The sequence below is a fragment of the Pseudarthrobacter sp. As-47 genome (assembly GCF_058215595.1).
Genome location: NZ_CM177088.1, coordinates 4,076,428 through 4,307,113 on the forward strand (window position 1 = coordinate 4,076,428; position 230,686 = coordinate 4,307,113).

The following is a 230,686-nucleotide window of genomic DNA, read 5'->3' on the forward strand; positions in this document are numbered from 1 at the left end:
CCGATGAGAATCACCGCATGAGTCTATTTCGCCCCGGCTCGACGCTCTGGTGCATGGGCCGCCCGCCGTCACGACAAGTGGGGCCTAGCCAGGCTAATCAGAAGGTAAATGGACGTAAGCCCACAGGTCTTCCGAAACATTGAAGAGCCGCGCCCCGACTGCATCCAGCTCGTCTAGTCCGCGCAAAGTGGACTCCCAGCGCGGATTCTCCCCGTCCGGAACGGGCCCCTTTTTGCGTCGGCTGCGGAACAGCATTTTGCCTCCGAGCATCAGTTCTCCCAAGCTGGCGTGCAGGATTCTATTACGTTCCACTAGGGCTGCTTTCGCTTCCGTTAGCATTGCCATCACGTCAGCTCTGTCCTCGTCGCTGGTTGTCTTCGAGTCGATGACCAATCTCCGCGCGAGGTCGATCACTGCTGAAGCATTCATGTTTGCAGTCACGGCGTAGCCAATTTCGTGATCGTCGATATTGATTAGCCGCGAACACAGGTGCACAAGGTTTTCCTCAACGCTCGCAGCCCAGATGGCGATGCGACCGATAGCTGCTTCCCCCTCGGGGGTGGTGCCAACCCAGGCCCGGTGACCCTGCACTTCAATGAAGTCCGGATCTGAACTCATCATTCTTCCGCCTCTTCCTCGATTGCGTCTCTACGCTGTAGCTGATTCGGTTCGGGCTGCATCAAGACGCTTGTGGATGTACGAAAACAGAGACATGGCGTCGAGGACTCTCCAGCGCTCTTCGCCGGTCAGGAACACCTACATCGTGATGCCCTCGCGCGCGGCGAGGGCTTGCTGGTGGCGGTAAAGAGTCGCACGGCTCCAGCCCACGAGGCGGGCCGCGTCCTCCGCGGTGCGTCCCTTCGCCCGGGCATCCTGCGCGATCGCTAGCTTGTCCGCAATGACAAGCGGATCCGTCAGCGGCCGGCCAAAGCGTGTTCCGTTCTGCCTGGCAGCGGCGATGCCGGCATTGACACGCTCGACAATCAACTCGCGCTCATACTCGGCCAACGTGGCGAGCATGTTCAGCATCAGCCGACCCGTCGAGGTTGCCGGATCGATGCCGTCTGAGATGGATCGGACCTGGACGCCGCGTTCTCTTAGCAGGTTGACGGTGTTCAGCACATCGATCAGTGACCGGCCCAGCCGATCGACCCGCCACACAACGACAGTGTCGCCGTCCTCTGCGTACTCGAGGAGCCTCTTCATCCCAGGGCGCTCGATCGCCGTCCTACTTCCCGAGGTCACATCGGCAAAAACGTCGCGCTTCTGCACGCCGGCGGAGATGAGTGCGTCGAGCTGCAGCTGGGCATCCTGGCTCGAAGTACTAACTCGCGTATAACCCAGATACCTCATTAAGCCATTCTGACTCAAAAAGTCCCTCACAGGTCCCCGCTGAGACAATTTATGGTGAGACGTGTTTGCAAGACAACGGGGTGCCCGGCTTTCTCAGCTGGCAGTCATTTTCCGAAGTCGTCTGCACGGAATGTCCACACTCGTCTGCACAGCCGCCCCCGTCCCGGAAGGGGATCCTTCAGGGGGCATTAACGAAACTGGTCAGTGCGCTGATCCAATCCTCGAAGGCGTCAAGATGCGCGTCGTGCGAAGCGCTGGTGAGATCGACGCGTATCGCGTGTGCTCCACGGGCGACAAAGCGGGTCTTCTGCTCGTCGGTGAACATGCCGCCATCTGCGTAGATGACGAGGGTAGGCGCCGTGATGCTCTCCCATTCTGACCACCGGGGGACAGCGACGTCCGTAATTGTCGCCTCCATCACTTCGGGATCGAATCGCGGGTAAAGTCCGTCGGGGCGTTCTTCAAGATCGGCTGACCACGCGTGTGCCAGCGGGCTGCCCCCAAGGGCAGCTCGTGCCGTCTCTCGGTCGGCGTACGGCACCTCCCATGATCGGAAATAGTCTCCGATCGCCGAGTGCTCTTCGGGCGACCCGCCACCTTCATTGGCTTCTAGAAGCACGAGTCTGCGCACCAGGTCAGGACGGGCTGCGGCTACGAGCATGGCGGTGTGCGCGCCCATCGATTGCCCCACCAGGTCGACAGTGCCCGAAGACTCTGCCTCGATGACTCGCACTGCGTCTGCGATAAACGCCCCCCGTGACGTATCGGCTGGCTTGCGGGTGCTGAAACCGTGGCCGCGCTGGTCGATCAGAATAACCATCCGTCCGCTCATGACGCGCGCTGTGGGTTCGAACTCGCGGCTGCTACCCGCCAAGCCATGCAAAATGACTATCGCAGGCTGCGCCCCATCGAAGATGGAATATGAAATGACGGTGCCATCGCCGCTGGTTATCGCGCGCCTTACTTGATCCATCCGCCAACCCTACCGATGCAGGGAACGGTGCCCGTAAGCCGGTCCCTCTGTCATTTTCAGAAGTCGCCTGCACGGAATGTCAGAAGTCGTCTGCACCGCGCTTGTGTTTCCGTAAGCGGAAGGCTTGGCGGGCAGACGTTGGAAGGCAGGGGCCCAAGGCTAGAGTGTCGGCGCCTTCCTCATATAAATGAGGAAACCGACTGCCAGCAGACCCGCCACCAGGTTCAGACTGCCAATCAGAAAATCGGGGCGGATGAACTGGATGACGGCACCAATGCCAAACCCGATGGCAGCAGCAATAAGAAGAATTTGGGGTAACTTGCGCTTTTCCATTTTTCTCCTGAATGGCAGCGGTGTCTTAGCAGTTGCAGTCACAAGCATCCTCCTCCATGAGCGAAGCCTATGGATAGAGGTCCGTCTTCCTCCGCGGCAATTTGGGCATGACACTGACCCGAAAGAGGGCCGGCCGCATATCGTCCCGGAAGCCGGTCCGTATGGGGAACCCTCTCCGGGACACCTTCGGCGTTTAGTAGGTTGGTCCTTCACGCGAACCTTGCAGGCGGAAGGCGGCGGTGACGTGAGGGAATCTGACGAGTCCTGTCTTAGGGGACGCCGCTTGCTCACTCAGACGACGAATTTTTGCCAAGACGGAGGAAGTGTCGGACCTCTGCGAAACGAACGTCCATGAGCTGGCTAGTTGAACGATCCCGGTGACCGGCAGTTCGTAGTTGAACGAGAACTCTTTGCGATCAAAGGCTCCTCGCCCGGCGAAGTCTGCGGGTACGCTTCGAGTTTGGTCAGCGGGGGCGCCGTCCGGCTCAACAATGTCCGCCAGCGCCTTGACCCACTCGCTGGTGCGATCCCAGGTATGCCACGCAAGACCAACCACACCGTGAGGCCTGAGCACGCGATCGCATTCACTCATTGCTTTTACGGGGTCCACCCAGTGCCAAGCCTGAAGGCAGGTGATGGCATCGACGCTCCGATCTTTCAAAGGTATGCGTTCCGCCGAACCGGTAACCGTAGCGATACGCCGCGCCACTTCAGGCGGAAGCTTCTGGCTTGCCTTAATGAGGACGGATAACATGTCGTCGGCTGTATCGACAGCGGTGACCTTGTGGCCGAGTGCTGCGATGGTCCGGGTTCCCAGTCCGGTGCCGGCTCCGAGATCCAAGACTTCTAGGCGATGCTTCGGCGCGGGTGACCCTAACAGCCAGGAGAGCACGTCCCCAGACCATGCAGGGCGGACGTCATCGTGCCGAGCAGCGTTACGGCCCATAACTGCGGGCTCGCTAGAGGTCTGATCCATCCTGCCAGCCTAACGAGCACCCCCCTTTGAGATTTCCTCGGGGGCCTTCAACTCATGCCACCCCTGAAATAGATCAAGACAGAAGAATCGTCTACATGCGCGAACGTCCGCCGGGAGATTCGCCGCAGCGGGGCTGTACCTCATGAGGATCAACTACCGGGCATTTACCGTGGCTTGCCTATACTCGAACGCATGGTCAACGCTGTTAGCGATGCGTATTCAATCAGGGCGGCAGAATACGTCGAACGCTTCGCTTCAATGGATGCTGTGCACCCTTCAGATCGTCAACTAGTTGCGACTTGGGCGGACGGTATCGAGGGTGCGGTCCTCGACGCTGGCTGCGGCCCCGGCCAATGGACGAACTTTCTTAATGAAGCTGGGATTCCTGCACTCGGAGTGGATCTGGCTCCTGAGTTCATCGGGCACGCCCGCGTTGCCTACCCTGGCATTCCGTTCCGAACAGGCAGCCTCGACGCCCTCGATATCAAGACCGGGACAATTGGTGGAGTGCTCGCCTGGTACTCATTGATCCACCATGAGCCAGACGCGATCCGCACTCCCCTCTTGGAGTTCAGTCGAGTACTCAGCCCTGGTGGCGCCCTGCTGATCGGCTTCTTCGATGGTCAAGTCGTCGAGAAGTTCGATCATGCGGTCGTCCAGGCATACCGGTGGCCGGTAAGTGATCTCAGCGACGAGCTGGTGGCCGCTGGCTTCGATGTAGTCGAGACGCACGCAAGGACAACCACCGGGCAGCGATCTCACGGGGCAATTCTCGCCGTCCGCGGAGGTGCCCGATGAGGGATCCTTTAACGTGCGCTGCGGCTGCTGAGAAACGGGCGGCGATGACCTGGCGTGTGAAAGACTCACCCTCGTGAACAACGATTCCAAAGGGACCTTGCACCATATCGAACTCTGGGTCCCTGACCTTGATCGGGCCAAGCAGGAATGGGGCTGGGTATTGGCGGGCCTGGGGTACTCGATCTACCAGAGCTGGGCCACAGGGATCAGCTGGCGGCTCGGTTTGACCTACATCGTTGCTGAGCAATCACCGGCTATGAGCGGCTCGGAACACGAGCGCACGCTGCCAGGGCTTAACCACCTTGCGTTCCATGCCGGCAGTAAAGAAGACCTCGATGTGTTTGTCGAAGAGAGCCGACGTCACGGGTGGGTGCAGTTATTCCAGGACAAGTACCCGCACGCTGGCGGGCCCGAGCACTACGCTGCCTATCTCGTAAATTCTGATGGATTCGAGCTTGAGCTTGTGGCAACCACCTAGGCGGATGTGGCTCTGCGTCCGGTAAAAGATCCTTCACCGGGCCGGAGCCCGGTTGCAGACAACCAGCGTGCAGGACCCAGGTTCGTGACAAATCGATGTCGCGGATTGTGAGCAGGAGTGTACGTACTCGCTTTGCCACCGCGCCGGTTCCGCTCATTCCATGGGGGAATCAGAAGAGCTTGGGACTGGTGTTTCTCGGTCTCCAAATAGATAAGGCAAGCGCGCCATGATTCAGGAGCACTGAGTAACGCGCTCAGAGAGGAGATCCGTAGGGTACTGCAAACCTCAAGTGTTATCCCATGTTGGGAAGATGAACTGTTGCCTCGATCTGCACTTTCGCACCCAAAGGCAGCCCGGCCGCTTGGATGGTGGTCCTTGCCGGAAACGGCGGGGTCAGTCGCTGGGCATAGACGGCGTTGATGGCTTCGAAGTCCTGGTAGTCCGTCAGGTAGACCGTGGTGCGGATAATGTCGCCAATCAGCAGCCCCAGTTCATTGAGCAGGGTCTCCAGGTTGGTCAGCATTGCTTCGCATTGTGCGGTGACATCAGCGGAGACCAAGGCACCGCTTGCAGGGTCCTGCCCAATGATGCCGGCCGTGTAGCCGGTATAACCCTGCTGAACGAAGTGTGAGAAGGGCGCCGTGGACTGATAAAGCTGGCCGCTGAAGTGGTGACTGATGGCTGTCTCAGACTGCTTGGTCAAGGCTGGCTCCTTCCCGTGCAATGGCCAGTGGTGCCCGCTGAAGCCGTGTAAGGGCTGAGGCAGTTTCGGTGCCTGGTTCCGCTGTGTAGGTCAGGACGCGGTGGCCGGAATCGTCCGGCATGGTCAGGACCTCGAACCCCAGCTCCAGAGTGCCGAGCTGGGGGTGCTTCAGTGTCTTGTGCCCTGACATGCAGTTCTCGACCGGGTGTTCGGCCCACATGTTCGCGAACTCCGGGCTTTTGAGGGTCAGTTCCCCGACGAGGGCAGCCAGCTCTGTGTCATCGGCGAACCTGCCGGAGAGCAGCCGCAGGGATGCCACTGCACGCCCGGCTTCGGTGCGCCACTGCGGGTACAGGTTGCGTGTGGCCTCGTCCAGGAAGAGCATCCGGGTCATGTTCGGCCGTTCCGACGGGGTGTCCGGGGCGTCGAAGTCCAAGTGGGAAGCGACGAGCCGGTGGCCGGCCCGGTTCCAGGCGAGGACTTCTGTGCGCTTACCCAACACAACTGTAGGGACACTGCCCATGGATTCAACCAAGCGCTTAGTTCCGGACCGGACCTGGTCCGGTCTGCTTCGCGTGGTCTTTGTTGTGCGGCGCTTGGCCCCGGACAGGTCTGCGAGGTGTTTTCTTTCGACCTCGGTCAGGGCCAGTGCCTGGGCGAGGGAGTCGATGACGGCGTCGGAGGCGTTGACGTGCTGGCCCTGTTCCAGCCGGGCGTAGTACGTCACGCTCATGCCGGCCAGCATGGCCACTTCTTCCCGGCGCAGCCCGGGCACCCGGCGGGTGCCGTAGTCCATCAGTCCGACGTCGGCCGGGGTCAGCGCGGCCCGTCGTTTGCGGAGGAAGTCGCCCATGGCTGCTGGTTGGTTCATACCTGCGAGTATTCACGAACTTTCCCGAAGGTGGGTAGCACTGTCAGTGCTACCCACAACACGGCGTGGCTGTTCCCGCCGGGCGTCGGCAGGGTGGAGAGGAAAACCCGCACACACGCCCGATGATTGGACACCTTCCGCGATGACAGCCAACGACACCACGCCCCTCCCGCAACTCACCGCGCCACCGCAACCGCCGGCCCAAGAGAGTCCTGTTCGGATGTCGGGGCGGCAGCGGCTGGTCATGGTCCTGCTGCTGACGGCGAGTTTCACCCTCGCAGTGGACTTCTCCATCCTGAACGTCGCGCTCCCGCGGATCGGGGCGGACGTCGGGTTCTCCCTGGAGCACCTGCAATGGATAGCCACATCCTTCGCGCTGTGCGCGGCCGGGTTCACGCTGTTCTTCGGGCGAGTTGCTGACCTGTTCGGCCGTAAACGGCTCTTCATCACCGGCATGGCCCTGCTTGGCATCGGCTCACTGGTTGGCGGGCTCGCCACCGACCCCGGCCTGCTGCTCGCCGCACGCGTCGCCCAGGGCCTCGCCACGGCTGCCGTCACCCCAGCTGCGCTGTCACTGCTGACCACGTCCTTCCCGGAAGGCCCGCTGCGGGACAAGGCACTGGGCCTGAACGGGTCGCTGATGGCTGCAGGATTTACGGCCGGCGCGATCCTCGGCGGGCTCCTGACCGACATACTCTCGTGGCGGTGGGCGTTCTTCATCAACGTCCCCATCGCCGTATTCGTCCTGGTGCTTGCACCCAAGCTTCTGACCGAGTCAGCCCGCGGCAACAAAACGAAGCTCGACGTGCCCGGCGCGGTCACTGTGACACTGGCGCTGCTGCTGCTCGTCTTCGGCCTGACCACTGCCGGCGAAAAGGGCTGGGCTGACGCAATGGCCTGGGGACCGCTGGCAGCGGGCCTGTTCCTGTTCGTCGTGTTCTTCTTCATCGAAAAGAACACAGCCCACGCGCTGGTGCCCGTGACCATCCTGCGTCGGAACAACATCGCCTGGGGCAACATCGCCGGAATCCTGGCATTCGCCACTGAAACGTCACTGGTATTCGTCCTGACCCTCTACCTCCAGCAGGTCCTCGGCTATACACCACTCGGCGCAGGCCTGGCATTCGCCGTCCTCGGCATAGGCACAGTCGTCGGCGGGATCATCGCCCCGAAACTGATCGGCAAACTCGGCAACAAGAACACCATCATCACCGGCTTGACCATCCAGGCTGCAGCCACCGGCTCCCTGCTCTTCATCAACACCGATCAGGCCTCCCTGGTCATCGTGCTGATCGCCACGTTCGTCGGCGGCGTCGCGAACCTCGCCGCGATCGTCGGGTTCATGGTCACCGCCACCACAGGTCTCCCCGACACTGAACAGGGCCTCGCCACGGGGCTGACGACCATGAGCCAGCAGATCGGCATCACGATGGGAATCCCCGTCATGAGCACCATCATCGCCGCGTCCCTGCTTAGCCACGGCACCAGCAGCGCCGCCCCGAACCAGGTGCTGAACGCGGTGCTCCCGGCCATTGGCATCAATGCTGCGCTCGGCCTGGCGGCGGCTCTTCTGGTTGCCCTGTTCCTCCGGAAGCCCGCACCCGTCACGACCTAAATCCTCACTTCGGCGCCTGGCTGGCTGAGGCTTACATGGCTTCTTTCTGCCGGGCGCCACTACCCGGCAGAAAGAAGCAAAACGATGCCCCTTGGATTGATAGCCCTCGCAGCCGGCGGGTTCGGGATCGGGCTCACCGAATTCGTGATCCTCGGGCTCCTTCCCGAAGTCGCCACCGACTTCAATGTCAGCATCCCGGTCGCGGGCTACCTCGTGTCCGTCTATGCGCTCAGCGTCGCCTTCGGCGGAATCTTCGTCACAGCGGTTGCGGCAGGCCGGAATCCCAAAAACACCCTCGCCTGGCTGATGGTCCTGTTCATCGCCGGGAATCTTATCTCGGCACTTTCCCCCGACTACACCGTGATGCTCATCGGCCGGATCGTTGCGGCACTGTGCCACGGCGCTTTCTTCGGCGTCGGAGCCGTACTGGCAGCCAACCTTGTTGAACCGCACCGGAAGGCCGCCGCGGTCTCCATCATGTTCGCCGGGCTCACCACCGCGAACGTCCTCGGCGTCCCGTTCGGTACCTTCCTCGGGCAGAACTTCGGCTGGCGCTCCACGTTCTGGGCCATCACCGGCATCGGGATCATCGCCCTGATCGGCATATTCGCGTTCATCAAAACCCAGCCCGCCAACCAACCGGCCAACCTACGACTGGAACTCAAGGCCTTCACCAACGTCCAGGTGTGGCTGTCCATCCTGGTCACCGTCTTCGGCTTCGGCGCCATGTTCGGCGCATTCACCTACATCGCCCCGATCCTCACCCAGGTCGCCGGGTTCCCGGAAATAGCCGTGCCGTGGATGCTTGTCCTCTTCGGTGCCGGTCTGTTCGCCGGCAACATCTTCGGCGGCCGCGCAGCGGACAGGAACCTGGACAAAAGCCTCCTCATGCTCCTGTGTGCCCTGGCTGTCATCCTGTTCAGCTTCACTGTGGCCCTGGAAACCCAATGGACGGCAGCCATCGCTTTGTTCCTGCTCGGGGTCGTCGGGTTCGCAGCCGTGCCCGGGATGCAGGTCCGGGTCCTGCACTTTGCGCAGGAGGCACCCACCCTCGCCTCGGGAGTGAACATCTCCGCGTTCAACATCGGCAACGCCGTCGGCGCACACCTGGGCGGAATCACCATCACGGCCGGGCTCGGCTACGCCTCCCCAACCTGGGTCGGAGGTTGCCTGTCCATCACCGCGATCCTCCTGATGCTGTTCTCCATACAGCGCCTGAAATCGCGGCGCCCGCCACGAAACCTGGTGGGAACAGGTTTTTCCGGACCGGACCATCTAAGGGTGACGCACCACTAAATTGCGGCCGCTCAGGAGCGGCAGGTTGGAAGCAGATCAACCAGTGGCGCCTGGTTGGTCTGCTTCCTTTAATCAGGGGCGTTTGAAACCGGCTCTGGTGCTGCGTTCCTCAAGGGATTCGAGTTCCTGGAACAGTGTGACCTGAAGACCCGCAGGTGCCGCGAGCCTGGAATTCAATGACTTCCATGGGGTTTCCCTGGGTTCAGCGATCAACGTGCCGCCGGCTTCAACCAGTTCCTTGGTCTTAGCGGCGGAATCGTCCACTTCGAAGGCGACCCGAATCTTCGCGCTGGGCTGACCATCGGCTTCTACCTGGTCAATCATCCTTACCTGCGAGGGGTTGGAGAGTTCCAGCGTTGCCCTGCCTGCTTCGAGGATCGTGACGCATGCATCTCCGTCGCCTTCAAAGACAGCCTGCTCTGTCAGTCCCAGAACATCGCGATAGAACGTCAAAGCCGCCTCGTAGTCCTCGGCCTCAACGATTAGTCGCAGCTGCCGGACGGCTGGTTTGGGTCTAGTCTCAGTAGTCATGTCTGTACCGTAAAACCTGACACCAATGTGAGGGGCAAATCCCAATGCGAATCGGCGATCTGGCGGCGGTGACCGGTGTGAGTGTGCGCTCTCTCCGCTACTACGAAGAACAGGGGCTTCTAACCCCTGAACGTTCATCTTCGGGCCAACGGACTTACTCCCCCGACGCAATTCAGCTCATCGGGTTGATCCAGCAACTCTTCAACGCCGGACTGTGCAGTAAGGCCATCGCGGAACTTCTGCCCTGCATCAATGACCCGGCATCGCGAACACCTGAATTGCGCTCACGGCTCCTGCGCGAGCGTGAAAGACTCAGTAGCGACATCGCCAAAATTTCGCTGAACCGAAATTCCCTGGACAACCTGATCAGCTCACTGGAAGCGAAGTGAGTCTGACTCGTCGGAAACCCGACGCTGGACCGCCGTTTCCGGCTTCCGGTGGAGGCACGCGCTTCTTTCGTTCCTTCCGGGAACCTTCCTCGGCAGGCTCTCGGTGCGTGAAGCTTCCCTGATCTGGTAGCAGCGTGGCTACGGCCTGGCTGGTGACGAAAGCTGCAATTGGCCGGAAACGGAGAAGACGAGGGAGTCTCGCCAGTGCCCGCGGATGAGCTTGTCTGGCTCATCCCAATCGGGGGTGTAGGAGTTGGGGTCCGAAGCCGCCGGTCTCGAGCAGGCTTCGGGCGATGTAGTTGGTCAGGTTGCGGAACCCGAGTGCGGAGCCGCGCAGGTGTTCGAGCCGTCCGTTGAGTGCCTCGGTCGGCCCGTTGCTGGTGCCGGGTCGTTCGAAGTAGGCGAGCACGTCGGCGGCTCGCTTCTTCAGGGTCCGGCCCAGGGTGGTGAGCTCGGTGAGCACCTTGGGGACGCCGGCGCTGAGGTCGGTGATCAGCTTCTCCATGAGCTCGCGGCCACGTTGCCGGTCCTCGTGGCGATAGGCGGCGATCATCCGCTGGTAGACACCCCAGGTCGCCTCGACCTCGACGTGAGCGTCATCAACGAACAGCGCGCGTAGCCTGTCGCTCTGCTTGTCGGTGAGCAGGTCCGAGCCGGTGTGCAGCGTGCGCCGCGACTTGTAGAGCGGATCGTCCCTGAACCCACGGTGCCCGTGGATCGCGAGTTGGACCCGGCGCCGGCACCTGTCGAGGGCGTCACCGGCCAGGCGCACGACGTGGAAGGGATCCATCACCGTGACCGCGTCCGGGATCTCCTCCGCAGCGGCGGTCTTGAACCCGGTGAAGCCGTCCATCGCGACCACCTCGACCGCGTCACGGAAGGCGTCGTCGCGGTCGGCGAGCCAGGTCTTGAACGCCGCCTTCGACCGGCCCTCGACCATGTCCAGCAGCCTTGCTGGGCCGGCGCCATCGCGGACCGGGGTGAGGTCGATGATCACGGTGACGTACTTGTCGCCACGCCTGGTGTGGCGCCAGACGTGCTCATCGACGCCAATCACCTTCACGCCCTCGAACCGCGTGGGGTCGTTGATCAGCAGCCGCTTGCCTTCGGCCAGGACCGCGTTGTTGGCGGTGTCCCACGCGACCCCGAGTCCCTCGGCGACACGGGCGACGGTGAGGTGTGCGACCACGATCCCTTCCAGCGCCCACCGCAGCCCGGTGCGCGAGAGCTTCGCGCGTGGCTCCGCCGCGGCGCTGGTGTCTTGGCGCCACACGTGTCCGCAGTCTGCACAGCGGTAGCGGCGCACTACAACTTCCAGCACGGTCGGTCGCCAGCCCAGCGGCTCGTGGGCCAACCGCCGGATCACGGTGTCACGAGCGGCGCCTTCGCTGCCGCACCGTCGGCACCACTGATCTGGTTCCACCACGCGGCACGCGAGGACCGCACGATCCGGTTCAAGTCGTTGCCCGATCACGCTCAGACCGAGGCCGTCGAGTCGAGCGAAGGCGGTCAGGTCAGGGCGGCCGAAGCCGGGCGGCGGGGTAGCGTCGGGCACGTCGAGGTCTTTCCGATGGATGGCGTAGGAACCTCCATCGTCGGGAGACCTCGACGTCTATCTGCGGACCGACTCGGCGGGGCGCGATCGTCTCGTGCGTTGGCGGACTACGGGAGCTTGGACGCGAGGACGTCGGCCGCCAGGATCTCGGGTGCTGCGCCGAGGAGGTGCTGGTTGGCCATCAGGGCTGCGACGATGGCGCCGTTGGCGTGGGCGTCGCGAGCGGCTTCGTCGGGGAATGCATCGAAGATCCAGAAGGTGTCGGCGTGGGTCCTGACCGCGAACCAGACAATCGTTCCTACTTCTTCGTTGGCGAGTGCGACAGCGCCGGCGAGCAGATCGGCGACCGCGTCGTGCTGTCCATCGGCCGCGACGATCTTGGCGACGAAGGCATACGGAAGTGATGCGGGTGTGGACATGAGGGACTCTCCTTGACGTCGGGGTTCTTCGTGGGACGAGTTCAGCGTATGACGAGCGAGGGCCGGTGGGAAGTGGCGTATACGGCAGTATTGCTATTGTTTACGTCATGCGTATCGGACTGATCGCGATCGACGGCTGCTTCGGTTCGGCTATCGCGTCGATCATCGACATCGTGCGGGTGGCCGACGGAGCCCGCGGCGACGTCGACCCGCGGATCGACCCGATCGAACTCGCCATCCTCGGACCGAAACGGCGAGTGACCACGACGGCATCGATGACCCTGTCGGTGGACCACCCGCTGCCGGAGTCCGGAGAGTTCGACGTGGTCGTCGTCCCTGCGCTTGGAACCCTCACGGCCGCCGCGACCCACGACGCCCTCCAGAGTCGAGATGCTCGTTCGGTCATCGCCTCACTCGGGCGCCTCGACGACGCGACCACCCGGATCGCCGCGGCGTGCACCGGCGTGTTCGCCGTCGCCGAGACAGGACGGATGCATCATCGGCGGGCGACGACCAGCTGGTTCCTGGGGCCGGAGTTCCGGAAGCGCTATCCGACCGTCGCCCTCGATCTCGACACCATGGTCGTGGTCGACGGGAACCTCGTCACCGCCGGCGCCGCCTTCGCCCACATCGACCTCGCGCTCTCACTCGTGCGATCGATCAGCCCCGACCTGGCCCAACATGTCGCCAAGCTCCTCATCATCGACGAGCGCCCGTCGCAGGCGGCTTTCGTCGCCTACGAACATCTCCGGCACGAGGACCCGATCGTCGTCGAGTTCGAACGCTTCGTGCGCGCCCGCCTGGACGAACCGTTCAACGTCGCCTTCGTCGCGCAGTCGCTCGGCACCAGCCGGCGCACCCTCGAACGACGAGTCCGTGCGGCGCTCAACCTCACTCCGCTCGGCTTCGTCCAACGGCTTCGCACCGAACGAGCTCGACACCTCTCAGCAACCACGGACCTCACCTCCGCCGAGATCGCGCTACGGGTCGGCTACGCAAACGCCGAGACTCTGCGCTCCCTCCTGCGCAGGGAGCGACGCCGTTCCTGACCTATCGCCATGCCTGTAGCTTGTGTCCTAGCGCTCGGTTGGAACCACCTCTCAGCACGTCGCGTCGACGCTCCTGCGTCGCCCCTGGACTACCCACTCGACACGCCCGCAGCACAGCCCATGTGACGTGCCCCGGCTTCCCGGACGGTCGGGGTTGGGTGGCTGTGATGTCGCTGCGTTCTCGTCGAGAGGGTCAGCAGACCCGATCAGAGCCGATTGGGATGAGCCGCGAAGGCGGTTAGGTCAGGGCGGCCGAAGCCGGCCGGCGGGGTAGCGTCGGGCACGTCGAGGTCTTTCGGATGGATGGCGTAGGAACCTCCATCGTCGGGAGACCTCGACGTCTATCTGCGGACCGACGCGCCCGGCCGACCTACACCTTCATCTGGGAAGAGCCGCTTGTCTGACTTCCGAATTCCAATGCGGGTCATCCACTATCGAAGCGGTCTACTTGGCACTGGTCGAGTAGATGGGCGAGAAAACTGTAGGCAGCAAGGCGTTCCATTGCTTGCTGCTCAGTGAGCTCGTCTCTGGTGTGAGTAGTCACATTTCGGACAGTCAGATTTAGCCCGGTGGCGAGGGCGTTCAAAGCTTTTGCAAGGGGTTCAAGGCCACCGCGCATGCTCTTGGTGGTTTTGTCGTCAGCAGGACCGGGCCAATAGAGCTTGGGTCGGCCATCAGCCGCCTCGCCGGCTGACAGGGTCTGTTGCCAGAATACGGTGTCGTCCACGTCGTTGCGGCCGAGCTTCTGCTTCCAATGGACTGTCAGTCCTTCAGCAGCTTCACGGACCGCGACTCGAAACTGGTGAGCGGTCCAGTGTGCAGCTGCACCGGACCAGATCACGGGATGCAGCTGAGCGGGGGAAAAGCTTGGCAGGCTAGAGTCGGCGGTGCTCTGCGCGTCGATGAGCATTGCCTCTAGCCGGCCTTTGACGTTCGCAGTAGTCATTCGAATATCTCGCGGTGCAAGCGGCGCCTTGGGTGATGACATGAACGACCAGTTGGAAATCGGGTCGATAACACCCAACCCTGCGACGGAAATGTATGCGCCAGTAACGGCGACTGCGCGTGCAGCCAGCCCAGCGGCCTCTGCGACATCGAGTTCGAGGCGGCGCACCAGTGCAGGGTCAACTCCGTCTTTAACCCAAACAGTTGGAAGAAGGCCCCGAGAAGAAAGGTGGTCAGATTCTTGTTGAGTTTCCATCCATGCACTGAAGGCCGCGTCGAAGCGTTGAACAGCATCGAGCAGGCGCCGCAGGTAGTCCTCACCATAATCGCTCAAACCATTCCCCCGTATTCAGAGCTTGTGTCAATATTCCGGACTTCAGCCTAACGTCGGGCGTACCAGCAGCAGCGCCCGCAAGCCGGTCCCCAGCCGGGTCAGTGCGACAGACAGGTGATTTCCATTGAGGAGCGTGGCATCCCGGTGCCCGACGATTCCCGTAAGACCCGCCCGAAAAAATGCCCGGTGAAGGTGCCCCAAACGCTACACATCAAATCGCCTCGAAACCCTTGGGAGACAGTCACGTCTCGGGGACCAGGTGAGGACCGCGGCGGCACCACTGCAAGAGTCGCGGGATGCTGGAGTTCGTCCCCCGGTCGACAATTCCCGTGACTATGTCTGGTAATTTCCAGTCAGACCCCTAACCCAAATCCGCATTCCCGGCCGAAGCCAACGGCAGCATGCGTTCCCAGAAGTCCTCCGGGATGCTCCACTGCGCCAGGCGTGCCGCTTCGGCCACCCGCTCTGGCTCCGCCATCCCCACGATGGTTGAGGTGATGCGGGGATCGCGGGTGGAGAACTGCAGGGCCGCGGCGGCGAGCGGCACCGAATACTCGCGGCAGAGCTCCTGCATCTCCCGGACACGGCCCAGCAGTTCCGGGCTGGCCGGCCGGTAACAGTAGTTGGCGGTGGCATCGGGCCCCTTCACCAGCAGGCCGCCGCCAAAAGGCGCGGCATTGATGAAGGCGACGCCCCGCCGTCGTGCGTCCTCGATGAGCGGCTCCGCCGTCTGGTCCACCAGCGTGTACCGGTTGTGGCTGATCACCACGTCGAACACCTCCAGGGCCAGGTACTTCAGTTCCAGGTCGATGGGTCCGCCGGCCACGCCGAGGTGCCCAATCACCCCCTGGTCCCTCAGATCAACGAGCGCCTCCAACGGCCCGCCCGCCGCAACACCCTCCCCGAAGCTGATCTTCTCCGGATCATGGAGGTGGACCAGCGGCAGCCTGTCCAGCCCCAGCCGCTCAAGGCTTTCCTCCACGCTGCGCCGGACACGGTCCCCGGAGTAGTCCGCCGTCCCCAGGATGGGATCCACCTTCGTGGACAGGACAAAGCCCGCCGGCAGCCCGCCCGCCTCCCGGATGGCCTGCCCGATCCAGAACTCGCTGCCGCCGTCGTGCCCGTATTCGTTGGAGGTGTCCAGGAAATTGAAGGGCCCGGCCAGGGCGGCGCGGACGGCCGCCACTGCCGTTGCCGTCCGCTCCGCCGCGGTGCCGTTCCGCGGGTGGTTTCCCAGCGAACTCGTGCCGACGCATACATCGGTGACAGGGAGGCCGGTGCGGCCCAGGGTTTTCATGGCTGCGGGTATCCTCGCCTCGGTGACAGATTCCATCAGGCTACGACGGCGGACACGTCGCCGCCGCTGACGGTCACCTCAAAGTCCTTGGTGGAACCGTCCGGCGAGGGCACAGCAATGTGCCGTGTCCCGTCCGCCGCGGCGAACGCCCGGAACTGCATGTCCCGTGCCCAGTCGTAGTCCGGCCGGTCCGACACTGTACCGATGGGCAGCACAGCCCCTTCCCTGACCCACGTGGCAGCCTGCATCACCGAATACTCCTTGCGGTGCCAGCGCGGGCCCGCCAGCTGCTCCCCTGTTTCCAGGTGCGTCCAGGTGCCCTCGGGCAGGTAGAAGGACACGGTGCCGGACGGGTCCATGACCGGTGCCACCAGGATGTCCGGCCCCAGCATGTACTGCCGGTCCAGGTGCGCGCAGCCCGGGTCCTCGGGGAACTCCATAAAGAGCGGACGCATCAGGGGAATCCCCTCCGCGTACGCCTGCTCCGCCGCCATCTGCAGGTAGGGCATCAGCCGCATCTTCTGCTCCGTGAAGTGCCGGAGCACGTCCACGGATTCCTCATCCACCAGCCACGGCACACGGTAGGAGTTGGACCCGTGCAGCCTTGAGTGGGAGGACAGCAGCCCGAACGCGATCCACCGCTTGAAGATTTCCGGCTCGGGCGTGCCCTCAAAGCCGCCGATGTCGTGGCTCCAGAAGGAGAAGCCCGACGCCGCCAGGGACAGCCCGCCGCGCAGCGATTCAGCCATGGCAGCGAACGTGGATTCGCAGTCCCCGCCCCAGTGCACCGGCATGGTCTGGCCGCCGGCCGTGGCGGATCGCGCAAACACCACGGCTTCGCCTTCGCCCAGCTCCTTGGACAACAGGTCGAAAACCGTCCTGTTGTACAGCTGCGCGTAGTAGTTGTGCATCCTGTCCGGATCGGACCCGTCGTGCCACACCACATCGGTGGGGATGCGCTCGCCGAAGTCCGTCTTGAACGAGTCCACGCCCTGGCCCAGCAGGCCGCGGAGCTTGTCTTGGTACCAGAGCACGGCGTCCGGGTTGGTGAAGTCCACCAGCCCCATGCCGGCCTGCCACATGTCCCACTGCCACACCGACCCGTCCGGCCGCTTGACCAGGAAGCCCCGCTCCAGCCCCTCCCGGAACAGGTGCGAGCGCTGGGCGATGTACGGGTTGATCCAGACGCAGACCTTGAGCCCCCGGTCGTGGAGCCGGGCCAGCATGCCTTCCGGGTCCGGGAACGTGGCGGGGTCCCAGACGAAGTCGCTCCAGTGGAAGGACCTCATCCAGTGGCAGTCGAAGTGGAAGACGGACAGGGGCAGCTTCCGCTCCTCCATGCCGTCAATGAACGAGTTCACGGTCTTTTCGTCGTAGTCCGTGGTGAAGGAGGTGGAGAGCCACAGGCCGTAGGACCAGGCCGGGATCCGCGATGGCCGCCCGGTCAGTTCGGTGTAACGCCGGATGATGTCCTTGGGCGAGGGCCCGTGGATGATGAAGTACTGGAGCCTCTGGCCCTCCACGCTGAACTGGGTTCGGGACACCACCTCCGACCCCACCTCGAAGGACACCTTCTCCGGGTGGTTCACGAACACCCCGTAGCCGTCGTTGGTGATGAAGAACGGCACGTTCTTGTAGGCGAGGTCGCTGGAGGTGCCGCCGTCCTCGTTCCAGATGTCCACCGACTGGCCGTTCTTGACGAACGCGCCGAAGCGCTCGCCCAGGCCGTACACGTTGGTGCCCACGCCCAGGCTGAGCTGTTCGTGCACAAAGGTCCGCCCGCCGTCGTCCGTGATGACGCCGACGCTGCGCGGCGTGGAGGTGGTCAGCAGCCTGCCGTTCCCCAGGAAATCGACGCCCCAGTCCCCGGCCGTGCTGATCCGTGCCGTGAGCCCGCCGGAGGTGATGCTGGCCGTGTCCGCGTCCCGGCTGAACTGCGGCGCCGGTCCCGTGCGGTTCACGTCAAAGTGCGGGCCGTTGTCCAGCCCGCCCTGGAAGTGCTCGATGGTCACGCCGATGACGTCCGGCAGGGGCGCGTCGAAGGTGACCGTCAGCTGTGGAAGGTTCAGGGCATCGCCGCGGGAGGTGATGCGCTTGGTGGGTGCGTAGACCGTCAGGCTCCGCTCGTCCTCCACAACGTCGGAAACGTCGCGCGGGTGCAGCGCCGAGAAGCCTTTGCGGTACAGCCAGTAGCCGTCGGTAAATTTCATGGGATGTCAGTTTCCGTTCTCAAGAGGGTCTGGGCTGTCTTTGAGGACCAGGGCGCCGTACGGTTCCAGGGCCAGGCGGGGCCCGCAGGCGTCCCCGGTGAGCACGTCCACAGACTGCCCGGTGAGCGTCACGGTGCGTGGTTCCGCGCCGTGGTTCAGCAGGAAGTGGTGGCCGCCGCGGGTGGCGAGTTCGACGTCGTCCGGCAGCGTTCCTGCCACCGGCAAGGAGATGCGGGCTGCTGCCAGGGCCTCCCCCACGATGTGCCCCAGCGCAGGACCGGGCAGGTCGCACCCCGCGTACCAGGCGGTGCCGCTGCCGTGGCTGTTCCGGACTACCGCCGGTTTTCCAGCCAGGGAGCCGGAGGCAAACGTGGCCGCCGCCGCAGCGCCGGGGCCGTCCAGGCGGAGGTCCTCGGACCAGACAGTGGCCTGGAGCCCGGCCGGCACATCTGCAGTGACGCCGTCCTGGGGCGCCGCGAAGTCGAGGCCGATTCCTTCCGCCAGGGGCCGCCATTCCTCGCCGCTGACGCCGAGCATGGACGCCAGGACAGAGGGGAACCGCCCCTGCCGGAGGTGGCCGTTGCTGTCCGCCACCCCGGTGAAGGGCCCGACGACGGCCGTCCCGCCCCGGTGCACCCAGGACGCCAGCGCCCCGGCGTTGTCCTCGGTGAGGAGGAAGAGGCTGGGGACGAGCACCAGGTCGAACCGGTCCAGCGGCGTTGAGGGGTGCACCACCTCCACGGACAGGCCGCGCCGCAGCAGCGGCCGGTAGTAGGCCTGCAGCTGGTCCAGGACGCCGAGCCTGTCCGTGGGGCAGTCCGGGGCCTCCGCCGCCCACCAGCTGTTCCAGTCGAAGAGGACAGCGATCCGGGACGGCGCCGGGGTCCCGGCGAGGAGCCGCAGGTCCTGCAACTGGGAGCCGAGCTCCGCGACTTCGCGGAACACGCGGGTGTCCTCCCCTGCCAGCGGCACCACGGCAGAGTGGAAGCGTTCGGCGCCGAAGGCGGACTGGCGGAACTGGAAGAAGCAGATGCCGTCGGAGCCGCGGGCCAGGGCGGAGAACGAATCCACGCGGAGGGCCCCGGGTTCCTTGGCGCTGTTGTGGGGCCGCCAGTTCACCGCGGAGGCTGCCGATTCCATCAGCAGCCAGGGTGTGCCGCCGGCCAGTCCGCGGCACAGGTCGTGGGTGAGGGCGCCCAGTTCCCAGGTCTGCGGCTGCCCGGGATCGGTGTACCAGTTGTTGCCCACCAGGTCCGTTTCCCCCGCGAAGCTGAAGTAGTCCGCGCCGCGGAAGAACCCCATCAGGTTGGTGGTGACCGGTACAGCCGGGGAGTACTGGCGGATGATGTCCCGTTCAGCGGTGAAAAGTTTGAGCAGCGACTCCGAGGTGAAGCGCTTGAAATCCAGGACCTGCGTGGGGTTGTGGAGGTACGGCGCCGTGCGCGGCGGCAGGATTTCCTCCCAGGTGCTGTAGCCCTGGCTCCAGAAAGTGGTCCCCCAGGCCGAGTTCAGGTGTTCCAGGGAGCCGTAGCGGCGCAGCAGCCAGGTGCGGAACGCGGCGGCCGTTTCGTCGTCGTAACTGATCTGTCCCAGCTCGTTCCCCACGTGCCACATCACCACGGCGGGGTGCTGGCCGTACCGCTCGGCGAGCGCTGCGGTGACCTGCCGTGCGGCGCTGCGGTACACGGCCGACGACGGCGAGAACTGGTTGCGGGAGCCGTACCAGAGCGTCGTCCCGGCGGCGTCCGTGGGCAGCGTGCTGGGGTAGCGGTGCCCCAGCCAGGGCGGCGGCGATGCGGTGGGCGTGGCCAGGCAGACCTTGATGTTTCCCTCGTCGAGGAGGGCAAGGATCCGGTCAAGCCAGCCGAAGTCCCAGGTGCCCTCGGTTGGCTGCAGGCGTGCCCAGCTGAAGACGCCGAGGGTGACCAGGTTGATGCCGGCCTGCTGCATCAGCCGGATGTCCTCCGGCCAGCTTTCCTCCGGCCACTGCTCGGGGTTGTAATCGGCGCCGAAGAGCAGCCCGGCCCGCTCTGTCACGGCGCTCAGGCCGTGGCTTCGAGGATGCATGGAATTCCTTGGTTAAATGATGGATATGAGTAATCGAAAGGCTTCAACGGCGGCGACCATCAGTGACGTGGCCAAAGAGGCAGGGGTTTCCACGAGCACCGTGTCCTACGTGATGAGCGGGAACCGTCCCATATCGAAAGAAACCCGCGAAATCGTCGAAGCGGCCATGCGGCGGCTGAAGTACAGTCCCCGGTCCAGTGCCCGCGCTCTGGCCTCCAGCCGCTCCAACGTCCTGGGGCTGGTGGTGCCCCTCCGCGCGGACGTCAACGTGGGAGTGGTGATGCAGTTCGTCACCGCCGTGGTGACTACGGCCCGGACGTTCAACCAGGACGTCCTGCTCCTGACCCAGGACGACGCCGGCAGCATTGAGCGGGTGACGTCCCAGTCCATGGTGGACGGCCTGGTGATGATGGACATCGAGGCCCGCGATCCGCGCATCCCGGTGCTGGCCAAGCTGGACAAGCCCGCGGTGCTGATCGGCATGCCGGACGATCCGCGTGGCCTCAGCTGCGTTGACTTCGACTTCGCCGGCGCCTCCCGCACCGCGGTCCGCCATCTGGTGGAGCTCGGCCACCGCGGCATCGCCTTCATCGGTTCCCCGCCCGCCTCGCTGCGCCGGCACGCCACCTATGCGGACCGGGCCCTGCGCGGTTTTGAGGAGGCATGCCGGGAACTTGAGGTCACGCATGTTTCGGTGGCCTGCGAGGCGAACTCCAAGGACCTGGCCCGCGCGCTGGACAAGGTCTTCGCCGGTCCGGAGGCCATCACCGCCCTCCTGGTGCACAACGAGGGACTGCTGCCCATCCTGCGCGAGAACCTCGCCGCGCACAGCCTCTCCGTCCCGGAAGACATCTCGGTGGTGGTCATAGCCCCCGCCGATGTGGCCACGTCCGCCTTCCTGCCCTGGACGGCGGTGTCCATCCCCGCCATGGACATCGGCCGCGCCGCCGTGGAGATGGTGATGGACCGGCTGAGCCTGGCCAAGCCCGCCGAGCTGCGGCTCATCGCCCCCACCCTCTCCGAGGGGGCAAGCACCGCGGCGGTCCGCTGACAGCTGCCGCAGGGACACGGGAACGCTCATCCCTTGACCGCGCCGATCATCACGCCTTTGGTGAAGTGCTTCTGCACGAAGGGGTAGACGATCAGGATGGGGATCATGGCGAGCACGATCACGGCCATCTGCAGCGCCGGGCCTGCCGCCGCCCCGGTGCCAACATCCACTTGGCCGGGCACAGAAACACCCTGGAGCACGTAGGACCGGAGCACCACCTGCAGCGGGTTCATGGAGCTGTCGTTGATGTAAAGGATGGCGTTGAAGAACGCGTTCCAGTAGCCCACCCCGTAAAACAGGGCGATGACGGCGGTGACGGCCTTGGACATGGGCAGCACGATCTGGGTGAGGGTGCGCCACTCGCTGGCGCCGTCAATCCTGGCGCTGTCCAGGATCCCCCGGTCGATGCCCATGAAGAAGCCGCGCAGGATGATGATGTTGAACACCGAGATGCAGCTGGGCAGGATCAGCGCCCAGTAGGTGTTGATCAGGCCCAGGCCGGACACCAGCAGGTACGCCGGGATGATGCCTGCGCTGAAGAACATGGTGATCAGCAGGGTGAACAGGATAGGCGTGTGGGCGAAGGACCCCGGCCGGGACAGGCCGTACGCGCAGAGGATGGACACCACCATGCTCAGGGCCGTTCCGGTGGCCGTGACGCCCACGCTGACCAGCACCGCCCTGGTGACCACCCCGCCGCTGAGGATCTGCTGGTAGGCGGCGAAGGAGATTTCCCCGGGGACCAGGACCAGTCCGCCGGCCTGCGTGATGGTGGCCTGGGAGGAGATGCTGGTGAGGACGATCGTGTACAGCGGTCCCAGGACTGCCAGGACGACGACGGCGAGCACCACGATCTTGCCGGCCTTCGCCGCTGCTCCGGGTTCTTCGTCCCAGATAGGGCGTTCCGGTTTGGTGCGCGGCTGCCTGGGAGGTTTGGCGGCACTGGCTCGAGTGGGCGCCTTATTGGTTAGTGTGCTCATTTGGAATAGACACCGCTCTCACCGAAGATGTGGGCAACTTTGTTGGCGGTCAGGATCAGCGCCAGGCTCACCAGGCCCTTGATCAGGCCTGCGGCGGCAGCGTAGCTCCAGTCGCCGTTCTGCACGCCGGTGTAGTACACGAAGGTGTCCAGGACCTCGGAGGCCTCGGCCCCCACGGCGTCCCGCTGCAGGATCATCTGCTCGAAGCCCACGGTCAGCGAGTCGCCCAGCCGGAGGATGAGCAGCAGAACGATGACGCTGCGGAGCCCGGGAAGGGTGACGTGCCACATGCGCTTCCACCGGCCGGCCCCGTCCACGGCCGCTGCTTCATACTGCGCGGGGTCGATGGCACTGAGGGCTGCGAGGAACACGATGATGCCCCAGCCTGCGTCCTTCCAGACGGCCTGGGAGGTGAGCAGGAACAGGAACGTGTCCGGGTTGGTCATGATGTCCACGGCCTGCCAGCCGTTGGCGCGCAGCGACTGGTTCAGCAACCCGGCGCCGCCGAAGATCTGCTGGAACACGGAGACCACCAGCACCCAGGAAAAGAAGTGCGGCAGGTACACCACGGCCTGGATGGCGGCCCGGAGCCGCGGGTTGACCAGGGAGTTGAGCAGCATGGCCAGGGCGATGGGGATGGGAAAGAAGAACACCAGCTGGAACGCCGTGATCACCAGGGTGTTCTTGACGGCCAGCCAGAAGTCCGGGTCCGCCAGCACCCGCGCGAAGTTGTCCAGCCCCACCCAGGGGCTGTCCGGAATCCCCACATACGGGGAGTAGTCCTGGAAGGCCACCACGTGGCCCAGCATGGGAAGGTAGGCAAAGACGGCCAGCAGGATCACGGCGGGCAGTGCCATGAACACCAGGGAGCGGTCCCGGTTGAACCGCAGTCTGAGGTTGGCCTTCGGCCTCAGGGCGGGGACGGCCGTGCTGCCTGCCCCGCCGCCACCCGAGCCGCCGCCCTGCCCCGGGGCACCCAAGCCGCCGGCCGCCGTCGTACGTCCTGCCGGGTGCCCGCTGTCCGGCGCCGCGGCGACCTCCTGCCCCGGCGCGGGGGCCTTGCGCTCTGTTCCGGTGCTCATCCTTGCCATCTCCTAGGCCAGGAATCCGGCGTAGAAGTCCCGGAGTTCGTCGCCGCCCTTGCTCTTCCAGGTGGCGAGTTCGGCGTCGAGGTCCTTCATGCTCTTGCGGCCGCGGATGATGTCCTTGGCAAGGTCGTCAAAGGGCTTGGACAGTGAGCCGAACTTGGCTGGCTCCTGGATCTGCATGCCGAAGAAGGCGTCCTCCACAACGTTGGGTGCCTGGCGCGCCTCCCACTCGGACTGGGACTGGACCAGCCCCGGGTACTGGACCATGGAGTTCACGATCGGGGCGTTCACCAGGAACGCGTAGGTGCTGGTGACTTCCTCGGTGCCCTTGGCCGTGGCCTTCGGGATGCCCTGGGCGTCCCTGGTGAAGTGGACGCCCTCCACACCGTTGTTGATCAGCACGTTCTCCTCGGTGCCAAACGGGGCCGCCATGAAGTTGGCCAGCGCCAGCATCTCCTCCACCTTGGCGGGCTCCGTCTTCTTGATGAAGCTGAAGATCGCTGCCGGCTGGGCCCGGAACAGGGTGGGCTTCCCGCCGTCCGGGGCGAAGTAGTCCATGGGCTGCATGTTGAACTTCGGGTTGGACGGCAGGACGCGGGCCAGGGCCTCGTGCCAGGAGCCCATGCCGTCGGAGGCCATCAGCGAGGCGCCGGATTCGAAGCGCTGCTTGGACTGCTGCGCGTTGCCGGCCACGGCGTCCGGGTGGACCGAGCCGTCGGCAAACAGTTTCGCCGTCCACTCAAGGGCAGCCCGGTACTCTTCGGTTTCCACCTTGTTCTGCAGCGTGCCGTCCACCTGCTTCCACTTGGGGACCACGCCGTGCATGATCTGCGCGCCGGTCCAGACGTCTTCCGAACCCCAGCGGTTCTTCGATTCGTCCGTGAGTTCCTTGGCCAGAGTGCGGTATTCGTCGGCGGAGGTGGGCGGCTTGGCGCCGAGTTCCTCGAAGAGGTCCGCGCGGTAGAAGATGGCGTCCGAGATCAGGGCGCCGGGGTAGGGCAGACCGTAAAGGCCGCCCTCGAAGCAGCCCATCTTCCACGCCGCCGTCGGAATGTTCGCCAGGTTGGGGTACTTGTTGACCTTGTCCCCGGCGATGAACTCGGAGAGGTCCTGGAAGACGCCCGCGGCAGCCTGCCCGAAGCGCGGCGGCAGGTTCCATCCCGGAATGACCATCCAGTCCGGCACGTCCTTGGGCGAGGCCAGGACGGTCTGCACTTTGTCCGCGTAGGCGTTGCCGTCGTTGACCTGGAAGTTGATGGTGGCACCGAGCTTCTCGTTGACCGCCTTGTAGTAGCTGTTCTCCGGCAGCGCAGGCGGAACGGCCCACCAGGCGGGCGTCATGGCCGTGTAGGTTCCGCCGCTTCCGGGAGGCGTGGGCACGGACTTGACCAGGGACGAGGGGATGCTGGTGAAGCCCGGCGTGGAGCCCTTCACGGAGGGGATATCCGGTTTCACCAGCTCCAGCGGCTTGTAGGCGGGCACAAGCTTGGCCACCGTCTCGGCCAGGCTGCCGGAGGAGGCTGCCTGCGGCGCGGCGCCTCCCGAGCAGGCCGTCAGGGCTGCCGGGGCGGCCGCCAGGAACACCGCACCGCTGAGGATGCCGAGGAAGGAGCGGCGGTTGACGCCGGCGGAGGCCTCGTTGAGCAGGCGGCTGGCGGATTTGTGGGGGCGTCCCCTTGACGGGTCTACCTGGGAACCGAGCATGACAGCACTCCTTTGTGTGAGCCAATGAGGGAAGATTCAACGATTCATCGAACCGATTCGACTTCGATCAGGGTATGACACCAGCATGGGATCGGGCAAGGGCAAATGTGTTGCGCCTCACAAGCGTGAGTGCAACACTGGGTGTCGCCAGAATTTGTATAAGCGATTCGATAACCCGCTGATTGGACTGCCGTGCGCCTAGAACCCGCCACCTTTGCCGCCCCCACCGCTGACGCCGCGGGTGACGACGCCTCCGGCGGTAACGGCACGGCTGGCGCGGATGGACACGCAGCAAGGCTGGCCCACCAGATCCTCCGCTCGCTGTCCCTTGAGCAGAAGGTGGCCATGCTGCACCAGCACGCCCCGGCGGTTCCGGAGCTGGGGCTGGCGCCTTTCCACACGGGCGCGGAGGCAGCGCACGGTGTCGCCTGGCTGGGACCGGCCACCGTCTTTCCGCAGCCCGTGGGCATGGCCGCCACCTGGGATGCGGACCTGATCGAACGGCTCGGCGAAGCCACGGGGCGTGAGCTCCGCGGGAAGAAGGCGGAGGACCCGTCCGTGGGCCTGAACGCCTGGGCGCCGGTGGTGAACCCGCTCCGGCACCCGCTGTGGGGGCGGAACGAGGAAGGCTTCTCCGAGGACCCGCACCTCACCGCGCAACTGGCCGGCGCCTACTGCCGCGGACTCAGGGGCAGGGACCCGCGCACCTGGCTGACCGTCCCCACCCTCAAGCACTTCCTCGGCTACAACAACGAGCTGGACAGGAACGTCACCTCCAGCATCCTCAGCCCCCGAGTCCTGCACGAATACGAACTTCCGGCGTACCGCTCCCCCATCGAGGACGGGGTGGCGGGGGCGGTGATGCTGTCCTACAACCTGGTGAACGGCCGGCCCGCCCACGCCTCCGACCTGGTGCAGTCCGAGCTGCGGCAGTGGCGCAACGGGGAGTCGGTCACCATCGTGACGGACGCGGGCGCGCCGGGTTCCCTCTTCCGGGCGGAGAAGTATTTCGACGACGGCCCGGCAGCCTACGCGGCCGCCCTCCACGCCGGGGTGGACAGCTTCACGGACGACGGCGACAACCCGGCGCCGTCCCTCGCCTACCTCAACGAGGCGCTGGAGAAGGGGCTGATCAGCGAGTCCGACGTTGACCGGGCGGTGCTGCGGCTCCTTCTGCTCCGGGCCAGGACCGGCGAGTTCACGCCGGACAGTGATCCCTACGCCTCCATCGGGGCGGACGCCATCGGCGATGCCGTCCACGTCCGGCTGGCACGGGAAGCGGCCGCAAAGTCCGTGGTGGTGCTGCGCAATGAGTCCGGGGCTGACGCCCCCTCCGGCGCCGGCCTGCTGCCGCTGGGCAGCGAGCCCGGAACCCTTGCCGTCATCGGGACCCTGGGGTCACGGGTGCTGAGCGACTGGTACAGCGGAACCCTGCAGGACGAGGTCAGCATCGCCGACGGGCTGGCCCGCCGCTACGGCGGAAGTACGGGCGCCGGCGTCGTTGCCGAGGAGGGTGCCGACGTCGTGGCCCTGCGGAGCGTCCGGACCGGCGGGTACCTGGGCGGGGCCGGCACTGCCGTCCTCACCGCCCAGGCCGCTGCTCCCGGCGAAGCGGAGCGGTTTGTCGTCAAGGACTGGGGCAAGGGTGAGCTGACCCTCCGGTCGGAACTGACCGGGAAGTTCGTGACGGACACCGGGGACGGGTACCTGCGCGCCACGGCAGACCGTGTGGGCGGCTGGGTTGTGCAGGAGACGTTCCTGCTTGACCGCGCATCGGACGGCACGGCCGCGCTGCAGCATGTGGGAACCGGGAAATGGCTCCGGATCGAAGCCGGCACGGCGAGCGCTGCCCTTGTCCCCGACGCCGGCACAGCCGACCGCTTTGTGCTCCGCACGCTCAAGTCCGGCCACGAGGCCGCCCGGCAGGCCGCCGCGAATGCTGGCACCGCCGTCGTGGTGGTGGGCAACGACCCCCACCTCGGAGGGCGGGAGACGCTGGACCGCACCACCCTGGACCTTCCGCTGGCAGACCAGGAACTGGTCCGCGTGGTGCGCGAGGCCAACCCGCGCACGGTGCTGGTGGTGGTGTCCTCCTACCCCTACGCCCTCGGCGCGCTCGCAGATACACCGGCCATCGTCTGGACGTCCCATGGCGGGCAGGAGCTGGGCAATGGTGTGGCGGATGTCCTGGGCGGTGATACTGAGCCGTCCGGGCGGCTGCCGCAGACCTGGTTCCGCCGGGATGCGGACCTTGCGGACATCCTGGACTACGACATCATCACCTCCCACTCCACGTACCTGTACAGCCGCGCGGAACCCCTGTACGCGCTGGGGCACGGACTGACGTACGGCGAGGTGCACTACGAATCTGTGGCCCAGCGCGAACTGCCGGGCGAAGGCCCCCAGGGTGCGGACCAGGTGGAACTCGTGGTGGAACTGCGCAACGCCGGCGCCCGCCCGGCGTGGGAACTGGTGCAGGTGTACGCGTCCGCCCCGGACCACCGCTTCGATTTCCCCCGCCGGCTCCTGGTGGGCCACCAGCGGGTGAAGGTCCCGGCCGGAGGCACGGCCACGGCAAGGATCCGGGTGCCGCTCGAGAGGCTTGCCACCTACAGCGTGGTGGAGGAACGGATGCTGGTGGAACCCGGCACGTACCAGCTTCTGGTGGGCGCGTCCGCGGAGGATCTTCCGCTGGCAGTCCCATTCAGTGTGGCGGGGAGCGCCGGATCCGGGCGCCGGGCCGGCCGGTGGTTCCGGGCTGAGAACTTCGACTCCTGCCACCATCTGGCGCTGGTGCCCGAAACGCCGCTGGACGGCACGGCGATCGCTCCTGCCGGCGGCAGCCGCCCCGGCTGGGCGCTCTACCGCCACTGGAGCTTGCCCCCTGCGGACGGCGGTCATGAGGTGCTGCTCGACGTGGCCTCCGGCGGACCCGCCGGGCCTGCCGGCCTGGTCCGCATCCAGGTGCCCGGCCCCGCGGACACCTGGAACACTGCGGGCAGTGCCAGGGTTGCCGCGGGCTTCAGTGGTGCGCTTGTGATTCAGCTTCGCTCCGGCACAACATTCCGCGAGCGTGGCGGCGCCTTCCGGCTGGTGCTGGAAGGCGCCGTGAAAGTCATCCGGGTGCAGCTGGCGTAGCCGCGTGCGCAACCACCCGGTACGAAGCGGTCAGGCGCGTGTGATCAGGGGCGTCTGGTCGGGAGCGTCTGTTCAGGCGCCGATCATTTCGGCGTCCGCCTGTGCCTGGCGCTCCGGCAGATCGGCAATCATTGACGCACGCCGCTCAATGTAGGCGCCGACCTCCTCGTCGTCCAGCACCAGCAACTCGGCCTGGCCGCGGAGCCAGGCGGCGTTGAGCGCCGTGATGTTCTCCCGCTCCAGCAGATCCTCAAACTCGCCGTCGAGCTCCTCCATCCGGAGGACGCCGTCGGGAATTTCGTCAGCGTCCTCCTCCAGGCTGCCGTCGAGGTAACGCTCCTCGTCCTCCTCGGACAGACCATCAAACTCCTCGACTGCCCGGTTGAAGAGGTCAAGATGGGCAGGGGCACCCATGCCCGCCATGCCTTCGCGGACCAGGGTGTCCGTTTCGGAGCGGTCGACGGCGGTGAACACGTACTGCGCGAAGCCTCCCTCCAACGCCTGGGTCAGATAGAAGTCCACGCAATAGCTGCGCACGGCCACGGGCGACATCTCTTCGGCCCGCAACAGGGCGCTGTGCATGGCATCCACAACGCTGACGTTCGCCTCCACGACGTCCTCGTCGCTGGAGTCGATGCTGCTGCTGGTCAGGACGACGGGCTGCTGGCTGGTGATCATGGCAATCCTCACGGCTGGTACGGGTGGTGCTCGGAACGTTTTTCACGCTACGTGGACCGGGCCGGTGCGCCGTTGAGGGGGAAATGAACGTCCGGCGAAGTTTTCGTCGTAGGCAGGTTTTCCTTCCGCCGGCCGTCGTGGCCGCCCTTGCCGCCGGACGGCCCGCCCACCGAGCCGCGCTTCACGAGGGTCGCGGCGAATTCGGGTTTGGCCGCCGGCGCTTTCCTGCCCTGGATCTGCCGGATGAGGGCCTCGGCTGCTGCCACGCCCATCTCGTACACAGGCTGGGCGATCACCGTCAAAGGAGGCCTGGTGAGGCGGGTCCAGGCGAAATCGTCGTACATGAGGAACGAGACATCATCCGGAATAGCGAGGCCGAGGTCCTGGATGGCCTCCACAACGCTGAGCCCGATCAGGCCGTCAGAGGCGATGATGGCCGTTGCAGGGTCCGGCTGCTGCAGCAGTTCACGGGTGATCTTCTTGATGGTTTCCGGTCCGTCGGCGTTGAAGCGCACCAGATCGTCGGGTTCCTTGAGACCCGCTTCCCGGAACGCCCGCATGATTCCGTCCCGCCGGTCCGAGATCTGGGAAGAGCCCAGCGACAGGCCCGTGGCGTAGGAGTCATTCGTCCGAAGCGTGGAGATGAAGGCGATCCGGCTGTGTCCGGCCTCAATCAAATAGCGGGTTGACTCATGGGAAATGCCTTCCATGTCCACGGCCACCGTGTCCACATCCAGCCCCTGCGCCGTACGGTCCAGCAGGACCAGCGGCCTTCCCGAGCTGTGGACTTCCTGGAGGTGCTGGGTCTCCACGGAAGAGGCGGGCGCCACGATCAGGCCGTCAACCCGCTTGTCCAGCAGCACCCTGACGGCGTCCACTTCCGCAGCCCTGTCCTCATCCGTGTTGACCAGGATGACGTTGAAGCCGCTCTTCTTGGCGGTGTCAGTTATTCCCCGGGTGGCCAGGCCGAAGTGCGGGTTTTCGATGTCGCCCACCACCACGCCGATGGTGTTGGACTTCCCCGTGTTCATGCTGCGGGCGAGCTCGTTGGGCCGGTAGTTCAGCTCCTCCGCGGCGGCCTGCACCCGCTCCCGGACGTCCTCGCTCACTGCGCCGTAATTTCCCAGGGCACGGGCCGCCTGGGCCTTGGACACCTGCGCGGCCTTGGCGACGTCGGCAACGGTGACGTCGCGTCGACGGGAAGCATCAGTACTCATGTCGGCCTTTCGTAATGGACCCTTGACGCCCTTAGTGGCGTCGATTACATTTCTATCCATCGATGTGAGTCCGGTCTCAATCGTAGGCATTGAGACCGGACTCAGCAAGGGTTTCCGGCAAACCCGCCACGGCGGATCTTGATCCTCCATCTCCCGCTTCCTCACGATTGGAAAACTCGCTGTGATTACTCGAACCACTGTGCGCCCCGCGGCGCTCATTGCCGCGGCCGTTGCCGCTGTCCTGGCACTCTCCGGCTGCGGCGGCTCCTCATCAGCCTCGTCCTCGCCGGCCGAAAACCCCTACGGCCTCATTGAGCCGGGCTCCATCCGGGTTGCAAGCCTGGGCGATTCGAAGCCCTATACGTTCACGGATGCCCAGGGCAAGTTCACCGGCTTCGACGTGGAACTCTTCACGGACGTTGCCTCCCGCGCCGGCGTAGACGATGTGGTCTTCACCGGACAGGACTTCTCCGGCCTGCTGGCCGCCGTAGCCAACGGGCAGTTTGACGCCGGCGTGGCGGCCATCGGCATCACGGACAAGCGCAAGGAAACTGTCGATTTCTCCGACGGATACCTGGCCGGCTACCTCACCGTCATCACCACCAAGTCCTCCGGCATCAGCAACGCCGACGGACTTTCCGGAAAACGCCTGGGCGTGGTGCAAGGAACACTGCAGGAAGCCTATGCAGTGAAGAACTTCACCTCGGCCAGCCTGGTGCGGTTCCCGGACAACAACACGGCAATCTCCGCCGTCAACAGCGGTTCTGTGGATGCACACTTCCTGGACTACGAAGCCGCGAAGTCCTACCAGGAACAGTTCGGACTGGTCAGCGCCGCGGACATCCCGTCCTTCGACGCACCGGCCGGGTTCGCCGTCGCCAAGGGCAAGACCGCCCTCAAGGAGGCCCTCAACAAGGGCCTGGCCGAAGCCATGGAGGACGGCACCTGGAAGAAGCTCTACGAGAAGTGGTTCCCGGGTTCCCCGATGCCCGAGCAGTACCTCCCGAAGTCAGAACAGACCGCAACCCCGGCCCCGACAGCAAGCAAGTAGACCACGGGCATGTCCGGGCGGGCCGAACGCTTCCATGCCAAGGCCCGCCCGGCTGCTACCGGAACAACTAACACCTGAGAGCATTCAATGGACTGGCTCAACACCATCATCCGCACCTTCTTCGACTTCGGCGCCATGGCTGAAGTCCTGCCCCAGCTCCTGGCGGTAGGCCTCCTCAACACCCTCATCATCTCCGTCGCCGCCACCGTCATTGGCGTGGTCCTGGGCATGGTGGTGGCCGTCATGGGCATCTCACCGTCCAGGTGGCTGCGCATCCCGGCCCGCATCTACACGGACCTCTTCCGCGGCCTGCCGGCCATCCTGACCATCCTCCTGATCGGCCAGGGCTTTGCCCGCCTCAGCCAGTCGATCTTCGGCCCCTCGCCCTACCCCCTGGGCATCATCGCCCTCAGCCTGATTGCCAGCGCCTACATCGGCGAAATCTTCCGCGCCGGCATCCAAAGCGTGGACAAGGGCCAGGGCGAAGCATGCCGCGCCCTGGGCATGAGCTACGGCAAATCGATGGCACTGGTGGTGATCCCCCAGGGCATCCGCCGCGTCCTGCCTGCCCTCGTGAACCAGTTCATCGCCATCGTGAAGGACTCCTCGCTGGTGTACTTCCTCGGACTGCTGGTCAGCGAACGCGAACTCTTCCGCGTGGGCCAGGACGCCGCAGTGCTCTCCGGGAACCTCTCCCCCCTGGTCATGGCGGGCATCTTCTACCTCATCATCACCGTGCCGCTCACCCACCTCGTCAACTACTTCGATACCCGCTTCCGCACAGGAAAGCGCCGTCCCTCGGCCCCCACCAGCGGCCTCAATGAAGTCAAGGAACTGGACGCGGCCTCACCGCTCACTACCGGGAGCAACACATGATCACCAGCACCAGCGCGAATCCCACCGCTGACATCGACACCTTCCACGGCTCCAGCCTGGAGCTGAAGAACCTGACCATGGCCTACGGGGACATCGAGGTCCTCCGCAACGTCAGCCTTACCGTGGCACCCGGCACCACCACCTGCATCATCGGGCCGTCCGGTTCCGGCAAGTCCACCCTCCTCCGGGGCGTCAACCGGCTGCATGAACCCAAAAGCGGAGACGTTGTCCTCGCCGGGGACAGTGCGCTGAAGGTCAACCCGGACATCCTGCGCAGCCGTATAGGGATGGTATTTCAGCACTTCAACCTCTTCCCGGACCACACCGCCCTGGAAAACGTGGCCCTCGCCCTCTGGAGCGTCAAGAAGATGTCCAAGGCAGAGGCTCGGGAGCGTGCACGCCGCCGGCTGGCCGAAGTGGGACTCGCCGAACGCGCCGACCACCGCCCCCGGGACCTGTCCGGCGGACAGCAGCAGCGCGTCGCCATTGCCCGCGCCCTCGCCATGGAACCGGAAGTAATGCTTTTCGACGAAGCCACCAGCGCGCTGGACCCCGAGCTCGTCAAAGGAGTCCTGACCCTCATGGCCTCGCTCGCCAAACGGGGAATGACCATGGTGGTGGTGACGCATGAGATGGGCTTCGCCCGGAAGGTTGCCGACCAGGTGGTCTTCATGGACGAAGGCGAAGTGGTGGAATCGGGCACGCCCGCGGAGATCTTCGACAACCCGCGCAGCGAACGCCTCCAGCGCTTCCTCTCCGAGGTCCTCTGATGGGCACCGCAGGACAGGGGCCTATCCGTACCGCCGTCGTCGGCTTTGGCATCTCGGGACGGGTCTTCCATGCACCCCTGATCGAGGCGGACCCCGCTTTCTCGCTTGATGTGATCGTCACCGCGGACCCGGACCGCGCCGCCGCAGCGGCTGCCCGCTACCCAAAGGCGCGCATCGTGCCGACGGCGGAGGCCATGTTCGCGCTGGCGGCGGACCTCGACCTGGTGGTCCTGGGAACCCCTCCGGCCACGCACTTTGGCATCGCTTCGACGGCGATCGCCCACAAACTGCACGTGGTGGTGGACAAGCCGTTCGTCACCACCTCGGCCCACGGGCAGGAACTCGTGGCCTTGGCGTCCGACGCCGGCGTGCAGCTGACGGTTTTCCAGAACCGCCGCTGGGACTCGGACTTCCTCACCCTCAGGAAGCTCCTCCACGAGGGCGCGCTGGGCGAGGTCCGGACCTTCGAATCCCGGTTTGAGTGGTGGCGCCCCGAGGGATTCGGGAACTGGCGCGATTCCGCCACCACAGCCGAGGGCGGAGGAATCCTCCACGACCTGGGTGCCCACCTCATTGACCAGGCCGTCCAACTGTTCGGCCCCGTGGCGCGCAGCTACGGCGAAACAGCGCGCCAGGGCCTGAACCCGGATGCGGCCGACACGGAAGCGTTCGTGTCCCTGCTGCATGACTCGGGGGTGCGCTCCCGGCTGTGGATGAACGGCATGGCCGCCCAGGCAGGCCCCCGGTTCCACGTCCTGGGCTCCCACGCCGGCTACACAAAGTGGGGACTGGACGGCCAGGAACCCGCGCTCGACGCCGGCCTGCCGCCGTCGGACCCGGCATATGGCGTTGAGTCCCAGGAGTCTTGGGGGCTCCTGGGAGTCGACGGCGCAACACGCGCCGTGCCCGCCGAGCGGGGCGCGTATCCCCAGTTCTACCGGCTCCTCGCCGGAGCCCTCCTGCACGGCGGGCCGGTCCCTGTTGACCCGGCGGACGCCGTCGCGGTCCTCAAAGTCATCGAAGAAGTCCATGTCCTCGCCTGACGTACGTCGCCACGGCACACCTTCACACCACCAATCTTCCACACCAGGAAAGCGAGACACCATGTCCTCCGCAAACCCCGCCAGGAAAGTCGCCGTCATCGGCGGCGGAATCCTTGGCGTTTCCACCGCCGTCCACTTGGCAAAGGGAGGCGCGCATGTCACACTCGTCACGTCCGGTCCGCTGGCAAGCGGAGCCTCCGGCCGCTCGATCGCATGGCTGAACTCCTCCGGCGCCCGATCCGCCGAGTACCACTACCTCCGGATGCTCGCCATCGACCGCTACCGCACCTGGAGCGCGCACCACCCCGAAAGCCGCGACTATCTGAGGTTCGATGGTGCACTGAAATGGGCCGGCCCGGACGAAACCTTCCGCGATACCTTCGCTTTCGAGCGTTCGGGCGGATACCACTCCGTCTGGGTGGACAGCAGGGACGTGGCCCGGATCGCCCCGGATGTGGACGCCGCTGCGGTGGCCGACGAGGGTGCCATTTATAACCCTGGTGAAGGCTGGGTCAACATGCCCGACTTCATTACGGCATTGGCTTCCGAGGCGGCGGACAACGGGGCGGTGATCATCAAGGATGCCGGGGATGTCCAGGTGGATGTGAGGGACAGCGCCGCGGTCGGCGTCATCCTGGGCGACGGGACGCGGCTGGAAGCCGACCAGGTGGTATTGGCCACCGGCGGTGAGGTCCCGGCCCAGCTCGCAGCCCTGGGCGTAACGGTTCCTGATGCCACGCCGGCCGCCTTCGTGGTGTTCACCGAACCGCTCGACGTGAAAGTGCAGACCGTCCTGAACACGCCGCGGGTCGCTGTGCGGCCCACGCCTGACGGCGGGCTGGTACTTGACGCGGACTGGGCAGAGCAGTCCGTGATCATCGAAGACGACGGATCCTTCACGGTTCCCGAGGAGTCCGTCCAGGGCCTGCTCGAGGAAGCCTCGAAGGTACTCGCGGGGAATCCCCGGCTGACCGTCCGGCGGGTGGCTGCAGGCCTGAAACCCATTCCCGGCGACGGTGAACCGGTGGTGGGCCCGGTGTCTTCGATACCAGGCCTGCACACGGTTTTCACCCATTCGGGCGCCACGCTGGGGCTGATCCTCGGTGAGCTCCTCGCGGAGGAAATCCTTACCGGAACCCCCTCTCCCGTACTCGCCGCCTTCCGGCTTGACCGGTTCGACGCCGGCGCCCCCGCCCGCGAGGCCGTGGGGACCGGTGCTTGGGCGCCGGTGCACCAGAGCTGACGGGCCGGGCGGTGGTGCGGGCCGAAGCCCCACCACCTCCCGGGCCGGCTGCGGCATTCCGCTGCAGTTGCCTCCCTGGTTGTCCATGTGATCCCACCCTGCCGCCCTCAAGTCGCCGGCGGCGCCCTTCGCCCCGCCGGCGAACTAAGATGGATCAGATGACCAACCACCGGCCCGGCCCCGCCGTGGCCTGCTGAAAGTAGCGCGCACCATGCCATCCCAACCGGACGAGAGTGCGGCACTGGCAATACAGACTCCCGCCATCAACGACCGCTCGCTGGCGGCCGGGCTGGCGTATGCCATGGGAAGCCGCGTCTCGGGCATCTCGTTCGACGCCGGTACCGGGCTCATGCTGGGCAAGGTCCGCGGCGGCGCGGACGTGCCCTACTCCACCACCGCCAAGCTGGTCCGCAAGGGCGGCGGCTGGAGCTGCACCGTGGGCGTGTGCAGCTGCCCGGTCCGCAAGGACTGCAAGCACGTGGCGGCGCTGCTCTTCGCTGCCGAGGACAACCCGGCCATCCGGGTCCAGCTGCTCACGCCGTCCACCTCCACCCAGCTGTCCCGCACCCCGCCCGGCGCCGCCCTGTCCGACTGGGAACAGGCCCTCAGCCCGCTGATCTCCCAGCCGGGAGCCGTCCCCTCCAACGCCGGAGTGCCGCTGGCGCTCCAGTTCGAGGTGGAAGAACCCGCGCCGCACTTTTCCTACACCGGCCGGCGCGATCCGCAGCGCAGCGTCCGCCAGCTCAAGGCCCGGCCCGTCATCATGGGCGCCAAGGGAAAGTGGATCCGCGGCGACGTTTCCTGGACCACGCTGAACTACCTGAACTTCCGGCGCGAGTGCAATCCCGCGCATGTGGAGTGGATGCAGGAGTTCCTGGCCGCCCATTCCGCGGCAGCCGGCCGGACCTACAACTCCTCCGGCTTCTGGCTGGGGCTGAACTCGTACGCCGGGAAGAATCTGTGGAGCCTGCTGGAAGACGCCGGGAAGATCGGCCTTGCGCTGGTGCACTCGCGCGGCACTGAGCCGGTCCGCATCGCAGGGTCCCCCGCCGCCGTCGGCCTTAGCCTGAGCCGTCACGGCTCGCCGCTCGACGGCGCGACCGCAGCGGTGGGGGCGGCACCCGCGGCGGCCGCCAAGGACCAGGCGTCCGACGGCGGCCTGGAGCTTGCGCCCACCATCGCCGTTGAGGGCGTGGAGGTTGATCCGGCGTCCGTGGGAACCATCGGCCGCCCCGCCCACGGCATTTTCTTCACCACCGACGGCGGCGCGCTGCCCGGTGTTGGCGAGGCACCGGCGGGCGAGAACGTGATCACGCTGGCTCCGCTGGAAGGCGGCCTGAGCGAGGAACTGCTGACGTTCGTGACGGCCGGCAGCACGCTGCATATCCCGGCCAGGGACGAGTCGCGGTTCCTGACGGGCTTCTACCCGAAGCTGAAGCAGACGGCCCGGGTCACGGCCCGGGACGATTCCGTGGAACTCCCGGCGCTGGCCGTCCCCACCCTGTCCCTGCTGGCGAACTACGGCGCCGACCACAGGGTGCGGCTGCACTGGGAGTGGCACTACAACAGCGGAAACCTGGTCACGGCGCAGCCCCTCTGGAGGCACCCCGGCGACCACGGCTACCGCGACGACACCGCGGAAGCCCGAATCCTCGAAGGCCTCGGCCAGCCGTGGGACGTGGTGCCCGCCCTGGGTGAGTCCGCCACCGGCGGCTGGGGCACCCCGCGGCTTGCGGCGTCAGCGGAACTGAAGGGCCTGGACACACTGGCCTTCACCGAGGAGGTCCTCCCCAGGCTGCGCGAAGCCCCGGACGTCGAGGTGGACACCGTGGGTGAAATCGCCGAATACCGTGAGGCCGAGGAAGCGCCGGTGGTGTCCATCTCCACCAAGGCCACCGAGCAGCGCGACTGGTTCGACCTCGGCATCCAGATCACCCTTGAAGGGCAGCCGGTCTCCTTCGCGGCGGTGTTCTCCGCGCTGGCGTCCGGCCAGACCAAGATGCTGCTGCCCAGCGGCGCCTACTTCTCCCTGGACCTGCCCGAGCTGCACCAGCTGCGCGCACTGATCGAGGAGGCGCGCTCCCTGCAGGACAACAAGGACGCGCCCCTGCAGATCAGCCGCTTCCAGGCCGGGCTGTGGGACGAGCTTGCCCAGCTGGGAATCGTGGACGAGCAGGCGGCCGCGTGGCGTTCAGCGGTGGGCGGCCTGCTTGAAGGCGGCGTGGACGGCCTGCCGCTCCCGGCCACCCTCAATGCGGAGCTCCGGCCATACCAGCTGGAGGGCTTCAACTGGCTGACGTTCCTGTACCGGCACAGCCTGGGCGGGATCCTCGCGGACGATATGGGCCTGGGCAAGACCGTCCAGGCCCTTGCCCTGATGTGCGCGGCGAAGGAGCTTTCCCTGGCGGCAGCAGGCGTGTCAGCAGGCCAGCCCGACGCCGGCGCCCCCTTCTTGGTGGTTGCCCCCACCAGCGTCGTGGGCAACTGGGCAGCGGAAGCGGCGCGTTTTGCCCCCGGACTGAAGGTCCAGGCCGTCAGCGAGACCTTCGCCAAGAGCAACCAGGCGCCGGCCGAGGCACTGGCCGGGGCCGATATTGTGATCACGTCCTACGCCCTGTTCCGGATCGACTACGAGGCCTACGCCTCCCGCACCTGGTCCGGCCTGGTCCTGGACGAGGCGCAGTTCGTGAAGAACCACCAGTCCAAGGCGTACCAGTGCGCCCGGAAACTGCCGGCGGTTTTCAAGCTGGCCATCACGGGCACGCCGCTGGAGAACAACCTCATGGAGTTCTGGGCGCTCACCTCGATCGTTGCGCCCGGACTGTTTTCCAGCCCCAAGCGCTTCGCCGAGTATTACCAGAAGCCGGTGGAGAAGAACGGCGACAAGGGGCAGCTGGACAAGCTCCGCCGTCGGGTCCGTCCGCTGATGATGCGCCGCACCAAGGACCAGGTGATCAAGGACCTGCCGCCCAAGCAGGAGCAGATCCTGGAGGTTGTGCTCAACCCGCGCCACCAGAAGGTGTACCAGACGCACCTGCAGCGCGAACGGCAGAAGATCCTGGGGCTCATCGAGGACGTGAACAAGAACCGGTTCACCATCTTCCAGTCGCTGACCCTGCTGCGGCAGCTCAGCCTGGACGCCTCCCTGGTGGACCCGGCGCTTTCGGCAGTGCGGTCAAGCAAGCTGGACGTGCTGTTCGAGCAGCTGGAGGACCTGGTGGCTGAGGGCCACCGCGCCCTGATCTTCAGCCAGTTCACCGGCTTCCTGGGGAAGGTCCGGGAGCGCCTGGACGAGGAGAAGATCGAATACTGCTACCTCGACGGCGGCACCCGGAACCGCGCGGACGTGGTCAACGAGTTCAAGAACGGCAGCGCTCCGGTGTTCCTGATTTCGCTGAAGGCCGGCGGGTTCGGGCTGAACCTCACCGAGGCCGACTACGTGTTCCTCCTGGACCCCTGGTGGAACCCGGCTTCCGAAGCGCAGGCCGTGGACCGGACCCACCGCATTGGGCAGGCACGGAACGTGATGGTGTACCGGCTGGTTGCCAAGGACACCATCGAGGAAAAGGTCATGGCGCTCAAGGCCCGGAAGTCGCAGCTGTTTTCCGATGTCATGGAAGGTGATGCCCTAGCCGGGGGCGCCATCACGGCGGAGGACCTCGCGGGGCTGTTCAAGGAGTAGCGGTGAAGGCGGGGCTTTGGGCCCTACGCCTGCACCATGGCCGGACTTAATCTGGGATCAGCAGAGCGACTGGCGGGCGCCTGCCACATCCCGGGAGGCAAACCGTGAAATCGGCCAACGCGAGCATCATCGCCGGCATCGTCCTGATCTCGGCTGGCGTGCTGCTGTTGCTGGACCTGCTCAACGTCATCGAGAGCGCGGCCAATGTGCCGATGCTGATCTTCGCCGCCATAGGGGCCGTGTTCCTGTCCCTCTTCATCCGCAGCCCGGAGAACTGGTGGGCCGCGATCCCCGGTTCGGTGTTCCTGGGTTTGGCAGCCGTGGTTGCCGCCTCCCAATTTACGGACGGCGGCGCCGGCGCGAGTTTCCTGTTCCTGTTCATGGCCGCCGGATTCGCCGCCGTCTACCTGCGCCAGCGGGGCAACTGGTGGGCGGTGATCCCCAGCGGCGTGATGCTGACCCTCGCCGTCATTGTTACCCTCCCGCAGGATCTGCAGGGCATGCCCGTGGCAGCCGTCCTCTTCCTCGGCCTGGCGGCCACCTTCGGCGTGCTGTCCCTGGTGCCCGTCCCCGACGCCGGGCCCACCGGGCGGCTGAAGTGGCCCCTGATCCCGGCGGCCGTCCTGGGCGTGCTGGGCGTAATCTTCGCCCTGCAGTCCACGGCACTGCTCATCGCTGCGGACATCCTTGTGCTCACCCTCATGATCCTGGCGGGCGTCGCCCTTCTGGTGTACGCCTACCGCGCCCTGCATGGCGGGCACGGCAAGGCCCACAGCTAGGACCTGACAAGGCCAGGCGGAGGGCACCGGGAGGAACAGGCACCGCCAGGGGCGCGTCGCATAAGCTGGTACTCCACGGAACTACAACGTTGGAGAACCAGTGCAAGAGCCGCTCACTCCCCTGCGTCCCGACGCCTTCAGGACGCCGTACCGCGATCCGGTCTGGGACGGCCCAACGGATCCGGTCCTGGTTCATGACCACCTCACCGGTGAGTGGGTGCTGTTCTACACCCAGCGCCGGGCCACGGCACCGGGCCTCTCAGGAGTGGAGTGGGTGCACGGCACGGCCATCGGTTCAGCACGATCCTCGGACGGGGGCGCCACCTGGCAGTACCGGGGCACCGTGGACGGACTGGTGCCGCCCGGAACTGAACTGCCGGCAACCCTCTGGGCGCCCGACGTCGTACGCATCGGCGATGAGTGGCTGATGTACCTGACCGTCCTGGGCGGGATGCGGAAGGACTGGAACGGAAACGCGGCACTCGTGCAGTTCGCCAGCGGGGACCTGGTGAATTGGGAGTACCTGGGCCCCATCGGCCTCGATTCGCCTCGGGTGATCGACGCCGCCGTCGCACCGTGCGGGGACGGCCGCTACCGGCTTTGGTACAAGGACGAGGCCCGCGGCTCCACCACGTACAGCGCGGTGAGCGATACGCCGCGGGACCCCTCGTCCTGGACCCTGGAAGGCATCACCATTCCCGGCCGCCCGCATGAGGGGCCCAAGGTGTTCCGGCTCGAGGGAACCTACTGGATGATCGTGGATGAGTGGCGGGGCCAGGCGGTGTACCGCTCGGCGGACGCCAGCGGCACCTGGGTCCGGCAGGAGCACCTGGACGGGCTGATCCTCACCCGGCCGGAGCACGTGGACGGGCGGCCCGTCGTCGGACGCCACGCGGACGTGGTGCCGCTCGACCCCACGGAAGACGGCAAGGAGCGGGCCCTGCTGGCCTACTTCACGCATCCGCACTGGGGCGGCGAGGACATCGACACCATGGCCCCGAACCCCGAAACCCGACTGAGCCATATCCGCGGCGCGGTCCTGGAAGTCCGGGACGGGAACCTTGTGTGTACTGAACACTGATTTCCGGCCGACCAGGCGCTTCACACCATGACAGAGGACCAACCCCTGGAACTATAAGCCGGCTCATGCCGGCACCGGTCCACAGGTTGGCCCTCTGCCTGACTCGTCCTCCGGATGGAACCCACCCGGAATCCTTCGAAAACCTACGCGCGCTGCGGGGAGCCCAGCTCCACCGGATCCTCATCCGTAAGGTAAGCGAGCTCGGAGTGTGCCGCGAGGTCGATGCCGCGCATCTCGTCCTCCGGGTTGATCCGCAGGCCGATCGTCTTGTCCAGGATCTTGGCGAGGACCCAGGTGATGCCGAACGAGTAGGCCAGCACCGTGACGGTTGCGAGCGACTGGACGCCGAGCAACTCCACGCCGCCGCCGTAGAAGAGTCCGCTGACTCCGTTCGGGGCAGCATCGGTGGCGAAGAGGCCGATCAGCAGGGTGCCCAGGATGCCGCCCACCAGGTGGACGCCCACGACGTCGAGCGAGTCGTCGTAGCCCAGGCGGTACTTCAGTTCAATGGCAAGCGAGCAGACGGCCCCGGCAATCGCGCCGATGGCCACCGCACCCAGCGGGCTGACCGCACCGCAGGCGGGGGTGATGGCCACGAGGGCGGAGATCAGGCCGGAGGCTGCGCCCATGCTGGTGGCAGCGCCGCGGCGGACCCGTTCCACCAGGGCCCAGGCCAGCAGGCCGGCCGAGGCAGCCACAGCGGTGTTGAGGAACACCACCGACGCCGAGTGGCCGGCGGACAGTGCCGAGCCGGCATTGAAGCCGAACCAGCCGACCCAGAGGAGGCCTGCACCCACCAGCACCAGCGGCCGGCTGTGCGGCTTCGCGTGCTCCACCTTGGGCCAGCCCGAGCTCTTGCCCAGGACCAGCGCCAGGGCCAGGGCGGCTGCGCCTGCGTTCATGTGCACGGCGGTGCCGCCGGCAAAGTCGATGGCCTCGATGCCGCTGGCGATCCAGCCACCGGTCACGCTGCCGTCCTCGGAGGAGAAGGCGAACACCCAGTGCGCCACCGGGAAGTACACGATGGTGGCCCAGATGCCGGCAAACAGCATCCAGGCACCGAACTTCATGCGCCCGGCAGCCGCGCCCGCCACCAGCGCGGTGGTGACACAGGCGAAGAACAGCTGGAAGGCCGCGAACAGGGCCACCGGAATGGACGCCTCCCCATCCTCAGCCATCAGCTGCCCCAGGCCGGGGAACTCGGTGATGTCACCGATCAGGCCCAGCCCGCCCACTGAATTGCCAAAGGCCAGCGAGTATCCGAACAGCGCCCAGAGGACGGCCACCAGGCTGGCGCCGCCAAAACACATCATCATCATGTTGAGAATGCGGCGCGACCCCACCATGCCCCCGTAAAACAGGGCAAGGGCGGGGATCATCATGCAGACCAGCGCTGCGCTGGCCAAAATCCAAGCGACATTTCCCGAATCCATGGGAAACCCCTTTCGTGATGCGAGGAGAGAACGCCAAATCGCCCGTTGGAGCCACTCCGGAGGAGGGACGCGGAGTCAGTACCACGTTCATCGGAGGGCAGCTATTGCCGTCTGGTTCCAACTGTATGGCGGCAGTAATGGCCTGGGTTTCCGGTGTGTTAAATGATCGTTTCAGTCATCCACACGGAAGTTTCAGCCGTCCCGCAGAGCGCAGGAGTGGGGGTGGGAAGGGCTGGATCCTACTTGGCGGAGATGGCCAGGAACGTGATGGGGAGGTCCAGCAGTTCCAGCGGCCCGTGCGGCCCTTCGCCGTCCAGCAGCAGGGAATCGCCCGGCTCCATGGCGTACTCGTATGAGCCGTGGCCGTACACCATCCTGCCCGCGAGCATGTAGATGAACTCCGTGCCGGGGTGCTGGAACAGCGGGAACACGTCGGAGGCGTCGGTGAGCGTCACCAGCGTGGGTTCCAGGGCGTCGGTCCTGCCCTTGAGCGTGCCCAGGACGCGGTATTCGTGGCCGTGCCGGGTGCCGCTCCGGACCGTAAGGCTTCCCTGGCCGCTCTTGGTGAAGGTGGCGTCGCGGTCCGTGTCTGCGCCGCGGAACAATGCGGTGACCGGGACTTCCAGCCCGTCCGCAAGCCGCTGCAGCGTGGTGAGGGAACACGAGGTGGTGGCGGTTTCCACCCGGGAGATCATCGCCTTGGAAAGGCCGGTCCGGGCGGCCAGTTCCGCCGAGGACAGCCCGGCTGCCGTACGGTAGTGCCGCACCTGGCGTGCGATGACCTGCTCCAGCCGGCCCGCAGCCTGCCCGTCAGCCTGAGCCCCGTCGTCGTCACCGGCGTGATCGGCTGCGTGTTCGGTCATAGCAGCCATCTTAGGCACGGAACCGCGCGGGAGGACGACGGCGGCGGCGCTACCTGGGTGCGCGGGTGTCGCCTGCCAGCCCCGCGAGTGAGTCCGCCAGCGCGAGTGCGCCGGCCTCGGCGTCCCAGTCCTCCACCAGTTCCTCGGGGGAATGGGAGATGCCGGTGGGATTGCGGACAAAGATCATGGCTGTGGGCAGGTGTGGCCCCAGGACGCCGGCGTCGTGCCCTGCCCCCGTGGCCAGGACCGGCGCGGCCGGGAGCAGTTCCTGCAGCCGGCTGCGCAGCCCGCCGTCGAAATGCACCGTGGGGCTGAGCGATTCCATGGTCATGGCCGCGGTGCAGCCTTCCTCCGCGGCGAACACCTGCGCATTCAGCCCGATGGCCTCCACCAGCGCCGCGGTGACGGAGTCGTCCGGATGCCGGGCATCAATCCACAGGTCCACGCGTGAGGCGATCACGTTGGTGCCCCCGGGTACCGGCTGGACCCTGCCCACGGTGGCCCTGGCGTCCCGGTACTTCCGTGCAGTGTCCCGGATGCTGACCATGATTTTCGCGGCGGCCACCATGGGGTCCCTGCGGTCCCTCATCAGGGTGGTGCCGGCGTGGTTGCCCTGGCCGCTGATGCTGAGCTTCCAACGGCCGTGGCCCAGGATCGAGGAACCGATGGCCACGGGCTGGTCGAGGTCAGCCAGTCCCCTGCCCTGCTCCACGTGCAGTTCCACAAAGACGCCCAGCTGCTGGAGCGTTGCGTAGTCAGCTCCGATGAGCCGCGGGTCCTGCCCGTTCGCGGCGGCGACATCCGCGTAGGTGTTGCCCTCCGGGTCCTTCAGCCGGCGTGCTTTGTCCGGGTCCAGCGATCCGGTGAGGAGGCGGGAGCCCAGGCACGCAACGCCGAACCGGGAGCCTTCCTCTTCCGGAAAGACCGCAATGGCCAGCGGGCGCCGGGGCCGGAGTCCGCGGGCTTTGAGGATGTCGACGGCGATCAACGCCGAGGCGACACCGAGCGGGCCGTCGTACCCACCACCGCCGGGGACGGAATCGAGGTGGCTTCCGGTCACGACGGCGTCCTTCCGGGTCCGCGCGGCGGTGTCCCACCAGGCCCAGATGATGCCGTTCTGGTCCGTGTGGACATCCAGGCACCGCCGGCCGGCCTGCTCAACGAACCAGCCGCGCAGGTCCGTTTCCGCGGTGGAAAACACCGGCCGCGAGTACCCGCCCCGGAAGGTGTCCGTGCCGATGGTGGAGATGTCCTGCAGGAGGCTGGCAACAGTGGGGTCGCTGGTCCTGCCGGAAGGCAGGGCAGCCGCTGCGGGGTCTCCCGTGGGTATTGTCTGTGGAAGGCTCACTGGTATCCGTCCTAGGTGGTTGCAGCTGTGGAGGACGCGGTCCGGAACCGCCCGGGAACACCGCCTGTGCCGTCGGCCAGGTCCGCCGCCCACCGGCCGAGCAGCGGCGCGAACTTGGCGCCGTGGCCGGAACAGGGCGAGAGGACGGTCAGGTTGTCCACGCGGTCGATGAGGAAGTCCTCGCTGGGGGTGTTGGTGAATAAGCAGGTTGTTTCGGCGTAGGGCTCCGGGTCCAGGCCGGGCAGGTAGCGCTGCACATACTCCACCACCCGGCGGCGGTTTGCCGGGTCCACCGCACCCGTCTGCTGCGCCGCGGAAGGGATCAGCCTGCCGCCGTTGTACTCCGCCACCTTCTGGCCGGCGAAGCCTGCGTCGCGCCCGCCCGGCAGGCCGTAGGCCTGGATGCCGGCAGCCTTGTGGATGAACGTCGGCCAGCCTCCGGCACCGGAAGCAGCACCGCCGTCGTGGTATTCAGGTGCGTGGTCCGCAAAACCGTTGTCCCGGTACCTGAAGTGGAAGGCCTGCTCCTGCCGAACGGTGATCTCCGGGAGCCCGGCCACGAACCCTGCCGGGAGGGACAGCCCGCCCAGCAGCGCCGGCAGCCAGCCGCCCGCGCTGACCACCACGTTGCCGGCGTCGTACGTTTGCCCGGTGGTGGAGTGCAGCCGGTAGCCGCCGCCCTGCCGTGACAGGCTCTCCAGCTCCCAGCCGGTCAGCAGCCGGGCGCCGCGTTCCACCGCGAGGGACACCATGGCATTAACGGCAGTCTCGGCGTCGATCACCCCGGCGCCGGGGTGCCACAGCACGTCCGTGTCGAAGGCGAACTGCGGCCAGCGCTGCCGGGCTTCGGCGGCGGAAAGCAACTGGTGCTCGATGCCTTCGTCAGCCAGCACGGACGCCAGCAGCCCCGGATTGCGCGTCGGCCCGTAGTCCACGGCACCGCGGGGAGTGATCAGCGGGGTCCCGCACGCGGCGGAGAGTCCGTCCCACAGGCTTTTCGATTCCACCACCGCGCGGGTGTAGAAGGGGTCCGGATAGGCGTAGCGGAAGATCCGGGCGGACCCGTGGGAGCTGCCGTCATGGCTGGCCGGGATGTTGCGTTCCAGGATGGCCACCTGGTGGCCGCGGGCGGCAAGCTGCCAGGCGGTGGCGGCACCGGCCAGGCCCGCGCCCACCACCACATAGTCTGAGGAGCCAGCGCCGGGCATCAAAAGCTCCCTTGGCCCGGGATCCACGAGGTTCCGGCCAGCGGCACCCGGGCCATGGCGGAGGCCTCGACGGTGAGCGCCACGAGGTCCTCGGGCTCCAGGTTGTGCAGGTGCGACTTGCCGCACGCCCGGGCGATGGTCTGGGCCTCCATGGTGAGGACACGGAGGTAGTTGGCCAGGCGCTTGCCGGCAACCACCGGGTCCAGGCGGGAGGAGAGTTCCGGGTCCTGGGTGGTGATGCCTGCGGGGTCGCGGCCGTCCTGGAAGTCGTCGTAGAACCCGGCGGCGGAACCGAGGGCGGAGTATTCGGCGGCGTAGCGGGGATCGTTGTCGCCCAGGGCAATGAGCGCGGCCGTTCCGATCGCCACGGCGTCTGCGCCGAGGGCCATGGCCTTGGCGACGTCGGCCCCGGTGCGGATACCGCCGGAGACGATGAGCTGGACCTTCCGGTGCACCCCGAGTTCCTGCAGGGCCTGCACTGCCTGCGGGATGGCAGCGAGGGTGGGGATCCCGACGTTTTCGATGAACACCTGCTGCGTGGCAGCGGTGCCGCCCTGCATGCCGTCCACCACCACCACGTCGGCCCCGGACTTCACGGCCAGGGCGGTGTCGTAGTACGGCCGGGAGGCGCCGATCTTGACGTAGATGGGGGTCTTCCAGTCGGTGATTTCGCGGAGTTCGCCGATCTTGATTTCCAGGTCGTCCGGGCCGGTCCAGTCCGGGTGGCGGCTGGCGGAGCGCTGGTCGATGCCCACTGGCAGCGTGCGCATGCCGGCCACGCGTTCGGTGATCTTCTGGCCCAGGAGCATGCCGCCGCCGCCGGGCTTGGCGCCCTGGCCCAGCACAATTTCGATGGCGTCGGCCTTGCGGAGGTCGTCCGGGTTCATGCCGTACCGGGACGGCAGGTACTGGTAGACGAGGTGCTTGGACTGGCCGCGCTCCTCAGGCGTCATGCCGCCGTCGCCCGTAGTGGTGGAGGTCCCCACCTCGGACGCGCCGCGGCCCAGCGCTTCCTTGGCGTTGGCGGAGAGGGCGCCAAAGCTCATGCCGGCGATGGTCACCGGGGTCTGCAGGTGCAGGGGCCGGGTGGCGTGCCGGTCGCCGAGGACGACGTCGGTATCGCACTTTTCGCGGTAGCCCTCCAGCGGGTAGCGGGACATGGAGGCGCCCAGGAACAGCAGGTCGTCGAAGTGCGGGACCTTGCGTTTGGCGCCCCAGCCGCGGATGTCGTACACGCCGGTGGAGGCGGCGCGCTGGATGTCGGCGATGGTGGCGCGGTCAAAGGTGGCGGACTCGCGGAGGCCCAGAGCGGCGATGTCTGTGGGCGCCGGGGCGGGGATGGAGGTGATGGTCATGGGGGCCTCCTAGTAGGCAGTCGAGTTGTCGACGTGGAAGTGGTAGAGGTTCCGGGCGGAGCCGTAGCGCTTGAAATCGGCAGGCTTGTCGGTGCGGCCGGCGGCGGCCAGCAGTTCTGCCAGTTCGGCAAGGTGCTCTTCGCGCAGCGGCTTTTCGACGCAGTCCGCACCCAGGGAGGCCACCGTCCCTTTGACGTAGATCCGCGCCTCGTAGATCGAGTCGCCCAGGGCGTCGCCGGCGTCGCCGCAGACCACCAGGCGTCCGGCCTGCGCCATGAACGCGGACATGTGGCCGATGTTGCCGCCCACCACGATGTCCACGCCCTTCATGGAGATCCCGCACCGGGCACCGGCGTTGCCGTCGATGACCACCAGGCCGCCGTGGCCGGTGGCGGCTGCGGACTGGGAAGCATCGCCCGTCACGTGGATGCGGCCGGACATGATGTTCTCCGCCAGGCCGACGCCGGCGTTGCCGGTGATGGTGACGCCGCCTTTTTGGTGCATCCCGGCGGCGTAGTAGCCGGCGTGGCCTTCGATGGTCACCGCGATGTCCGCGTCGATGCCGACGGCGAGACTGTGCTTGCCGCCCGGGTTGGTGACGGTCCACGCTTGACCGTCCGCGGCGTTGTGGATGGCCTGGTTGAGTTCCCGGACGCTGGTGACGGCCAGGTCCACGGTGGTGGACTCCGGCACCCGGGCTTCCGGGGCGGTGTTTGCCGTGCTTTCGGGGGCTGTCAGAGTGACCATGTGTAGACCTTTCCGGGTTCCGGTTCAAAGATGCGGGCGTTGTCGATGCCGGGCAGGCCGGCCAGGGCGCGGTATTCGGAGGCCATGGCCACGTAGTCGTCGGTTTCGGCGATGATGGCGGGCTTGCAGGCGATGGGGTCGCGGACCACGGCCATGCTGTCCGCCGTTGTGACCACCAGGGTGTAGAAGCCGTCCAGGACCTTGCCCAGGTTCACCAGCGCTTCCTCGAGGGTGTCGCCCTGCTTGAGCCGGGAGGCGACGTAGCGGGCACCCACCTCGGTGTCGTTGTCGGAATCGAACACCACGCCTTCGCGCCTTAGGTCGCGGCGGACCGTGGCGTGGTTGGAGAAGGAGCCGTTGTGGACCAGGCAGAGGTCGTCGGCCACGGAGAAGGGGTGCGAGCCGCCCGCAGTGACGGCGGATTCCGTGGCCATCCGGGTGTGGGACAGGCCCTGGCTGCCGGCCATGGCCTCCAGTCCGTGATCGGCGGCGATCTCCATGGGGTGGCCCACGCTCTTCATCACGGCCACGTGTTCGCCGCGGCCAATGATGGTGGATCCGCGCAGCGTTTCGCTGACGGCCTTCACCAGCAGGTCAGTACCGACGGCGGCGCTCACCAGGGTGGTGTCGCCCACCACCTGCACGGCTGCCTGTGCGTCGGACGGGAGGAGCGCCGCGACGCCCGCGGTGATGGCCGCCGTCGTGATGCCCTGGTCCCTGCCGAGCAGGCTCAGCGTGGATGTTCCTTCCGACACCAGTCCGGGGGTGTTGTAGACGGCGAGGCCGGCGGAGTCCGGCCCGCGGTCCACGATCTGGCAGAGCATGGAGGACAGCAGGCTGCCCATCCGGGGATGCAGCGAGGGATTGCGCAGCTGCAGCGCGGCGATTCCGCACATGGAAAGTCCTTTGCTTGGGTTCTTGGTGGTTCGGGTGGAGAGCTAGATCGAAGTGAGGTAGGTCCGGATTTCCCAGTCGCTGACCTGGTTGTGCCAGCTCAGGAACTCCTCTTCCTTGGCGTCCGCGTAGTACTTGCCAATTTCCGGGTCGCCGCTGAGGCTGGCCAGGATGACCGGGTCCTGCCGCAGGGCTTCCACGGCGTGGAGCAGGGTGGCCGGCAGCTGGTGCGCGTCCGGCCTGGACTCGCCGGGACCGGATGGGGCACCCGGGTCTGCGGCTTTCTCCACTCCGTCCAGCCCGGCGGAAACCGCGGTGGCGATGGCCAGGTACGGGTTGGCGGAGCCGTCGCCGGAACGCAGTTCAATCCGGTTGGTGTCCGGGACGCGGATCATGTGGGTCCGGTCGTTGCCACCAAAGGATGCCTTCCGCGGCGACCACGTGGCACCGGATGAGCTGGTGGTGGCGCCTGTCCGTTTGTAGGAATTCACTGTCGGGGCGAGGAACGCCTGAAGTGCCGGAGCATGGTCCAGGATGCCGGCGATGAAGGAGTAGGCGAGGCCGGAAATCCCAAGGCCCCTGCCGTCGTCGTTGTTTCCCTTGCCTTCCGTCCCGCTGCCCGCGGCCGGGAACAGTGGCTCGGCGCCGGACCAGAGGGACAGGTGGAAGTGGAGGCCGGTGCCGGTGCGGTCGGTGAAGGGCTTGGGCATGAACGTGGCGGTCATGCCCCGCTGTTCGGCCAGGATGTTCAGGATGTAGCGGAGGGTGACCACCCGGTCTGCTGTGGTGAGTGCATCGGCGTAGTTGAAGTTCTGCTCGAACTGGCCGGCGGCGTCCTCGTGGTCGTTGGCGTAGTTGCCCCAGCCCAGGCCGTTCATGGCCTCGGAGATGGAAGTGAGGTGGTCATACATCCGGGTGACCCCGCGGGCGTCGTAGCACGGGCGGGGCGCATCGTCCCTGGCGTCGGCGGTACTCAGCGTCCCGTCGTCGTTCTTTTTCACCAGGAAGTACTCCACCTCGGCGCCCACCTTGGCCTGCATGCCCTTCTCCGCAAGGCGGGCCAGGGTGTTCTTCAGTATCACGCGCGGGGCGTAGGGCCAGGGCGTGCCGTTGACATGGGGGTCGCAGTGGATGATGGCCAGGCCCTCCTTGATGAAGGGCACCGGGGTGAAGGAATCCAGGTCCGGCACGGCGATCAGGTCGGGGTCCTGTGGCTTCTGCCCCATCAGGCCTGCGGCGAAGCCGGCGAAGCCCATGGCCCCTTTTTCGAGGTCGCCGGCGGCTTCCACCGGGACCAGTTTGGCGCAGGGCTTGCCGGTCATGTCCACGAAGGTGGCCAGCAGGAAGCGGACGCCGTGGGCCCTGGCGATGTCTGCCAGGGAAATGGCGGGAGCCCCGGAAATTTCCCGCTCTTCGGCGAACGGCAGGGCGGTTACAGCAGGGGTTGCGACACTGGTCATCGAAACGTTCCTGTTCGGTTGGTGTTAGCTATCAGTAAACCTTGTTGCATAAGAGTATCCAAAATCATGTTTCGGCGGCCCGGCGGCTAGGTTAATTTGGTGTTTCGTGGCAGGCCCTTGCGGGCTTCCGTCACGCCAGGCACGCTTTGAGACGATCGAGGCTGACAGCCTCCCGGAATCACGGGGGAGGCAGCGGCGCGGCAGGTCAAAAGCGTGCCGCGCGTGACGCCGGCGGCGGTTCGGGGAGCTGCACCACCTCCCGCTGGATGCCGGGCGGCCCCCGGCAGGCGGCTAAGCTGAGGGAAAACCCGGCAGCACGGCGCGGGTACAGCGTGGATCCGGCAGTGGGGATCTCCATCACTGGCCGCGGGAGGAATTCGTCATGGCGCGAGCGACAGTCCAGGACGTCGCCAAGACGGCCGGAGTTTCGGTGGGGACCGTATCCCGCGTCCTGAACGGCAGTCCGGCCGTCAGCGAATCAAGCAAGGCAAAGGTGGCGGCGGCCATCCGCCAGCTCAATTACCGCCCCCTCGCTTCCGCCCGCGACCTGCGCCGGGACCGCACCATGCGGATTCTTGCCCTGGCCAAGAACTTGTACTCGCCGGTCATCAGCGAAGTCTTCCGGGGTGCCGGCGATGCTGCCGCACGGTCCGGCTACGTCACCCTGATCGCCCCCACAGCCGGCGATCCGGAGCGGGAACAGCAGTTGGTGGACATGCTGCGCAACGGCTCGGTGGACGGGCTGATCATGTTTTCGCCAACGATGCCGGATGAGGACGTCGGAGACATGGCGGAGCAGTTGAGCGTCGTCCAGGTCTGCGAGATCGCCGACGCCGAGGCGGCCTTCGGCGTTTCCATCGACGACCGGCAGGCGGCATTCGACATTGTGCGGCACCTCATTGAGACCGGCGGGCGGCGATTGGCGATGATCGGCACCAGGGCGGCCCGTTCCGGCCGGCTCCGGGAGGAAGGCTTCCGCAAGGCCGTTGCCGAAGCGGGATTGTCGCCCGATCAAATGCTTTTCACGGACGGGGACTTCGACTTCCACGCCGGCCGGCGCCTCGCGAGGGAACTCCTCGGGACCCGCCCCCTGCCCGATGCCGTCTTCTGCGGCAGCGATACGGTGGCCGCCGGATGCGTCCGCGAAATTACCGACGCCGGGCTGCGGGTGCCCGGGGACATCGCCGTTGCAGGTTTTGACGACTCCATCCAGGCAGAGATGTGCGTCCCGGAACTGACCACCATCCGGCAGCCGGCCTACGCCATGGGACAGCTGGCCTTTGAGGCACTCCTGGCCCGGATGACCGAACCGGAAGGGCACCGCCGCGGCCGGACCTTCCTCCCCCATGAACTCATCGTCAGGGACTCGACGAACGGTTGACGCCAAGGGTTGACAGCCCAACGTGGCTCCTGTCACACTTCTTTGGAATCGATTCCAAACCTACTGGCACCACTTTTGCACCATTGGTGGAATCGATTCCAAATTGACCCTCGAAAAGAAGCCAGCCAGGCAAAGGAGCCACTTGTGGACTTGATTCGACCTTCCTTCCCGTTGCACGAGGAGACCACCGCCGCATCCGTGCCCAGCGCGCGCAGGAGCAGAATGGGCGCCGCGTCCCGGCGTCGCACACGCATCACTGCTGCCGCGGCTGCGGCCATGGCTGCCGGCCTGCTTCTGACCGCGTGCGGTGGCGGCGCTGCCACCCAGGGCGCGGACCAGCCGGCCGCCGCCGATCCGGCGTCGGCCGCCAATGCCACTGGCAGCCTCAACGTCTGCGGCGGCAAGGACGCCTCCGGCATCTACAAGGGCACTGTCGAGGCCTTCACCAAGGCCAACGGCAAAGTCACCGCCAAATACACCGAAATCGGGGCTACCACCGATGAGGCCCGCACCCAGGCCGTGCAGCGGCTCGAAGGCAAGTCCTCGGAGTGCGACATCTTCGTCACGGACGTCATCTGGACCTCCGAATTCGCATCCCAGGGCTGGCTCCTGGACCAGACCAAACTCGTCGAGGCCAACAAGGACCGCCTCATTCCCTCCACCGTGGAGACGGCGAAGTACGAGGACAAGTACTGGGCTTCCCCGTTCTTCACCAACGCCGGACTCGTCTACTACCAGAAGGACAAGGTGGCCAAACCCGAAACCTGGCAGCAGCTCTACGCTGAGGCAGCCGGGGCTGAGGGCAACAGCTACGTCTACCAGGGCAAGCAGTATGAGGGCCTCACGGTGAACTTCCTTGAAATGCTCTACAGCGCCGGCGGAGAGGTGCTGGACGAGAACGGCGAGGTCAGGATCGACTCGCCGGAGACCCGTGAGGTCCTCGACTTCATGGTGAAGGGCCTCGAGGACGGCTCGGCGGACCGTGCAGTGCTGACCTACAACGAGGACCCGGCGCGCCTGGCCTACGAGTCGGGAAACTTTGGCTACCAGCGCAACTGGCCCCACGTCTACCGGCTGCTCAACGCCACCCCGTTGGCGGGCACCTTCGGCGTGGCTCCGCTTCCGGCCTGGGAAGGCGGCAAGGCTTCCGGTGTCCTGGGCGGCTGGAACCTGGCCATCTCGGCCCACTCGGCAAACCAGGCCGGCGCCGTTGCCTTCATCGACTTCGCCACCACCCCGGACTGGCAGAAGCACGTGGCCATGGACTTCTCGCAGGCCCCCGTCAACGAGGCAGCTTACGCCGACCCCGAGGTCCTGGCGAAGATGCCTTTTGCCACCGAACTGCTCGCCTCCGTCAAGGGCGCCAAGCCGCGCCCCATCTCCCCGGTCTACCCGCAGATCTCCCAGGCGATCTACAAAAACGTCTACGCCGTGCTGTCCGGCGCCGCCACCACCGAGGATGCGGTCAAGACCATGGCGCAGGAGATCACGGCCGCAAAGGCGAGCTTCTGAGCATGGCAACCAAGTCCCTGTCCCCCGGCCGCGGGGGATCCAGCAGCGGCATGAACGGCCGCGACCGGGAGGAGCGGCGCCTCGCGTTCCGGATGACCGCTCCGTCCCTGGTCCTCATGGCCCTGGTGGCGGCAGTCCCCATCGGTTACGCGCTCTGGCTTTCCCTCAACCAATACAGTGTCCGCACTGCCGGCCTGTCCCGCTTCGTCGGCCTGGACAACTACGTCGCGGCCCTCACCGGGCCGCACTGGTGGGCAGCCTTCGGCCAGACGTTCCTCTTCGCAGGGCTCTCGGTCTCACTCGAACTGGTGCTGGGCACGGCCATGGCACTGCTGCTCAATCTTGCCTTCAAGGGCCGCGCACTGCTGCGTACCGTGGTGCTGCTGCCGTACGCGGTGGTGACGGTGGTCAGCGCCATCACCTGGGAAACGATGTTCCAGCCCAACCTGGGCCTGGTCACCACTGTCCTGTCAACGCTGGGCCTCCCGGGCGGGGACGTCATCTGGCTTGGCGAGCACGGCTACGCGATGGCCGTGATCGTCCTGGCCGATGTCTGGAAGACGACGCCGTTCGCAGCCCTCATCATCCTGGCCGGGCTGCAGGTCATCCCTGCCGAAACCTACGAGGCGGCGGAACTTGATGGCGCCAGCAAGTGGCAGGCCTTCGTCCATGTGACCCTGCCCCTGCTCCGTCCGGCGATTGTGCTGGCGGCGATCTTCCGCACCATGGATGCCCTGCGCGTCTTCGACCTGCCGTTCGTGCTCACCCGGGGCGCCAACGGCACCGAGTCCATGTCCATGCTGGCCTACACCCAGTTGCGCGAGAACCGCCTGGTGGGTGAAGGATCGGCGCTGTCCATCCTCACCTTCCTCACCGTCATGGTGGTCTCAGTGGTGTACATCCGCTTCGCGGGCGGCAACATCCGTGAAGTTGCCAAGGAGGAACAATGAGCACGCTGACCGCACAGCGAACGGCGGCCGGGACCGCCGCCCCGGGCGCCAGGACGCCCAAGCGCAGGCCGCGAGGCAGGGCAGAGCTGCATCCGATGGTGTGGGTATTCGTCATCGCCGTGATGGGCTTCTCGCTCATCCCGTTCTACTGGCTGGTCAACACCTCCCTCAAAAAGGGCGTGAGCCTGTCGCAGGGTGAACTCTTCCCCAGCCAGCCGACCTTCGAGAACTACGTGGCTGTGTTCCAGAACGCCGAGTTCCTCCTTGCCCTGCGCAACTCGGTGATCATCGCCGTCGTCACCACCACGGTGGCCCTGGTGTTCGCCTCCTTCGCCGCCTATGCCCTGGCCAGGCTCAAAATGCGCCGCAAAGCGCTGATCCTGACCCTTATCCTCTCGGTCACCACCTTCCCGGCCATTGCCATCGCGGCACCCCTGTTCTCCATCTGGCGGGAAATCGGCCTGTACGACACGCTCCTTGGCCTGATCATCCCGAAGCTGACCTTCGCGCTGCCCCTGGCGATCTACACGCTGACCTCCTTCTTCAGGGAGATCCCGCGGGAGCTGGAGGAATCGGCCTACATGGACGGGGCCACCCCCTTTACCGCCTTCCGCAAAGTCATCCTGCCGCTGGCTGTCCCGGGCCTTGCCACGACGGCGATCCTCGTGTTCATCTCGGTATGGAACGAATTCCTGCTTGCCGTCACCCTGACCACTTCCCCGGAGGCCCGTCCGGTCCCGGTGGCCATTGCATTCTTCAGCGGGACCAGCGAGTTTGACCAGCCGCTGGGCACCATCAGTGCGGCCTCGGTGATCATCACGGTCCCGCTCGTCGTCCTGGTGCTCCTGTGCCAGAAACGCATTGTCTCCGGCATGACCGCCGGCGCCGTCAAGGGCTAGAAACCTGAAGTCCCCAACCACAACACAAAGGAAAAACCCCGTGAGCAACGAGCAGTCCCCCAGCCGGCAGGCTTCTGACCTGCAAGAACCAGGCTCCAACGAACTGAGGGTGGGCGTCGTCGGCATCGGCTGGGCCGGACAGCAGCACCTCATGGCCTACAACGGCCTGGACGGCGTCCGCATCGTGGCGCTGGCCGGGATGGAGCAGGACCTCCGCGACTCGCTGCAGGCCGAATACTCCATTCCCAACGCGTTCGCGGACTGGAAGGACATGCTGGAGCACGGCGGGCTGGACGCGATCAGCGTGGCAGTGCCCACCTTCCTGCACGCACCCATTGCCATCGCCGCCCTGGAGCGGGGAATCCACGTGCTGAGCGAGAAGCCCATCGCGCGCAACGCCGTCGAAGGCCAGGCCATGGTGGATGCCGCCCGCAAGGCGGGGCGCGTCCTGGATGTGGCCTTCAACCACCGCCGCCGCGGCGACATCAAGGCACTCAAGGGTGTCATCGACGACGGCGGACTGGGCCGGCCGTACTACGCCAAGGCCTCCTGGCTCCGGCGCTCCGGCATCCCCACGCTGGGCAGCTGGTTCACCAACCCGGAGCTCGCCGGCGGCGGACCGCTGGCGGACATCGGCGTCCACGCGCTGGACTACGCCCTGCACCTTCTCGGTGAACCCAAAGTGGTGGCCGTCTCCGCCGCCACGCATTCCGAGCTGGGTCCCCAGGGGCGGGGCGGCGGAAGCCGGTACTCCGCCCAGGCCACCAGCCACGCGTTCGAGGTTGAGGACTTCGCCTCGGCGTTCCTCCGGCTGGAGGGCGGCGGAACTCTGGTGATCGAAGCCAGCTGGGCCACCTACCGGGAAACGGACGACCTGCTGGACTTCACCGTCTACGGCACCGACGGCGGCGCCGAGCTCAAGGTGCAGGGGGCGCCCTTCCCGCCCGTCGGGCAGCTGCGGGTGTTCACCGACAAGGAGGGCGAATCCGCCGACTACGTGCCGCCCGTGCTGCCGGGCCGCGCCCACGACGCAGTGGTGGAAGACTTCATCACGGCAGTGCGCGGCGGCGAGCAGGCCTGGGGCGGGCACGATGGCTCCCTGGCGCTCTACCGGGCACAGATCATCGACGCGTGCTACCTGTCCGCACGCGAACAAAGGGAGGTTCGTCTCTAATGAACGACAAGCTGAGAATCCGCGTCTGGAACGAGGGCGTCCACGAGGCCAACAACGAGCCGTCACACATCGGGGAGATCTACCCTGACGGCATCCACGGCGCCATCGCCGGGGGGCTCCGTTCCTACTACCCCGAGGCGGAAATCACGACGGCGGTGCTGGCCACCGACGATGAGCACGGCCTGGATGAGGAGGTGCTCGCCGAGACGGACGTCCTGCTCTGGTGGGGCCACGTGGCCCACCACGAGGTGAGCGATGCCGTCGTCGAACGCGTCCACCGGCACGTGCTCGGCGGCATGGGGCTCATCGTGCTCCACTCGGGGCACTTCGCCAAGGTCTTCACCAAGCTGCTGGGCACCACCTGCTCGCTGGCCTGGCGGAACGACGGCGAGCGCGAGCTGGTGTGGACCGTTAAGCCGTCACACCCCATTGCCGAAGGCGTGGACAGCCCCATCGTCATCCCCGAGCAGGAGATGTACGGGGAACTGTTCGATATCCCGGACCCGGACGACCTGATCTTCATCAGCTCGTTTGCCGGCGGCGAGGTGTTCCGCTCAGGCGTCACCTTCACCCGCGGCAAGGGACGCATCTTCTACTTCAGCCCCGGCGACCAGGAGTACCCGGTGTACCACCACCCGCAGATCCAGCGGGTCCTGGCCAACGGCGTGAAGTGGGCGGCCCAGCCGCAGCTGCACCGTTCCGTCCCGGAAGTGACCAACCCTTCCCGGGGCTGGTTCGGCGAGCCGTAGGGAGTTTTGTCCAGATATGCAGGGTTGCGGGGCCTTTAAATCGGCTTATCTGGACAAAAACTCCACTGCCCTGGCGCCGGCCCCGCTGCCCCAGCTGCGGATTTTCCCCATAGCCGGGGCGGGTTCCAGCAGGTACAACTGAGAGATGACTACCCCAGAGCTGGTCCTAGGCCCCATGATGCGGTACGTGGACCAGACTTCGGCGAGCATCTGGGTGGAAACCCGGGACAACGCCCGGGTGACGGTCAGCGCCGGGGCCGCGGAGTGGGAAGCCCGGACCTTCGCCGTCCATGGCCACCACTATGCGCTGGTGGAAGCGGACGGGCTGGAGCCCGGGTCCGTGACTCCCTACACGGTGGCAGTCAACGGGGTACCGGTGTGGCCTGAACCCGGGACGGGGTTCCTGCCGCCGGTGATCGCCACCCTCAAACCCGGCAAGCCGCTGCGCCTGGCCTTCGGTTCCTGCCGCACCAGCGTCCCGCACGACGGGTCCGGCAACCGGAGCCACGGCGTGGATGCCTTGCGGGCCTACGCCCTGGCAATGAGCTCCGGCGGCAAGGAACCCTGGCCGGACCTGGTGGCGTTCCTCGGGGACCAGGTCTACGCCGATTCCACCAGCGGGCAGATGCAGGAATTCATCAAAGCCCGGCGCGACATCACGGAGCCTCCCGGCGAGGAACTCAAGGATTTCGAGGAATACGCGCACCTCTACAACCTGGCCTGGTCCGACCCCGCCAACCGGTGGCTGCTGTCCACCCTGCCCAGTGCCATGATTTTTGACGACCATGACATCCGTGACGACTGGAATGCCTCGCGGAGCTGGCGGGAGGCCATGGAGGACACGGACTGGTGGCACGGACGGATCGTGGCGGGCCTTGCGTCCTACTGGGTGTACCAGCACCTGGGGAACCTGTCCCCGCAGGAGCGCGCCGCGGATGTGGTCTGGCAGAAGATTGCCTCCCACCGCAGGGACGGCGAACCGGACATCAGCACTGAGCTGGACGGTTTCGCCGAACGGGCCGACCAGGATCCGGAAACCTACCGGTGGAGCTTCTGCCGCGACTTTGGCGACACCCGGCTCCTCGTGGTTGATTCCCGGGCCGCCCGGAACCTGGATCCGGACCACCGCGCCCTGCTGGATGATGCCGAGATGGACTGGCTGGACGCCCGGATGCGCGGCGGTTTCCGGCACCTGCTGGTGGCAACGTCCCTGCCGTTCCTCCTGCCCATGGGCCTGCACCACCTTGAGGCCTGGGACGAGGCAGTCTCCGAAGGCGCCTGGGGGAAAATTCCGGCGCGGTTCGGCGAAAAACTGCGCCAGGCCGTGGACCTGGAGCACTGGGCCGCCTTCCAGGAGAGCTTCCGGCGGGTTGCCGCGATGGCCGAGGACGTGGCCGACGGCGGCCGCGGACCTGCCCCCGACAGCGTCACCTTCCTGTCCGGGGACGTGCATTTTTCCTACGTCTCCGAGGTGGAGCGGACTGCGGGCAGCCGCATCATCCAGGCCGTCTGCTCGCCCATCCGCAATCCGCTCCCGCGGGTAATGCGGTCCTTCGGCGCCGTGATGTCCTACGGCCTGGCCACGCCGATCGGAGCATTGGCCGCACGGTCAGCCAAAGTCCCGGACCCGCCGTTCCGCTGGTCCGGGATCAAGGGCCCGTGGTTCGACAACAACCTGGCCTGCCTTGAAGTGGCGCCGGAGGGGCTGAAGCTGTGGTGGCAGCGGGGCGTCGTGGAGGGAGGCGATAACCTCAACCCGCGCCTGGAACGCGTGGCGGAACTAACGGTCACTCCACGCAGGACGGCGGGGAATCCTGCCACGACACCCTCCTAGATCAGGCCCTGGGCCAGCATCGCGTCGGCAACCTTGACGAACCCGCCGATGTTGGCGCCGAGCACGTAGTTGCCCGGGTCCCCGTACTCGTCAGCAGTTGACGCGCACCGGTGGTGGATACCCACCATGATCTCGGTCAGCCGCTCTTCCGTGTGCTCGAAGGTCCAGGAATCGCGGCTGGCATTCTGCTGCATCTCAAGCGCGGACGTGGCAACACCGCCGGCATTGGCGGCCTTGCCCGGGCCGAACAGGACGCCGGCCTCCTGGAAAACGGCGACGGCCTCGCGGGTGGACGGCATGTTGGCGCCTTCGCCGACGGCAAGGAGCCCGCCGCGCACCAACCCGGCGGCAGCAGCGCCGTCGAGCTCGTTCTGCGTGGCGCACGGCAGCGCCACGGAGGCGTCCACGTCCCAGACGGAGCCGCCCTCCACGTAGGAGACGCCGGAACGGCGCTCGGCGTAGTCCTTGAGGCGGCCGCGTTCCACTTCCTTGACTTCGCGAAGAAGCGCGACGTCGATGCCCGCCTCATCCACCACGTAGCCGGAGGAGTCGGAGCAGGCCACCACGGTTGCGCCGAGGTCCTGGGCTTTGGCGATGGCATTGATGGCAACATTTCCGGAGCCGGAAACCACCACGCGCTGGCCGTCAAAGGATGCCCCACGGGTCTTCAGCATTTCCTGGGTGAAGATCACTGTTCCGAAGCCGGTAGCCTCGGGCCGGACCAGGGAACCGCCCCATGAGATGCCCTTGCCCGTGAGGACGCCTGATTCGTAGCGGTTGGTGATGCGCTTGTATTGGCCGAAGAGGTAGCCGATCTCCCGCCCGCCCACGCCGATGTCGCCGGCCGGGACGTCGGTGTATTCGCCGATGTGCCGGTACAGCTCGGTCATGAAGGACTGGCAGAAGCGCATGACTTCTCCGTCGCTGCGGCCGCGGGGGTCGAAGTCGGAGCCGCCTTTGCCGCCGCCGATGGGCATGCCGGTGAGGGCGTTCTTGAAGATCTGTTCGAAGCCCAGGAACTTGACGATGCCCAGGTAGACGGAGGGGTGGAACCGCAGGCCGCCTTTGTAGGGGCCCAGCGCCGAGTTAAATTCCACCCGGAAGCCGCGGTTGATCTGTACACGTCCGGCATCATCGGTCCAGGGCACGCGGAAGATGATTTGCCGCTCGGGCTCGCAGAGCCGCTCCAGGATGGCGGCTTCGAGGAATTCGGGGTGCCTGTCATGGACGGGTCCGAGGCTCTCGAAGACTTCCACCACCGCCTGGTGGAACTCCGCTTCGCCCGGATTCCTTGCCAGGACAGTATCCCTGATGGCTTCCAGCCGTGAATCCATGTGTCTTCCTCACCTCTGCGTGACCGTGGGACGGCCGAAAGCGATCCCGGACGCACCTATAGTTGAGATTTCAACTTTATCGGATTATGACCGCGCGCCCCCAGACGGCCTGCCCGTCATCCCTTACTATCCGTATTGTGACAGATCTATTCCACATAACGAAAATATCGCGCAGTTCGGCCTGCATCCGCGAGGCCGCCTGATGGCGCACATCTGCCTGCTGCTGTCCGGGGCGGCCCTGCTCCTCAACGGTCTGGCCATGCTCAGATTCCTGCCCCGCCGGGACGCAGCCGTATTCAGCCTGGCGGTCGGATCCGTCCAGCTGGCGCTCGGCGTGGGTTACGTTGCGACGGCTGGAGCGGGCGCAACGCCGCTGCTGACTGCTGTGGGAATGTTCCTGTTCGGCCTGACGTACCTCTATGTGGGGCTGGACGTCCTGCTGCGCCTCGGTTCGCGGGGACTGGGATGGTTCTGCGGCATGGTGGGAGGTTGTGGCCTGCTTCTTGCCACGGCCTGGCTGGGAACAGATCCCCTGCTGGCGGTCCTATGGTTGTGCTGGTCGGTTCTGTGGGGACTGTTCTTTGCGTCCATGGCAGCGGGCCTGGGCCGCCTTGACCCCTTCATCGGCTGGGCGCTTGTGCTGACGAGCCAGGTCACAGCCACCCTCCCCGCTTTCCTCGGCCTGGCGGGGATGTGGCCGCGTGAGCCTGTCGTGGCGGGGCTGGCAGCAGCTTTCCTGGCCGCGCTTTTTGTCCTGGCAGGCTTCCTGGCACGCGTACCGGCCCGGCGCAGAGTTGCTCCTCGCCGGGCCGGTACAGGGCACGTTGCCGTTTCTGCCGGCTCCAAAGCGCCCGTTAGTTGACTGTATGGCCGAGGCTCTCCGCCTTGTGCCGGCGCTGCACCCGGGCCTCCACCAGCACTCCGGCCGCAAACACCACGGGAACAACCACCAGGAGCGCGGCCGCCGTCCCGGTGCTGCCGCCGATCAATGCGGTGAAGTTGCTGACCACGAGGAACAGGATCCATCCCAGCAGCAGGGCCGCGAGCGCAGGTGCGATCAGCGTCTGCCACAGCCCGGCGTCACCGCGGTCCCTGCGGAAGAATGCGGCGACGGCGGCGGAACAGAGCATGTACAGCACCAGGAGCGCCGCTACAGCCAGCCCGCTGAACCAGGAGAACAGGGTCAGCACGGGATCCAGCGCCAGGACGGCGAACGGAACCACGAGAATGACGGCGGCGGCGGTCTGGATCCAGGCTGCAGAGGCCGGGGCGCAGTGCCGGTTGGTCCGGGCCACGACGGCGGGCATGGAACCGCGCAGGGCCAGGGAGTGCAGGTAGCGGTTGATGCCGTCGTGGAAGGCGATGATGCCTGCCAGCAGTGACGTCACCAGCAGGACGCCTGTCACCACGCCCGCCCAGGGACCGAACAGTTCCACGATCGGCCCCAGGACGAAGGAGGTGGAATCGCCTGACTCAAGGGCCGCCCCCGCTGCATCCATGACCTGGGACGGGCCGTAATAGCTGACCAGCATCCAGGAGATGAAGGAGAAGAAGACGGCGATGACGCCCACGGACAGGTAGGTTGCCCGTGCCACGGTGCGGTGCGGGTCCTTGGCCTCTGCCGAATAGATGGCTGTCGACTCGAAGCCGAACATGGACGCCACAGCGAACATGATGGCCACTCCCGGAGCGCCGGTGGCGATGGCTTCCGGTGAGAAGGATGCCGCCAGGCTGATGCCTTCCGGTCCGCCGCCGCTGAACAGCACGGCGACGCCGAACAGCATCAGCACTGCCACCTCCAGCCCAACCAGCACGGCCAGCACGCGGGCTCCGAGTTCGATATTGAGGGATCCAAGCACCTGGACTCCGGCCATGGTTGCCAGGGCCAGAAGCCACCAGGGCACCTCGAGGCCCATCGACGCGAGCAGGCCGGAGAATGCCGCCCCGTACAGGCCGTACATCGCGGCCTGGATGGTGTTGTAGGCCAGCAGCGCAAGCCAGGCCGCGCCCGCGCCAATCCTCCTGCCGAACGCTGCGGTGATATAGGCGTAAAAAGCGCCGTTCGCCTGGATCCTGCGGCTCATGGCCACGAATCCCACGGCAAAGATGACAATGACAATGCCGACAATCAGGTAGGCGCCGGGGGCGCCTGCCCCGTTGCCAAGGGCTGCGGCGAGCGGCGAAGCTCCCACGATGCCGGTCAGGGGCGCCTGGGCGGACAGGACAAAAAACAGGATGCCCAGGACGCCGATGCTTCCTGCGCGGAGGGCTGTGGAATGCTCCTTGGCCGGAGCGTCGGCAGTCCGGGACCCGAAATTCGAAATACTCATTTGATCCTTTTTAATGGTCATGAGCGTGGGGAAGATTATTGGTCATGAGCGTGGGGAAGAGCTGTGGAATCCAGCGTGGCAGCGGGCGGCTGCAGGTCTTTGTCCGTCAGCGATCAGTTCTTGTCCGTCAGCGCAGTGCCGTGCGCGCAGTGTCGTCCGGGCAGCGCCGGAAGCGGTGCCGCGGTCCCGGCGGCAGGGTGCGTACACAGAAACACGCCGTCCCGGGGCTGACCTAAGGAAGCCGCACCCCGCCGTCGGGCGTTCCCCTGCCGTGTGACATGGGATACTGCCGTAACATCTTTCCTGCCGGAAACCCCGGCGGAAGCCGGAAGGAGCCGTGGGCATGCAGGAATCCGTCAGGGTGGACGAAACGGCGCTGGAGCACGTGCTGGACGCACTGTCCCGCGAACGGAGCCTCGGACTCGCCCCTGATCCGGCATTCGACCGGCGCCTGGAGCAGCATTTCCCGGACCTGTGCCGGCTCTTCCGGTCCCTGTACGAAGCCCGGCAGGACTGGCTGGACCAGCTGACCGCCCTGGTGGTGGAGAGCGCACGCTCATGGCAGGAGCGGCCCGCTGACCTGAAGGCACTCGACGCCCAGCGGGAGGCGGACAGCGGTTGGTTCCTCTCCAACACCATGCTTGGCGGCGTCTGCTACGTGGACCGGTACGCGGACAACCTGGACGGGCTCCGCAAGCACATCCCGTACTTCAAGGAACTGGGCCTGACCTACCTGCACCTCATGCCGCTGTTCCTTGCTCCGGAGCCACACTCCGACGGCGGCTACGCGGTTTCGAGCTACCGCCAGGTCAACCCGAAGCTGGGCACCATGGAACAGCTCCGCGACCTCGCGGCAGAGTTCCGCGGCCACGGCATCAGCCTGGTGGTGGACTTCATCTTCAACCACACCTCCGACGAGCACGAGTGGGCCAGGCGGGCCGCTGCCGGCGACCCTAAGTACAGCGACTACTACTGGATTTACCCGGACCGGACCATGCCGGACGCCTTCGAGCAGAACGTGCGCGAGATCTTCCCGGAAAACCACCCCGGGTCCTTCATCCAAATGGAGGACGGCCGCTGGGTGTGGGCCACCTTCCACACGTACCAGTGGGACCTGAACTACTCCAACCCGGACGTGTTCCGGGCGATGGCCGGCGAGATGCTGTTCCTGGCCAACCAGGGCGTGGACATCCTGCGGATGGATGCGGTGGCGTTCATCTGGAAGCAGCTGGGCACCCCCTGCGAGAACCTGCCCGAGGCCCACATCCTCCTGCAGGCCTTCAACGCCGTGTGCCGGCTGGCCGCCCCCTCGCTGCTGTTCAAGTCAGAGGCAATCGTGCACCCGGACGAGGTGGCGCTCTACATCGACCCCGCCGAATGCCAGCTCTCCTACAACCCGCTGCAGATGGCGCTCATCTGGGAATCCCTGGCCACCCGGGACGTTTCCCTCCTGGCCCAGGCACTGGAGCGGAGGCACAACATCCCGGGCGGCACCTCATGGGTGAACTACGTCCGCAGCCACGACGACATCGGCTGGACGTTCGCGGACGAGGACGCGGCAGAGCTCGGAATTAACGGCTTCGACCACCGCCGTTTCCTGAACTCCTTCTACGTCAACCGCTTCCCCGGCAGCTTCGCCCGCGGCGTGCCGTTCCAGGACAACCCCAAGACCGGTGACTGCCGCATTTCGGGTACGACGGCGTCGCTGTGCGGCATGGAGGTGGACCCCGCTGAGGCGGTGGAGCGGATCCTCCTGGCCCACTCGGTTGCCTTCAGCACCGGCGGCATCCCCCTGCTGTACCTCGGCGACGAAGTGGGCCAGCTTAACGACTACGGCTACGCGAAGGAGGAAGGGCACGACGCCGACAGCCGCTGGGTGCACCGGCCCCACTATCCGAAGGAACAGTACGCCCGGCGGCACGATGCGTCCACGCCGGAAGGCGCGGTGTATGCGGGCCTGAAGCGCATGATCGAGGTCCGCGGCGCTGCTCCTGAACTTGCGGGAACAACGCTCCTCGATTTCGATACCCACAACAGGGGCGTCCTGGCCTACCAGCGGCCGGCAAGTGCGGCCGACGGCGCGGAGACGAGAATCCTGGCGCTCGCCAACTTCAGCGACGAGCCCCAGACCCTGCCCGCCGAAACCTTCTCCGGTTTCTCAGGCGCCGCCGTCGACCTCCTCTCCGAAGCCGCACTGCAGCTGGACGAGGGCGTCACGCTCCTCCCCCGCCAGTACACCTGGCTGCGCGTCACTCCGGTCTAGTCCCGTCCTTCCCCAACTGGGTAGCAGCAGATGTCCTTTTGGGCCCCCAAACCGACATCTGCTGCGACCCAGTTGGGCCTGCGGGCTCGGTCCGTGAAACCATACGGATCATGGCCCAGAAGATTGCGTACCAGGGTGAGCCCGGCGCCAACTCCAATATCGCGTGCAAGCAGATGTTCCCGGACATGGAAAGCGTGCCCTGCGCCAGCTTCGAGGACGCGTTCGAACTCGTGGCCAGCGGCGAGGCGGAGCTGGCCATGATCCCCATCGAGAACTCCATTGCCGGCCGAGTGGCGGACATCCACATCCTGTTGCCGCAGTCCAACCTGCAGATCGTGGGTGAGTTCTTCCTGCCCATCCACTTCGACCTGCTGGGCATCCCGGGCAGCACCATCGAGGACGCAACCGAGGTCCACAGCCACATCCACGCCCTGGGCCAGTGCCGGAAGCTCATCCGCGAGCACGGCCTCAAGCCAGTCATCGCCGGTGACACTGCAGGCTCCGCCCGGGAGGTCAGCGAGTGGAACGATCCGCGCAAGCTGTCCCTGGCACCGCCGCTGGCCGCGCAGATCTACGGCCTGGACGTCCTGGCCTCACGGGTTGAGGATGACCCTTCCAACACCACCCGCTTCGTGGTCCTGGCCCGGGAAAAGGAACTGCCGGCCCGGGATGAGCTTTCCGGACCGGCAGTGACCAGCTTCGTGTTCCGCGTCCGCAACGTCCCCTCAGCGCTGTACAAGGCACTGGGCGGCTTCGCGACGAACGGGGTGAACATGACGCGGCTGGAAAGCTACATGGTGGGCAACGAGTTTGCCGCCACCATGTTCATGGCCGACGTCGAGGGCCACCCCGAGGACCTGCCGCTGAAGCTGGCCCTCGAGGAGCTGGACTTTTTCACCACGGAGGTGCGGATCCTGGGCGTTTACGCTGCCGCGGAATACCGGACGGGTCAGACAGTCAGCGGCTGACCGGCCGGACGGCTTTTGAGGAGCGGCCCGAAGAACTGCGCCAGTTCGGTGGTGGCCGTCAGCGGCAGGACGTTCGCCACGTACTGGTCCGGCCGCACCACCACCACAACGCCGCCGCGGTCCAGGCCGCGGAGCTCGAAGATGTCTGCTGAGGGGTCCGTGCCGTAAACCTTCTCGTAGTCCGTGAGCTTGAATGGGCCCACCTGCGGCTTGAAAACCGCCGGCACCGCGTTGATGTCAAGCTCCGTGTGGGGCTGCTGGTAGATCACCTTCACGTCGAACCACGCGTCAGGATCAGCGTCCGACGGCGTTGCCGCCAGCGGTGATTCGGCCGCCTCCGCCAGCCACTGGGCCAACTTGTCCGTGGCAGAGCCGGTGCCCGGAAGCGCGGCGTCGGCGAACACGTAGATCCGCCAGCGTCCGTCTGCCGTGGCGTGGTGGCCCAGATGCATGGGATTTGTGTCGCCTACCCGCACCACGGGCGCTGACTTGAACCGCTTGCCCACCGGGAAGCCGGCTGCAAGGGCCTGGTGGTCTGCCGGTGCCACGAGCATGGACGGCGCGTACTCGGTCATGAAACCGGCCGGGAACTCGGCAGTGCGGACATAAAAGTCCTCAAGGTCCGAGGGGTTCTCGAACTCCTCGGGCTTCTTGGCCATCATGGTGGACCATTCCTTGTCGAAGTCGATCAGGTTCTTGGCCACCACCTGGCGCTCCTCCGAGTAGGTGGACAGGAGGCTTTCAGGGCTGCGGCCTTCCAGGACATGCCCCAGCTTCCAGGCAATGTTGAAGCCGTCCTGCATGGACACGTTCATGCCCTGGCCGGCTTTGGCACTGTGCGTGTGGCACGCGTCGCCGGTGATGAACACCCGGGGGGTCCGTGTGCCGCGGTCCTCCGGCAGGACGTCGTCGAACCTGTCCGTGAGCCGGTGCCCCACTTCGTAGACGCTGTGCCACGCCACGTTGCGCACGTCGAGGGTGTAGGGATGGAGGATCTCGTTGGCTTTGGCGATGATCTGCTCGATGGTTGTACTTCTCACGGCGTGATGGGTAGCCGGATCCACCTCACCCAGGTCCACATACATGCGGAACAAGTACCCGCCCTCGCGCGGGATCAGCAGGATGCTGCCTTTTTCGCCCTGGATGGCGCACTTGGTGCGGATGTCGGGGAAGTCGGTCACGGCGAGCGCGTCCATCACGCCCCAGGCATGGTTGGCCTGGTCCCCGGCGAGGATGCAGCCAATCGCTGCGCGCACTTTGCTCCGGGCACCGTCGGCACCAATAACGTACTTCGCCCGGACTACGCGCTCCTGGCCCTCGTTCGGTCCGTCGGTATGCAGCAGCGTTACGCTGACGGGATATTCGTCCCCTTCCGTGATGTTGAGGGACTGGAAGTCGTAGCCGTAGTCGGGCGTCATGCGGGTGGGTGCGTTGGCCATGTACTCGGCGAAGTAGTCCAGCACACGGGCCTGGTTGACGATAAGGTGCGGGAACTCGCTGATGCCCATCTCGTCGTCGACGGCCCGGGCGGCCCGGGCGATGTTGGCGCGGTTCGCGGGGTCCGGCTTCCAGAACGCCATCTCGGTGATGTGGTAGGCCTCGGCAATGATCCGCTCAGCGAAGCCGAAGGCCTGGAAGGTCTCGACGCTGCGCGCCTGGATGCCGTCAGCCTGGCCGATGGCGAGGCGGCCCGGACGGCGCTCAATGATCCGGGTGGTGATGTTCGGGAAGCGGGACAGCTGCGCTGCCGCAAGCATTCCCGCAGGCCCGGTGCCAACAATCAGCACGTCGACTTCCTCCGGAAGCTCCTGGGGCCGGTTCAGGCCAACGCCGGCGGCGGGCAGGACTCGCGGGTCTCCGGATACGTAGCCGTGGTGGTGGAATTGCACGGGATTTCCTCACTTCGTTGTGGTGGATTATCGCTACTTCGCAGCAGTTACCTGCCCCGTCGATTGGTGTTCTATATAAGAACACCCCATTCGATAATCGAAAACTGAAACTTTGGCTTCAACTGTACGCCGGATGTGATTCAGGCGACAAGTGCCATATTCCCGAAAGCCAAACGCCGCAATTGGGGGTTGACGATCCGCCTCCGACGGACGATAGTGATCGTATACGATTTCGTACCTGATGAGGGAGACAGTTTTGGAGCACGTCAACGGCGACACCTTGGCAGCAGCACGGAAGGTGGTCGCGGTGCACATCAACTACCCCAGCCGTGCAGCCCAGCGCGGCCGGACTCCCGCCCAGCCGTCGTACTTCCTCAAGCCCTCCAGCTCCCTGGCCCTGAGCGGCAGCACGGTGGAGCGGCCTGCAGGCTGTGAACTGCTCGGCTATGAAGGCGAGATCGCCTTGATTATCGGCAAGGCTGCCCGCAGGGTGGGCATAGAGGACGCCTGGAGCCATGTTGCTGCAGTGACCGCCAGCAATGACCTGGGCGTCTATGACCTGCGCTGGGCGGACAAGGGTTCCAACCTGCGTTCCAAGGGCGGGGACGGCTTCACGCCGGTGGGCCCGGCACTGATTCCTGCAGACGCCGTCGACCCCGCCAACCTGCGCATCCGCACCTGGCGCAACGGGGAGCTGGTCCAGGACGACACCACGGGGGACCTGCTCTTCCCGTTCGCCCGGCTGGTGGCGGACCTGTCCCAGCTGCTCACCCTCGAAGAGGGGGACATCATCCTCACCGGCACCCCGGCCGGCGCCTCCGTCGCCAAGCCGGGGGACGTCCTGGAAGTCGAGGTTTCCGCCGGCGACCTCACCACCGGCCGGCTGGTCACCAGGGTGGAGGAAGGTACGACGCCGTTCGCGGACTTTGGTGCCGGACCCAAGGTTGATGACCTGCAGCGGGAGGAAGCGTACGGTTCGCGGGCAGCGGCGGGGCTGCCGGCGGGGGCAGGCGTCCTCACTCCGGAGCTGAAAGCGAAGCTGGAAAGCGTCGCCACGGCCACCCTGTCCTCCCAGATGCGAAAACGCGGCCTCAACAACGTGAGCATCGACGGCCTGCAGGCCACCCGGCCGGACCGCCGCGTGGTGGGGCTGGCCCGGACCCTGCGTTACGTTCCCAACCGTGAGGACCTCTTCAAGATCCACGGCGGTGGCTTCAACGCCCAGAAACGCGCCATCGATTCCGTGAACGAGGGCGAGATCCTGGTCATGGAAGCGCGGGGCGAGAAGGGCACCGGAACCGTTGGCGACATCCTGGCCCTGCGCGCCCAAGTGCGCGGCGCCGCGGCAATCATTACCGACGGCGGCGTCCGCGACTACACCGCCGTGGCCGGGCTGGAGATGCCCACGTACTTTGCCAACCCGCATCCTGCCGTGCTGGGCCGCCGCCACATCCCGTGGGACACGGATATCACCATCGCCTGCGGCGGCGCCACAGTGCAGCCCGGCGACATCATCGTGGCCGATTCCGACGGCATCCTGGTGGTCCCGCCCGCCATCGCCGAAGAACTCGTGGATGATTGCATCGCCCAGGAGCAGGAGGAAACCTTCATCTTCGAGATGGTCAAGCAGGGCAACAGCGTGGACGGCCTCTACCCGATGAACGCCGCCTGGCAGGCACGGTACAAGGAATGGAAAGCGGGCACTGCGGAGGGGAGCCACCCGAATGACTGAGACAGTGACTGAACCGTCTGCTGCGGCTGCTGCGGGGAGCAAGTCCGAGCAGGCCTACCGGGCCGTCAAGGCACGCATTGTCGAGGGCATCTACTCCCCCGGCTACCGCCTGGTCTTGGGGAGCATCGCCAAGGACCTGGGGGTCAGCGTGGTGCCGGTCAGGGAAGCGATCCGCCGGCTCGAGGCAGAGGGCCTGGTGACCTTCGAACGCAACGTGGGCGCCACCGTGGCCGGAATCGATCCGACGGAATACCTCTACACCATGCAGACCCTGAGCATCGTGGAAGGTGCCGCCACCGCGCTGTCCGCGCCGCTGGTTGATTCCGTGGCAATTGCCCGGGCCCGTGCGGTGAACGAGGACATGCGCGAATGCCTGGACCACTTTGACCCCGTCCGGTTCACGCAGCTTAACCAGGACTTCCACAGCATCCTGTTCGAGCACTGCCCCAACCCCCACATCCTGGACCTGGTGCACCGCGGCTGGAACCGGCTGGCGTCGCTGCGGTCCTCCACCTTCCGCTTCGTCCCCGGCCGCGCCCGCAATTCCGTGGACGAACACGAGGCACTCCTGAAGCTCATCGAGTCCGGCGCCGACGCCGACGACATCGAGAAAGCCGCCCGGCTCCACCGCTCCGCCACCCTGGACGCCTACCTCGCCCAGGCCAAAACCATCTGAAACTCCCCCGATCCCTTCAGAAGCAGTAAGGAAACAACAATGACGTTCACTGCACCGGAAACCGGCACCCATTACGTGCCGCAGGACCTTCCCACCCATATCCAGCACTACATCAACGGCCGGTTCGTTGACTCCGTGGGCGGAGCAACCTTCGACGTCCTGGACCCGGTATCCAACCGGAACTACGCCACCGCCGCGGCAGGCCAGAAGGAGGATATCGACCTCGCCGTCGCCGCCGCCCGCGAAGCGTTCGCCAACGGCCCGTGGCCGAAGATGAAGCCGCGCGAACGCGCCCGCGTTCTCAACAAGATCGCCGACGCCGTCGAAGCCCAGGAAGCGCGGCTCGCCGAACTCGAGACCTTTGATACCGGCCTGCCGATCACCCAGGCCAAGGGCCAGGCCCTGCGCGCTGCCGAGAACTTCCGGTTCTTCGCGGACCTGATCGTGGCGCAGTTCGATGACGCCATGAAGGTGCCGGGATCGCAGATCAACTACGTGAACCGCAAGCCGATCGGCGTTGCGGGCCTCATCACCCCCTGGAATACCCCGTTCATGCTGGAGTCCTGGAAGCTCGCCCCGGCCCTGGCCACCGGCAACACCGTGGTGCTCAAACCAGCCGAGTTCACGCCGCTCTCGGCCTCGCTGTGGGCAACGATCTTCAAAGACGCCGGCCTGCCCGACGGCGTGTTCAACCTGGTCAACGGCCTCGGCGAGGAAGCCGGTGACGCCCTGGTCAAACATCCGGACGTCCCGCTGATCTCCTTCACGGGCGAGACCACCACCGGCCAGACGATCTTCCGCAACGCCGCCGCCAACCTCAAGGGCCTGTCCATGGAACTCGGCGGCAAGTCCCCCTGCGTGGTGTTCGCCGACGCCGACCTGGACGCCGCCATCGATTCCGCCCTGTTCGGCGTCTTCTCCCTCAACGGTGAACGCTGCACCGCCGGCTCCCGCATCCTCGTTGAGCGCGCCATCTACGACGAGTTCTGCGAGAAGTACGCCGCCCGCGCGAAGAACATCGTGGTGGGCGATCCGCATGACCCCAGGACCGAGGTGGGCGCCCTGGTCCACCCGGAGCACTACGAAAAGGTGGCCTCGTACGTGGAGATCGGCAAGTCCGAAGGCCGGCTGCTGGCCGGCGGCGGACGGCCCGAAGGCCTCCCGGACGGCAACTACATAGCACCCACGGTGTTTGCCGACGTCGCCCCGGATGCGCGGATCTTCCAGGAGGAAATCTTCGGACCCGTCGTGGCCATCACCCCGTTCGAAAATGACGACGAAGCCCTCGCCCTGGCGAACAACACCAAGTACGGGCTGGCGGCCTACATCTGGACCCAGAACCTGACCCGGGCACACAACTTCGCGCAGAACGTGGAGGCCGGCATGGTATGGCTGAACAGCCACAACGTCCGCGACCTGCGCACTCCGTTCGGCGGCGTCAAGGCCTCGGGCCTCGGACACGAGGGCGGCTACCGCTCCATCGATTTCTACACCGACCAGCAGGCCGTGCACATCACGCTCGGAACCGTCCACACCCCCAAATTCGGCGCCTGAACCGCCACCCGTCCCTCCTCAAAGAAGAGAGAACACCATGACTGACTTCATTCCCACCCCCACTGTCCCGGCACCGGACATTGTCCGCTGCGCCTACATGGAGATCGTGGTCACCGACCTCGCCAAATCCCGCGAGTTTTACGTGGACATGCTGGGGCTGCACGTCACCGAGGAAGATGAGAACGCCATCTACCTGCGCACCCTGGAAGAGTTCATCCACCACAACCTGGTGCTCCGCAAGGGACCCATCGCCGCCGTCGCAGCCTTCGCCTACCGGGTAAAGTCCCCCGCCGAAGTGGACGCCGCCGAGGCCTACTACAAGGAACTCGGCTGCCGGGTTGAGCGCCGCAAAGACGGCTTCACCAAGGGCGTCGGCGACTCCGTGCGCGTGGAGGATCCCCTGGGCTTCCCCTACGAGTTCTTCTACGACGTGGAGCATGTGGAGCGCCTCACCCAGCGCTACGACCTGTACTCCGCCGGCGAGCTGGTCCGCCTGGACCACTTCAACCAGGTCACCCCGGACGTCCCCCGCGGCCGCAAGTACCTCGAGGACCTGGGTTTCCGCGTCTCCGAGGACATCCAGGATTCCGACGGCGTCACGTACGCCGCGTGGATGCACCGCAAGCAGACGGTCCATGACACCGCGCTGACCGGCGGCAACGGCCCGCGCATGCACCACGTCGCGTTCGCCACGCACGAGAAGCACAACATCATCCAGATCTGCGACAAGATGGGCGCCCTGCGCATCAGTGACCGGATCGAACGCGGCCCCGGCCGGCACGGTGTGTCCAACGCGTTCTACCTCTACATCCTGGACCCGGACGGCCACCGCATCGAGATCTACACCCAGGACTACTACACCGGCGATCCGGACAACCCCACCATCACCTGGGACGTCCACGACAACCAGCGCCGCGACTGGTGGGGCAACCCCGTCGTCCCGTCCTGGTACACCGAGGCGTCCCTGGTCCTGGACCTGGACGGCAACCCGCAGCCGGTCATCGAGCGCGAGGAAAAGAGCGAAATGGCGGTCACCGTGGGTGCCGACGGTTTCTCCTACACCCGAAAGGACGGCTCCCCCGAAGGTGACCGGACCGGGTTCAAGCTGGGAGCGCAGCTGTAGCCATGCTGGATGACAGGACCATCGAAGCCATCGCGGACGAACTGGTGGAAGCCGGCCGGAACCGGAAGCCCGTCCCCCGCCTGACGGCCCGGTACCCGGAGATGACGGTGGAGGACTCCTACGCGGTGCAGCAGTTATGGCGGCGGCGGAACGAGGAAGCCGGCCGGACCCTGGTGGGCCGCAAGATCGGCCTTACGTCCAAAGCCATGCAGGCGGCCACGGGCATCACCGAGCCGGACTACGGCGCCATCTTCGACGACATGGTGCTCGAGACCGGCTGCTCGGTGGAGTGGGACCAGTACACCCACCCGCGGGTGGAAGTGGAGCTGGCGTTCGTCCTGAAGGACGGCCTCAAGGGCCCCGGCGTCACCATCTTCGACGTCCTGAAAGCCACCGACTACGTGGTTCCGGCCCTCGAAATCCTCGATTCCAGGATTGAGATGGAGGGCCGGACCATCGTGGACACCATCTCGGACAACGCCGCCATGGGTGCCATGGTGATCGGCGGCAACCCGGTGAAGCCGGACGCGGTAGACCTGCGCTGGGTCTCCGCCATCCTCTACAAGAACCAGACCGTGGAGGAAACCGGCGTGGCCGCCGGGGTCCTGGACCATCCCGCCAACGGGGTGCACTGGCTGGCCAACAAGATCGCCGCCCACGGTGATTCCCTGAAAGCCGGGGACATCATCCTGGCCGGCTCCTTCACCCGGCCCCTCTGGGTCTACAAGGGCGACACTGTCCATGCAGACTACGGACCCCTGGGGAGTGTCACATGCCGCTTCGAATAGACGACACCTTCCGCGACGCCCTCGCCAGCCAAACGGGGGAAACCGGCCGCCCGCTGGCCGGGATGTGGGTCTGTTCCGGCAGCCCGCTGGTCGCTGAGCTGTGCGCCGGGTCCGGCCTGGACTGGCTGCTGGTGGACGCCGAGCACAGCCCCAACGGGCTCGAATCCATCCTCGCCCAGCTCCAGGCCATCCACGGCTACCCGGTGCACACCGTGGTGCGGCCGCCGGTCAACGACACCGTGCTGATTAAGCAGTACCTGGACCTGGGTGTGCAGAACCTGCTCCTCCCCATGGTCAACTCCGCTGCTGAGGCGGAAGCCGCCGTGGCCGCAACACGCTACCCGCCGCAGGGCGTCCGCGGCGTCGGGTCCGCGTTGGCCCGGGCCGCCCGCTGGAACCGGGTCCCGGACTACCTGGCCCGGGCCAACGAGACGATCAGCGTCACCGTGCAGATTGAGTCCGCCGCCGCGGTCACCGTCGTGGAAAACATCCTGGCGGTCGACGGCGTCGACGCGATCTTCGTGGGCCCGTCCGACCTCGCCGCCTCAATGGGCCTGCTGGGACAGCAGGAACACCCGGAGGTGCGCGCCGCCGTCGAACACTGCCTGGCTGCTGCCAAGGCCGCCGGAAAACCGGCGGGCGTCAACGCCTTCAAGCCGGACACGGCCCGCCACTACCTGGACCACGGCGCCAACTTCATCCTGGTGGGGGCCGACGTCGCCCTCCTCGCCCGCGGCTCCGAAGCCCTCGCCGCGAAGTATGTCACCACACGTGACGGCGACACCCCCACCAGCTACTGATCCCTCCCTTCCTAAGGACTATTTCAATGACAGTCACTCCTGAGCTGCCCCCTGCCGTTTCGTCGAAGCGTGAGGCTGAGCTCCTCGCCTCCGTTCCCACCGGCCTGCTGATTGGCGGGCAGTGGCGGGATGCGTCCGACGGCGGCACGTTTGACGTGCACGATCCCGCCACCGGGGAGGTCCTCGCCACCCTCGCCTCGGCCACCAGCGACGACGGGGTGGCCGCGCTGGACGCCGCCGACGCCGCCCAGGCGTCCTGGGCACGGACCGCACCCCGGGTGCGTGCGGAGATCCTCCGCCGCGCCTTCGACCTGGTGACCGAACGGGCCGAGGACTTCGCCCTGCTGATGACCCTGGAAATGGGCAAACCGCTGGCCGAAGCCCGCGGCGAAGTGACCTACGGCGCCGAGTTCCTGCGCTGGTTCTCCGAAGAAACCGTCCGCGACTACGGCCGCTACCTCACCACCCCCGAGGGCAAGAACAAGATCCTGGTCCAGCACAAACCCGTCGGCCCCTGCCTGCTCATCACCCCCTGGAACTTCCCCTTCGCCATGGCCACCCGCAAAGTCGCCCCCGCCGTCGCCGCCGGCTGCACCATGGTCCTCAAACCCGCCAAACTCACCCCGCTCACAGCCCAGTACTTCGCCCGGACCATGCTCGACGCCGGCCTCCCCGCCGGAGTCCTGAACGTCGTGTCCTCCTCATCCGCCTCCAGGATTTCCGGGCCGCTGCTGAAGGACTCACGCCTGCGGAAGGTCTCCTTCACCGGCTCCACCCCGGTCGGTAAGCGCCTGATGGCAGACGCCGCGCAGAACGTCCTCCGCACCTCCATGGAACTCGGCGGCAACGCCCCCTTCATCGTGTTTGAAGACGCCGACCTCGACAAAGCAGTCGACGGGGCCATGGCGGCCAAGATGCGGAACATGGGCGAAGCCTGCACCGCCGCCAACCGCTTCCTCGTCCACGAATCCATCGCCCAGGAATTCACCGCAAAGTTCGCCGCCGCCATGGACGCGCTGGCCACCGGCCGCGGCACCGACCCCAAAACCCAGGTCGGCCCCCTCATCGACGCCGGAGCAAGGGACGACGTCCACGCCCTGGTCACCGCCGCCGTCGACGCCGGAGCAGTTGCCGTCACCGGCGGCGCACCCGCGGACGGGCCCGGCTACTTCTACCCGCCCACCGTCCTGGCAAACGTGCCCAACGACGCCGCGATCCTCGGCCAGGAAATCTTCGGACCCGTCGCCCCCGTCACCACGTTCACCACCGAACAAGACGCCATCCGGCTCGCCAACGCCAGCGAATACGGCCTCGCGTCCTACCTCTACAGCCGCGACTTCAACCGGCTCCTCCGCGTGGCCGAACAGATCGAATTCGGTATGGTCGGCTTCAACGCCGGCGTCATCTCCAACGCCGCCGCCCCCTTCGGCGGAGTCAAGCAATCAGGGCTCGGCCGCGAAGGCGGCACCGAAGGCATGGCCGAATACACCACCACCCAATACATCGGCATCGCCGACCCCTACGCCGGCTGATACCAGCCGCCCGGCGTGACATCCCGCTAAGCCCGCCTCGCGGGACGCTCCCTGCAGTGAAGAATAAAGGAATGTTCAGCATATTAGCCACCAGCCAGTATAGTGAACGAATGACTTCCACAATCACCCTTGCGATCGCTGTACCGCTCGAAGCAGAGCTGGTGGAACAGATCCGCGCCGTCGATCCGTCAGTTACTGTCCTCTACGAGCCCGAACTCCTGCCGCCCGAGCGTTACCCGGCCGATCACTCCGGCGACCCGGCGTTCAAGCGCACTCCAGCCCAGGAAGAGCGCTACTGGGCCATGCTCAACAGCGCACAGGTGCTGTATGGATTCCCCAACGAAAGCCCCGCCGGCCTGGCCCGCATCGCCCGCGAAAATCCCCGCCTGCAGTGGATCCATGCAATGGCCGCCGGGGCGGGCGGAGCCGCCAAGGCCTCCGGCCTTGACCAGGACATCCTGCAAAAGTTCAAGATCACCACATCGGCCGGCGTCCACGCCCTCCCCCTCGCCGAGTTTGCGGCGCTGGGGATCCTCAACGGCTTCAAACGGAGCGCAGAACTGGCGCAGGACCAGGCTGCCAAAACATGGCCTGAACTCCGGATTCCCACCCGACTGGTCAACGGCTCCACGCTGGTGGTCACGGGCCTAGGTGAGATCGGGCTGGAGACTGCACGGATTGCCAGGGCACTGGGAATGAAGGTCAGCGGGACCAAGCGGTCCGTGGAACGCATCGACGGCATCGAGGAGGTGGTGGACAACACCGGCCTTCCGGCCCTGCTGGCCACGGCTGATGCGGTGGTGAACACGTTGCCCGGCACCGCCTTCACGGAGAACCTTTTCAACCACGAAACCTTCGCCGCCATGAAGCCCGGGACGGTGTTCATCAACGTGGGACGCGGCACCGTTGTTGACGAAGAAGCCCTGCTGGAAGCCCTCAACAACGGGCAGGTCAGCTACGCCTGCCTGGACGTCTTCGCCGTGGAACCCCTCCCGCAGGACAGCCCTCTCTGGGACCACCCCAGGGTCATGGTCTCCCCGCACACATCGGCCCTCAGCGCAGCCGAGAACCGCCTCATTACCGAGCGCTTCTGCAGCAACCTCCGGACCTTCCTCGACGGCGGCGACCTTCCCCACCTCGTGGATACCGTCCACTTCTACTAAGCCCCGGGGGCACGATCAGGAGACCCATGCGCATCGCAAGAATCAAGACAGCAGAGGGCGCCCGGCACGCGGTGGAACGGAGCGGGACATGGCACCACATTGCCGACCCCTTCGAGGAACCCCTCAGCTACACGGGGCACACCACCCCGGACGCCGACGCCGTGTTCCTTGCCCCGGTCCGGCCTGCGGTGGTGCTCGGCATCGGACACAACAGGACGCTGAACGACCATCCGCTCCCCATCCAGGCATGGCATAAATCCGTGCACACCCTCGCCAATCCCGGCGATCAGGTGGTGGCCGTCCGGGACCGCGGCACGGTCAACGTGGAAGGCGAACTCGCGGTGGTGATCGGGAAACAGGCGAGGGAACTGACGGCGGAGAACGCCCTGGAGTATATCCTCGGGTACACCTGCGTCAACGACGTGACCAACGTGGACCAGGGCCTGGTGGATGAACGGAATTTCCAGGGCAAGGCCGGCGTCAACTACACGCCCCTTGGCCCCTGGATAGAAACCGACCTGCCGGATCCGGACCTTGTGGCAATCGACGTCATCGTCAACGGAGTGGCCCAGGCGAACTCCGGGACATCCAACCTGCCCTCCTCCGTAGTGGAGTGCCTCGTCTACGTCACTTCCTGGCTGACGCTGGAACCCGGAGACGTGCTGATGACCGGGGCTCCCGGCACCGCCGTGGCAGTCCTGCCGGGCGACCAGGTGGACATCGTGATCGAGGGAATCGGAACCCTTAGCAATAGCGTCGCCTGAGCTCCCCTTCAGGAGTACGCCTGGCATAGGGGGCGCGATGTCGCGCGCCCCCTATGATGGATGGTGTTCAGTCAAATGAACACCAGCTCGTCCCGCCGCGGCAACCCGAAGGAGAATCATGGCCGATTCCCGCAACTCAGGTCCTCAACCAGACAACCAGGGCAACGCCTCTCCCGCCCCCGCCGTCACGCGGGCGGCTGCCGTCCTGGATGCGCTGGCTTCCTCCGCCACCGGCCGCCTCACCCTCAGCGACCTCTCGCGGGAAGTAGGCATTCCCAAGTCATCCACGTCGAACCTGCTGCTGGCGCTGGAGGAAGCACGGCTCATCAACCGGCAGGGCAGTGAATTTACCCTTGGCCGCAAACTCGTGGAGCTGGGCGCCGCCTACCTTGGCCGGCTGGATGAAGTGCAGGAGTTCTACCGCTACTGTGAGCAGGCTCCCGTCCTGTCCGGCGAAACGGTTCGCATCGCCATGCTCGACGGCGTGAATGTGATCTACCTCGCCCGCTACGAGGGCCATCCTGCCGTGCGCCTGACATCGAACATCGGCGACAAGATGCCGGTTTCACTCTGTGCGGTGGGCAAAGCGCTGATAGCAAGGCTCCACGACCATGACATCGAGGAGCTTTTCCCTGATGATGCCGAGCTGCCGGTGCTGACGCCGAAGTCGCTGCGCACGGGTGCCGAATTCAAGGCGCAGCTCCAGACCATTCGCGAACAGGGCTACGCCTTTGAGGATGAGGAATCCACCACAGGCGTGGTCTGCCTGGCCGTTGCCGTACCAACCCGGGGAGCCCACGGCCCCAGCCTGGGACTTTCCGTGACGGCCCTCAAGGCCACCTACACGCCCGAGCAGGGTGCCCAGATGGTCAAGGAACTCCAGGAACTCGCCCATTCCCTGGGCAACCCCATGGGTTAGGCGGCGGCACCTCCTTCATAAACGCATTCCCCCTTGTCGTCTGTTCAACTTGCTGTATTGTGTTCAGCATAGTGATCGGCGCAACAGGCGTCTCGCTATCCCACCAGGCCAACGAGGGTCTGGAGTGCGTTTAAGGGAGTTACTGTGACAACTCGTACTAAATCACCGCAGACTGACAGGAACGGCGATGTCGTCGAACCGGAGCAGCTGCGAAGGGCAACGCTTGCCAGCTCTGTGGGATCGGCCCTCGAGTACTACGACTTTTACATTTATGGCCTCGCGTCAGCACTGATCTTTGGTCCACTGTTCTTTTCCCCCCTGGGTGAAAGCGGTGCAGTCATCGCCTCGTTTGCCACGTACGGCGTCGGCTTTGCCGCAAGGCCCTTCGGTGGAGTGGTCTTTGGCTACATCGGAGACCGCTTAGGCCGGAAGATGGTGCTGATCCTCACCATCGGCCTGATGGGAATGGCGAGCTTCGCCATCGGCCTCCTGCCCACCTTTGAACAGGCCGGAATGCTCGGCGCCGTTCTGCTGGTGGCACTCCGCATCCTCCAGGGCCTCGGCGCCGGCGCCGAACAGGCCGGGGCAACCACTCTGATTTCGGAGGTGGCCCCGCGAAGCCGCCGCGGATTCTTCGCCTCCCTGCCCTTCGTGGGCATCCAGCTGGGCACCCTGCTCGGAGCGGGCACGTTCGCCCTGATGGCCCTCGCGGACAGGGATGTCCTGCTGGGCTGGCTGTGGCGGGTACCCTTCCTGGCCAGCGTCATCCTCATTGTCATTGCCGTCTTTATCCGGCTCCGGCTGAAGGAAACTCCGGTCTTCCAGGAGCTTGAGAAGCACAAAGCCGTGGTCAAGAACCCGGTTGGCCAAATTTGGAAGCACTCCAAGAAGAACGTGCTCGTCGGGATCGGCCTGCGCATGGGCGAGAACGGCAACTCGTCGGTTTACTCCGCGCTTCTGGTCTCATTTATCAGCCTTCCGGCCGGCGTCTTTCCGGGCGACAAGTTCATTGGCCCAACAGGCCTGCTGATCGCCGCAGGCTGCGCAGCAGTCATGGTGGTCGTCTTCGGCGCCCTCTCCGACCGGTTCGGCCGGGTTCCCGTGTACCGCTACGGGGCACTTTTCCAGGCCCTCATCGCGCTGCCCGCGTTCTACCTGGTTACGCTGGGCAACGTCACGCTGGTCTGGGCAGTGATGGCGGTGGGCATCGCCCTGGGCGTGCAGTCCATGCTGGGTCCGCAGTGCGCCCTGCTGCCCGAACTCTTCGGCTCGCAGCACCGGTTCACCGGTGTGGCCCTCAGCCGTGAACTCTCGGCAGTCCTCGCCGGCGGTTTCGCACCCATGATCGGCGTTGCCCTGCTCGCAGCAACCAACCACTCCTGGCTGGTTCCCGCGCTGTACTCACTGGTCCTGGCCGCAATCTCCTTTGTCACCACGTTCTTCACTCCCGAAACCAACGGCCGCGACCTGGTGCTCGTGGAGGACGCCAAATAGAAGTCCCTGAACCTTGGGGGCGGCCCCTTGCGGGGCCGCCCCCGGGTTCGTTCGCAGCCCAGCACCCCAAGCCCCGCCTGTCCCCCAAAGGTTGAACATGAACAACGCCACCACCTCCGCCGTTCCACCCTCCGGCGCCGAACATGCCCGTCCGCGGGCCGGGTTTGTCGGGCTGGGGCTGATGGGCGCACCCATGGCCGCCAACCTGCTGCGGGCGGGATGGTCCGTCACGGGATGGAACCGCTCCCCCGCCGCTGTTGAAGACCTGCTGCGGCTGGGCGGGAGCGGCGCAGCCACGGTGGCAGACCTGAGGGACGAGCCGGTCATCATTTTTATGCTCCCCGATCTTTCCTTCATTGAAGATGCCGCGGCAGGGCTCCTCGACGCATGGCGGTCCTCGCCGCCTGGACCTGGAACGCTCGTTGTGGTCATGAGCAGCGTTTCACCCGTGGGCGTCCAAGACTTCGGCCGCGCGGTTATCGAGGCAAGCGGCGGGAACGCCACGGTGCTGGACGCGCCCGTCAGCGGCGGAACGCACGGCGCACGGCAAGGAACGCTGGCCATCATGGCAGGCGGCCCGGAAGAGGACTTCGCGCGGATCCTGCCGGTACTGCAGGCCATGGGGGCAACAGTCCGGCGGCTCGGCGGCCTCGGGGCGGGCTCCCTGGCCAAAGCATGCAACCAGTTGGTTGTTGGCACCACGACGGCGGCCCTCGCCGAAGCAGCCGAACTTGCGGAACGCTCCGGCCTGGACGTCACAGCCCTCTTCGACGTGCTCTCCGGGGGGCTCGCTGCAAGCCGCGTACTCGAAATCGTGGGCCCCCGCCTGGCAACAAAGGACTACACTCCCACAGGACCGGCCAAGTTCATGCACAAGGACCTGTCCTTTGTTGTGGAGAGCGCACGAAGCGTCGGTGCCGCTGCGCCGATGGCGTCCGCCGGGACTGAACTCTATGCGCAGTTGCTCGCCCAAGGCCTGGGGGACCTCGACCTGGCTGTGGTGCGTCAGACCATTGCGAACCTCAGCACCACAGACGCTTCCCACAGGGAAACCGAAACGGCCAAGGAGGCTGCACAATGACTTCACTTTTCGACCTGACCGGGCGTACGGCCCTTATTACCGGTTCCAGCCGGGGAATCGGCAACGCTCTTGCCCGGGCCTTGGCGGACGCCGGCGCAACGGTGGTGTTGAACGGGATGGATGCGGACCGCCTCAAGGCTGCAGAAACCTCCATGTCCGCCGATTTCCCACCCGGCCGCATCCACAGCTGCGCCTTCGACGTGACCAAGGACGCAGAAGTGGGCCGTGCGGTGGCGTGGATTGAGGAGAACGTCGGCCCGCTGGAGATCCTGGTCAACAATGCCGGAATCCAGCACCGCGTGGCGATGCTTGACCTGGACGTCGAGGACTGGGAAAGCGTCATCACCACCGACCTCACCAGTGCTTTCCTCGTGGGCCGGGCAGCCGCGCGCTTTATGCTCCCCCGCGGCCGCGGCAAGATCATCAACATCTGCTCCGTCCAGGCCGACCTTGCGCGGCCCACCATCGCCCCCTACATCGCTGCCAAGGGCGGCCTGCGAAACCTCACCCGCGCCATGACGGCGGAATGGGCGGCTTCGGGCCTGCAGATCAATGCCATCGCCCCTGGTTACATCCACACCGAAATGACGCAGAACCTGGTGGACGATGAGCAGTTCAACTCCTGGATCCTGGGGAGAACCCCCGCGCACCGCTGGGGCACCGTCCAGGACCTCGCCGGACCGGCAGTCTGGTTGGCCTCCAGCGGTTCGGATTTTGTCAACGGACAGACCATCTTCATCGATGGCGGAATGACGGTGGTGGTCTGATGCATGGCGCTCCTGATGCTCCTGGAGCCGGCCGGCGCTACCCGTCCGGACTTCCCGCGGCCAGTCCCGCCGTCGTCGCCCATGCTGCAGGCGACCTGCGCATTGAAAGCATTCCGCTCCCGGCACCCCTGCCCCACCAGGCCGTGGTGGAGATTGCCTACGGCGGAATCTGCGGCTCCGACCTGCACTACTGGCTGCACGGTGCCGCCGGGGAATCGGTCCTGAAGGCCCCCATGGTGCTTGGCCACGAGATCGTGGGGACTGTCATCCGCGCGGCAGCGGACGGGTCGGGACCGGCTGAGGGCGCACAGGTCGCCGTGCATCCGGCCACGCCCGGGCCGGGAGAGGGTCCGGACTATGCCAGGTATCCCGAAGACCGGCCCAACCTGTCCCCAGGCTGCACCTATCTTGGGAGTGCCGCACGGTTCCCGCATACGGACGGCGCCTTCAGCAGGTACGTCAACCTGCCGTCGCGGATGCTGCGGGTCCTGCCGCCTGGCCTGGATCTGAGGACAGCGGCGCTGATTGAACCGGCCAGCGTTGCCTGGCACGCCGTGGCCCGCGCCGGTGATATCAGGGGCAAGACCGCCTTGGTGGTGGGGTGCGGTCCCATCGGGGCGCTGGCCGTCGCCGTGCTTAAGCGCGCTGGCGCAGCCCGCCTTGTTGCCACCGATCTGCACCGCAAACCCCTTGAGACAGCCCAGGCACTCGGCGCTGACGACGTGCTGGAAGCAACAGACAGCCAAGCACTGGCAGAAGTCCACGCCGATGTGGTGATCGAGTCCTCCGGCTCCCACCATGGGCTGGCTACGGCCATCAAGGGAACGGTTCGTGGGGGCAAAGTGGTGATGGTGGGTTTGCTGCCGTCCGGACCCCAGCCTGTACTTATTTCGCTGGCCATCACGCGGGAACTCGAACTTCTGGGATCATTCAGGTTCAACGACGAGATCGATGACGTCATTTCCGCACTGGACGACGGGTCACTTTTCGTGGACCCGGTCATCACGCACGTGTTCCCGCTGGAACGCGGGCTCGAGGCCTTTGAGACCGCCAGGAACTCGGCAGAGTCCGGCAAGGTCCTGCTGGACTTCGCTCCGGTCCGCCACTCCTGACGGGGCGAGGAGCTGACGCCGGTTCCAGGCTGTTCCCTCCACGTCAAGGGCCCTGCGCCCAAACACAAGAGGCCCGGACCGGGCGTACAGCACACTGGGAAGCAACCCGCCAGGCCAACCGGCCGGCGTCCTTGCCTACTCGAAGTGGAGTACACCATGGAAACCTACGATGCGCTTCTGGCGTCCGTCTCAGCCGCACCCGGTACCGGCCGGACCATCCTGGACCCCGCCACGGGAGAGCCCGTAGGCGAAGCCCCCGTCCACAGCCTCGAGTACCTCGAGGCGGCAGTCTCCGCCGCACAGGAAGCGCAGCCGGCGTGGGCTGCGCTGGGCCACAGCGAGAGGTCGGCCGCGCTCCTGAAAGCAGCCGACGCCGTCGAACGTTCCGCCGAGGAACTGGCCCAGCTGCTCTCCCGCGAGCAGGGCAAGCCCCTGAACGGCCCCAATGCCCGGTTCGAAGTGGGCGCGTGCGTGGCCTGGCTGCGCGCCACAGCCAACCTCCCGCTTGAGCCTGAAACGATCGTGGACGACGGCCAGACCCGCGCCGAGCTGCACTACAAGCCCATCGGGGTCGTGGCCGCGATCGGCCCGTGGAACTGGCCCATGATGATCGCCATCTGGCAGATTGCCCCCGCCCTGCGCATGGGCAACGCCGTGGTGGTCAAGCCCTCCGGCAACACCCCGCTTTCCGTCCTGGCGCTGGCCACTGTACTGAATGAGGAACTCCCCGAAGGCATCCTCTCCGTGGTCTCCTGCGGCCGGGAAGTAGGTGCCCGGCTCACGGACCACCCCGCCATCGGAAAGATCATGTTCACCGGCTCCACCGCGGCCGGCCGCGCCATCATCAAATCCTCCGCGGACACCATCAAGCGGCTCACCCTGGAACTTGGCGGGAACGACGCCGGGATCGTCCTGCCCGACGCCGACCCCAAGGCCATCGCCGAAGATATTTTCTGGGGCGCCTTCCTGAACACAGGCCAGACCTGCGCGGCCCTCAAGCGCCTCTACGTCCACGATGACATCTACGACGCCGTCTGCGAAGAACTCACCGCCGTCGCCGCCACGATGCCCATGGGCAACGGCCTCGACGAGGACAACGTCCTGGGGCCCCTGCAGAACAAGGCACAGTATGACGTCTTTGCAGGCCTCGTGGAGGCAGCGAAGGCTTCCGGCGCACGCGTCCTGCTGGGTGGAAACCCGGAGCCGGACCAGCCCGGCTACTTCTACCCCACCACCCTGGTCGCGGACATCGACAACGACAACCCTCTCGTGGCCGAGGAACAGTTCGGCCCCGCCCTGCCCATCATCCGCTACAGCACCATCGATGAAGCCGTGGAAAAGGCCAACGGACTCGACGTCGGACTCGGCGCCTCCGTCTGGTCTTCGGATGTTTCAGCAGCCCGCGGGGTCGCAAGCCGGATCCAGGCCGGCACCGTCTGGATCAACAGGCACGGCGCCGTAGACCCGCGCATCCCCTTCGGCGGCGCCAAACAATCCGGCTACGGACTGGAATTCGGCGTCGAGGGCCTCAAAGCCCTCGGTGTACCGCAGGTCATCAACGGCTGAACCTGAAAACGCAAGAGGGGCACTGCACGCCGACGCGCGCAGTGCCCCTCTTGCGTTTGCCCGCGGGTGGCGGGGATCAGCCAGCCTAAAGGCCCGTTCCGGGTCCAGTTTGGTTACGCGAGGGAAAGGAAGAGCTTCTCCAGCTCTTTCCGGTCCATGGTGCTGTCCTCGCGGACAATGCACTGCTCGAGGCCGCTGGCGATGATCGCGAAGCCTGCCCGGTCCAGGGCCTTGGATACGGCGGCGAGCTGCGTGACGATGTCTTTGCAGTCCCTGCCCTCCTCCAGCATCCGCGTCACAGCGGCGAGCTGGCCCTGGGCGCGCTTGAGGCGGTTGACCACTGGGGCCAGTTCAGTCGAGTCGAGTTCCATGAGGTCTCCGTAAGTGGGGTTCTTGAGTCCAACTATATACCCCTCGGGGTGTTTTGACTACCCCCGGGGGTATCTGTAATACTCGGTGGGGTATTCACCTTCCCCCATCGAAAGGCCAGCAATGACTTCCCCTTCCACCACACCGGCCGTTACCGCCCTTGCTCCCGAGACCCTGCGCAGCTGGATCGAACAGCACCAGGACCTCGTCGTCATCGACGTGCGCTCCGCCGCAGAATTCGAGTCCATGCACATCCGCGGCTCCTACAACGTGCCCCTGCCGCTGCTGTCCGAGCACACTGACGAGCTCGCCGCCCGCCTGGGCTCCCGCGTGGTCCTGGTCTGCCAGTCCGGAGCCCGCGCCGAGCAGGCACGCCAGCGGCTGGGCAAGTCCGGGATCGACGGCGCCTACGTCCTGACCGGCGGGGCACCGGGCTTCGCCGCCGCCGGCGGGGACGTCGTCAAGGGCAAGAACCGCTGGGACCTGGAGCGCCAGGTCCGCCTCGTGGCCGGATCCCTGGTGGTCCTGGGCCTGGCCGGCGGCAAGTTCGTCTCCCCGAAGATCCGGACGCTTGCCGGGGTGATCGGCACCGGACTGACCTTCTCCGCAGCCACCAACACCTGCGCCATGGGCCAGGCCATCTCGGCCATGCCGTGGAACAAGGCTGCCAAGGAGCCCACCCGCGAAAGCGCCATCCTGACCCTTCCCATCGCTGACGCCCCGGCCCTTGACACCCTGGAGGAGGCCAAAGCCTCATGACCGCCACCCTCATCGTGGTCCTTGTCCTGTCGGTAGTCATCGGACTCTCGCTCGGTGTCCTGGGCGGCGGCGGATCGATCCTGACAGTCCCGATCCTGGTCTACGTGGCCGGATTCGAGGCCAAGGAAGCCATCGCAGCCTCCCTGTTCGTCGTCGGCGTCACCTCCGCGGTGAGCGTGTTCAGCCACGCCCGCGGCGGCAGGGTGATGTGGCGGACCGGCCTGATCTTCGGCGCGGCCGGCATGGCGGGCGCGTTCGTCGGCGGCCTCCTGGGCGGGCATATCCCCGGCCAGATCCTGCTCATCGCCTTCGCGGTGATGATGGTGGCCACCTCGGTGGCCATGCTTCGCGGCCGGAAGAAAAAGTCCGACGGCGGCGCACCGCCGGTCAAGCACGAACTTCCCCTTGGGAGGGTGCTGCTTGACGGCGCCGTGGTCGGGCTCGTGACCGGCCTGGTGGGCGCGGGTGGCGGATTCCTGGTGGTCCCGGCCCTTGCACTCCTGGGCGGCCTGCCGATGTCCGTTGCCGTGGGCACCTCCCTGGTGGTCATCGCCATGAAGTCCTTCGCCGGGCTCGCCGGATACCTCACCACCGTCCAGCTCGACTGGGGCATCACCCTCGGCGTTACCGCAGCTGCCATCGTTGGCACTCTTGCCGGGTCCAAACTGGCCGGCCGCATCCCGGAAGCCGCCTTGCGCAAGGCGTTCGGCTGGTTCGTCCTGGCCATGGGGTCCTTCGTCCTCATCCAGCAGGCCCCCGCCGACCTCCGCTGGTTCATCGCCGCCGGAGTCGCAGCCCTTACCGCAGCCACCGCCGGCATCTGCTGGTTCTTCATCAGCTCCTGCCCCCTGCGCAACCGCACCGGCCGGCGCAGCAACGTCCCCTCACCCGCCTGACCCCGCCACCAGCAGCCAAGGAGAACACCATGGGTTTCATCAGCTCCCTGAAAAATGCCTTCAGCAAGCCCTATAAAACGGTTTCAGTCGCGGAGGCGAAGGACCTCCTGGCCTCAGGTGCGGCGCTGATCGATGTCCGTTCCGCCGAGGAATGGCGTTCCGGACGGGCGCCCCAGGCGAGGCACATTCCGTTGGACCGGCTGCAATCCGGCTTCGCCGGAACCAACACAACCGGAATCAATAAGAACAAGCCCGTGATCGCCGTCTGCGCGTCCGGGGTCCGCTCCGCTTCAGCGGCACGGCTCCTGGCCTCCCAGGGGTACCAGGTGTACTCCCTGCGCGGCGGCATGGGCGCCTGGCGCGCCGCCGGCGAGCCCGTCCGCTAACACCAGCCCACCATCTTTCGAAGGAGAAACACCATGGCTGAAATCACCATCACCGAAGCCGACCAGCGGCGCACTACCGCCCGCATCCTCGATGTCCGCGAGGACTTCGAGGTCGAGGAAGGCATGATCCCGGGCGCCCTGCACATCCCCATGGGCCAGCTGCAGGCACGCCTGTCCGAACTGGACCCCACCGTCCCCGTCATTGCGGTCTGCCGCAGCGGCAACCGTTCAGCCCGCGTGGCCGACGCCCTCAACGGGGCCGGCTTCACCGCGGACACCATGGCCGGCGGAATGATCGCCTGGACCCGCGCCGGCCTCCCCACCGCCTGAGCCCGCAGTTCCTCCACCCTTCACCCCAAACCACGCCCGAAAGGACACGAAAGACGATGGCAACCATCGACGTCACCGAACAGAGCTTCGCCAAGACCCTGGAGAACAGCGAGATCGTCTTCGTTGACTTCTGGGCAGCCTGGTGCGGCCCGTGCCGCATGTTCGCCCCCACCTATGGGAAGGCCGCCGAACGGCACCCGGACATCACCTTCGCCAAGGTGGACACCGAAGCCGAACAGGCCCTCGCCGCCGCCGCGAACATCACCGCCATCCCCACCCTCATGGCCTTCAAGGACAAAACGCTGGTCTTCTCCCAGCCCGGAGCCCTCAACGCCACAGGCCTGGAAGAAGTCATCCAGGACGTAAAGAAGCTGGACATGGACAAGCTCCGGGCTGATGCAGCCCGGCAGCCCGCCTGACCCAGGCACGGATTGCCCGGCGCATACCCCTCGTTGCGGCATACCCCCCTGGGTATTACACTGAAATTAAAGACCTCCCCGAAACACCTACTCCACGAAGGAGAGCACCAGATGCTTATCGAGCGTATTTACGATGAAGACCTCGCCCAGGCCAGCTACCTGATTGGCTGCCAGGCCAAGGGTGAAGCCATAGTGGTGGACGGCCGCCGCGACATCGCCGTGTACCAGGAGCTTGCCGCGAAGAACGGCATGAAGATCGTGGCCGTCACCGAAACCCACATCCACGCCGACTACCTTTCCGGCACCCGCGAACTGGCCGCTGCCACCGGCGCGAAGATCTACGTCTCCGGCGAGGGCGGACCGGACTGGCAGTACGAATTCGACGGCGAACGCCTCTACGACGGCGACGCCATCACCCTGGGCAACATCACCATCAAAGCCCTCCACACCCCGGGCCACACCCCCGAGCACCTGTCCTTCCTGGTGACCGACGGCGCGTTCAGCGACCAGCCCGGCTACCTGCTCTCGGGCGACTTCGTCTTCTCCGGCGACCTGGGCCGGCCGGACCTGCTAGACGAGGCAGCCGGCGGCATCGACACCCGCTTCGAAGGGGCCAAGCAGCTCTTCACCAGCCTGCGGGACAAGTTCCTCACCCTTCCCGACTACGTCCAGGTCCACCCCGCCCACGGCGCCGGCAGCGCCTGCGGCAAAGCCCTCGGCGCCATCCCCTCCTCAACCGTGGGCTACGAGCGCCTCTACGCCTGGTGGGGCCCCTACCTCGCCGCCAACGACGAGCAGGGTTTCATCAACGAACTCCTCGACGGCCAGCCCGACGCCCACGCCTACTTCGGCCGGATGAAGCGCGAGAACCGTGAAGGCCCGGCCATCATGGGCGAACGCACCCCGCTGCCCGAGCTCGCACCCGGCATCGTCGCTGCCGGCCTGGCGGAGGACACCCTGACCTTCATCGACACCCGCTCCAACAGCGAGGTCCACGAAGGCACGGTAGCCCGCTCCCTGAACGTGCCGGCAGGCAAGTCCGTAGCCAGCTACGGCGCCTGGGTAGTCAACCCCGAGACGGACAAGAACCCGCTGGTACTGCTGGCACCGGACCAGGAAGCCGCCATGGACATGTGGGACCACCTGGTCCGCGTCGGCATCGACAACGTGGCCGGCTACCTCACCAGCATCGACGGGCTCCCCACGGCAACCCCTAAGCTCATCCAGCCGGAGGAACTCGACGGCTTTGACGCCGCCATGGTCCTGGACGTCCGCAACAAAACCGAGCACACCGCCGGGCACATCCCCGGCTCCCACCAGCTCAGCGGCGGCCGCGTTATGTGGCACCTGGACGAACTCCCCGCCAACGGCACCATCGTCACCTACTGCCAGTCCGGCGTCCGGAACTCCGTAGCAGCCAGCGCCCTGCGCCGGGCCGGGTACGACGTCGTCGAGCTGGACGGCAGCTACGCCGGCTGGAACGCCTGGCAGCAGACGCGACAGAACGCCGTCTCAGCTAAGTAACCCCCCAGACCGCCCGGGCTGGTCCCCCCTCCGGCCCGGGCAACCTTATATCCCCCCGAATTCTGTCCCCACGACGAACGGAGCACTCCGTATGCAGGGCAGCACACTCCCGCGCCGTGGCCGGGGACCAGCCGGTACCGTGCTGGGGCTTCGGCAAAACCTGGCCCAGTTCATGCTCCTGGTGGCAGTCAACGCCCTGGTGGGCGGCACGCTGGGCCAGGAGCGCACCGTGCTGCCGCTGCTTGCGGACCAGGTCTTTGGCCTGGGCCAGTACACGGCCGCCCTGACGTACATCGTTGCGTTCGGTGTGGCCAAAGCCGCCACCAACTACTTCGCCGGAACACTCTCGGACCGCTACGGCCGGAAACCGGTGCTTGTGGCGGGCTGGCTCGTCGCCCTCCCGGTCCCGTTCCTGCTGATCTTCGGTGATTCCTGGGGCCTGATCGTCGCTGCCAACGTGGTGCTGGGCATCAGCCAGGGCCTCACCTGGTCCACCACCGTGATGATGAAGATGGACCTCGTGGGCCCCGAACGCCGGGGACTGGCCATGGGACTGAACGAAGCCGCCGGCTACCTCGGCGTTGCCGGCACGGCACTGGCCACCGGCTACATCGCCTCAAGCTTCGGCCTGCGCCCGTGGCCGTTCCTGCTCGGCGCAGCCTTCATCGCCATCGGCCTGGGGCTGTCCGTGCTGACCGTGCGCGAGACACACCACCACGCCAAGGCCGAGGCCGCTGGCCATGTCTCCGTCCATGCGGGAGCAGGGGCCGGCCTGCGCACCCGGGAGGTCTTTACACTCACCAGCTTCCGGGACAGGTCCTTGTCCTCCATCAGCCAGGCCGGCCTGGTGAACAACCTCAACGACGGCCTGGCCTGGGGACTGTTTCCTGTCCTCTTCGCCGCGGCGGGGCTGGGCATTGAACGCATCGGCATCCTTGCCGCGGCCTACCCGGCCGTGTGGGGTGCGGGGCAAATGGTCACGGGCCCCCTCTCGGACCGCATCGGCCGCAAACCGCTCATCGCCGGAGGCATGCTGGTCCAGGCCGCGGCACTGGCCATGGTCGCCGTCGGACAGGATTTCGGAACCTGGCTCGCCGCGCTGGTCCTGCTCGGCGCCGGCACGGCCATGGTTTATCCCACGCTCCTCGCGGCGATCGGCGACGTAGCCCATCCGCTCTGGCGGGCACGTTCCGTGGGGATCTACCGGCTATGGCGGGACGGCGGCTTCGCTGTGGGGGCCCTGCTTTCCGGGGTACTGGCTGACGCTTACGGCATCCCCGCGGCCGTGCTTGTGGTTGCGGTCATCACCGCGGCCTCCGGCGTGCTGGTGGCCGTTCGGATGCGCCGGACCGACCACCACCGGCGCCACTGAGTTCAGTGCAGTTCATCCGCAGGCGCCGTCACAGCGCGGCAAGGATTCCGGCGATGTCGTCCATCACGCCGGGCACCAGCGAGTAGTAAGCCCAGGTGCCGCGCTTTTCCCGGTGCAAAATGCCGGCCTCCACCAGGATCTTCAGGTGGTGGGAAACGGTGGGCTGCCCAAGGTCCAGCGGCTCCGTCAGATCGCAGACGCAGGACTCCCCCGAGTCCTCCGCCTTGACGATGGACAGCAGGCGCAGGCGGTTGGGATCGGCCAGGGCTTTGAAGACCAGGGCTTTCCGCTGGGCCTCTTCGATGCCCAGCACCGGCTTGTCCGAGGGAACGCAGCAGGAAGCGTCGACGGCGGGACCAGCAGTGTGGAGGAGGTTCATGACACCCATTATGCACATAGATTGACATTCATCGATATAGGTGGCAATACTTCCTATATCGACTTTCATCAATCTATTACCGAGCAGCCCAGGAGACCCGTGAGCACCCGGACCGAGACACCGCCCACCCGAGGGGACGAGGCCGTTGTCGGCAAACTCTCCACCCTTGACCGCTTCCTACCTGTATGGATCATTGCCGCCATGGCCTTGGGCCTCCTGCTCGGAAACCTGGTCCCCGGCCTCAACACAGCCCTGGAAGCAGTCAAGGTGGGCGAAGTGTCACTGCCCATCGCCGCAGGCCTGCTGGTCATGATGTACCCGGTCCTGGCGAAGGTCCGCTACGACCAGACCCGCCGCGTGATCGGTGACAGGAAGCTCATGATCTCCTCCCTGGTGATCAACTGGCTCCTGGCCCCGGCGTTTATGTTCGTCCTGGCCTGGGTCTTCCTCGCGGACCTTCCCGAGTACCGGACAGGCCTGATCATCGTGGGCCTGGCCCGCTGCATCGCCATGGTGATGATCTGGAACGACCTCGCCTGCGGGGACAGGGAATCCGCAGCGGTCCTGGTGGCCATCAACTCCGTTTTCCAGGTGGTGGCCTTCAGTGCACTGGGCTGGTTCTACCTGCAGCTCCTGCCGTCCTGGCTTGGCCTGCCCACCACCAGCGCGGACTTCTCCTTCTGGGCCATCACCCTCTCGGTGCTGATCTTCCTGGGCATCCCGCTGCTCGCCGGGTTCCTCACCCGCACCCTCGGCGAAAAAGCCAAGGGCCGCGACTGGTACGAGGGCACCTTCCTTCCCAGGCTCGGCCCGTGGGCGCTCTACGGACTGCTGTTCACCATCACCCTCCTCTTCGCCCTGCAGGGCGAAACCATCGCGGCCCGCCCGCTGGACGTCGCCCGGATCGCACTTCCGCTGCTGGTCTACTTCGTGGTGGTGTTCGGCGCCGGCATGGTGATCGGCAAATGGCTGGACCTCGGCTACGCCAAAACCACCACGCTCGCCTTCACTGCCGCGGGCAACAACTTCGAGCTGGCCATCGCTGTGGCGATTGGCACCTTCGGCGTGACGTCCGGGCAAGCCCTGGCCGGCGTCGTCGGCCCCTTGATTGAAGTGCCGGCACTTGTTGCACTTGTATACGCCGCACTGTGGGCGCGAAAGCGTTTCTTCACCCCCGACACCGCTTCCCTCTGACCACCGCCACACCCCGGGAGAACACCATGACCACCGAAACCGCCAAGAAGCCCTCCGTCCTGTTCGTCTGCGTCCACAACGCCGGCCGCTCCCAGATGGCCGCCGCCTTCCTCACCAGCCTCTCCAAGGGCGCCATCGAGGTGCGCTCCGCAGGCTCCCAGCCTGCGGACAGGATCAACCCCTCCGCCGTCGAGGCGATGGCGGAGGTGGGCATCGACATGTCCGCGGAGGTCCCCAAAGTCCTGACCACCGAGGCCGTGAAGGAATCCGACGTCGTCATCACCATGGGCTGCGGCGACGAATGCCCGTACTTCCCGGGCAAACGCTACGAGGACTGGGTCCTGGAGGACCCGGCCGGCAAGGGCGTGGAGTCCGTCCGCCCCATCCGCGACGAGATCAGGGGCCGGATCGAGGACCTGATCGCGTCCCTGACCCCAGCCGCCAAGTAGATCCCCAAGATTCCGGACCCCAGGAGATTCCCGTGAGCGAGACCGCGAACGCAGAGAGCGTAAAGACAGAACAGCTGATCATCATCGGTTCCGGCCCTGCCGGCTACACCGCCGCCATCTACGCCGCCCGCGCCGGGCTGGAGCCCCTGGTCCTGGCCGGCTCGGTCACCGCCGGCGGGGCGCTGATGAACACCACGGAAGTGGAGAACTTCCCCGGCTTCCCGGGCGGTATCCAGGGCCCCGAACTGATGGACGGGCTGCAGCAGCAGGCGGAAAAGTTCGGCGCCAAGGTAGTGTTCGACGACGTCACGGAGGTTGCGCTGTCGGGCCACCTCAAGCGTGTGGTCACCGGCGGCGGCGACGTGCACGAGGCCCCCGCCGTCATCCTCGCCACGGGGTCCGCCTACAAGGAGCTCGGACTGCCGGAGGAGAAGAAGCTCAGCGGCCACGGCGTGTCCTGGTGCGCCACCTGCGACGGGTTCTTCTTCCGCGAGCAGGACATCATCGTGGTGGGCGGCGGGGATTCGGCCATGGAGGAGGCGATGTTCCTGACCCGGTTCGGCAAGTCCGTCACCGTCGTCGTCCGCAAGGGTGAACTGCGCGCCTCCCGCATCATGGCGCAGCGGGCCAAGGACAACCCCAAGATCAGCTTCGCGTGGAACTCGGCCATCACCGCCATCCACGGTGACAGCAAAGTCACCGGCGTCACGCTCACCGACACCCGCACCGGGGAAACCCGCGAACAGGCCGCCACCGGCATCTTCGTCGCGATCGGCCACGTGCCCCGCACCGAACTGGTGGCCGGGCAGGTGGACCTGGACGAGGAGGGCTACATCAAGGTGGACTCCCCCACCACCGTCACCAGCCTCTCAGGCGTCTTTGCCTGCGGGGATGCCGTGGATCACCGTTACCGGCAGGCCATCACCGCCGCCGGCACCGGCTGTGCCGCAGCCCTCGACGCGGAACGCTACCTCGCAGCCCTCGAGGACGCGGACAGCATCGCTACCGCCCTGGTGGAAGAACCAACCCACGCCTAGAAGCACTCTCAAGGGAGGGGGTGAGCTGAATGGGTACAGGATGCTGCGGCGACTCCGGCTGCTGCGACGACGATTCCTGCACTGACCAGGACTGCTGCTAAACCCAGCCCCTCCCCCAACTAGGTAGCAGCAGGTGTCGTTATGGGCCCTCAAAACGACACTTACTGCTACCTAGTTGGGACGCCCACCGCACACAAACCTACGGATGAAACAGAGGACAGCATGGATTCAGCGAAGAACCTTCCCGTTGCCGTGATCGGCGCCGGCCCTGTGGGCCTGGCCGCGGCGGCCCACCTGCTGGAGCGCAGCCTTGAGCCGCTCATCCTCGAGGCAGGCACGACGGCGGGAGCGGCCATTGACCAGTGGCGGCACATCCGCCTGTTCTCGCCTTGGCGGTTCAACCTCGATGCCGCCGCGGTGCGCCTGCTGGAATCCGCCGGATGGGAGGCCCCCCGCCCCACCGCGCTGCCGTACGGCGGGGAACTCGTGGACAACTACCTGGCACCGCTGGCTGCGCTGCCGGAGATTGCATCCCGGCTGCAGACCGGAGCCCGCGTGGTCGCCGTGACCCGGGCGGGGATGGACAAGACCCACACCCGCAACCGGGACACCACACCCTTCACCGTCCGGGTGGAGCACGCGGACGGCGAAACACGTGACCACACCGTTGCCGCCGTCATCGACGCGTCCGGAACCTGGTCCCGCCGCAACCCGTTGGGCACCTCCGGCCTTCCCGCCATCGGCGAGGACACCGCAGCGGACCGCATCTCCGCTCCGCTGCCGGACGTTACAGGCCGGGACCGGGCGGCGTTTGCCGGACGCCGTGTCCTGGTGGTGGGCGCCGGCCACTCCGCCGCCAACACGCTGACCAGCCTGGCCGAGCTCGCCAGGGAAGAGCCGGAGACCCGGATCCTTTGGGCCGTCCGCGGCGCGTCGGCGGCGAAAGTCTACGGCGGCGGCGACGCCGACGGCCTTCCTGCCCGTGGACAGCTCGGCGGCCGCGTGCGGCGCCTGGTGGAGGCAGGAAAAATCGAGCTCCACACCGGATTCGGCATCAGCTCGCTGAAGTCCCTCGACTCCCATGTGACGGTGGAAGCCGCAGATGGCCGGACCCTTGATGCCGATATTGTGGTCCCCTGCACCGGTTTCCGGCCCGACCTGGACATCCTCCGCGAAATCCGGCTGGAACTCGATCCCGCCGTTGAGGCTCCCCGTGAGCTCGGCCCCCTGATCGACCCGGAATTCCACTCCTGCGGCACCGTCCCTCCGCACGGTGCCAGGCTCCTCGCCCACCCGGACAAGGACTTCTATATCGTGGGCATGAAGTCCTACGGCCGGGCACCCACCTTCCTCCTCGCCACCGGGTACGAGCAGGTCCGCTCGGTGGTGGCCGCCCTGGCCGGGGACCGCGAGGCCGCCGACACCGTCCAGTTGGAACTTCCCGAAACCGGCGTCTGCTCCACGGACGCGGGCACCAGCTGCGACGTCCCGGCCGCAGCAACAGCAGCCGGGCCCGATTCCGGCTGCTGCGCAGCCCCCGAGCCCGTCCTGGTGGGCTTTCCCACCGGACTTTCCCACGGCCGCTCCGGCGGCAACTAGATCCCTGAACATCGACCTCCGGAGCACCGCCATGTCCAACCCGAGCCACCAGGCCCCCGCCCCCAACACACCAGCCGTCCTCTTTGTCTGCAGCAAGAACGGCGGCAAATCCCAGCTCGCCGCCGGCCTGATGAACCAGGTGGCCAACGGGAGGGTCACCGTGTACTCGGCCGGCACCAAACCGGGAAAGTCCCTGAACCCCCAGGCCGTGGAGTCGCTCACCGAGCTGGGCATCGACATCAGCGGCGAACACCCCAAGCCTGTTACCGGGGACGTCCTGGAAGCCGTGGACGCGGTGATCGTGCTGGGGACGGAAGCGAAACTGGAGCCACGGGAGGGAACGCGTTTCGAAGTGTGGGAAACCGACGAGCCCTCGGAGCGCGGCATCGAGGGGATGGAGCGCATGCGCCTGGTGCGCGACGACATCACGTCGCGCGTCCGGAAGCTCTATGAAGAGCTGACAGCCGGCTAGGAACAGGACTTCGCCCGCCGCACAGGGGCCCGAGCCGCTGCAGCCTTCCGCGCTACCCCATCGCAGGGGCGGCGGCGGTCCGTCCGGCGAACTGGCGGCGTGCCCAGCGGGCCAGCTTCTTGCCCTTGCCCTTCCACCAGTTGTCCTCGTCCTTGTCGTGGTGCAGGCGGAAGATGATGGCCACCAGCACGAACATGCCCATGACCACGTCGATCCAGGACCACAGCACCAGGGCGATGAGAACCGTCAGCCCGTTGACGATGATGGACGGAATCGCGAGGGTACGGAAGACCGTGCTGGCCAGGTAGCGCCGGTGGGACCTGGGGACGGACAGTGCGCGCACCATGTCAAAGCAGACACACACCACCACCACCGTCTGTCCGATGGCCAGCAGCATCTGGCCGGGAAGCGAGCCGCTGAACGCTGCCACCGACTCCATCCCCGGGCTCATCGGTGCCCCTCAAATGCAGGGCGGCAAGAATCGAAACCACACATGGAAAAACCCCCAGAAACTTTGGAACACTGCTGCTGATCCAGCAGTGGTTCCATTGAAGTTTCCGGGGGCTCCGGTGGTCACGAGTAGTGGGTACTCTAATTCCCGCCCGTACCCGTGGGGTGGTACTTACCTGCCGATGGCACGCGGCCGCCACAGCACCACGGCCTGCGACCGCGGGCGCGGACGCTGGCCACGCGCCAGGCTCACCACGTCGCCCGCAGCGCCCGCTGCGAAGATCCGGGCGTCCAGTGGCTGCCGGCGCCGGCCAAGTTCCTCGGTCAGTTCCGAAACCCTGCTCTGCAGGGCTGCCACCTGGTTCTCCAGCTCCAGGATCCGTTTGATCCCCTCCAGCGATACGCCCTCCTGGGACAACCGCTGGACCTCACGGAGCATGTTGATGTCCCGCTGCGAGTAGCGGCGGGACTTCCCTGGAGCGCGGCTGGGCGAGACGATGCCCAGGCGGTCGTACTGCCGGAGCGTCTGGGGGTGCATGTCCGCGAGTTCAGCCGCGACCGAGATCACGAAGATAGGCTGGTCAGCACTGACGTCCACAGCACACCTCCCCTGCTACAACCGGGCCTTGGCGGCCAGGCCCTCACGGACATCGGCTCCGGCCGTGGCTTCGGCAAACGCCTTGACCGCGGCTTCGGCTTCCTTGTTCAGGTTCTTGGGAACGGCGACGTCGATGGTCACCAGCAGGTCGCCGGTTCCCTTGGACGTCTTCACGCCTTTGCCTTTGACCCGCAGGGTGCGGCCCGACGGCGTACCGGCCGGCACACGGACCCGCACCTTTTCGCCGTCGATGGTGGGCACCTCGATGTCCGCTCCCAAAGCAGCCTCGGGGAAGGTGACGGGGACGTGGATGCGGAGGTTGTCGCCGTCGCGCGTGTAGAACGCATGCGGCTGGACGGCGACGGACACCACCAGGTCTCCGTAGCCGGCGGCACCGGGCTGGCCCTTCCCCCGGACGCGGACCTTCTGGCCGTCCTTGATGCCGGCGGGCACGCGGACGTCGATCACTTCGCCGCTGGGTTCCCGCAGGCCGATGGTGGTGCCGCGGATGGCACCGGCGAAGGAAATGCTTGTGGAGGCTGTGCGGTCCGCACCCTTCTGCGGGGTGCGCTGGAATCCGGTCTGGCCGAAGCCGCCGCCGAACAGGTCAGCGAACTCCGGCGGGATGCCGCCCGCGGAGGGGTTGAACCCGCCCGCGTGCCGGCCGGTGTTGCCCGTGAACAGGCCACCGAACATGTCCTCGAACCCGGCGCTGCCAGCCCCGGCGCCGCCGGGGGCGAACCGTGCGCCGCTGCCCATGGCCCGGATGGCGTCATACTGCTGGCGCTCATCGGGATCCGAGAGCACGGAATAGGCCTCGGAGATGTCCTTGAACTTCTTCTCCGAAGCAGCATTCCCCGCGTTGGTGTCCGGGTGGTGCTGTCTGGCGAGCTTCCGGTATGCCTTCTTGATGTCGGCGTCGGAAGCGTCCTTGGCGATACCAAGGATCGCGTAAAAGTCCTTGTCCACCCAATCCTGGCTAGCCAATGGCGTTTCCTTTCAAAAAGTTATGAGTCGGTGGTTGAGCCAACCGGAAATCGGCCGGCTCAACCACCGAAGGTAATGCTACGCAGGTACTGCGACGATGACCTGGGCTGCGCGGAGGACGCGTTCTCCTGACTTGTAGCCGGAACGGAGTACTTGGCTGACGGTGTCAACCTCGATGTCCTCGCCAGGCTGCTGGATCAGGGCCTCGTGGATCGTGGGATCGAACTCCACGCCGGTCTCGTCGATGCGGACCAGGCCGTACGTCTTCAGCGCGTTCTCCAGCTTGGCGGCGATCGCGGCAAACGGTCCGTCGGCCAGGTCGCCGTGCTGGCGGGCTGCGTCGACGTCGTCCAGGACCGGAAGCAGGGAGTTCAGGACGCCGATGACGGCCATTTCCCCTGCCACGGCGCGGTCGCGTTCAACGCGCTTGCGGTAGTTGACGTACTCGGCCTGCAGCCGGAGGAGGTCGTTCCGCAGCTCGGCCGCCTCAGCGTTGGCCGAACCCGTTCCAGCGGCACCCTGCGCGACGGATTCTTCCGCCGGCACCTCGACGCCGTTGAGGATCTCCTCAGCCTGGGCCAGGGCGTCGCCGTCGGAATCCGTGCCGGAAGCCGGACCTGCACCGTGGGAGCTGGTGCCCCCTTCAGGGTGCCGGGCCTGACCGGTCACCGGGTCGACCTTGCGGTTGTCCCGGATGACCGGTTCATGGCTGTCGCCCTGCTGGCCTGCGCGATCGTGGCCGGTGGAAGTGTGCTCTTCCTCGTTACCGTGATGGGGCATGGCTACTTCTTCGCTTCGTCTTCGTCGATGATCTCGGCGTCAACGATGTCCTCGTCGCCAGCTTTGTCACCGGCAGCTGATCCCGCAGCGCCTTCAGCACCTGCAGCGCCGGTGGCACCGTCCGGTGACCCGGCCTGGGCGTAGATGGCCTCGCCCAGCTTGCCCTGGGAAGCCTGCAGCTTCTCGAAGGCGGACTTCACGGCGGCGTCGTCGGTTCCCTCGAGTGCCTTCTTGAGGTTGTCGACGTCGGCCTGGACCTCGGTCTTGACCTCTTCAGGCAGCTTGTCGGCGTTGTCCGCAATCAGCTTGTCCACGGAGTAGGCCAGCTGCTCGGCGGTGTTTCGGGTGTCGGTTGCCTCGCGGCGGGCCTTGTCCTCGGCTGCGTGCTCCTCGGCGTCCCGGACCATGCGGTCGATGTCTTCCTTGGAGAGGCTGGAACCGCCGGTGATGGTCATGGACTGTTCCTTGCCCGTGCCCTTGTCCTTGGCGGACACGTGGACAATGCCGTTGGCGTCGATGTCGAAGGTGACCTCGATCTGCGGAATGCCGCGCGGAGCCGGCGCAATACCGGTCAGCTCGAACGTGCCCAGCGGCTTGTTGTCGCGGGTGAACTCGCGCTCGCCCTGGAAGACCTGGATTGCCACGGACGGCTGGTTGTCGTCGGCCGTGGTGAAGGTCTCGGACCGCTTGGTGGGGATGGCCGTGTTGCGCTCGATCAGGTGCGTCATCACACCGCCCTTGGTTTCGATGCCGAGGGACAGCGGGGTGACGTCGATCAGCAGGACGTCCTTGCGCTCACCCTTCAGGACACCAGCCTGCAGCGCTGCGCCAACAGCCACAACCTCATCCGGGTTCACGCCCTTGTTCGGTTCCTTGCCGCCGGCGAGTTCCTTGACCAGGTCGTACACGGCGGGCATACGGGTGGAACCGCCCACCAGCACGATGTGGTCGATGTCGGAGAGCTTGATGCCGGCTTCCTTGATGACGTCGTGGAACGGCTTCTTGGTGCGCTCCAGCAGGTCCTTCGTGAGGTCCTGGAACTTGGCGCGGGTCAGCTGCTCGTCCAGGTGGACCGGGCCGTCGGGGGTGACGGACAGGTACTGGAGGGAGACGTTGGTGCTGGTGGAGGAGGAGAGTTCCTTCTTGGCCTGCTCAGCGGCTTCGCGGAGGCGCTGGAGGGCGATCTTGTCCTTGGACAGGTCCATGCCCTTGACCTTGAGCTGGTTGAGCAGGTAGTCAACGACGCGCTGGTCCCAGTCGTCGCCGCCCAGGCGGTTGTCACCGGCGGTGGCGCGGACCTGGATGGTGGAGAAGTTGTCTTCGTCCTTGCCGACTTCCAGCAGCGAGACGTCGAAGGTTCCGCCGCCGAGGTCGAAGACCAGGATGAGTTCGTCTTCCTTGCCCTTGTCCAGGCCGTAGGCCAGGGCTGCGGCAGTGGGCTCGTTGACGATGCGCAGGACGTTCAGGCCTGCAATCTCGCCGGCTTCCTTGGTTGCCTGGCGCTCGGCGTCGTTGAAGTACGCCGGAACGGTGATCACAGCGTCGGTGACCTTTTCACCCAGGTAGGACTCGGCGTCGTTCTTCAGCTTCATGAGGATACGCGCGGAGATTTCCTGCGGGGTGTACTTCTTCTCGTCAATGTTGACGGTCCAGTCCGTGCCCATGTGGCGCTTGACCGAGGCGATGGTGCGCTCGATGTTGTTGACGGCCTGGCGCTTGGCGACTTCGCCCACCAGGACTTCGCCGGACTTGGAGAATGCAACGACGGACGGCGTGGTGCGGCCACCCTCGGCGTTGGCAATAACGGTGGGCTCGCCACCTTCGAGAACGGAGACGACGGAGTTGGTGGTTCCGAGGTCAATACCTACTGCACGTGACATGTGTTGCTTCCTTCTTTCCTTGGAAACTGGTTGGCGCCCTCGTATTGAGCGTTCTGCACTCAACTTTACTCAGCACACGATTGATGTCAATACGAAGTTGAGTGATGTGCGCTCAACTTTGCCTGCCTCCAGCTTCAGGGATCCGCCAGGCTGCCAGCAATCACGCGGCTAACGCCGCTTAAACGCGTACGACGGCGGATCTCCGTTTTCGCTGTTGGAGAACCCGCCGCCGTGCTGCTGCGTGTTGCGGTGCTGCTTTTGCGGCCTCGCTACCTGTCGCTGTCCCGGCCGCCGCGCAGGGGACCGCCTTCCTCCGAGGTGGTGTTCACCTGGCCGTCCGCGGCCCCGTCCCGGACTGCATCGGCTTCCCGGGCTGTACCGGACGTCCCGGCGTCGCCGTAGTCCCCGTCCGGGTACTCGCCGTCCTCAAGGTTCCCGGCGGGCTCTCCCACAGTCCCGGCATCACCGTAGTCACCGTCCACGTACTGCCCGCCCTCGCCTTCCAGCCCGGGGGCGGTGCTTCCCTTGCGGGGCTGCTCGGCCGGGGATTCCTGGTTCTCGGTCATGGTGCATCTCTCCTTTGAGTTCCGCGTCCATGCGGGCGCATGTGCAGTCTATCCAGCAGGCGTTTTGGCCAACAGGGCCTCATCCCGGTCCGGGCGTTCCTCAACCTCCTGCCGCCCCAGCTTGCTGGGCCACCAGATGCCGGGGCCGATGTGGTACGCCAGGGCGGGCACCAGCAGGGACCTCACCAGCACGGTGTCCAGCAGCACACCGAAGGCCACAATGAACGCCAGCTGCACCAGGAACATGATGGGGATGACGCCCAGGGCGGCGAAGGTGGCAGCCAGGACCACGCCGGCGGACGTAATCACCCCGCCGGTGACGCCCAGGCCGCGAAGAATGCCCGGACGGGTGCCGTGCTTCAGAGATTCCTCACGGACCCTGCTCATGAGGAAGATGTTGTAATCCACCCCGAGCGCCACCAGGAACACGAAACCGAACAGCGGAACAGTGGCATCAGCGCCCGGGAAACCGAGGATGTTGTTGAACACGAAGGCCGAAACCCCCATGGCTGCCGCATAGGAGAGCACCACCGAGAGCACCAGCAGCACCGGCGCCAGGACGGAGCGGAGCAGCAGCATCAGGATGAAGAGGATGACCACCAGGACCACGGGGATGATGATCACCAGGTCACGCTGGGCGGTGGTGTTGGTATCCAGTGCCGTCGCGGTCACGCCGCCCACCAGGGCGTCCGGGTCCACGGCCTTCACGTCCTCGCGCAGGGCCTTCACCGCTTCCTCGGCCTCCAGGGAGTCCGCTGCGGAGTTCAGGGTGGCGTTGATAAGCACCTTGCCGTCGCGGACGTCGGGAGCGCTGGGAGCGCCGGGAGCCCCGGTGATGGGCACGCTGCCCTGGGTCAGCAGGTAGGCGTCCCCTACGCCGTCGGCCGCCTTTACCGTGTTAAGGACCTCCTGTGCCTTGCCCTGGTCCGCAACCACGACGGCGGGGCTGCCGCTGCCGGCGTCGAAGTGGCGCGCCAGGGCGTCCTGGCCGTCCACGGCGTTGGAGGCGGTGAGGATGACGTCTGTCTGCGGGACGCCGTTGGCTTTGAGCTGCAGGACGCCGGCCGACGCTACCAGCAACAGCAGGACGGAGGCGATCCACACCGTACGCGGGCGCCGGGAGACCAGGGATCCGGTGGCCCGCCACAGTCCCTTCTGGCCCTCCAGCCCCGTCACCAGTTCGGGTTCGCGGTCTTCCGCCGGGACCAGCTTGGGGCGGAACGGCCAGAATGCCGCCCGGCCCAGGAGCGCCATCAGCGCCGGCAGCAGCGTGAGGGCTGCGAACAGGGAGCAAAGAATGCCGGCAGCAGCCACGGGGCCAAGGGCCTTGTTGGAGTTCAGGTCGGAGAAGAGCAGGCACAGCAGGGCGATGATCACGGTGGCGCCGGAGGCCAGGATCGGCTCGAAGGATGCCTTCCAGGCGGTGAGCACGGCCGCGGTGCGGTTGGCGGTGTGGGTCAGGGCCTCGCGGAACCGTGCCACGTAGAGGAGTGCATAGTCCGTTGCCGCGCCGATGACCAGGATGGACAGGATGCCCTGGCTTTGGCCGTTCAGCTGTATCCACCCGGCCTTGGCCATGCCGAAGACCAGCAGGATGGCCGCGCACAACGCAAAGACGGAGGTCAGGAGCACCATGATGGGCAGCAGAAGGGAGCGGTAAACGATCAGGAGGATCACGAACACGGCGGCCAGGGCCACCAGGAGGAGGATTCCGTCAATTCCGGCGAAGGCAGCCGTGAGGTCCGCCGCGAGTCCGGCCGGACCGGTCACAAAGGTCTGCATTCCTGCCGGCGCAGACTCTGCCACGGTGTCCCGCAGCTCCTGGACGGCCTCCTTGACCTCCGAGGACGAGTCGATCGGCGCGATGAACTGGACCGCCTTGCCGTCCTCGGAAGGAATCGGGCCCACCACTGCGCTGCCAAGCTGCAGCCCTTCCAGCTCCGCCTTGAGGCCCGCCACTTCCCCGAGCTGGGCCGGGGTGAAGGCCTCGTCACTCTCGATCACGATTACGCCGGGCACTTCGTCAGAGTCCCGGAACTTCGCCTGCCAGTCCTGGGCGGCCGTGGCCTCGGCGCTGGCGGGCAGGAAGGAAGCCTGGTCGTTGGATGAAACCTCTTCCAGACGGCCAAAAGTGGGACCTCCGACGCCGGCGAGCGCCAGCCACGTCAGGACCAGGATGACGGGGAGCAGCCAGCGCAGCCAGAACGGGACGCGCTCCGTTCCTGAGGATTTGTGTTTCATGATGCCTTCCGGACGACGGGCGGGGAGTAGAGTTGGTTCCATACTAGAGTATCTCCATCATAGAGATAAGCGGCTGGCTAGCTTTTTATGGATTCCACCGATAGCCAGGGGCCCCAGCCGCTGAAGTAATATCCGTCAGTACGCAACGCGCGGTTGCACTGCGACCAGCCAGGCAAAGAGACAACCGGGAGGTGGACATGGCAGAAGGCACCGGCCCGGCACCGCAGGGCGGCCCTCCCGGGACTGCGGGCGGGCCCCACCCCCTGGTCCGCCTCCTGCAGGAATTCACACTCGAAGCCAACCGCTACGTGGACACGGCAGGCGGCCGCAAGGACATGCACCGGACAGACCTCAACGCGCTGGCCGTCATCATGCGCCACACCGCCAAGGGGAACGTGGTCACGCCGGGGCTCCTGCGGAAGGAACTGCACCTCAGCTCCCCCGCCACCACCGCCCTCATTGACCGCCTGGACCATTCCGGACACGTGACACGTGAGCGGCACAGTTCGGACCGCCGGCAGGTCCAGCTCATCATGACGCCCAAGGCCTTCCAGGAGGGCGGCGCAATCTTCGCTCCGCTGGCCCGCCAGATGGGCAGCGCCATGGCCGGGTTCTCGGCTGACGAGCTGGAGACTGTCACCCGGTTCATGACCGCCATGGTGGAGGCCACGGTCGCTGCGCGCGAAGAGTCTTCCGCCGGCCGGCCGGACACCCCCGCCCCACCCAACTAGGTAGCAGCACATGTCGTTTTGAGGGTCAAAAGGACACGTGCTGCTACCTGGTTGGGGGTAGCGTTTGGTTATGAGTGCGCAGCAGCCTGAAGACGACGTTTACACGCACGGCCACCACGAATCCGTGGTCCGCGCCCATGCCGCCAGGACCGCCGAGAATTCGGCAGCGTTCGTCCTGCCGCACCTCACACCCGGAGCCAGCGTGCTCGACGTCGGCTGCGGCCCGGGCACCATTACCTGCGACTTCGCCGTCCTGGTGGCGCCGGGCAAGGTGACGGGCCTGGACCGGTCACCGGACATCATCGCCCAGGCAAAGGCGCTCGCCATGGAACGCGAGGTTTCCAACGTGGAGTTCATGGCTGGCAACATCTACGACCTGGACTTTGATGATGAGACGTTCGACGTCGTCCACGCCCACCAGGTGCTCCAGCACCTTACAGACCCCGTGGAGGCGCTGCGTGAGATGCGGCGGGTCGCCAAGCCCGGCGGCATCGTTGCCGTGCGCGACGCCGATTTCCACGGCATGAGCTGGTACCCCGCCATTCCGGAACTGGACGAGTGGATGGAGCTCTACCAGCGCATCGCGCGGCGCAACGGGGCGGAACCCGACGCCGGCCGCCGGCTGGTCAGCTGGGCGCAGGCGGCCGGCTTTAGCGACGTGGCACCCTCCAGCAGCAACTGGCTTTATGCCACAAGCCAGCAGCGGCGGTGGCAGGCGCGCGTGTGGGGGGAACGCGTGCTTCATTCCGCCTTCGCGGAGCAGGCGCTGGAATACGGCTTCGCCAATCCCGCTGACCTGGCCCGGATCTCGGCCGGGTGGCACCGCTGGGGTTCCACCGACGACGGCTGGTTCCTGATCCCCAACGGTGAGGTCATCGCCCGGGCTTGAGCCGGTACTTGTCCAGGCGGCCGCACTCGCAGCACGGCAGTTATGGCCCGCAAGCAGGGCAAACAGGTCATGAGGCGGCGTCAACGGCCACTAAACTTGGATGGTGCAATTCTCCCTGTGGCTCGCCCTGGTGGGCGCCGGAACACTGATCAGCTTCACGCCCGGCGCCGGAGCCATCAACACCATGAGCAATTCCCTGAATGCCGGGTTCCGCCGGTCCATCTGGGGCATCCTGGGACAACAGGCAGCACTGGTGATCCACGTGGTGATCGTGGCGCTCGGCGTGGGCGTCCTGGTGGCAAGCTCTCCCGTCGCCTTCAACGTCATCCGCTTTGCCGGCGCCGCCTACCTGGTATACCTGGGCATCAGGCAGTTCCTGAGCAAGCCGAATGTCGAAGAGCAGCAATCCGCCGCCCTCCGGAACGAACCTGCCTGGTCCATCTTCCGCCGGGGGTTGTGGGTAAACCTGCTCAACCCCAAGGCCATCATTTTCTTCCTGGCGTTCATGCCCCAGTTCATCAGGCCTGAACAGCCGCTCCTCGCCCAGTACGCCGTGCTGACGGCCACGATTATCGGCATCGACATCCTGGTGATGTGGTTCTTCTTCGCGGCAGCCGCCCGGTCCTTCCAGCGGTTTACGCATTCGGCGCGTGGACAAATGGTCCTCAGCAAGGTCTTTGGGGTGCTCTTTGTCGGCGTCGGCATCCTCCTGGCCGTAAGGCACTAGGGCCCCGTTCAAGTACCTACCGTGACGGAATTAGAAAACCTATTTACAAATCCGTCACGCAATATGAATGTGATCTCTGGCCAATCCGGCCGATAGCGCGCATGCTTAGTTTCATGAACTCAGCGTCGAGCCCATACCGCGTCATCGCCGTCTGCACCGGCAACATCTGCCGGTCCCCCATGGCTGAGCTCATGCTCGCCGCGGCCCTTGAACGCGAGGGGCTGGACGGTTTAGTAACGGTGGACTCGGCAGGAACCACGGGCTATGAGGCCGGACGCCCCATTGACCCCCGGGCCGCCCGCAGGCTCGCGGCCACCCAGCTTGGATCAGAGCAACACATCGCCCGCGAATGGGAGCTGGACTGGTTCCGGTCCAGGGACCTGATCCTTGCGCTGGATATCGACCACTACGCCTGGCTCAGCCAAGCCGCTCCGGACCAGGAGTCACTGGAAAAGATCCGCATGCTCCGCAGCTTCGATCCCGCCATGGCCGGCCTGGACCTCCTGGACCAGGGCATCGAGGACCCCTGGTACGGCGGACACGCGGACTTCGACGCCGTCTGGCACCAGATCCATGCAGCACTCCCCGGAATCGTGGACCACATCAAGTCCACAGTCCTGGGCAGGGCGGAACTGCAGCGGCAGGACCGCTGACCCAAAGTCCGGCACACGACCTTGGTTTGTAATTGAGAATGATTCTCAACTAGTCTGGGCGCATGGAGCTCATCGTTGTCACTTCCCTGGATGCCCTTTGCCGCCAGCAGGCCTGCGAGGACCTGGCGGCTGCCCGCCCCGGAAGCATCGTGGTCCTTCACGACCTGCTGGAAAACGGGACGGTGGTCCGGCGGACTTTTACCGGGGCCGGCGAGATTGAACGCGGGGAGTCCTTCCTGGAGCACGGATGCCTGAGCTGCGCCGTCCGTCTGGACCTGGTGCCCGGCATTGAACGCCTCATCCAGGACAGCCCGGGCAAGGGAACCCCTGGTCCCATCATCGTCGGGCTGGCACCGGCTACCCCTGCGCACGCCGCCATCACTGCGCTCAACGAAAAACTCGCGGACCGTGCCACCGTCTCTTCTGTGATCCTCGCGCTGGCTCCGGATGCCCTGGAGGACCACATCTGGGACGCCCATACCCTGTACGAATCCGGCTTCACGCCGATGGTGGAGGATGAGCGGACGCCCGGCGAATGCCTCATCGGCGAACTGGCCTTTGCGGACACCGTCCTGGTGACCGAACCGGAGATCGTGCCACCGGACCCGGAGGGCCGGGAGCGGGGCCTGCACCTGGTCCGGCAGCTTGCGCCCCACGCGGATCTGGCGGCCAGCGCGAAGGAGGTCCGCCCGGGACGTCACCACTACCTGGGCTCACTGGCCCGGACTGCCCCCGGAACAGTGCCCTCCGGAACGGTGCCTGGGACGGACGCAGAACGGACCGGGGGCGCAGGAACCCGGAATGCTTCGCCGTTCACGACGGTTGTCCAGCGCGTCGAACGGCCACTGCACCCCGGACGTTTCCGGCAGGCCCTGGCAACCCTGGCAGAAGGCTGCTGCGTGGTGCGCGGCCACCTCTGGATTGCCTCGGCGCCGGAGTGCCGCATTGCCATCCAGGGCGTCGGCCCCCGTATCTGGCTCGAGAATACCGGGGCGTGGGACGACGTTCCCGCCACGCGAGTTCCGGCCGGCAACGGAATGCCGGCACCTGCCGCCACGGTTATCACGGCCACCGGCGAGGACCTCGACGCTGCGGAATTTGGGCACCTCCTCACTTCCTGCCAGCTCACGGACGAGGAACTGGCATCAGGCAAGAACCTGCACGACCCCTTCGGCCTTGAATAGGCCGGCTGAGCTTCTTTTCCCCAACCAGTACCAACAATCCAACCCACCCACCAGGAGCACATCATGAAAGTCCGCAACTCACTTCGCGCATTGAAGAAGATCCCGGGAGCCCAGATCGTCCGGCGCCGCGGCCGTACGTTCGTGATCAATAAGAAGAACCCGCGGATGAAAGCCCGGCAGGGATAAAGGTACGCTCTACTCCATGAGCCCAGCCCCCGTCATCATCGCCATTGACGGACGTTCCGGCGCTGGGAAGACGACGCTCGCCGTCGAACTGGCCGCCAGGCTGCGCGCCCACCACAAGGTGTCCCTGTTTCATCTCGAGGACATATACCCCGGCTGGAATGGACTCGCGACAGGCATCGAGAGGTATGTTTCCACGGTGCTCGCGCCCCTGAGCCGCGGGGAGGCCGCCTCCTGGGTCTGCTGGGACTGGGAGAACCATGACGACGGCGAATCCCGGGTGACGCTTCCGGCAGAGATCGTCATTGTGGAGGGCGTGGGGGCGGCGGCAGCCGCAGCCCGCCCCCTGCTGAGCGCGGTGATCTGGGCCGAGGCTCCGGACGACGTGCGCCGGACCCGTGCGCTGGACCGGGACGGCGGAACCTATGAGCCGTTCTGGGACCAGTGGGCGGCGCAGGAAGAGGAATGGCTCGCGGCGGACAAGGTCCCCCTTGATGCCGATGTCCGCGTGCTGAACCCCGCCGACGGCTCGGCACCGGCTGACGTGCTGCAGGTCCTCCCCTACCTTCCTGCGCTGGCGCCTGCCCTGGCGCCGGAACTTTCGGCGCGCCGGGGACTGCGCCTCCGCGCGGAACGGCTGGACGTCCGTCCGGACGCCGCGGGACTTTTCGGCTCCCTGTATGGCCGCTCGGCCAACGCCGTCTGGCTGGACTCCTCGAACGCGGGTGTCCCGGAACCGGAGGCTGCGGAGCGCAGCCGCTTCAGCATCATGGCTGACGACGGCGGCACGTTCGGCCAGTCGGTAACGCACCGTTCAGGCCACAGCCTGCTGAGCGCGGGGTGCGCCACCGCCACCGTGCAGGGCCCCTTCTTCCGTTGGCTGGACACCGTGTGGGGGCTCTCCGCCGTTGAGATTCCCAAGGCGTACCCCGGCGGCTTCGCGCTCGGCTGGCTCGGCTGCCTGGGCTACGAACTCAAGCGCGAGACCGGCGGCACCGACCTTCCCGCCCCCACCCCCGATGCCGCGCTCATCTTCGCCGGCAGGGCCGTGGTCCTGGACCATGCGGAAGGAGCCGCCTGGCTCCTGGCACTTGACGCCCCCGACGCCGATGACTGGCTGGTCCAGGCGCGGGCCGCCGTGGAAACCGCCGGGGCGGCAGCGCAAGCCGGCGGCAGCACCGGCGTCGTGCTCCCGGCGGCGGCGGCGTTCCGCAGCCGGGACACCCGCGCGGAGTACCTGGCCAAAATCTCCGCGGCGCAGCACCAGATCGGCGAGGGGAACTCCTACGAGGTCTGCCTGACCACTGCCCTGTCGGCGGACATTCCGGCAGATGCCCTGGATCCATGGCCCACGTACCTGGCGCTGCGCCGCAGGAATCCCGCACCCTTTGCCAGTTACCTGCGCCTGGGCAGCCTCACGGTGGCCAGCACCTCGCCCGAGCGTTTCCTGAAGATCGCGGCCGACGGCGGGATGCGCGCCGAGCCCATCAAGGGAACCCGCCGCCGGGCTGCCGACCCCGCGGAGGACGCCCGGCTGCGCACGGACCTTGCCACAGCGTTGAAGGACCGCGCCGAAAACATCATGATCGTGGACCTGCTCCGCAATGACCTCAGCCACTTCGCCATCCCCGGCTCGGTGACCGTCAGCAGGCTCTGCGCCATTGAAAGCTACGCCACCGTCCACCAGATGGTGAGCACCATTGACGCGCAGCTGAAGCCCGGTTCCTCCCGGGCCGAGGCCGTGGCCGCCTGCTTCCCCGCCGGATCCATGACCGGCGCACCCAAGATCAGCACCATGGCCATCCTGGACGGCCTGGAAGGCGCCGCCCGCGGGGTTTACTCGGGAGCGATCGGCTACTTTTCGTTGAATGGAGCCACGGACCTCGCCGTTGCGATCCGGACCCTGGTGATCAACGCCCGGGGCGACGGAACGGCGGAACTGACGCTCGGCGTCGGCGGTGCCATCACCGCGGATTCAGATCCGGAGGACGAGTACCAGGAAATCCGCACCAAGGCGTTCGGCGTCCTCTCCACCCTGGGAGCGGACTTCCCGGATGCCTGACCACAGGAGTTCTTACTGGACGGTGGCGGTCAGCCTGGCCACGTTGTCCACGTAGCGGGCCGCCAGGGGCCGGTTGATCCAGTCCGTCAGCTTGAGCTCGTGGGAGATGTCCCGGTACGTGTCCTCCACGGCCCGCATCTTGGTGACGATGTCCTCGCCCAGCAGCATCACGGACACTTCCATGTTCAGGGAGAAGGAGCGCATGTCCATGTTGCTGGAGCCGAGGACCGCCACCTCGTCGTCGATGGTGAAATGCTTGGCATGGAGCACAAACGGGGCCTTGTAGAGGTAGATCCGGACGCCGGCCTCCAGCAGGGCCTCGTAGTAGGACCGCTGGGCGTGGTGCACCAGGAACTGGTCGCCCTTCTCGGACACGAACAGCTCCACCTCCACGCCGCGCTGGGCAGCTGTGGTGATGGCATAGAGCAGGGAGTCGTCCGGCACAAAGTAGGGGCTGCAGATGGAAATCCGGTGCTGGGCCGAGTAGATCAGGGTGTTGAACAGGCGCAGGTTGTTCTCGGTGATGAACCCCGGGCCGCTGGGAACCACCTGGGCGGTGACGTTCCCCGGCTCCGGGTTGGCCGGGAGCTGCAGCTGGTGCTCCAGCGATTCGTCCGTTTCGCTGAGCCAGTCGGTGGCAAAAACAACGTTCAGCGTGGTGACGATGGGCCCGCGCAGGCAGGCCATCAGCTCCACCCATTCCCGGCCTGCCTTGCGGTGCCGGGGGTTGTTATAGGAAGGCTCAATCAGGTTTTGCGACCCCGTGAAGGCAATTTCGCCGTCGATCACCATGATCTTTCGGTGGTTGCGGAGGTCCGGCCGGCGCCACTGGCCATGGATGGGCAGCAGCGGCAGCATCCGCTTCCACTGGATCTTGCCGGCGCGCAGCCGCTTCAGCAGTTTCCTGTAGCCCGGCACCCTGAGCGTGCCGATGTGGTCGAACAGCACGCGGACTTCCACGCCCCGTTCCGCCGCTTCCTCCATGGCCGTCAGGAGCTCGTCGGTTATATGGTCCGTGCTCATGATGTAGAACTCGGCGTTGACGAACTTCTTCGCCTTGCGGACGGCGTTGGTCATTTCCAGGATGGAATCCGGATAGCCAGGGATGAGGTCCACCGAGTTGCCGTCCACCATGGGGAGGGACCCCAGCCTGCGGTTCAGTTCCCCGGCGGACTTGACCCACTCAGGGCCCGGGTAGTCGCTTTCGACGTCGGCAAGGGACGAGATCCCGGCCCGCACCCTTTCGTTGACCTGCTGCTGCTGCTCCCGCCGGCGGCTGGACAGTTTGAAGTTGCCGAACAGGAGGAACAGGATGATGCCCACGAACGGGACGAAGAAGATGCCCAGCAGCCAGGCCATGGCCGTGGTGGGCCGTCTGTTGCCTGGAATGATGCCCACAGCCAGCACCCTGATCACCAGGTCGGCGATACCCAGCACCACAACCACCCACCCTGGAGCGGTGCCGGCAAGCGAAAATGGCCACAACACGTGAGATAACCCCCGGAAAAATGAGCTCCGGCGGACGGTTTCCGGCCGGGGCACTCCGCCCAGCTTATCGGTGGGGTGCCGCACTAAGCTGGACCCATGACCTCTCCTGTGCCCGTGGTTCTCGTTTTCCTGGATCCCGCCTTCCCCGGCGGCCGGCTGGCTGACGCCTCGCAGCCGCAGCTGATGGTGACGGACCAGGGGGCCACCCGGGGCGACGGCGTCTTCGAGACCATGCTGGCGGTGGGCGGCAACGTCCGGAAAATCCAGGCCCACCTGGACCGCCTGGCCGGCTCCGCAGACGCGCTTGACCTTGCCATTCCGGGGCAGGACGAGTGGCGCCGCGCCATTGCCACCGCACTGTCCGAGCACCGGGTCCAGAACCCGGCCCCGGCCGGGGCCGGGGACGAACTGGTGGTGAAACTCGTGGTGACCCGCGGCGCGGAGGGCGCAGCCGCACCCAACTGCTGGGTCCAGGTCTCGCCTGTGGGCGCAGGCGCCCGGCGGCAGCGCGAAACCGGGATCGACGTGATCCTCCTGGACCGCGGCTACGACAGCGACGCCGCCGAGCGCGCACCCTGGCTGCTGCTGGGCGCCAAGACACTCTCCTATGCCGTCAACATGGCCGCCCTGCGCCACGCCCACAAGCAGGGCGCGGACGACGTCATCTTCATCTCCTCGGACGGCAGGGTCCTGGAGGGTCCCACGTCCACCGTGCTGCTGGCCCACGTGGAAAAGGCCGACGACGGCACGTCAGTGAAGCGCCTGATCACGCCCCAGCTGGACAGCGGGATCCTGCCCGGAACGTCGCAGGGGGCGCTGTTCACCGCAGCCAAGGCAGCCGGCTGGGAACTGGGATACGGCCCGCTGGAGCCCCAGGACCTGCTGGACGCCGACGCTGTGTGGCTGATCTCCAGCGTCCGCCTGCTGGCGCCGGTCAACCACATCGACGGCAAGCCGGTCGGCACTCCGTCCGTGCAGAAGGAGCTCACGGCGGAACTGAACGAGCTGTTCGCGGGCATCCAGTAGGACGGCCCGTGATTCGGGCCGTTGCACTCTAGGTTCCGCAGGGACAGTGGCCGTAAGGTGTGGTTCATGGACTCGCAGACGCAGCCGGATGGCACCCTGACCTTTGACGAATGCTGGGAACTCCTGGCCAATGACACAGTCGGCCGCCTTGCCGTGGTGGTTGACGGCCACCCCGAGATCTTCCCGATCAACTACGTGGTGCACCGCCGAAGCATCGCCTTCCGGACAGCCGGCGTCACCAAATTGTGGAGCGCCCTGTCCGAACGCCCTGCAGCCCTGGAAATCGACGGCTACGATCCCCACACCGAAGAGGCGTGGAGCGTGGTGCTGCGCGGGGACACCCAGGTCATCGAGGACCAGGCGGACAAGGACGCCGTGGACAGCCTGGGCCTTGAGCCGTGGCAGCCGGGCGAAAAAGCGAACTACATCCGGCTCTCAGCCCGCGCGCTGACGGGCCGCCGCTTCAAGGTGAACCGCCCGGATGTTTGGGCCACCCGCGCTCAAGACAAGCGCCGCGCTTCCTTTGAATAGGTGCTTCCAAGGCTTTCCGGCGGCAGGAAATTTGCGGCGCCGGATGGGCAGTTGCGGACGGTGGCTGACGGTTGGGGATGGATAATCCAGACGCTTGCTAGATTGGTTGTCTACGGGTAAAGTCTACATTGTAGATGCGGCAGTGACACCTTCATCCACACTCCATTGCCCCGTGCACGGCATTGAGGTTAGCTGCTGTAGCCGAACGGCAGTACCACCGCACTTAGCGAAGGGAAGCCGTCTTGGCACATTCGCAGTTCGACCTCTTTCTCAAAGAAGCCACCTACCTCGACCAGGCCTCGGAATCCACGCTGGACCGCGACCGCCTGTACGGCCTGTACACAAGCTGGTGCTTCATCAACCAGCAGAAGCCCGGACCGGAATCCGAGTTCTGGGCCGCCATGAGCCACCGCAGGATTGCTACCGGCCACAACGGGCTGCGCATGAAGGGCCCCGCTGCCGCCGATTACATCCTGGCCAGCTACCCCGGGCTCGTGTAACAAGCCGCAGCAGGCAGGTCACGGCGTGGACCACGTGCTTTCCGGCACGGGGTCCACGCCGCTCCTGTATCCGGGGACTCTGCGGAGCTTCTTCACCAGCGGGCACCTGGCGGTCACCATCCGCGCCAAGCTCGCACAGCACGCGTTGGGCACCGAAGCCCCTTGGGTCTTAGTCCAAGAAGAGGACGACGGCGAAGGCAGAGTGCGCGCAGGCCAGCGAACCGGGCGCGTGGTGGTGGCAGTGACGCTGACGGGAATCGTCCGCGGCCCCTTCCTCAGCGCCAATCTGGGCTACTGGGTGGACCACCTGCTCCACCAGCTGATCCTGCCGCACTCCTGAGCACCGCGCGTCAGCCCCCGGCAGGAGCGCACGGGCTGCGGTGGCCGGGGCATCCTCAGGTGGGGATGATTTTGAACAGGAACCGCGTGCGCACCATCGCCCAGAGGATCCCCAGCACCACGGCGTAGGCCAGGGTGTTGATGAGGATGTTCTCTTGCTGGAGGGCCGGGATGTTGGCGATGACGGCGATGAGAACCACATGCATGATGAACACATAGAGGGTGGCGCGGCCCAACGGGACCAGGAACCAGCCCAGGGCGCGCTGTACCGGTTTCCAGTACGCGGTGAGGAAGGCATAGGCCGCCACCACCAGGACCAGGACGTTGAGCAGCCGGCCCGGGGCAAGGTAGGTGCGCCCGAAGAAGAGGTCGTACATGGCCCGGTATGCGGTGTCCGGAATGATGGCAAGGCGGACGTCATACCCGTTGGCGAGGTACGGGTTGCCCCAGGATACGAAGGCGAACGCGAAGGCCAGGGCAGTGCAGGCCACCACCACCCCGGTATGCGATGAAAGCCAGGCCACGATGCTCCGCCGGTGGAACCCGGCCGCCAGGCCGATGACGAACAGCACCTGCCAGACCAGCAAGGGGAAGGAATCCTCGAACTGTGACGGCAGGAGCCGGAAACGCGTCACTGTACCCACCGCGTATACGGCCAGCGATGCCGCCAGCACCCAGACAGCCTTGCCGCGGTTGAGGGCGGCCAGGATCAGCGGGCTGGCCAGCAGCAGCACCACGTAGAGGCCCATCACGTTGAACTGCCAGGGCCCGAACTGGAGCAGCAGGATGGCGGGAAGCACCCGCGCCGGAACGGGAAACTGGAACAGCGTTTCCATGCCCGCGTAAAGGTCGTAGGTGCGTCCTGCCCCTTCGTGTCCCGCTCCGCCGGTGCCTTGGTCCACGAAGGTTGTGAGCGCGTCGGTCCGGAAGGCCGGCAGCAGCGACATCAGGAAGACGCCCACCAGCACCACGAGCGCCGTTACGTAGAGCTTGCCTGCCCGGCGCGAGGTGAGGTCCACCACCGTTCCAAAATCGTTCTTCGCCCTGGGCCCGTACACCATGCCCACCACCAGGCCGGAGAACAGAACGAACAGCTCGGCACCCGAAACGAAGCCCACCGCCTCCTGGGTCAGGAGCTGGAACAGCGATACCATGCCCAGGTGGTTCACCACCACGAACACGATGGCCAGGCCACGGAGCAGGTCCACGCGTGAGTCCCTGCTGGAAGGGTCGCTGTAGCCCCACGCCGTGACCGCACCCAGCCTGGCGGGGAGTTGCCACAGCGCCACCAGGAGGATGATGAGCGCGGCCCCAACGGTCCAGGCTGCAGCCCCCGAAAGCGTGTTGGACCTCACGAACCCGGGACCCGAACTGACATCGGTAACAGGCCCCGTCACGATGGGCGCGTCCTCAAGCCGGCTGTGGGCAGCGTCCGCGATGCCGGCGTTTCCGGTGAGCCGCCAGTCGATGCTGGCCACCCCGGTGTCCCGTGTGCTGGTGCGTTCGTCCCAGACCACTGCCCCGGTCAGTGCGAAGTCGGCTGATCCGGCAACGCCCAGGACCTGGTCCCACCAGCCGTTCTTGATCTCCGCTTCCGCGGCGCCTCCGGAGGACGGGCTGTAGAAGGCGGACGTCTGCAGCATAAAGGGCTTGTCCCGCCCCGCGGCATATGTCCCGTAGAAGCTCTCCCCGCCGGAGGCCGTCAGCATCTCCTGCAGCTCACCGGCTCGGGGCACGGTGTTGACGGCGGCGCCCCCTGCGGTGTCATCGTGGTAGGCAGTCAGGCCCACCCAGTCCACGGCGTCGTCCCCCGGATAGTAGGGTTCATAGGCTTTGTCGGAGCCATTCCAGGTGCCGTCGCCATTGGTATCCAACAGGTTGAAGCCTTCGCTGCCGGGCCCGGGCGCATTCCGGTTCCGGTCAAAGGGGTAGTCCTTGCCCAGGTACGGCTCCCACACCATGACAAAGCTGCCACGGGCACCACCATCCCGAAACGCCGCCGCCACCGCCTGGAATGCCTCCCGGTAGTCGCCAGGCTGTTGCCCCCACTCCACCCAGCTGGTATTCATGTCCGGCGCAAAGCGGATAAGCAACTGGCCCTTGAAATCCCCCTGCATCCGGCGCACTTCCCCGGCAAAGGCTGTGGCAGCGCCAGCGGTGACCTGGTCCAGCGGGACGGCAGGCCTCACCGTGAGCATCGCATGGGCACCCTGCCCGGCGGACTGCTCCAGGAACTCCCGGATATCGTTCTCCTCCGAGGCACGGAACGGGAATGCGATGTCGTGTCCGAAGATTGCGGGGGATGCCCCGAGCCTTTCGGAGAAGCCGCCGGCGGTGTCCTCTCCCCATTCGAGGACTGCGCCCAGCAGCGGCTTGCCTTCCTCCGTGAAGTTTCGGGCGGCCTGCGCTGAGCCGGCGGGCACCACCACCGCCAGGACGGCCATCATCACGGCGGCGAGGAGCGCGGCCACCCTGTGGAGGGGCTGCAGCCGGCGGCTCCGGGCGGGACGTGTGGGCGCGGCGGCGGATGGCGTGATGATGAAGACCCCCAGGGACTGATTTCTCCAGTAGCGGGGCGGCGGCCCCTGCAGAAACTTTATCGGCCTGACCCGGGCGGCAGGCACCTGGCGCCCGGGCACCCCAGGTGGTGTCGCCGTCGTCCGTTCCAGGGAGGTGGCGGACGCATCTTCGGCGCGGCGCCTCCGCACTGCATCCTTCAGTTACGCAACATGACGACGGCGGCGGTGCGGCGCCGGGCGGCAAGTGTTACGTTTTTGGGGAGTAATGAGTACCGGCGCCAAGCCCTGACTGGCCGGTCGGCAACCCTCCTTCCACGGCGGGGTGCCTCAGGTGAATACTCGGCATATCGACCATTCGAGCTGCAAGCGTGAGAGAAGGAGATCCGTCGTGTCTGACGCACCTGCCCCTGAAGAAAAACTGTCCTACCGCCTCATCAGCGGCCCGGACGACCGCGCTTTCTGTGAGCGCATATCGGCCGCCCTGGCAGAGGGCTATGTGCTGCACGGCAGCCCGGCGGCAACCTTCAACGGCAGCAGCGTCATCGTGGCCCAGGCAGTGGTTCTTCCGGCGGCGATCGCTTCCGCGGACGCCGCAGTGGCGGACGCCGTGGACAACCTCGAAACCACGGGCGACGACCTTGAGTTCGACGGCGAGGGCCACGCATGAGCTACGCAGGGGACCTGACGCCGCAGGAGGCCTGGGACAAGCTGGAACAGGGCGCCATCCTGGTGGATGTACGCACCGAGGGCGAGTGGGCCCACATCGGTATTCCCGACACCAAGGCAACGGAGAACGATCCGCTGTTCATCCAGTGGACTTTCCCCGGCGGCATCCCCAACCCTGACTTCATCAACGACCTCAGCCAGCAGGCGCCCGAGGACCGTTCAACCGAACTGGTGTTCCTGTGCCGCTCCGGCCAGCGGTCCATCGCGGCAGCCATAGCGGCCACCCAGGCCGGCTTCACCTCCTACAACGTGCTGGAGGGCTTTGAAGGCGACCCGGACCGCTTCGGCGAACGCACCGTCAACGGCTGGAAGAACCGCGGCCTGCCAACCAACCTGGGAAAGATCTAAGTGACCTTCAACGAAGACGCCGCCGGCTGGAGCCCCGACACCCAGGCCGTGCGCGGCGGGCTGGACCGCACCAACTTCCAGGAAACCAGCGAAGCCATCTTCCTGAACTCGGGCTTTGTCTACGAATCCGCCGCTGCCGCCGAGCGCGCGTTCACGGGCGAGGACGAGCGCTTTGTGTACTCCCGCTACGGCAACCCCTCCGTGGCTACGTTCCAGGAACGTCTCCGCCTGCTGGAAGGAACCGAGGCGTGCTTTGCGACGGCGTCCGGGATGTCCGCGGTGTTCACCGCGCTGGGTGCCCTGCTGGCCGCCGGCGACCGCGTGGTTGCCGCCCGCTCGCTGTTCGGATCCTGCTTTGTGATCCTCAACGAGATCCTGCCGCGGTGGGGCGTGGAAACCGTCTTCGTGGACGGGCCGGACCTGGAGCAGTGGCGCGAGGCCCTGTCCAAGCCCACCACTGCCGTCTTCTTTGAATCGCCGTCCAACCCGATGCAGGAGATCGTCGATATTGCCGCGGTCAGCGAACTGGCGCACGCAGCCGGGGCAACCGTCGTCGTCGACAATGTCTTCGCCACTCCCCTGCTACAGCGCTGCGGGCAGTTCGGCGCGGACGTCATTGTGTACTCCGGAACCAAGCACATCGACGGCCAGGGCAGGGTGCTCGGCGGCGCCATCCTGGGCACCAAGGAGTTCATCGACGGACCGGTGAAGCAGCTGATGCGCCACACCGGACCGGCGTTGTCCGCGTTCAATGCCTGGGTCCTCACCAAGGGCCTTGAGACCATGGCGCTCCGGGTCAACCATTCGTCGGCCACCGCCCTGCGGCTCGCGGAATGGCTGGAGGAGCAGCCCGCCGTCAGCTGGGTGAAGTACCCGCTCCTGAAATCCCACCCACAGTACGAGCTGGCCGCGAAGCAGATGAGCGCGGGCGGCACAGTCCTCACCCTGGAACTTGCGCCCTCCGAGGGCCGCTCGGGGAAGGAAGCGGCGTTCGCGCTGCTGGACGGCCTGCGGATCATCGACATCTCCAACAACCTGGGCGACGCCAAGTCCCTCATCACCCACCCCGCAACCACCACGCACCGCGCCATGGGTCCGGAGGGCAGGGCGGCAATCGGTCTGAGCGACGGTGTGGTGCGGCTTTCCGTCGGCCTGGAGGACGTGGACGACCTGATCGGCGACCTGGAGCAGGCGCTCAAGCAGATCTAGCACTCCGGACGGTGGTGGGCATGCCTGGAACGGTCGCTGCTCCCGGCTGGCGGCTGCTGCCGTCCAACATCCCCCTGCCTGAGCAGAACCTGCTGGGCATCGCCGCCGGCTCGGCCCTACAGCGCCTGTTTCCGGTACGTCTTTTGGGGATATCCGGCCCCTATTCATCAGGTGCCGATAACGGAGAGGCTGACTTTCACGGCGTCGCCTTCACTGATCCGGGCCCTGGCCCTGATGGCCTTCTTGACTGGCAGGAGGTACGTCCCCTTGTGAGCGTCCGGGAAGAGCGAGGTCTGCCAGGTGTGGCCGGAAATTTCCGCTGTCACCTGGATTGAGCCGAACGCTTTGCTGTGCCCTGCGTTTCGTGCGCGGATATCGTCCGCCACGTCCGGTGGCAGGGTAAGGAAATGCCAGCCGGCCTCGCCCGGGTACAGCCACAGTTCGGCTGTGAAGGAGTACGACGACGTCACGCGCCGAGTATGGCACGCCTGCGGTAGTGCCGCCAAGGTTGTGGATATCCAGCCGGCCACTAGTCATCCACAGCCCCTGCCGCACTGCCCTTTTTGTCAGACCCCCGCTGGATGATGTCTGCATGGAAAGCACGACGGCGGTGGTGGAGGCGGAGGCGGCAGTTGACGCTTCGGTGGCTGCTTTTAGGTCGGTGCTTAACGGCACTGCTGTGGCCGGTACGGCTGTTTCTGGCCTTGGTGGCGTTGAGCCTGGCGCTTGCGGGGTTGGTGATGATCCGTTGCAGCGGGTTGCTGATAATGCGTTGGATGTTCTTGCGGGGGTGGCGCGGTCGGAGGCGAAGCTGGCGGCGGTGAAGGCGCGGGCGGTTCAGGTGCTCGCTGCCGCCACGAGTGTGGTGAACGGTCCGCCGTCCTCGCCGCAGGAGGCCACGGCCCAGGACCGGAGCCTGGTGGCCGAGGTCGGGTGTGCGCTGGTGATTGGTGACCGTGCCGCCGGTGCCTTGTTGGCCGAGTCCCACGCCCTGGCCACCGCCCTGCCCCGGACCCTCGCAGCGTTGGGGTCCGGGACGATTTCCTGGGCCCATGCCCGGGAAATGGTGAACCAGACCGTGGGCCTTGACCGGGCCGGTGCCGCCGCCCTGGAGGCCCACTTCCTGGACCCGGACACGCCACGGCCGGCCGGGGCGGCGACGATCGGTGAGATGCCGGCCTACCGGTTCAAGGCCAAGGCCCGCACCTGGCGGGAACGCCACCATCCCGAATCGCTGGAGAAACGCCATACCAAGGCCGCGGCGGACCGGCGGGTCGAATACCGGCCTGACCAGGACGGCATGGCCTGGCTCTCCGCTTGTTTGCCCGCGCACCAGGCGCTGGCAGGCTGGAACCGGCTCAACGCCCTCTCCCGCGCCGCACAAGGACCCAACGAACCCCGCACCCTCACCCAACTCAGTGCCGACCACTTCGCCCAAGCCATCCTCACCAGCGGCGCCGGCCCTGGCGCCGGTAGCGGCAACGGCTCTAGTGACGGCGACGGCGCCGTCGCCAGCAACAACGCCGGTACTGGTCCTGGTCCTGGGCCGGGCATGCCGATCCGGGCCCAGGTCCTGGTCACCGTGCCGGTGTTCTCGCTGATGGGCCTGACGGAGGAGCCAGCCATGCTGGACGGCTTTGGCCCCATCCCAGCGTCGATGGCGAGGGACCTGGTCGCTGACGGTGCTGATTCGTTCTACCGGGTCCTGGTCGATCCGCGGGACGGGGCGCCGTTGGAGATCGGGCGGAGCAGCTACCGGGTCACCAAAGCCATGCGGAACTGGCTCCGGCTGCGGGATGGCCAGTGTCCGTTCCCCGGCTGCAGCAACCCGTCTCTGGATAACGAGGCAGACCACCTCCTCGCCTGGCACCACGGCGGGACCACCGGGATCAGCAACCTGGGACAGCCCTGCCCGAAACATCACAGACTCCGGCACACCAGCGGCTGGACACCGACACCAGCCACCAAGGACGAACCACCCGGCTGGACCTCACCCACCGGACGCCACTACAAAAGCGAACACCAGGACTGGGAACCACCCCACTGGCCAGACTGGGTTACTGAAACGTGGAGTGCGGCAACGAAACCGGAAGGACAACCGAGTTTGGCGCTCGGAGGCATGCCCGTCCAGGGCTTTGTTGAGCACTTTGGGATGCCCCAGGACCTGGACCTGCCCGATAATGTCGATCCGCCAGACGTGGACGTGCCGGAAGACCCGGGACCCACCGAGGATGAACTCCCCAAGGACCCGTTCCCTGAGTGGCACCTCCTGCTGGAAGCCTCCCTTGCTGTCCTTTAGGAGAGAGCAAACATCGCCCCTGTAGGACAGAGCCGGATTGCCGGATACTGCGGCCTGCCCAGCGCCCCGGGCATAAAGCGGGCCAGCCTCCCATGGCGTATGCCGTGCCGTACGCGCAGCCCCTCGTCGGCCCAGGAGGCAGCCCCTGTCTGCTCAAGAGGCAGCCCCTCGTCGGCCCAGGAGTGCCTATGACTGCCGTACGCGCAGCAGGTCCGGGGCTGCTTCCACTTCTGAAAGGTCCATGGCACCACGCATGGTGATATTCACTGCGTGGTTAACCACGGCGCCCAGGCCTAGGTCCTCGGGCGGTGAACCTTCCATGGCCCTGTCCCGGACCCGGCGCTGTTCAGCCGCTCCGGTGCCGCGGGCGATGATGTCCTCCACCCCCTGCCGAACGATGGCGAGCTCCCCTTGTTCGTCCAGGACCGGCGCCAGGTAATCCACCAGCGAACGCACCACATCCGCGGCCCGGGCCGGCCGGAAGGTTCCGAAATCCAACAGCTCCCCGCTAAGCCCGCTGCTGCTCGCCTGCCATGCAGCCATGCGCAACAGCACAGTGGGCACTGGCGCGGGGTCCACCCCGTCCCGCCACTCCCGGCTGGCCGACTCCACCAGTGCACGCACCAGGAGTGCGATGAGCGCGGCATCCTCGGCACGGAGGCAGACATCGGCCACCCGCACTTCCACAGTGGGGTGGTTGCGAGAAAGCCTGGCGTCGAAGTAGAGCATCCCCTCGTCCAGCATCACTCCGCTGTCCAGCAACCGCGTGACCACCCGCCTGTACGCAGGGTAGGTCCCGTAGATCCCCGCGGGTCCTGAGGTGGGCCAGCGGTTCCAGGCCTGGGTCCGGTAACTCTCGAAACCGGTCGGCACACCGTTCCAGAACGGCGAGTTCGCACTCAACGCGGTGAGCACGGCAAGCTTGTCCCGGATCCGGTCCAGGACCGCCACGCCTTCCTCCGGCGATTCAATATAGGTGTGCACATGGAAGCCGCACGTGAGCTGCTCCTGCGCTGTGAGGCCGAAGCGCTCCAGCATCCGGGCATACCGCGGATCCGGCGTCGTGTGGCTGGTGGAGGCCAAGGGCGAGGTGGCCAGCGCCGCCACCCTGGCACCGTTCTTTTGGGCAGCCCGGTCAGCAAGCGTCCGGCCGGCACGGATCTGGTCCAGCAGGACCCCGTACTCCAGGCAGGGCCGCGTCTGGGTCTCGATCTGCTCAAGCTTAAGCTCGGCACTCAAGCCCATCTCGTCGTCGTCGTAAACGGTCTTGTCTTCGGTTTCCAGCGAGCGGGCATCGGGTGCATCATCGGCCGCCATCCTGTGCCCGGACAACAGGGCATCGGCCAGCGCAAGCGGCTCCCCCGTTGTGGGGTCAACAATCAGGAGCTCTTCCTCGACGCCGAATGTACGCATACTGTCATTCTGCGGCAGGTAGGAAGATTTTGGAGGGGCTCCGCCATTCATGACGAACCGTGAATGATCAGTCCTGGAAGTACTCCACCTTCGCGCCAATGGCGTTCAACCGCTCCGCCAGGTCCTCGTAGCCGCGCTCAATGACGTAGATGTTCCGCAGCTCTGACACTCCACGTGCGGCAAGCATCGCCAGCAGCAGGCAGGCGGCAGGGCGCAGTGCAGGCGGGCAGCCCACCTCCGCGGCACGCCATTTCGTGGGCCCGTTGACATAGATCCGGTGCGGATCCAGCAGCTGCACCTGAGCGCCCAGCCGGTTGAGTTCCGTCAGGTAGATCGCCCGGTTTTCGTAGACCCAGTCATGGATCATGGTCTGGCCCTGGGCATTCGCGGCAATGACGGCGAAGAAGGGCAGGTTGTCTATGTTGAGCCCCGGGAACGGCATGGGATGGATCTTGTCCTCCGGAGCATGCAGCTCCGAAGGCTTGGTGGTGACATCCACCAGGCGCGTCCGGCCATTCCGTGCCATGTACTCGCCCGAGATCTCCAGCTGCTGGCCCATCTGCCCCAGCGTTGCCAGCTCAATTTCCATGAACTCAATGGGCACGCGCCGGATGGTCACCTCGGAATTGGTGACAATGCCCGCGGTGATCAGGCTCATCGCCTCGATGGGGTCCTCCGACGGGAAGTACTCGATGTCGGCGTCGATGGACGGGCGCCCCGTGATCTTCAGGGTGGTGGTGCCGACGCCCTCGATCTCCACGCCCAGCATCTGCAGGTAGAAGCAGAGATCCTGCACCATGTAGTTGGGGCTGGCGTTCCGGATCACGGTTGTTCCCTCGCGGTGGGCGGCTGCCATGATCGCGTTTTCGGTGACGGTGTCGCCGCGTTCGGTCAGGACGAACGAGCGGTCCCGGGTGTCCGCGGGCGGGGCCTGGACACTGTAGAAGCCCGCGGTGGCCTCCACCGAGAGTCCGAACTGGCGGAGCGCCTGCATGTGCGGTTCAACCGTCCGGGTGCCGAGGTCGCAGCCGCCCGCATAGGGGAGCCGGTATTTTGCTGATTCGTCCAGCAGGGGGCCCAGGAGCATGATGACGCTCCGCGTGCGGCGCGCGGCGTCAACATCCATTGCGTCAAGGTCCAGCACGGCCGGACGCCGGAGCTGCAGGTCGGTGTCGTTAAGCCAGGTGCACTCCACGCCGATGCTGGTCAGGACCTCAACAATCCGGTTTACCTCTTCGATGCGCGCCAGGCGGCGAAGGACAGTGGTGCCCCGGTTGATCAGGCTGGCGCAGAGCAGGGCCACTCCGGCGTTCTTGCTGCTGTTGACGTCCACGGAACCGGAAAGGGTATGTCCGCCTTCAACCCGCAGGTGCGTCATCTGCGGCTTGCCCACGTTCACGATGCTCCTGCCAAAGATTGCTTCGAGGCGTTGGATCATTTTGAGGCTCAGGTTTTGCTTGCCCTGCTCCATCCGGGCAACGGCGCTTTGGCTCGTCCCCAGTTCGGAAGCCAGCTGGCCCTGGGTCCAGCCCTTCTCACTGCGGGCGTCCCTCAACATGGCGGCAACGTGTTCGGTGGTTTCCTGCGTCATAGTCAAGTTTATATCATGAATGAGCTATCAGGCCTGCCTTTAGAGCCTCAGTGAGCGGCAATAACGATTCGTTACCCGTTCCATGCGATAGAGTCGCACAGTTGCGGCACCTTGACCTTCCCGTGCCAACGGCGGGACACTGGATCAGGACCTCTTCGTCCAGCGGCAACGGAGGCAGTATGCGCCGCACACCAGCCAGCGAAATTCCGCCAAGGACCACCCAGCGGGGCAGGGCGCAGTCCTGCAGGGCACAGCCCGCCGGAAACAGCTTGGCCGTGCCGGGAATGTTTGGCCTGCTTCTTGCCGCGCTGCTCCTGGTCACCGGCGTCCCCGCCTACGCCGTTCCCTCACCCGGGGAGGGGCAGCAGTCATTTCTGGGTAACGACATCTCCTGGCCGCAATGCAACGGAAATTTTCCCTCGGAACAGGCGTTTGCCATCGTGGGCGTCAACAATGGCCTGGCCAACACCACGAACCCCTGTCTGTCCGAGCAGCTCAGATGGGCGGAAGATTCTGCCGGCCACCCCGGCCAGCCCACCGTCGCGCTGTACGTCAACACGGCCAATCCCGGCGCCGCCGGCTCCTGGTGGCCGGACAACGACGAGTATCCGGCCGGCCAGGAAGTCCATAACCCCTACGGCCCCTGCAGGGCCGGGGACTACGGCAAGGCCTGCGCCTATATGTACGGCTACGCCAAGGCCTACGACGACGCGTACTTCCGCGGGATCAGCAACCCCTCCTCGTACTTCTGGTGGCTGGACGTCGAAACGGAGAACAGCTGGTCCCGCACCGACAAGGATGCCAACCGGACCGTCCTCGAAGGCATGACCGACTTCTTCCACAGCATCGGAGCCGAGGTGGGGATCTACTCGACCGGCCAGCAGTGGGACCGGATTGTGGGAACAGTCAGCAGCTCGAGCAACCTCTATTCGCTTCCCAGCTGGCTGGCGGGGTCCCTCAACGCCTCTGGCGCGGCGAGCGCCTGCTCACAGGAGCCGCTGACCGGCGGTGGCAAGGTGGTGCTGGCCCAGTTCGTGTCCACGGGCTTCGACTACAACTATGCCTGCCCCTAGGCCGGCCCAGGCGTCAGCTTCCCAGCCACACCATGTTCCAGGTCCCCAGGGACACTGCCGCAACCACCGCTGTTCCCGCCATCACTACGCCCCCGGCAAGCACCCAGGCATCCAGCGCGCTGAAGGTGGATTCGCGTGCCCACGTCCGGCGTCCGCCGCCGAAACCGCGCGCTTCCATGGTCACTGCCAGCCGTGACGCCCGGCGGATTGCCTGCACCAGGAGCCCGAAGCTCTGCCCCAGCGTCGCCTTCAACCGCTGGACGGCATTGCCACGCGAACCGACGCCCCGGGCCCGGCGCGCCATGCCGATTGTCTGCCACTCTTCCGCCATCAGGCCCACCAGCCTCATGGCCGCAAGGGTCCCCAGCACGAAGCGGTGCGGCAGGCGGGCCTTCTGCGCCAGGGCGTCGGCCAGGTCCGTGGGGTCGGTGCAGCTCATCAGCAGCACCGCCGGAAGGGCGATGGCCAGCCCGCGCAGCATGAAGCCGATCCCAAGTTCCAGCGAGCCTTCGCTCATGGTCCAGATGCCGACGTCGATCAGCGTCCTTCCGCTGTCCGGAGCCAGGATTGAGGTACTCCAGCCCCCCACCGCCGCGGCGAGGATCAGCGGCCAGCCGCGCTGCCACAGCAGCGTCAGCGTGAGGCCTGCGAGCGGGAACAGGAGGAATTCGAAGGCCAGCGCCACTGATGCGGAAACCCAGTCGATCGAAAGCGCCAGTACTGCCGTGATGAGGAAGACGGCGGCGAACTTGCTCAGGGGGTTGGCGCGGGCCAGCAGGGCCTGGTTGCCGCGCAGGTTCAGTTCCTGCCTCATGGCGCCACCGGTTCCGCGGCAGCCATCCGAAGCTCAGTGCCACCCAGCGCGGCGGTGAACTCGGCGTCGTGGGTCACGGACACCACCGCGGTGCCGGAGTCCAGCAGCTCGGACAGGAACGAGGCCAGCTCCGCCCAGGTGTTGGCGTCCTGGCCGAACGTCGGCTCGTCCAGGACGAGCACCCGGGGATGGGCCGCCAGGACCGTGGCCACGGAGAGCCGCCGCTTCTCGCCGCCAGACAGCGTATAGGGGTTCGCGTCCACGAGGTGGGTCAGCCGCAACCGCTCCAGCAGTTCGTCCACGCGCTCCTCGCCGTGGCCCAGGTGCCGCGGACCGAACAGGAGTTCGTCCAGCACCTTCCCGGTGACGAACTGGTGCTCCGGCTCCTGGAACACGGTGCCAATCCGCTCGATGAGCTGCTCGGCCTTCCACTTATAAGGGTCTATCCCGGCGCCACGGCTGAGGTCCAGGGTGGCCGACACCTTTCCTGCCACCGGTTCCAGGAGTCCCGCGAGGGTCAGCGCAAACGTTGACTTGCCCGCCCCGTTGGGGCCCGTGATGGCCAGCGCCTGCCCTGCCCGGACCTGGGCGGAAATATCGTGTTGGACGGGTACCGGGGGTACCTTCCGGAAGCCGCTGCGGCGCGGACGTTCCCGGGAAACCGCAAGGTTCTCGGCCGCCAGCAGAAGGCCGCCGGAGCCGGCTGCCGGATTGCCCGACCGTGCACGCGTGCCAGGAACATACCCGGGCACCCACACACCGGCCGCCGCCAGCATGGTCCGTGCGTCCGCGAGCACCTGGTCCGGAGGACCGTCAAGCAGCACGGCATCTTCAGTGGCGCTGCCCGGCTGCAGCACCACGATCCGGTCCACCAGGTCCTTCCACACGGACACCCGGTGCTCCACCACAACCAGCGTGGCGCCGGTCTTGTCCACGCAGCGGCCCACGGCGTCCCGGACTTCCAGCACACCGGCAGGGTCCAGGTTCGCCGTTGGCTCGTCGAGCAGGATCAGGCCGGGCCGCATTGCGAGGATTCCCGCAAGCGCGAGGCGCTGTTTTTGCCCGCCGGACAGGGCCGACGTCGGGTGGTCAAGCGGCAGGCGGGAAAGGCCGACGTCGTCCAGCGCCTCGTGCACGCGGGCCCAGATGGCGTCGCGGGGCACGGCGAGGTTCTCGGCGCCAAAGGCGACGTCGTCGCCGACGCGGGAGAGGACCACCTGCGTCTCCGGATCCTGCTGCATCAGCCCGGCCCGGCCGCGCTGCTCGCGGGGCACGGCGCCGTCAACCAGCAGCGAGCCCGTCTCGTCGGACTCGCCGGCGTCGCCGCCGTCGTCGTCCATGTCCCCCAGCACCCCGGCCAGGGCATGCAGGAGCGTGGACTTGCCCGCACCGGAGGGCCCCAAAAGGAGCACCCGCTCCCCCGGGCGGATCTCCAGGTCGAGGCCACGGACAGCCGGCTTGGCGCGCCCCGCATGGCGCCATCCCCAGCCGCGGGCTGTGACGGCAGCCGGACGCACCGCAACTGATGCCTCGTGCCGCGAAGGGGCGCCCATCAGGAGAAGACGGGCTCCGTTGCCGCCTTGCGTGATGCAAAGGAGCTCAGGACCCCTGTCCTGGCCAGGCCGCGGGTGGCGATCCAGGACAGTGCGCCGGCGATGATGGCGCCGGAGATGGCAGTGAAGATGATGTACGCCAGCTTGTCGCCGGCGGCGTAGGCGATGTTCCAGCCCCACGGCGCGAAGGAGTCGTTCAGGCCGCAGAAAAGGCCGGCCGCGGCGCCGGCAAGCAGTGCCACGGGCAGGTTGAACTTCCGGTACACGAAGATGGCGAAGATGATCTCGGCACCCAGGCCCTGGACGAATCCGGAGAACAGTACCGACGCACCGTACTGGGAGCCCATGAGCAGTTCACCCGTGGCGGCCACCGTCTCGCAGAAGAGCGCGGCGCCGGGCTTGCGGATGATGAGCATGCCCAGGACGGCCGGGATCATCCAGCCGCCGGCAATCAGGCCGGTCAGGGGCGGGTAGACGGCGTTCATGGGTCCGGAGACTGCGGCCGCCCCCTGGGACCAGGCCCAGAAAATGACGCCGCCGGCAACGGCGATAAGGGCCGCCACCACGATGTCCACGACGCGCCAGGACTTGCCGGCGGGCTTCTTGATTGCTGTTGTTGCCATGTGGTCCTCCTGAGGAACAGGAGGGGAAAGTGGACGCGGTTGCCGGCACTGCTGCCGCTGCGCGCACTTCGAGAACTCGACTCCCTTGCGCCGGTACTAACCGGATCAGGTTCGAGGGTCTGCGGCTGTCCGCACTCTCAGCGCCCACCTGCGGTCCCTGGCCTGGCCAGTGATGCCGACGGCGGCGCTCCCCTGTCGTTGAATGATTCTGTTGGTGAAATATCCGCCCTGTTGGGCGTGGTCCAGTTTACCGCAGGGAGGGGTAGATTGTGGGCCATGACAGCGAATCCACCAGATGTGACCGGGTATGATCCGGATTCCCGCGATGCCCAGCCGGAGGGATCCCTGGAGGCCTTGATCGCGCGGATTGAGGCGGAGATCCGGGAACTCCAGTTTCCCGGCTTCTCCCTGGACGACTCCCTGAACCTGGGGCTGCTCCTCGTGGAGCTGGGCAAGGAGCGCGGGCTTCCCATCGCCATCGACATCACCAAGGGCGAGCAGGTCCTCTTCCACGTGGCCCTGCCGGGGGCAACACCGGACAACGGGCACTGGATCCGGGCCAAGAAACGGACCGCAGCCCGGTACGAGGTTCCTTCCCTGCTGGTGGGGCTGCGCGCCCGGCTCAGCGGCGGACGTATCGAAGACAATGCCTGGTTCGACCAGGCCCTCTACGCTGCGCACGGCGGCTCCTTCCCCTTGTACGTCACTGGGGTGGGCGCCGTAGCAACCGTCACCGTGTCCGGATTGCCGCAGCTGCAGGACCATGACCTGGTGGTCGAGGCCCTCCGCGACATCCTCCGTTCGGCCGGCGCGGAGTAACGCCCTGCAAGCCAGCGGAGTGGCGCCCCCGGCCGGCCGGCATGGCAGGTCTTCCTGGCATGGACACCCCAGTGAGGCCGGGAGTACATTCGAGCGCAGTGGCGGGTGATCAATCCAGGAGGGCGCCGTGACCGGTCCAGCAACCGAGAACCAGGTCCGGGCGGCGCTGGACAAAGCCTGGGACGAGATGATTTTCATCGGTCCGGACCACCCCTACTATTCCCTGCTGGCGGAACTGGTGTCCGCCGTCGGGAAGTCCTGGCAGCAAGGCTACGACCACGGCCGCCGCGGAGGTCCGCACACCAACCCCTACTCATGGGCCGGCCCGGGAGGCTAGCAGCCTGCGCGCGGAGTGCGGGCGCACAACGCCGGCACAATACAAAGGCTGCTTAGCAATTATTTAGTAATCATGCTTACTATGTTGTCTCCAGCGTTTGAGGAGTACAGCACATGGCAGCCAGCATCCGCCGGGCAGGCGCCCGCACAGGCCTGCAGAAGGCTGCCCTCGCAACGGGCGCCGTGTTCTGCCTGGCCGGCATCCTTGGATTCGTTCCCGGCATCACTTCCAACCATGACGCGCTCCGCCTGGCCGGACACGCCTCAGGAGCATTGCTGCTCGGGATCTTCCAGGTATCCGTCCTCCATAACGCCGTGCACCTGCTCTTCGGCGTCGCCGGCGTCCTGATGTCGCGCACCCACCCGCAGGCACGGAACTTCCTCATCTACGGCGGCGTCATCTACCTGGTCCTCTGGCTGTACGGCCTTCTGGTCGGTGACCCCACCCCTGCCAACTTCCTCCCCGCAAACGATGCGGACAACTGGCTCCATCTGGTCCTTGGCCTGGCCATGATTGCCCTGGCCATCATGCTGGCCCGCGGGCCCGTCCCCGCCGCAGCCGGCGCCGACACCGGTAGCACCGCCACATCTCCAGCGCCCGGCACCCGCGGCCGCTGACACATCCCCGGCCGGGCCCCAGTGCAGGGAGCACGGAACCGGCCCACGCCAGACCTGAAGGAGCACCATGAAAATCCCAGCAGCAAGGGGTCCAGTCAGCACCGCACTGTTCAGCGCCCTCACAGCGGCACCGGGCACAGATGAGGGCGCCCTTGACGCGTTGCACCGCTCGGTGGCCGGCCATCTCCCGGCAACCCGGGACATCATTGGCGACGACGACCTCCAGCTGGCGCTCTTCTGCCTCTACGAGCTCCACTACTCGGGCCTTGAGGGTGTGAGTGACGAGTGGGAGTGGGCGCCGGAACTGATCCGGGTGCGCCAGATGCTGGAAAAGCCGTTCGAAGCCGCGCTCCGGGACGCAGCCGCGGAGGCTGCCGGTGACCTGGAACTTCCCGCCGGACCCGGTGCCACCAGCGACGCTGTGGCGGACGTCCTGTTCGGCCTGGCCGCACGCGACACCGGCCCCAGCCTCTCCCGCTATGTGGCCCGGAAAGCCAGCCTGGGCCAGCTCAAGGAATTCCTGATCCACAAGTCCATCTACCAGCTGAAGGAAGCCGATCCGCACACCTTCGCCATCCCCCGGCTCTCCGGCCGGCCCAAAGCGGCACTGGTGGAAATCCAGGCGGACGAGTACGGCGGCGGACGGCCCGAGCGGATGCACAGCGCCCTTTTCGCCCGCACCATGCGGGGCCTGGGAATGGAGGACGGGTACGGGGCATACGTGGACGCCGTCCCTGCGGTCTCCCTCGCTGCCGTGAACCTGATGTCCCTTTTCGGCCTTAACCGCCGGCTCCGGGGGGCCATCACGGGACATCTGGCCATCTATGAGATGACGTCCTCCCAGCCCAACCGCCTGTACGGCAGGGGCTTCCGGCGCCACGGATTCACTACAGACGTCACCCACTACTTCGACGAGCATGTGGAGGCCGACGCCGTCCATGAACAGATTGCCGGCCGGGACCTTGCGGGCGGGCTGGTTGAAGCCGAACCCCACCTTCTGGCGGACGTCCTGTTCGGAGCCACGGCCGTCATGGCCGTGGACGGCAGGCTGTCCGCGCACATCCTGCAGTCCTGGGAAAACGGCGGAACCTCGCTGAGGCAGGCACTGCCTGCTGCGGCCTGAGCACCAAGGCATGAACCCCGCTGACCAGATCAGGCCAGGCCCCACGCAGGCATCAACCGAAACCTCCACCAGATTTCCCAGCACCCCAGAGCAGGAGCAGAGATGAACCAGGAACCCACCGAGAGCTCCATTGTGGTCTGCCCCGACGGGCCCCTTATTGTGCGCGGCGATTTCGAGCTGGTCACACCGTCCGGCGAACCGGTTCCCCGTGACCGCAAAACGGTGGCGCTGTGCCGGTGCGGCGCCTCAGCCATCAAGCCCTACTGCGACGGCACCCACAAGATGATCAAGTTCCGCACCGAATCCCCGTCAGCCTGAACAAGCGACGCGTCACGCTGGGCAGGGACCCGGCAAACGCCAGATAGGCTAGGGACAGCCCGTTTTCCGCCCGCAAGGAGTACTCAGGAATGAACCTTTTCATCAAGCTGCTCGGCACCGGCGTGAGCCTCGGCGCCGGCTTCGTCGGCACCAAGCTGGTCAACACCATCTGGGAAAAGTCCACCGGGCGCAAGCCGCCCACCGGCAAGGACGAGGACGTCCCCACGAGCCTGCAGTCCGCGCTGACGTTCGCGCTGATCTCGGCCTCTGTCAGCACCATCATCCAGGTCCTGGCCAACCGAGGCACCCAGCGGGCCATCACCCGGTTCGCCAAGAGCCAGGACATCGTCTAGCGGAGTCCAGCACCCGCAGCCCCGGCCAACAGGGAAGTTTTACTCAGCTCCCGGGGCCACTCCAAACCAGCACTCAGCCGTCGCCGGAACCGTCCTCACGGGCGGCTTTGGCGGCGGCTTTTTGCACCACGGCCTCAAGCTCATCCGAGGTGAGGAGTTCGCGGTGCAGGTGCTTGGTGCGGTAACCGGCGCGCCCCACCATGTGCGCAGAGACCGGCACGGTGAGCAGCTGGAAGATCCAGGCCACCAGCAGCACGGGCCACACCCACCAGGTCCGCATCTGCAGGCCGATGGATGCCAGGAGCAGGAACAGCCCCAAAACCTGGGGTTTGGTGGCGGCATGCATGCGGCTCAGGAGGTCGGGGAAGCGCAGCAGGCCGATGGCCGCCCCCAGGGACATGGTGGCCCCAACAATCATGAACACCGCGGACAGCACGTCCACCCAGGCATCCAGGCCAGTGGAATCAGGACTCATTGGGCTGCTCCCTACGGTCTGCCACAAACCTTGCCACCGTCACGGACCCGATGAAGCCGATGATCGAGATGGCCACCACCAGCATCAGGTTGTTGAGGTGCCGGTTGACGGCCATGTCCACGCACAGGGCACCGCCCAGGATGGCCAACAGGACATCCGTGGCCAGCACCCGGTCCAGCAGCGACGGGCCGCGGGAGATCCTGATGATTGCGCCGACTGCCGCGAGCGAGAAGATCACGGCGGTCACTGCCAGGACGATCTGCATCATGCGGTCGCCTCCGTCCGCAAAATCTCGAGCTCTTCCCTGGTACCCATGATCCTGATCAGCCCCGCTTCGATGGACAGCACCTCGTTCTTCAGGTTTTCGACGTCCTGCGGGGAGCTGATGTTCAGCGCGTGCAGGTAGAGTGTGGAGGTTGACCGGTCCACCTCGACCACCAGGGAACCGGGAATCAGGGAAATCACGTGGCCTGTGGCTGTGACCAGGAGGTCCTGGTGGCTGCGCAGGGTCACCGCCACCACGGCGTTCTTCACCCTGGGGCCCCGCGACACGGCAAGGTAGAGGAGCTGCATGCTGGCCATCACCACCTTGGCCAGGAACGTGAGCGCGAACGGAACGGCATACAGGATGTTGAAGCGTCCGCTGAGCTCCACCGGCGGAAGGTAGAACAGGCGTGCCACGGCTACTGACAACAGGGCTCCGAAAAGGAGGTTGCCCGGGCTGAAATCCTGCCACAGCGCACCCCAGACAATGACCAGCCACACCAGGAGCGGAAGCTCCTGGCGCAGTGAGATGCGCCGGCGGCTCATTTTCCTCCCCCTGCGGTAAGGACCATGGGAACCTCGGTGTCTGCGCCCAGGACTGCCTGGATGTAGGAGGACCTGTCCAGCATGTCGTGCGCGGCCTGGTCCGAGACCATGAACAGCGGCCCCGCGAAGACAGTCAGCCCGATGCCCAGGACCACCAGCCCGATGGTGGAACCCACCATGGTGCGCGGCAGCAGGGTGACGGTGTTCGGCTTGGCTCCCGGCCCGGTAACGCGGGCGGCAGGCGTTGCCAGCAGCACGGGATCCGGGTGTTCGGCGTCGGAAGGCCTGCGCCAGAACGCGCGGTTCCATACCCTGGCCACCGCAAGCAGGGTCAGCAGGCTGGTCAGCACCCCGCCGATCACCAGGACGTATGCCAGCGGTGTTCCCAGTTCAACGCCGGCCTGCATGAGCCCCACCTTCCCCAGGAATCCGGAGAATGGCGGGATCCCTGCCAGGTTCATGGCGGGCACGAAGAAGAGCAGCGCCAGCAGCGGCGACAGCTTGGCGAGCCCGCCCAGCCGGTCCACGGAGGAACTGCCGCCCCGGCGTTCGATCAAACCTGTCACAAGGAAGAGCGAGGTCTGGATGGTGATGTGGTGCACCACGTAGAAGACGGCCGCGCCGAGCCCCGCCACGGAGGACATGGCCAGGCCGAAAACCATGTAGCCGATGTGGCTGACCAGGGTGAACGAGAGCAGACGTTTGATGTCGCTCTGCGCCAGGGCGCCCAAAATTCCCACCACCATGGTCAGTAACGCGGCAACCATCAGCGGGGTGTTCAGTGAGTCCCCGGGGAACAGGAGCGTCTCGGTGCGCACCATGGCGTAGACACCCACTTTGGTGAGCAGGCCCGCGAACACGGCAGTGACCGGCGCCGGCGCCGTGGGGTAGGAGTCCGGCAGCCAGAAGGACAGCGGAAAAACGGCGGCCTTGATGCCGAACGCCACCAGCAGCATCACGTGCAGCAGCGTCCTGGTGCCCTGGTCCAGCTCACCGAGCTTGATGGCCAGGTCCGCCATGGTGATGGTTCCGGTGGCGCCGTAGACCATGGCGATCGAGATGAGGAACAGCACCGATGACACCACGGACACCACCACATAGGTGACGCCTGCCCGGATGCGGGGTCCGGTGCCGCCCAGCGTCATCAGCACGTAGCTTGCCGTCAACAGGATCTCGAACCCGACGTAAAGGTTGAAGAGGTCCCCGGAAAGGAACGCATTGGAGACGCCCGCCACCAGGATCAGGTAGGTGGGGTGGAAGATCGAGACGGGCGCATCCTGGTCGCCGTCGGCCATGCCCTGCCCGGTGGCGTACACCAGCACGGCAAGGCTCACCGCCGAGGAGACCACCAGCATCAGCGACGAGAACTGGTCCACCACCAGCACGATGCCCCACGGCGGCAGCCAGCCGCCCAGCGTTACGGCAAACGTGCCGCCGTCCCAGACGGAGGCCAGCAGGAGGCATTCCAGCAGAAGCGTGAGGGAGAGCAGGGCGATACTCACCGCGCGCTGGGCCCGTGAATGGCGGATCAGCATGAAGGTCAGGGCGGCGCCCAGGATGGGAAGTACGACGGCGAGCGGGGCAAGGCTTGCGAGGTTCACTTTCCGCCTCCTTCCGGGCCAGGGGCCACATTGGTGGAGCCGGGTTTTTCTTCGGAGGCTGCCTGCTCGGCCGCCATCTCGCGGCCGCCGGCCAGCAGCGTTGTCCCGGCAGCGCCGTCGTCGGAGGCGCCGCCGTCGGAAACACCGCCGTCGGAAACACTGTGATTGGAAACGCTGTGGCCGTCGGTGCCCAGCATGGTGAGCGGGAACTCTGAGGTCTCGGCGGGGACCTCGGCGTCGTCCTCTGCGTCGAAGCTTGGAGTCTCGGCAACGCGGAGGTCCTCCACGTCATCCTGGATCTCGTCACGGCGCGCCAGCACCCACGTGCGGTAGATGATGCCGAGCATAAAAGCGGTGACGGCAAAGGAAATGACGATGGAGGTCAGGATCAGGGCCTGCGGAAGGGGATCGCTGTAGTCCCCGGCGGCAATGTCCTTTGAGTACAGGGGCGCGAGCCCTGCGTACCCGCCAGTGGCCAGGATCAGGAGGTTGGTGGAATTGGCCAGGAGCATCAGTCCCAGCAGGACACGCGTGAGGCTGCGCTCCAGCACCAGGTAGATGCCGCAGGCGTACAGGGCCCCCATGACGATCAGGAGGGTCAGGTTGATGCTCATGCTTGGCCCTTTGCGGTGGTCTCGGAGGCGGCGCCTTCAGGCTCCTGCTCCGGCGCGGACGGTGTGGCGGAGTCGTCGCCCGCGAACTCCTGCTCCTCGCCGGGGGTTCGGCCGCCCACAGCGGAACGCTGTTCGAAGTGTTCGTCGATTTCGGCGCCCAGGCTCCGCAGGACGTCCAGCACCAGGCCCACCACCACGATGTACACGCCGATATCGAAAATGGTGGAGGTGACGAACTTGATGTCGCCGAACACCGGGAGCCACAGCTCGATGATGGCTGTCTGGAACACCTGGCCGCCGAGCAGCAGCGGCACTGCGCCGGAGGCCGCAGCCACGGCCAGTCCGATCCCAAGGAGCGCACCGGCGCTGACCGGGGTGGCCTCGCGGAGCTCAAACCGTCCTCCCGCCAGGTACCGGATGGTCAGGGCCAAGCCGGCTGTCAGGCCGCCGGCGAAGCCGCCGCCGGGAAGGTTGTGGCCGGCCAGCAGGAGGTACAGCGAGAACATGATCATGGAGTGGAAGATCAGCCGCGTGACCACCTCGAAGATGATGGACCGGCGTTCAGGGGCCAGGGTCCGGCCGGCCACGATCCACGCATCACGGGCAGACGCCGCGAATTTCCGGCTGACGGCCAGCGCCGCCGCGTCCCTGCTGCCGGGGTCAACGCCGCGGTGGCGGCCCACGGTTCCCTCCGCTACCGTGGCGGAGTTCAGGATCCTGTCGCCGCGGCCGCGGACGAAGATGAGGCTCGCCACGCCGGTGGCTGCCAGCGCCAGGACGGTGATTTCACCGAAGGTGTCCCAGGCGCGGATGTCCACGAGCGTCACGTTGACGATGTTCAGTCCGCCGCCGCCCTCGTACGCGAGCCGCGGGAACTCCAGGGACACCGGCGTTGCTATCCGTGCTCCCATGGCGTAAATCGCGGCGAACACCATGGTGACGCCGAAGCCCAGGCCGATGATGACGCGAACCACACGGTATTTGCCGCCGGTCCGGTCGCGGAGCTCGGGCGGCAGGCTGCGCATCGCCAGCACGAAGGCCACCAGGATGATCGTTTCCACCAGCATCTGCGTCAGTGCCAGGTCCGGGGCGCCCTGGAGCGCGAACATCAGGGCGATGCCGTAACCGGTGACGGAAACCATCAGGACTGCCAGGAACCGTTTGTTGGCTTTGACGGCCGCCAGGGCGCCGATCACGATGCCCGCACCCACCACGAGCTGGAGCGGGGAGCCGGGGTCAACCAGGTAGATCCCGTCCGGAAGCGGCTTGCCCGTCACCAGGATCACTGACAGGGGCAGGACAAAGGCGACGCTGAGGATGACGGCCAGGTAGTAGTACAGCGAACCACGCTGGGTGCGTCCGGTGATCCACACCGCTGCGTCATCCAGGCCGCCGATGGTGTACTGGTAGGCCTTGTCCCCGTCCACCCATGGCGGGACCAGGGACTGTGCCCGCGAGACCGCGTTGCGGCCAAGGTACATCGCCAGGCCCAGCGCGAACGTGATGACCGTCAGGCCCAGCGCCGGCGTGAAGCCGTGCCACAGCGCAAGGTAACCGGCCTGCTCAGCGGCCGTTCCGGCGTCGGGAGCAGTGGAGGCAAACAGGGCGGCGTACGGCTGGATCCACGCGTCAACGGGTGCCGGCCACAGCCCGTAGATGATGGTCAACAGGCTGAGGATGGCCGGCGCGGCGAGGAAGGAGGGCCTGATGGCCTTGAAGGGCGTGGGCTCCACGCCGGGCTTGACGGCGAACGCGCCCCACATGAAGCGGGCGCTGTAGGCGAAGGTGAGGATGGATCCCAGGACCAGTCCGGCCAGGACCACCATGCCCCACGGTCCGGCTGCTTCGTCTCCCGCGTGGTGCACGAAGGACTCCAGCACCGATTCCTTGGCCACGAACCCGGCCAGCGGGGGCACTCCGGCCATGGACGCGGCGCCGATGGCGGCAACCACTCCGAGCGCACGGGACGAGCGGAAGACGCCGGACAGCTTGCGGACGTCGCGCGTTCCTGACTGGTGGTCGATGATGCCCACCACCAGGAACAGGGTGGCCTTGAACAGCCCGTGGGCCAGGAGCATGGCGAGCCCTGCGAGCGCCGCGTCCGGTGTGCCCAGGCCCACCACCATGGTGAGGAAACCCAGCTGGCTGACGGTGCCGTAGGCGAGGATGAGCTTGATGTCGGTCTGGCGCAGCGCCCGGTAGCCGCCCACCAGCATGGTGGCCAGGCCCAGGCCCAGCACCACCGGCTGCCAGTACGCCGTTTCGGAGAACCCGGGCGCCAGCCTGGCCACCAGGTAGATGCCGGCTTTGACCATCGCAGCGGCGTGCAGGTAGGCGCTGACCGGCGTGGGTGCGGCCATGGCGCCGGGGAGCCAGAAGTGGAACGGGACCAGGGCGGACTTGGTAATGGCGCCCACCAGGATCAGTACGACGGCGGCGCCCACCATGGCGCCCGTGGCACCGCTTGTGAGGGCGGGCGCCTGCTCCAGGATGCTGGAGATGCGGTAGGTGCCGGCCGCGTGGCCCAGCATGATGAGTCCCACCAGCATGGCCAGCCCGCCGGCAGTGGTGACCATGAGCGCCTGCAAGGCGGACCGCCGCGCAGCCAGCCTGGTGCGGGCGAATCCGATCAGGAGGTAGGACAGGATGGTGGTCAGTTCCCAGAAAATGAACAGCAGCAGCAGGTCATCCGCCGCCACCAGGCCGAACATGGCGCCCGCAAAGGCCAGCAGCTGCGCACCGAAGGCGCCGAGGTCCTGGTCTTTTTTCTTGAAGTACCTGGCGCAATAGACCAGCACCAGCGACCCCACGCCCAGTACCAGCAGGGACATGACCCAAGCCAGCGCGTCCATGCGGAACGCAAGTTCGAGTTGGAGCCCGGGAATCCAGGGGACGGTTTCGCTGATGGACCCCGTTCCGGCGTAGACCGGACCGTGCTGCAGCAGGAGCCAAACGAAGGATGCGGCCGGAACAGCTGCCAGTGCGTAGAACGCGTTGCGGCCCCAGGCCCTGAAGAGGAACGGCGCCAGGACAGCCACCGAAAAGTGCACGGCAAGGACTGTTATCACTGGTATCTCCGCAACGTCAGGGATTCGATTGTCAAAGTTGGAGCAGGCGGTTCATTCGTTGGGTCCGGGAGGGTCCAGTTTATCAAGGCTTCGGCACCCGCCCTGCCCCTCACGACGCCCCGCCCGGCGCGGGGCCCGGTATCCCCGGGGGTTCGCTCCGACTCCTGTTCGCCACGGGCGGATACGATGCATCCTATGAACAGCGCCAGCGCTCCAGGGGCAACGCAGCCGTCCTCGGAACTTGAGTCCGGGAACCCGCGCACCGGCAAAGGCCGCATACTGGCATGGGCTTCATGGGACTGGGGATCCGCAGCCTTCAACGCCGTGATGACAACCTTTGTCTTCACCGTCTACCTCACCTCCAATGCGTTCGGCGGCGAAGACCAGGCCTCGGCGGTCCTGGGCGGTGCCCTGGCGGTCGCCGGCCTGGCGATTGCCCTGCTGGCTCCTGTCACCGGCCAGCGTTCGGATGCGGGCGGCCGGCGCAAGCTGTGGCTGGGAGTCAACACGGCCGCCGTCGCCATCCTTACTGCCCTGTGCTTCTTCGTCTTCCCGCGGCCGGAATTCCTGCTGCTCGGAGTGTCGCTGATAGCCCTGGGCAACGTGTTCTTCGAGTTCGCGGGCGTCAATTACAACGCCATGCTCGCCCAGATCTCCACGCCGCGGAACATCGGCAAGGTCAGCGGATTCGGCTGGGGGGCGGGCTACCTTGGCGGCATCGTTGCCCTGCTGATTGTCCTCCAGCTGTTCGTCCAGCCCAGCTTCGACTGGTTCGGCGCGTCCACCGAGGACAGCCTGAACATCCGGCTGGTAGCTGTTTTCTCGGCCCTCTGGTTCTTCATCTTCGCCCTCCCCGTGCTGTTCGCCGTGCCCGAGCTTCCCCGCGCCGCCCAAGCAAAGCGGCTGGGCCTGCCGGCCAGCTACGGGCTGCTTTTCCGCCGGATCAAGGCCATCTACGCCACCAGCCCCCACACCATCTACTTCCTGCTGGCCAGCGCAGTCTTCCGGGACGGATTGGCCGCCGTCTTTACCTTCGGCGGAATCATCGCTGCGGGTACCTTTGGCTTTGAGCTGTCCGAGGTCATTTTCTTCGCCATCTTCGGCAACGTCGTGGCCGCGGTGGGGGCAGTGCTGGGCGGCCTGCTGGATGACCGGATCGGCCCCAAGCGGGTGATCATCGGCTCGCTGGTGGGGCTCCTGGTTGCGGGCAGCGTCATCCTGGTGCTTGGCAACGGCGACTACACCTTCCTGGGCATGGCCTGGGCCGGCAGCACCACCTTCTGGGTATTCGGGCTTTTCCTGTGCCTGTTCGTGGGGCCCGCCCAGGCCTCGTCACGCGCCTACCTGGCCAGACTGGCGCCGCACGGTGAGTCCGGCGAACTCTTCGGCCTCTATGCCACCACCGGCCGGGCCGTCAGTTTCCTGGCACCCACGCTCTTCACCCTCAGCATCACCCTTGCGGCTCCCCTGGTGGCGCCCGGCGAGGCACAGCGCTGGGGCATCCTGGGCATCATGGTGGTGCTGCTGGCCGGACTGCTCGTCCTGCTGCCCGTCAAGTCGCCGGACGAGGCGCCCATCGCGGTCGTGCCTGCCGCCTGACGCCCGCAGGTTGACGTGGGACTCCCTGCTGATGACCCCTTGACGCCTCATGTTATCGATCACATAATTGTGATCGATAACATGAATCCTTTCAATGACGAGGAGCACCATGACAAAGGCCCAACATCGTCCCCGCGTGGGGATCGTCGGCACGGGCGGCATTGCCCATGCCCATGCGGAAGCCCTGAAGCTGGCGGGCGCGGAGCTCGTCGTGGCGGTGGATATCGACCCGCGCAGGGCAACAGAATTTGCGGAAAAGGTGGGTGTCGCCCAGACCGCCCCCACCCTGGCCGTCGCAGCGGAAACGGAACTGGACCTGGTCGCCGTCTGCACGCCGCCGTCGTCGCACGCACCCCTGGCCCTGGAGGCCATGGCGCTGGGCATGGACGTGGTGCTGGAGAAGCCGCCCGCCCTGTCGCTCCGGCAGCTGCGTGGGCTGCAGGAAGCGGAACTCGCCACGGGCAGGCGGGTCAGCTGCATCTTCCAGCACCGCTTCGGCACGGGCGCCCGGAAGCTGGCGGACCTGCAGGAGTCCGGAGTCCTGGGCAGCCCGCTCACCGGGTTCTGCAACACCCTCTGGTTCCGGGACCAGGCGTACTTTGACGTTCCGTGGCGCGGCCAGTGGGACGTTGAGGGCGGCGGACCCACCATGGGGCACGGCATCCACCAGTTCGATCTCCTTCTGCACCTCTGGGGACCCTGGCAGGAAGTGACGGCATTCGCCGGAAAGCTGGCCCGCCGTACGGAGACGGAGGACGTCTCCACCGCCATCGTGCGGTTCGAGTCAGGTGCGTTGACCACCGTCATCAACTCGGTGATCTCGCCGCGGGAAACCTCCCAGCTGCGGTTCGACTACGAACATGCCACGGTGGAACTGGAACACCTCTACGGCTACGACGACTCGAACTGGCGTTTCACGCCGGCACCCGGCCAGGAGCACCTCGCAGCTGCGTGGACGGACGGCCCGGCCAGCACACCCAGCGGCCATTCGGCACAGTATGCCCGGATCATCGAAGCCGTCAGCACCGGGACCGTTCCGCCGGTCACGCTCGCTGACGCCTGGCCCACCATGGAGCTCGCCGCCGCAACCTACGCATCCGCCATCACCGGCGAGACCGTCCGCCGCGGCGACATCACTGAAGGAAACCCCTTCTTCGACCGTGCCGACGGCCGGCTGGAACCCTGGAAACTGGAAAAGAGCCCCGCATGAGCACCGCCGCCGGAACAACTGCTGCCCCAGCAACCGCACACCAGCTCGGCTGGACGGACGATGGCGCCGCCGTCGAAATCTCACTGGACGGCGTGCCCGTCCTTACCTACACCTATGCCGCAGAGGATCCCCAGGCGGAATCGCCCCGGCCGTACTTCCACCCGGTCCGCACCAGGGGAGGCGACCTGGTGAGCGCTTACCGCCCGCACGACCACGTGTGGCACAAAGGCATCGCCTGGTCCCTGCCGCACCTTGGTCCGGACAACTTCTGGGGCGGCCCCAGCTACCGGCGCGGCCAGGATTACCAGTGGCTGCCCAACAACGGTGCCATGCGGCACCTGGAAACCATCAGGGCAGCGGACGACGACGGCACGTTCAGTTTTGCGCACCGGCTGCAGTGGATGACCCAGCAGGGCGCGCCCGTGGTCGAGGAGGAGAGGTCCTTCCGGGTGGTGCCGGGGACGGACGCCAGCTACACCCTCGTCTTCGACACCGCCATGACCAACGTGTCCGGAGCGGACATCCACATCGGCTCCCCCACCACGGAGGGCCGTGACAACGCAGGATACGGCGGCCTGTTCTGGCGCGGCCCCCGCTCCTTCGCAGGCGGAACCATCATGGGACCCGGCGGTGCCACCGGCGAGGAACTCCGCGGCCAGCGGGCCCCCTGGCTTTCCTTCGTGGGGCAGCATGACGAAACCTGCCGCTATTCAACGCTGGTGATGGTTGACGATCCCGGCAGCGTGCATCCGGAGCCGGAATGGTTCGCCCGGTCCGAACCGTTTGCCTGCATGGGCCCTGCCCCGTTCTTCAGCCAGGAAGTCCTGTTCCAGGCAGGAGCCACCCTCCGTTTCCGGTACGGGGTTGTGGTTGCGGACGGCGCATCGGACCGGAACAGGGCGGAAGCGCTGGCAACGGCGGCCCGCGGTGTCCTGGCGGCTGCGCCGGCATCCCCGGCAGGGACGTGAGCGGCGGAGAGGTGAGCAGCGGACCGATGAACAGCGGGAAGGACCAGCCCCCTCCGCCCCCGCGATTTCCAGGCGGCACCGCAGTCAGCAGGCTCCGGGTATATGACTGGGAGTCCGCCGACGGCTTGTGCGGCGGCTCCCCGCACCTCCACACGGTGTCCTCCGAGGCCTACGTGGTCACGGCCGGCACTGGAGCGGTGCACACCATTTCGATGGCAGGCATCCAGCAGCACGGGCTGGCGGCCGGGTCGCTGGTGTGGTTCAGCCCCGGCACCGTCCACCGGCTGGTGAACACGGACGGGCTCACCCTCAACGTGATCATGTCCAACGCCGGCCTGCCTGAGGCCGGAGACGCCGTCCTGACTTTTCCACGCCGCATCCTCCAGGACCCGGACCTGTACGCGGCGCATGCCGCCCTCCCCCGGGATGCAAAAGAAAGCGAGGTTGCGGCGGCAGCACGGAGGCGGCGCGACCTCGCCCTGGAAGGATACGCCGAACTGCATACATCGGTGCTGCGGGACGGCACTCCCGCGCTTGCGGAGTTCCACCGCGCGGCCGCCCGCCTGGTCCGCCCGCGCGTCGGGCACTGGAAGGAACTCTGGTCCGCCAACGTCCAGAGCCAGGTAAAGGCAACGGAGCAGGCCCTCCGCGAGCTGGCAGACGGCTCGGCAGCGTCCCTGGCGGGCGCAGCGGCAGCCAGCGCCGAACAGCGCCCGGGCGAGGGGTTTGGCATGTGCGGGCGCCTCACCACCTGGGAGGATTCCAGGCTGTGACACCATCCCCCGCCGCCGCCCGGCCGCCTGCCCGTGCAGCCACGATCTACGAGGTGGCACGGCTGGCCGGCGTCTCGCACCAGACTGTCTCCCGGTTCATGGCCGACCGCTCCAAGCTGAAGGCCTCCACGTCGGAAAAGGTGGAACGGGCCATGGCGGAACTGAACTACTCGCCCAACCTCACCGCCCGGTCGCTGCGGACCAAGGCCGCGTACCGGGTCCTGGCACTGGTGCCCGGATCCTCGCCGTACTTTCCGTCCCGGATGCTCAACGGCGCGGCCGCAGCCGCCCGGGAAGCCGGGTACCACCTGGACGTCGTCGCCCTGGAAGGGGCCGGCCCGGAGCGGACGGAGCGGCTCCGGCGGATCCTGGACGGCGGGCCTTTTGCGGGGGCCCTGTCCTTCGTGCCCATTTCCGGGACGGACCTCCTCCAGGCGCAGGAACGGATCCCCATGGTGGTGGCCGGAGAGTACGACGACAAGATGCGTGGCCAGGGCCGGATTTCGGACGGCTCCGCGGCGCAGGCCATCGTGGAGCACTTAGCCGCCCTGGGCCACCGGCGGATCGCCCATATCGCTGGCCCGCAGGAATGGCCCGCAGCCCGCAACCGCCTGGCCGTTTACCGCAAGGCCGTGCACGACGCCGGGCTGGAGGATTCCGGGGTGGCCGAAGCGGAGTGGAGCGCCGCCTCCGGATACACCGCCGCGCAAACCCTCCTGGCCAACCCCTCCTTCACCGCCGTCTTCGCCGCAAACGACCACCTGGCCATCGGGGCCATCCGGGCGCTCCACGATCACGGTCTCCGGGTTCCCGCCGACATCAGCGTCGTCGGCTGGGACGACCACCCCGAATCCGCGTTCCTGGTCCCGTCCCTGACCACCGTCCACATGGACCTGGAGGACCAGGGCAGCCGCGCCATGGAACAGCTGATCGCCGCGTTGAACCCGGGAAACACACCCCCTCCGGAGCCTGGTCCCACGGGCATGCGGCTGGTCCTGCGGGAATCCTCGGGGCCCGCCCCCAAGCATGGCCAGGCAGACTAGTCTGGAACCATGAACGTGGACGAAACCAACCTTCCCGGCCTGGGCCGGCGCAAGGATTTCATGACCGCCTCAGGCCGCCGGATCGGCGTGGTGGAGCGGCGCGAGGGCCAGACCGAGCTCATAGTCTCGGCCTGGGATGATCCGGACACCTGCCAGGCATCCATACCCCTCACCACCGAGGAAGCAGCCACCCTCGGCAATCTCCTGGGCGGGCAGCACCTGGCCATGAAACTGACAGAGGAACACAAGGACGTCCCGGGAATCGTCACCCGGCAGTTCTCCATCGCCCAGGATTCCCCCTTCCAGAACCAGCCCATGGGCAAGGCGTGCATCCGCACCCGGTGCGGCGTCTCCATCGTGGCGATCATGCGCGAAGGCGAGGTGCTCCCGTCGCCGGGACCCGACGTCGTGCTTCACCCCGGTGACCTGCTGGTGGCGGTGGGCACCCAGGAAGGCCTCGACGCGGCGGCCGATATCCTGCGTCACGGATAAGACGGCATGGACCCGCTGGCCCTGACCCTCATTGAACTGGGGGCCGTTGTATTCTGCCTTGGCCTGCTGGCCAGGCTGGCCGGACGGGTCGGAATGTCCCCCATCCCGCTCTACCTCCTCGGCGGACTCGCATTCGGCGCCGGCGGCATCGTCAAGCTCGACGGCATGAAAGAGTTCGCGCACGTCTCCGGCGAGATCGGCGTGATCCTGCTGCTGCTTATGCTCGGCCTGGAATATACGGCGACCGAACTCTTCACCGGCCTGCGCCGCTCCTGGCAGGGCGGCGTGCTGGACCTCGTCCTGAACTTCCTGCCCGGTGCTGCCCTTGCCTACCTGCTGGGCTGGGGCGGGGTGGGCGCCATGGTGCTGGGCGGCGTCACCTACATCTCCTCATCGGGAATTGCCGCCAAGGTCATCACCGACCTGGGCCGGATAGGCAACCGGGAAACACCGGTGGTGCTGTCCATCCTGGTGTTCGAGGACCTGGCCATGGCCGTCTACCTTCCCGTGCTGACCACCATCCTGGCCGGCGTCAGTTTCCTCGGCGGGCTCACCAGCGTGGGCATCGCGCTGGCGGTGGTGAGTGTGGTGCTGATGGTGGCGCTGCGGCACGGGCACCACGTGTCCAAGGCCGTCCACAGCGAGAACTCGGAAGTGTTCCTCCTGAACGTGCTGGGCGCGGCGCTGCTGGTGGCCGGGATAGCCTCGGCCATGCAGGTGTCCGCCGCGGTGGGGGCATTCCTGCTTGGCATCGCAATTTCAGGCGCAACGGCGCACAACGCCACCCGCATCCTCGAGCCGCTGCGGGACCTGTTTGCCGCCATCTTCTTTGTCGCCTTCGGACTCAATACAGATCCCACGTCCATCCCGCCGGTCCTTGGCTGGGCCCTGGTGCTGGCCGTCATCACGGCCGCCACCAAAATGGCGACGGGCATCTGGGCGGCCAAACGCGCCGGCATCGCGCGGCCCGGCCGCCTGCGCGCCGGAGCCACGCTGATCGCACGCGGCGAATTCTCCATCGTCATTGCGGGGCTGGCAGTTGCGTCCGGGGCAGTGCCCGGCGAGCTGGCGGCCCTTGCCACCGCGTATGTCCTGCTGATGGCGGTAGTGGGTCCGCTGGCGGCCCGGTTTGTGGGGCCCGTCAGGGCTGCCCAACCGCCCGCGGGCGTGGCTGCCAGGGCCTGAGGCCCCCTGCCCCGGTGCGGGCTTCAGTGCTGCCTGCTAAATCTCCGTGCGGTGGAAGTTCAGGTGGCTGCGGCTCGCGGTAGGACCGCGCTGGCCCTGGTACCGGTTGCCGTACTCGCCCGAGCCGTAGGGATGCTCCGCGGAGGACGTCAGCCTGAAGAAGCACAGCTGGCCGATCTTCATGCCCGGCCACAGCTTGATGGGCAGGGTGGCCATGTTTGACAGTTCCAGCGTTACGTGGCCTGAGAATCCGGGGTCGATAAACCCGGCCGTGGAGTGGGTCAGGAGGCCCAGCCGGCCCAGGGAGGACTTGCCTTCCAGGCGGGCCGCGATGTCGTCCGGCAGCGTGACGGTCTCGTACGTGGACCCCAGGACGAACTCGCCCGGGTGCAGGATGAACGGCTCGTTCGGCTCCACTTCCACAAGGCGCGTCAGCTCCGGCTGTTCCTCGGCCGGGTCGATGTGGGCGTACTTGTGGTTATCAAACAGGCGGAAGAATTTATCGATCCGGACATCCACGGACGACGGCTGGACCATCGCCGGATCGTACGGCTCGAGCACGATCCGCTGGGAGTCTATTTCGGCACGAATATCGCGGTCAGAGATCAGCACCGTCCCAAATTACCGTATGGCCGCTCCGGGGCAGTTATCCACAGCAACATTTTTTCGTTGTTGCAGAGCGCTCGTGGGGCTACTGTTACAGCAGTGATTCAGGCGCCGGATGGTCTCCCGGATGGCCCAACAGAGCTGGGGATGTTGTGAATAGATTGGCCGCGCCCTCTTTTATTGGCGTGCTCTTGGCTTTAGCGCTGCTCTCTTCATCGGCGGGCACGCCTCCGGTGCCGGCTGCGGGGCCGCCAGTGGGCGCAACGGGGCCCGGCAGCGTCAGCCTGGGTGCGTCGGCCATAACCGGCCGCACCGGGTCCCCCTCCGGCACGGACTCCGGCGGGCCCCTCCTCGCCCCCGCGGTTGAACCTGACATCCGGCCGGCATCACCTACGGAACCGCTGGCAGCGGAACCAGTACCTGCGGAGCCCCTGGCACCCGCCCCCGCACCCGGCCCGTCCGCCGTTTCCGTTCAGGATTCCCCCGAGCCCGCAGCACCGGCACCTGCTCCTGCTCCTTCTCCTGCTCCTGCTCCTGCTCCTGCTCCGGACTCCGAAGAGCCTGCACCCGGCATTCCGTCCATCCCTCCCCTCTGGGCACCGGACGAGGAACTTGCCTCTCCCCCGGTGTCCCGCCAGGCGGCTCCGGAATCCCTGGCGGCTGCCACTCCTGCACCGGAAGCCCTCATTCCTGACAGCAACGCAGCCGCCATCCTCACGGTTTTCAACCGGATCAACGAGTACCGGGCGTCCAAGGGCCTGAACCCCGTCAAGTACCACGCAACAGTGGCGGCCCTGGCACAGGAGTGGTCAGACAGCATCGCATCCCGCGAGGTCATCGAGCACCGCGCCAGCTTCTGGACGGACCAGCGCGCGCTGAGTCCCAACAACGGCGCCGGTGAGGTCATCGCCATCCGCACGGACCGGGACGCCGCGCTCCTGGTGGAATGGTGGAAAGGCTCCCCCGGCCACAACGCCATGCTGCTCGATCCGCGCTTCAACGTCATGGGTGCCGGGATCAGCTATACGGACCGCACGTACAAGATCTGGGGCGTGGTGAACTTCTTCGGCTACACCACCCTTCCCGCCGGCACCACCGATTCCCCCGGCGGAACCGGCTCGGGCACACCCTTCCCGGCGCCGCCGCCCACTATGTGCGACGCGCCGGTCCGGCATATGCCGCCCACGCTTGACCTCTCCGCCGCGGCCATCAAGGGGCCCGGAGACATGGTGACCGTCGACTCCTCCGGCCAGCTCCTGGCACGGGCAGCCACCGGCGCGCGCACCTTTGCCGCGGCCAAGGTCATCGGCTCAGGATTTGCCGGCGCCAAGGAAGTGTTCACCTCAGACTGGGACCGGGACGGCGCCTATGACCTCGTCACGCAGTGGAGCAACGGCACGCTGACCCTCCACCGGGGCATTGCCGCCGGCGGATTCCAGCCGCCCGCCACCCTGGGAAGCGGAGGGTGGGAAACCCTTACCCTCGCCGTCGGCGGATGGTGCGCCAACAACAGGCTCCCCCAGATTCTTGCCCTGGACGGGGCGGGGAACCTCTATCTGTATCCGAACAAGGGCATGGGCGACCTCTCCGCACGGACGTTCGTAGGCTCCATCGGCGCCGCCCGGAAACTGTCCATGGTGGATTACGATGCCGACGGGTTCCAGGACCTCCTGGCCCTCCGGGCTGACGGCTCCGTCCAGCTGCACCGAGGCTGGGGCACCACGGCACTGCGGACGGAAGCCAGGGCTACGGTCGCCACCGGCTGGGGAGATGTCACGGGCATCAGGCCACTGCGGGACGTTACAGGCCTGAACTCCACCGGGCTGGCCCTGCGACGGGCGTCCGACGTTGTGCAGTACTGGGACCTGACCTCCGGAAGCCTCGCGTCGCCGTCGAACATTCCCGGACCGTGGACCGGGCAACGGCTGGCGCAGTAGGCGCCCCGGCACCGTAGGAGGGCAGCCGCAGTAGGTGGGTTACGCAGGCCTGCCGCTGCCGGAGGGAACGAGAGCACCCTCTACATAGCGGGCTGGAGCTCCAGGACGTCCTTGAGCCGTTCGAGCTGGGCCACCTCGGTGGAGAGGCTGCGTTGAAGCATCCTGTTCAGGAATCCCACCCGATTGAGGATCCCGAGCCTGTGCAGGATGCCGGCCGCCCCTTCTGCCCGGGCCTCAAGGGCAAACCTGACGCGCGTTCCTGCCGCCTCCGTGCTGAGGTAGTACCCGCCTGAACGGTGGGCCGGCCCGGACATGGCCTGGAACTGGATTTCGGCTCCGGGCCTGGAGTGGGTGATTTCCAGCTCCGCGGGGATGCTCAGCCCGGACCGTCCGGCCACCATCTTGCGGTACACCGCCCCCTTGGAAGCAGATGCGCCCTGCAGCAGCCTGACGCTGCGCACCGAGTCGTTCCACGCAGGCAGGTTGGTGGCATCAAGCAGGTACAGATACACGGCCATGGCGTCCCGCCGGATAAGGACCTCGTGTTCTGCGAATGCCATGGGGGATCTTCCTGTGGTTGAGGTTCAAGTGCCGCAGTAGCTGCACTCCCCCCGGCCCCGCAGCTACCCGGTTCAGGTTAGCCAGCGCTCCGCGGGCACACCTAGCCACGGCAGGCGACGTTATTGAAGAGTTACTGGATGACGTGCCCCTCACCGGGACACGGGCGGCGCGCAGCGTGTGTGGGCAAAGCAGGCAAAGTTCTGCGCTAAGCTATGTTCTGCCCCTCCACGGCGGGGCAGCGCGGCTGTAGCTCAATGGTAGAGCGCTAGCTTCCCAAGCTTGATACGCGGGTTCGATTCCCGTCAGCCGCTCCACTGCTTGCAGCGGGACAGAAGACAAGCCACCCCGGGGCCATTAGGTACCGGCGTGTATCGTCAGAAGTCAGGAACCTCTTCGGTTCCGCTACAGGAGCAATTCATGGCTGACAAGTCCCCGCGTCAAACAGCATCCAAAAAATCCGGCAAGTCCATCAAGGAAAAGCGGGCCGACAAGAAGGCCGCTTCCGCCCCCGCCAGCTCCCTGGACATCCCCTCCAGCAAGGCCGCCAAAAAGAAGTGACCGGGCAGCAGAAAAGACTGACCCTCGGCGTCCTGGCGTCAACCAGGAAGCCCGATGAGCGCCGGCTCCCCATCCATCCGCTGCATTTCGAGCGCATTGCGCCCGACATCCGCGAGCACATCATCCTGGAAACCGGCTACGGCGAGCGGCTGGGCGTCTCGGACGAACACCTCTCGCCTTTGGTGGGCAGGATGGCCGGCCGGGAGGCGCTGCTGGCGGAGGCCGACGTCGTCCTCCTGCCCAAGCCCCAGCCGGAAGACCTCGCCGACATGCGCGACGGCCAGGTCCTCTGGGGCTGGCCGCACTGCGTCCAGGACCGCGCCATCACCCAGCTGGCCATCGACAAGAAGCTCACGCTGATTGCCTTCGAGGCCATGAACCACTGGGCCAGCGACGGCGGCTTTGGGCTGCACGTGTTCCATAAGAACAACGAACTCGCGGGGTACTGCTCCGTGCTGCACGCCCTGGCGCTGACCGGGTCCACCGGCGACTACGGCCGGAGGCTCAGTGCCACGGTCATCGGCTTCGGCGCGACAGCCCGGGGCGCCGTCACCGCGCTGAACGCGCACGGGATCCATGACGTCCAGGTGCTGACCAACCGGGGCGTGGCCGCCGTCGGGGCGCCGATCCACTCAGTGAACATCGTCCAGTTCGACCACGACGACGAAGCCCCCTTCCTGAGCCAGGTCATCAGCGAGCGCGGCAGGGTCCCGCTGGCTCCGTTCCTGGCCGAGAGCGACATCGTGGTCAACTGCACCCTGCAGGACCCCAACAACCCGCTGACGTACCTGCGCACGGAGGACCTGGCGGCGTTCAGTCCCGGGAGCCTGATTGTGGATGTGTCGTGCGACGAGGGCATGGGTTTCAGCTGGGCCCGGTCCACCACCTTCGCCGACCCCATGTTCACGGTGGGCGACCACATCAACTACTACGCCGTGGACCACAGCCCGTCCTACCTCTGGAACTCCGCCAGCTGGGAAATCAGCCAGGCGCTGCTGCCTTTCCTGGAAACCGTCGTCAGTGGCCCCGGCGCGTGGGACGCCAACGAGACCATCGCCCGTGCCATCGAGATCCGCGACGGCGTCATCCGCAACAGGGATGTCCTGGAGTTCCAGAAGCGCGAAGAGGCGTACCCGCACCTGGCCTTATAGTGCGGGTTACGCGGCGGCCCGCCCGACAATCCGCACGGGCTGCCGCCGGTCCTTGAGGTTGACCCTCAGCGACAGCGAGCCCTTGCGCGCCAGGATGACCGCGACCGTCAGTGCCGCGAGGGCAGGCACGCCGCCGGACACCAGCAGCGCCACGTGCGGGTCGGCGTGCTCGGCGATCCAGCCCAGCATTGGCCCGCCGATTGCCTGGCCGCCGATCAGGACCATGATGTACAAGCTCATGACCCTGCCCCGGATGCCCATGTTGGAGCTGACCTGGACCAGCTGGTTGGACCCTGTCAGGAACATCAGGCACCAGAACCCCGAGAGCACCATGACCGCGCCGAACACCGGCATGGACGGCGCCAGCGCGGCAAGGCACAGCATGACCCCGTACATTCCCGCGCAGAACACCACGGAGCGCAGCCGGAGCCGGCGGCGCCGAGTGGATGCCACCGCGCCGGCCAGCGCGCCCAGCGCCACCAGGGCGTTCAGGAGGCCATAGCCCGCGGCACCGGCGTTGAACACGTGGTCCGCGAAGGCGGCGAGCACCACGGGCAGGCTCATGGCGAACACCGCGATGAATCCTGCCATCAGCCACGGCCAGTAAATGGTGGGCTTGCCCAGCGCATACCGCAGTCCCTCGCGCAGCATACCCTTGCTCTTCGGGGCGGGCTCGCTCACGAACAGCTGGTCCTTGCGCAAAAGAAGCAGCATGGCCACGGTGGAACAGCATGCCACGGCATTGCCGGCAAAAGCCCACCCGGCACCCACGGCAGTGAGCATCCACCCCGCCAGCGCGGGACCGATCAGGCCGCCCAGCTGGAAGGTGGTGGAGTTGACGCTGATGGCGTTGCGCAGGTAGGTGGGTCCAACGAGTTCATTGACGAAGACCTGCCGGGCCGGCTGGTCAAGGACCGTCACCAGGCCAAGCACCAGCGCGATGACGTAGACGTGCCACACCTCAACAGCCCCGCTCAGGGCGAGGGCCGCCAGCACAGCCGCCAGGACTGCCGCCATGCCCTGGCACAGAATCAGGATCTTCCGCTTGGCAAACCGGTCGGCCACCATCCCGCCCCACGGTCCCAGGAGCAGGGACGGCAGGAACTGCAGCGCCACGGTGATGCCCACGGCCGTGACGGATCCGGACAGCTCCAGCACCATCCAGTCCTGGGCGATCCGCTGCATCCAGATGGCGACGACGGCGATGAAGTGGCCTATCGCGAAGATGCGGAAGTTGGGGACCCGAAGGGAGATGAAGGTGTGTTTCCAGGGCAGGCGTTCAGTAACGACGGCGAGCGGCTGGGTCTGGTGGTCCGGCGGCGCGGAGCCGGCGGTATCGATGACGGTTTGGGTGACGGTTGCCGATGACGGCGGTGGGGGTGCCACAGGTGTGTCCTCAAGTGCGTGCGGTCCGGGATGCCCTTAACGCTAGGGTGGAACACGGGATTATGGAGACGTATCGTCCCTATAACTCCTATTGCAGACTGCAATACAGCCACGCCCGCACCGACGCCCCCCGGAGTCCATCGTGTTCGAACCAGCCCAGCTGCGCTCCTTCCTCGCCGTCGCAGAAACGCTGAGCTTTACCAAGGCGGCGGAGCGGCTGGGCCTGGCCCAGCCCACCGTCAGCCAGCATGTCCGCAAGCTGGAGGCGGCCGCCAAGAGGGTCCTGGTCAGCCGGGATACCCGCGATGTGCGGCTGACGGACAACGGGGACGCCATGGCGGGCTTCGCCCGGAACATCCTGGCAGCCCACGATTCCGCCTCCCGCTACTTCTCCGGTTCTGCGATGCGCGGACGGCTGCGGTTCGGCACGGCCGATGACCTGGCCATCACGGGCCTGCCGCGGATCCTGCGGGAGTTCCGGCAGATCTATCCGCAGATCAACCTGGAGCTGACGGTGGGCCAAAGCGACCAGCTGTACCGGAAGCTCAACGCGGGGCAGTTGGACCTTGTCTTCGTCAAGTGGGTGGCCGGAGCCAAGGACGGAACCGTGGTCCAGCATGATTCCTTTTCCTGGGTGGGGCTGGAGCAGACCACGCTGGACCCGGCGGCTCCCGTGCCGCTCATCGCCTACCCGTCACCCAGCCTGAGCCGGAAGCTCGCCATTGACGCCCTTGAGTCCCATGGCAGGACCTGGCGGATCACCTGCACCACGCGGCAAATCAGCGGTGTGCTGGCGGCCGTCCGGGCAGGAATCGGCGTGGCCGTCATGCCGTCGTCGCTCGTCCCGGAAGACCTCAAAATCATCACCCGGCGGTTCGACCTGCCGGCAGTGGGCGACGTGGACTTCACCCTGATCCGCAATCCACTGGCCAATGCGGAGGTCATTGATGCACTGACGCAGTCCATTGTGGGCAGGACAATTAACCGGCAAGCATAACGCCGGCGCCGCCCCGGCGGGCGCAGCCATTCCGCAGTTTCCATTGATTGCTGAAGGCAGCATCCCCTATGCTGACTTCCTAGGGTCAAGCAGCTGGCCGGTTCTCAAGCACGGGGGGCTCCTGCATGCCAGGATTTCCACCCGGGACAGGCAGCCAATGACGACAGCCAGGAACACCCATGCCAGCTCGGCCCATGCGCGCCCCATCAACACTGCGCGGCCGCCGGCCACCCGCCGCTCCAACCTCGGCGCCGGGATCGCAACAACCGATACCGGCTACGTAGGCAAACCCACCTGCGACACCTGCCGGACGGACGAATTCGTCTATCTGGAGTCCTACATCCCGCCCACGTACCGGCGTGACGGAACGGTCGCTTCCCTGGGCGAAGTGGCGTACACGTGCACGCGGTGCGAGGATTTCTCCGCTCACAGCGTTCCGGTGACCTGGACGCCGCCCGGGTGGTACCTCGGCTGACAGGCAAATAACACCAACACACTGCAGAAGGCCGGGCGGTCACCGTGAATGGTGGCCGCCCGGCCTTCTGTATGTGCGGTAATCCTGCAGTGTGCGCGGAAACTCCGCGGGCCTGGGCTGCTAGATCAGGGCGTCCGAGAGGTGGTTCGGGGTGCCGAAGCGGTGCGCCGTGATGCTGACGGCCTGTTCGTGCACGAAGGGCAGCAGCTCAACGCGGCCCGCTTCGGTCACCGGGTGCGCGTAGATTGCCAGGTCGGGACGTCCCCCCGTGGCCTTCGCCAGGGCCGTCGCGGTGCCGCCAATCAGGCGGACGCGGCCATTGGACAGCTTGCCCGCCGCGGCGAGCCTGCCCGCGGAAGCCAGCCAGTCGGCGTCGGACTCCACCGTCACCTCGATGTCCAGGGCCAGCAGCACCGGGCGCAGCTGGGCGGGAAGCTCGACGGCGCTGGAAACGGTCAGCTCCGAGCCCGCCAGTACGCCGGCCGCCACGGTCCGGACCAGGTCCGCCAGCGGCGCGCCCTCGGACAGGCGCACCGTCACGGGAAGGCTGCGGTAGCGGAAGATGTTGCGTTCCGCGCTGAGTCCGGAGACGTCCTTGGCGGTACCAAACTCCTCTGCCCAGGCCTGCGCATCGGAGGCCAGCGCACGCTGGACGGACTCGAAGCCGGCCGGGTCCAGGGCGGACCCGGCCGCGTCAAGGATGCGGCGCACGCCCGGGTGGGTGATGTCGGCATCCGCGGTGCTTGTGGCAGGGGCCCAGTCACCCAGGCCTGCCAGGTAGTTGGGTCCACCGGCCTTGGTGCCTGCACCCACTGCGGACTTCTTCCAGCCGCCGAACGGCTGGCGCTGCACAATCGCGCCCGTGATGCCGCGGTTCACGTAGAGGTTTCCGGCCTGGATGCTGTCCAGCCAGATTCCCAGTTCCTCGGAGTTCAGGGAGTGCAGCCCGGCGGTGAGGCCGTACTCGATCTGGTTCTGGAGGTCGATGGCCTCTTCCAGGGTCTCGGCGGTCATCACGCCCAGGACGGGGCCGAAGAATTCAGTGAGGTGGAAGTAGGAGCCGCGCTTGACGCCGTAGCGCACGCCCGGGCTCCAGAGCCGGCCGGTGCCGTCCAGCTTCCTGGGCTCAACGGCCCAGTTTTCTCCGTCGCCCAGGGTGGTGAGGGCGTTGAGGAGCTTGCCGTTGGCGGGCTCGATGATCGGGCCCATCTGGCTGGTGGGGTCCTCCGGGTAGCCCACCTTCAGGGAGGTGACGGCATCGATCAGCTGGTTGTGGAAGCGCCTGGACTTGGCCACCGAACCCACCAGGATCACCAGTGACGCGGCCGAGCACTTCTGGCCGGCGTGGCCGAACGCGGAGTACGCCACGTCCTTGGCTGCCAGGTCCAGGTCCGCGCTGGGGGTGACGATGATGGCGTTCTTGCCGCTGGTCTCGGCCAGCAGCGGCAGGTCCTGGCGGAAGGACCGGAACAGTTCGGCGGTCTCGTAGCCGCCGGTGAGGATCACGCGGTCGACGGCCGGGTGGGAGATCAGCTGCCTGCCGAGTTCCCGCTCGCCCAGCTGCACCATGGTCAGCACATCGCGCGGAACGCCGGCCTCCCACAGGGCTTCCACCATCACGGCACCGCTGCGGGCGGCCTGCTTGGCGGGCTTAATCACGACGGCGGAGCCGGCGGCGAGTGCCGCGAGGGTGGACCCTGCGGGGATGGCGACCGGGAAGTTCCACGGCGGTGTGACCACGGTGAGCTTGGCCGGGACGAACGTGGCGCCGTCGACCTTGTCCAGCTTCCGCGCGGACTCGGCGTAGTAGTGGGCAAAGTCCACCGCTTCGCTGACCTCCGGGTCGCCCTGGTCGATGGTCTTGCCGGTTTCGCTGGCCATGACCTCGAGCAGGTCGGCGCGGCGGGCTTCGAGGATGTCGCCGGCGCGGTGCAGAATCTCGGCGCGCTCGGCGCCTGAGAGCGCGCCCCAGGCCCTGCCCTTGTCGACGGCGGTGGTAATGGCGTCGTTCAGGGTTGCTTCGTCGTTGATGAAGGCGGCTTCCACGGCGGCGTTGCCGAGTGTGGAGGACGGGACGCGTTCCAGGATGGCACGGCCCCAGTCGCGGTTGGCCGGCAGCGAGGGATCGGTGTCCGGGGTGTCCTTGAACGAATCGTGCGGCAGGGGCTGCGGCGGAAGGTTGCGGTTCTGCTGCCGGTTGGCGGGCGGCACGCTGTTGTCCAGGGCTTCAAGGGAGGAGAGGAAGCGCTGCTTTTCCCGCTCGAACAGGGCTTCGTTCTTGTCCAGCTCGAACACGGCGGACATGAAGTTGTCCTGGCTTGCCCCTTCTTCCAGGCGGCGGATCAGGTAGGCGATGGCGACGTCGAACTCGGCCGGGTGCACCACCGGTGTGTAGAGCAGGAGCGAGCCGACGTCCTTCTTGACGGCTTCGGCCTGGCCCTGTGCCATGCCGAGCAGCATCTCAAACTCGATGCTCTGCCGTGCGGTGTCCGCGATGCCGCGCTTTTTGGCCAGCAGCCACGCGAACGCAATGTCGAACAGGTTGTGGCCGGCAACGCCGATCCGGATGTTCTTGATCCGCTCCGGGTGCAGCGAGTAGTTGATGACGCTCTTGTAGCTGGTGTCCGAGTCCTGCTTGGTTCCCCACGTTGCCAGCGGCCAGTCGTGCAGCGAGGCTTCCACCTGCTCCATGGGCAGGTTGGCGCCCTTCACCACGCGGACCTTGATGGCGGCGCCGCCGTTGGCGCGGCGCTCAGCGGCCCAGTCCTGCAGGCGGATCATGGCGGAAAGTGCATCCGGGAGGTAGGCCTGGAGCACGATGCCGGCCTCGAGGTTCTTGAACTGGGGCTTGTCCAGGATCCTGGTGAAGACCGCGATGGTCATGTCCAGGTCCTTGTACTCCTCCATGTCCAGGTTGATGAACTTGGCCTTGGGAAATGACGCTGCGCGCTCGAACAGCGGGGTGAGCTTCTCGACGACGTGCGCAACGGCCTCGTCGAAGGCCCACGGCGAGTGCGGGGCCACCGTGGAGGAGACCTTGATGGAGACGTAGTCGACGTCGGGGCGCGCCAGCAGCGTGTGCGTGCCCTCGAGCCGGCGGGAGGCCTCGTGCTCGCCCAGGACGGCTTCGCCCAGGAGGTTGACGTTCAGCTTGATGCCGTCCTTGCGGATCTTCGCGATGGCGGGTCCCAGCTTGGCGTCGGTGGCGTCAACAATCAGGTGGCCCACCATTTCGCGCAGGACCTTGCGCGCGACGGGGATGACAACCTGCGGCAGGATCGGGGCCATGGTTCCGCCAAGTGCCACGGCGCTCCGCATGTACCACGGCAGGAAGGCGGGGACTTTGGGGGCCAGCGCGGCGAGGTTGCGTGCGGCGACGTTGAGGTCCTCGGGGCGGACCACGCCGTCCACGAAGCCAACGGTGAATTCCAGGCCGTTGGGGTCCTTCAGGACGCCGGCGAGCTGCTGGGCGGAAGCATCCACGGGAACCTTGGCTGCCTCGGTCAGCCAGTGGCGGACCAGTGCCACTGCTTCGGTGGCCAATGCCTTGGCCTGGGGCACGTCGACGTCGACAGTCCGGGGCGCAGTTCCGGTGGCGGCTGCCGGTTCCATTGCAATGTGGGTCATGGCTTTTCTCGTTCTTTCCTGGGGTTCAAGGAGGTCTTATCCACCAGTATGAGCTTCCAGTCACATAAGATAAAGCGATCTTTTCTAAGCAATACAGGTTAGAAAAGATGATGAATTAAGCCCCGCCCGAACTCTCCCTCCCCCAGCGACGCTCTCTCACTTGATGCAACAAATACGGCCACCCTCTCTCACTTAATGCGGGAAAAACGGAAACGCTCTATCGCCCCCCACAGGAGGGTGATAGAGCGTCCGTGTTTAAGCGGCATTAAGTGAGAGAGCGTCCCCCGGGCGGGTCAGCCGACGGGGCGGTGCATCTCCACAATCTCCTCGTGCCGGGGGCTGTTGGGGTTCATGAGCGAGTGCTTCTTGCCGTAGAAGAAGTAGATCGCCAGGCCAACAAGGAGCCAGACGCCGAAGCGCGCCCAGGTTTCCCAGTGCAGCTGGAACATCAGGAACGCGGAGGCCAGCACGCCGAAGGCCGGGATGAACGGCATGAACGGCAGGCGGAAGGTCCGGGGCGCGTCCGGCTTCTTGTAGCGGAACACGATCACCGAGAAGCAGACGACGACGAACGCGGCCAGGATGCCGATATTGGTCAGGTCGGCAACGGCCTTGATAGGGAACACGCCGGCCAGCAGTGCGGAGGCGACGCCGGCAATCCACGTGACGCGCTGCGGGGTGCCGTGGCGGTCTGTCTTGGAGAACCAGCCGGGCAGCAGGCCATCGCGGCTCATGGAGAACCAGACGCGGGTAACACCCAGGAGGAAGGTCAGCATCACGGTGAGGATGGACAGGACGGCGAACACCGAGATGATGGTGGCGATCACCGGCAGGCCAACACCCGTGAAGGCCGAGGCAAAACCGGCCGTGGGGTCAATGTCCTTGTAGTTCTGCATGCCGGTAAGCACCAGGGTGGCTGCCACGTAGAGCAGCATCGCAATGATCAGCGACAGGATGATGGCCTTGGGCATGTGCTTCTTGCCGTCCTTGGCCTCTTCCGCCGCGGTGCTCATGGCGTCGTAGCCGAAGACGGCGAAGAAGACCGTGGCCGCGCCGGCCAGGACGGGGCCGAAGCCGCTGGGCATGAACGGGTTGTAGTTGTTGGTGTCGATGTAGAAGACGCCCAGTCCGATGATGAAAAGGATCAGGATGACCTTGATGGCAACGGCCACGAGTTCAAACCGGCCGAAGGCCTTGGTGCCGCGGGACAGGATCCAGGTCACGATCAGGCAGACCACGATGGCCGGAATGTTGACGATGCCGCCGCGGCCCTCGTCAGCGGTGGAGGTCATCCAGATGGGCATGTTGATGCCGATTCCCGAGAGGAAGGCGTCGAAGTAGCCGGAGATGCCGATGGCAACCACCGCCACGATGGCGATGTACTCCAGCAGGAGGTCCCAGCCGATGAACCAGCCGATGATCTCGCCCAGCGCCACGTATCCGTAGGTGTAGGCGGACCCGGCGCGGGGGATCATGCCCGCGAATTCCGCGTAAGACAGAGCAGCGGCGGCAGACGCAAGGCCTGCCACCAGGAAGGAGATCAGCACCGCGGGCCCCACCCCGGGTGTGCTCTCGCTGCCGGCGGCCACCAGTCCCGCGAGGGAGAAGATGCCGACGCCGATGATGCCGCCTACGCCGATCGCCGTAAGCTGCCAAAGCCCGAGTGACTTAAAGAGGCCACTGTGTTTGTTCTCTTCTTCTATGTCGTCAATGGGCTTGCGCCGCATGATCGACTGGGTCATATCTCTAGTGCTCATCAGGAACTCCTGCTTGGGGTGCGACCCCGTCACGGCGCGAGAAGAATCGCTTGTGACGGGGGTAACTCGGTCCCAACAGTATGCAAGCGGGCTTGCGTTAGATAAAGTGACTAATTCTAACCTATATTCGTTAGTTTAGGTAAGGATTTCCCTATGCTTGATGTGCGCCGGCTCCGCCTGCTCCGGGAACTCAGCATCCGGGGGACCCTCGCGGAGGTGGCGGAGGCACTGCAGTACAGCCCGTCGTCGGTCTCGCAGCAGCTTGCCCTGCTGGAAAAGGAAGTAGGGGTCCAGCTGCTCCGCAAGACGGGGCGGCGGGTGCAGCTCACGCCCCAGGCCGAAGTCCTCGTGGCGCACACCGCGAGCCTGCTGGAAACCATGGAGCAAGCCGAGGCGGACCTGGCCGCATCGTTGACCACGGTCACCGGCACCGTCCGGATTGCCGTTTTCCAGTCGGCAGCCCTTGCCCTTATGCCGGAAACGCTCACGCGCATGTCCCGCACGTACCCCGAAGTCCGGATCGAGATGATCCAGCGCGAGCCCGAGACCGCCCTGCACGAAACCTGGGCCCGCGATTTTGACCTTGTCATTGCCGAGCAGTATCCGGGTCACGCCGCCCCCCGTTATCCCGAGCTGGACAGGGTCAGGCTGACCACCGATGCCATCCGGCTCGCCGTCCCGCCGGCGTCCGACGGCGGCCCCGCCATCTCCTCGATCGAGGACACCGCGGAACTCGCCTGGGTGATGGAGCCGCGGGGTGCCGCGTCGAGGCACTGGGCCGAGCAGGCCTGCCGGAGTGCGGGATTCGAACCCGACGTGCGCTATGAGACCGCTGACCTCCAGGCGCAGATCCGGCTGATCGAGTCGGGCAACGCCGTGGCGCTGATGCCGGACCTGGTGTGGACCGGCAGGGACACCACGGCCCGGCTCCTGGACCTGCCGGGGAAACCGCGGCGCACCGTCTTCACCTCGGTCCGCCGTTCCAGCGCCAAGCGCCCGGCCATCCTGGCAGCCCGGGAAACCCTTGCTGCCACGGCAGGAGCAGTGGCGGCTGACGTCGCCGGGTGACCGGCCGCCGTCGGACGCGTCACTGCGCCGGGACCGTCCCTGCGCAAGTGTTTCCTGCGTCACTGCGCGGCAGGGCCCCCGCCGCTAGACTGAAGCCGTTATGAATCGAACAATGTTCAAGTCCAAAATCCACCGGGCCACCGTCACGCACGCTGACCTGCACTACGTAGGTTCGGTCACTGTTGACCTGGACCTGCTTGAGGCCGCCGACATCCTGCCGGGTGAGCTGGTGTCCATCGTGGACGTGACCAACGGCTCGCGCCTGGAGACCTACACCATTGCCGGCGAGCGCGGCTCCGGCGTCATCGGCATCAACGGGGCGGCGGCCCACCTGATGCAGGAAAACGACATTGTCATCCTAATTACCTACGCGCAGATGACCACCGAGGAAGCGAAGAGCTACGAGCCCAGGGTGGTCCACGTGGACGAAAACAACCGCGTGATCCAACTGGGCAACGACCCCGCCGAGGGTCTGACCCCGGGCCTGCTGCGCCCCCCTTTCGCGCTTAACAACGCCGCACTGTAACCGGAGCGTGAGCCCCGGTCCCCTGCTCCGCCGCGACCTGCGGGCTGTCCCATGCTAGGCGTGCTGGCCGGCTTCTTTGTGGTGTGGTGCATCATCCTGGTGGGCTGGTTCGTGGGCCGGCAGAAAATCCTGGGTGACAACGCCCGGCAGGTGCTGAGCTCCCTCACGTTTTTCGTGGCCAGCCCTGCACTGCTCTTCGAAACCCTCAGCAAGGCGCGCCTCGCCGAAGTCTTCGCTGCTCCGCTGCTGGTGGCGGCGGTCTCTGCCGTGGCCACGGCCATGATCTTCTTCGCCATTGCCAGGTTCTGGCTCAAACGTTCGCTTCCCGAGTCGCTGATGTCCTCCATGGCGGCGTCGCTGGTCAACTCGGCCAACCTGGGCATTCCCATCGCGGTTTACGTGCTGGGTGACGCCAGCTATGTGGCGCCGCTCCTGATCTTCCAGCTCGCCTTCTTTACGCCGCTGTTCCTGATGCTCCTGGATTCGAGCACCAGCAGCCACCGCACCACGCCGCTGACCTTCCTCGTGATGATCGTGCGGAACCCCATGATCGTCGGCTCGGCGCTGGGCCTGCTGGTGGCAGGCACCGGCTGGCAGGTCCCGGAACTGGTCATGGAGCCGATCCACCTGATCGGCGGCGCGGCAATTCCCGCCATGCTGATCGCGTTCGGCATGAGCCTGAACGGCACCCGCCCGCTGCAGGCGTCCGCGGGCCGCCGCGCGGACACGCTCCTTGCCAGCGCCTTCAAACTCGGCGTCCAGCCGGTGCTTGCCTATCTCTTTGCCCGCTTCCTGCTGGGCCTGGAGGGCCACCTCCTGTTCGCCGTCGTGGTGACCGCCGCGCTGCCAACCGCTCAGAATGTCTTCGTGGCCGCCAGCCGCTACAAGACCGGCCTCACCGTGGCCAAGGACACCGTTTTGATAACCACCGTGGTGGCAGTGCCGGCCATGATCGGCGTGGCGCTGCTGCTGACCTGACCCTGGAGGGCTGATGGAAACTGTTGTGGACACCGTGGTGATCGGCAGCGGGGCGATGGGCTCGGCGGCCGCGTGGGCGCTGTCGCGCCGCGGCCGGCAGGTGACGCTGGTGGAGCAGTTCGGGCCCGGGCACCGGATCGGGGCCTCCCACGGCACCACCCGCAACCTGAACCCGGGCTACCACCGGCCCGAGTACGTGGCCATGCTGGCCGAGGGGCTTGCCCTCTGGGACGAGCTCGAGGAGGAAAGCGGCGAACAGCTGCTGGCGCGCACGGGGGTGGTCAACCACGGGCCGGAGCCGCTGTTCGCCGACGTTGCAGCCGCCCTGGAGCAGGCCGGGATCCGCGCCGAATTCCTACACCCCGAAGAAGCGGCGGAACGCTGGCGCGGCATCCGCTTCGACCAGCAGGTGCTCCACCTGCCCGACGGCGGCCAGCTCAACCCTGACGCCGCCCTCCCCGCCATGCAGCGGCTCGCCGTGGCCCGTGGTGCCGAGATGCGGCACCACACCAAGGTGGTGGACTTCAAGGTCATGGACGACGGCGTCCGGCTGGTTGTGGAGTCCGCTGCGGGAACGGAGGTGCTCACCGCGGCGCAGGTGGTGGTGACTGCCGGCGGCTGGACGGAAAAACTCCTGGGCCGGGCGTTGGCCAACGGCTCCGGGCTGAGGATTCCGCAGCTGCGCGTCACCCAGGAGCAGCCGGCGCACTTCCGGGTTACGGACCCGGGAGCAGCGTGGCCTGGCTTCAACCACTACCCGGGCACCGGGACGGAGTACAGGAGCTGGTACTCCCCGGTGTACGGGATGCAGACCCCGGGTGAGGGAATCAAGGCCGGCTGGCACGGAGTGGGCCCTTTGGTGGATCCGGACCGGCGGTCCTTCCTTCCGGAGCCGGTGCAGCTCGCCGCCCTGCAGGAGTACGCGCGGACATGGCTGCCCGGGGTGGACGCGGACTCCTTCGAGGCGGTCAGCTGCACCTACACCACCACCCCGGACGAGGACTTCGTCCTGGACCGGATCGGCCCCGTGGTGATCGGCGCCGGCTTCTCGGGCCACGGGTTCAAATTCACCCCGGTCATCGGCCGGATCCTTGCGGACCTGGCCACCGGCACCCGGCCCGCTCCGGAGATCTTCCGGGCCGGCCGCTGATTGCCGGCTACTGGTTGCCTGCTGGCTACTGGCTGCTGGCTGCTGGCCGTAAGCCCAAGGCGGTTATCGGGAGCTGTCCTCCGCGTCGGTGAGGACCGGCTCCCCGCTGCCCCCACTTCCTTCACCGCCGGCGTCCTTGGTGGCCGCCCGGACGGCAGGCATCGCCAGGACTGCCGCCACCGTGAGGACCCCGGCTGCCAGGGCGGCCACGAAGACCGCACCGGAGGCGGCCACCACCGCCGGGCCGTTGCTGTCGCCTCCGGCCGTCCCCCCATAGATGGCGTTGGCCACGGCACCGAAGACGGCCACGCCCAGTGCGCTCCCGATGGACCGGGCGAACATGTTGGTGCTGGTGACCACGCCCCGCTCATTCCAGGAAACGCTGGACTGGGCGGCGATCAGCGTGGGGGTGGCCACCAGCCCCAGGCCGAGCCCGACGACGAAGCAGCTGGCGGCGACCAGCGCCACGCTGGGAGCAGCGGCGGTGAATGCAAGGACCGCGAGGCCTGCCACGGTGATGGAGATGCCGATGAGCGCTGTGGCCTTGAACCCGATCCGCAGGTAGAAGCGTCCTGCCTGCGAGGCGCTGATCGGCCAGCCCAGGGTGAGTGCCGCCAGGGCCAGCCCGGCGACCAGTGGCGAGCTGGCCAGCGCGCCTTCCAGGAACGTGGGCACGTAGGACGTCAGTCCGATCATCACGGCACCTACGCCGAAGGACACGAGGGCTGTGGTGCCAAGGAGCCTGCGCGAGACCACCCAGGACGGCAGCACCGGTTCCACCGCGCGCCGTTCCACCACGAGGAACAGGGCCAGCAGGATCCCGCCCACGGCAAAGATGCCAAGACTCACCGGTGAATTCCAGGCCCAGCCGTGGCCGCCCTCAAGGGCTCCGAGGATGAGCAGGCCAAGCGAAGCAGCCAACAGGGCTGCCCCGGCGTAGTCCACGCGGTGTTTGGCCCTTTCCACGTTCTCGTGCAGGGTCCGGACGAGCATCCATCCCGCCAGCAGGCACAGCGGGATGTTGACCAGGAAGATTCCGCGCCAGAAGCCCACTGCGGCAAATATGCCGCCCAGGCTTGGTCCCACCACGGAGGAAACCGCCCACACGCTCGCAAGGTAGCCCTGGACCTTGGCCCGTTCCTCCAGCGAGTAGATGTCCCCTGCGATGGTGATGGAGACAGGCAGCACTGCGCCGGCTCCGAGTCCCTGCAGGGCACGGAAGGCGATCAGGGCGGGCATGCTCCAGGCGATGCCGCAGAGTACCGACCCAAGGAGGAACAGCCCGATGCCCGCAAGGATGATCGGTTTGCGGCCCACCATGTCCGAGAGTTTTCCGTAGATGGGCACGGAGACCGCCTGTGCCAGCAGGTACGCCGAAAAGAGCCAGGGAAACGACTCGAACCCGCTGATGTCCCGCACAATCGACGGAACGGCCGTGGCCACGATGGTGGAATCGATGGCCACCAACCCGGTGGCGAGCATCAGGGCAATGAGGATGGGCCCCCGTTCAGAACGGAAGCCCACTCCCTGGGCGCGGGTGGCGGACATGGGTCTCGTTTCCGTTTCGGGGTGGTGTCACCTCCACTCTAGGTACCCAGGAAGAGAGCCGGCTACCGTTTGTCCTGGTGTTCGTCCAGGATCCGGGCGCAGCGGATGAAGCCGAGGTGGGAGTAGGCCTGGGGGTGGTTCCCCAGGTGGGTTTCGGTGCCGGGATCGTACTCCTCCGGCAGCAGCCCGGTGGGCCCGAAAAGGTTCACCAGCTGGTCGAAGAGGTCCCAGGCTTCCTCGATCCGGCCCGTGGCAACGTACGCCTCGATCAGCCAGGTGGTGCAGATGTGGAAGCCGCCCTCCAGCCCCGGCAGGCCGTCGTCGTACCTGTACCTGAACACGGTGGGCCCCACCCGGAGTTCCCGCTCCACGGCGGTGACGGTATCCAGGAACCGCTGGTCCGTGACGTCCAGCAGCCCGGAGAGCCCGATGTGCAGGACGGCGGCATCCAGGTCCGGGCTGTCATAGGCCACCGTGTAGGACTTCGCGGACTCGTCCCAGCCCTCCCGCAGGACTTCGTCCCTGATGGTGGCGGCCACCGGCGCCCAGGATGGCTCGGGAACGCGGCCGTGGCGGGACGCCGTGCGGAGTGCGCGGTCAAGGGTCACCCAGCACATCACCTTCGTGTAGATGTGGTGGCGCGGTGCCCGGCGGGCCTCCCAGATTCCATGGTCGGGTTCGTGCCAGCGGGCCAGGACGGCTGACGCCATCTGGACCATCAGCTCCCAGTGTTCGTCGGCGAGCGTCCCCTCCCGTTCACTCAGGGCAAGGATCAGCTCGGCGATGGGGCCAAAGACATCCAGCTGGACCTGGTGGTCAGCGGCGTTGCCGATCCTCACGGGACGGGACCCGGCGTAACCGGGCAGGCTGTCGATGACGGCTTCCGTGGACAGGGGTGCGCCCGTCACGGAATACAGGGGGTGCAGCCACTCGGGCCCGGGGGCGTGCTCCAGGATCCGTCCCAGCCAGGACAGGAAGCCCGTGGCCTCCCGGGTGGAGCCCAGGTCCACCAGCGCGTTGACGGTCATGGAACCGTCCCGCAGCCAGCAGTACCGGTAATCCCAGTTCCTCGTCCCGCCGATCCCTTCGGGCAGGGAGGTTGTGGGTGCCGCCAGGACCGCGCCCGTGGGTTCATGCACCAGGGCACGCAGGACCAGGGCCGACCGCCGGACCAGGGATGGTTTGACGCCCGGCAGGACGAGCCCCTGCACCCACTGCCGGGCATGCAGCGCCACCGCGGAGCGCCGGTCCGCCTCACTTTCGGGTACCGCGGGCTGGTGCTCCGTGTCTCCGCAGCGCAGGTTCAGCACCACCGGGCCGTCCTGCAGGTTGACGGCGGCGGTGGCCGTGGCGTGGCGCCCGTCCGAGGTGATGCTGAAGGTCACGCCGGGCGCCAGCAGGATGAACGGCTCCGACGTCCCCACCACGTGCAGTTCCTCGTCGCGGGCCTCCATGCTGAACGGGGCGTTGGCGTAGTCCGGCCGGGGGGCGAAGGTGATCCTGGCGGCGCCATTGCCGGAGAGCACCCGCACCAGGCTGGTGATCCCCTCGGGGGCCGGCTCAAGGTAGTCCGTTACCGTAACGTCCGCCCAGCGGGTTTCAACGATCATGGTGCTGTCCACGTAGCGCTGCCCGAGCACCTGGGAGGCCTTGACCGGCTCCACCGAAAAATGGCCTGCGGCGTCTCCGCCCAGGATGTGCGCGAACAGCGATCCGGAGTCAGGCAGGGGGTGGCTCATCCAGCAGATTTTCGCGTCCGGTGTCACCAGGGCGGTTGAGGATCCGTTGCCGATCAGGCTGTGCCGTTCCAGACCTACGGCATCCTCGCCGAACAGCCAGGCACGCCGCAGCTCGAACAGGATCGCCAGCACCCGGGCGAAGGATTCCGGGTCGCGGAGCCGGTAGGAGGCGGAGGTCTCCCCCGGCCCCACCCGCAATCCCATGTCCGGCCCGCGCAGGGTTGCCATGGCCAGTTCATCGCTCTCAGCGTCGCCCGCATACATGGCCGCGCTGGCTCCCAGCCGGGACCGCAGGCTCTCCAGGGCCTCCGCCTTGGACGGCTCCACCACGGACAGGTCCAGCACGGAGCCGTCCACAATGAAGTGCAGTCCGTGGGCGCGGGCCACCTCCCGCGCAGTGTCAGTTACCGCCGCCACGACGTCCGGAGCTGCCGGCCGGGTGTGCACCGAAACGGCCACGGGTTTGCGCTCTAGCCAGATGCCCTTCTGGAACCCCACCGCCTCGTTGAGGGCGGCGTGGACTTTCTGCAGGACGGACTCGGTGGCGAGGGTCTGCTGGTGCGCGAACCCCATGTCGAACTCGGCGCCGTGCGAGCCCACCAGGTGCACCTCCGCCGGCAGGCGCGATACTGCGGCGAGGTCACGCAGCGACCGCCCGGAAATGACGGCGGCGTGGGTGTTGGGGAGTGCTGCCAGGGCACGCAGCGCGATGGCGGCACTCCCCAACGGGAGCGTCTCGGTGGAGATGCCTTCGGCGTCGCACAGGGTTCCGCCGTAATTGCAGGCCACAATGAGCCCGGGCACCCGGGCCAGGACCTTCAGTTCCGCCAGCAGCGCAGGCGTGAGCCCTTCGTCGGCGGCGTCGGACTGGACGAACGTCCGGAGCATGCCCAGCGGCAGGGACCTGGTGAGCAGTGCGGAATCCGCGACGCTTTGGTTCAACGGCGTTGGCATCCATGGACCCCTTTGAGGCAGGACCGGGCCGGGACTACAGCCGCTGGATCTCCTGCGGGCTACCGGTTGGTGCCCCTCCCCGGGGTTCCCGGAACTCCGGAGGGGGCACTCCCATGGTCAGCCTCCGCCGTTACCCCCGAAAGTCCCTTGTATTGCGTATGTGTAAAAGTCTGCGGTCCCTGCGGCTGCACGCACGGCGGGCTTTAACTGCCGGCTCAGACCCGGGCCAGTCCGGCGGCTTCGGCAAGCAGCTCCACGGACCGCAGCCGGGCGTCCGTGCCGGTGCTCTGGTGCGCCACGATGAGCTCGTCGGCGTCGGCGTGCCTGCCGAAGCTGTCCAGGTAGTCCAGGACGACGTCGGGCGTCCCCACCGCGGAATACGTCATCATCTGGGAGACGTGCTGACCCTGCGGCGAATCGAGGATCATGTCCGCCTCGTCGTCCGTGAACTCGCGGCCGCCGCCGAAGAACAGCGACACCCGGGCACGCTTGGTGGCCTGCATCATGGCCTGCGCCTCGGAAGCCGAATCGGCGGCAATGACGTTCACACCGGCGATGACATGCGGGGCGTCCAGCTGCGCCGAGGGTTTGAACTCGCGGCGGTAGAGGGCCACCGCGTCCTGCAGGGCGTTCGGGGCAAAGTGCGAGGCGAACGCGTACGGCAGCCCCAGCTGGGCGGCGAGGCGCGCGCCGAACAGCGACGAGCCCAGGATGTACAGCGGCACGTTCGTGCCCTTGCCGGGAGTGGCTTCCACGCCCTGGATGCGGGTGGGGCCGGTGAGGTAGCCCTGGAGTTCCAGGACGTCCTGCGGGAAACTGTCGGCGGACATGGGATCCCGCCGCAGTGCGCGCATGGTGTTCTGGTCACTTCCCGGCGCGCGGCCCAGGCCAAGGTCGATGCGGCCCGGGTGCAGGGTCTCCAGCGTGCCGAACTGCTCGGCGATGGTCAGCGGTGAGTGGTTGGGCAGCATGACGCCGCCGGCGCCCAGGCGGATGCTTTCGGTGTGGGCGGCCACGTGGGCTATGAGGACGCTGGTGGCGGAGGAGGCGATGGAGGACATGTTGTGGTGCTCGGCGTACCAGACGCGGCGGTACCCCAGCTTTTCCGCGCTCTGTGCCATGGCCACGCTGCCCGCGAAGCTCTCCGCCGCCGTCTGGCCCTTCCCGATGGTTGCCAGGTCAAGGATGGAGAGGGGAAGAGTCACGTCGGGTGCCGGCCTTTCAAAGCTGTTCTGTGGGTTGGTACCCGCCGGATCGCGGCAGGCACTTGATGCATAACGACGGCGGGGGCCGGCTTATTTCAGCCCGCCCAGGAATACTCAGCAAACTTATGATGTTGCCGCCCCTATGAGCCTGAATACGTCGAACCAGCTGGAACTGTCCGCAACGATTGACCTGAAAGACCTGGGAACCGTGCACCGGCTTGGCTTTGGTGCCATGCGCATTGTCGGTGACGGTGTGTGGGGTGAGCCCGCTGACCGCAGCACCGCGGTCCAGGTGGTGCGCCGCGCCGTCGAACTCGGGGTGGACTTCATCGACACCGCAGACTCCTATGGCCCCAACATCAGTGAGGAGATCCTGGCGGAGGCGCTGCACCCCTATAAGGACGGGCTGAAGATCGCCACGAAGGTGGGCTTTACACGCACCGGCCCCAACCAATGGATTCCCGTAGGCCGGCCGGAGTACCTGCGCCAGCAGACGGAACTCAGCCTGCGGAAGCTCAAGGTGGACACCCTGGACCTGCTGCAGCTGCACCGGATTGACCCCGAGGTGGACGCCGAGGAGCAGTTCGGAGTGCTCCGCGAACTGCAGGACGAGGGCAAGGTCCGGGCGCTGGGCCTCTCGCAGGTCAGCGTTGCGGAACTCGAGGCCGCCGGCAAGCACTTTACCGTGTCCACGGTCCAGAACCGGTACAACCTCACGGACCGCAGCTCCGAGGATGTGCTGCGCTACTCGGAGGACAACGGCATCGGCTTCATCCCGTGGGCCCCGATCTCCGCGGGCGAGCTGGCCCAGCCGGGCGGGCCGCTGGATGAGGCCGCGAAGCGCCTCGGGGCTACCACCTCGCAGGTGGCGCTGGCGTGGCTGCTGCGCCGCTCCCCCGTGATGATGCCCATCCCTGGCACCGGGTCCGTGAAGCACCTGGAAGAAAACCTGGCCGCAGCCGGTGTCACGCTGGACGAGGACACCTACGCTGAACTTGAAGCAGCGGCCGGATAACCGCGGCGCAGTGGAGAAGCAGCACGGCAAAACAGTCCCCAACGACAGGAGCAACACCATGGCAAACATTCTGATGGTTGTATCCGCAGCCGATTCCCTCACTATGAAGGACGGCAGCGAACACCCCACCGGTTTCTGGGCCGAAGAGCTGGTGGTGGCGCACCAGACGCTGCTCGACGCCGGACACACGGTCCACATCGCCACCCCCGCCGGGGCGAAACCCACGGTGGACCAGGTCAGCCTGGCTGCGGAATCCGCAGGCGGCGAGGACCGCGCGAAAGGCTTCCGGGACTACCTGGCGTCCATCGACGGCGAGCTCTCGAACCCGCTGGTGCTTGCCGGCGTCGACCCCTCCGCCTATGACGCCATCGTGATGCCTGGCGGGCACGGCCCCATGGCCGACCTGTACAAGGACGCCGACCTGGGCCGTCTGCTGGCGGCGGCGGACAAGGCCGGCAAGGTCATCGCCCCCTTCTGCCACGGTCCTGCCGGGCTGCTCAGCGCAACGGACGACGACGGCACGTTCGTTTTCGCCGGACGCCGCCTCACAGTCTTCACCAACGAGGAAGAGCTGGGCGGCGGCACGGGCGAGAACACGCCGTGGCTGGTGGAGGACGCGCTGAAGGAGAAGGGCGCGGTAATTGAGAACGGCGCTGCCTGGACCTCCAACGTGGTCCGCGACGGCAACCTCATCACCGGGCAGAACCCGCAGTCCAGCGAGGACGTCGCCAAGGAAGTCATCAAGGCACTGGGCTGATTCCGCTTCCCCCGCTGCTGACACCCAGAAGGGCCAGGTCATGAATGACCTGGCCCTTCTGCTGTCCGGTCAGACGGCGCAGCCTCCGAGCGCGATGGTCCCGTCGATGGCCTTTATCTGCAGCTGGACCTCGCCCAGTTTGGCTGTCAAGGCCGTGACCGTCGACTTCTGTGCGGTGATCACGTCCTTGTTCTGCTTCTTTTGGGCCTCCAGCGCCCGCAGCGTCTCCTGGGCCGCGGTCAACAATCCGTCGAGGGCGGTCAATTGGGACTGCAGGTCCTTGAGGGCTGCTTCGGTAGTGCTGATTTCATCATTCAGCTGGTTGAGCTGCTCCAGGAGAGGCGCCACCCTGGTCTGGAGGGAAACGATGTCAGCCTCCGTGGCCTTGATATCCGCGTTCAGCACGCCCAGCCGGGCGACGAAACCATCCATGATCAGGTTGAGGGCGACGATCTGGCTGGTCTTTCCCTCAACCGCCTCATTGGCTGCATCGACGTTGGCCTGCAGGGCGGGAAGCTGGCCCTGCAGGGTGGAAAGTTCAGCTTTCTTGTCCTCCACCGCGGCGGCGGCCAACACTTCCGCTGCCTGGGCGCTCTCCAGGGTCGACCTCTTCCGCTCCAGGTCTGCCCGCTGCTCTGTAACAGCCTGCTGCGCATCTTCGACACCCTGTGTAAGCCCGGGCAACTCCGCCTCAAGGCCGGCTACAACTGTCACCTGGGCAGCGACGTCGGCCGCAGCCCCGGCAGCTGCCTCCCGGGCTGCCGTCAGTTCCTGCTGCAGCCCATCCAGGACCGCCTGCTGGCCGGCCACGGCACTGTTGGCCTCGGTGAGGGCATCCCCAAGTGCCGGGAGTTCGGCCTTCAGGGCTGCAATCTCGGCCTCCTTCAAGGCAACCGCTGTATTCGCCGCGGTGAGTGTCGCCTGCAGGGGTGCCGCCTGCTGCTGCAGCGAGCTGCTTTCCTGTTGCTTCGCCAGCAGCTGGGTGTTCAAAGCCGAGACCTGGTTGTTCAGGGCCGCCAGGTCACCCTGGAGCGCCGAGATCACCACATTTTGGTCGGTAATCTGCGTATCGACGGCAGCGAGCAGTGCTTGCTTCTCATTCCGCTGGGTAATGAGGCCGTTGGCAGCGCCATTGTTCTTCTCAATCTTCGCTGTCAGCACCGCGATCTCCCCTTCGAGGGCCGTTTTGTTGGCTTGAAGAGTAGTCAGTTGGTTCCGTGCCGTGGTCAGCTCGCCCTGTTTGGCAGCGATGGCAGCGTTGGCGGCAGTGATCTGCCCTGTGATCGTCGTGATCTGCCCGGCGACAACGGCGGCGGCCTCGATGTTGGCCGTCACGGCCTCAGCTGCCATCAGCGCGTCGGCCCGGAGGCCTTCGAGGCTCTCCTCCGCAGATGCAATTTCAGCGTTCTTGGCGGAAAGTGCCGTGGCCGCTGTGCCGGCCGCCGTCTGGAGCACCTCCAGCTGGTCCTGGGCCGCGGCCACCTCAGTTGCCTTTGACGTGGCAGCCTCTGCTGCCTCCTCGGAGATGTCTTGGAGCCCATCAAGGATAAGATTTTCAGCATCCACGAGGTCCTGCTGCTTCTGCAGGGCGTCCCCGGCTGTCACACCCGCCGCTTCGAGGCGGTCGAGCTCCACCTCCGCTGCTTCGACGGCTTCCCTGGCGGCATCCACGTCGTCTGCAGCTTCCGCGGCCGCCGTTTCGAGGGCGGTGAGCTGGTCTTGGGCAACTGCAATCCCGGCCTCTTTGTCCGCGAGCAAGGCGGCGGCCTCGGCTGCCGCCTGCTCCAGCGCGAGGAGCTCGGCCTTCGCTGCGTCAATGCTGTCCTGGGTGGCAGCGATGTCTTGTGCAACGGCGGCGGCCTCGCCTTTAAGGTCCTCGGCTGCCGCCTCTGCTGCAGTTTTTTCCTCCTGCAGCGGCGTCAGTTCGGCGACGAGGTTCGCCTTGTCTTCCTGCAGCTTGGCGAGGGTTGCTTCAGTCGCGGTTTCTGCCGCTGACGTGGCCTCATAAGCGGCGGTTAACTTTGCGATGTCCGACTCGGCTGTCTTAATGTCGTCCTCGAGCGTAACTACCTCCGCCGCCAGCCTGTCAGACTCCCCCTCCAGGGCGGCGATCTCAGCGCTCAGCCTATCCTTCTCCTCCTGGAGCGGTGCTCGCTCTGCCAGGAGCCTGGCGATGACGTCAGCATTCTTCTTCGCGGCTGCCTTCAGGAGGTTCTCCTGGACGGTGCCGCGGTGCGCCAACTGGTTTACCACCCCGTTGCAGATCCCGGCGTTGGCTCCGGTACCTGCGGCAGCCGGCGGGATGAGCACAAGGCTGCTGGTGAGCAGACCCGGCAGGACTACGGCCGCCGCGAGCCGGCGTGAGAGGACAGACGTGGACGGGGAAGTGCGCATGCGAGCTCCTGTTGAGACCTTCGGGCGGCCCACTCTGGCCGCTGCCTGGACTAACCGTAGGTGGAGGCAGGGGCGGAGCACACGCGTAGTCCCCCACCCGTCTTTCCGCTTAAGTACTCGTTTTCCCAAGCCGGCCAAAACCGCCACTACTTGGTGTACCTGGCCGGCCGGACTCCGGAATGTGACCGCTCCGGTCGCCCGGTTAACCGCCATTACTCCCTGTATCTCCCGGTGTCGCGGCCTTTGATTCCCTCGCCGCGGCTGCCGGATAGTGGCTGCAACGAGACTCTCCGTTGCATCCGCTACCAACTTCCAGGAGGAAAATTGGCCCCCACCAAGGCAACTGCGGCAGCCGCCATGGCCTTCACCATCACGGCACTCATGGGACTTTCTGCGTGCGCGGATCCCGGCGCGACGGCGGCGGCAGCACCGTCGTCGGAATCTTCCACAACGGCGGCCGGCAAGTCCTTCAACCTGTCCCCCGGGCAGGACCGGTTCAAGGTCTCCGAGGACCCGGCCGCGGCGGCGCTGGTCCCCGAATCCGTCAAGGCGGACGGCAAACTGACGGTGGTGACCACTGGCGGCACCGCCCCGCTCAGCCTTTTCGCCACCGACAACAAGACCCTGATCGGCAGCGAAGTGGACATCGCCTACGCTGTGGGCGGGACCCTGGGGCTGGAGGTGGAAGTCCTTCCGGTCGCGTGGGCCGACTGGCCGCTGGGCATCGAATCCGCAAAGTACGAGGCCGTCCTCTCCAACGTGACCGTCACCGAGGCACGGAAGGAAAAGTTCGACTTCGCCACCTACCGCAACGACCTGTTGGGCTTCTATGCCAAGAGCGATTCGGAGATCGGAGAGATCAAGGAGGCCAGGGACGTCGCAGGAAAGCGGATCATCGTGGGCTCCGGCACCAACCAGGAGGCCATCCTGGTGCGTTGGGACGAGGAGAACAGGAAGAACGGCCTGCAGCCGGTCGAGTTCCAGTATTACGACGACGATTCCGCCTCCACGCTGGCCCTGCAGTCCGGACGTGCGGACCTGACGTTCGGGCCCAACGCCGCCGCTGCCTACAAGGCCGCGAAAGACGGAAAGACCAAGGAGGTGGGCACCCTCAACGGCGGCTGGCCGCTGACCGCCGAAATCGCGTTCACCACCAAGAAGGGCAACGGCCTGGCCGTCGCCGCACAGGCCGCCCTGAACGGGCTGATCGAAGACGGCACGTACGCCAGGATCCTGGACCGCTGGGGGCTGTCATCCGAAGCCATCCCGAAGTCCGAACTGAACCCGGCGGGGCTGCCCAGCAAGTAGCTGCTCCTGCCGACGAAGGAATCCCCGCCCCGCTCCCGCAGGGCGGGGATTCTCCTGCGTAAAGTGCACTCCTCCGGCTTTGGCAATAGTGTGGCCGGATGGGGATAAATACCGTGAACTCCGGCGAACAGGTCGACAGGCAGTCGCGCATTCTCGAAGCTGCGCTGGACCTGCTCTCGCGCCACGGTATCTCGGGCGTCAGCATGCGGGCCGTGTCCCGTGAAGCCGGCGTCGCTCTGGGCCTCGTCAATTACTATTTCGACGACAAGATGAGCCTGATCCGGGCGGCACTGCACAGCGTGGACGAGCACGACCTGGGGCTGGTGGCACCGGACCCGTCGCTGACCCCGGAGGAGCAGCTCCGCAAAGCACTGCACCGGGTGGCCGGCGCGGATCTGCTGACCACCCGGTACCTGTCCCTCCGCCTGCACCTCTGGGCCCTGGCACAGGCCCACGAGGACTTTGCCCGGATCAACGCCGCAGCCTTCGACCGGTACCTCGACGGGCTGGCGGCGCTGGTGTCCGCTGCCCACCCCGCGCTGCCCCCGAAGGAATGCAGGGACCGTGCGGCGGACATCGTCGTGGTCCAAAACGGCATGTGGCTGACAGCCCTTCTTGGGATAGACAAGGCCGCCATCCAACGGAGCATCGCCCGCACCGAGCAGATAGCCTTCGCCCCGCCGCGGGACAACTGACTTCAGGCCGGACCCGCAGCGCCAGGCACCACACGTCAGGGCCAGCCAGCCGCATCCCGACGCTTCACATTGAACACTTGTTCAAGAAATGTATTGAACGTCCGTTCAACCCCGGTTACTCTCCTTCGTATGACATACGCCACACCACGCCACGGCGTCGCTCGCAGCCCTTGGGCTCCCGCTCCCCTCACCGGTCCCCGATAAAGCGTCCGGACAGCACGGCGGCCCCCCGTGCCGCCTCTTCCTGCCCACGCCAAGCTCTTTCCCCCGCGCCGCTGTGCGGCAGCACAACCTGCAGCACAGCGGCCGCAGCGGTCCCGGCCCTGCCCGAAGCCGCCACAGTCCTACACCCCAGGAGACAGCATGACCGAAACAGCCTCCACCCTTTTCATCAACGGCGCATGGGAGCCGGCGGCATCCGGCGCCGTACGCCACATCCGCAACCCGGCCGACGGCGAGCTGGCGGCCACAGTGTCCGAGGCCGGCCGTGAAGATGCCGGGCGGGCCATCGCCGCAGCCCGCGCGGCCTTCGACTCCGGCACCTGGTCCTCGGTCCCGGCGCCCGAACGGGGAACCTTCCTGCTCAAGGTCGCAGCGGAACTGCGCGAACGCCGCGAAAAGTTTGCCCGCGCCGAGTCGCTGGACACCGGAAAGCGCATGGTGGAAAGCCGCATCGACATGGACGACGTCGCCGCCTGCTTTGAATATTTCGGCAGGCTCGCCGGGCAGCAGTCCGGCCGCGTGGTGGACGCCGGGGACCCCGCCGTCGTGAGCAAAATCGTCTACGAGCCCGTGGGGGTCTGCGGCCTGATCACACCCTGGAACTATCCCCTGCTCCAGGCCGCGTGGAAGATCGCCCCGGCGCTGGCCGCCGGCTGCACCTTCGTCCTCAAGCCGTCCGAGCTGACGCCGTCCACCGCCATCCTGGCCATGCAGCTGCTCCAGGATCTCGGCCTGCCGGCGGGCGTGGCCAACCTAGTGACCGGACCGGGATCGGAGGCGGGTGCACCGCTCTCGGAACACCCCGCCGTCGACCTCGTCTCCTTCACCGGCGGGCTCGAAACCGGCAAGCGCATTGCCGCGGCCGCCGCAGGCACCGTCAAAAAGGTGGCGCTGGAACTGGGCGGCAAGAACCCCAACGTGGTGTTCGCCGACGCCGACTTCGATGCCGCGGTGGACAACGCCCTGAACGGCGCGTTCGTGCACTCCGGGCAGGTCTGCTCCGCCGGGGCGCGGCTGGTGGTGGAGGAATCGATCGCCGAACGATTCGTGGACGAGCTGGTCCGCCGTGCACAGGACATCCGCCTCGGCGGCCCCTTCGATGACGACGCCGAAACCGGGCCACTGATTTCCGCGGCCCACCGCGACAAGGTCCACGCCTACGTCCAGCGCGGCATCCAGGAGGGTGCCCGGCTGCGGACCGGCGGTGCGGCACCTTCCGGGGAGAAGTACGACGGCGGGTTCTACTACCAGCCCACCATCCTGGACCACGTCCAGCGGGGCATGTCCGTGGTGGTGGACGAAGCCTTCGGCCCGGTGGTCACCGTGGAAACCTTCACCACCGAAGACGAGGCCGTGGCCACGGCCAACGACACCGTCTACGGCCTGGCCGGCGCGGTCTGGACCCAGGACGCCGGCAAGGCGCAGCGTGTGGCCGGCCGGCTGCGGCACGGCACCATCTGGATCAACGACTACCACCCCTACCTCCCCCAGGCTGAATGGGGCGGCTTCGGCCAGTCCGGCGTGGGCCGTGAACTCGGCACCACCGGCCTGGCGGAGTACCAGGAAGCCAAGCACATCTACCAGAACACCAGCCCGCAGGTAACCGGCTGGTTCGCTGACCACAGCAAGGAGAACTAGATGCACGTCGACAACATCGAGGACCTCACCGGGCACGCATTCGACTACATCGTGATCGGCGGCGGATCCGCCGGCGCCGCGGTGGCCGCCCGCCTGAGCGAGGACCCGGACGTGACCGTGGCCCTGGTTGAAGCCGGCCCGGATGACCGGAACCTTCCCGAGATCCTGCAGCTGGACCGCTGGATGGAGCTGCTCGAATCCGGCTACGACTGGGACTACCCGGTGGAACCGCAGGAAAACGGCAACTCCTTCATGCGCCACGCCCGGGCCAGGGTCATGGGCGGCTGCTCCAGCCACAACTCCTGCATCGCCTTTTGGGCGCCGCGCGAGGACCTGGACGAGTGGGAATCCAAGTACGGCGCCACCGGCTGGAATGCCGATGCCGCCTGGCCGCTCTACCAGCGGCTGGAGACCAACGAGGACGCCGGTCCGGACGCGCCGCACCACGGGGACTCAGGCCCCGTGCACCTGATGAACGTTCCCCCGGCGGATCCTGCCGGCGTCGCACTCCTGGACGCCTGCGAACAGGCCGGCATCCCCCGTGCCAAGTTCAACAGCGGAACCACCGTGGTCAACGGTGCCAACTTCTTCCAGATCAACCGCCGCGCGGACGGCACCCGGTCCTCCAGCTCGGTCTCCTACATCCACCCGATCATCGACCGCCCCAACTTCACCCTGCTGACCGGGCTGCGCGCCCGCCAGCTGGTGTTCGACGCGGACAAGCGCTGCACCGGCGTGGACGTGGTGGACGGCGCGTTCGGCCGGACCCACCGGCTTTCCGCGCACCGCGAGGTGATCCTGTCCACCGGCGCCATCGACTCGCCCAAGCTGCTGATGCTCTCCGGCATCGGCCCGGCGGCGCACCTCGCCGCGCACGGCATCGAGGTGCTGGTGGACTCCCCCGGCGTGGGCGAGAACCTGCAGGACCACCCGGAAGGAGTGGTCCAGTTCGAGGCCAAACAGCCCATGGTGCAAACGTCCACCCAGTGGTGGGAAATCGGCATTTTCACCCCCACCGAGGACGGCCTGGACCGCCCTGACCTGATGATGCACTACGGCTCCGTCCCGTTCGACATGAACACCCTGCGGCACGGGTACCCCACCACGGAGAACGGCTTCAGCCTCACCCCGAACGTCACGCACGCACGCTCCCGCGGCACCGTCCGGCTGCGCAGCCGCGACTTCCGCGACAAGCCCATGGTGGACCCGCGCTACTTCACTGATCCTGAAGGCCACGACATGCGCGTTATGGTGGCCGGCATCCGCAAGGCCCGGGAAATCGCGGCCCAGCCGGCCCTGGCCGGATGGACCGGCCGCGAGCTGTCACCCGGCGTCGAGGCGCAGACGGACGAGGAACTGCGGGAGTACATCCGCAAGACCCACAACACCGTGTACCACCCGGTGGGCACCGTCCGGATGGGGCCGGCCGACGACGTCATGTCGCCGCTGGATCCCCAGCTGCGGGTCAAGGGCGTCACCGGCCTGCGCGTCGCGGATGCGTCCGTGATGCCGGAACACGTCACCGTCAACCCCAACATCACCGTGATGATGATCGGCGAGCGCTGTGCTGATTTGGTCCGGGCGGACCTCATCCGCGCCGGCGGAAACAGCGAAACCCTGGCGGCGGACCTGGAGCTCAGCGCCTCCCTTGCCTGACTTTCAGGCAACCGACCTTCCGTGCGCCGCAGTGCGGACGGTCATCACTATCGTGCTTTTTTGATTGAGGAGTCCACATGGCGGAACCCAGCAAGAGTATTGATTCAAGCGGCATGGACGAGTTTGGCTACGCGCAGACCCTGGACCGGAGCATCGGCAAGTTCGCCAGCTTCGCGGCAGGTGTCAGCTACATCTCCATCCTCACCGGTGTTTTCCAACTGTTCTACTTTGGTTTTTCCATGGCCGGCCCCGCCTACGCGTGGTCCTGGCCCCTTGTCTTCGCCGGCCAGCTGATGGTGGCCCTGTGCTTTGCCGAACTGGCGGGCCGCTACCCCGTGGCGGGATCGGTGTACAACTGGGCCAAACGGCTCGCGTCGGGCACCTCGGCCTGGCTGGCCGGATGGCTGCTGATGCTCTCCTCCATCGTGGCACTGGGCTCCGTGGCACTGGCCCTGCAGCTCACCCTGCCCCAGCTCTGGTCCGGCTTCCAGTTCGTCGGTGACGGCACCGGCCCCTACGATTTCGCCATGAACGGCGTGGTGCTGGCCAGCATCATGATCACCATCTCCACACTCATTAATGCGTTCGGCGTGAAGCTCATGACCCGGATCAACAGCATCGGCGTTTTCGTGGAGCTGAGCGCAGCCGTGCTCCTCATCCTCGCGCTGGGCTGGCACGTGGTGCGCGGGCCCGAGGTCCTCTTTGATACCGCCGGTTTCGGCGAAGGCCATGACCTCGGCTTCTTCGGCGTTTTCCTTATCGGCGCCATGGCATCGGGCTACGTCATGTACGGCTTTGACACCGCCAGCTCGCTCGGGGAGGAAACGAAAGACCCCAAGCGCACGGCACCCAAGGCCATCCTGCGGGCCATCACGGCTTCGTTCGTGCTGGGTGGGCTGATCCTGCTGTTCGGCATCCTGGCCGCACCGGACCTGGCGGACCCCAAGGTGGGATCGGCCGACGGCGGGCTGCAGTACATCGTGCTGTCCGTCCTGGGCGGACCGTTCGGCAAGGCCTTCCTTGCGTGCATCGTTGTGGCCGTGGTGGTCTGCACCCTGGCCGTCCATGCCGCCGCCATCCGCATGATGTTCGCCATGGCCCGGGACAACAACCTGCCGTTCAGCCGGCAGCTCAGCAAAGTGGACCCGGTCCGCAGGACCCCGACTGTTGCGGCGATCGTGATCGGCATCCTGGCCGTGATGCCACTGCTCATCAACGTTACGCAGCCCGCAATTTTCACGATCATGTCCAGCATCAGCATCGTCCTGATCTACCTCTCCTACCTCCTGGTCACCGTGCCCATGCTGCGCAACCGCCTCCTGAAGAAGTGGCCGCTAGCCGCAGACGGCTCCGAGCCCGGCTTTTCCCTGGGCAGGTGGGGGCTGCCGGTGAACATCCTGGCAGTCCTGTGGGGCGGTGCCATGACGCTGAACCTGGTGTGGCCGCGCCAGGAGATCTACAACTCGGTGCCGCCATTCGAGTGGTACCTGCAATGGGGCGGCGTGATCTTCGTTGCCGCCGTCACCGTTGGCGGGGCCCTGCTCTACCGGCTGAAGATCCGCCACCAGACGGGCGTGCTCGCCGAACATGCCGCGGCCGTCGCGGCCCATCCGTCCTCGGGCGGCGCCCCGCAGGCCGCCCCCGCTGAGCAGGACGTGGTGGACGCCAAGGTGTCCTAGGAACGCCCGCAAGAAGGGCCGACGACGGAAGTTTCCACGCCGTCGTCGGCCCTTCTGCGTTAACCGGCAGGTCCCTTGCGACTACGATGCCGGCTTGCCGGCTTCCGCCGGAGTCCAGCCCAGGGCGGGGCCAAGTTTGCCTGCGATGTCCGTAAGGATCTGGACGTAGTCCTCGTGGTCGAAGCTGAAGGGCAGTGCGAACGCCACCTCGTCCACCTCCTGGAACCCTGCGTGTGCGTACAGCTGCCCAGCGATCTGCTCGCTGCTGCCGATCAGGTCCCGGGCGAACATCATGCCCCTCGGCCCCTGCGGCGCCGTGGTGCGTGGCGTGCGTTCGTCGACGTACCGCTGGTATTTCTCCCGCTGGGCCGGCGTCGCCGAATCGGTGGGGATCACCACCAGGCCCTGCGAAACCCGCGCCCGGGAGTGTCCTGACGCTGCTGCCGCTTCGCGGAAGGCCCGGATCTGCGACTGCTGGACGAGGGCAAAATCCGGGTCCTGGTCCTCGCCAGGGAAGACCACGCTGCTGGAGAGCAGGTTGAACCCGTTGGCCCCCGCCCAGACAGCTGACGCCGTGCTGCCGGCCCCGTACCAAAGGCGCCCGCGCAACCCGGGAGAGTGCGGCTCGACGCGGTTGGAGAACTCCTCCACCACCCCTTGCCTGCCGGAAAATTCGCGCACCGGCTCCCCTGCAACCAAGTGCGCAAACCGCTCCACCCGGCCGTAGCTGAAGTCCTCCTGCTCCCCGGAATCCGGGTACAGCTCATGCTTCACAGTGTCGTAGTGCATCGGCTCGCCCACACTGACGCCGGGATTGATGCGTCCTCCGGCAAGCAGGTCCACGGTGGCCAGGTCCTCTGCCAGGCGCAGCGGGTTCTCCCAACCCAGCGGCGTCACGGCCGTCCCAAGCTCAATGCGCGAGGTGCGCTGGCTCGCGGCGGCCAGCACCGCCACCGGGGAAGAAATGCCGAACTGCAGATGCCGGTGGCGCAGCCAGGCGCTGTCGAATCCCAGCCGTTCGCCCAGTTCGATAATCCGCAAGGTGGATTCGTGTCCCGCGGCAGGATCCGCAGGATCAAACAGCCCAATGGTGAGGAATCCAAGTTTCCGCAGGGGACGGGTGGGGTGGGGCATCGGCTTCCTTAGATCGGGATGCGGTTACGTCCTACGAGTATGCGCCGGGGAGATGGCGGTTCTCCTACAGCCACTGCTCCCACACCGTCAGTTGCAGCGTGACGGTCCCCAGCGAAGCAGCCCCGCCGGAATGGTCGACGACGGCACCCACCCCGCCGCCGTCGTCGGCCTTTCCAGCCATCTCAGCCGGGTGCATCAGGCCCGTACCGCCTGGGCGGCGTCATCCGCGGTCCGTACCGGCGTTGCCAGCCCAAGGTTCCCGCGGAGCGTGCTGCCGCGGTATCCGGTGGGGTACACCCCGCGTTCCTGGAGCTCCGGAACCAGGTGGTTCACAATGTCGTCCAGGCCGGTGGGAACCAGCCACGGCGAGATGTTGAACCCGTCCACGGCGCCCACCCGCGCATACTCAGCCAGCCGGTCCGCCACATCGGCGTACGAGCCGGTAAAGGTGGCGTCCACGCGTGCGGTGCGGGACGTGACGAACTGCCGGATGGACAGGCCCTTGTCCTTGGCCTCGGCCCGCCACTGGTCCGCCAACTGCCGGGCCTTCGCTCCGTGGAAGCCGCTGCCGCGGGTCTCCGAGGTCTCGTCCACGACCGGGTCGATTCCAGGCAGCGGCCCGTCAGGATCGTAAGCGGACAGCTCGCGGCCCCAGAACTGCTCCAGGTAGGCGATGGCCTGCTGCGGGCCGATCTGCAGGCTGCGCACCCACTCCTTCTTTTCAGCTGCTTCCGCGGCGGTGGGCGCAAGGATGAATTCGCTGGCCGGCATGATCTGCACCGCGTTCGCACCGCGGCCGGCGGCCACGGACCGCGCCACGAGGTCCTTGCGGAACTCCACGGCGGCATCGAACTTCGGGTGGGCGGAGAAGATCACGTCCGCCTGGCGGGCGGCAAAGTTGCGGCCCTCCGGGGAGTCGCCGGCCTGGAAGAGCACGGGCCGGTATTGGGCGCTGCGCGGCAGCCGCGGCGTGACATCCACCGTGTAGTGCTGGCCCTCGTGGAGCACCCGGCGTGCCGGCCCCTCAGGTGTTTCCCACGAATCCCAGATCCGCTTGGCCGTCTCCACGAACGCTTCGGCGTGCTTGTAGCGGTCCGCGTGGTCCAGGTAGCCGCCGCGCCGGAAATTCGCCCCGGTCCAGGCGTTGTCCGTGGTTACGATGTTCCACGCGGCCCGCCCGCCGGAGACCAGGTCCAGGGACGCGAGCCGGTGCGCCAGGTCCGCGGGATCGTTGTAGGTAGTGTTCTGGGTGGCCACCAGGCCGATGTTCTTGGTCACCGACGCCAGTGCGGCCAGCATGGTCTGCGCGTCGGGGCGGCCCACCACATCCAGGGCGTGCGGGCGGCCCAGGTGCTCCCGCAGGCGGAGTCCCTCGCCCAGGAAGAACGCCGCGAACAGTCCCCGCTCGGCGGTCTGCGCGATGCGGCGGAAGGACTCGAAGTCAGTCTGGGAGCCGGATTCGGCCGCCTTCCAGATGGTGCCGGAGTTCACGCCCTGGAAGAAGACCCCGAACTGGATCTGTCCGGTGGGAGTGAACACGTCGGATTTAGCACGCGTGTGCTGCGTCATGGCTTTCCCTTACTTTCCTGCGCCGGCGGGAGCAACGGCGTTGGATTCGGCCGCGGCGTTGGATGCGGCGGTGGCGTCGGATGCGGCGGCGTAGCGGCTCACCGGGCGTGAAAGCCCCAAAAGTTCGCGGAAGGTGCCGTCCTGCACCACCGGGCGAAGGACTCCACGGCGGCGCAGTTCCGGCAGGACCAGGCGGCCCAGTTCCTCCCGGTCGACAAAGAGCGACGCCGGGTGCAGGCGCACGCCGTCGGCCTCCTTCAGGAGTTCCGCAAGGAAGTCCGTGAGACCGGCAGCGGAACCGGCGTAGGCAGCACGGCCGGAGTCAAAGCCAGCCACCCGCCCCGCCGCAGCCTGCCCGCGGGAGTCCAGGACGACGTCGAGCTCGGCGACCACCGCAACGCCGGCACCCAGCCGGGCACGGACTTCGCGCACCTCGGCGGCGAGCAGTTCGGGCGTGGGGGCAGACACCAGGACGGCGTCAACAGCGCCGGCCGGCACCTGCCCCTCGCCCACCAGGGACGCTGCGGCCAGCACCGGCAGCTGGCCCTGCAGCGGCCGCGGAATGATGGACGGGCCCTTGACCGAGTACCCGGGTCCGGCAAACCCGGCCGGAGTTTCGAAATCGGCATAGTGGAGCTTGTCCACGTCGATGTACCGGCCGGTGGCGACGTCACGGATCACGGCGTCGTCCTCCCACGAATCCCACAGGCGCCGGGACACCTCAACGGACGCGGCGGCTTCCTGGGCCAGGGCGGCGCCACTCACGGAGGAACGGCCGACGGCGGCTGCCGCCTCGGGCGCTTCGGCCGCCGTGGCGATCCATCCGGCCCGGCCGCCGGAGACGTAGTCGAGGCTCGCCAGCTGGGTGGAGACGTGGAACGGCTCGGTGTACACGGTATCCACCTCAGGGACCAGGGCGATGGTGCGCGTCACCGGTCCCGCGAAGGCCGCGCGCTGCAGGGCATTGGTGCGGCCGGACGCCGGCGCATCGGTGAACGTGGCCACATGGAACCCGGCGGATTCGGCGGCCAGCACGGCCCGGGAAAGGTCCACGCCGTCCCAGCCGGCGCCGTCGAGTTCGATGGCAAGGAATCCCGCCTGGGGCGTCTTAGAGGTGCTCACTGCTTGTCCTGACGTTCGTAGGGGATCTTCTCGCCGGCTTCAATAGCCACCGGCAGCCGGTTTTCGGCCGGCGGCAGCGGGCAGGTGGCAAGGTCGGTGTAGGCGCAGGGCAGGTTGACGGCCCGGTTGAAGTCGAGCTCCACGGCGCCATCCGGGGCAGGCACAACGGAGAGCGAGCGGTTGGCCGGGTAGGTTGTCCTGCCGGAGGTCTGGTCCGTGAACAGCACGGACAGCGATCCTGGCGCGTGGCCGTTGAACGCGGTCAGCGCCAGGTCCTCCCCCGCCAGGCGGAAGCGGATCTCGCCCGGCGCCTCGTAGACGTGCTGGATTCCTTCGACGGCGGCCCCCACCGTGGTGGGCCGCGGCGCCTCGAACGGGACGTAGGTCCCGCGGACGGCGTAGGCGGCGTCCGGTGAGTATGCCGGCGTGCCCTGGTAATTCCGCAGCAATCCGTTCTCCGGATTCCGGGGCCGCACAATGTACTCGCCGCCGCGCTTGGCCACCTCAATGACCGTGTTGCCGGAGAGCAGGTTGATGCCGCCGCGCTCCTCGATGGGGCCGAACGTGGCAGTCGTGCCCGCTTCGATGTTCAGTTCCCTGCCGTCCCGCTGCAGGCTTTCGCCCGGCTCCAGAACCACGCGGACGACGTCGGCCTCCACCCTCCAGATGCCCGGCGCACCTTCCAGCCGGGCAGCTTCGCTGCCCAGCCAGTGCAGGTGGGTCACGGCCAGGAAACCGTGCGGGTGCGCCCGCTGCTTTTCGTGTGCGGCGTGCCATTCCTGCCAGTCTGCGTCAAAGGACTCCAGGGCTGTTCCGGTGGACAGTGCGTTCATGATGCCTTCCCTGAAGGGGCCGCGCTGGCCGATGCCTGCGTGGCCGCGAAGTTCTCTTCCGTGATGGTCCTGGATTCGGGCAGGGCTTCCTCGGACAGGCCCCAGCGCTCCAGCACCTTGCCGTAGGACCCGTCGTCGATCGCGGAGTTGAGGGCCTCGGAAATGACCGGGGCCAGGCCGTTGCCGCGCAGCGTGGTGGCGGCCACCAGGGTTTCGGACGGCCAGCCGGCGTTGACCTTGCCCACCACCTTCAGGTCGTCCCGGGTGTTCTCCCGGTACACCGTGGACGGGTAGGGCGAGATGTTCAGGTCGGTGCGGCCGGAGGACAGCGCCAGGATGGTGTCTGCGTCGGAGGAGTAGTACTGGAGGGTGGCCGGCGCCTTGCCCTTGCTTTCGAGTTCCTTGTTCCACGCCAGCAGGATCTTTTCCTGGTTGGTTCCGGAGCCCACGGACACCTTAAGGCCGGAGATGTCGTCTGCGCCCTTGATGTCATAGCTGGCGGATTTCTTGGCTTCGAAGCCCATGAAGGCCGCGCGGTAGCTGGCGAAGTCGAACAGCTTCACCCGGTCCTTGTTGACTCCCACGTTGGAGAACACGGCCTCGAAGTCGCCGGACTGGGTTTTCAGCGGCCAGTTCTCCCAGGACGTCACCTGGACGTCCAGCTCCAGGCCCAGCTTGTCCGCCACGAGCTGCGCGATGTCCAGCTCGGAACCGATGGCCGTCTGGTCATCCGTGGCGTGGAAGGACAGCGGGATGGACCCGGCCGTGGTGGCGACGGTCAGCTTGCCGTCCCTGCCGATCAGTTCGGGGACCTTGGCGGCGAGCGCCGCCTCTTTCTCCGCACGGATGCGCTGCTGGTCCGGCGCGGTGTTGTACACGACGCCGTTGCGGGCCGCCGTTGTCTGCGCCCCGCCCGTGGAGGTGCCGGCAGCCGAGGCGCCGGGATCAGCGCAGCCGGCCAGGGCGGCAGTTCCAAGAAGTACGACGGCGGGCAGCGCAGCGAGTGCGCGGCTGCGGCGTGGGCCGCGGGAAAGGCCAGTGGGAGGTGTCATGGGGAAGTCCTTAGATGTTGAAAGCCGGTTCGAGCACCTTGGAGAAGAAGCTCCGGGTGCGCGGTTCCTGGGGGTTGGTGAAAATGTGTTCCGGGCTGCCTTGTTCCACGATCTGCCCCTGGTCCATGAACACCACGGTGTCCGCCACGTCGCGGGCGAAGCCCATCTCGTGGGTGACGATGAGCAGCGTGGTGCCGGATTTCGCGAGTTCGCGGATGACGTCCAGCACTTCGTTGACGAGTTCCGGGTCCAGTGCGGACGTGGGCTCGTCGAACAGCAGGATTTTGGGGTCCAGGGCCAGGGCGCGGGCGATGGCCACCCGCTGCTGCTGGCCGCCGGAGAGCTGGCGCGGGTAGGCGTCCGCACGGTCCTTCAGTCCCACCCGGTCCAGGAGTTCCAGGCCGCGGCGCCGCGCCTCGTCTTTGGAGCATCCCTGTGCGACGACGGGGGCTTCGCTCACATTTTCCAGGGCCGTGAGGTGCGGGAACAGGTTGAAGTTCTGGAACACCATTCCGATTTCGGTCCGCTGCTTGAGGATTTCCTTCCCGCGCAGCTCGTGCAGCCGGTTGCCCCGGACTTCATATCCCACCAGGTTGCCGTCAATGGAGATGAAGCCCCCGTCCACCTTTTCCAGGTGGTTGATGGTGCGCAGCAGTGTGGACTTGCCGGATCCGGAGGGGCCCACGATGACAGCCACCCCGCCCGGTTCCACCGTGAGGCTGACCCCTTTGAGGACCTCGGTGGCCCCGAAGGACTTGCGGACCTTGGTGATTTCCACCAGGCCGCGGGTGGATGGCGTGGTGACTGGGTCGGTGGCAGTTGCCGGGGCAGAGGTAGTTACGGTGCTCATCGGGCGTTCCTTGCGGTGTTGGCCACAGCGTGGGTGGCGAAGAATTTGCGGGCCGTCTGCAGGGGCGTCAGCGGCAGGTTCCGCACCGCGCCCTTGGAGTAGTGCCGTTCGATGTAGTACTGGAAGACGCTGAGCACGGACGTGATCACCACGTACCAAAGAGTGGCCACCAGCAGCAGCGGCAGGACCTGCTGCGTGCGGTTGTAGATCACCTGAACTGTGTAGAACAGCTCGGAGTAGGCCAGGACGTACACAATGGACGTGCCCTTGACCAGGCCGACAATCTCGTTGAAGGCTGTGGGCAGGATGGCCCGCATGGCCTGCGGCAGGACAATCCGCGTGGACCTGCGCCAGGCCGGGATGCCCAGGGCGGCCGCGGCTTCGAGCTGGCCCTGGTCCACGGAGAGGATGCCGCCGCGGATGATCTCGGCCGAGTAGGCAGCCTGGTTGAGGGTCAGGCCCAGCACTGCTGCCGCGAACTGGCTGATCAGTGTGGTGGTCTGGACCTCGAAGAACCGGACGTCCGTGAAGGGGATGCCCAAGCTGATCTTTTCGTACAGGTAACCCAGGTTGTACCAGAGCAGCATCTGCACCAGGAGGGGTGTGGACCGGAAGATCCAGGAGAACGTCCAGGACACCGAGACCAGCAGCGGCGAGGCGGACAGCCGCATGAGCGCCAGGATGAAGCCCAGCACAAAGCCGAGGATGCCCGAGATGGCCGTCAGCTTAAGCGTCTCCAGCAGGCCGTTGATGACGGACTGGGCGGTGAACCACTGGGCCACCACTCCCCACTCCCAGCGCGGGTTGGTGGCCAACGACCACGCAACAGCGAAGACCCCGAGGGCGACGACGGCTGTCCCCACCCAGCGCCAGGGGTGCCTGGCGGCCACCACCCGGTAGGAGGAGTAATCGGTGGCCACGCGGGCCGTCCCGACTTCCGGCGGGACACCGCCGGACCCAGAAGAAACCGCCCCGGCCGCAGTTGCCCGGCTATCCGCGGCAGCCGGCGCCCGGCCGGCAGTTGACTGTGCTGGCTGTGCTGACGTTGTTGACTGCGCCGCGGTAGTTGCTGCTGAACTCATGCGCCACCCCGCTTCTTTGTTAGGTCCGAAAGATCGGATTGTTGAGGCCGGAGCTGTTTGCCCCGGATGCTGGCTGCAAATCTAGGACCCGCCTGGAGGGGCCAGCAAGGCGCCGGGTTGCATAACTTCACCGGGGTTCGCACGGCGTCATGAGTCGGATTCTTGCGTTGCTTGACGCGGTGTGACGCGCAGTTAACGGCCGTGACAAAGCGCTCGACCGCCGTCGGAAACGCTGCCTAGCATGGGCACTCCCAGCCGCCCTTCCCCTCCATAGCCAGGAGCGCCATGCCAGCGAACATTCCCGCCGTCGTCTTCATCGGCGGCGGTCCCCGGACGGCCGGCGTGCTCGAACGGATCGCCGCCAACCGTTCGGAGCTCTTCACCGGGCCGCTGGACATCCACGTTGTGGAGCCGTACGTCCCTGGCTCTGGACGCATCTGGCGCTACGACCAGCATCCGGGCCTTCTGCTGAACTCCACTGCCGCTGACGTCACGATGTTCACGGACGGGTCCGTGGAATGCCTGGGTCCTGCGGTCCCGGGTCCGGGCCTCGCCGAATGGGCTGCCGGCGTAGTGGACGGTTCGATTACCGACGTGCCGGACTTTCCGCAGCTTCTGTGGGAGCAGCTCAGGCAGCTCAACCGCGCCAGCTTTCCCACCCGCCAGCTGCAAAGCCAGTACCTGGAGTGGTTCTTCCGCCGGGCCGCGAAGTCCCTGGGGCGCAGCGTGACGGTGCACCGGACCATGGCTGTGGACGTCACCGCGCTTGAAGGCGGTGGCCATGCCGTAGAGCTTGCGAACGGGCGGACCCTGCGCGCGGACATCCTGGTGAACGCGCTTGGGCATACCGATTCGCGCCCGGATGCCGCTTCTGCTGCCTGGTCCGGTTTTGCCAGGCGTCACGGCGGTTTCCATGCGGCACCCGGCTACACCACCGACGTCGACTACTCCCCCATAGCCCCCGGACAGGACGTCATCGTGTCCGGCATGGGCCTCGCCTTTGTGGACCTGGTGGTCCTCCTGACGGAGGGACGCGGCGGCCGGTTTGAGGAAACATCCGACGGCGGCCTCCGGTATGTCGCGTCGGGCAGGGAACCCCGGCTTTGGGCTGGGTCCCGCCGGGGAGTGCCGTACCACTCGAAGATCTCCGCAACGCTCCGCGGCGAGGCTCCGGGACCGCTGCGTTTCTTCACCGCGGCGGCGGTGGAGGCCCTGCTGGAGCGGCACGGGGAACTGGACTTCCGCAGGGACCTGTGGCCGCTGATCGCCAAGGAGGCGGGCTACGGCTACTACCGGGAGCTGCTGACGGGCAGCCCCGCCCGGGCCGCCATGGACTGGGACGAGTTCGCGGCCCGCTACGCGGCGCTGGACTGGTACAGAGCCCGCCGGGAGGAACTCGTGGCCGCTGCCGTACCGGATAGCGCCCTGCATCTGGACCTGGAACGGCTGGACCGGCCCCTGGAAGGGCGCCTGTTCACGGACCGGCGGGACGTGCAGGACGCCGTGGCCGGTTACATCGAGCATGACCTGGCACTCCGGGACAGCCCCGACCATCCCGAAACGCTCGCGCTGTTCCTCGCGCTGCTGCACGTCTACATGGAGGTGGGCCGCGTGGTCCCACTGGAGCGGCTCAGCGCCCGCTCCCAGCAGGCCGTCCACGGCTGGTGGCACGGCTTCTTCAGCTTTGTGGATTCCGGGCCGCCGCCCCACAGGCTCCGGCAGATGCTCGCCCTGCACCGGGCCGGGCTGCTGCAGTTCCTCGGGCCCAACCTTGAGATCTCCACCGACGAGGCCGACGGCACCTTCCGGGCCGGTTCGCCGCAGTTCCCCGGCACCGTTGCAGCCACGGCCTTCATCGAAGCACGGCTCCCTGGCACCTCCGTGGCCCGCTCGCTCAACCCGGCTCTTGAGTCCCTGCACCGCAGCGGCTTGGGCACGGAGCAGCAGCTGCTCACGGCGGACGGCATCCATTCCACCGGGAAACTGCTGGTCACCTCCCGGCACCAGCTGGTGGATGCCCAGGGGCAGCCGCAGGCCACGGTGTTTGCCGTCGGGCCTGGGACCTCGGGCTGGGGAGCGGGAGCATTCGCCCGGCCGGGCACCAACGCCGCACCCTTCCGCGAGAACGATGCCCTGGCCCGGATCATCCTCTCCGTTGCCCGCGGCCTCTCTGCGGAACCTTTCGCCGCCTTGTCCACCGCGCCCGCCGTCGTCGGAAAGAACTGAACCATGACCGCTGAACCTTCCCTCAGGCACCCGTCCCGCAGCGCCGGGTCCCTGGACGGTGCACGCCCGCTTGACCCGGCCGCGCTGGAAGTCCTCAACCTCCCCATGGACGATCTGCGGGTCCGGCCGCTCCTGGACGAACTCGCCGTCGAGTACGACACCCGGTACGGCGACCTCTTCGGCAGGAAAGCCGCCGCGGAGGAACTGAACCGCTACCCCGCCGCGGAGTTCGCGGCGCCGGGAGGGGCACTCCTGATGATCCTGAAGGATGCTAAATCCATTGCCGGCGGCGCCTTCCGCCGCTATGACGCCAGCACGGCGGAGCTGAAGCGAATCTGGACGCACTCGGGACACCGCCGCCGGGGCCTGGGAAGGCTGGTGCTGGCCGAGCTGGAAGCACTGGCGGCCCGGCGGGGCTACACGCGCATCTACCTCACCACCGGGCCCCGCCAGCCCGAAGCCAGGAACCTGTACCTCAAGGCCGGCTACCGGCCGCAGTTCGACCTGGATGCCGACCCTGAAACACTCAAGTTCCTGGCGTTCACCAAGGAACTTCCCGAGGGCCCACGGAAGTGAGGGCATACCGGCCACGGAGGCGCAGCCGCCGCTAAGCTAGCGCCATGGCCAACAAAACCACATCAGAAAAGCTCGCCACCCTCCAGAAGGGCTACACGCTGGAAGGCGCCACCATCGAATTGGGGGCCGCCATCATCGACGGCGAACTCCACAAGGACGCGCCGGTGCGGCTGCCGCTGTCGATGATGAACCGGCACGGACTCGTCGCCGGCGCCACCGGCACGGGCAAAACCGTCACGCTGCACATGATGGCCGAGCAGCTTTCCACCGCCGGGGTGCCGGTCTTCCTGGCCGACATCAAGGGCGACCTGTCCGGCCTGGCCACCGCCGCCACCGGCAGTGAAAAGCTGACCGCACGTACCGAGGGCATCGGGCAGGCCTGGCAGGGCCGGACGTTCCCGGTGGAGTTCCTGGCCCTGGGCGGCGACGGCAACGGCGTCCCGGTACGCGCGACCGTATCCTCGTTCGGCCCCATCCTGCTCTCGCGGATCATGGAGCTGAACGACACGCAGGAATCGAGCCTGCAGCTGGTGTTCTACTTCGCGGACAAGAACGGCCTGGAGCTCATCGACCTGAAGGACCTCCGCGCGGTCATCCAGTTCCTCACCTCGGCCGAAGGCAAGGACCAGCTTGAGGAACTCGGCGGGCTGTCCAAGGCCACTGCCGGGGTTATCCTGCGGGAGCTGGTAAGCCTTGAGGCGCAGGGCCTGGAGAAGTTCTTCGGTGAGCCTGAGTTCGACACCGCGGAGCTGCTGCGGACCGCCCCGGACGGGCGCGGGGTGATCACCTGCCTGGAGCTGCCCACGCTGCAGACCAAGCCCATGCTGTTCTCCACCTTCCTCATGTGGCTGCTGGCGGACCTTTTCGAGGACCTGCCCGAGGCCGGCGACCTGGACAAGCCCAAGCTGGTGTTCTTCCTCGACGAAGCCCACCTCCTCTTCAACGACGCCTCCAAAGCCTTCCTGGAAGCCATCACCACCACGGTCCGGCTCATCCGGTCCAAGGGCGTGGGGATCTTCTTCGTCACCCAGACCCCCAAGGACGTCCCCGCCGAGGTCCTCGGCCAGCTGGCAAACCGTGTGCAGCACGCCCTCCGCGCGTTTACCCCCGAGGACGCCAAGGCCCTCAAAGCCACGGTGTCCACGTTCCCCATGAGCGACTACGACCTCGAAGAGACACTCACCTCTGCAGGCATCGGCGAGGCCGTCATCACCGTCATGAACGAGAAGGGCGCCCCGACACCGGTGGCGCTCACCAGGCTCCGCGCCCCCGAGTCCGTGATGGGCCCCAGCGACGAAGCCCTGGTCCGGAGCACCGTGGCAGGCTCGGCCCTGCTGGCAAAGTACGGGACAGCAGTGGACAACCACTCGGCCTTCGAAAAACTGTCAGGGAAGGCCGCCGCGCCCACCGGACCCGCAGCCGGCGGATCTGTTCCGCGCGAACCGGTTCAGGGCGGGGCGGGCCAGGGCGGGGCGGGCCAGGACGACGTCGACGCCGAGGCACGCCGGATCGAGGAGGAGATCCTTGGGCGGCCGAGCAGCAGGCCCGCCCCGTCCGCCGAAACAAGGCGCCGCACGCCGGCCGAAAGCGCCCCGGCCCCGCGCCCGGGTGCGGGAGACTCGATGGTAGGCGACATCGGCGGAATGCTCGGCGGCGCCCTGGGCGGCGGGCTCAAGAGCATGGCCAGGTCCATCGGCACCCAGCTCGGACGGGAACTTTTGCGCGGGGTGTTCGGCACGTCGTCCCGGCGCCGCCGCCGCTAAAACGAAGCGCATCCTGCTGACTCAACTGCCGCCGTCGGACGCATGGCAGGTAACGTATGGAACGTGCAGATGAGTCAAGCGTTGGTGAGGATCGCAGCCGGATGGCTGCTGGGACTCATGCTTGCCGTCGCCGGCGCCGTGGTGGCGGTGAACCTGGTCAACAACACCGTGGCCAGTCCCCAGCAGCCTGTGCGTGAATATCTGGACGCGCTGCAGAGCGGCGACGGCGGGAAGGCGCTGGGGCTGCTCCGCGCCACTGTCCCGCCCAGCAACGCCGCCATGCTCGACGGCACGGCCCTGCAGACCGCGACGTCCCGGCTCACGAACGTTGATATCGGTGACGCCGAGGAACGCCCGGACAACCAGGTCATGGTGCCCCTGGAGTACACCATTGACGGCAGCCGGCTCCGCACTGAATTCCTGCTGCGCAAGACCGGGACCGAGTGGATCTTCTTCAACACCTGGGCTTTCGTTCCGTCCCGGCTGCCCACGATGGACATCACGGTGGTCAATTCCAGTGAGGCCACCGTCAACGGCGTCCCCGTCAACATGCCCAACGGCCGGAACTCCTTTGCGGTCTTCTACCCCGGCGAGTACGAGGCCTCCGTGAACGGGGAGTATTTCTCGGCGGCCCCCTCCCGTGCCACGGTGACGGCACGGGACGCCCCGGTGGCGCCGCTCAACCTCCTCACCCAAGCCACGGACAACCTGAAGAAGGACGTGTCAGCGAAGGTCAGGGAATTCCTGGACAGCTGTGCCGCCGTCGCCGCCAAGGAACAGAAACTCCAGCCGGACTGCCCGTTCTATTACGCCAGCAACAACACGGTGCAGGACGGCAGCATCAAATGGACCGTGACGGAATACCCCAACGTGTCCATTGAACCCTTCGACGGGCGCTGGGTGGTGGCTCCGCTCGACGGCAAAGCGAAGGTGGAGGCCCTGCAGCAGAATCTGTTCACGGGGGCCTGGTACCCCCTCAACGAGGAAGTGGACTTCAGCTTCACCACCCGCCTGGACGTCACCGGGGACACAGTGAAGGTCACCCCGGTACTGAGCTTCTAGGGCCGGATTCCGGGGGTCGCGCGGCCTGCTTGCGTCACGCAGGGCACTTTTTTGCACTCCCCCGCCGTCCACGGCCTCGGAATCGCGCAGTTTCTGTCTCAGCGGGCATCCAAAACCATGCTCCCTGTGACGCCCGCCCGGTTATCGCCGCCGTCCCAGCACCGCCAGGACCTGCGCCACCATGGCCTCAGGCTGGTAAACCACGTCGGAGTAGTAATACCGGAGTGCCGTGTAACCCTGAAGGACGGACTCATTGTTCCGCCGGTGGTCCTTCTTGACCTGGTTCCAGTCGGCGTGGTGCCGGCCGTCCAGCTCAACCACGAGCCACCCGTCCAGCAGCAGGTCTATGTATCCCACCCGTTCCAGGTAGACCTGGGTCTGCACGTCGATCCCAGCTTGGCGGAAGTAGGTTCGCGCCAGTGTCTCAAGGAGGGAATCGGCACCCCCATCAACCCACTGCAGGACTGCCCTGGCTTTGCCGTTGCGCCGGCCCTCGAGCCGGTCGCGCAGGAAGCCCACCGTCATGTCACCCCTTGTCACGGCGCTCTCCACCATGACGAGGGACTCCTTGAGGGGCAGGCAGCGTAGCGCGTGAATGAGCACATCGGCGAGGGCTGCTACCGGCCGTATCGATGCGGGCGGCAGGAGCAGCCCGGCATGATGGACAGCCTCATCCCCTACTGCTGACTGCCTCCGGTGGTAGACGTGGCGGAGGCCCGGCGCCGACAGGCACCATAGGTTGTAATGTCCCGCGGCGCTGGAACAGGTCAGCAACTCCCGGTTCCGAAGTACGGCAATCAGCCCGGCAGGCGCCGTCGGAAGCGCATACAGTCCGCGGTCCGGCTGCAGGACCCCGCTGCGGACCGCCCGCCGAAGGGCTGCATCATCCACGCCGAGCCGGGCGAGGGCGGGTCGGCGGGCAGCTCCCCCGCAACGTTCCAAGGCTCGTGACACTTCCATGGGGCCATGGTGGCTGGCCACGGATGTGCCCGGCAGCTGCGGACGGGGTTATGTGGACAAACCGTGCACGCATCGGCTGGCGGATGCCGTCACGCTGGACAGGGTTTTGGCGGCAGCGCATCGCAGCCACCCCGGGTTTCCACAGTTCTCCCTGTCCACGCAGCACAAAAGGCTGCTTCCCGTGACGCATGAGTCATGGGCAGCAGCCTTTTGCGGCATGTCGGCTGAGAATCAGGGACGACGGCGGGGCGTCAGTCCATGCCGCGCAGGTCCAGCACGAGCTCGGTGTCGCCGTCGCCCTGCAGGACCACGGGGATGCCCCAGTCCTGCTGGTAGAGGTGGCAGGCGGCGTGGTCCGGGATCTCGCCGTCCTCGGTCTCGGGGCCATCGCAGGCGGCGGCCCGTGCAGTGATGTGCAGGATCCCCTCCGGCACGTCCGGTGAAAGCTCCAGGGTGCGGAGCAGCCCCACCGAGGTTCCGCCGCCGGAGGCCAGCAGCTCCGGCGGCGTGGAGGAGATCTTCAGCTGGGTGGGATCGCCCCAGCGGTCATCCAGCTTCTGCCCGGTGGGGGCGGTGAAGCGGACCGTCAGTTCCAGGGGACCCGGCGCCACGGGGCTCTTGGGCCGGTGCGTCTGGACTGCGCCCTCATCCACCTGCTGGGCTTCCTTGGGGATGGGCACGAACACCACCTGGTGCTTGTTCGCCTCCACCACCACCAGCAGCGGCTCCGACCCGGCCGAGTGCGTGTGGTCCACAATCACGTCGGACGGCTCCAGGAGGCCGCGCGCCAGGGTGGACACTACGCCGGAGGCGGGGTCGTACCGCCGCACGGCGCCATTGTAGGTGTCGGCCACCGCCACCGAGCCGTCCGGCAGGACGGTCACGCCCAAGGGATGCTGGAGGCGCGCCTCGGCGGCCGCGCCGTCCCGGAAGCCGAAGTCGAACAGCCCCTTGCCGATGGCGGACTCCACGGTGACCGTGCCGTCGTCGTCAATTGCCAGCTTGCGGAGGGCGGACGTTTCGGAGTCTGCTACCCAGATGTTGCCCTCGGCGTCTTCGGCCAGGCCGGAGGGCTGGGCGAACCAGGCCTCGTGGGCCGGACCGTCCAGCAGGCCCTCCAGGCCGTTGCCGGCCACGATGGCCACCGCCCCGGTGAGGGGGTCAAAACTGAAGATCTGGTGCACACCGGCCATGGCGACGACCACGGCGTTGAGCTTGCGCGACCAGACAACATCCCACGGCGAGCTCAGTGCCACGTCCAGCGGGTGCCCGCCGAGCTGGCCGGTGAATCCGGCTGCATCCTCGTCCACGCGTGCCGGTCCGGCCTCCAGCAGCCGCTGGACGCCGCTGCCGGCAAGGGTGGAGGCCTTGCCGTCCGCAAGGGACAGTCCACGGAGCCGGTGGTTGACGGAGTCGGCAATCACGACGTCGTACCCGGCCTTGGCTGCCACGTCTTCCGGCAGCAGGACCAGGCCTTGGGGCTCGTTGAACTGTGCCACGGCGGAATCCCCGGCGGCGGGGCCGTCCGCGTGACCCCTCGCCCCGGAACCAAAGGTGCCCAGGACGGTATGGAAGTCCGTGCCGAGCTCCACCAGCCGGTGGTGTCCCGTGTCGGTGACCAGCCACGAACCCTTGCCGGCAGCACCGTTTCCTGCGGCACCTGCCGCTGCGCCGTCGTCGGACGTTCCATTCACGGCGGTGGAACCGCGGCCCGGCGGAAGGAACAGTGCCTTGCCCGGGAAGCGCAGGGTGCCGGAGGTGGGCTCCGGGGCCACGTACGGGCCGGAGCCGCGGTGCAGCGTCCCCTTGGCCTCATGTTGTGCGATGAGCTCGGGAATCAGCACCGCCAGGCCGTCCGCATGGCCTTCACCGGACAGGTGAGCAACGATGTAGCCCTCGGGGTCGATGACCACCAGGGTGGGCCAGGCGCGGGCAGTGTAGGCCCTCCAGGTCTCCAGCTCGGGATCGTCCAGGACCGGGTGGTGGATCTCGTAGCGCTCAACGGCGGCGGCCAGCGCCACCGGATCGGCCTCGTGCTCGAACTTGGGCGAGTGGACGCCCACCGTGACCAGGACGTCGGAGTACTGTTCCTCCAGCGGCCGGAGTTCGTCCAGGACATGCAGGCAATTGATGCAGCAGAAGGTCCAGAAATCCAGCAGCACGATCTTGCCGCGCAGGGCCTCAAGGTCAAGGGTTTTGCCGCCGGTGTTCAACCAGTTGCGGCCCACCAGTTCGGAGGCCCGGACCCGGGCATGCGTGCGTACGGTTTCGCTCATCAGCGTCCTTCCAGCTTGTTGCGTTCAGCCAGCCTGGCGTCGCGTTCGGCCAATTTGGCAAACATATCGTTGTAAGCGGTGAGATCGGCGTCGTTATTCCTGTCCGCGGCCCTGTCCACGCGTTTGGTCTCCCGCTGGTCAGACCGGGACCACATGATGGCGACGCCGAGCGCCACCAGCAGCGTGGGGACCTCGCCGATGCCCCAGGCCACGGCGCCGCCCTTCTGCTGGTCCAGGAGGGCCGAGGGGCCCCACTCCCTGCCCAGGTTCCCAAAGTAGTCCGCGGCAAGGAGGTTGGTCCCGCCCATGATGGCGACGCCGAAGAAGGCGTGGAAGCCCATGGTGGCCAGGAGCAGCAGGAGCCGCATGGGGTACGGCGCCCGGCGCGGCAGCGGATCGGTGCCGATCATGGTCAGCACAAAGATGTACCCGGTGAGCAGGAAGTGGACAATCATCAGCTCGTGGCCCACGTGCTCCCGCATGGCGAAGCCGAACAGGTCCGAGTAGTAGAAAAGCACAATGGAGCCGGCAAAGTTGGCTGCCGCAAAGAGCGGGTGGGTGACCAGCTGGGAGAACTTCGAGTGGATGAACACCAGCAGCCATTCCCGGGCGCCCCTGGAGCCGTCACCCCGGGCCGGCAGGGCCCGCAGGGCGAGCGTCACCGGCGCACCCAGGACCAGGAAGATGGGCGCCACCATGGTCAGTGCCATATGGTCCACCATGTGTGCCGAGAACAGTATGCGGCCATAGACCGACGGCGGGCCGGACGTGATGTAGGTCAGGACCAGGAGGCCGATGACCCAGTTCACGGAACGGAACCACTGCCACGTGTCCCCGCGCCGGTGGACCTTGGCCACGCCCAGGAAATACGCCACAAGCCCGAACAGCGCCGCGGCGATCCAGAGCCAGTCCAGGCGCCACTCGGTGAGCCACCGCTCCGGTGTCAGTTCAGGGGGAAGTTCGTAGCCCGTGAGGATGAAGGCCGGCGAGGCGTCAGGGGCGAAGGTGGTGGGCTCCGGTGGGGCGGAACGGCCCAGGGCGACGGCGACGCCGGACGTTGCGCCCATCACCAGGAATTCCGCCAGGACCAGCTGCCAGAGCACGCGTCGTGAAGACATTGTGGAGCCCTTGCGGCCCAGCTGCGGGATCACCCACTGCCGGTGCATGAACCCGATTCCGCCCAGGACAAGGGTGGCCGCTGATTTGGCCAGGATCAGCTGGCCGTAAGGAGAACCAAAGAGGTCTGCCCAGTTGGTGATCCTGATGCTCGCGTTGATGATGCCCGAGGCGAGCACCAGCACGAACGCGAAGCCCGCGAGCGAGGAGAACCGGCGGAGCGTGGGTTCCGTGATGTCGGCGGACGCTGCGGCTTTGGGGCCCGTCAGGATTCCGGACAGCAGGGCCAGCATGATGATGCCGCCCACCCAGGTGCTGACACCCACCAGGTGCAGGCCCAGCGAGTTGATGGCGCCTTCATGGTCGGCGGAGCTCGAGGAATGGCCAATCAGGGCGGTGGGGACCAGCCCCACCAGGGCCAGGACCAGCGTCAGCGCAAGTCCTCCAAGGGACCTCACCCCGAACAGCGCCGTCGTCACAATGGCCGCGATGATGGTGACGGCCAGCCAGGCCCGCCCCGTCTCGATGTCCGTCATGAAGAAGACCAGTGCCTGCGTGAACTCCGGGTCACCGGAGAGTCCCTGCCCCGCCACGTCCGAGTAGGTCAGCACCAGGACGGCGATGGCGGACAGCGTCCACGCGGCACCTGCCGCCGACGCCACGGCCAGCGCGCGGCTGAAGGCGGGATGCTCCGGCGCTTCACCGCCGGCAGCCTCCTTGGCCCGGCTGCGGGGCCCGGCACTGTGGGGGAGGATGCCGACGGCGAAGATCAGGCCGCCGATGACAGTCGCCAACGAGACGTTGTGGATGGCCTTGCTGACAGGGAGGCCCCAGCGGACCAACGCTCCAGGGTCAGACACGGCCCGGGCGCCTGCCGCACCGGAGAAAAACAGCGCCGCTGCAAGGCCCAGGAAAAGGGCAGCCAGTCCGGCCAGCTGCCATCCGCGGGGGATCCCCAGGGACCTGCTGTCTTGGCCTGGCGCACCGTTGCCCCGCGCTCCCTTGACGGAAACGGACTGGGGGTGGGTGGAACGTGGTTTTGCGGCAGAAGACACCATTCCATTGTCCGCTACGCCTGCCCGGCCAGCGAATCGGCCTTAAAAGCAAAAGGAGCGGCAACCGGGTGGTTGCCGCTCCTTTTCCTGCGCCGGCTACGTGCCGGGAAGGAAGAAGCTTACTTCTTGTTGGAGACTGCAGCCTTCAGCTTGGAGCCGGCGGTCAGCTTGACGCTGTGGCCTGCCGCGATCTGGATGGTCTCGCCGGTCTGCGGGTTGCGGCCGGTACGTGCTGCACGGTCGGTGCGCTCGACGGCGAGCCAGCCCGGGATGGTGATCTTCTCGCCCGCGGCGACAGAAGTCTCGAAAACCTCGAACAGTGCGTCGAGGACGGAGTTGACGGCTGCCTGGCTGGTGCCGGCCTTGCCTGCTACCTCTGCAACAAGTTCACTACGGTTCTTAGCCATTTATGTCCTCCTGGACGGTCATGATTCTGGAGCCTGAACGCGGCATGCGCACAAGCCACTGTTCGAAAACTTACCAGCTTGGGCCCCCGGGTTCCGCAAATTCCGCGTGTTTCCGCCACTTTTTGAGGTTAATCACCGCGTTTTAGAGGTTTTCTGCCCCGGATTCAGCCACCAGCGGACGCCCTTGGACCTCTCCCCCGGCTTCTCCCCTGGGACGCTCTCTCACTCGATGCGGGGTTTCCCGGGACGCTCGCTCACTCGATGTGGGGTTTCCCGGCTCTTCACGGTTCGTGGTGAACGTTCTGCCGTGAGGGATGTTCATGCCGCTGTTCTGGCGGCACTGCGCAAAAGGATACGCGTTTTGTAGTTGCGCGCGTTTGTGAATCCCCGGCCAGTCCTTTTGATGTGCTTTATCGCGGTGTTGTTGGCTTCCACTTTCGCGGTTGTCGCACCAGTGACTACGAGGACTTCGATCTCTTTCCACCACCTGCAGACCGTGCGCCAGAGGCGGCTCGTCTCCGGCTGCGCGGCTCGCTCAACCAGGACCTGCAACCGGTCTTTCGCGGCGGCCGCGTCCGCAAGAGAGCCAGTGGCTAGCAGGGCCCGGAGCTGCTCTTTGACAAGCCACGCTGCCTGCAATTTCCCGGTGGCATCGTCGGTTGCGAACACGGTGCTGAGCCTGTCCCGTGCCCGGTCCGAGAGCGTGTCCCCGCCGCGCAGGAGCAACCTCCGGTTGGCCCAGACCGGATCAATGGAGCGCCCCCGCCGACCATGGACCTGCTGGGTGAGGCGCTGCCGGACTTCGGTAAGCATGTCGTTACCGAGCTTGACCAGGTGGAACGCGTCGACCGAGACAGCGGTGCGTGGCAGCCACATCCGCAATGCTTTCCGGAACGCCGCTGACGGGTCGATGGCAACGACCTGCACGCCCAGGCGCCACTGCAGCGGACGGGCGAACAGCCAGTCCCCGACACCCTCACTGTCGCGGCCATCCACGATGCCCAGGACCTGTCCGGTGTCCAAATCGACGATGGTGCTTGGTGGCCGGATCGCGGAAGAACCGCACGGACCGGTAGCGGTGCTCATCAATGCCGAGCATCCGCGGTGCCAAGGCATCGACATCGGGCAGCGTCAGCGCAGCGGAATCCAGAGCCCGCTGGACCAGCCACCACGAGACGCCGAACGAGGTTGCGGCCTCGGCGGCGGCCCTGCCGGATCCGATCACGGCGGACACGAGGGCGTCCCGGAGCCGGCGGGTGGACCGTGCCCGGCGCGGGACCTGGGTTGTTTCCTCGGTGAACGTCCGGCGCGGGCACAGGTACTCATCGCAGAAGAATCTCCGCTTGGCCCAGACCACTTCGACCGGTCCGGCGACGGGGATGTCACGCAGCCGCTGTGGCCGGCGGGAATGCACGCGGGTGCTGATCACGCCGCAGGACGGGCAGCCGGCCTCGGCGGTGGCCACAACACGGATCCGCCGCTGCCCGAAGGCAAGGACATCAGTATCGGTGACGCGGTAGTCGGGCAGGTTGAAAATCGCGGTGGCAGCATCGGGGCGCGGCGAAGTAGGCTCGATCAAGGCTCGTAGCTCCTGACTTGATGAATGCGTAGAGAACATCCATCACAGCAGGGCTACGAGCCCTTCAGCTTTCAAGACACGGAACCTGTTTCACCATCAACCACGAAGAGCCGGTTTCCCGGGATGCTCTCTCACTTGATGTGGGGTGTGCCGGGGGCCTGGATGGGGGGCGCCCTGGTGGTGGCTGTGAGCGGTGCCGGGCCAGTTTGTGTGGTGGGGGTTTAAATGTGGGAGGCCCCAACCGTGGTGGTTGGGGCCTCGACCCTTTTAATGTGTGTCCGGCGGTGACCTACTCTCCCACACCCTCCCGGGTGCAGTACCATCGGCGCTGTGGGTCTTAGCTTCCGGGTTCGGAATGGGACCGGGCGTTTCCCCCACGCTATGACCGCCGTAACCCTTGTACCCGTCCGCCCGGGTCTGATGCCGGGGGTGGGAAATCTTTGTGGTTACAACATTGTGGTGTTGTTATTCAGTTGTGTTCCTGTCGCAACGTGCCCGTGGCGGGTTTGTTGGTTGGGAACCACATAGTGGACGCAAGCAGTCTTGTTTTTTCTTTTTACCCTCTCCTGGTGTGAACGTCTTTTGAATCCGTTCACGAAAAGGGTGTGTGGTGTAAGTTATCGGCCTATTAGTACCGGTCAGCTTCACGAGTCGTTAGTCCTCGCTTCCACATCCGGCCTATCAACCCAGTGGTCTGGCTGGGGGCCTCTCACACACAAGGTGTATGGAAATCTCATCTTGAAGCGAGCTTCCCGCTTAGATGCTTTCAGCGGTTATCCCATCCGAACGTAGCTAATCAGCGGTGCACTTGGCAGTACAACTGACACACCAGAGGTTCGTCCGTCCCGGTCCTCTCGTACTAAGGACAGCCCTTCTCAAATTTCCTGCGCGCGCAGCGGATAGGGACCGAACTGTCTCACGACGTTCTAAACCCAGCTCGCGTACCGCTTTAATGGGCGAACAGCCCAACCCTTGGGACCTACTCCAGCCCCAGGATGCGACGAGCCGACATCGAGGTGCCAAACCATGCCGTCGATATGGACTCTTGGGCAAGATCAGCCTGTTATCCCCGAGGTACCTTTTATCCGTTGAGCGACGGCCATTCCACAATGTACCGCCGGATCACTAGTCCCGACTTTCGTCCCTGCTCGAGATGTCTCTCTCACAGTCAAGCTCCCTTGTGCACTTACACTCGACACCTGATTGCCAACCAGGCTGAGGGAACCTTTGGGCGCCTCCGTTACTTTTTAGGAGGCAACCGCCCCAGTTAAACTACCCATCAGGCACTGTCCCTGACCCGGATTACGGGCCGAAGTTAGATGTCCAAAGTGACCAGAGTGGTATTTCAACGATGACTCCACCCGAACTGGCGTCCGGGCTTCAACGTCTCCCACCTATCCTACACAAGCCACTCCGAACACCAATACCAAACTATAGTAAAGGTCTCGGGGTCTTTCCGTCCTGCTGCGCGTAACGAGCATCTTTACTCGTACTGCAATTTCGCCGAGTTTATGGTTGAGACAGCGGGGAAGTCGTTACTCCATTCGTGCAGGTCGGAACTTACCCGACAAGGAATTTCGCTACCTTAGGATGGTTATAGTTACCACCGCCGTTTACTGGGGCTTAAATTCTCAGCTTCGCCTTGCGGCTAACCGGTCCTCTTAACCTTCCAGCACCGGGCAGGAGTCAGTCCGTATACATCGTCTTGCGACTTCGCACGGACCTGTGTTTTTAGTAAACAGTCGCTTCCCCCTGGTCTCTGCGGCCCCGATCCCCTCCACACCGCAAGGGTGTATCAAGGTTGGGGCCCCCCTTCTCCCGAAGTTACGGGGGCATTTTGCCGAGTTCCTTAACCATAATTCTCTCGATCGCCTTAGTATTCTCTACCTGATCACCTGTGTCGGTTTGGGGTACGGGCGGCTAAAACCTCGCGTCGATGCTTTTCTCGGCAGCATAGGATCACCAAATCCCCCCAAACGGGGGTCCCATCAGATCTCAGGCATCATGAACAGCGGATTTGCCTACCGTTCGCCCTACATCCTTAGACCGGGACAACCATCGCCCGGCTTGGCTACCTTCCTGCGTCACACCTGTTAATACGCTTGCCTCCCAGGATCAGGTCCTGCGCTCCACCAAAACCCTCACACCACAAGGGCGATCGGGCAGGTCTCGGGCAGTTAGTATCCCCTGTTCAGCATGGGCGGTTTTTCGCCGGTACGGGAATATCAACCCGTTGTCCATCGACTACGCCTGTCGGCCTCGCCTTAGGTCCCGACTTACCCAGGGCAGATTAGCTTGACCCTGGAACCCTTGATCATTCGGCGGACGGGTTTCTCACCCGTCTTTCGCTACTCATGCCTGCATTCTCACTCGTGTAGGCTCCACCGCTGGTTTACACCGCGACTTCACCGCCCACACGACGCTCCCCTACCCATCCAGACGCCTGAACCACAAGGGCTTAGCTAATATCTGAATGCCACAACTTCGGCGGTGTACTTGAGCCCCGCTACATTGTCGGCGCGGAATCACTTGACCAGTGAGCTATTACGCACTCTTTTAAGGATGGCTGCTTCTAAGCCAACCTCCTGGTTGTCTTCGCAACTCCACATCCTTTCCCACTTAGCACACGCTTAGGGGCCTTAGTTGGTGGTCTGGGCTGTTTCCCTCTCGACTATGAAGCTTATCCCCCACAGTCTCACTGCTGCGCTCTCACTTACCGGCATTCGGAGTTTGGCTGACGTCAGTAACCTTGTAGGGCCCATTAGCCATCCAGTAGCTCTACCTCCAGCAAGAAACACGCAACGCTGCACCTAAATGCATTTCGGGGAGAACCAGCTATCACGAAGTTTGATTGGCCTTTCACCCCTACCCACAGCTCATCCCCTCCATTTTCAACTGAAGTGGGTTCGGTCCTCCACGACGTCTTACCGTCGCTTCAACCTGGCCATGGGTAGATCACTTCGCTTCGGGTCTAGATCACGCCACTGCAACGCCCTATTCAGACTCGCTTTCGCTACGGCTGCCCCACACGGGTTAACCTCGCGACGTAACACTAACTCGCAGGCTCATTCTTCAAAAGGCACGCCGTCACCAGAATCAGACTGGCTCCGACGGATTGTAAGCACACGGTTTCAGGTACTGTTTCACTCCCCTCCCGGGGTACTTTTCACCTTTCCCTCACGGTACTGGTCCGCTATCGGTCATTAGGGAGTATTTAGGCTTATCAGGTGGTCCTGACAGATTCGCACGGGATTTCTCGGGCCCCGTACTACTTGGGATACTCATCCGGGCGGTACACAACATTACGGTTACGGGGCTAACACCCTCTCTGGCCGGCCTTTCAAGACCGTTCACCTATGCCTGCACATCACACCCCACTGCCCCGGCAGAGACAGTACGGAAAGTCCCACAACCCCGACCATGCAACGCCCGCCGGCTATCACACATGGAACGGTTTAGCCTGATCCGCGTTCGCTCGCCACTACTAACGGAATCACTATTGTTTTCTCTTCCTGCGGGTACTGAGATGTTTCACTTCCCCGCGTTCCCTCCACGCACCCTATGTGTTCAGATGCGGGTCACCAGGCAACTCGCGCCCCTGGCGGGGTTTCCCCATTCGGACACCCTGGGATCACAGTCCGGTTATCGACTCCCCCAGGCTTATCGCAGATTCCTACGTCCTTCTTCGGCTCCTAATGCCAAGGCATCCACCGTGTGCTCTTAAAAACTTGACCACAAAAGATCAAAAACGCTAATTTTCGAGAGAACCACAGAAACCAACCACACCCAACAACACCACCCCCAAAAGGATGACACCATCACGCGCAGCCAGATCCAGGTTCATATTCTTGGAAATTGCTTCTTATAAAAGATGCTCGCGTCCACTATGTAGTTCTCAAACAACAACCCCGTACCACACACCCCACACACACAAACATGCATGATCGCTGCAGCCAGGAAACCAGAAACACACAAACCCGCAACCCCCACCCCCACAACAAAGAAGGGGCAAGACATCACGGCCCTGTTGCCTCAGGACCCAACAGTGTGCCAAACACTAAACCACCCATCCCACACCAGCACCCTTCCAGGAACCCCCACAAAGGAAGGAACCGTACTAAGCACCGGAAAAGACCGGCAGCCGCTATTCGCTGATATTCCACCCTTGAGCACCCGCCGCAGAACAATCGTCTGCGCAACGGGCTGTACTCCTGACAAACCCCCGCACCGCATACACGGCACGAACAATCTGTAGGTGCTCCTTAGAAAGGAGGTGATCCAGCCGCACCTTCCGGTACGGCTACCTTGTTACGACTTAGTCCCAATCGCCAGTCCCACCTTCGACAGCTCCCTCCCACAAGGGGTTAGGCCACCGGCTTCGGGTGTTACCAACTTTCGTGACTTGACGGGCGGTGTGTACAAGGCCCGGGAACGTATTCACCGCAGCGTTGCTGATCTGCGATTACTAGCGACTCCGACTTCATGGGGTCGAGTTGCAGACCCCAATCCGAACTGAGACCGGCTTTTTGGGATTAGCTCCACCTCACAGTATCGCAACCCTTTGTACCGGCCATTGTAGCATGCGTGAAGCCCAAGACATAAGGGGCATGATGATTTGACGTCGTCCCCACCTTCCTCCGAGTTGACCCCGGCAGTCTCCTATGAGTCCCCACCATCACGTGCTGGCAACATAGAACGAGGGTTGCGCTCGTTGCGGGACTTAACCCAACATCTCACGACACGAGCTGACGACAACCATGCACCACCTGTAAACCGACCGCAAGCGGGGCACCTGTCTCCAGGTATTACCGGTTCATGTCAAGCCTTGGTAAGGTTCTTCGCGTTGCATCGAATTAATCCGCATGCTCCGCCGCTTGTGCGGGCCCCCGTCAATTCCTTTGAGTTTTAGCCTTGCGGCCGTACTCCCCAGGCGGGGCACTTAATGCGTTAGCTACGGCGCGGAAAACGTGGAATGTCCCCCACACCTAGTGCCCAACGTTTACGGCATGGACTACCAGGGTATCTAATCCTGTTCGCTCCCCATGCTTTCGCTCCTCAGCGTCAGTTAATGCCCAGAGACCTGCCTTCGCCATCGGTGTTCCTCCTGATATCTGCGCATTTCACCGCTACACCAGGAATTCCAGTCTCCCCTACATCACTCTAGTCTGCCCGTACCCACCGCAGATCCGGAGTTGAGCCCCGGACTTTCACGGCAGACGCGACAAACCGCCTACGAGCTCTTTACGCCCAATAATTCCGGATAACGCTTGCGCCCTACGTATTACCGCGGCTGCTGGCACGTAGTTAGCCGGCGCTTCTTCTGCAGGTACCGTCACTTTCGCTTCTTCCCTACTGAAAGAGGTTTACAACCCGAAGGCCGTCATCCCTCACGCGGCGTCGCTGCATCAGGCTTGCGCCCATTGTGCAATATTCCCCACTGCTGCCTCCCGTAGGAGTCTGGGCCGTGTCTCAGTCCCAGTGTGGCCGGTCACCCTCTCAGGCCGGCTACCCGTCGTCGCCTTGGTAAGCCATTACCTCACCAACAAGCTGATAGGCCGCGAGTCCATCCAAAACCACAAAAAGCTTTCCACCCCCCACCATGCGATGAGGAGTCATATCCGGTATTAGACCCAGTTTCCCAGGCTTATCCCAGAGTTAAGGGCAGGTTACTCACGTGTTACTCACCCGTTCGCCACTAATCCAGGAGCAAGCTCCCATCATCGTTCGACTTGCATGTGTTAAGCACGCCGCCAGCGTTCATCCTGAGCCAGGATCAAACTCTCCGTTGAAGTAAAACAGACACAACCCCCAGCCCCGGGAAAACGGGACAAAAAGGCTGCACAAAATTTGAAACCAGCTGTAAAAACCAGACCACCCACAGGGGCGGACGATCCAGTCAATTCAACCAATCACTAAAACAATTGGTATCAACAAACTTGGCACACTATTGAGTTCTCAAACAACAGACACACCCGGCACCACCACCAGCAAACAAACACCGTGGATCGCTCCGGAGCAACTTCTCAAACTTACCCGGTTTCGAGGAGCTTTGCAAATCGGCATTTTCGCGATTCACGCTGCTCTCAACCGGCCCCACCCGCATCCGGCGCGCCAGCAGGCGAACCATTTTCAGGCTGTTTGTAAGGGAGTTTGGCCGCTATTTTTCCGCTTCAGCGGCGGCGACTCAGAAAACAATACACGTCCCCAAGCCGGTCCGCAAATCCGGCGGCAGGAGAGCAGCATGCCCCCAAAAACCTCGCAATGTAGGGGTTTTTGGGGGCACACGGCGTATCCTGGCCGGCCTACGCGCCATCACTTCGCGGTATGGACTGGCTCACATGTTGTGCGCTCCTCAGCTGCGCACTTTCAGGGTCAGCGAAAAGTCGGCGTCCCGCGGCGTGAGGCGGTATTGCTCCAGCACACCGGGGCCGCAGGCGGCCGTCCCCACCCCCCGCAGCGCGTGGTCCACGTACAGGTAGGTACGGTCGTCGGCCTTCAGGTCCGGGCGGTGGGCCGCTGCGTCCAACACATCCTGGCTGTAGGGCCTCACTGTCAGGGCAAAGGGATCACCGCAGATCTCAAGCGTCCGGCCGCCAAGGTGCAGTGCAGCGGCCCGTGAGCCTGACCGGGCACCGCATTCCTGCGGCCGCACGTACTCCACATCCATTTCCGCCAGGGGCAGGGAAAACCAGCCTGCCCGCGTCCCCTGCCCGGTGTCCGGGTAGCTCTGGTGGGGGCCCTGGCCGAACCAGCTCACCGAATCCGTCTCCTCACACAGGACAAATTCCAGCCCTATCCGCGCCCATTCGACCTCAAAGCCGCGGTTGACCCATGTGCCATCACGCCGCACCTGGGTCCGGAGCCCCACTGTTTCCCCGTCGCTGCTCCAGGTGTAGTCCACAAGCACGCCGTACTGTTTGTCGGCTGCGCTCACGCGCGTGCGGACAGTCAGGCATTCTCCTCCGTCCTGCCCGGGGCCCGCCGAGATGCCCAGCAGCCGGGTGTGGAGCCGGTCGAGTCCGGCATCCTTCCACTGAGTGGCCAGCGGCCGCTCGTCGGCGCCGCCCCATTCCCGGCCAAGATCGTTATCGGTAGGAGCCCACCACAGGGTCAGTCCCAGCTTCTCCACCGGGACACCGCCAATCGAGGTAGGCATGCCGGTGGCTCTGCTGAAGACAACCGGCCCGAGCGTGAGTTCGCTGTCCTGCACCTGGACGGGTTCAACAGGCGCCGGCGAAACGGGAGCGGCCGGCTCCCGAACCGCCTGCCCCCACGCCACCTCGTGTCCCGCATCCGCCCAGGCCGAATCAGCGCCGAGGACCGCACGAACGGTGAGCACTGCGGGCCTGCCGTCGGACAGCCCTGCGGCGAAAGCCGCGACGCTGCCAGGCAGCTCCACAACTGTTTCGGACTGAGGCGCAACGGGCGCAACGTCCACCGTCCCGCCGTCGAGCGCGCCGCCGTCGGCCTCTACTTCGTAGCGGAAGCTGAACGCGGAGGTGTCCGCGAAGTCCTGGCCGTTGCGGAGGGTGAAGCCGGTCCAGTCGCGGGCGACGTCGATGCGTAGCGGCTCTATCACCTTCTTGAAGTCCAGCAGCCCGGGCCGGGGCCTGCGGTCAGCATCAACAAGCCCGTCGGTGACAAAGTTGCCGTCGTGAACTTCCTCACCGAAGTCGCCGCCGTAGCCGTAATGCTCAACACCATCGGCGGTCGGCACCGTGATGCCATGCTCCAGCCACTCCCACACGAAGCCTCCCATCAGGCGCGGGTACTTCTCGAAAAGATCCTGGTACTCGCTCATTCCACCAGGGCCGTTACCCATGGCATGGACATATTCGCAGAGGACAAAGGGCATGGCCCGGCGCCGGGCGTCCAAGGCGGGGTCGTCCAGGGCAGGCTCGATTCCCTGCCCGATCAGGGCCGTCTCGGCATGGCTTGCGTACATCCGCGAGTAGACGTCAACGTGCGCCGAGGACCAGTCTCCTTCGTAGTGGACAGGGCGGGACGGATCCCGGTCTTTGGTCCACCGCGACATGGCCGCGAGGTTCCTTCCCGTGCCGGCCTCGTTGCCAAGCGACCACATAATCACCGCCGGATGGTTCTTGTCGCGCTCAACCGTGCGTCGCATGCGGTCTACAAGTGCCGCTTCCCACTGGGGGTCATCACTGGGGTTCTGGGCCCAGCCGGCGCTCTCAAAACCGTGCGTTTCCAGGTCGCATTCGAGCACAACGTAGAAGCCAAGCTGGTCAGCCAGGGCAAGGAACTCCGGATGGGGCGGGTAGTGCGACGTCCGGATTGCGTTGATGTTGTGCTGCTTCATGAGCCGCAGCTCCGCCTCCACCGCATCGCGGGGAACCACCCGGCCAAGGCGTGGATGGTGCTCGTGGCGGTTGACGCCGCGCAGCAGGATCCGCCGCCCGTTGACCTTGAACTGAGCGTCCTCGATGGCGATGCTGCGGAAGCCGATCTGCAGTGCCACGGACTCACCGGCGGCGCTGACGGCCGCCTCGTAGAGGCGCGGCACCTCCGCGGACCAGGGTTCGACGGCGGGGACGCGCACCTCGGTGCCGGCGGGCAGGTCAAGGCCCAGTTCCGGAACGCGGACGACGGCGTCAGTCGCCTGTCCGCCCCGGGTCACCTCCACCTTGAGGATGCCTTCGCCTGTGATGTGGTCGTAGCCGGAGTGGACGAAGACATCGTCAATGCCGGCATCGGGCCTGGCCTGCAATGTGACGTCCCGGAAAATGCCGGGGAGCCACCACATGTCCTGGTCCTCGACGTAGCTGGCGGCCGAGAACTGGGCGACGCGGACAGCCAGGGTGTTTTCCCCCTGCACCAGGATCCCTGATACGTCGAATTCGTGGGCGAGCCTGCTTCCACGGGTGGTTCCGAGTTCCACTCCGTTCAGCCAGACTGTTCCGGCGGACTCGATGCCGTCGAACCGCAGCAGGGCCTGCGGAAAGAACTCGGGTCCGGCCTCAAAAACCACCAGATGGTCGCCGATGGGGTTGGCCTCCTGAACGTGCGGCGGTTCCACCGCAAAGGGGAACTGGACGTTCGTGTAGGCCGGTGAGCCATGTCCGTGCATGGGCCAACTGGACGGCACCGGCAGGTTCTCGAACCCGTTCAGCGCCGCACCCAGCTGCCAGCCATCATCGGGCGCTGCCCGAATTCCGGGGCTGAGCCGGAACTGCCACTCGCCGTTCAGCGACAGCCGAGGGGCGTCGCTGTGCAGGTAAGCGCGCGCAGGCAGCGCGCCCCGGCCCGGCTCAAGGGATTCGAGATCCTGGATATCCGCGGCGCCAAGCTCCAGGCTCCGGCCGGCTGGGCCGGGAGCGGTGTGCGGGCTGCTGCCCGCCGGCGCGGACGGTGTTTCGACAGACATGGGCTTCCTTGCTTCGGGGAGTCTGGTATTTACGTGAACGTTCACGTGCTGCATGCAAGCCTAGCTTCTATTCCGTGGTTTGAGTAGGGGTCAGGCCGACTGGCGAAGCACGAGCTGGTGCTTGAGGACCAGCTCGCTGTCCGGGCTTCCAGCCTGGAGCCTGCCGGAGATCAGATTGTCCACGAGGTCGACGGCGGCCCGTCCTACCGCCCGCAGGTCAAGTGAGAGAGTGGTCAGCTCCGGCGTCACCAGCTCCCCAAGAGGGATGCCGTCCATACCGATCACGGCGCAATCCTCCGGAACCCTGCGGCCGGCGTCGTGCAAGGCCTTAAGTGCCCCTGCCGCCATGAGGTCGTTGAACACAAGGAGCCCGTCAATCCTGCCGTCGTGCTCGAGCATGGACCGGACGGCTTCCCGGGCTGCGGAGGCGGAGTCGACTGACCGGCGGAGCGTCAGCTCGAGGCCGGCATCTGCGGCCGCTGCGGCGACAGCCAACCCGCGGGTGGTGGCAGGCCCCTCCAAGTCCGCATCCAGGTAGGCGATGCGCCGGCACCGTGCGGACTTCAGCCGTTCCAGGGCCAGTTGTGCCGCGTACGCGTAGTCGAAGGAAATGAGGCCGGCAGCCTGCCCTGACGGAAAATCGAGGACAACCACTGGCCGGCGGCCCATCATGGCCTGGGCCTCAGTTGAGCTGGCGCCCAGATAGCCCACGAGCGCGTCAACCTGCGGACCCAGCCGGGCAACGGCGTCCAGCCCGCTTCCGCTCCCATGGCCAAAATCGTCGACCACCACGTTCCAGCCCCGCTGCGTGGCCTCTTCAACCACGCTGGAGGCAAAGGCCGGAAAGTAGGGGTTGGTCAGATCAGGAATCGCGAGTCCCAGCGATGTCCGGGCGCCTTGGACCAGGCCTTTGGCGAACCGGCTGGGCGAATACCCAAGTTCTGCCGCCAACTGCTGGACGCGCTCACGCGTGGACGCACTGATTCCGGGCATGTCGTTCATGGCACGGGTAACGGTTTGCCGGGAAACCCCCGCCGCGGCCGCCACGTCCAGGATGGTCGCTCGGCGAACCTGGGGGCTGCTTGAACTCGAGGTCACGGCTACAAGTCTAGGCTGATGCCGACGCAGGACGCCCTGGACCTGCTTCCCGGCTTCTCCCCTGGGATGCTCTCTCACTTGATGCGGGGTTTCCCGGGATGCTCTCTCACTTGATGCGGGGTTTCCCGGGATGCTCTCTCACTTGATGTGGGGTTTCCCGGGACGCTCGCTCACTCGATGCGGGGTTTCGCGGGATGCTCTCTCACTTGATGTGGGGTGTGCCGGGGGCCTGGATGGGGGGCGCCCTGGTGGTGGCTGTGAGCGGTGCCGGGCCAGTTTGTGTGGTGGGGGTTTAAATGTGGGAGGCCCCAACCGTGGTGGTTGGGGCCTCGACCCTTTTAATGTGTGTCCGGCGGTGACCTACTCTCCCACACCCTCCCGGGTGCAGTACCATCGGCGCTGTGGGTCTTAGCTTCCGGGTTCGGAATGGGACCGGGCGTTTCCCCCACGCTATGACCGCCGTAACCCTTGTACCCGTCCGCCCGGGTCTGATGCCGGGGGTGGGAAATCTTTGTGGTTACAACATTGTGGTGTTGTTATTCAGTTGTGTTCCTGTCGCAACGTGCCCGTGGCGGGTTTGTTGGTTGGGAACCACATAGTGGACGCAAGCAGTCTTGTTTTTTCTTTTTACCCTCTCCTGGTGTGAACGTCTTTTGAATCCGTTCACGAAAAGGGTGTGTGGTGTAAGTTATCGGCCTATTAGTACCGGTCAGCTTCACGAGTCGTTAGTCCTCGCTTCCACATCCGGCCTATCAACCCAGTGGTCTGGCTGGGGGCCTCTCACACACAAGGTGTATGGAAATCTCATCTTGAAGCGAGCTTCCCGCTTAGATGCTTTCAGCGGTTATCCCATCCGAACGTAGCTAATCAGCGGTGCACTTGGCAGTACAACTGACACACCAGAGGTTCGTCCGTCCCGGTCCTCTCGTACTAAGGACAGCCCTTCTCAAATTTCCTGCGCGCGCAGCGGATAGGGACCGAACTGTCTCACGACGTTCTAAACCCAGCTCGCGTACCGCTTTAATGGGCGAACAGCCCAACCCTTGGGACCTACTCCAGCCCCAGGATGCGACGAGCCGACATCGAGGTGCCAAACCATGCCGTCGATATGGACTCTTGGGCAAGATCAGCCTGTTATCCCCGAGGTACCTTTTATCCGTTGAGCGACGGCCATTCCACAATGTACCGCCGGATCACTAGTCCCGACTTTCGTCCCTGCTCGAGATGTCTCTCTCACAGTCAAGCTCCCTTGTGCACTTACACTCGACACCTGATTGCCAACCAGGCTGAGGGAACCTTTGGGCGCCTCCGTTACTTTTTAGGAGGCAACCGCCCCAGTTAAACTACCCATCAGGCACTGTCCCTGACCCGGATTACGGGCCGAAGTTAGATGTCCAAAGTGACCAGAGTGGTATTTCAACGATGACTCCACCCGAACTGGCGTCCGGGCTTCAACGTCTCCCACCTATCCTACACAAGCCACTCCGAACACCAATACCAAACTATAGTAAAGGTCTCGGGGTCTTTCCGTCCTGCTGCGCGTAACGAGCATCTTTACTCGTACTGCAATTTCGCCGAGTTTATGGTTGAGACAGCGGGGAAGTCGTTACTCCATTCGTGCAGGTCGGAACTTACCCGACAAGGAATTTCGCTACCTTAGGATGGTTATAGTTACCACCGCCGTTTACTGGGGCTTAAATTCTCAGCTTCGCCTTGCGGCTAACCGGTCCTCTTAACCTTCCAGCACCGGGCAGGAGTCAGTCCGTATACATCGTCTTGCGACTTCGCACGGACCTGTGTTTTTAGTAAACAGTCGCTTCCCCCTGGTCTCTGCGGCCCCGATCCCCTCCACACCGCAAGGGTGTATCAAGGTTGGGGCCCCCCTTCTCCCGAAGTTACGGGGGCATTTTGCCGAGTTCCTTAACCATAATTCTCTCGATCGCCTTAGTATTCTCTACCTGATCACCTGTGTCGGTTTGGGGTACGGGCGGCTAAAACCTCGCGTCGATGCTTTTCTCGGCAGCATAGGATCACCAAATCCCCCCAAACGGGGGTCCCATCAGATCTCAGGCATCATGAACAGCGGATTTGCCTACCGTTCGCCCTACATCCTTAGACCGGGACAACCATCGCCCGGCTTGGCTACCTTCCTGCGTCACACCTGTTAATACGCTTGCCTCCCAGGATCAGGTCCTGCGCTCCACCAAAACCCTCACACCACAAGGGCGATCGGGCAGGTCTCGGGCAGTTAGTATCCCCTGTTCAGCATGGGCGGTTTTTCGCCGGTACGGGAATATCAACCCGTTGTCCATCGACTACGCCTGTCGGCCTCGCCTTAGGTCCCGACTTACCCAGGGCAGATTAGCTTGACCCTGGAACCCTTGATCATTCGGCGGACGGGTTTCTCACCCGTCTTTCGCTACTCATGCCTGCATTCTCACTCGTGTAGGCTCCACCGCTGGTTTACACCGCGACTTCACCGCCCACACGACGCTCCCCTACCCATCCAGACGCCTGAACCACAAGGGCTTAGCTAATATCTGAATGCCACAACTTCGGCGGTGTACTTGAGCCCCGCTACATTGTCGGCGCGGAATCACTTGACCAGTGAGCTATTACGCACTCTTTTAAGGATGGCTGCTTCTAAGCCAACCTCCTGGTTGTCTTCGCAACTCCACATCCTTTCCCACTTAGCACACGCTTAGGGGCCTTAGTTGGTGGTCTGGGCTGTTTCCCTCTCGACTATGAAGCTTATCCCCCACAGTCTCACTGCTGCGCTCTCACTTACCGGCATTCGGAGTTTGGCTGACGTCAGTAACCTTGTAGGGCCCATTAGCCATCCAGTAGCTCTACCTCCAGCAAGAAACACGCAACGCTGCACCTAAATGCATTTCGGGGAGAACCAGCTATCACGAAGTTTGATTGGCCTTTCACCCCTACCCACAGCTCATCCCCTCCATTTTCAACTGAAGTGGGTTCGGTCCTCCACGACGTCTTACCGTCGCTTCAACCTGGCCATGGGTAGATCACTTCGCTTCGGGTCTAGATCACGCCACTGCAACGCCCTATTCAGACTCGCTTTCGCTACGGCTGCCCCACACGGGTTAACCTCGCGACGTAACACTAACTCGCAGGCTCATTCTTCAAAAGGCACGCCGTCACCAGAATCAGACTGGCTCCGACGGATTGTAAGCACACGGTTTCAGGTACTGTTTCACTCCCCTCCCGGGGTACTTTTCACCTTTCCCTCACGGTACTGGTCCGCTATCGGTCATTAGGGAGTATTTAGGCTTATCAGGTGGTCCTGACAGATTCGCACGGGATTTCTCGGGCCCCGTACTACTTGGGATACTCATCCGGGCGGTACACAACATTACGGTTACGGGGCTAACACCCTCTCTGGCCGGCCTTTCAAGACCGTTCACCTATGCCTGCACATCACACCCCACTGCCCCGGCAGAGACAGTACGGAAAGTCCCACAACCCCGACCATGCAACGCCCGCCGGCTATCACACATGGAACGGTTTAGCCTGATCCGCGTTCGCTCGCCACTACTAACGGAATCACTATTGTTTTCTCTTCCTGCGGGTACTGAGATGTTTCACTTCCCCGCGTTCCCTCCACGCACCCTATGTGTTCAGATGCGGGTCACCAGGCAACTCGCGCCCCTGGCGGGGTTTCCCCATTCGGACACCCTGGGATCACAGTCCGGTTATCGACTCCCCCAGGCTTATCGCAGATTCCTACGTCCTTCTTCGGCTCCTAATGCCAAGGCATCCACCGTGTGCTCTTAAAAACTTGACCACAAAAGATCAAAAACGCTAATTTTCGAGAGAACCACAGAAACCAACCACACCCAACAACACCACCCCCAAAAGGATGACACCATCACGCGCAGCCAGATCCAGGTTCATATTCTTGGAAATTGCTTCTTATAAAAGATGCTCGCGTCCACTATGTAGTTCTCAAACAACAACCCCGTACCACACACCCCACACACACAAACATGCATGATCGCTGCAGCCAGGAAACCAGAAACACACAAACCCGCAACCCCCACCCCCACACAAAAGAAGGGGCAAGACATCACGGCCCTGTTGCCTCAGGACCCAACAGTGTGCCAAACACTAAACCACCCATCCCACACCAGCACCCTTCCAGGAACCCCCACAAAGGAAGGAACCGTACTAAGCACCGGAAAAGACCGGCAGCCGCTATTCGCTGATATTCCACCCTTGAGCACCCGCCGCAGAACAATCGTCTGCGCAACGGGCTGTACTCCTGACAAACCCCCGCACCGCATACACGGCACGAACAATCTGTAGGTGCTCCTTAGAAAGGAGGTGATCCAGCCGCACCTTCCGGTACGGCTACCTTGTTACGACTTAGTCCCAATCGCCAGTCCCACCTTCGACAGCTCCCTCCCACAAGGGGTTAGGCCACCGGCTTCGGGTGTTACCAACTTTCGTGACTTGACGGGCGGTGTGTACAAGGCCCGGGAACGTATTCACCGCAGCGTTGCTGATCTGCGATTACTAGCGACTCCGACTTCATGGGGTCGAGTTGCAGACCCCAATCCGAACTGAGACCGGCTTTTTGGGATTAGCTCCACCTCACAGTATCGCAACCCTTTGTACCGGCCATTGTAGCATGCGTGAAGCCCAAGACATAAGGGGCATGATGATTTGACGTCGTCCCCACCTTCCTCCGAGTTGACCCCGGCAGTCTCCTATGAGTCCCCACCATCACGTGCTGGCAACATAGAACGAGGGTTGCGCTCGTTGCGGGACTTAACCCAACATCTCACGACACGAGCTGACGACAACCATGCACCACCTGTAAACCGACCGCAAGCGGGGCACCTGTCTCCAGGTATTACCGGTTCATGTCAAGCCTTGGTAAGGTTCTTCGCGTTGCATCGAATTAATCCGCATGCTCCGCCGCTTGTGCGGGCCCCCGTCAATTCCTTTGAGTTTTAGCCTTGCGGCCGTACTCCCCAGGCGGGGCACTTAATGCGTTAGCTACGGCGCGGAAAACGTGGAATGTCCCCCACACCTAGTGCCCAACGTTTACGGCATGGACTACCAGGGTATCTAATCCTGTTCGCTCCCCATGCTTTCGCTCCTCAGCGTCAGTTAATGCCCAGAGACCTGCCTTCGCCATCGGTGTTCCTCCTGATATCTGCGCATTTCACCGCTACACCAGGAATTCCAGTCTCCCCTACATCACTCTAGTCTGCCCGTACCCACCGCAGATCCGGAGTTGAGCCCCGGACTTTCACGGCAGACGCGACAAACCGCCTACGAGCTCTTTACGCCCAATAATTCCGGATAACGCTTGCGCCCTACGTATTACCGCGGCTGCTGGCACGTAGTTAGCCGGCGCTTCTTCTGCAGGTACCGTCACTTTCGCTTCTTCCCTACTGAAAGAGGTTTACAACCCGAAGGCCGTCATCCCTCACGCGGCGTCGCTGCATCAGGCTTGCGCCCATTGTGCAATATTCCCCACTGCTGCCTCCCGTAGGAGTCTGGGCCGTGTCTCAGTCCCAGTGTGGCCGGTCACCCTCTCAGGCCGGCTACCCGTCGTCGCCTTGGTAAGCCATTACCTCACCAACAAGCTGATAGGCCGCGAGTCCATCCAAAACCACAAAAAGCTTTCCACCCCCCACCATGCGATGAGGAGTCATATCCGGTATTAGACCCAGTTTCCCAGGCTTATCCCAGAGTTAAGGGCAGGTTACTCACGTGTTACTCACCCGTTCGCCACTAATCCAGGAGCAAGCTCCCATCATCGTTCGACTTGCATGTGTTAAGCACGCCGCCAGCGTTCATCCTGAGCCAGGATCAAACTCTCCGTTGAAGTAAAACAGACACAACCCCCAGCCCCGGGAAAACGGGACAAAAAGGCTGCACAAAATTTGAAACCAGCTGTAAAAACCAGACCACCCACAGGGGCGGACGATCCAGTCAATTCAACCAATCACTAAACAATTGGTATCAACAAACTTGGCACACTATTGAGTTCTCAAACAACAGACACACCCGGCACCACCACCAGCAAACAAACACCGTGGATCGCTCCGGAGCAACTTCTCAAACTTACCCGATCCTCCAGTCCGAAGCAAATCCATGTTTCAGGATTCCGATCGGCAGGAAGTCGTTCCCAACCTCTTCAGGAGCGCTCTAAAGCACTACCAGAATTGGTGTTGATTTTTGGGGGTTTGGCCGCCGTGGTTACCAGCTCTTCGCTGTCTCCCTCGCGGCGACTTAGAAAACAATACACCTGCTCCAGCGCCACTGCAAATCCCACTCGCGGGGGGCCGCGATCCCCGCCATTCCGCGGCGAAACGGCCTGTTTCCATCCCTGGAGGGCCATCCGCCGTCGCACCTTCTTTCTGTGTGCTGCAGCACAGTCCCAACGCAGGCACTGGTGTCGCACGGGTACCTATGCACCACCACCCCAAACGGCGCCCTCAAGGTCCGTTAAACGCAGAAGAGCCGGCAACCGAAAGGTTGCCGGCTCTTCTCAAGCAGCTGGTAGCAGCAGTGCTGGATTACCAGGAAGACTTGGTGATGCCCGGAAGCTCGCCCTTGTGGGCCATGTCGCGGAAACGGACACGTGAGATTCCGAACTTCTGGAAGGTGCCGCGGGGACGGCCGTCGATGATGTCGCGGTTACGCAGACGGATCGGGGACGCGTTGCGGGGCAGCTTCTGCAGGCCCAGGCGGGCTGCTTCGCGTGCTTCGTCGGTTGCGTTTTCGTCAACCAGGGTCTTCTTCAGCTCGAGGCGCTTTGCAGCGTAACGCTCAACGATGACCTTGCGCTGCTCGTTGCGAGCAATCTTGGACTTCTTAGCCATGTTTAGCGCTCCTCTCGGAATTCGACGTGCTGGCGGATCTTGGGGTCGTACTTCTTCAGGACCATGCGGTCCGGATCGTTACGACGGTTCTTGCGGGTTACGTAGGTGTAACCCGTGCCCGCAGTCGACTTGAGCTTGATGATCGGACGTACGTCCTTGTCCTTAGCCACTAGAGCTTCACCCCACGAGCCAGGATCTGGGCGACGACTACGTCGATGCCGCGTACGTCGATGGTCTTGATGCCACGTGCAGAGACCTGCAGCGTGACGTTACGGCGCAGGGACGGAACCCAGTAGCGCTTCTTCTGAATGTTCGGATCGAACCGGCGCTTGTTGCGGCGGTGCGAGTGCGAAATGCTGTGCCCAAAGCCCGGCTCGGCTCCGGTCACTTGGCAGTGTGCTGCCATGACTTCTCCTCAAGAATTGAAAGTAATGATCCGCATATCTGCTGCTGGACCATGCTGCTAAGGGCGACCCAAAAATGAAGAAGGGCAACGGTTAGTCACGCAACTTGAGCCCCTAACTACCGGCCACCCTGGAGAAATTACCGGGAAACCGGAGCAATTGCGCACGCTCCGCGCACTTAGCGCCTACCAAGTCTACGAGTTCACGCAATTAAAGACCAATCCGGCGCCGAAGAGTGTATAAGCAGGCGCGGGGTTAGAGGCGCGTGAGCTCGGGGTACTTCGGCTTCAAGCCGTCGCCGGAGGACTTGCCAGTGACCCTCCGGACAACCCACGGACCGGCATACTCGCGGAACCAGCGGGCGTTGGCGCGGAGGGCGTCCACCCCGCTGAGTTCGGGGACGGGGGTCATGGGCGGGATGTCGATCGAGTGGTCGTGTTCCAGGACGTCCAGCACGCGCCTGGCCATATTGGCGTGCCCTGCCGCGGACATGTGCATCCGGTCCTGCGCCCACATGCCCCAGTCGTAGTACTCGCTGAAGCGCCAGTAGTCCACCAGGAGGGCGCCGTGGTCTCCCGCAATGCCCCGGACCAGTTCGTTGTAGATGGCCGTGCGTCCCCGCATGGTGCTGAACACCTTTGAGCCGCGGGCGTCGAAACCCGTGAACATGACCACGGCGGCACCGGTGGCGCGCAGTTTGGCGATGGCGCCGTCGTACTCCACCAGGAGGTCGTCAATATCGATCCTGGGGCGGAGGATGTCATTGGCGCCGGCGTAGATGGTCACCAGGGTGGGGTTAAGTTCGACGGCGGCGTCCACCTGCTCAGCCAGAATGTGGCGGAGTTTCCTGCCGCGGATGGCGAGGTTGGCATAACCGAAGCCAGGGTCGGCGGCGCACAGCTGCTCGGCCACGCGGTCCGCCCAGCCGCGGACACCGTTGGGGCGGGTGGGATCGTCGTCGCCCACGCCTTCCGTAAAGGAGTCTCCGAGGGCGACAAACCGGGAAGTAAAGTCCATCCGGTTAGTTTGCCACCCGTTGCCGGGAGCAACCAACCAGCTGGCGGGTGGGCTAGTTTTCCCGGAGGATCCAGTGGTCCGCGTCCAACCGGCCGACCACCTTCTCGCCGATCCTCGCCAGGTCCAGGACGTCCTGCTCAGTGAGGGCATCCAGGAACAGGTCGCGAACGTCCTCGACGTGCCCGGGCGCCAGCTCCACGATGGTGGCCATCCCTTCTTCGGTCAGATGGGCGGTGGTGACGCGGGCATCATGGGGATGCGGGCGCCGCTCCACCCAGCCGCGCTTCTGCAGCTTGGTCACTACGTGCGACAGCCGGGACAGGGAAGCGCTGCTGCGGGCGGCGAGCTCGCTCATGGGAAGGAACCGGCCCTCAGCTTCGGAGAGCATCGCCAGCACGGTGTAGTCGAAGAGCGAGAGCTTTCCCGCGGTGTGGAGCTTCGTGTCCAGGGCTGCGGGCAAAAGGGTGTTGATGCTTACCAGGGCCAGCCAGGCACGGCGTTCGTCGGCGTTGAGCCAGCGCGGTTCGGTCATGTCCCTCATTCTACGAGAGCAGCGTGGTTGATTCTTCAACTAGGCCCCGCGGCGGCCGGTAGGCTGGGGCCATGTATGTTGTCTCCCTGAGCTACCGGGTTCCGCAGGACATCGTGGACTTCCACAACGCCGGCCACATCGCCTGGCTGCAGAAGGCTTTCGACGACGGCGTTTTCATTGCGGCCGGCCGAAAAGTGCCCAGGACCGGCGGCCTGCTGCTCTCCCAGGCCGACCGCACTGTCCTTGATGCCTGCCTGGAGCAGGACCCGTTCTATACGAACGGGGTGGCGGACTTCGAGGTCATGGAGTTCCACGCGGCCAGGGTGGCCCCGGGGTACGAGATCCTCCTGGACAGCTGAGCGTCCCGGCGCTTCAGGTAGGGTCCGCTAGGCCCGGGGTGCAGCGGCGGAAGCACCCGCTGCCAGCTTTTTCAGTCCGCCCTTCCGCGGCACCTTGACCGGCTCCGGCCAGCGCGGGCCCAGCTCGTCCCCCAGGGTGACGCCGCGCAGCTTGCGGCCGAAGAGTGGCAGGACCCAGTCGCGGATCCAGCGCCGCTGCTGCCGTTCCCATTCCCGCAGGCTGTGCCGGGCGGGCGGTTCCCAGTCCTTGGGCCGGATCTTGTGCGGCACGCCCAACTGGTCCAGCACCTGCCCCGCCAGGTACTTGTGCCCTGCCTTGGACATGTGGAGCCGGTCGGAGTCCCACATCCGCCGGTCATGGAAGGCATCCAGGCACCAGTAGTCCACCAGCACCGCCCCGTACTTCGCGGCGATGGTCCGGACGTGCTGGTTGTAGTAGGTGTTGCGTTTCCGGAGCGGCTCCAGCAGTGCGGAGACCTTGACGTCGAACCCCGTGAAAAGCACCACCGTTGCCCCCGTTTCCGCCAGTGTGGCCACGAGATTTTCGTAGTCCTCCATGAGCGCGGCCATGTCCGTTTTCACGTCCAGGATGTCGTTTCCGCCTGCATACAGCGTGACCAGCGAGGGCCTCATCCGCAGCGCCGGTTCCAGCTGCTCGTTGACGATATGCCGGAGCCGCTTGCTGCGGATGGCCAGGTTCGCATAGCGCCACCCGGGCTGGGCTTTGGCCAGTTTCTCCGCCACCCGGTCTGCCCAACCGCGGACACCGTTGGGCAACCGGTCGTCCAGGTCCCCGACCCCCTCCGTGAATGAGTCCCCCAGGGCGACGAACACCCGCCTCCCGGAATCAGGAAGCAAGGGTTGAGCAGGCACCAGCCCAAGGTAGCCACCACAGAAGAAGGAAGAACGACGCCGGGGTGAACAGCAAGTGCAGAGCGTCCCCGAAAAACCGGCATCAAGTACAAGAGCGTCGCCGGAAAACCGGCAGGATCTGAGAGAGCGTTGCCGGGGGGCTGTAGCGCGACGGGCCCGGGCTACCCCTCGGCCTTGCCCTGCCGCCAGTACCCCATGAACGCCACCTGCTTCCGGTCGATCCCGACGTCCCGGACGAGATACCTGCGCATGTCCTTGATCACGGCGGCCTCGCCGGCGATCCAGGCGTAGAAGGGCATGGCGCCGGCCGGAATGCCCGGGTTCTTGGTGGCCTGGATCTCGGACGTCTCCATCCGCGCCGGGGTCTCCCAGAGAATGTCCACGTCCACATTGACGTCCTCCGGCTCGGGGCCCGCGCCGCCGTCGGCCGCTTTGATCCCCACCCAGCCCGGCACGGGCACGGCCTTGCGCACGGCCTCCTGGAGCAGTTCGCCGTGCGGCCTGGACCGCCCGATGGACGCCCCGCGCGCCAGCCAGGTGATGTCGACGCCGGCGGGTGACGTGAGTTCCCTGAAGTCGCCGGCTTCAGGGACCTCCAGGAACGCGTGCCCGGTCATGTACTCCGGCAGGCTTTCCAGGATGGCGGAGATGGCGGGGACGGAGGTTTCGTCACCGGCCAGCAGGATGCGCTGCGCGAGGCCGGGCCGCCATTCGATGCCCGAGTAGGTTTCGGCCGTGACGCAGTGGGCTGCCCTGTTGTTGGGTCCGATGATGGTGATGGCGTCGCCGGGCCGGGCGTTGAGGGCCCAGTTCGCCGCCGGCCCGCCGTTGCCACGGTGGTCAAAGTGCATCACGAAATCGACATCGATTTCGGGGTACACCGCGTCCAGGCGTGCCTGGCGGACGGTGTAGGTACGCATGGAGCCGCGCACGGCAGGGTCCATGGCCAGCCATTCGCGGTACCAGCCGGACTGGCTCATTTCGAACACCGGGAGGGGCAGCGGGCTGCCGTCCGCCGCGAGGGACGGGATCATGAGCTTGATCCGGAGGTCCAGGGTGTCCCCGTGGACGCCGAAATCCCGCAGCGAGTATCCGCCGAACGTGATCCTGCGGAAATTGGGGCTGAGCTCCTGGACCGAAGTGACGGTCACTTCGAACGCCAGGGTCATGGGCTCCGTGGAGGCGATGTCGCGGGTTTTCATGAAACGAGCTCCAGTTCATTGGCGGGAACGTGGTGGCGGCCGATGGGAATGATCAGGGGGGTGCCGGAGACGGGATCCGGGATGACCCGCGATTCGAGGCCGAAAACGCTGCGGACCAGCCCTTCCGTGACCACCTCGAGCGGGGACCCGACTGCCACCACGGCGCCGTCCTTCATGGCGATCACGGTGTCCGCGTACCGGGCGGCCAGGTTCAGGTCATGCAGGACGATGGCCACGGTGGTGCCGCGCTGGCGGTTCAGGTCCGTCACGAGGTCCAGGACCTCCACCTGGTGCGCGAGGTCCAGGTAGGTGGTGGGTTCGTCCAGGAGGAGCACGTCGGTCTCCTGCGCAAGGGCCATGGCGATCCAGACGCGCTGCCGCTGCCCGCCGGAAAGTTCGTCGACGTTCCGTTCGGCGAGGGCAAGGGTCTCGGTAGCTTCGAGCGCGCGCTGCACGGCGGTTTCGTCCCGTTCGCTCCAGCTGCGGAAGAAGCCCTGGTGGGGGTAGCGGCCGCGGCCCACCAGGTCCCTGACCGTGATGCCGTCCGGGGCAGAGGGGTGCTGTGGAAGGAGGCCCAGGGTACGGGCCAGTTCACGCGCCGGAAGGGAGTGGATGTCCTTGCCGTCCAGGGTTACGGCACCGGCCGCCGGCTTGAGGAGCCGGGACAGCCCGCGCAGGAGGGTGGACTTCCCGCAGGCGTTGGCGCCCACGATCATGGTCACCTTCCCCTCCGGAATCTCGGCGCTGAGGCCGTCCACCACGCAGCGCTGGTCGTACTTCAGCGTCAGGTCCTTGGCGTTGAGAACTGCCACCTCAGGCATCCTTTCGGTTGGCCGTGACCAGGAGCCACAGCAGGAACGGGGCACCGAGCGCACCGGTGATAACGCCCACCGGCAGCACTGTGCCGTCCAGGAGCAGGGGTGCCAGGTTGGCGGCCACATAGTCGGCCGCCAGGACAATCACGGCGCCCACAAGGGCCGACGCCGGGAGGCTGGCCTTGCCGGTAAAGCGCCGGGCGATGGGCCCGGCAAGGAAGGCAACGAACGAAACCGGGCCGGCTGCCGCCGTCGCCACCGCTGCCAGCGCAACGGCGGTGACCACCAGCGCAAGCCGTGTGGCACCCACCCTGATCCCCAGTCCTGCGGCGGCATCGGGTCCGAGTTCCAGGATGCGCAGCGGGCCGGCGAGGGCAACCACGGCGGGGAGCAGGACGGCGAGGGCCAGGGCAAGGACGCCCGCGCGGTCCCAGCTGGCGGAGTTCAGGGAACCGTTGAGCCAGACCAGGGCGTCCGCCGCGGTCCGGATGTCCGTCCGGGTCATCAGGAAGTTGACCACTGCGTGCAGTGCTGCGGCGATGCCCACCCCGGCGAGGATGAGCCGGTTCCCCGCAGCATCGCCGCGGCCGGTTCCGCGCAGGGTACCGCCGCTGGAAATGGCGTAAATGATGGCTGCCACGCCCAGCGCACCGCCCAGGGCCGCCGCGGAAACCGCTGCGCCGGATGCGCCGAAGACCACGATGGCGGTCACGGCCGCGGCGCTGGCCCCGTAGCTGATGCCAATGACATCGGGACTGGCCAGCGGGTTGCGGAGCATGGTCTGGAACAGGGCGCCCGCCAGGCCGAACGCGGCCCCGATCATGGTGCCGATGACGGCCCGCGGCAGCTTGTTTTCCATCACGATGAAGCTGGCACCGGGGATCTTTTCACCGCCGGTCAGGTGGGCGATGAGGATCCTGAAGAAGTCCGGGATGGTCACCGTGTAGCTGCCCAGCAGGACGGACACGGCGAACAGGACCACGACGACGGCGGCCAGGAAGGCGGTCCGGTTCAGCAGCAGCCGGGTGCGGCGTGGTCTCCCGAACCCTGCTTTGGGAGTTCCTGCCGAGGGGTCGACGCGGGATGTGGTGATGGTCATAGTCCGGCTCCCTTGCCGCGGCGGATCAGCCAGACGAAGACCGGTGCTCCGACGAGGGCGGTCATGATGCCGGCCGGGACTTCGCCGGGCAGGAGCACCACGCGGCCGATGATGTCCGCGCCGAGGAGCAGTGCCGGGGCAAGGACCAGGGAGAAGGGCAGGATCCAGCGGTAGTCCGGGCCGGTGAGGAAACGGACGGCGTGCGGGATGACCAGGCCCACGAAGGCGATGGGGCCGGCAAGCGCGGTGGCCGATCCGCACAGCAGCACTATGCCGAGCGCGGTAACGGCGCGGGACAGGCCTACCCGCTGGCCGAGGCCGCGGGCGATGTCGTCGCCCAGGGCCAGGCTGTTGAGGATGCGGCCGGTCAGGAGCACGATGAGGGCACCGGCGGCCAGGAAGGGCAGTCCGGAGAGCACCACGGACCAGTCGCGCCCGGCGATTCCGCCCACCTGCCAGAAGCGGAAGCGGTCCAGGGTGTCCTGGCTGGAGACCAGGATGACGTTCATCAGGGAGTAGAGGCCGGCATTCAGTGCGGCGCCCGCCAGGGCAAGCTTCACCGGTGTGGCCCCGTCCCTGCCGAGCGAGGCAATGAGGTACACCACGACGGCGGCGGCAGCGGCCCCCACGAACGCGAACCAGATGTAGCCGGAGAGCGAGCCGACGCCGAAGACGTAGATGCCGGTCACCACAGCGAGGGCGGCTCCGGCGTTGACGCCCATGATGCCGGGATCGGCCAGCGGGTTGCGGGCTACACCCTGCATTGCTGCGCCCGCCAGGCCCAGCGCGCCGCCCGCCAGCAGGCCGAGGACGGTGCGCGGGATACGGGCGTGGACCACGGCGTGGTCGCCGTTGGCGGGATCAAACGCGGTGAGCGCCTGCCAGACGGTGGCCAGGGGAAGGCCCCGTGCGCCAATGGCCAGGGAGGCTCCGGCCAGCAGGGCAAGTACGACGACGGCGGCCAGCAGCCAGGCGGCGCGCGGCCCTGCGAACGCGCGGCCGCGGGTCCCGCCGGCAGGAGCCGGTCCCGGCACCAAAATGCCGGGTCCGGGCTCACGGCGCGCCGCCGTCGTCGTACTCTCCGTCATGGAACTGCGCCTACTTCACCGCGTCCGCTGCGCCCGCCAGCTGCGGCAGGAACGTGTCCAGCGACCACGGCAGGCTCAGCGGGGAGGAAGCGGAGATGGAGAGGGTCAGGGTGTTGTCCGAGTCGGCCACCAGGGCACCGTTCTTGATGGCGGGGATCTGGCCCAGAAGGGGGTCCGACTTGATGGACTCGGTGGTGGCTGCGTCCGGAACCCAGGTCACGAAAATATCGGACTCGAGCTCGTTGGCCTTCTCAGCGGACCAGGGGATGAAGAATTCCTTGGAGCCCTTGGAATTTTCCTCAACCACGGGAGCCAGCTGCATGCCGATCTCGGAAAGGAAGCGGGGACGGTTGTCATTGGCGGTGTAGACATTGACGCCCTCGGCCGATGCCGGCTCCAGGTTGCCGTAGATGAAGCTCTTGCCGGTGATCTGCGGGTACTCGGCAACCTTTTCCTTGATGGTGGCCTCGGTGTCGGAGACCAGCTTTGCTGCTTCGGCATCCTTGCCGAGGGCTTTGCCGATGATGGAGGTGGAGTCCTGCCAGGAGGTTCCGTAGGCCAGTTCAGGGTGGGCCACCACCGGCGCGATTTCGCTGAGCTTCTTGTAATCCTCCTCGGTAAGGCCCGAGTACGCGGCAAGGATGACGTCCGGGGTGAGCTTGGCGATCTCGGTGAAGTTGATGCCGTCCGCCTCGGAGTACTGCACAGGGGCTTTGTCCGAGCCGAAGCCGGCGCCGAGCTCTTCGAGCGCCGCGTCCTTCCACGGGGTGGAGCCCTGCTCGTTGCCGCCCCATTCGTTCTTGGGCACGCCCACCGGCACAACACCCAGGGCAATGGCGACGTCGTCATTGACCCAGGAGACAGTGGCCACCCGCGTGGGCTGTTCCTCGATGACGGTTTCGCCGTAGACATGCTCGATGGTGACGGGGAACTGCGAGCTGCTGGAGCTGGAGGCGCCGGCGTCGGTAGTGGAGGACGCAGGCCCGGTGGAGCAGGCGGACAGGGTGAGTGCCGCTGCGGCCAGGACGGCCGTGGCCTTGCCTGCTGATTTGAACAGCGTGCGGCGCGTGGCACTGGGCCCGGAGAAGAGGGGGGAAGTCACGGAACTCCTTAAGTCATGAAGCGAACTTAAGTAAGGCTAGCCTACCCTCGGGCTCATTACGCAACGTTTCCGTGTCTTATTCCCCTTCGTGACAAAGGACACAATTCCGCCCCCACCGACCCTCTCTCACTTAACGCAGGAAATCCCCGAACGCTCTATCACCGGCGAGAGAGCGATTGGGGGAAATGCCGCATTAAGTGAGAGAGGGTCGTGGTCAGCGGTAGGAAAAGCTCATCAGCAGAGCCTTCAAGGCCTGGCCTTCCGCTCCCCAGTACCAGGCTTTCGCCTCCTCGTCACTGGCGAACGGCTGACCGGTGAACACCACATCGGCAGTCAGAACGCGGTCACCCAGCATGACCAGCCCGTCCTGCACCTCCCCGTCCGGCGATACGGTCAGCCCCGGAGTGAGCCCCATCCGGTACTGTGCGACATCGCCGCTGCGGTCAACAAAGAACGACGAATGGGGCGTTGGAACAGACTGCCCCACCAATCCCGGCACCGGGTCCGCCTCAAGGACGGTCCGGGCGGCAGAACTGGCTACGACGTCTGCAATTTGGCCTGTGTAGATGCTGATTTTCGCCTGGCTGGTGGGATCGGACACCGTTGCGGTGCCCACGTACGGCGATTCGGATGCATTGAAGAACTCCACGTGCCATCCCTTCGGGTGCTGAAACGACAGCCTGCCGTCCGGAAAGGTGACCGTTACCAGGCTGTCGGCGCGAAACGCAGCCGGAGCCGTTGCGCCTGGGGTCGAGGAGCCGGCGGTTTCCACCGGGGTGCTGGCAGCACAACCCGCAAGGGACAGTGCGGCCGCAGCGATTGCCGCCGGGAAGAATGCCACGCGTTGTGATGGGCGCATGCCGGTGCCTTTCAAGAGGACGCCATCGTTCTCTTGGGGAACAGGGCGGAACCCAACATTCCGCAGTACCTATGGGATTTGCTCAGGCGGGGTGAGTTGGTAAAGCCCAGAGTGGCACGGCAGCAGCACCCGTCACCAGAGCTTCCGCAATAATTCCATCAATTTGTTATATAGGCGTGGTCAGGGCGTTCAGCGCAGGACGATGTCCACCGGGTTCGCTTCCGAACGCCATGCGCCCTCTTCGCCCGGCCGGGGTGTGATGACCGGCGCTGTGAGCACTCCGGAGCGGTTGGTGCGCTTGTCACGGAGGATTTCGGTGACGGAACCGAGGTGCCGGGAAAGGTCGATGACGTTCTCGGGGGCGGCCAGCAGCAGCTGGAACCCGAATTCGTGCAGCGCCTTGATCCCGGCGCCGGCGAACTCCTCGGAAGCCAGCACAAAGGCCTCGTCCATCATCACGGTGCCATACGTGGTGAAGCCCTGCTCCGCGATGCCCAGCTGGTAGCTCAGTGCTGCAGCCATGATGAAGGCCGTGAACCGCTGGCGCTCCCCGCCGGACATGGATCCGGTATCCGCGTGCATGAACACCTCGGACTTCTTCGCTCCACCCTTTTTGCCGGACGCCGGCTGGGCAACCTCGCGGTGCTCCTTGCACTGGATGAACAGGTGCCCGCGCACGTCCAGGACCTCGGCCCTCCACCGCCGGTCCTCCGGTGCCTGCGAGCCCAGCCGCTTCACCAGCGTTTCCAGCGACTTGTAGCGGGCGGTGAGCTCGGCTTCGTCGTCCCTTTCCCCGCCTGGTTCCAGGCCTGTGGCGACTTTCCTCGACGCTTCGGATTTGGCCGGGCGGGAATGCCGGGCCTTCAGGGCGTTCTGGATCGCGTCCTTGAACTGCTTGGCCGTGGGAGGCAACGTCTGCTTGATGTCCAGTTCGAGGAAACTCCCCTCGTGGAAGTTGACCTGCGACAGGATGCTGTTCAGCGGCAGGATGCGGCTGGTGATGGAGCGCCGCTCCTCATCAAGCAGGTGCAGCAGCGTGCTGAAGGACTCGTGCGTGCGCTGGTTGAAGAACTGGCGGAACTCCGCTTCCTGGGCGGGGAGGCCGTCGCTCACGATCGCGTGGTAGCGCGTCTCAAACTCGCCGGCGGCACCGATCGTGGTGCCGTGGTCTGCCGAGACGGCGCTCCCCCAGTCACGCACGAACGCCTCGAAGATGCGTGTAAGCCGCTCGGCGGTGGCCTGCCCGCGGGACTCGGCGGTGTGGAGCTCCGCCAGCAGGGCGGTGCGCACCCGGTGGGCGAGGTTGTCCAGCTCGTGCATCTCCGTCACATCACCGAAATCGGCAAAGTACGGTTCCAGGGCAGTGACGGTGGCGTCCGACGGCGGCGCCTGGGCCAGGCGCTGGCGGGCACCTTCCAGCAGGGAATCGGCAGCGGTGAGCTGCCGGTCCAGTGCCTTGTACTCGCTCTGCAGCACGGCGGCGGCCTCGGTGCTGGCCTGGTGTTTCTGCCGCACCTCCTCGATGCTGGCCCGCAGCGGTTCCAGGTCTGCCTGTGCCGCGAGGGCGTCCTTCAGCCGCTGCTCGAGCCGGGCGAGCTCCTCGGCGGCCACTGCCGCCGACACCTGGTCCCAGCCACGGTGGTCCTCAGCGATGCGGCGCAGGGCCTCGAGCTGCCGGGCCATGCCCTGGTGCGAGTCTTCCCGGCTTTGCGCCAGCTCTGCTGCCTTGGCCACCTCCTGCCGCAGGTCCTCCGCCTGCCCGGCAACAAGTTCCAGCTTGGCGGCGTTGTCGAACCCGAGGACGTAATCCTGCCGGCTGGTGAACCTGTCGTCCTTTTCCACGGTGTGGCGGTTGCGCTTCACCACGCCGCCCAGGCTGAGGCCGCGGTCCAGTGAGGCCAGCTCATCCGGGTCCTCGACGCAAGGGTAGGCGAAGTCCAGTGCGATGCGCTCACGGATCCAGGACCCTGCCTCGGCCGCGACGCCCGTGGTGAGGATGTCCAGCTTGGTCAGCAGGTCGCCGTCGCGCACGTCCTCCAGCGCCAGCGCGCCGCCGGACAGCGGCTTGGACACGTCCACGGCCCGCAGCGCGCCGCGCACGGCGTGATCGTTGAGGTACCGGGTGACCGCGGCGAAGTGCTCGCCCGGCACCAGCAGCGTGGTGGCCAGGTTGCGGAGCGCCCGCTCGGCGGCCGGGCGCCACTTCTCCTGCCCCTCGGCGAGGTCCATCAGTTCGCCGGCGAACGGCATCCGGTCCTCCGGGATGCCGGTTGCGGCGGCGATCGCGGCCCGGTTTTCAATGCTCGACGGCGGCAGCAGCGACTTGCGCGTCTTCAGGGACACGAATTCCTGCTCAGCCGCGGCCAGCTCGCGCTTCTTGGTTGCGTGCGCGTCGAAGGCCTCGAAGCGGAGTTCCTGGAGGGCCTGGGAATCGTTGTTGAGCTCCGCGGACCTTGCTGCCGCCTGCCCGTGCGCCTGCTCCCAGCCCTCCTCGGTCCAGTCAAGCTGCAGGCCGGCGTCAGCCAGCGCCTGGCGCGCCGTCTCCTCCACCTGTTGGCGGAGCTTCAGCCCAACGCGGGCGTTTTCCAGGGACTGCTCGATTGCGGAGATGGCGTTGCCGCCCTGGTTGTTGTAATCAGCTTCCAGCTGGCGGAGGTCCTTGGCCAGCCCGTCCCGGACAGTCCGCTCGGCACCAAGCTCTTTCGCCTTCGCCTGGGCCAATCCCTTGAACCGCTCAAGCAATCCCTGGTGGACCGTGACGGCCAGCTTCTGCTTGTAGGCCTCGAACTCCTCGCCGGCGAGGTCCCGCAGCTTGTTGGCGTCCAGCAGCGCCTGAGCGTACTCCCGATTCAGTCCGGGAACCGGTGCCAACTGGTCCCGCTGCTGGCGGACGTCCTCCAGCCGCTGCCGGATGGACATCAGGTTGCTGAATTCCTCCACCACGTCGTCCGCCGCCGCGAGGGTGGCCGGGGCGTCCAGGACCTGGTCGCGGAAGAACGTGTTGACGCTGCCACCCAGGCCCTTGCCGGCCTGGATGACACGCAGGAGCGGAAGGGCCTGGTCCGAGTTGATGCCCAGCAGCCGGCGGAACCGCTCGGCGAAGGCCTTGTGGACATCGAAAACCTGCGCATCGGGAAAGATCGTCTCCAGCGCAGCCTTGGTGAACCGCTTGTCCGCGATGCCTTCGAGGGCTTCCAGGTCCAGCGGGTCGTGGTCGATGACATAGAAACGTCCGACGCTCGACTCCGTGCCGTTCTTGGGAAGGTCGAACAGGGCCGAGACGGTCACCCGCGTGCCGGCCGCGTTGTCGAACGTCAGGGCGACGGCGGACCACGTGGCACCGGGCCGCTGGAAGGCGCTGGCCGAGCCCTCTCCCACAGCTTTGTCGCCCACCTTGCCCCGCATGTAGGTGAAGGTGGTCCGTTTGTCCTCCACGGCTCCGCCCGAACGCTGGGCCGCGGCCTCATTGGACCTGGGCCGGGCATCGAAGACCCGCAGCATGGCGTCGAACAGCGTGGACTTGCCCACGCCCGAGTTGCCCGTCAGCAGCGTGCCGTTGCGGTCCACGTGCATCGTGTGGGCTCCGTGGAACGTGCCCCAGTTGACCACCTGCACCAGGGCAAGGCGCATCTGGCCGGGGTTTGTCAGCTCACCCATCGGGAGCATGGAAGCGATGCTCACTGGGCGTCCTCCGTGTCAGTGTCGCTGTCCGCGGAACCGGCTGCTCCGTTGTCGAACTCCAGGAGCGCCTCCGTGCCCGCGGGGTCTGTGGTTGCTGCCACCAGGGCCTCTATGTGGGCGGGGATGTCGCCTATGTTGTCGAACGGGAGGGCCAGGGGCAGGGCGTTGGAGATGGTGTAGACGTCGTCCAGCCCTGTGGGGAGGAGGAGTTGGCGGGCCAGGAGCTTGGTGATGGCCCTGTTCACCACGTCCGAATCCCGCAGGGCGTCCTGCTGGCCGGCGGGCTGGTAGTGCGCCACCAGGTCGGCGATTTCCTCGCGGGTGATGGTGGGGTCGGTCTGCGCGGTGACATGGCGGTCCAGGAGCAGCCGGAGCCGGAGCAGCACGATGGTCTCCACCCGGCTGAGGGCACGCTGCTGCCGAAGGATGCTGGAGCGGGTGCTGCCGCCGATGGCGTCGGGGTCCACCGGGCGCAGGACGGCGATCTTCCGTTCGTGGTCCAGCTCCATGGTGAGGAACAGCTCGGACAGCCGGCTTCGCAGGATCACCTGGTTGTCCAGCAGGACAGTCCACAGTTTTTCGTCCCGGCCGCCGTCCACGTAGGGGCCTTTGAGGAGTTTTACCAGTGCCTGCCGCACCTTCATGGACAGCACCCCGGTATCGCCCGGGAAGAGCGCGGCGCCGTCCACGAAAGTGTCGCGGGGCGTGACGGCGAAAGGCCGTTCCGCCGTCGTCGTGGTTGTCTCTTCAGTCATCAGGATCCTTCTGAAGCGTGACCAGCGGCAGGTAGGCCCTGCGCGTGGTGCCGTCTATCTGTTCGTAGTCCAGGGCTTCGAGGCCTTGCTTGTCGAAGCCAGCGCCGGCGTGGAGGGCGTGCGAGAGGAGCGCGCGGATGGTGTTGATGTGCTGCTCCCCGGGCGGGAGCTGCTGCCACGCCTCGGAAAGGGTGGAGGCGCCGGCCAGGGCAGCCCGCACCACCTCCGGCTTCGCCTTGCCGGTCCTCGGCGAGCGCACCCGGTCAGAGTCGCTGAAGGCGATGGGATCGGCCAGTTTGGGCGGGGCGGCGAACTCGTCGGGATCGAAGAGCTTCACCATGGACAGCGATTCGAACCCCGCGTTGAACAGGACCGGCCCGGGGACCAGGCCAGGGCGTTCCCGCTCATAGGGAAGGGACCTGATGGCCTGCTCGGCCTCCCGCAGGACCTGGCGGAGCCGGACGGACTGGCGGAAGTCGTCACTCTGGACGTAGGTATTG

At 65.9% G+C, this 230,686-nt stretch carries 194 protein-coding genes, 1 tRNA gene, 6 rRNA genes, 1 pseudogene and 2 riboswitches (2 of these 204 running past the window's edge); of the genes and pseudogenes, 104 read left to right on the forward strand and 98 right to left on the reverse strand.

Going from position 1 to position 230,686, the window contains the following annotated elements; genetic code table 11:
• The 6 genes from AC4BCK_RS18915 to AC4BCK_RS18940 all read right to left on the reverse strand — a co-directional run.
• A protein-coding gene (locus tag AC4BCK_RS18915; RefSeq protein WP_400513178.1) for a hypothetical protein crosses the window boundary here: on the reverse strand, nt 1-14 show its beginning. The gene continues 133 nt to the left of window position 1, outside the view; the window shows 14 of its 147 coding nt (coding positions 1-14); its start codon is at nt 12-14; its stop codon lies beyond the left edge, outside the window.
• A 79-nt stretch (nt 15-93) separates the two neighbouring features.
• Nucleotides 94-621 carry a hypothetical protein gene (locus AC4BCK_RS18920; protein ID WP_400513179.1) on the reverse strand — a complete coding sequence of 176 codons (528 nt, stop codon included), beginning with the start codon at nt 619-621 and terminating at the stop codon, nt 94-96.
• A gap of 135 nt (nt 622-756) precedes the next feature.
• A complete protein-coding gene (locus tag AC4BCK_RS18925; RefSeq protein ID WP_400513180.1) occupies nt 757-1,353 on the reverse strand; it encodes a recombinase family protein in 597 nt (198 codons plus the stop codon).
• Nucleotides 1,354-1,531: 178 nt separating this feature from the next.
• Nucleotides 1,532-2,326, reverse strand: coding sequence for an alpha/beta fold hydrolase (locus AC4BCK_RS18930; RefSeq protein WP_400513182.1), 795 nt, complete (start codon nt 2,324-2,326; stop codon nt 1,532-1,534).
• Nucleotides 2,327-2,485: 159 nt separating this feature from the next.
• Nucleotides 2,486-2,701 (reverse strand): hypothetical protein, encoded by a 216-nt coding sequence (locus tag AC4BCK_RS18935; protein ID WP_400511929.1) that lies wholly within the window; start codon nt 2,699-2,701, stop codon nt 2,486-2,488.
• A 151-nt stretch (nt 2,702-2,852) separates the two neighbouring features.
• On the reverse strand, nt 2,853-3,500 hold the full coding sequence (locus tag AC4BCK_RS18940; RefSeq protein ID WP_490566336.1) for a class I SAM-dependent methyltransferase: 648 nt from the start codon (nt 3,498-3,500) through the stop codon (nt 2,853-2,855).
• A 327-nt stretch (nt 3,501-3,827) separates the two neighbouring features.
• On the opposite strand from AC4BCK_RS18940, the gene AC4BCK_RS18945 reads away from it, so the two are divergent.
• The gene (locus tag AC4BCK_RS18945; RefSeq protein ID WP_400511932.1) at nt 3,828-4,433 is read left to right on the forward strand and encodes a class I SAM-dependent methyltransferase; all 606 of its coding nucleotides are present in this window, start codon (nt 3,828-3,830) and stop codon (nt 4,431-4,433) included.
• A gap of 73 nt (nt 4,434-4,506) precedes the next feature.
• Complete coding sequence (locus AC4BCK_RS18950) at nt 4,507-4,911, forward strand: VOC family protein (protein ID WP_400511933.1); 405 nt, start codon at nt 4,507-4,509, stop codon at nt 4,909-4,911.
• 292 nt (nt 4,912-5,203) lie between these two features.
• Here AC4BCK_RS18950 and AC4BCK_RS18955 read toward each other — a convergent pair whose 3' ends face one another.
• Together AC4BCK_RS18955 and AC4BCK_RS18960 are read right to left on the reverse strand one after the other, a co-directional pair.
• Nucleotides 5,204-5,614 carry a RidA family protein gene (locus AC4BCK_RS18955; protein ID WP_400511934.1) on the reverse strand — a complete coding sequence of 137 codons (411 nt, stop codon included), beginning with the start codon at nt 5,612-5,614 and terminating at the stop codon, nt 5,204-5,206.
• Nucleotides 5,598-6,485 (reverse strand): helix-turn-helix transcriptional regulator, encoded by an 888-nt coding sequence (locus tag AC4BCK_RS18960; protein ID WP_400511935.1) that lies wholly within the window; start codon nt 6,483-6,485, stop codon nt 5,598-5,600. The genes AC4BCK_RS18955 and AC4BCK_RS18960 overlap by 17 nt, the downstream gene beginning before the upstream one ends.
• Before the next feature lie 220 nt (nt 6,486-6,705).
• On the opposite strand from AC4BCK_RS18960, the gene AC4BCK_RS18965 reads away from it, so the two are divergent.
• Both AC4BCK_RS18965 and AC4BCK_RS18970 read left to right on the forward strand, forming a co-directional pair.
• A complete protein-coding gene (locus tag AC4BCK_RS18965) occupies nt 6,706-8,100 on the forward strand; it encodes an MFS transporter (RefSeq protein WP_400511936.1) in 1,395 nt (464 codons plus the stop codon).
• 84 nt (nt 8,101-8,184) lie between these two features.
• Complete coding sequence (locus AC4BCK_RS18970) at nt 8,185-9,396, forward strand: MFS transporter (protein ID WP_400511937.1); 1,212 nt, start codon at nt 8,185-8,187, stop codon at nt 9,394-9,396.
• 72 nt (nt 9,397-9,468) lie between these two features.
• On the opposite strand, the gene AC4BCK_RS18975 is transcribed toward AC4BCK_RS18970, so the two are convergent.
• Nucleotides 9,469-9,927 (reverse strand): VOC family protein, encoded by a 459-nt coding sequence (locus AC4BCK_RS18975; RefSeq protein ID WP_400511939.1) that lies wholly within the window; start codon nt 9,925-9,927, stop codon nt 9,469-9,471.
• 44 nt (nt 9,928-9,971) lie between these two features.
• Here AC4BCK_RS18975 and AC4BCK_RS18980 point away from each other — a divergent pair, with 44 nt between their 5' ends.
• The gene (locus AC4BCK_RS18980; protein ID WP_400511940.1) at nt 9,972-10,316 is read left to right on the forward strand and encodes a MerR family transcriptional regulator; all 345 of its coding nucleotides are present in this window, start codon (nt 9,972-9,974) and stop codon (nt 10,314-10,316) included.
• Nucleotides 10,317-10,545: 229 nt separating this feature from the next.
• Here AC4BCK_RS18980 and AC4BCK_RS18985 read toward each other — a convergent pair whose 3' ends face one another.
• Both AC4BCK_RS18985 and AC4BCK_RS18990 read right to left on the reverse strand, forming a co-directional pair.
• On the reverse strand, nt 10,546-11,871 hold the full coding sequence (locus AC4BCK_RS18985; RefSeq protein WP_193106984.1) for an ISL3-like element ISPfr2 family transposase: 1,326 nt from the start codon (nt 11,869-11,871) through the stop codon (nt 10,546-10,548).
• Nucleotides 11,872-11,978: 107 nt separating this feature from the next.
• Entirely contained in the window at nt 11,979-12,290 is a 312-nt protein-coding gene (locus tag AC4BCK_RS18990) for a putative quinol monooxygenase (protein WP_033107114.1), read from the reverse strand.
• Between the two features lie 107 nt (nt 12,291-12,397).
• On the opposite strand from AC4BCK_RS18990, the gene AC4BCK_RS18995 reads away from it, so the two are divergent.
• On the forward strand, nt 12,398-13,339 hold the full coding sequence (locus AC4BCK_RS18995) for a GlxA family transcriptional regulator (protein WP_087136509.1): 942 nt from the start codon (nt 12,398-12,400) through the stop codon (nt 13,337-13,339).
• Nucleotides 13,340-13,763: 424 nt separating this feature from the next.
• On the opposite strand, the gene AC4BCK_RS19000 is transcribed toward AC4BCK_RS18995, so the two are convergent.
• The 4 genes from AC4BCK_RS19000 to AC4BCK_RS19015 all read right to left on the reverse strand — a co-directional run bounded on the left by AC4BCK_RS19000 (nt 13,764) and on the right by AC4BCK_RS19015 (nt 20,192).
• The gene (locus tag AC4BCK_RS19000) at nt 13,764-14,618 is read right to left on the reverse strand and encodes a TIGR02391 family protein (RefSeq protein ID WP_400511941.1); all 855 of its coding nucleotides are present in this window, start codon (nt 14,616-14,618) and stop codon (nt 13,764-13,766) included.
• A 361-nt stretch (nt 14,619-14,979) separates the two neighbouring features.
• Complete coding sequence (locus tag AC4BCK_RS19005) at nt 14,980-15,915, reverse strand: aldo/keto reductase (RefSeq protein ID WP_490566337.1); 936 nt, start codon at nt 15,913-15,915, stop codon at nt 14,980-14,982.
• Nucleotides 15,916-15,950: 35 nt separating this feature from the next.
• Nucleotides 15,951-18,125 (reverse strand): alpha-xylosidase, encoded by a 2,175-nt coding sequence (gene yicI, locus AC4BCK_RS19010; RefSeq protein ID WP_400511944.1) that lies wholly within the window; start codon nt 18,123-18,125, stop codon nt 15,951-15,953.
• Nucleotides 18,126-18,131: 6 nt separating this feature from the next.
• Entirely contained in the window at nt 18,132-20,192 is a 2,061-nt protein-coding gene (locus AC4BCK_RS19015) for a beta-galactosidase (protein WP_366284607.1), read from the reverse strand.
• A gap of 25 nt (nt 20,193-20,217) precedes the next feature.
• On the opposite strand from AC4BCK_RS19015, the gene AC4BCK_RS19020 reads away from it, so the two are divergent.
• Nucleotides 20,218-21,243, forward strand: a complete 1,026-nt coding sequence (locus tag AC4BCK_RS19020; protein ID WP_174176318.1) for a LacI family DNA-binding transcriptional regulator — start codon at nt 20,218-20,220, stop codon at nt 21,241-21,243.
• A 26-nt stretch (nt 21,244-21,269) separates the two neighbouring features.
• Here the strand turns inward: AC4BCK_RS19020 and AC4BCK_RS19025 are convergent, their stop codons facing one another.
• Genes AC4BCK_RS19025 through AC4BCK_RS19035 form a run of 3 tightly spaced genes read right to left on the reverse strand, consistent with a single transcriptional unit; the run spans nt 21,270 to nt 25,015 of the window.
• Nucleotides 21,270-22,223, reverse strand: a complete 954-nt coding sequence (locus AC4BCK_RS19025) for a carbohydrate ABC transporter permease (protein WP_174176316.1) — start codon at nt 22,221-22,223, stop codon at nt 21,270-21,272.
• Entirely contained in the window at nt 22,220-23,305 is a 1,086-nt protein-coding gene (locus AC4BCK_RS19030) for an ABC transporter permease (RefSeq protein ID WP_490566338.1), read from the reverse strand. Before AC4BCK_RS19030 ends, AC4BCK_RS19025 begins: the two co-directional genes overlap by 4 nt.
• 12 nt (nt 23,306-23,317) lie before the next feature.
• On the reverse strand, nt 23,318-25,015 hold the full coding sequence (locus AC4BCK_RS19035; RefSeq protein ID WP_490566339.1) for an extracellular solute-binding protein: 1,698 nt from the start codon (nt 25,013-25,015) through the stop codon (nt 23,318-23,320).
• Between the two features lie 192 nt (nt 25,016-25,207).
• Here AC4BCK_RS19035 and AC4BCK_RS19040 point away from each other — a divergent pair, with 192 nt between their 5' ends.
• Nucleotides 25,208-28,153 carry a glycoside hydrolase family 3 C-terminal domain-containing protein gene (locus tag AC4BCK_RS19040; RefSeq protein ID WP_490566340.1) on the forward strand — a complete coding sequence of 982 codons (2,946 nt, stop codon included), beginning with the start codon at nt 25,208-25,210 and terminating at the stop codon, nt 28,151-28,153.
• Nucleotides 28,154-28,225: 72 nt separating this feature from the next.
• Here AC4BCK_RS19040 and AC4BCK_RS19045 read toward each other — a convergent pair whose 3' ends face one another.
• Both AC4BCK_RS19045 and AC4BCK_RS19050 read right to left on the reverse strand, forming a co-directional pair.
• Nucleotides 28,226-28,831 carry a DMP19 family protein gene (locus AC4BCK_RS19045; protein ID WP_490566341.1) on the reverse strand — a complete coding sequence of 202 codons (606 nt, stop codon included), beginning with the start codon at nt 28,829-28,831 and terminating at the stop codon, nt 28,226-28,228.
• Between the two features lie 47 nt (nt 28,832-28,878).
• Nucleotides 28,879-30,048, reverse strand: a complete 1,170-nt coding sequence (locus tag AC4BCK_RS19050) for a LacI family DNA-binding transcriptional regulator (RefSeq protein ID WP_364319204.1) — start codon at nt 30,046-30,048, stop codon at nt 28,879-28,881.
• 184 nt (nt 30,049-30,232) lie between these two features.
• Here AC4BCK_RS19050 and AC4BCK_RS19055 point away from each other — a divergent pair, with 184 nt between their 5' ends.
• The 8 genes from AC4BCK_RS19055 to AC4BCK_RS19090 all read left to right on the forward strand — a co-directional run bounded on the left by AC4BCK_RS19055 (nt 30,233) and on the right by AC4BCK_RS19090 (nt 40,573).
• Nucleotides 30,233-31,099: an ABC transporter substrate-binding protein gene (locus tag AC4BCK_RS19055; RefSeq protein WP_251420633.1), complete on the forward strand. Its 867-nt coding sequence runs from the start codon at nt 30,233-30,235 to the stop codon at nt 31,097-31,099.
• 87 nt (nt 31,100-31,186) lie between these two features.
• Nucleotides 31,187-31,975, forward strand: a complete 789-nt coding sequence (locus AC4BCK_RS19060; RefSeq protein ID WP_104186508.1) for an amino acid ABC transporter permease — start codon at nt 31,187-31,189, stop codon at nt 31,973-31,975.
• A complete protein-coding gene (locus AC4BCK_RS19065) occupies nt 31,972-32,745 on the forward strand; it encodes an amino acid ABC transporter ATP-binding protein (RefSeq protein WP_490566342.1) in 774 nt (257 codons plus the stop codon). The genes AC4BCK_RS19060 and AC4BCK_RS19065 overlap by 4 nt, the downstream gene beginning before the upstream one ends.
• Nucleotides 32,745-33,788, forward strand: a complete 1,044-nt coding sequence (locus AC4BCK_RS19070; RefSeq protein WP_490566343.1) for a Gfo/Idh/MocA family protein — start codon at nt 32,745-32,747, stop codon at nt 33,786-33,788. Before AC4BCK_RS19065 ends, AC4BCK_RS19070 begins: the two co-directional genes overlap by 1 nt.
• A gap of 61 nt (nt 33,789-33,849) precedes the next feature.
• Nucleotides 33,850-35,031 (forward strand): NAD(P)/FAD-dependent oxidoreductase, encoded by a 1,182-nt coding sequence (locus tag AC4BCK_RS19075; protein WP_174176308.1) that lies wholly within the window; start codon nt 33,850-33,852, stop codon nt 35,029-35,031.
• 211 nt (nt 35,032-35,242) lie between these two features.
• Nucleotides 35,243-38,713, forward strand: a complete 3,471-nt coding sequence (locus AC4BCK_RS19080; protein ID WP_490566344.1) for a DEAD/DEAH box helicase — start codon at nt 35,243-35,245, stop codon at nt 38,711-38,713.
• A 104-nt stretch (nt 38,714-38,817) separates the two neighbouring features.
• Nucleotides 38,818-39,492 (forward strand): hypothetical protein, encoded by a 675-nt coding sequence (locus AC4BCK_RS19085; protein WP_490566345.1) that lies wholly within the window; start codon nt 38,818-38,820, stop codon nt 39,490-39,492.
• A gap of 100 nt (nt 39,493-39,592) precedes the next feature.
• A complete protein-coding gene (locus AC4BCK_RS19090; RefSeq protein WP_490566346.1) occupies nt 39,593-40,573 on the forward strand; it encodes a family 43 glycosylhydrolase in 981 nt (326 codons plus the stop codon).
• Between the two features lie 143 nt (nt 40,574-40,716).
• Here AC4BCK_RS19090 and AC4BCK_RS19095 read toward each other — a convergent pair whose 3' ends face one another.
• The 8 genes from AC4BCK_RS19095 to glnT form a co-directional block, all read right to left on the reverse strand.
• Complete coding sequence (locus AC4BCK_RS19095; protein WP_174176300.1) at nt 40,717-42,006, reverse strand: ammonium transporter; 1,290 nt, start codon at nt 42,004-42,006, stop codon at nt 40,717-40,719.
• 239 nt (nt 42,007-42,245) lie between these two features.
• Nucleotides 42,246-42,869, reverse strand: coding sequence for a helix-turn-helix domain-containing protein (locus tag AC4BCK_RS19100; protein ID WP_174176298.1), 624 nt, complete (start codon nt 42,867-42,869; stop codon nt 42,246-42,248).
• 49 nt (nt 42,870-42,918) lie between these two features.
• Entirely contained in the window at nt 42,919-44,217 is a 1,299-nt protein-coding gene (locus AC4BCK_RS19105) for an allantoate amidohydrolase (protein WP_400593428.1), read from the reverse strand.
• 11 nt (nt 44,218-44,228) lie between these two features.
• Nucleotides 44,229-45,425 (reverse strand): FAD-dependent oxidoreductase, encoded by a 1,197-nt coding sequence (locus tag AC4BCK_RS19110; RefSeq protein ID WP_364271275.1) that lies wholly within the window; start codon nt 45,423-45,425, stop codon nt 44,229-44,231.
• Nucleotides 45,425-46,780, reverse strand: a complete 1,356-nt coding sequence (locus AC4BCK_RS19115; protein ID WP_363958920.1) for an FMN-binding glutamate synthase family protein — start codon at nt 46,778-46,780, stop codon at nt 45,425-45,427. Before AC4BCK_RS19115 ends, AC4BCK_RS19110 begins: the two co-directional genes overlap by 1 nt.
• 9 nt (nt 46,781-46,789) lie before the next feature.
• Nucleotides 46,790-47,527 (reverse strand): protein glxC, encoded by a 738-nt coding sequence (locus tag AC4BCK_RS19120; protein ID WP_490566347.1) that lies wholly within the window; start codon nt 47,525-47,527, stop codon nt 46,790-46,792.
• A complete protein-coding gene (locus AC4BCK_RS19125) occupies nt 47,515-48,423 on the reverse strand; it encodes a class II glutamine amidotransferase domain-containing protein (protein ID WP_174176288.1) in 909 nt (302 codons plus the stop codon). Before AC4BCK_RS19125 ends, AC4BCK_RS19120 begins: the two co-directional genes overlap by 13 nt.
• Before the next feature lie 42 nt (nt 48,424-48,465).
• On the reverse strand, nt 48,466-49,881 hold the full coding sequence (gene glnT / locus AC4BCK_RS19130) for a type III glutamate--ammonia ligase (RefSeq protein WP_366284581.1): 1,416 nt from the start codon (nt 49,879-49,881) through the stop codon (nt 48,466-48,468).
• A gap of 382 nt (nt 49,882-50,263) precedes the next feature.
• On the opposite strand from glnT, the gene AC4BCK_RS19135 reads away from it, so the two are divergent.
• From AC4BCK_RS19135 to AC4BCK_RS19165, 7 genes are all read left to right on the forward strand, one after another.
• Nucleotides 50,264-51,262 carry a LacI family DNA-binding transcriptional regulator gene (locus AC4BCK_RS19135; protein WP_174176286.1) on the forward strand — a complete coding sequence of 333 codons (999 nt, stop codon included), beginning with the start codon at nt 50,264-50,266 and terminating at the stop codon, nt 51,260-51,262.
• Nucleotides 51,263-51,406: 144 nt separating this feature from the next.
• Nucleotides 51,407-52,774: an ABC transporter substrate-binding protein gene (locus AC4BCK_RS19140; RefSeq protein ID WP_490566348.1), complete on the forward strand. Its 1,368-nt coding sequence runs from the start codon at nt 51,407-51,409 to the stop codon at nt 52,772-52,774.
• 2 nt (nt 52,775-52,776) lie between these two features.
• Complete coding sequence (locus AC4BCK_RS19145; RefSeq protein WP_251420253.1) at nt 52,777-53,724, forward strand: carbohydrate ABC transporter permease; 948 nt, start codon at nt 52,777-52,779, stop codon at nt 53,722-53,724.
• On the forward strand, nt 53,721-54,623 hold the full coding sequence (locus AC4BCK_RS19150) for a carbohydrate ABC transporter permease (protein WP_310114297.1): 903 nt from the start codon (nt 53,721-53,723) through the stop codon (nt 54,621-54,623). Before AC4BCK_RS19145 ends, AC4BCK_RS19150 begins: the two co-directional genes overlap by 4 nt.
• Before the next feature lie 40 nt (nt 54,624-54,663).
• Nucleotides 54,664-55,797, forward strand: a complete 1,134-nt coding sequence (locus tag AC4BCK_RS19155) for a Gfo/Idh/MocA family protein (protein ID WP_490566349.1) — start codon at nt 54,664-54,666, stop codon at nt 55,795-55,797.
• Nucleotides 55,797-56,546 carry a ThuA domain-containing protein gene (locus AC4BCK_RS19160; protein WP_490566350.1) on the forward strand — a complete coding sequence of 250 codons (750 nt, stop codon included), beginning with the start codon at nt 55,797-55,799 and terminating at the stop codon, nt 56,544-56,546. The genes AC4BCK_RS19155 and AC4BCK_RS19160 overlap by 1 nt, the downstream gene beginning before the upstream one ends.
• Nucleotides 56,547-56,691: 145 nt before the next feature.
• Nucleotides 56,692-58,380, forward strand: coding sequence for an alkaline phosphatase D family protein (locus AC4BCK_RS19165; RefSeq protein WP_490566351.1), 1,689 nt, complete (start codon nt 56,692-56,694; stop codon nt 58,378-58,380).
• Here the strand turns inward: AC4BCK_RS19165 and gdhA are convergent.
• Entirely contained in the window at nt 58,377-59,714 is a 1,338-nt protein-coding gene (gene gdhA, locus AC4BCK_RS19170) for an NADP-specific glutamate dehydrogenase (RefSeq protein WP_066279713.1), read from the reverse strand. The genes AC4BCK_RS19165 and gdhA overlap by 4 nt on opposite strands.
• A 202-nt stretch (nt 59,715-59,916) precedes the next feature.
• Between gdhA and AC4BCK_RS19175 the strand changes: the two genes are divergently transcribed.
• Nucleotides 59,917-60,576 (forward strand): AmiS/UreI family transporter, encoded by a 660-nt coding sequence (locus AC4BCK_RS19175; RefSeq protein ID WP_251420244.1) that lies wholly within the window; start codon nt 59,917-59,919, stop codon nt 60,574-60,576.
• On the opposite strand, the gene AC4BCK_RS19180 is transcribed toward AC4BCK_RS19175, so the two are convergent.
• Nucleotides 60,569-62,044, reverse strand: a complete 1,476-nt coding sequence (locus AC4BCK_RS19180; RefSeq protein ID WP_490566352.1) for an APC family permease — start codon at nt 62,042-62,044, stop codon at nt 60,569-60,571. The genes AC4BCK_RS19175 and AC4BCK_RS19180 overlap by 8 nt on opposite strands.
• A 343-nt stretch (nt 62,045-62,387) precedes the next feature.
• Here AC4BCK_RS19180 and AC4BCK_RS19185 point away from each other — a divergent pair, with 343 nt between their 5' ends.
• Both AC4BCK_RS19185 and AC4BCK_RS19190 read left to right on the forward strand, forming a co-directional pair.
• Complete coding sequence (locus AC4BCK_RS19185) at nt 62,388-64,307, forward strand: amylosucrase (RefSeq protein WP_490566353.1); 1,920 nt, start codon at nt 62,388-62,390, stop codon at nt 64,305-64,307.
• A 110-nt stretch (nt 64,308-64,417) separates the two neighbouring features.
• The gene (locus tag AC4BCK_RS19190) at nt 64,418-65,275 is read left to right on the forward strand and encodes a prephenate dehydratase (protein ID WP_174176269.1); all 858 of its coding nucleotides are present in this window, start codon (nt 64,418-64,420) and stop codon (nt 65,273-65,275) included.
• Here AC4BCK_RS19190 and AC4BCK_RS19195 read toward each other — a convergent pair.
• Nucleotides 65,257-67,164 carry an FAD-binding monooxygenase gene (locus AC4BCK_RS19195; RefSeq protein ID WP_363958952.1) on the reverse strand — a complete coding sequence of 636 codons (1,908 nt, stop codon included), beginning with the start codon at nt 67,162-67,164 and terminating at the stop codon, nt 65,257-65,259. The genes AC4BCK_RS19190 and AC4BCK_RS19195 overlap by 19 nt on opposite strands.
• Before the next feature lie 241 nt (nt 67,165-67,405).
• Between AC4BCK_RS19195 and AC4BCK_RS19200 the strand changes: the two genes are divergently transcribed.
• The 15 genes from AC4BCK_RS19200 to AC4BCK_RS19270 all read left to right on the forward strand — a co-directional run bounded on the left by AC4BCK_RS19200 (nt 67,406) and on the right by AC4BCK_RS19270 (nt 84,235).
• Nucleotides 67,406-68,896 carry a fumarylacetoacetate hydrolase family protein gene (locus AC4BCK_RS19200; RefSeq protein WP_490566354.1) on the forward strand — a complete coding sequence of 497 codons (1,491 nt, stop codon included), beginning with the start codon at nt 67,406-67,408 and terminating at the stop codon, nt 68,894-68,896.
• Complete coding sequence (locus AC4BCK_RS19205; protein WP_174176263.1) at nt 68,889-69,572, forward strand: GntR family transcriptional regulator; 684 nt, start codon at nt 68,889-68,891, stop codon at nt 69,570-69,572. The genes AC4BCK_RS19200 and AC4BCK_RS19205 overlap by 8 nt, the downstream gene beginning before the upstream one ends.
• A 39-nt stretch (nt 69,573-69,611) precedes the next feature.
• Nucleotides 69,612-71,126, forward strand: a complete 1,515-nt coding sequence (hpaE, locus tag AC4BCK_RS19210; protein ID WP_251420237.1) for a 5-carboxymethyl-2-hydroxymuconate semialdehyde dehydrogenase — start codon at nt 69,612-69,614, stop codon at nt 71,124-71,126.
• Between the two features lie 37 nt (nt 71,127-71,163).
• A complete protein-coding gene (gene hpaD / locus AC4BCK_RS19215; protein WP_490566355.1) occupies nt 71,164-72,249 on the forward strand; it encodes a 3,4-dihydroxyphenylacetate 2,3-dioxygenase in 1,086 nt (361 codons plus the stop codon).
• Nucleotides 72,250-72,251: 2 nt separating this feature from the next.
• Entirely contained in the window at nt 72,252-73,037 is a 786-nt protein-coding gene (gene hpaH / locus AC4BCK_RS19220; RefSeq protein ID WP_174176257.1) for a 2-oxo-hept-4-ene-1,7-dioate hydratase, read from the forward strand.
• Nucleotides 73,022-73,837 (forward strand): HpcH/HpaI aldolase family protein, encoded by an 816-nt coding sequence (locus AC4BCK_RS19225; RefSeq protein WP_490566356.1) that lies wholly within the window; start codon nt 73,022-73,024, stop codon nt 73,835-73,837. Before hpaH ends, AC4BCK_RS19225 begins: the two co-directional genes overlap by 16 nt.
• A 26-nt stretch (nt 73,838-73,863) precedes the next feature.
• The gene (locus tag AC4BCK_RS19230) at nt 73,864-75,369 is read left to right on the forward strand and encodes an NAD-dependent succinate-semialdehyde dehydrogenase (protein WP_490566357.1); all 1,506 of its coding nucleotides are present in this window, start codon (nt 73,864-73,866) and stop codon (nt 75,367-75,369) included.
• 110 nt (nt 75,370-75,479) lie between these two features.
• Entirely contained in the window at nt 75,480-76,532 is a 1,053-nt protein-coding gene (locus AC4BCK_RS19235; RefSeq protein WP_490566358.1) for a D-2-hydroxyacid dehydrogenase, read from the forward strand.
• Between the two features lie 26 nt (nt 76,533-76,558).
• Nucleotides 76,559-77,296 (forward strand): fumarylacetoacetate hydrolase family protein, encoded by a 738-nt coding sequence (locus AC4BCK_RS19240; RefSeq protein ID WP_364271223.1) that lies wholly within the window; start codon nt 76,559-76,561, stop codon nt 77,294-77,296.
• A gap of 118 nt (nt 77,297-77,414) precedes the next feature.
• Entirely contained in the window at nt 77,415-78,215 is an 801-nt protein-coding gene (locus tag AC4BCK_RS19245; protein WP_174176247.1) for an IclR family transcriptional regulator, read from the forward strand.
• A gap of 144 nt (nt 78,216-78,359) precedes the next feature.
• Nucleotides 78,360-79,709, forward strand: a complete 1,350-nt coding sequence (locus AC4BCK_RS19250) for an MFS transporter (RefSeq protein WP_490566359.1) — start codon at nt 78,360-78,362, stop codon at nt 79,707-79,709.
• A gap of 97 nt (nt 79,710-79,806) precedes the next feature.
• Nucleotides 79,807-80,790: an NAD(P)-dependent oxidoreductase gene (locus tag AC4BCK_RS19255; protein ID WP_363940134.1), complete on the forward strand. Its 984-nt coding sequence runs from the start codon at nt 79,807-79,809 to the stop codon at nt 80,788-80,790.
• A complete protein-coding gene (locus AC4BCK_RS19260; RefSeq protein WP_490566360.1) occupies nt 80,787-81,557 on the forward strand; it encodes an SDR family oxidoreductase in 771 nt (256 codons plus the stop codon). Before AC4BCK_RS19255 ends, AC4BCK_RS19260 begins: the two co-directional genes overlap by 4 nt.
• Nucleotides 81,557-82,669, forward strand: coding sequence for an L-idonate 5-dehydrogenase (locus AC4BCK_RS19265; RefSeq protein ID WP_251423930.1), 1,113 nt, complete (start codon nt 81,557-81,559; stop codon nt 82,667-82,669). Before AC4BCK_RS19260 ends, AC4BCK_RS19265 begins: the two co-directional genes overlap by 1 nt.
• A gap of 156 nt (nt 82,670-82,825) precedes the next feature.
• Complete coding sequence (locus AC4BCK_RS19270) at nt 82,826-84,235, forward strand: aldehyde dehydrogenase family protein (protein ID WP_490566361.1); 1,410 nt, start codon at nt 82,826-82,828, stop codon at nt 84,233-84,235.
• 113 nt (nt 84,236-84,348) lie between these two features.
• Here the strand turns inward: AC4BCK_RS19270 and AC4BCK_RS19275 are convergent, their stop codons facing one another.
• The gene (locus tag AC4BCK_RS19275; RefSeq protein ID WP_066279770.1) at nt 84,349-84,606 is read right to left on the reverse strand and encodes a metal-sensitive transcriptional regulator; all 258 of its coding nucleotides are present in this window, start codon (nt 84,604-84,606) and stop codon (nt 84,349-84,351) included.
• Between the two features lie 121 nt (nt 84,607-84,727).
• On the opposite strand from AC4BCK_RS19275, the gene AC4BCK_RS19280 reads away from it, so the two are divergent.
• From AC4BCK_RS19280 to AC4BCK_RS19310, 7 genes are all read left to right on the forward strand, one after another.
• On the forward strand, nt 84,728-85,363 hold the full coding sequence (locus tag AC4BCK_RS19280; protein WP_490566362.1) for a rhodanese-like domain-containing protein: 636 nt from the start codon (nt 84,728-84,730) through the stop codon (nt 85,361-85,363).
• On the forward strand, nt 85,360-86,259 hold the full coding sequence (locus AC4BCK_RS19285; RefSeq protein ID WP_400511975.1) for a sulfite exporter TauE/SafE family protein: 900 nt from the start codon (nt 85,360-85,362) through the stop codon (nt 86,257-86,259). Before AC4BCK_RS19280 ends, AC4BCK_RS19285 begins: the two co-directional genes overlap by 4 nt.
• Nucleotides 86,260-86,288: 29 nt before the next feature.
• Entirely contained in the window at nt 86,289-86,645 is a 357-nt protein-coding gene (locus AC4BCK_RS19290) for a rhodanese-like domain-containing protein (protein WP_490566363.1), read from the forward strand.
• Between the two features lie 33 nt (nt 86,646-86,678).
• Complete coding sequence (locus AC4BCK_RS19295) at nt 86,679-86,975, forward strand: rhodanese-like domain-containing protein (RefSeq protein ID WP_251423941.1); 297 nt, start codon at nt 86,679-86,681, stop codon at nt 86,973-86,975.
• A gap of 56 nt (nt 86,976-87,031) precedes the next feature.
• Nucleotides 87,032-87,394 carry a thioredoxin gene (gene trxA / locus AC4BCK_RS19300; RefSeq protein ID WP_251423943.1) on the forward strand — a complete coding sequence of 121 codons (363 nt, stop codon included), beginning with the start codon at nt 87,032-87,034 and terminating at the stop codon, nt 87,392-87,394.
• Nucleotides 87,395-87,505: 111 nt separating this feature from the next.
• Nucleotides 87,506-88,918, forward strand: a complete 1,413-nt coding sequence (locus AC4BCK_RS19305) for an MBL fold metallo-hydrolase (RefSeq protein ID WP_366278915.1) — start codon at nt 87,506-87,508, stop codon at nt 88,916-88,918.
• Between the two features lie 91 nt (nt 88,919-89,009).
• Nucleotides 89,010-90,290, forward strand: coding sequence for an MFS transporter (locus AC4BCK_RS19310; RefSeq protein ID WP_366278913.1), 1,281 nt, complete (start codon nt 89,010-89,012; stop codon nt 90,288-90,290).
• 28 nt (nt 90,291-90,318) lie between these two features.
• Here AC4BCK_RS19310 and AC4BCK_RS19315 read toward each other — a convergent pair whose 3' ends face one another.
• Nucleotides 90,319-90,669 (reverse strand): ArsR/SmtB family transcription factor, encoded by a 351-nt coding sequence (locus tag AC4BCK_RS19315; protein ID WP_363958982.1) that lies wholly within the window; start codon nt 90,667-90,669, stop codon nt 90,319-90,321.
• A gap of 201 nt (nt 90,670-90,870) precedes the next feature.
• On the opposite strand from AC4BCK_RS19315, the gene arsB reads away from it, so the two are divergent.
• The 5 genes from arsB (at nt 90,871) to AC4BCK_RS19340 (ending at nt 95,420) form a co-directional block, all read left to right on the forward strand.
• A complete protein-coding gene (gene arsB / locus AC4BCK_RS19320) occupies nt 90,871-91,863 on the forward strand; it encodes an ACR3 family arsenite efflux transporter (protein WP_400512003.1) in 993 nt (330 codons plus the stop codon).
• A 26-nt stretch (nt 91,864-91,889) separates the two neighbouring features.
• Complete coding sequence (locus AC4BCK_RS19325; protein WP_366278909.1) at nt 91,890-92,312, forward strand: arsenate reductase ArsC; 423 nt, start codon at nt 91,890-91,892, stop codon at nt 92,310-92,312.
• A gap of 32 nt (nt 92,313-92,344) precedes the next feature.
• Entirely contained in the window at nt 92,345-93,349 is a 1,005-nt protein-coding gene (gene trxB, locus AC4BCK_RS19330; RefSeq protein ID WP_251423955.1) for a thioredoxin-disulfide reductase, read from the forward strand.
• 222 nt (nt 93,350-93,571) lie between these two features.
• Nucleotides 93,572-94,948 (forward strand): FAD-dependent oxidoreductase, encoded by a 1,377-nt coding sequence (locus AC4BCK_RS19335; RefSeq protein WP_366278907.1) that lies wholly within the window; start codon nt 93,572-93,574, stop codon nt 94,946-94,948.
• Nucleotides 94,949-94,979: 31 nt separating this feature from the next.
• Nucleotides 94,980-95,420 (forward strand): arsenate-mycothiol transferase ArsC, encoded by a 441-nt coding sequence (locus AC4BCK_RS19340; RefSeq protein WP_363960397.1) that lies wholly within the window; start codon nt 94,980-94,982, stop codon nt 95,418-95,420.
• A 52-nt stretch (nt 95,421-95,472) separates the two neighbouring features.
• Here AC4BCK_RS19340 and AC4BCK_RS19345 read toward each other — a convergent pair whose 3' ends face one another.
• From AC4BCK_RS19345 to AC4BCK_RS19375, 7 genes are all read right to left on the reverse strand, one after another.
• A complete protein-coding gene (locus tag AC4BCK_RS19345) occupies nt 95,473-95,859 on the reverse strand; it encodes a hypothetical protein (RefSeq protein ID WP_174176355.1) in 387 nt (128 codons plus the stop codon).
• 183 nt (nt 95,860-96,042) lie between these two features.
• Nucleotides 96,043-96,468 (reverse strand): heat shock protein transcriptional repressor HspR, encoded by a 426-nt coding sequence (locus AC4BCK_RS19350; protein WP_066279799.1) that lies wholly within the window; start codon nt 96,466-96,468, stop codon nt 96,043-96,045.
• Between the two features lie 15 nt (nt 96,469-96,483).
• Complete coding sequence (locus AC4BCK_RS19355; RefSeq protein ID WP_174176209.1) at nt 96,484-97,455, reverse strand: DnaJ C-terminal domain-containing protein; 972 nt, start codon at nt 97,453-97,455, stop codon at nt 96,484-96,486.
• A 78-nt stretch (nt 97,456-97,533) separates the two neighbouring features.
• A complete protein-coding gene (locus AC4BCK_RS19360) occupies nt 97,534-98,235 on the reverse strand; it encodes a nucleotide exchange factor GrpE (protein WP_251423964.1) in 702 nt (233 codons plus the stop codon).
• Between the two features lie 2 nt (nt 98,236-98,237).
• Nucleotides 98,238-100,115: a molecular chaperone DnaK gene (dnaK, locus tag AC4BCK_RS19365; RefSeq protein ID WP_490566364.1), complete on the reverse strand. Its 1,878-nt coding sequence runs from the start codon at nt 100,113-100,115 to the stop codon at nt 98,238-98,240.
• 269 nt (nt 100,116-100,384) lie between these two features.
• On the reverse strand, nt 100,385-100,681 hold the full coding sequence (locus AC4BCK_RS19370) for a hypothetical protein (protein ID WP_363940109.1): 297 nt from the start codon (nt 100,679-100,681) through the stop codon (nt 100,385-100,387).
• A 48-nt stretch (nt 100,682-100,729) separates the two neighbouring features.
• Nucleotides 100,730-102,922, reverse strand: coding sequence for an MMPL family transporter (locus AC4BCK_RS19375; RefSeq protein WP_490566365.1), 2,193 nt, complete (start codon nt 102,920-102,922; stop codon nt 100,730-100,732).
• Between the two features lie 197 nt (nt 102,923-103,119).
• On the opposite strand from AC4BCK_RS19375, the gene AC4BCK_RS19380 reads away from it, so the two are divergent.
• From AC4BCK_RS19380 to pabB, 7 genes are all read left to right on the forward strand, one after another.
• The gene (locus tag AC4BCK_RS19380; protein WP_364408403.1) at nt 103,120-103,653 is read left to right on the forward strand and encodes a MarR family winged helix-turn-helix transcriptional regulator; all 534 of its coding nucleotides are present in this window, start codon (nt 103,120-103,122) and stop codon (nt 103,651-103,653) included.
• A 70-nt stretch (nt 103,654-103,723) separates the two neighbouring features.
• Entirely contained in the window at nt 103,724-104,542 is an 819-nt protein-coding gene (locus AC4BCK_RS19385) for a methyltransferase domain-containing protein (RefSeq protein ID WP_174176198.1), read from the forward strand.
• A 103-nt stretch (nt 104,543-104,645) separates the two neighbouring features.
• Nucleotides 104,646-105,269, forward strand: a complete 624-nt coding sequence (locus AC4BCK_RS19390; RefSeq protein WP_490566366.1) for a LysE family transporter — start codon at nt 104,646-104,648, stop codon at nt 105,267-105,269.
• 113 nt (nt 105,270-105,382) lie between these two features.
• Nucleotides 105,383-105,922, forward strand: a complete 540-nt coding sequence (locus AC4BCK_RS19395) for a low molecular weight protein-tyrosine-phosphatase (RefSeq protein WP_310113351.1) — start codon at nt 105,383-105,385, stop codon at nt 105,920-105,922.
• A gap of 62 nt (nt 105,923-105,984) precedes the next feature.
• A complete protein-coding gene (locus AC4BCK_RS19400; protein WP_490566367.1) occupies nt 105,985-107,106 on the forward strand; it encodes a GTP-binding protein in 1,122 nt (373 codons plus the stop codon).
• Nucleotides 107,107-107,169: 63 nt separating this feature from the next.
• A complete protein-coding gene (gene ykgO / locus AC4BCK_RS19405) occupies nt 107,170-107,292 on the forward strand; it encodes a type B 50S ribosomal protein L36 (RefSeq protein ID WP_011693081.1) in 123 nt (40 codons plus the stop codon).
• A 16-nt stretch (nt 107,293-107,308) separates the two neighbouring features.
• Entirely contained in the window at nt 107,309-109,351 is a 2,043-nt protein-coding gene (pabB, locus tag AC4BCK_RS19410; protein ID WP_490566368.1) for an aminodeoxychorismate synthase component I, read from the forward strand.
• A 12-nt stretch (nt 109,352-109,363) separates the two neighbouring features.
• Here the strand turns inward: pabB and cls are convergent, their stop codons facing one another.
• Nucleotides 109,364-110,836 carry a cardiolipin synthase gene (gene cls, locus AC4BCK_RS19415; protein WP_490566933.1) on the reverse strand — a complete coding sequence of 491 codons (1,473 nt, stop codon included), beginning with the start codon at nt 110,834-110,836 and terminating at the stop codon, nt 109,364-109,366.
• A gap of 99 nt (nt 110,837-110,935) precedes the next feature.
• Between cls and AC4BCK_RS19420 the strand changes: the two genes are divergently transcribed.
• The 4 genes from AC4BCK_RS19420 (at nt 110,936) to AC4BCK_RS19435 (ending at nt 113,236) form a co-directional block, all read left to right on the forward strand.
• Nucleotides 110,936-111,865, forward strand: coding sequence for an aminodeoxychorismate lyase (locus tag AC4BCK_RS19420; RefSeq protein ID WP_363939274.1), 930 nt, complete (start codon nt 110,936-110,938; stop codon nt 111,863-111,865).
• 66 nt (nt 111,866-111,931) lie between these two features.
• Nucleotides 111,932-112,396, forward strand: a complete 465-nt coding sequence (locus tag AC4BCK_RS19425) for a pyridoxamine 5'-phosphate oxidase family protein (RefSeq protein ID WP_251424000.1) — start codon at nt 111,932-111,934, stop codon at nt 112,394-112,396.
• A 242-nt stretch (nt 112,397-112,638) separates the two neighbouring features.
• Nucleotides 112,639-112,896 carry a hypothetical protein gene (locus AC4BCK_RS19430; protein ID WP_174176183.1) on the forward strand — a complete coding sequence of 86 codons (258 nt, stop codon included), beginning with the start codon at nt 112,639-112,641 and terminating at the stop codon, nt 112,894-112,896.
• Between the two features lie 25 nt (nt 112,897-112,921).
• On the forward strand, nt 112,922-113,236 hold the full coding sequence (locus AC4BCK_RS19435; protein WP_363957903.1) for a hypothetical protein: 315 nt from the start codon (nt 112,922-112,924) through the stop codon (nt 113,234-113,236).
• 55 nt (nt 113,237-113,291) lie between these two features.
• On the opposite strand, the gene opgC is transcribed toward AC4BCK_RS19435, so the two are convergent.
• Nucleotides 113,292-115,682, reverse strand: coding sequence for an OpgC domain-containing protein (gene opgC, locus AC4BCK_RS19440; protein WP_490566934.1), 2,391 nt, complete (start codon nt 115,680-115,682; stop codon nt 113,292-113,294).
• A gap of 333 nt (nt 115,683-116,015) precedes the next feature.
• A riboswitch (SAM riboswitch) is annotated at nt 116,016-116,129 on the forward strand.
• Between the two features lie 13 nt (nt 116,130-116,142).
• On the opposite strand from opgC, the gene AC4BCK_RS19445 reads away from it, so the two are divergent.
• The 3 genes from AC4BCK_RS19445 to AC4BCK_RS19455 are packed head-to-tail and all read left to right on the forward strand — an operon-like array spanning nt 116,143 to nt 118,037.
• Nucleotides 116,143-116,421, forward strand: coding sequence for a DUF1737 domain-containing protein (locus AC4BCK_RS19445; protein WP_174176177.1), 279 nt, complete (start codon nt 116,143-116,145; stop codon nt 116,419-116,421).
• Nucleotides 116,418-116,828, forward strand: a complete 411-nt coding sequence (locus AC4BCK_RS19450; RefSeq protein WP_174176175.1) for a rhodanese-like domain-containing protein — start codon at nt 116,418-116,420, stop codon at nt 116,826-116,828. Before AC4BCK_RS19445 ends, AC4BCK_RS19450 begins: the two co-directional genes overlap by 4 nt.
• On the forward strand, nt 116,829-118,037 hold the full coding sequence (locus AC4BCK_RS19455) for an O-succinylhomoserine sulfhydrylase (RefSeq protein WP_490566369.1): 1,209 nt from the start codon (nt 116,829-116,831) through the stop codon (nt 118,035-118,037).
• 167 nt (nt 118,038-118,204) lie between these two features.
• Here the strand turns inward: AC4BCK_RS19455 and AC4BCK_RS19460 are convergent, their stop codons facing one another.
• Complete coding sequence (locus tag AC4BCK_RS19460) at nt 118,205-118,507, reverse strand: DUF1905 domain-containing protein (protein ID WP_310113330.1); 303 nt, start codon at nt 118,505-118,507, stop codon at nt 118,205-118,207.
• A 122-nt stretch (nt 118,508-118,629) separates the two neighbouring features.
• Between AC4BCK_RS19460 and AC4BCK_RS19465 the strand changes: the two genes are divergently transcribed.
• Nucleotides 118,630-120,336: an HNH endonuclease signature motif containing protein gene (locus AC4BCK_RS19465; RefSeq protein WP_490566370.1), complete on the forward strand. Its 1,707-nt coding sequence runs from the start codon at nt 118,630-118,632 to the stop codon at nt 120,334-120,336.
• A 186-nt stretch (nt 120,337-120,522) separates the two neighbouring features.
• Here the strand turns inward: AC4BCK_RS19465 and AC4BCK_RS19470 are convergent, their stop codons facing one another.
• Together AC4BCK_RS19470 and AC4BCK_RS19475 are read right to left on the reverse strand one after the other, a co-directional pair.
• Nucleotides 120,523-121,749 (reverse strand): glutamate--cysteine ligase 2, encoded by a 1,227-nt coding sequence (locus AC4BCK_RS19470; protein WP_174176167.1) that lies wholly within the window; start codon nt 121,747-121,749, stop codon nt 120,523-120,525.
• A gap of 67 nt (nt 121,750-121,816) precedes the next feature.
• Nucleotides 121,817-123,340: a UDP-N-acetylglucosamine 1-carboxyvinyltransferase gene (locus tag AC4BCK_RS19475; RefSeq protein WP_251424017.1), complete on the reverse strand. Its 1,524-nt coding sequence runs from the start codon at nt 123,338-123,340 to the stop codon at nt 121,817-121,819.
• Between the two features lie 284 nt (nt 123,341-123,624).
• Between AC4BCK_RS19475 and AC4BCK_RS19480 the strand changes: the two genes are divergently transcribed.
• Nucleotides 123,625-124,413 carry a glycoside hydrolase family 25 domain-containing protein gene (locus AC4BCK_RS19480; protein WP_490566935.1) on the forward strand — a complete coding sequence of 263 codons (789 nt, stop codon included), beginning with the start codon at nt 123,625-123,627 and terminating at the stop codon, nt 124,411-124,413.
• Nucleotides 124,414-124,426: 13 nt separating this feature from the next.
• Here the strand turns inward: AC4BCK_RS19480 and AC4BCK_RS19485 are convergent, their stop codons facing one another.
• Genes AC4BCK_RS19485 through AC4BCK_RS19495 form a run of 3 tightly spaced genes read right to left on the reverse strand, consistent with a single transcriptional unit; the run spans nt 124,427 to nt 127,403 of the window.
• Nucleotides 124,427-125,227, reverse strand: coding sequence for an energy-coupling factor transporter transmembrane component T family protein (locus AC4BCK_RS19485; protein WP_174176163.1), 801 nt, complete (start codon nt 125,225-125,227; stop codon nt 124,427-124,429).
• The gene (locus AC4BCK_RS19490) at nt 125,224-126,780 is read right to left on the reverse strand and encodes an ABC transporter ATP-binding protein (protein WP_251424023.1); all 1,557 of its coding nucleotides are present in this window, start codon (nt 126,778-126,780) and stop codon (nt 125,224-125,226) included. The genes AC4BCK_RS19485 and AC4BCK_RS19490 overlap by 4 nt, the downstream gene beginning before the upstream one ends.
• On the reverse strand, nt 126,780-127,403 hold the full coding sequence (locus tag AC4BCK_RS19495) for an ECF transporter S component (protein ID WP_174176159.1): 624 nt from the start codon (nt 127,401-127,403) through the stop codon (nt 126,780-126,782). Before AC4BCK_RS19495 ends, AC4BCK_RS19490 begins: the two co-directional genes overlap by 1 nt.
• A 64-nt stretch (nt 127,404-127,467) precedes the next feature.
• Nucleotides 127,468-127,607, reverse strand: a riboswitch (TPP riboswitch).
• A 72-nt stretch (nt 127,608-127,679) separates the two neighbouring features.
• On the opposite strand from AC4BCK_RS19495, the gene AC4BCK_RS19500 reads away from it, so the two are divergent.
• The 6 genes from AC4BCK_RS19500 (at nt 127,680) to AC4BCK_RS19525 (ending at nt 130,970) form a co-directional block, all read left to right on the forward strand.
• Entirely contained in the window at nt 127,680-128,222 is a 543-nt protein-coding gene (locus tag AC4BCK_RS19500) for a heme-degrading domain-containing protein (protein ID WP_364271146.1), read from the forward strand.
• A gap of 127 nt (nt 128,223-128,349) precedes the next feature.
• Nucleotides 128,350-128,559: a hypothetical protein gene (locus tag AC4BCK_RS19505; protein ID WP_310113317.1), complete on the forward strand. Its 210-nt coding sequence runs from the start codon at nt 128,350-128,352 to the stop codon at nt 128,557-128,559.
• A gap of 113 nt (nt 128,560-128,672) precedes the next feature.
• Nucleotides 128,673-129,176 carry a DUF4383 domain-containing protein gene (locus tag AC4BCK_RS19510; protein WP_364319119.1) on the forward strand — a complete coding sequence of 168 codons (504 nt, stop codon included), beginning with the start codon at nt 128,673-128,675 and terminating at the stop codon, nt 129,174-129,176.
• Between the two features lie 67 nt (nt 129,177-129,243).
• Nucleotides 129,244-130,299, forward strand: coding sequence for an iron-containing redox enzyme family protein (locus tag AC4BCK_RS19515; RefSeq protein ID WP_174176150.1), 1,056 nt, complete (start codon nt 129,244-129,246; stop codon nt 130,297-130,299).
• A 102-nt stretch (nt 130,300-130,401) separates the two neighbouring features.
• Complete coding sequence (locus tag AC4BCK_RS19520; RefSeq protein WP_471899232.1) at nt 130,402-130,617, forward strand: CDGSH iron-sulfur domain-containing protein; 216 nt, start codon at nt 130,402-130,404, stop codon at nt 130,615-130,617.
• 89 nt (nt 130,618-130,706) lie between these two features.
• Nucleotides 130,707-130,970: a DUF4235 domain-containing protein gene (locus tag AC4BCK_RS19525; protein WP_066279890.1), complete on the forward strand. Its 264-nt coding sequence runs from the start codon at nt 130,707-130,709 to the stop codon at nt 130,968-130,970.
• Nucleotides 130,971-131,043: 73 nt separating this feature from the next.
• Here the strand turns inward: AC4BCK_RS19525 and mnhG are convergent, their stop codons facing one another.
• From mnhG to AC4BCK_RS19555, 6 genes are read right to left on the reverse strand one after another with little or no spacing between them, the layout of a single operon-like run.
• Nucleotides 131,044-131,445: a monovalent cation/H(+) antiporter subunit G gene (gene mnhG / locus AC4BCK_RS19530; RefSeq protein ID WP_104188514.1), complete on the reverse strand. Its 402-nt coding sequence runs from the start codon at nt 131,443-131,445 to the stop codon at nt 131,044-131,046.
• On the reverse strand, nt 131,435-131,713 hold the full coding sequence (locus AC4BCK_RS19535; RefSeq protein WP_066279895.1) for an MrpF/PhaF family protein: 279 nt from the start codon (nt 131,711-131,713) through the stop codon (nt 131,435-131,437). The genes mnhG and AC4BCK_RS19535 overlap by 11 nt, the downstream gene beginning before the upstream one ends.
• A complete protein-coding gene (locus AC4BCK_RS19540; protein ID WP_174176146.1) occupies nt 131,710-132,255 on the reverse strand; it encodes a Na+/H+ antiporter subunit E in 546 nt (181 codons plus the stop codon). The genes AC4BCK_RS19535 and AC4BCK_RS19540 overlap by 4 nt, the downstream gene beginning before the upstream one ends.
• Nucleotides 132,252-133,856: a Na+/H+ antiporter subunit D gene (locus tag AC4BCK_RS19545; protein ID WP_363939290.1), complete on the reverse strand. Its 1,605-nt coding sequence runs from the start codon at nt 133,854-133,856 to the stop codon at nt 132,252-132,254. The genes AC4BCK_RS19540 and AC4BCK_RS19545 overlap by 4 nt, the downstream gene beginning before the upstream one ends.
• Nucleotides 133,853-134,470: a Na(+)/H(+) antiporter subunit C gene (locus AC4BCK_RS19550; protein ID WP_490566371.1), complete on the reverse strand. Its 618-nt coding sequence runs from the start codon at nt 134,468-134,470 to the stop codon at nt 133,853-133,855. The genes AC4BCK_RS19545 and AC4BCK_RS19550 overlap by 4 nt, the downstream gene beginning before the upstream one ends.
• On the reverse strand, nt 134,467-137,538 hold the full coding sequence (locus AC4BCK_RS19555; protein WP_251424030.1) for a Na+/H+ antiporter subunit A: 3,072 nt from the start codon (nt 137,536-137,538) through the stop codon (nt 134,467-134,469). Before AC4BCK_RS19555 ends, AC4BCK_RS19550 begins: the two co-directional genes overlap by 4 nt.
• A gap of 195 nt (nt 137,539-137,733) precedes the next feature.
• On the opposite strand from AC4BCK_RS19555, the gene AC4BCK_RS19560 reads away from it, so the two are divergent.
• From AC4BCK_RS19560 to AC4BCK_RS19590, 7 genes are all read left to right on the forward strand, one after another.
• Complete coding sequence (locus AC4BCK_RS19560) at nt 137,734-139,137, forward strand: MFS transporter (protein WP_366278865.1); 1,404 nt, start codon at nt 137,734-137,736, stop codon at nt 139,135-139,137.
• Between the two features lie 109 nt (nt 139,138-139,246).
• Entirely contained in the window at nt 139,247-140,347 is a 1,101-nt protein-coding gene (locus AC4BCK_RS19565) for a Gfo/Idh/MocA family protein (protein ID WP_490566372.1), read from the forward strand.
• Entirely contained in the window at nt 140,344-141,315 is a 972-nt protein-coding gene (locus AC4BCK_RS19570; RefSeq protein ID WP_490566373.1) for a DUF6807 domain-containing protein, read from the forward strand. Before AC4BCK_RS19565 ends, AC4BCK_RS19570 begins: the two co-directional genes overlap by 4 nt.
• Before the next feature lie 26 nt (nt 141,316-141,341).
• Nucleotides 141,342-142,088: a cupin domain-containing protein gene (locus AC4BCK_RS19575; protein WP_490566374.1), complete on the forward strand. Its 747-nt coding sequence runs from the start codon at nt 141,342-141,344 to the stop codon at nt 142,086-142,088.
• Nucleotides 142,085-143,131 (forward strand): LacI family DNA-binding transcriptional regulator, encoded by a 1,047-nt coding sequence (locus AC4BCK_RS19580; RefSeq protein WP_490566375.1) that lies wholly within the window; start codon nt 142,085-142,087, stop codon nt 143,129-143,131. Before AC4BCK_RS19575 ends, AC4BCK_RS19580 begins: the two co-directional genes overlap by 4 nt.
• Nucleotides 143,132-143,140: 9 nt before the next feature.
• Entirely contained in the window at nt 143,141-143,623 is a 483-nt protein-coding gene (locus AC4BCK_RS19585; protein WP_174176128.1) for a cation:proton antiporter regulatory subunit, read from the forward strand.
• A gap of 6 nt (nt 143,624-143,629) precedes the next feature.
• Nucleotides 143,630-144,808, forward strand: a complete 1,179-nt coding sequence (locus tag AC4BCK_RS19590) for a cation:proton antiporter (RefSeq protein ID WP_174176126.1) — start codon at nt 143,630-143,632, stop codon at nt 144,806-144,808.
• A 36-nt stretch (nt 144,809-144,844) separates the two neighbouring features.
• Here the strand turns inward: AC4BCK_RS19590 and dcd are convergent, their stop codons facing one another.
• Complete coding sequence (gene dcd, locus AC4BCK_RS19595) at nt 144,845-145,420, reverse strand: dCTP deaminase (RefSeq protein WP_104188486.1); 576 nt, start codon at nt 145,418-145,420, stop codon at nt 144,845-144,847.
• Between the two features lie 248 nt (nt 145,421-145,668).
• Here dcd and AC4BCK_RS19600 point away from each other — a divergent pair, with 248 nt between their 5' ends.
• On the forward strand, nt 145,669-147,351 hold the full coding sequence (locus tag AC4BCK_RS19600; protein ID WP_490566376.1) for a CAP domain-containing protein: 1,683 nt from the start codon (nt 145,669-145,671) through the stop codon (nt 147,349-147,351).
• Nucleotides 147,352-147,431: 80 nt separating this feature from the next.
• Here AC4BCK_RS19600 and AC4BCK_RS19605 read toward each other — a convergent pair whose 3' ends face one another.
• Nucleotides 147,432-147,911: an SRPBCC family protein gene (locus tag AC4BCK_RS19605; RefSeq protein ID WP_174176122.1), complete on the reverse strand. Its 480-nt coding sequence runs from the start codon at nt 147,909-147,911 to the stop codon at nt 147,432-147,434.
• A 241-nt stretch (nt 147,912-148,152) separates the two neighbouring features.
• On the opposite strand from AC4BCK_RS19605, the gene AC4BCK_RS19610 reads away from it, so the two are divergent.
• The 3 genes from AC4BCK_RS19610 to AC4BCK_RS19620 all read left to right on the forward strand — a co-directional run bounded on the left by AC4BCK_RS19610 (nt 148,153) and on the right by AC4BCK_RS19620 (nt 149,621).
• Nucleotides 148,153-148,226: transfer RNA gene (locus AC4BCK_RS19610), tRNA-Gly, on the forward strand.
• Nucleotides 148,227-148,329: 103 nt separating this feature from the next.
• Nucleotides 148,330-148,470, forward strand: a complete 141-nt coding sequence (locus AC4BCK_RS19615) for a hypothetical protein (RefSeq protein ID WP_490566377.1) — start codon at nt 148,330-148,332, stop codon at nt 148,468-148,470.
• Nucleotides 148,467-149,621 (forward strand): N(5)-(carboxyethyl)ornithine synthase, encoded by a 1,155-nt coding sequence (locus AC4BCK_RS19620; RefSeq protein ID WP_310113308.1) that lies wholly within the window; start codon nt 148,467-148,469, stop codon nt 149,619-149,621. The genes AC4BCK_RS19615 and AC4BCK_RS19620 overlap by 4 nt, the downstream gene beginning before the upstream one ends.
• Before the next feature lie 6 nt (nt 149,622-149,627).
• Here AC4BCK_RS19620 and AC4BCK_RS19625 read toward each other — a convergent pair whose 3' ends face one another.
• A complete protein-coding gene (locus AC4BCK_RS19625; RefSeq protein WP_174176118.1) occupies nt 149,628-151,007 on the reverse strand; it encodes an MFS transporter in 1,380 nt (459 codons plus the stop codon).
• A 142-nt stretch (nt 151,008-151,149) separates the two neighbouring features.
• Here AC4BCK_RS19625 and AC4BCK_RS19630 point away from each other — a divergent pair, with 142 nt between their 5' ends.
• Entirely contained in the window at nt 151,150-152,004 is an 855-nt protein-coding gene (locus AC4BCK_RS19630; RefSeq protein ID WP_066279926.1) for a LysR family transcriptional regulator, read from the forward strand.
• 157 nt (nt 152,005-152,161) lie between these two features.
• The gene (locus AC4BCK_RS19635) at nt 152,162-152,479 is read left to right on the forward strand and encodes a hypothetical protein (RefSeq protein WP_174176116.1); all 318 of its coding nucleotides are present in this window, start codon (nt 152,162-152,164) and stop codon (nt 152,477-152,479) included.
• A gap of 120 nt (nt 152,480-152,599) precedes the next feature.
• Here AC4BCK_RS19635 and AC4BCK_RS19640 read toward each other — a convergent pair whose 3' ends face one another.
• Together AC4BCK_RS19640 and AC4BCK_RS19645 are read right to left on the reverse strand one after the other, a co-directional pair.
• On the reverse strand, nt 152,600-156,106 hold the full coding sequence (locus AC4BCK_RS19640; protein ID WP_366278854.1) for a bifunctional proline dehydrogenase/L-glutamate gamma-semialdehyde dehydrogenase: 3,507 nt from the start codon (nt 156,104-156,106) through the stop codon (nt 152,600-152,602).
• A 293-nt stretch (nt 156,107-156,399) separates the two neighbouring features.
• Entirely contained in the window at nt 156,400-157,863 is a 1,464-nt protein-coding gene (locus tag AC4BCK_RS19645; RefSeq protein WP_364271116.1) for an amino acid permease, read from the reverse strand.
• 153 nt (nt 157,864-158,016) lie between these two features.
• Here AC4BCK_RS19645 and AC4BCK_RS19650 point away from each other — a divergent pair, with 153 nt between their 5' ends.
• The 4 genes from AC4BCK_RS19650 to AC4BCK_RS19665 all read left to right on the forward strand — a co-directional run bounded on the left by AC4BCK_RS19650 (nt 158,017) and on the right by AC4BCK_RS19665 (nt 161,585).
• Nucleotides 158,017-158,931, forward strand: a complete 915-nt coding sequence (locus AC4BCK_RS19650) for a LysR substrate-binding domain-containing protein (RefSeq protein WP_174176111.1) — start codon at nt 158,017-158,019, stop codon at nt 158,929-158,931.
• Nucleotides 158,932-159,031: 100 nt separating this feature from the next.
• Nucleotides 159,032-159,457 (forward strand): aspartate 1-decarboxylase, encoded by a 426-nt coding sequence (gene panD / locus AC4BCK_RS19655; protein ID WP_172801470.1) that lies wholly within the window; start codon nt 159,032-159,034, stop codon nt 159,455-159,457.
• 51 nt (nt 159,458-159,508) lie between these two features.
• Entirely contained in the window at nt 159,509-160,435 is a 927-nt protein-coding gene (locus AC4BCK_RS19660) for an AEC family transporter (RefSeq protein ID WP_364319106.1), read from the forward strand.
• Nucleotides 160,436-160,448: 13 nt separating this feature from the next.
• Complete coding sequence (locus AC4BCK_RS19665; protein WP_490566378.1) at nt 160,449-161,585, forward strand: FAD-dependent oxidoreductase; 1,137 nt, start codon at nt 160,449-160,451, stop codon at nt 161,583-161,585.
• Nucleotides 161,586-161,648: 63 nt separating this feature from the next.
• Here the strand turns inward: AC4BCK_RS19665 and AC4BCK_RS19670 are convergent, their stop codons facing one another.
• The 3 genes from AC4BCK_RS19670 to AC4BCK_RS19680 form a co-directional block, all read right to left on the reverse strand.
• Complete coding sequence (locus tag AC4BCK_RS19670; RefSeq protein ID WP_490566379.1) at nt 161,649-163,133, reverse strand: MFS transporter; 1,485 nt, start codon at nt 163,131-163,133, stop codon at nt 161,649-161,651.
• Nucleotides 163,134-163,195: 62 nt separating this feature from the next.
• On the reverse strand, nt 163,196-165,826 hold the full coding sequence (locus AC4BCK_RS19675) for a trehalase-like domain-containing protein (RefSeq protein WP_364408348.1): 2,631 nt from the start codon (nt 165,824-165,826) through the stop codon (nt 163,196-163,198).
• Between the two features lie 215 nt (nt 165,827-166,041).
• Entirely contained in the window at nt 166,042-167,031 is a 990-nt protein-coding gene (locus tag AC4BCK_RS19680) for an LLM class flavin-dependent oxidoreductase (protein WP_174176101.1), read from the reverse strand.
• A 142-nt stretch (nt 167,032-167,173) separates the two neighbouring features.
• Between AC4BCK_RS19680 and AC4BCK_RS19685 the strand changes: the two genes are divergently transcribed.
• Nucleotides 167,174-168,046 (forward strand): aldo/keto reductase, encoded by an 873-nt coding sequence (locus tag AC4BCK_RS19685; RefSeq protein WP_400576802.1) that lies wholly within the window; start codon nt 167,174-167,176, stop codon nt 168,044-168,046.
• A 58-nt stretch (nt 168,047-168,104) separates the two neighbouring features.
• On the forward strand, nt 168,105-168,803 hold the full coding sequence (locus tag AC4BCK_RS19690; RefSeq protein WP_310113297.1) for a type 1 glutamine amidotransferase domain-containing protein: 699 nt from the start codon (nt 168,105-168,107) through the stop codon (nt 168,801-168,803).
• A gap of 69 nt (nt 168,804-168,872) precedes the next feature.
• On the opposite strand, the gene AC4BCK_RS19695 is transcribed toward AC4BCK_RS19690, so the two are convergent.
• Entirely contained in the window at nt 168,873-171,197 is a 2,325-nt protein-coding gene (locus AC4BCK_RS19695) for a coiled-coil domain-containing protein (RefSeq protein WP_490566380.1), read from the reverse strand.
• Between the two features lie 357 nt (nt 171,198-171,554).
• On the opposite strand from AC4BCK_RS19695, the gene AC4BCK_RS19700 reads away from it, so the two are divergent.
• The 5 genes from AC4BCK_RS19700 (at nt 171,555) to AC4BCK_RS19720 (ending at nt 178,395) form a co-directional block, all read left to right on the forward strand.
• On the forward strand, nt 171,555-172,505 hold the full coding sequence (locus AC4BCK_RS19700; protein WP_251424079.1) for an ABC transporter substrate-binding protein: 951 nt from the start codon (nt 171,555-171,557) through the stop codon (nt 172,503-172,505).
• Nucleotides 172,506-172,603: 98 nt separating this feature from the next.
• A complete protein-coding gene (locus tag AC4BCK_RS19705; protein ID WP_366278845.1) occupies nt 172,604-173,200 on the forward strand; it encodes a TetR/AcrR family transcriptional regulator in 597 nt (198 codons plus the stop codon).
• Nucleotides 173,201-173,563: 363 nt separating this feature from the next.
• The gene (locus tag AC4BCK_RS19710; RefSeq protein WP_174176090.1) at nt 173,564-175,060 is read left to right on the forward strand and encodes an aldehyde dehydrogenase family protein; all 1,497 of its coding nucleotides are present in this window, start codon (nt 173,564-173,566) and stop codon (nt 175,058-175,060) included.
• Nucleotides 175,061-176,716 (forward strand): GMC family oxidoreductase, encoded by a 1,656-nt coding sequence (locus tag AC4BCK_RS19715; protein ID WP_364275522.1) that lies wholly within the window; start codon nt 175,061-175,063, stop codon nt 176,714-176,716. It abuts the gene before it with no gap.
• A 77-nt stretch (nt 176,717-176,793) separates the two neighbouring features.
• Nucleotides 176,794-178,395 carry an APC family permease gene (locus AC4BCK_RS19720; RefSeq protein WP_174176086.1) on the forward strand — a complete coding sequence of 534 codons (1,602 nt, stop codon included), beginning with the start codon at nt 176,794-176,796 and terminating at the stop codon, nt 178,393-178,395.
• An 81-nt stretch (nt 178,396-178,476) separates the two neighbouring features.
• Here the strand turns inward: AC4BCK_RS19720 and AC4BCK_RS19725 are convergent, their stop codons facing one another.
• From AC4BCK_RS19725 to AC4BCK_RS19755, 7 genes are all read right to left on the reverse strand, one after another.
• Complete coding sequence (locus AC4BCK_RS19725; protein ID WP_174176084.1) at nt 178,477-179,529, reverse strand: LLM class flavin-dependent oxidoreductase; 1,053 nt, start codon at nt 179,527-179,529, stop codon at nt 178,477-178,479.
• 195 nt (nt 179,530-179,724) lie between these two features.
• Nucleotides 179,725-181,098 (reverse strand): NtaA/DmoA family FMN-dependent monooxygenase, encoded by a 1,374-nt coding sequence (locus AC4BCK_RS19730; RefSeq protein WP_363957833.1) that lies wholly within the window; start codon nt 181,096-181,098, stop codon nt 179,725-179,727.
• 9 nt (nt 181,099-181,107) lie between these two features.
• Complete coding sequence (locus tag AC4BCK_RS19735; RefSeq protein ID WP_363939325.1) at nt 181,108-182,220, reverse strand: LLM class flavin-dependent oxidoreductase; 1,113 nt, start codon at nt 182,218-182,220, stop codon at nt 181,108-181,110.
• A complete protein-coding gene (locus tag AC4BCK_RS19740) occupies nt 182,217-183,053 on the reverse strand; it encodes a DUF1684 domain-containing protein (protein WP_363939327.1) in 837 nt (278 codons plus the stop codon). Before AC4BCK_RS19740 ends, AC4BCK_RS19735 begins: the two co-directional genes overlap by 4 nt.
• Nucleotides 183,050-184,105, reverse strand: a complete 1,056-nt coding sequence (locus tag AC4BCK_RS19745; protein ID WP_174176076.1) for a transporter substrate-binding domain-containing protein — start codon at nt 184,103-184,105, stop codon at nt 183,050-183,052. The genes AC4BCK_RS19740 and AC4BCK_RS19745 overlap by 4 nt, the downstream gene beginning before the upstream one ends.
• 10 nt (nt 184,106-184,115) lie before the next feature.
• The gene (locus AC4BCK_RS19750) at nt 184,116-184,955 is read right to left on the reverse strand and encodes an amino acid ABC transporter ATP-binding protein (protein ID WP_377085608.1); all 840 of its coding nucleotides are present in this window, start codon (nt 184,953-184,955) and stop codon (nt 184,116-184,118) included.
• Nucleotides 184,952-186,037 carry an amino acid ABC transporter permease gene (locus AC4BCK_RS19755; RefSeq protein ID WP_377085610.1) on the reverse strand — a complete coding sequence of 362 codons (1,086 nt, stop codon included), beginning with the start codon at nt 186,035-186,037 and terminating at the stop codon, nt 184,952-184,954. The genes AC4BCK_RS19750 and AC4BCK_RS19755 overlap by 4 nt, the downstream gene beginning before the upstream one ends.
• 285 nt (nt 186,038-186,322) lie before the next feature.
• Here AC4BCK_RS19755 and AC4BCK_RS19760 point away from each other — a divergent pair, with 285 nt between their 5' ends.
• From AC4BCK_RS19760 to AC4BCK_RS19775, 4 genes are all read left to right on the forward strand, one after another.
• Nucleotides 186,323-188,263: an FAD/NAD(P)-binding protein gene (locus AC4BCK_RS19760; protein WP_490566381.1), complete on the forward strand. Its 1,941-nt coding sequence runs from the start codon at nt 186,323-186,325 to the stop codon at nt 188,261-188,263.
• A 3-nt stretch (nt 188,264-188,266) separates the two neighbouring features.
• Nucleotides 188,267-188,839: a GNAT family N-acetyltransferase gene (locus AC4BCK_RS19765; RefSeq protein ID WP_490566382.1), complete on the forward strand. Its 573-nt coding sequence runs from the start codon at nt 188,267-188,269 to the stop codon at nt 188,837-188,839.
• A gap of 44 nt (nt 188,840-188,883) precedes the next feature.
• Entirely contained in the window at nt 188,884-190,602 is a 1,719-nt protein-coding gene (locus AC4BCK_RS19770) for a helicase HerA-like domain-containing protein (RefSeq protein ID WP_363939335.1), read from the forward strand.
• Between the two features lie 69 nt (nt 190,603-190,671).
• A complete protein-coding gene (locus tag AC4BCK_RS19775) occupies nt 190,672-191,664 on the forward strand; it encodes a hypothetical protein (RefSeq protein WP_174176068.1) in 993 nt (330 codons plus the stop codon).
• A gap of 141 nt (nt 191,665-191,805) precedes the next feature.
• Here the strand turns inward: AC4BCK_RS19775 and AC4BCK_RS19780 are convergent, their stop codons facing one another.
• The 18 genes and pseudogenes from AC4BCK_RS19780 to AC4BCK_RS19865 all read right to left on the reverse strand — a co-directional run bounded on the left by AC4BCK_RS19780 (nt 191,806) and on the right by AC4BCK_RS19865 (nt 218,353).
• On the reverse strand, nt 191,806-192,624 hold the full coding sequence (locus tag AC4BCK_RS19780) for a DUF559 domain-containing protein (protein WP_400576782.1): 819 nt from the start codon (nt 192,622-192,624) through the stop codon (nt 191,806-191,808).
• Nucleotides 192,625-192,875: 251 nt separating this feature from the next.
• Nucleotides 192,876-194,900: an NHL domain-containing thioredoxin family protein gene (locus tag AC4BCK_RS19785; RefSeq protein ID WP_490566383.1), complete on the reverse strand. Its 2,025-nt coding sequence runs from the start codon at nt 194,898-194,900 to the stop codon at nt 192,876-192,878.
• Nucleotides 194,900-197,074, reverse strand: coding sequence for a bifunctional copper resistance protein CopD/cytochrome c oxidase assembly protein (locus AC4BCK_RS19790; protein WP_174176062.1), 2,175 nt, complete (start codon nt 197,072-197,074; stop codon nt 194,900-194,902). Before AC4BCK_RS19790 ends, AC4BCK_RS19785 begins: the two co-directional genes overlap by 1 nt.
• A 116-nt stretch (nt 197,075-197,190) precedes the next feature.
• On the reverse strand, nt 197,191-197,478 hold the full coding sequence (locus AC4BCK_RS19795) for an HU family DNA-binding protein (protein WP_009358243.1): 288 nt from the start codon (nt 197,476-197,478) through the stop codon (nt 197,191-197,193).
• 318 nt (nt 197,479-197,796) lie between these two features.
• A pseudogene (locus AC4BCK_RS19800) lies at nt 197,797-199,057 on the reverse strand (ISL3 family transposase).
• 276 nt (nt 199,058-199,333) lie between these two features.
• Nucleotides 199,334-199,450, reverse strand: a 5S ribosomal RNA gene (rrf, locus tag AC4BCK_RS19805).
• 214 nt (nt 199,451-199,664) lie between these two features.
• A 23S ribosomal RNA gene (locus AC4BCK_RS19810) occupies nt 199,665-202,791 on the reverse strand.
• Between the two features lie 532 nt (nt 202,792-203,323).
• Nucleotides 203,324-204,846, reverse strand: a 16S ribosomal RNA gene (locus tag AC4BCK_RS19815).
• Together the 16S, 23S and 5S rRNA genes form the textbook arrangement of a ribosomal RNA operon.
• A gap of 563 nt (nt 204,847-205,409) precedes the next feature.
• Nucleotides 205,410-208,442 carry a glycoside hydrolase family 2 TIM barrel-domain containing protein gene (locus tag AC4BCK_RS19820; RefSeq protein WP_490566384.1) on the reverse strand — a complete coding sequence of 1,011 codons (3,033 nt, stop codon included), beginning with the start codon at nt 208,440-208,442 and terminating at the stop codon, nt 205,410-205,412.
• Nucleotides 208,443-208,532: 90 nt separating this feature from the next.
• Complete coding sequence (locus AC4BCK_RS19825; protein ID WP_490566385.1) at nt 208,533-209,540, reverse strand: LacI family DNA-binding transcriptional regulator; 1,008 nt, start codon at nt 209,538-209,540, stop codon at nt 208,533-208,535.
• A 347-nt stretch (nt 209,541-209,887) separates the two neighbouring features.
• Nucleotides 209,888-210,004, reverse strand: a 5S ribosomal RNA gene (gene rrf, locus AC4BCK_RS19830).
• A 214-nt stretch (nt 210,005-210,218) separates the two neighbouring features.
• A 23S ribosomal RNA gene (locus AC4BCK_RS19835) occupies nt 210,219-213,345 on the reverse strand.
• Nucleotides 213,346-213,877: 532 nt separating this feature from the next.
• Nucleotides 213,878-215,400: ribosomal RNA gene (locus AC4BCK_RS19840) — 16S ribosomal RNA — on the reverse strand.
• Between the two features lie 694 nt (nt 215,401-216,094).
• Nucleotides 216,095-216,400: a 30S ribosomal protein S14 gene (rpsN, locus tag AC4BCK_RS19845; RefSeq protein ID WP_009358853.1), complete on the reverse strand. Its 306-nt coding sequence runs from the start codon at nt 216,398-216,400 to the stop codon at nt 216,095-216,097.
• Between the two features lie 2 nt (nt 216,401-216,402).
• Complete coding sequence (rpmG, locus tag AC4BCK_RS19850) at nt 216,403-216,570, reverse strand: 50S ribosomal protein L33 (protein ID WP_013602737.1); 168 nt, start codon at nt 216,568-216,570, stop codon at nt 216,403-216,405.
• On the reverse strand, nt 216,570-216,806 hold the full coding sequence (gene rpmB / locus AC4BCK_RS19855) for a 50S ribosomal protein L28 (protein ID WP_013602738.1): 237 nt from the start codon (nt 216,804-216,806) through the stop codon (nt 216,570-216,572). The genes rpmG and rpmB overlap by 1 nt, the downstream gene beginning before the upstream one ends.
• 253 nt (nt 216,807-217,059) lie before the next feature.
• Nucleotides 217,060-217,821 (reverse strand): SGNH/GDSL hydrolase family protein, encoded by a 762-nt coding sequence (locus tag AC4BCK_RS19860; RefSeq protein WP_490566386.1) that lies wholly within the window; start codon nt 217,819-217,821, stop codon nt 217,060-217,062.
• 52 nt (nt 217,822-217,873) lie between these two features.
• On the reverse strand, nt 217,874-218,353 hold the full coding sequence (locus AC4BCK_RS19865) for a MarR family winged helix-turn-helix transcriptional regulator (RefSeq protein ID WP_174181811.1): 480 nt from the start codon (nt 218,351-218,353) through the stop codon (nt 217,874-217,876).
• Nucleotides 218,354-218,424: 71 nt separating this feature from the next.
• Here AC4BCK_RS19865 and AC4BCK_RS19870 point away from each other — a divergent pair, with 71 nt between their 5' ends.
• Nucleotides 218,425-218,712, forward strand: a complete 288-nt coding sequence (locus AC4BCK_RS19870; RefSeq protein ID WP_174181809.1) for a YciI family protein — start codon at nt 218,425-218,427, stop codon at nt 218,710-218,712.
• A 27-nt stretch (nt 218,713-218,739) separates the two neighbouring features.
• Here AC4BCK_RS19870 and AC4BCK_RS19875 read toward each other — a convergent pair whose 3' ends face one another.
• The 10 genes from AC4BCK_RS19875 to AC4BCK_RS19920 all read right to left on the reverse strand — a co-directional run.
• Nucleotides 218,740-219,585, reverse strand: a complete 846-nt coding sequence (locus AC4BCK_RS19875) for an SGNH/GDSL hydrolase family protein (protein WP_490566387.1) — start codon at nt 219,583-219,585, stop codon at nt 218,740-218,742.
• A gap of 161 nt (nt 219,586-219,746) precedes the next feature.
• Complete coding sequence (locus AC4BCK_RS19880; RefSeq protein ID WP_174181805.1) at nt 219,747-220,787, reverse strand: siderophore-interacting protein; 1,041 nt, start codon at nt 220,785-220,787, stop codon at nt 219,747-219,749.
• Nucleotides 220,784-221,599 carry an ABC transporter ATP-binding protein gene (locus AC4BCK_RS19885; protein ID WP_251424951.1) on the reverse strand — a complete coding sequence of 272 codons (816 nt, stop codon included), beginning with the start codon at nt 221,597-221,599 and terminating at the stop codon, nt 220,784-220,786. The genes AC4BCK_RS19880 and AC4BCK_RS19885 overlap by 4 nt, the downstream gene beginning before the upstream one ends.
• A gap of 1 nt (nt 221,600) precedes the next feature.
• Nucleotides 221,601-222,701 carry a FecCD family ABC transporter permease gene (locus AC4BCK_RS19890; protein ID WP_364409886.1) on the reverse strand — a complete coding sequence of 367 codons (1,101 nt, stop codon included), beginning with the start codon at nt 222,699-222,701 and terminating at the stop codon, nt 221,601-221,603.
• Nucleotides 222,698-223,789 (reverse strand): FecCD family ABC transporter permease, encoded by a 1,092-nt coding sequence (locus AC4BCK_RS19895; protein ID WP_364409883.1) that lies wholly within the window; start codon nt 223,787-223,789, stop codon nt 222,698-222,700. Before AC4BCK_RS19895 ends, AC4BCK_RS19890 begins: the two co-directional genes overlap by 4 nt.
• A 10-nt stretch (nt 223,790-223,799) precedes the next feature.
• Complete coding sequence (locus AC4BCK_RS19900; protein WP_363958801.1) at nt 223,800-224,891, reverse strand: iron-siderophore ABC transporter substrate-binding protein; 1,092 nt, start codon at nt 224,889-224,891, stop codon at nt 223,800-223,802.
• Between the two features lie 214 nt (nt 224,892-225,105).
• Complete coding sequence (locus tag AC4BCK_RS19905) at nt 225,106-225,750, reverse strand: hypothetical protein (RefSeq protein ID WP_363937271.1); 645 nt, start codon at nt 225,748-225,750, stop codon at nt 225,106-225,108.
• Between the two features lie 189 nt (nt 225,751-225,939).
• Nucleotides 225,940-229,431, reverse strand: coding sequence for an ATP-binding protein (locus AC4BCK_RS19910; RefSeq protein WP_490566388.1), 3,492 nt, complete (start codon nt 229,429-229,431; stop codon nt 225,940-225,942).
• On the reverse strand, nt 229,428-230,186 hold the full coding sequence (locus AC4BCK_RS19915; RefSeq protein ID WP_174181791.1) for a DUF4194 domain-containing protein: 759 nt from the start codon (nt 230,184-230,186) through the stop codon (nt 229,428-229,430). The genes AC4BCK_RS19910 and AC4BCK_RS19915 overlap by 4 nt, the downstream gene beginning before the upstream one ends.
• Nucleotides 230,179-230,686: the final stretch of a DUF3375 family protein gene (locus AC4BCK_RS19920; protein WP_310112924.1), read on the reverse strand. The gene runs 950 nt beyond the window's last position; only the last 508 of its 1,458 coding nucleotides appear in the window; the start codon falls outside the window, past its right edge; its stop codon occupies nt 230,179-230,181. The genes AC4BCK_RS19915 and AC4BCK_RS19920 overlap by 8 nt, the downstream gene beginning before the upstream one ends.

Bases quoted from the DNA above. Each gene is read 5' to 3' on its own strand.
- AC4BCK_RS18945 (WP_400511932.1), top strand. From the start codon at position 3,828: ATGGTCAACGCTGTTAGCGATGCGTATTCAATCAGGGCGGCAGAATAC.
- AC4BCK_RS19780 (WP_400576782.1), bottom strand. From the start codon at position 192,624: ATGGAAGTGTCACGAGCCTTGGAACGTTGCGGGGGAGCTGCCCGCCGA.
- AC4BCK_RS19065 (WP_490566342.1), top strand. From the start codon at position 31,972: ATGATCACCAGCACCAGCGCGAATCCCACCGCTGACATCGACACCTTC.
- AC4BCK_RS19145 (WP_251420253.1), top strand. From the start codon at position 52,777: ATGGCAACCAAGTCCCTGTCCCCCGGCCGCGGGGGATCCAGCAGCGGC.
- AC4BCK_RS19750 (WP_377085608.1), bottom strand. From the start codon at position 184,955: ATGAGCACCGTAACTACCTCTGCCCCGGCAACTGCCACCGACCCAGTC.
- AC4BCK_RS19230 (WP_490566357.1), top strand. From the start codon at position 73,864: ATGACAGTCACTCCTGAGCTGCCCCCTGCCGTTTCGTCGAAGCGTGAG.
- AC4BCK_RS19150 (WP_310114297.1), top strand. From the start codon at position 53,721: ATGAGCACGCTGACCGCACAGCGAACGGCGGCCGGGACCGCCGCCCCG.
- AC4BCK_RS19030 (WP_490566338.1), bottom strand. From the start codon at position 23,305: ATGAGCACCGGAACAGAGCGCAAGGCCCCCGCGCCGGGGCAGGAGGTC.
- AC4BCK_RS19190 (WP_174176269.1), top strand. From the start codon at position 64,418: ATGGCCCAGAAGATTGCGTACCAGGGTGAGCCCGGCGCCAACTCCAAT.
- AC4BCK_RS19690 (WP_310113297.1), top strand. From the start codon at position 168,105: ATGGCAAACATTCTGATGGTTGTATCCGCAGCCGATTCCCTCACTATG.
- AC4BCK_RS19500 (WP_364271146.1), top strand. From the start codon at position 127,680: ATGACAGCGAATCCACCAGATGTGACCGGGTATGATCCGGATTCCCGC.
- AC4BCK_RS19245 (WP_174176247.1), top strand. From the start codon at position 77,415: ATGGCCGATTCCCGCAACTCAGGTCCTCAACCAGACAACCAGGGCAAC.
- AC4BCK_RS19400 (WP_490566367.1), top strand. From the start codon at position 105,985: ATGGAGCTCATCGTTGTCACTTCCCTGGATGCCCTTTGCCGCCAGCAG.
- AC4BCK_RS18965 (WP_400511936.1), top strand. From the start codon at position 6,706: ATGTCGGGGCGGCAGCGGCTGGTCATGGTCCTGCTGCTGACGGCGAGT.
- AC4BCK_RS19255 (WP_363940134.1), top strand. From the start codon at position 79,807: ATGAACAACGCCACCACCTCCGCCGTTCCACCCTCCGGCGCCGAACAT.
- AC4BCK_RS19465 (WP_490566370.1), top strand. From the start codon at position 118,630: ATGGAAAGCACGACGGCGGTGGTGGAGGCGGAGGCGGCAGTTGACGCT.
- AC4BCK_RS19870 (WP_174181809.1), top strand. From the start codon at position 218,425: ATGTATGTTGTCTCCCTGAGCTACCGGGTTCCGCAGGACATCGTGGAC.
- AC4BCK_RS19285 (WP_400511975.1), top strand. From the start codon at position 85,360: ATGACCGCCACCCTCATCGTGGTCCTTGTCCTGTCGGTAGTCATCGGA.
- AC4BCK_RS19370 (WP_363940109.1), bottom strand. From the start codon at position 100,681: ATGACCGAGAACCAGGAATCCCCGGCCGAGCAGCCCCGCAAGGGAAGC.
- AC4BCK_RS19100 (WP_174176298.1), bottom strand. From the start codon at position 42,869: ATGACCGAACACGCAGCCGATCACGCCGGTGACGACGACGGGGCTCAG.
- AC4BCK_RS19180 (WP_490566352.1), bottom strand. From the start codon at position 62,044: ATGAGTATTTCGAATTTCGGGTCCCGGACTGCCGACGCTCCGGCCAAG.
- AC4BCK_RS19310 (WP_366278913.1), top strand. From the start codon at position 89,010: ATGCAGGGCAGCACACTCCCGCGCCGTGGCCGGGGACCAGCCGGTACC.
- AC4BCK_RS18930 (WP_400513182.1), bottom strand. From the start codon at position 2,326: ATGGATCAAGTAAGGCGCGCGATAACCAGCGGCGATGGCACCGTCATT.
- AC4BCK_RS18995 (WP_087136509.1), top strand. From the start codon at position 12,398: ATGCGTATCGGACTGATCGCGATCGACGGCTGCTTCGGTTCGGCTATC.
- AC4BCK_RS19560 (WP_366278865.1), top strand. From the start codon at position 137,734: ATGAACAGCGCCAGCGCTCCAGGGGCAACGCAGCCGTCCTCGGAACTT.
- pabB (WP_490566368.1), top strand. From the start codon at position 107,309: ATGAGCCCAGCCCCCGTCATCATCGCCATTGACGGACGTTCCGGCGCT.
- AC4BCK_RS19275 (WP_066279770.1), bottom strand. From the start codon at position 84,606: ATGGAACTCGACTCGACTGAACTGGCCCCAGTGGTCAACCGCCTCAAG.
- AC4BCK_RS19915 (WP_174181791.1), bottom strand. From the start codon at position 230,186: ATGACTGAAGAGACAACCACGACGACGGCGGAACGGCCTTTCGCCGTC.
- AC4BCK_RS19705 (WP_366278845.1), top strand. From the start codon at position 172,604: ATGGGGATAAATACCGTGAACTCCGGCGAACAGGTCGACAGGCAGTCG.
- AC4BCK_RS19270 (WP_490566361.1), top strand. From the start codon at position 82,826: ATGGAAACCTACGATGCGCTTCTGGCGTCCGTCTCAGCCGCACCCGGT.
- AC4BCK_RS19075 (WP_174176308.1), top strand. From the start codon at position 33,850: ATGTCCTCCGCAAACCCCGCCAGGAAAGTCGCCGTCATCGGCGGCGGA.
- AC4BCK_RS19665 (WP_490566378.1), top strand. From the start codon at position 160,449: ATGGAAACTGTTGTGGACACCGTGGTGATCGGCAGCGGGGCGATGGGC.
- AC4BCK_RS19225 (WP_490566356.1), top strand. From the start codon at position 73,022: ATGCCGCTTCGAATAGACGACACCTTCCGCGACGCCCTCGCCAGCCAA.
- AC4BCK_RS19160 (WP_490566350.1), top strand. From the start codon at position 55,797: ATGAACGACAAGCTGAGAATCCGCGTCTGGAACGAGGGCGTCCACGAG.
- panD (WP_172801470.1), top strand. From the start codon at position 159,032: ATGAATCGAACAATGTTCAAGTCCAAAATCCACCGGGCCACCGTCACG.
- AC4BCK_RS19035 (WP_490566339.1), bottom strand. From the start codon at position 25,015: ATGCTCGGTTCCCAGGTAGACCCGTCAAGGGGACGCCCCCACAAATCC.
- AC4BCK_RS19305 (WP_366278915.1), top strand. From the start codon at position 87,506: ATGCTTATCGAGCGTATTTACGATGAAGACCTCGCCCAGGCCAGCTAC.
- AC4BCK_RS19380 (WP_364408403.1), top strand. From the start codon at position 103,120: ATGGCAGAAGGCACCGGCCCGGCACCGCAGGGCGGCCCTCCCGGGACT.
- trxA (WP_251423943.1), top strand. From the start codon at position 87,032: ATGGCAACCATCGACGTCACCGAACAGAGCTTCGCCAAGACCCTGGAG.
- AC4BCK_RS19565 (WP_490566372.1), top strand. From the start codon at position 139,247: ATGACAAAGGCCCAACATCGTCCCCGCGTGGGGATCGTCGGCACGGGC.
- AC4BCK_RS19025 (WP_174176316.1), bottom strand. From the start codon at position 22,223: ATGAGCACACTAACCAATAAGGCGCCCACTCGAGCCAGTGCCGCCAAA.
- AC4BCK_RS19720 (WP_174176086.1), top strand. From the start codon at position 176,794: ATGGCGGAACCCAGCAAGAGTATTGATTCAAGCGGCATGGACGAGTTT.
- AC4BCK_RS19640 (WP_366278854.1), bottom strand. From the start codon at position 156,106: ATGACCCACATTGCAATGGAACCGGCAGCCGCCACCGGAACTGCGCCC.
- AC4BCK_RS19715 (WP_364275522.1), top strand. From the start codon at position 175,061: ATGCACGTCGACAACATCGAGGACCTCACCGGGCACGCATTCGACTAC.
- AC4BCK_RS19760 (WP_490566381.1), top strand. From the start codon at position 186,323: ATGCCAGCGAACATTCCCGCCGTCGTCTTCATCGGCGGCGGTCCCCGG.
- AC4BCK_RS19865 (WP_174181811.1), bottom strand. From the start codon at position 218,353: ATGACCGAACCGCGCTGGCTCAACGCCGACGAACGCCGTGCCTGGCTG.
- hpaD (WP_490566355.1), top strand. From the start codon at position 71,164: ATGACTGACTTCATTCCCACCCCCACTGTCCCGGCACCGGACATTGTC.
- arsB (WP_400512003.1), top strand. From the start codon at position 90,871: ATGGCCTTGGGCCTCCTGCTCGGAAACCTGGTCCCCGGCCTCAACACA.
- AC4BCK_RS19495 (WP_174176159.1), bottom strand. From the start codon at position 127,403: ATGGCAACAACAGCAATCAAGAAGCCCGCCGGCAAGTCCTGGCGCGTC.
- AC4BCK_RS19675 (WP_364408348.1), bottom strand. From the start codon at position 165,826: ATGCCAACGCCGTTGAACCAAAGCGTCGCGGATTCCGCACTGCTCACC.
- AC4BCK_RS19695 (WP_490566380.1), bottom strand. From the start codon at position 171,197: ATGCGCACTTCCCCGTCCACGTCTGTCCTCTCACGCCGGCTCGCGGCG.
- AC4BCK_RS19795 (WP_009358243.1), bottom strand. From the start codon at position 197,478: ATGGCTAAGAACCGTAGTGAACTTGTTGCAGAGGTAGCAGGCAAGGCC.
- AC4BCK_RS19340 (WP_363960397.1), top strand. From the start codon at position 94,980: ATGTCCAACCCGAGCCACCAGGCCCCCGCCCCCAACACACCAGCCGTC.
- AC4BCK_RS19745 (WP_174176076.1), bottom strand. From the start codon at position 184,105: ATGACACCTCCCACTGGCCTTTCCCGCGGCCCACGCCGCAGCCGCGCA.
- AC4BCK_RS19420 (WP_363939274.1), top strand. From the start codon at position 110,936: ATGACCTCTCCTGTGCCCGTGGTTCTCGTTTTCCTGGATCCCGCCTTC.
- AC4BCK_RS18970 (WP_400511937.1), top strand. From the start codon at position 8,185: ATGCCCCTTGGATTGATAGCCCTCGCAGCCGGCGGGTTCGGGATCGGG.
- AC4BCK_RS19520 (WP_471899232.1), top strand. From the start codon at position 130,402: ATGAACCAGGAACCCACCGAGAGCTCCATTGTGGTCTGCCCCGACGGG.
- AC4BCK_RS19685 (WP_400576802.1), top strand. From the start codon at position 167,174: ATGAGCCTGAATACGTCGAACCAGCTGGAACTGTCCGCAACGATTGAC.
- AC4BCK_RS19880 (WP_174181805.1), bottom strand. From the start codon at position 220,787: ATGAAAACCCGCGACATCGCCTCCACGGAGCCCATGACCCTGGCGTTC.
- ykgO (WP_011693081.1), top strand. From the start codon at position 107,170: ATGAAAGTCCGCAACTCACTTCGCGCATTGAAGAAGATCCCGGGAGCC.
- AC4BCK_RS19615 (WP_490566377.1), top strand. From the start codon at position 148,330: ATGGCTGACAAGTCCCCGCGTCAAACAGCATCCAAAAAATCCGGCAAG.
- AC4BCK_RS19605 (WP_174176122.1), bottom strand. From the start codon at position 147,911: ATGGCATTCGCAGAACACGAGGTCCTTATCCGGCGGGACGCCATGGCC.
- AC4BCK_RS19895 (WP_364409883.1), bottom strand. From the start codon at position 223,789: ATGACGGAGAGTACGACGACGGCGGCGCGCCGTGAGCCCGGACCCGGC.
- AC4BCK_RS19290 (WP_490566363.1), top strand. From the start codon at position 86,289: ATGGGTTTCATCAGCTCCCTGAAAAATGCCTTCAGCAAGCCCTATAAA.
- AC4BCK_RS19670 (WP_490566379.1), bottom strand. From the start codon at position 163,133: ATGTCCGCCACCCGCGCCCAGGGAGTGGGCTTCCGTTCTGAACGGGGG.
- AC4BCK_RS19730 (WP_363957833.1), bottom strand. From the start codon at position 181,098: ATGACGCAGCACACGCGTGCTAAATCCGACGTGTTCACTCCCACCGGA.
- AC4BCK_RS19080 (WP_490566344.1), top strand. From the start codon at position 35,243: ATGCCATCCCAACCGGACGAGAGTGCGGCACTGGCAATACAGACTCCC.
- hpaE (WP_251420237.1), top strand. From the start codon at position 69,612: ATGACGTTCACTGCACCGGAAACCGGCACCCATTACGTGCCGCAGGAC.
- AC4BCK_RS19005 (WP_490566337.1), bottom strand. From the start codon at position 15,915: ATGAAAACCCTGGGCCGCACCGGCCTCCCTGTCACCGATGTATGCGTC.
- AC4BCK_RS19725 (WP_174176084.1), bottom strand. From the start codon at position 179,529: ATGCCCCACCCCACCCGTCCCCTGCGGAAACTTGGATTCCTCACCATT.
- AC4BCK_RS19360 (WP_251423964.1), bottom strand. From the start codon at position 98,235: ATGCCCCATCACGGTAACGAGGAAGAGCACACTTCCACCGGCCACGAT.
- AC4BCK_RS19050 (WP_364319204.1), bottom strand. From the start codon at position 30,048: ATGAGTACTGATGCTTCCCGTCGACGCGACGTCACCGTTGCCGACGTC.
- AC4BCK_RS19045 (WP_490566341.1), bottom strand. From the start codon at position 28,831: ATGATCACCAGCCAGCAGCCCGTCGTCCTGACCAGCAGCAGCATCGAC.
- glnT (WP_366284581.1), bottom strand. From the start codon at position 49,881: ATGACCAGTGTCGCAACCCCTGCTGTAACCGCCCTGCCGTTCGCCGAA.
- AC4BCK_RS19175 (WP_251420244.1), top strand. From the start codon at position 59,917: ATGGCGCACATCTGCCTGCTGCTGTCCGGGGCGGCCCTGCTCCTCAAC.
- AC4BCK_RS19635 (WP_174176116.1), top strand. From the start codon at position 152,162: ATGACGACAGCCAGGAACACCCATGCCAGCTCGGCCCATGCGCGCCCC.
- AC4BCK_RS19575 (WP_490566374.1), top strand. From the start codon at position 141,342: ATGAACAGCGGGAAGGACCAGCCCCCTCCGCCCCCGCGATTTCCAGGC.
- AC4BCK_RS19490 (WP_251424023.1), bottom strand. From the start codon at position 126,780: ATGGGCGCCCCTTCGCGGCACGAGGCATCAGTTGCGGTGCGTCCGGCT.
- AC4BCK_RS19785 (WP_490566383.1), bottom strand. From the start codon at position 194,900: ATGAGCGAAACCGTACGCACGCATGCCCGGGTCCGGGCCTCCGAACTG.
- gdhA (WP_066279713.1), bottom strand. From the start codon at position 59,714: ATGGATTCACGGCTGGAAGCCATCAGGGATACTGTCCTGGCAAGGAAT.
- AC4BCK_RS19185 (WP_490566353.1), top strand. From the start codon at position 62,388: ATGCAGGAATCCGTCAGGGTGGACGAAACGGCGCTGGAGCACGTGCTG.
- AC4BCK_RS19775 (WP_174176068.1), top strand. From the start codon at position 190,672: ATGAGTCAAGCGTTGGTGAGGATCGCAGCCGGATGGCTGCTGGGACTC.
- AC4BCK_RS19165 (WP_490566351.1), top strand. From the start codon at position 56,692: ATGACTACCCCAGAGCTGGTCCTAGGCCCCATGATGCGGTACGTGGAC.
- AC4BCK_RS19515 (WP_174176150.1), top strand. From the start codon at position 129,244: ATGAAAATCCCAGCAGCAAGGGGTCCAGTCAGCACCGCACTGTTCAGC.
- AC4BCK_RS19905 (WP_363937271.1), bottom strand. From the start codon at position 225,750: ATGCGCCCATCACAACGCGTGGCATTCTTCCCGGCGGCAATCGCTGCG.
- AC4BCK_RS19115 (WP_363958920.1), bottom strand. From the start codon at position 46,780: ATGACCATCACCTCCATCCCCGCCCCGGCGCCCACAGACATCGCCGCT.
- AC4BCK_RS19395 (WP_310113351.1), top strand. From the start codon at position 105,383: ATGAACTCAGCGTCGAGCCCATACCGCGTCATCGCCGTCTGCACCGGC.
- AC4BCK_RS19345 (WP_174176355.1), bottom strand. From the start codon at position 95,859: ATGGAGTCGGTGGCAGCGTTCAGCGGCTCGCTTCCCGGCCAGATGCTG.
- AC4BCK_RS18920 (WP_400513179.1), bottom strand. From the start codon at position 621: ATGATGAGTTCAGATCCGGACTTCATTGAAGTGCAGGGTCACCGGGCC.
- AC4BCK_RS19820 (WP_490566384.1), bottom strand. From the start codon at position 208,442: ATGTCTGTCGAAACACCGTCCGCGCCGGCGGGCAGCAGCCCGCACACC.
- AC4BCK_RS19280 (WP_490566362.1), top strand. From the start codon at position 84,728: ATGACTTCCCCTTCCACCACACCGGCCGTTACCGCCCTTGCTCCCGAG.
- AC4BCK_RS19240 (WP_364271223.1), top strand. From the start codon at position 76,559: ATGCGCATCGCAAGAATCAAGACAGCAGAGGGCGCCCGGCACGCGGTG.
- AC4BCK_RS19585 (WP_174176128.1), top strand. From the start codon at position 143,141: ATGAACGTGGACGAAACCAACCTTCCCGGCCTGGGCCGGCGCAAGGAT.
- AC4BCK_RS19470 (WP_174176167.1), bottom strand. From the start codon at position 121,749: ATGCGTACATTCGGCGTCGAGGAAGAGCTCCTGATTGTTGACCCCACA.
- AC4BCK_RS19235 (WP_490566358.1), top strand. From the start codon at position 75,480: ATGACTTCCACAATCACCCTTGCGATCGCTGTACCGCTCGAAGCAGAG.
- AC4BCK_RS19295 (WP_251423941.1), top strand. From the start codon at position 86,679: ATGGCTGAAATCACCATCACCGAAGCCGACCAGCGGCGCACTACCGCC.
- AC4BCK_RS19265 (WP_251423930.1), top strand. From the start codon at position 81,557: ATGCATGGCGCTCCTGATGCTCCTGGAGCCGGCCGGCGCTACCCGTCC.
- AC4BCK_RS19570 (WP_490566373.1), top strand. From the start codon at position 140,344: ATGAGCACCGCCGCCGGAACAACTGCTGCCCCAGCAACCGCACACCAG.
- AC4BCK_RS19070 (WP_490566343.1), top strand. From the start codon at position 32,745: ATGGGCACCGCAGGACAGGGGCCTATCCGTACCGCCGTCGTCGGCTTT.
- AC4BCK_RS18925 (WP_400513180.1), bottom strand. From the start codon at position 1,353: ATGAGGTATCTGGGTTATACGCGAGTTAGTACTTCGAGCCAGGATGCC.
- AC4BCK_RS19135 (WP_174176286.1), top strand. From the start codon at position 50,264: ATGGCGCGAGCGACAGTCCAGGACGTCGCCAAGACGGCCGGAGTTTCG.
- AC4BCK_RS19120 (WP_490566347.1), bottom strand. From the start codon at position 47,527: ATGGTCACTCTGACAGCCCCCGAAAGCACGGCAAACACCGCCCCGGAA.
- AC4BCK_RS19385 (WP_174176198.1), top strand. From the start codon at position 103,724: ATGAGTGCGCAGCAGCCTGAAGACGACGTTTACACGCACGGCCACCAC.
- AC4BCK_RS19020 (WP_174176318.1), top strand. From the start codon at position 20,218: ATGAGTAATCGAAAGGCTTCAACGGCGGCGACCATCAGTGACGTGGCC.
- AC4BCK_RS19200 (WP_490566354.1), top strand. From the start codon at position 67,406: ATGAGGGAGACAGTTTTGGAGCACGTCAACGGCGACACCTTGGCAGCA.
- AC4BCK_RS19770 (WP_363939335.1), top strand. From the start codon at position 188,884: ATGGCCAACAAAACCACATCAGAAAAGCTCGCCACCCTCCAGAAGGGC.
- AC4BCK_RS19260 (WP_490566360.1), top strand. From the start codon at position 80,787: ATGACTTCACTTTTCGACCTGACCGGGCGTACGGCCCTTATTACCGGT.
- AC4BCK_RS19710 (WP_174176090.1), top strand. From the start codon at position 173,564: ATGACCGAAACAGCCTCCACCCTTTTCATCAACGGCGCATGGGAGCCG.
- AC4BCK_RS19475 (WP_251424017.1), bottom strand. From the start codon at position 123,340: ATGACGCAGGAAACCACCGAACACGTTGCCGCCATGTTGAGGGACGCC.
- AC4BCK_RS19325 (WP_366278909.1), top strand. From the start codon at position 91,890: ATGACCACCGAAACCGCCAAGAAGCCCTCCGTCCTGTTCGTCTGCGTC.
- AC4BCK_RS19790 (WP_174176062.1), bottom strand. From the start codon at position 197,074: ATGGTGTCTTCTGCCGCAAAACCACGTTCCACCCACCCCCAGTCCGTT.
- AC4BCK_RS18975 (WP_400511939.1), bottom strand. From the start codon at position 9,927: ATGACTACTGAGACTAGACCCAAACCAGCCGTCCGGCAGCTGCGACTA.
- AC4BCK_RS19550 (WP_490566371.1), bottom strand. From the start codon at position 134,470: ATGAGCATCAACCTGACCCTCCTGATCGTCATGGGGGCCCTGTACGCC.
- AC4BCK_RS19205 (WP_174176263.1), top strand. From the start codon at position 68,889: ATGACTGAGACAGTGACTGAACCGTCTGCTGCGGCTGCTGCGGGGAGC.
- AC4BCK_RS19060 (WP_104186508.1), top strand. From the start codon at position 31,187: ATGGACTGGCTCAACACCATCATCCGCACCTTCTTCGACTTCGGCGCC.
- AC4BCK_RS18980 (WP_400511940.1), top strand. From the start codon at position 9,972: ATGCGAATCGGCGATCTGGCGGCGGTGACCGGTGTGAGTGTGCGCTCT.
- AC4BCK_RS19765 (WP_490566382.1), top strand. From the start codon at position 188,267: ATGACCGCTGAACCTTCCCTCAGGCACCCGTCCCGCAGCGCCGGGTCC.
- AC4BCK_RS19645 (WP_364271116.1), bottom strand. From the start codon at position 157,863: ATGAGCACTAGAGATATGACCCAGTCGATCATGCGGCGCAAGCCCATT.
- AC4BCK_RS19660 (WP_364319106.1), top strand. From the start codon at position 159,509: ATGCTAGGCGTGCTGGCCGGCTTCTTTGTGGTGTGGTGCATCATCCTG.
- AC4BCK_RS19110 (WP_364271275.1), bottom strand. From the start codon at position 45,425: ATGCCCGGCGCTGGCTCCTCAGACTATGTGGTGGTGGGCGCGGGCCTG.
- rpsN (WP_009358853.1), bottom strand. From the start codon at position 216,400: ATGGCTAAGAAGTCCAAGATTGCTCGCAACGAGCAGCGCAAGGTCATC.
- rpmB (WP_013602738.1), bottom strand. From the start codon at position 216,806: ATGGCAGCACACTGCCAAGTGACCGGAGCCGAGCCGGGCTTTGGGCAC.
- AC4BCK_RS19125 (WP_174176288.1), bottom strand. From the start codon at position 48,423: ATGTGCGGAATCGCCGCGCTGCAGCTGCGCAATCCCTCGCTGCATCCC.
- AC4BCK_RS19485 (WP_174176163.1), bottom strand. From the start codon at position 125,227: ATGAGGCAGGAACTGAACCTGCGCGGCAACCAGGCCCTGCTGGCCCGC.
- dnaK (WP_490566364.1), bottom strand. From the start codon at position 100,115: ATGTCACGTGCAGTAGGTATTGACCTCGGAACCACCAACTCCGTCGTC.
- AC4BCK_RS18990 (WP_033107114.1), bottom strand. From the start codon at position 12,290: ATGTCCACACCCGCATCACTTCCGTATGCCTTCGTCGCCAAGATCGTC.
- AC4BCK_RS19535 (WP_066279895.1), bottom strand. From the start codon at position 131,713: ATGATGCAGATCGTCCTGGCAGTGACCGCCGTGATCTTCTCGCTCGCG.
- AC4BCK_RS19510 (WP_364319119.1), top strand. From the start codon at position 128,673: ATGGCAGCCAGCATCCGCCGGGCAGGCGCCCGCACAGGCCTGCAGAAG.
- yicI (WP_400511944.1), bottom strand. From the start codon at position 18,125: ATGAAATTTACCGACGGCTACTGGCTGTACCGCAAAGGCTTCTCGGCG.
- AC4BCK_RS19095 (WP_174176300.1), bottom strand. From the start codon at position 42,006: ATGGATTCGGGAAATGTCGCTTGGATTTTGGCCAGCGCAGCGCTGGTC.
- AC4BCK_RS19015 (WP_366284607.1), bottom strand. From the start codon at position 20,192: ATGCATCCTCGAAGCCACGGCCTGAGCGCCGTGACAGAGCGGGCCGGG.
- AC4BCK_RS19425 (WP_251424000.1), top strand. From the start codon at position 111,932: ATGGACTCGCAGACGCAGCCGGATGGCACCCTGACCTTTGACGAATGC.
- opgC (WP_490566934.1), bottom strand. From the start codon at position 115,682: ATGATGGCCGTCCTGGCGGTGGTGGTGCCCGCCGGCTCAGCGCAGGCC.
- hpaH (WP_174176257.1), top strand. From the start codon at position 72,252: ATGCTGGATGACAGGACCATCGAAGCCATCGCGGACGAACTGGTGGAA.
- AC4BCK_RS18960 (WP_400511935.1), bottom strand. From the start codon at position 6,485: ATGAACCAACCAGCAGCCATGGGCGACTTCCTCCGCAAACGACGGGCC.
- AC4BCK_RS19700 (WP_251424079.1), top strand. From the start codon at position 171,555: ATGGCCTTCACCATCACGGCACTCATGGGACTTTCTGCGTGCGCGGAT.
- AC4BCK_RS19860 (WP_490566386.1), bottom strand. From the start codon at position 217,821: ATGGACTTTACTTCCCGGTTTGTCGCCCTCGGAGACTCCTTTACGGAA.
- AC4BCK_RS19375 (WP_490566365.1), bottom strand. From the start codon at position 102,922: ATGAAACACAAATCCTCAGGAACGGAGCGCGTCCCGTTCTGGCTGCGC.
- AC4BCK_RS19890 (WP_364409886.1), bottom strand. From the start codon at position 222,701: ATGACCATCACCACATCCCGCGTCGACCCCTCGGCAGGAACTCCCAAA.
- AC4BCK_RS19740 (WP_363939327.1), bottom strand. From the start codon at position 183,053: ATGAACGCACTGTCCACCGGAACAGCCCTGGAGTCCTTTGACGCAGAC.
- AC4BCK_RS19755 (WP_377085610.1), bottom strand. From the start codon at position 186,037: ATGAGTTCAGCAGCAACTACCGCGGCGCAGTCAACAACGTCAGCACAG.
- mnhG (WP_104188514.1), bottom strand. From the start codon at position 131,445: ATGAGTCCTGATTCCACTGGCCTGGATGCCTGGGTGGACGTGCTGTCC.
- AC4BCK_RS19450 (WP_174176175.1), top strand. From the start codon at position 116,418: ATGAGCTACGCAGGGGACCTGACGCCGCAGGAGGCCTGGGACAAGCTG.
- AC4BCK_RS19650 (WP_174176111.1), top strand. From the start codon at position 158,017: ATGCTTGATGTGCGCCGGCTCCGCCTGCTCCGGGAACTCAGCATCCGG.
- AC4BCK_RS19335 (WP_366278907.1), top strand. From the start codon at position 93,572: ATGGATTCAGCGAAGAACCTTCCCGTTGCCGTGATCGGCGCCGGCCCT.
- AC4BCK_RS19315 (WP_363958982.1), bottom strand. From the start codon at position 90,669: ATGAACCTCCTCCACACTGCTGGTCCCGCCGTCGACGCTTCCTGCTGC.
- AC4BCK_RS19480 (WP_490566935.1), top strand. From the start codon at position 123,625: ATGTTTGGCCTGCTTCTTGCCGCGCTGCTCCTGGTCACCGGCGTCCCC.
- AC4BCK_RS19590 (WP_174176126.1), top strand. From the start codon at position 143,630: ATGGACCCGCTGGCCCTGACCCTCATTGAACTGGGGGCCGTTGTATTC.
- AC4BCK_RS19540 (WP_174176146.1), bottom strand. From the start codon at position 132,255: ATGAGCCGCCGGCGCATCTCACTGCGCCAGGAGCTTCCGCTCCTGGTG.
- AC4BCK_RS19525 (WP_066279890.1), top strand. From the start codon at position 130,707: ATGAACCTTTTCATCAAGCTGCTCGGCACCGGCGTGAGCCTCGGCGCC.